202 protein-coding genes, 2 tRNA genes and 2 riboswitches (1 of these 206 cut by a window edge) are annotated in these 230,686 nt (G+C 40.8%); of the genes, 92 read left to right on the forward strand and 112 right to left on the reverse strand.

From position 1 onward, the window contains the following. Positions 1-379 precede the first annotated feature (379 nt). Positions 380-2,314: a tetratricopeptide repeat-containing sensor histidine kinase gene (locus G457_RS0105615; RefSeq protein ID WP_026945590.1), complete on the reverse strand. Its 1,935-nt coding sequence runs from the start codon at positions 2,312-2,314 to the stop codon at positions 380-382. A gap of 587 nt (positions 2,315-2,901) precedes the next feature. On the opposite strand from G457_RS0105615, the gene G457_RS0105620 reads away from it, so the two are divergent. Then, positions 2,902-3,276, forward strand: a complete 375-nt coding sequence (locus G457_RS0105620) for a hypothetical protein (RefSeq protein WP_026945591.1) — start codon at positions 2,902-2,904, stop codon at positions 3,274-3,276. A gap of 239 nt (positions 3,277-3,515) precedes the next feature. On the opposite strand, the gene G457_RS0105625 is transcribed toward G457_RS0105620, so the two are convergent. From G457_RS0105625 to G457_RS0105635, 3 genes are all read right to left on the reverse strand, one after another. Further along, complete coding sequence (locus G457_RS0105625; RefSeq protein WP_026945592.1) at positions 3,516-4,631, reverse strand: Gfo/Idh/MocA family protein; 1,116 nt, start codon at positions 4,629-4,631, stop codon at positions 3,516-3,518. Between the two features lie 137 nt (positions 4,632-4,768). Further along, positions 4,769-5,629 carry a sugar phosphate isomerase/epimerase family protein gene (locus G457_RS0105630; protein ID WP_026945593.1) on the reverse strand — a complete coding sequence of 287 codons (861 nt, stop codon included), beginning with the start codon at positions 5,627-5,629 and terminating at the stop codon, positions 4,769-4,771. A gap of 2 nt (positions 5,630-5,631) precedes the next feature. After that, on the reverse strand, positions 5,632-9,129 hold the full coding sequence (locus G457_RS0105635; RefSeq protein WP_035483295.1) for a PVC-type heme-binding CxxCH protein: 3,498 nt from the start codon (positions 9,127-9,129) through the stop codon (positions 5,632-5,634). Positions 9,130-9,263: 134 nt separating this feature from the next. Here G457_RS0105635 and G457_RS0105640 point away from each other — a divergent pair, with 134 nt between their 5' ends. Then, on the forward strand, positions 9,264-10,136 hold the full coding sequence (locus G457_RS0105640; RefSeq protein ID WP_026945595.1) for an AraC family transcriptional regulator: 873 nt from the start codon (positions 9,264-9,266) through the stop codon (positions 10,134-10,136). Here G457_RS0105640 and G457_RS0105645 read toward each other — a convergent pair. From G457_RS0105645 to G457_RS0105660, 4 genes are all read right to left on the reverse strand, one after another. Beyond that, the gene (locus G457_RS0105645) at positions 10,133-10,474 is read right to left on the reverse strand and encodes a hypothetical protein (RefSeq protein WP_051260757.1); all 342 of its coding nucleotides are present in this window, start codon (positions 10,472-10,474) and stop codon (positions 10,133-10,135) included. The two genes, G457_RS0105640 and G457_RS0105645, sit on opposite strands and share 4 nt — an antisense overlap. Positions 10,475-10,611: 137 nt before the next feature. After that, a complete protein-coding gene (locus G457_RS0105650; protein ID WP_026945597.1) occupies positions 10,612-11,286 on the reverse strand; it encodes a LytR/AlgR family response regulator transcription factor in 675 nt (224 codons plus the stop codon). Between the two features lie 3 nt (positions 11,287-11,289). Continuing rightward, on the reverse strand, positions 11,290-12,699 hold the full coding sequence (locus tag G457_RS0105655) for a histidine kinase (RefSeq protein ID WP_026945598.1): 1,410 nt from the start codon (positions 12,697-12,699) through the stop codon (positions 11,290-11,292). Positions 12,700-13,124: 425 nt separating this feature from the next. After that, positions 13,125-14,591, reverse strand: coding sequence for an SLC13 family permease (locus G457_RS0105660; protein ID WP_026945599.1), 1,467 nt, complete (start codon positions 14,589-14,591; stop codon positions 13,125-13,127). A 353-nt stretch (positions 14,592-14,944) separates the two neighbouring features. Between G457_RS0105660 and G457_RS0105665 the strand changes: the two genes are divergently transcribed. The 6 genes from G457_RS0105665 to G457_RS0105690 all read left to right on the forward strand — a co-directional run bounded on the left by G457_RS0105665 (position 14,945) and on the right by G457_RS0105690 (position 26,190). After that, the gene (locus G457_RS0105665) at positions 14,945-16,225 is read left to right on the forward strand and encodes a glycoside hydrolase family 2 TIM barrel-domain containing protein (protein ID WP_035483298.1); all 1,281 of its coding nucleotides are present in this window, start codon (positions 14,945-14,947) and stop codon (positions 16,223-16,225) included. Between the two features lie 154 nt (positions 16,226-16,379). Beyond that, positions 16,380-19,832, forward strand: coding sequence for a hypothetical protein (locus tag G457_RS0105670; protein WP_035483300.1), 3,453 nt, complete (start codon positions 16,380-16,382; stop codon positions 19,830-19,832). Positions 19,833-19,853: 21 nt separating this feature from the next. Then, positions 19,854-21,593 (forward strand): glycoside hydrolase family 3 protein, encoded by a 1,740-nt coding sequence (locus tag G457_RS0105675; protein WP_026945602.1) that lies wholly within the window; start codon positions 19,854-19,856, stop codon positions 21,591-21,593. 36 nt (positions 21,594-21,629) lie between these two features. Further along, positions 21,630-22,895: a glycosyl hydrolase family 17 protein gene (locus tag G457_RS0105680; RefSeq protein WP_026945603.1), complete on the forward strand. Its 1,266-nt coding sequence runs from the start codon at positions 21,630-21,632 to the stop codon at positions 22,893-22,895. 59 nt (positions 22,896-22,954) lie between these two features. Further along, on the forward strand, positions 22,955-25,300 hold the full coding sequence (locus G457_RS0105685) for an MFS transporter (RefSeq protein ID WP_026945604.1): 2,346 nt from the start codon (positions 22,955-22,957) through the stop codon (positions 25,298-25,300). Between the two features lie 5 nt (positions 25,301-25,305). Then, complete coding sequence (locus tag G457_RS0105690; protein ID WP_026945605.1) at positions 25,306-26,190, forward strand: glycoside hydrolase family 17 protein; 885 nt, start codon at positions 25,306-25,308, stop codon at positions 26,188-26,190. Between the two features lie 119 nt (positions 26,191-26,309). On the opposite strand, the gene G457_RS0105695 is transcribed toward G457_RS0105690, so the two are convergent. Genes G457_RS0105695 through G457_RS21100 form a run of 3 tightly spaced genes read right to left on the reverse strand, consistent with a single transcriptional unit; the run spans position 26,310 to position 29,450 of the window. Next, the gene (locus G457_RS0105695) at positions 26,310-26,783 is read right to left on the reverse strand and encodes a hypothetical protein (RefSeq protein ID WP_026945606.1); all 474 of its coding nucleotides are present in this window, start codon (positions 26,781-26,783) and stop codon (positions 26,310-26,312) included. 10 nt (positions 26,784-26,793) lie between these two features. Then, complete coding sequence (locus tag G457_RS0105700) at positions 26,794-27,939, reverse strand: DUF819 family protein (RefSeq protein WP_035483303.1); 1,146 nt, start codon at positions 27,937-27,939, stop codon at positions 26,794-26,796. Then, positions 27,939-29,450, reverse strand: coding sequence for a M20/M25/M40 family metallo-hydrolase (locus G457_RS21100; RefSeq protein WP_035483306.1), 1,512 nt, complete (start codon positions 29,448-29,450; stop codon positions 27,939-27,941). Before G457_RS21100 ends, G457_RS0105700 begins: the two co-directional genes overlap by 1 nt. 173 nt (positions 29,451-29,623) lie before the next feature. On the opposite strand from G457_RS21100, the gene G457_RS0105710 reads away from it, so the two are divergent. The 3 genes from G457_RS0105710 to G457_RS0105720 all read left to right on the forward strand — a co-directional run bounded on the left by G457_RS0105710 (position 29,624) and on the right by G457_RS0105720 (position 32,720). Beyond that, the gene (locus G457_RS0105710; RefSeq protein ID WP_248602823.1) at positions 29,624-30,850 is read left to right on the forward strand and encodes a sterol desaturase family protein; all 1,227 of its coding nucleotides are present in this window, start codon (positions 29,624-29,626) and stop codon (positions 30,848-30,850) included. Between the two features lie 164 nt (positions 30,851-31,014). Continuing rightward, positions 31,015-32,133 carry an XdhC family protein gene (locus tag G457_RS0105715; RefSeq protein ID WP_026945609.1) on the forward strand — a complete coding sequence of 373 codons (1,119 nt, stop codon included), beginning with the start codon at positions 31,015-31,017 and terminating at the stop codon, positions 32,131-32,133. Further along, entirely contained in the window at positions 32,130-32,720 is a 591-nt protein-coding gene (locus G457_RS0105720; protein ID WP_026945610.1) for a nucleotidyltransferase family protein, read from the forward strand. Before G457_RS0105715 ends, G457_RS0105720 begins: the two co-directional genes overlap by 4 nt. Positions 32,721-32,747: 27 nt before the next feature. Here G457_RS0105720 and G457_RS0105725 read toward each other — a convergent pair whose 3' ends face one another. Genes G457_RS0105725 through G457_RS0105735 form a run of 3 tightly spaced genes read right to left on the reverse strand, consistent with a single transcriptional unit; the run spans position 32,748 to position 35,788 of the window. Next, positions 32,748-33,356 carry a Uma2 family endonuclease gene (locus G457_RS0105725; RefSeq protein ID WP_026945611.1) on the reverse strand — a complete coding sequence of 203 codons (609 nt, stop codon included), beginning with the start codon at positions 33,354-33,356 and terminating at the stop codon, positions 32,748-32,750. A 31-nt stretch (positions 33,357-33,387) separates the two neighbouring features. After that, positions 33,388-34,542 carry a cysteine desulfurase family protein gene (locus G457_RS0105730; RefSeq protein WP_026945612.1) on the reverse strand — a complete coding sequence of 385 codons (1,155 nt, stop codon included), beginning with the start codon at positions 34,540-34,542 and terminating at the stop codon, positions 33,388-33,390. 55 nt (positions 34,543-34,597) lie between these two features. Further along, the gene (locus G457_RS0105735) at positions 34,598-35,788 is read right to left on the reverse strand and encodes a Gfo/Idh/MocA family protein (protein ID WP_026945613.1); all 1,191 of its coding nucleotides are present in this window, start codon (positions 35,786-35,788) and stop codon (positions 34,598-34,600) included. Between the two features lie 172 nt (positions 35,789-35,960). Here G457_RS0105735 and G457_RS0105740 point away from each other — a divergent pair, with 172 nt between their 5' ends. Beyond that, positions 35,961-37,997 carry a glutamine--tRNA ligase/YqeY domain fusion protein gene (locus tag G457_RS0105740; RefSeq protein ID WP_026945614.1) on the forward strand — a complete coding sequence of 679 codons (2,037 nt, stop codon included), beginning with the start codon at positions 35,961-35,963 and terminating at the stop codon, positions 37,995-37,997. 340 nt (positions 37,998-38,337) lie between these two features. Here the strand turns inward: G457_RS0105740 and G457_RS0105745 are convergent, their stop codons facing one another. Further along, on the reverse strand, positions 38,338-40,500 hold the full coding sequence (locus G457_RS0105745) for a xanthine dehydrogenase family protein molybdopterin-binding subunit (RefSeq protein WP_026945615.1): 2,163 nt from the start codon (positions 40,498-40,500) through the stop codon (positions 38,338-38,340). Positions 40,501-40,502: 2 nt separating this feature from the next. Then, complete coding sequence (locus G457_RS0105750; RefSeq protein WP_026945616.1) at positions 40,503-40,961, reverse strand: (2Fe-2S)-binding protein; 459 nt, start codon at positions 40,959-40,961, stop codon at positions 40,503-40,505. Positions 40,962-41,154: 193 nt separating this feature from the next. Here G457_RS0105750 and G457_RS0105755 point away from each other — a divergent pair, with 193 nt between their 5' ends. The 3 genes from G457_RS0105755 (at position 41,155) to G457_RS0105765 (ending at position 44,191) form a co-directional block, all read left to right on the forward strand. Continuing rightward, complete coding sequence (locus G457_RS0105755) at positions 41,155-42,276, forward strand: MBL fold metallo-hydrolase (protein ID WP_248602824.1); 1,122 nt, start codon at positions 41,155-41,157, stop codon at positions 42,274-42,276. Between the two features lie 141 nt (positions 42,277-42,417). Then, complete coding sequence (locus tag G457_RS0105760; protein WP_026945618.1) at positions 42,418-43,566, forward strand: Gfo/Idh/MocA family protein; 1,149 nt, start codon at positions 42,418-42,420, stop codon at positions 43,564-43,566. A gap of 115 nt (positions 43,567-43,681) precedes the next feature. Next, complete coding sequence (locus G457_RS0105765) at positions 43,682-44,191, forward strand: DUF2911 domain-containing protein (RefSeq protein ID WP_026945619.1); 510 nt, start codon at positions 43,682-43,684, stop codon at positions 44,189-44,191. A gap of 33 nt (positions 44,192-44,224) precedes the next feature. On the opposite strand, the gene G457_RS0105770 is transcribed toward G457_RS0105765, so the two are convergent. Both G457_RS0105770 and G457_RS0105775 read right to left on the reverse strand, forming a co-directional pair. Beyond that, positions 44,225-44,545, reverse strand: coding sequence for a nucleotidyltransferase domain-containing protein (locus G457_RS0105770; RefSeq protein ID WP_026945620.1), 321 nt, complete (start codon positions 44,543-44,545; stop codon positions 44,225-44,227). A 1-nt stretch (position 44,546) separates the two neighbouring features. Continuing rightward, the gene (locus G457_RS0105775; RefSeq protein WP_035483309.1) at positions 44,547-45,023 is read right to left on the reverse strand and encodes a nucleotidyltransferase substrate binding protein; all 477 of its coding nucleotides are present in this window, start codon (positions 45,021-45,023) and stop codon (positions 44,547-44,549) included. A 122-nt stretch (positions 45,024-45,145) separates the two neighbouring features. Here G457_RS0105775 and hrpB point away from each other — a divergent pair, with 122 nt between their 5' ends. Next, complete coding sequence (gene hrpB, locus G457_RS0105780; protein WP_026945622.1) at positions 45,146-47,635, forward strand: ATP-dependent helicase HrpB; 2,490 nt, start codon at positions 45,146-45,148, stop codon at positions 47,633-47,635. On the opposite strand, the gene G457_RS0105785 is transcribed toward hrpB, so the two are convergent. Beyond that, complete coding sequence (locus tag G457_RS0105785) at positions 47,632-48,255, reverse strand: hypothetical protein (protein ID WP_026945623.1); 624 nt, start codon at positions 48,253-48,255, stop codon at positions 47,632-47,634. The two genes, hrpB and G457_RS0105785, sit on opposite strands and share 4 nt — an antisense overlap. A 36-nt stretch (positions 48,256-48,291) precedes the next feature. Beyond that, complete coding sequence (locus tag G457_RS0105790; RefSeq protein ID WP_026945624.1) at positions 48,292-48,816, reverse strand: HEAT repeat domain-containing protein; 525 nt, start codon at positions 48,814-48,816, stop codon at positions 48,292-48,294. A gap of 44 nt (positions 48,817-48,860) precedes the next feature. Between G457_RS0105790 and G457_RS0105795 the strand changes: the two genes are divergently transcribed. Then, positions 48,861-49,568 carry a hypothetical protein gene (locus G457_RS0105795; RefSeq protein WP_051260724.1) on the forward strand — a complete coding sequence of 236 codons (708 nt, stop codon included), beginning with the start codon at positions 48,861-48,863 and terminating at the stop codon, positions 49,566-49,568. Positions 49,569-49,721: 153 nt separating this feature from the next. Here G457_RS0105795 and G457_RS0105800 read toward each other — a convergent pair whose 3' ends face one another. The 3 genes from G457_RS0105800 to G457_RS0105810 all read right to left on the reverse strand — a co-directional run bounded on the left by G457_RS0105800 (position 49,722) and on the right by G457_RS0105810 (position 51,597). Further along, the gene (locus tag G457_RS0105800) at positions 49,722-50,108 is read right to left on the reverse strand and encodes a TM2 domain-containing protein (protein ID WP_026945626.1); all 387 of its coding nucleotides are present in this window, start codon (positions 50,106-50,108) and stop codon (positions 49,722-49,724) included. Further along, positions 50,101-50,406 (reverse strand): DUF2752 domain-containing protein, encoded by a 306-nt coding sequence (locus G457_RS0105805; protein WP_035483440.1) that lies wholly within the window; start codon positions 50,404-50,406, stop codon positions 50,101-50,103. Before G457_RS0105805 ends, G457_RS0105800 begins: the two co-directional genes overlap by 8 nt. Positions 50,407-50,514: 108 nt before the next feature. Further along, entirely contained in the window at positions 50,515-51,597 is a 1,083-nt protein-coding gene (locus G457_RS0105810) for an oxygenase MpaB family protein (protein ID WP_026945628.1), read from the reverse strand. Between the two features lie 48 nt (positions 51,598-51,645). Between G457_RS0105810 and G457_RS0105815 the strand changes: the two genes are divergently transcribed. Together G457_RS0105815 and G457_RS0105820 are read left to right on the forward strand one after the other, a co-directional pair. Beyond that, positions 51,646-52,542, forward strand: coding sequence for a TolB-like translocation protein (locus tag G457_RS0105815; protein WP_026945629.1), 897 nt, complete (start codon positions 51,646-51,648; stop codon positions 52,540-52,542). Positions 52,543-52,546: 4 nt separating this feature from the next. Continuing rightward, the gene (locus G457_RS0105820) at positions 52,547-53,461 is read left to right on the forward strand and encodes an SMP-30/gluconolactonase/LRE family protein (RefSeq protein WP_026945630.1); all 915 of its coding nucleotides are present in this window, start codon (positions 52,547-52,549) and stop codon (positions 53,459-53,461) included. Between the two features lie 78 nt (positions 53,462-53,539). Here G457_RS0105820 and G457_RS0105825 read toward each other — a convergent pair whose 3' ends face one another. Next, entirely contained in the window at positions 53,540-54,247 is a 708-nt protein-coding gene (locus G457_RS0105825) for a DsbA family oxidoreductase (protein WP_026945631.1), read from the reverse strand. A gap of 218 nt (positions 54,248-54,465) precedes the next feature. Here G457_RS0105825 and G457_RS0105835 point away from each other — a divergent pair, with 218 nt between their 5' ends. The 12 genes from G457_RS0105835 to G457_RS0105900 all read left to right on the forward strand — a co-directional run bounded on the left by G457_RS0105835 (position 54,466) and on the right by G457_RS0105900 (position 68,665). Then, a complete protein-coding gene (locus G457_RS0105835) occupies positions 54,466-55,722 on the forward strand; it encodes an aminotransferase class V-fold PLP-dependent enzyme (protein WP_026945632.1) in 1,257 nt (418 codons plus the stop codon). A 373-nt stretch (positions 55,723-56,095) separates the two neighbouring features. Next, on the forward strand, positions 56,096-56,779 hold the full coding sequence (locus tag G457_RS0105850; protein ID WP_026945634.1) for an N-acetyltransferase: 684 nt from the start codon (positions 56,096-56,098) through the stop codon (positions 56,777-56,779). Between the two features lie 13 nt (positions 56,780-56,792). Then, positions 56,793-57,989: an argininosuccinate synthase gene (locus G457_RS0105855; protein WP_026945635.1), complete on the forward strand. Its 1,197-nt coding sequence runs from the start codon at positions 56,793-56,795 to the stop codon at positions 57,987-57,989. Next, on the forward strand, positions 57,982-58,944 hold the full coding sequence (gene argC, locus G457_RS0105860) for an N-acetyl-gamma-glutamyl-phosphate reductase (RefSeq protein ID WP_035483313.1): 963 nt from the start codon (positions 57,982-57,984) through the stop codon (positions 58,942-58,944). The genes G457_RS0105855 and argC overlap by 8 nt, the downstream gene beginning before the upstream one ends. A gap of 58 nt (positions 58,945-59,002) precedes the next feature. Further along, positions 59,003-60,136, forward strand: coding sequence for an aspartate aminotransferase family protein (locus G457_RS0105865; protein ID WP_026945637.1), 1,134 nt, complete (start codon positions 59,003-59,005; stop codon positions 60,134-60,136). An 11-nt stretch (positions 60,137-60,147) separates the two neighbouring features. Next, entirely contained in the window at positions 60,148-61,092 is a 945-nt protein-coding gene (locus G457_RS0105870) for a Rossmann-fold NAD(P)-binding domain-containing protein (protein ID WP_026945638.1), read from the forward strand. A 19-nt stretch (positions 61,093-61,111) separates the two neighbouring features. Continuing rightward, positions 61,112-61,912, forward strand: coding sequence for an acetylglutamate kinase (gene argB / locus G457_RS0105875; RefSeq protein WP_026945639.1), 801 nt, complete (start codon positions 61,112-61,114; stop codon positions 61,910-61,912). 6 nt (positions 61,913-61,918) lie between these two features. Beyond that, positions 61,919-62,992: a M20 family metallo-hydrolase gene (locus G457_RS0105880; RefSeq protein WP_026945640.1), complete on the forward strand. Its 1,074-nt coding sequence runs from the start codon at positions 61,919-61,921 to the stop codon at positions 62,990-62,992. A gap of 8 nt (positions 62,993-63,000) precedes the next feature. After that, positions 63,001-64,341, forward strand: a complete 1,341-nt coding sequence (argH, locus tag G457_RS0105885; RefSeq protein WP_026945641.1) for an argininosuccinate lyase — start codon at positions 63,001-63,003, stop codon at positions 64,339-64,341. A gap of 43 nt (positions 64,342-64,384) precedes the next feature. Next, positions 64,385-65,920 carry a SulP family inorganic anion transporter gene (locus tag G457_RS0105890; RefSeq protein WP_026945642.1) on the forward strand — a complete coding sequence of 512 codons (1,536 nt, stop codon included), beginning with the start codon at positions 64,385-64,387 and terminating at the stop codon, positions 65,918-65,920. A 142-nt stretch (positions 65,921-66,062) separates the two neighbouring features. Then, a riboswitch (SAM riboswitch) is annotated at positions 66,063-66,173 on the forward strand. A gap of 133 nt (positions 66,174-66,306) precedes the next feature. After that, the gene (locus G457_RS0105895) at positions 66,307-67,611 is read left to right on the forward strand and encodes an O-acetylhomoserine aminocarboxypropyltransferase/cysteine synthase family protein (RefSeq protein ID WP_026945643.1); all 1,305 of its coding nucleotides are present in this window, start codon (positions 66,307-66,309) and stop codon (positions 67,609-67,611) included. 1 nt (position 67,612) lies between these two features. Beyond that, positions 67,613-68,665: a homoserine O-acetyltransferase family protein gene (locus G457_RS0105900; protein WP_026945644.1), complete on the forward strand. Its 1,053-nt coding sequence runs from the start codon at positions 67,613-67,615 to the stop codon at positions 68,663-68,665. 1 nt (position 68,666) lies between these two features. Here the strand turns inward: G457_RS0105900 and G457_RS0105905 are convergent, their stop codons facing one another. Then, the gene (locus G457_RS0105905; protein WP_026945645.1) at positions 68,667-69,107 is read right to left on the reverse strand and encodes a DUF2147 domain-containing protein; all 441 of its coding nucleotides are present in this window, start codon (positions 69,105-69,107) and stop codon (positions 68,667-68,669) included. 107 nt (positions 69,108-69,214) lie between these two features. On the opposite strand from G457_RS0105905, the gene pdeM reads away from it, so the two are divergent. The 9 genes from pdeM (at position 69,215) to G457_RS0105950 (ending at position 77,950) form a co-directional block, all read left to right on the forward strand. Next, on the forward strand, positions 69,215-69,859 hold the full coding sequence (gene pdeM, locus G457_RS0105910; RefSeq protein WP_026945646.1) for a ligase-associated DNA damage response endonuclease PdeM: 645 nt from the start codon (positions 69,215-69,217) through the stop codon (positions 69,857-69,859). A 54-nt stretch (positions 69,860-69,913) separates the two neighbouring features. Beyond that, positions 69,914-70,804 carry a cell division protein FtsX gene (locus G457_RS0105915; protein ID WP_026945647.1) on the forward strand — a complete coding sequence of 297 codons (891 nt, stop codon included), beginning with the start codon at positions 69,914-69,916 and terminating at the stop codon, positions 70,802-70,804. Position 70,805: 1 nt separating this feature from the next. Then, the gene (locus tag G457_RS0105920) at positions 70,806-71,024 is read left to right on the forward strand and encodes a DUF3098 domain-containing protein (RefSeq protein ID WP_026945648.1); all 219 of its coding nucleotides are present in this window, start codon (positions 70,806-70,808) and stop codon (positions 71,022-71,024) included. A gap of 10 nt (positions 71,025-71,034) precedes the next feature. Further along, positions 71,035-71,721 carry a tRNA pseudouridine(55) synthase TruB gene (truB, locus tag G457_RS0105925; RefSeq protein ID WP_035483316.1) on the forward strand — a complete coding sequence of 229 codons (687 nt, stop codon included), beginning with the start codon at positions 71,035-71,037 and terminating at the stop codon, positions 71,719-71,721. Next, the gene (locus G457_RS0105930) at positions 71,708-72,631 is read left to right on the forward strand and encodes a bifunctional riboflavin kinase/FAD synthetase (protein ID WP_026945650.1); all 924 of its coding nucleotides are present in this window, start codon (positions 71,708-71,710) and stop codon (positions 72,629-72,631) included. Before truB ends, G457_RS0105930 begins: the two co-directional genes overlap by 14 nt. Before the next feature lie 10 nt (positions 72,632-72,641). Continuing rightward, on the forward strand, positions 72,642-73,337 hold the full coding sequence (locus G457_RS0105935) for a CoA transferase subunit A (protein ID WP_026945651.1): 696 nt from the start codon (positions 72,642-72,644) through the stop codon (positions 73,335-73,337). A 26-nt stretch (positions 73,338-73,363) separates the two neighbouring features. Continuing rightward, positions 73,364-74,020: a 3-oxoacid CoA-transferase subunit B gene (locus G457_RS0105940; protein WP_026945652.1), complete on the forward strand. Its 657-nt coding sequence runs from the start codon at positions 73,364-73,366 to the stop codon at positions 74,018-74,020. A 292-nt stretch (positions 74,021-74,312) separates the two neighbouring features. Next, positions 74,313-74,654, forward strand: coding sequence for a gliding motility protein GldC (gldC, locus tag G457_RS0105945; RefSeq protein WP_026945653.1), 342 nt, complete (start codon positions 74,313-74,315; stop codon positions 74,652-74,654). Positions 74,655-74,947: 293 nt separating this feature from the next. Beyond that, on the forward strand, positions 74,948-77,950 hold the full coding sequence (locus tag G457_RS0105950) for a TonB-dependent receptor (RefSeq protein WP_026945654.1): 3,003 nt from the start codon (positions 74,948-74,950) through the stop codon (positions 77,948-77,950). A gap of 51 nt (positions 77,951-78,001) precedes the next feature. Here G457_RS0105950 and G457_RS22195 read toward each other — a convergent pair whose 3' ends face one another. The 4 genes from G457_RS22195 to G457_RS0105970 all read right to left on the reverse strand — a co-directional run bounded on the left by G457_RS22195 (position 78,002) and on the right by G457_RS0105970 (position 82,598). Next, positions 78,002-78,850: a PIG-L deacetylase family protein gene (locus tag G457_RS22195; RefSeq protein ID WP_026945655.1), complete on the reverse strand. Its 849-nt coding sequence runs from the start codon at positions 78,848-78,850 to the stop codon at positions 78,002-78,004. Next, the gene (locus G457_RS0105960; protein ID WP_026945656.1) at positions 78,847-82,257 is read right to left on the reverse strand and encodes a HEAT repeat domain-containing protein; all 3,411 of its coding nucleotides are present in this window, start codon (positions 82,255-82,257) and stop codon (positions 78,847-78,849) included. Before G457_RS0105960 ends, G457_RS22195 begins: the two co-directional genes overlap by 4 nt. Positions 82,258-82,420: 163 nt before the next feature. Continuing rightward, positions 82,421-82,492: transfer RNA gene (locus G457_RS0105965), tRNA-Glu, on the reverse strand. Between the two features lie 34 nt (positions 82,493-82,526). Further along, positions 82,527-82,598, reverse strand: a tRNA-Glu gene (locus G457_RS0105970). Between the two features lie 193 nt (positions 82,599-82,791). Here G457_RS0105970 and gap point away from each other — a divergent pair. Next, positions 82,792-83,811 (forward strand): type I glyceraldehyde-3-phosphate dehydrogenase, encoded by a 1,020-nt coding sequence (gene gap / locus G457_RS0105975; RefSeq protein WP_026945657.1) that lies wholly within the window; start codon positions 82,792-82,794, stop codon positions 83,809-83,811. Positions 83,812-83,837: 26 nt separating this feature from the next. Here gap and G457_RS0105980 read toward each other — a convergent pair whose 3' ends face one another. The 11 genes from G457_RS0105980 to G457_RS0106030 all read right to left on the reverse strand — a co-directional run bounded on the left by G457_RS0105980 (position 83,838) and on the right by G457_RS0106030 (position 94,114). Further along, entirely contained in the window at positions 83,838-84,530 is a 693-nt protein-coding gene (locus G457_RS0105980; protein ID WP_026945658.1) for a TIGR04283 family arsenosugar biosynthesis glycosyltransferase, read from the reverse strand. 157 nt (positions 84,531-84,687) lie between these two features. Beyond that, complete coding sequence (locus tag G457_RS0105985) at positions 84,688-85,299, reverse strand: TIGR04282 family arsenosugar biosynthesis glycosyltransferase (RefSeq protein WP_026945659.1); 612 nt, start codon at positions 85,297-85,299, stop codon at positions 84,688-84,690. Between the two features lie 348 nt (positions 85,300-85,647). After that, positions 85,648-86,316: a beta/alpha barrel domain-containing protein gene (locus G457_RS0105990; protein WP_026945660.1), complete on the reverse strand. Its 669-nt coding sequence runs from the start codon at positions 86,314-86,316 to the stop codon at positions 85,648-85,650. After that, on the reverse strand, positions 86,317-87,309 hold the full coding sequence (locus tag G457_RS0105995; RefSeq protein WP_026945661.1) for a sugar kinase: 993 nt from the start codon (positions 87,307-87,309) through the stop codon (positions 86,317-86,319). Between the two features lie 134 nt (positions 87,310-87,443). Continuing rightward, positions 87,444-88,091: a hypothetical protein gene (locus G457_RS0106000; protein WP_155847090.1), complete on the reverse strand. Its 648-nt coding sequence runs from the start codon at positions 88,089-88,091 to the stop codon at positions 87,444-87,446. 125 nt (positions 88,092-88,216) lie between these two features. After that, on the reverse strand, positions 88,217-88,501 hold the full coding sequence (locus G457_RS0106005) for a DUF1330 domain-containing protein (protein WP_026945663.1): 285 nt from the start codon (positions 88,499-88,501) through the stop codon (positions 88,217-88,219). A 12-nt stretch (positions 88,502-88,513) separates the two neighbouring features. Further along, complete coding sequence (locus G457_RS0106010; protein ID WP_026945664.1) at positions 88,514-89,902, reverse strand: TolC family protein; 1,389 nt, start codon at positions 89,900-89,902, stop codon at positions 88,514-88,516. Continuing rightward, positions 89,902-91,254, reverse strand: a complete 1,353-nt coding sequence (locus G457_RS0106015; protein ID WP_026945665.1) for an HlyD family secretion protein — start codon at positions 91,252-91,254, stop codon at positions 89,902-89,904. Before G457_RS0106015 ends, G457_RS0106010 begins: the two co-directional genes overlap by 1 nt. A 2-nt stretch (positions 91,255-91,256) precedes the next feature. Then, the gene (locus tag G457_RS0106020; protein WP_026945666.1) at positions 91,257-92,960 is read right to left on the reverse strand and encodes a peptidase domain-containing ABC transporter; all 1,704 of its coding nucleotides are present in this window, start codon (positions 92,958-92,960) and stop codon (positions 91,257-91,259) included. Beyond that, the gene (locus tag G457_RS0106025; protein WP_026945667.1) at positions 92,950-93,630 is read right to left on the reverse strand and encodes a TetR/AcrR family transcriptional regulator; all 681 of its coding nucleotides are present in this window, start codon (positions 93,628-93,630) and stop codon (positions 92,950-92,952) included. The genes G457_RS0106020 and G457_RS0106025 overlap by 11 nt, the downstream gene beginning before the upstream one ends. 103 nt (positions 93,631-93,733) lie before the next feature. Further along, positions 93,734-94,114, reverse strand: coding sequence for a membrane protein (locus tag G457_RS0106030; RefSeq protein ID WP_035483320.1), 381 nt, complete (start codon positions 94,112-94,114; stop codon positions 93,734-93,736). An 86-nt stretch (positions 94,115-94,200) separates the two neighbouring features. Here G457_RS0106030 and G457_RS0106035 point away from each other — a divergent pair, with 86 nt between their 5' ends. After that, positions 94,201-95,727 (forward strand): BCCT family transporter, encoded by a 1,527-nt coding sequence (locus tag G457_RS0106035; protein WP_026945669.1) that lies wholly within the window; start codon positions 94,201-94,203, stop codon positions 95,725-95,727. Here the strand turns inward: G457_RS0106035 and G457_RS0106040 are convergent. From G457_RS0106040 to G457_RS0106050, 3 genes are all read right to left on the reverse strand, one after another. Continuing rightward, a complete protein-coding gene (locus G457_RS0106040) occupies positions 95,722-96,099 on the reverse strand; it encodes a DUF983 domain-containing protein (RefSeq protein WP_026945670.1) in 378 nt (125 codons plus the stop codon). The two genes, G457_RS0106035 and G457_RS0106040, sit on opposite strands and share 6 nt — an antisense overlap. An 88-nt stretch (positions 96,100-96,187) precedes the next feature. After that, positions 96,188-96,391 (reverse strand): hypothetical protein, encoded by a 204-nt coding sequence (locus G457_RS0106045; protein ID WP_026945671.1) that lies wholly within the window; start codon positions 96,389-96,391, stop codon positions 96,188-96,190. After that, positions 96,391-96,960 carry a DUF4920 domain-containing protein gene (locus G457_RS0106050; RefSeq protein WP_026945672.1) on the reverse strand — a complete coding sequence of 190 codons (570 nt, stop codon included), beginning with the start codon at positions 96,958-96,960 and terminating at the stop codon, positions 96,391-96,393. Before G457_RS0106050 ends, G457_RS0106045 begins: the two co-directional genes overlap by 1 nt. 217 nt (positions 96,961-97,177) lie before the next feature. Between G457_RS0106050 and serA the strand changes: the two genes are divergently transcribed. Beyond that, positions 97,178-99,070, forward strand: a complete 1,893-nt coding sequence (serA, locus tag G457_RS0106055; protein WP_026945673.1) for a phosphoglycerate dehydrogenase — start codon at positions 97,178-97,180, stop codon at positions 99,068-99,070. Positions 99,071-99,124: 54 nt separating this feature from the next. On the opposite strand, the gene G457_RS0106060 is transcribed toward serA, so the two are convergent. The 7 genes from G457_RS0106060 to G457_RS0106090 all read right to left on the reverse strand — a co-directional run bounded on the left by G457_RS0106060 (position 99,125) and on the right by G457_RS0106090 (position 111,484). Next, on the reverse strand, positions 99,125-99,862 hold the full coding sequence (locus tag G457_RS0106060; RefSeq protein WP_081701388.1) for an energy transducer TonB: 738 nt from the start codon (positions 99,860-99,862) through the stop codon (positions 99,125-99,127). A gap of 48 nt (positions 99,863-99,910) precedes the next feature. Further along, on the reverse strand, positions 99,911-100,864 hold the full coding sequence (gene metF, locus G457_RS0106065) for a methylenetetrahydrofolate reductase [NAD(P)H] (protein WP_026945675.1): 954 nt from the start codon (positions 100,862-100,864) through the stop codon (positions 99,911-99,913). Continuing rightward, entirely contained in the window at positions 100,861-103,563 is a 2,703-nt protein-coding gene (gene metH / locus G457_RS0106070; protein ID WP_026945676.1) for a methionine synthase, read from the reverse strand. The genes metF and metH overlap by 4 nt, the downstream gene beginning before the upstream one ends. After that, positions 103,556-104,611 carry a homocysteine S-methyltransferase family protein gene (locus G457_RS0106075; protein ID WP_026945677.1) on the reverse strand — a complete coding sequence of 352 codons (1,056 nt, stop codon included), beginning with the start codon at positions 104,609-104,611 and terminating at the stop codon, positions 103,556-103,558. Before G457_RS0106075 ends, metH begins: the two co-directional genes overlap by 8 nt. Before the next feature lie 65 nt (positions 104,612-104,676). After that, positions 104,677-104,776, reverse strand: a riboswitch (SAM riboswitch). Between the two features lie 75 nt (positions 104,777-104,851). Then, positions 104,852-106,168 (reverse strand): hypothetical protein, encoded by a 1,317-nt coding sequence (locus tag G457_RS0106080; RefSeq protein ID WP_026945678.1) that lies wholly within the window; start codon positions 106,166-106,168, stop codon positions 104,852-104,854. 54 nt (positions 106,169-106,222) lie between these two features. After that, positions 106,223-110,509 carry a PAS domain S-box protein gene (locus G457_RS0106085; RefSeq protein WP_026945679.1) on the reverse strand — a complete coding sequence of 1,429 codons (4,287 nt, stop codon included), beginning with the start codon at positions 110,507-110,509 and terminating at the stop codon, positions 106,223-106,225. Between the two features lie 420 nt (positions 110,510-110,929). Then, the gene (locus G457_RS0106090) at positions 110,930-111,484 is read right to left on the reverse strand and encodes an REP-associated tyrosine transposase (protein ID WP_026945680.1); all 555 of its coding nucleotides are present in this window, start codon (positions 111,482-111,484) and stop codon (positions 110,930-110,932) included. Positions 111,485-111,751: 267 nt separating this feature from the next. Between G457_RS0106090 and smc the strand changes: the two genes are divergently transcribed. From smc to G457_RS0106130, 7 genes are all read left to right on the forward strand, one after another. Next, positions 111,752-115,291, forward strand: coding sequence for a chromosome segregation protein SMC (gene smc / locus G457_RS0106100; RefSeq protein WP_026945681.1), 3,540 nt, complete (start codon positions 111,752-111,754; stop codon positions 115,289-115,291). Positions 115,292-115,387: 96 nt separating this feature from the next. Continuing rightward, a complete protein-coding gene (locus tag G457_RS0106105) occupies positions 115,388-116,704 on the forward strand; it encodes a DNA cytosine methyltransferase (RefSeq protein ID WP_026945682.1) in 1,317 nt (438 codons plus the stop codon). After that, positions 116,701-118,236 (forward strand): ATP-binding protein, encoded by a 1,536-nt coding sequence (locus G457_RS0106110; RefSeq protein WP_026945683.1) that lies wholly within the window; start codon positions 116,701-116,703, stop codon positions 118,234-118,236. Before G457_RS0106105 ends, G457_RS0106110 begins: the two co-directional genes overlap by 4 nt. Positions 118,237-118,243: 7 nt before the next feature. Beyond that, positions 118,244-120,475 (forward strand): Z1 domain-containing protein, encoded by a 2,232-nt coding sequence (locus tag G457_RS0106115; protein ID WP_026945684.1) that lies wholly within the window; start codon positions 118,244-118,246, stop codon positions 120,473-120,475. Then, positions 120,472-121,455: a PD-(D/E)XK motif protein gene (locus G457_RS0106120; protein WP_026945685.1), complete on the forward strand. Its 984-nt coding sequence runs from the start codon at positions 120,472-120,474 to the stop codon at positions 121,453-121,455. Before G457_RS0106115 ends, G457_RS0106120 begins: the two co-directional genes overlap by 4 nt. Positions 121,456-121,457: 2 nt before the next feature. Next, positions 121,458-121,682 carry a hypothetical protein gene (locus tag G457_RS0106125; RefSeq protein WP_026945686.1) on the forward strand — a complete coding sequence of 75 codons (225 nt, stop codon included), beginning with the start codon at positions 121,458-121,460 and terminating at the stop codon, positions 121,680-121,682. Between the two features lie 104 nt (positions 121,683-121,786). Continuing rightward, positions 121,787-122,497 carry a YiiX/YebB-like N1pC/P60 family cysteine hydrolase gene (locus G457_RS0106130; protein ID WP_155847091.1) on the forward strand — a complete coding sequence of 237 codons (711 nt, stop codon included), beginning with the start codon at positions 121,787-121,789 and terminating at the stop codon, positions 122,495-122,497. Positions 122,498-122,678: 181 nt separating this feature from the next. On the opposite strand, the gene G457_RS0106135 is transcribed toward G457_RS0106130, so the two are convergent. The 3 genes from G457_RS0106135 to G457_RS22960 form a co-directional block, all read right to left on the reverse strand. Then, positions 122,679-123,752 carry a fatty acid desaturase family protein gene (locus G457_RS0106135; RefSeq protein ID WP_026945688.1) on the reverse strand — a complete coding sequence of 358 codons (1,074 nt, stop codon included), beginning with the start codon at positions 123,750-123,752 and terminating at the stop codon, positions 122,679-122,681. A 69-nt stretch (positions 123,753-123,821) separates the two neighbouring features. Continuing rightward, on the reverse strand, positions 123,822-124,007 hold the full coding sequence (locus tag G457_RS0106140) for a hypothetical protein (protein ID WP_026945689.1): 186 nt from the start codon (positions 124,005-124,007) through the stop codon (positions 123,822-123,824). A gap of 55 nt (positions 124,008-124,062) precedes the next feature. Next, complete coding sequence (locus tag G457_RS22960) at positions 124,063-124,236, reverse strand: hypothetical protein (RefSeq protein WP_169719743.1); 174 nt, start codon at positions 124,234-124,236, stop codon at positions 124,063-124,065. Between the two features lie 595 nt (positions 124,237-124,831). Here G457_RS22960 and G457_RS0106155 point away from each other — a divergent pair. Continuing rightward, positions 124,832-125,212, forward strand: coding sequence for a hypothetical protein (locus tag G457_RS0106155; protein WP_026945690.1), 381 nt, complete (start codon positions 124,832-124,834; stop codon positions 125,210-125,212). 132 nt (positions 125,213-125,344) lie between these two features. On the opposite strand, the gene G457_RS21110 is transcribed toward G457_RS0106155, so the two are convergent. Then, the gene (locus G457_RS21110) at positions 125,345-126,397 is read right to left on the reverse strand and encodes an alpha/beta fold hydrolase (RefSeq protein WP_051260725.1); all 1,053 of its coding nucleotides are present in this window, start codon (positions 126,395-126,397) and stop codon (positions 125,345-125,347) included. Between the two features lie 337 nt (positions 126,398-126,734). Between G457_RS21110 and G457_RS0106165 the strand changes: the two genes are divergently transcribed. The 3 genes from G457_RS0106165 (at position 126,735) to G457_RS0106175 (ending at position 129,790) form a co-directional block, all read left to right on the forward strand. After that, positions 126,735-127,331, forward strand: coding sequence for a DUF4136 domain-containing protein (locus G457_RS0106165; RefSeq protein ID WP_026945691.1), 597 nt, complete (start codon positions 126,735-126,737; stop codon positions 127,329-127,331). Between the two features lie 263 nt (positions 127,332-127,594). Beyond that, on the forward strand, positions 127,595-128,770 hold the full coding sequence (locus G457_RS0106170; protein ID WP_026945692.1) for a hypothetical protein: 1,176 nt from the start codon (positions 127,595-127,597) through the stop codon (positions 128,768-128,770). 408 nt (positions 128,771-129,178) lie between these two features. Beyond that, positions 129,179-129,790 (forward strand): hypothetical protein, encoded by a 612-nt coding sequence (locus tag G457_RS0106175; protein ID WP_155847092.1) that lies wholly within the window; start codon positions 129,179-129,181, stop codon positions 129,788-129,790. Between the two features lie 243 nt (positions 129,791-130,033). On the opposite strand, the gene G457_RS0106180 is transcribed toward G457_RS0106175, so the two are convergent. From G457_RS0106180 to G457_RS0106190, 3 genes are all read right to left on the reverse strand, one after another. Further along, on the reverse strand, positions 130,034-131,245 hold the full coding sequence (locus G457_RS0106180) for a hypothetical protein (protein ID WP_026945694.1): 1,212 nt from the start codon (positions 131,243-131,245) through the stop codon (positions 130,034-130,036). A 467-nt stretch (positions 131,246-131,712) separates the two neighbouring features. After that, positions 131,713-132,297 (reverse strand): hypothetical protein, encoded by a 585-nt coding sequence (locus G457_RS0106185; protein WP_026945695.1) that lies wholly within the window; start codon positions 132,295-132,297, stop codon positions 131,713-131,715. 122 nt (positions 132,298-132,419) lie between these two features. Then, positions 132,420-132,875, reverse strand: a complete 456-nt coding sequence (locus G457_RS0106190) for a GNAT family N-acetyltransferase (protein ID WP_026945696.1) — start codon at positions 132,873-132,875, stop codon at positions 132,420-132,422. A 239-nt stretch (positions 132,876-133,114) separates the two neighbouring features. Here G457_RS0106190 and G457_RS0106195 point away from each other — a divergent pair, with 239 nt between their 5' ends. Further along, entirely contained in the window at positions 133,115-134,470 is a 1,356-nt protein-coding gene (locus tag G457_RS0106195; protein WP_035483325.1) for a metal-dependent hydrolase family protein, read from the forward strand. A gap of 79 nt (positions 134,471-134,549) precedes the next feature. Here the strand turns inward: G457_RS0106195 and G457_RS21115 are convergent, their stop codons facing one another. The 6 genes from G457_RS21115 to G457_RS0106225 all read right to left on the reverse strand — a co-directional run bounded on the left by G457_RS21115 (position 134,550) and on the right by G457_RS0106225 (position 141,914). Next, a complete protein-coding gene (locus G457_RS21115; RefSeq protein ID WP_248602825.1) occupies positions 134,550-135,053 on the reverse strand; it encodes a CIA30 family protein in 504 nt (167 codons plus the stop codon). 234 nt (positions 135,054-135,287) lie between these two features. Further along, complete coding sequence (locus G457_RS0106205; protein WP_026945698.1) at positions 135,288-135,548, reverse strand: hypothetical protein; 261 nt, start codon at positions 135,546-135,548, stop codon at positions 135,288-135,290. A 31-nt stretch (positions 135,549-135,579) separates the two neighbouring features. Continuing rightward, positions 135,580-137,022 carry a TolC family protein gene (locus G457_RS0106210; RefSeq protein ID WP_026945699.1) on the reverse strand — a complete coding sequence of 481 codons (1,443 nt, stop codon included), beginning with the start codon at positions 137,020-137,022 and terminating at the stop codon, positions 135,580-135,582. Further along, on the reverse strand, positions 137,015-140,266 hold the full coding sequence (locus G457_RS0106215) for an efflux RND transporter permease subunit (RefSeq protein ID WP_026945700.1): 3,252 nt from the start codon (positions 140,264-140,266) through the stop codon (positions 137,015-137,017). The genes G457_RS0106210 and G457_RS0106215 overlap by 8 nt, the downstream gene beginning before the upstream one ends. 28 nt (positions 140,267-140,294) lie before the next feature. Then, positions 140,295-141,383, reverse strand: a complete 1,089-nt coding sequence (locus G457_RS0106220; RefSeq protein ID WP_026945701.1) for an efflux RND transporter periplasmic adaptor subunit — start codon at positions 141,381-141,383, stop codon at positions 140,295-140,297. Positions 141,384-141,497: 114 nt separating this feature from the next. Further along, entirely contained in the window at positions 141,498-141,914 is a 417-nt protein-coding gene (locus G457_RS0106225; RefSeq protein ID WP_026945702.1) for a hypothetical protein, read from the reverse strand. Positions 141,915-142,446: 532 nt separating this feature from the next. Between G457_RS0106225 and G457_RS0106235 the strand changes: the two genes are divergently transcribed. From G457_RS0106235 to G457_RS0106260, 6 genes are all read left to right on the forward strand, one after another. Then, positions 142,447-143,433: a fatty acid desaturase family protein gene (locus G457_RS0106235; protein ID WP_051260728.1), complete on the forward strand. Its 987-nt coding sequence runs from the start codon at positions 142,447-142,449 to the stop codon at positions 143,431-143,433. A gap of 10 nt (positions 143,434-143,443) precedes the next feature. Continuing rightward, entirely contained in the window at positions 143,444-144,646 is a 1,203-nt protein-coding gene (locus G457_RS21120; RefSeq protein WP_051260729.1) for a DEAD/DEAH box helicase, read from the forward strand. 34 nt (positions 144,647-144,680) lie between these two features. After that, on the forward strand, positions 144,681-144,902 hold the full coding sequence (locus G457_RS0106245) for a cold-shock protein (RefSeq protein ID WP_248602826.1): 222 nt from the start codon (positions 144,681-144,683) through the stop codon (positions 144,900-144,902). Between the two features lie 4 nt (positions 144,903-144,906). Beyond that, positions 144,907-145,101 (forward strand): cold-shock protein, encoded by a 195-nt coding sequence (locus G457_RS0106250; RefSeq protein WP_026945704.1) that lies wholly within the window; start codon positions 144,907-144,909, stop codon positions 145,099-145,101. Positions 145,102-145,152: 51 nt separating this feature from the next. After that, positions 145,153-145,347 carry a cold-shock protein gene (locus tag G457_RS0106255; protein WP_024282374.1) on the forward strand — a complete coding sequence of 65 codons (195 nt, stop codon included), beginning with the start codon at positions 145,153-145,155 and terminating at the stop codon, positions 145,345-145,347. Between the two features lie 109 nt (positions 145,348-145,456). Continuing rightward, positions 145,457-146,173, forward strand: coding sequence for a GIN domain-containing protein (locus G457_RS0106260; RefSeq protein ID WP_026945705.1), 717 nt, complete (start codon positions 145,457-145,459; stop codon positions 146,171-146,173). A gap of 68 nt (positions 146,174-146,241) precedes the next feature. On the opposite strand, the gene G457_RS0106265 is transcribed toward G457_RS0106260, so the two are convergent. Beyond that, positions 146,242-146,994 carry an SDR family NAD(P)-dependent oxidoreductase gene (locus G457_RS0106265; protein ID WP_026945706.1) on the reverse strand — a complete coding sequence of 251 codons (753 nt, stop codon included), beginning with the start codon at positions 146,992-146,994 and terminating at the stop codon, positions 146,242-146,244. 331 nt (positions 146,995-147,325) lie between these two features. On the opposite strand from G457_RS0106265, the gene G457_RS0106270 reads away from it, so the two are divergent. Beyond that, positions 147,326-147,637: a hypothetical protein gene (locus G457_RS0106270; RefSeq protein ID WP_026945707.1), complete on the forward strand. Its 312-nt coding sequence runs from the start codon at positions 147,326-147,328 to the stop codon at positions 147,635-147,637. A 120-nt stretch (positions 147,638-147,757) separates the two neighbouring features. On the opposite strand, the gene G457_RS0106275 is transcribed toward G457_RS0106270, so the two are convergent. After that, positions 147,758-148,129, reverse strand: coding sequence for a hypothetical protein (locus tag G457_RS0106275; protein WP_026945708.1), 372 nt, complete (start codon positions 148,127-148,129; stop codon positions 147,758-147,760). A gap of 174 nt (positions 148,130-148,303) precedes the next feature. Here G457_RS0106275 and G457_RS0106280 point away from each other — a divergent pair, with 174 nt between their 5' ends. The 4 genes from G457_RS0106280 (at position 148,304) to G457_RS0106295 (ending at position 152,015) form a co-directional block, all read left to right on the forward strand. Next, positions 148,304-149,206, forward strand: a complete 903-nt coding sequence (locus G457_RS0106280; protein WP_026945709.1) for a bile acid:sodium symporter family protein — start codon at positions 148,304-148,306, stop codon at positions 149,204-149,206. After that, positions 149,203-150,204, forward strand: a complete 1,002-nt coding sequence (locus tag G457_RS0106285) for a 1-acyl-sn-glycerol-3-phosphate acyltransferase (protein WP_026945710.1) — start codon at positions 149,203-149,205, stop codon at positions 150,202-150,204. Before G457_RS0106280 ends, G457_RS0106285 begins: the two co-directional genes overlap by 4 nt. 77 nt (positions 150,205-150,281) lie before the next feature. Beyond that, positions 150,282-151,376, forward strand: coding sequence for a 4-hydroxyphenylpyruvate dioxygenase (hppD, locus tag G457_RS0106290; RefSeq protein WP_026945711.1), 1,095 nt, complete (start codon positions 150,282-150,284; stop codon positions 151,374-151,376). A 54-nt stretch (positions 151,377-151,430) separates the two neighbouring features. Continuing rightward, positions 151,431-152,015 carry a DUF502 domain-containing protein gene (locus tag G457_RS0106295; protein ID WP_026945712.1) on the forward strand — a complete coding sequence of 195 codons (585 nt, stop codon included), beginning with the start codon at positions 151,431-151,433 and terminating at the stop codon, positions 152,013-152,015. Between the two features lie 30 nt (positions 152,016-152,045). Here the strand turns inward: G457_RS0106295 and G457_RS0106300 are convergent, their stop codons facing one another. After that, complete coding sequence (locus G457_RS0106300; RefSeq protein ID WP_026945713.1) at positions 152,046-152,822, reverse strand: hypothetical protein; 777 nt, start codon at positions 152,820-152,822, stop codon at positions 152,046-152,048. Positions 152,823-153,015: 193 nt separating this feature from the next. Here G457_RS0106300 and G457_RS0106305 point away from each other — a divergent pair, with 193 nt between their 5' ends. Continuing rightward, positions 153,016-154,746, forward strand: coding sequence for a phospho-sugar mutase (locus G457_RS0106305; RefSeq protein WP_026945714.1), 1,731 nt, complete (start codon positions 153,016-153,018; stop codon positions 154,744-154,746). A gap of 36 nt (positions 154,747-154,782) precedes the next feature. On the opposite strand, the gene egtD is transcribed toward G457_RS0106305, so the two are convergent. Genes egtD through G457_RS0106320 form a run of 3 tightly spaced genes read right to left on the reverse strand, consistent with a single transcriptional unit; the run spans position 154,783 to position 157,882 of the window. Then, entirely contained in the window at positions 154,783-155,751 is a 969-nt protein-coding gene (gene egtD, locus G457_RS0106310; RefSeq protein ID WP_026945715.1) for an L-histidine N(alpha)-methyltransferase, read from the reverse strand. A gap of 3 nt (positions 155,752-155,754) precedes the next feature. Further along, positions 155,755-156,900 carry an ergothioneine biosynthesis protein EgtB gene (gene egtB, locus G457_RS0106315; protein WP_026945716.1) on the reverse strand — a complete coding sequence of 382 codons (1,146 nt, stop codon included), beginning with the start codon at positions 156,898-156,900 and terminating at the stop codon, positions 155,755-155,757. A gap of 34 nt (positions 156,901-156,934) precedes the next feature. After that, positions 156,935-157,882, reverse strand: coding sequence for a succinylglutamate desuccinylase/aspartoacylase family protein (locus G457_RS0106320; protein WP_026945717.1), 948 nt, complete (start codon positions 157,880-157,882; stop codon positions 156,935-156,937). A 64-nt stretch (positions 157,883-157,946) separates the two neighbouring features. Here G457_RS0106320 and murB point away from each other — a divergent pair, with 64 nt between their 5' ends. After that, entirely contained in the window at positions 157,947-158,960 is a 1,014-nt protein-coding gene (gene murB / locus G457_RS0106325) for a UDP-N-acetylmuramate dehydrogenase (RefSeq protein WP_026945718.1), read from the forward strand. Here murB and G457_RS0106330 read toward each other — a convergent pair. Then, a complete protein-coding gene (locus tag G457_RS0106330) occupies positions 158,957-159,439 on the reverse strand; it encodes a deoxycytidylate deaminase (protein ID WP_026945719.1) in 483 nt (160 codons plus the stop codon). The genes murB and G457_RS0106330 overlap by 4 nt on opposite strands. A gap of 126 nt (positions 159,440-159,565) precedes the next feature. Here G457_RS0106330 and G457_RS0106335 point away from each other — a divergent pair, with 126 nt between their 5' ends. The 5 genes from G457_RS0106335 to G457_RS0106355 all read left to right on the forward strand — a co-directional run bounded on the left by G457_RS0106335 (position 159,566) and on the right by G457_RS0106355 (position 162,206). Continuing rightward, positions 159,566-160,144 carry a DUF4136 domain-containing protein gene (locus tag G457_RS0106335; protein ID WP_051260730.1) on the forward strand — a complete coding sequence of 193 codons (579 nt, stop codon included), beginning with the start codon at positions 159,566-159,568 and terminating at the stop codon, positions 160,142-160,144. Between the two features lie 165 nt (positions 160,145-160,309). Next, positions 160,310-160,666: a response regulator gene (locus G457_RS0106340; RefSeq protein ID WP_026945721.1), complete on the forward strand. Its 357-nt coding sequence runs from the start codon at positions 160,310-160,312 to the stop codon at positions 160,664-160,666. 114 nt (positions 160,667-160,780) lie between these two features. Then, positions 160,781-161,263, forward strand: coding sequence for a hypothetical protein (locus tag G457_RS0106345; RefSeq protein ID WP_026945722.1), 483 nt, complete (start codon positions 160,781-160,783; stop codon positions 161,261-161,263). A 52-nt stretch (positions 161,264-161,315) separates the two neighbouring features. Continuing rightward, complete coding sequence (locus G457_RS0106350; protein ID WP_026945723.1) at positions 161,316-161,507, forward strand: hypothetical protein; 192 nt, start codon at positions 161,316-161,318, stop codon at positions 161,505-161,507. 258 nt (positions 161,508-161,765) lie between these two features. Further along, the gene (locus G457_RS0106355; RefSeq protein WP_026945724.1) at positions 161,766-162,206 is read left to right on the forward strand and encodes a DUF6526 family protein; all 441 of its coding nucleotides are present in this window, start codon (positions 161,766-161,768) and stop codon (positions 162,204-162,206) included. Here the strand turns inward: G457_RS0106355 and G457_RS0106360 are convergent. The 3 genes from G457_RS0106360 to G457_RS0106370 form a co-directional block, all read right to left on the reverse strand. Then, positions 162,203-163,300, reverse strand: coding sequence for a glycerate kinase family protein (locus tag G457_RS0106360; protein ID WP_026945725.1), 1,098 nt, complete (start codon positions 163,298-163,300; stop codon positions 162,203-162,205). The two genes, G457_RS0106355 and G457_RS0106360, sit on opposite strands and share 4 nt — an antisense overlap. Further along, complete coding sequence (locus G457_RS0106365) at positions 163,297-164,649, reverse strand: alanine/glycine:cation symporter family protein (protein WP_026945726.1); 1,353 nt, start codon at positions 164,647-164,649, stop codon at positions 163,297-163,299. Before G457_RS0106365 ends, G457_RS0106360 begins: the two co-directional genes overlap by 4 nt. A gap of 136 nt (positions 164,650-164,785) precedes the next feature. Further along, positions 164,786-166,396 carry a beta-N-acetylhexosaminidase gene (locus G457_RS0106370; protein WP_035483332.1) on the reverse strand — a complete coding sequence of 537 codons (1,611 nt, stop codon included), beginning with the start codon at positions 166,394-166,396 and terminating at the stop codon, positions 164,786-164,788. Positions 166,397-166,618: 222 nt separating this feature from the next. On the opposite strand from G457_RS0106370, the gene G457_RS0106380 reads away from it, so the two are divergent. Then, positions 166,619-168,079: a Gfo/Idh/MocA family protein gene (locus tag G457_RS0106380; protein ID WP_026945729.1), complete on the forward strand. Its 1,461-nt coding sequence runs from the start codon at positions 166,619-166,621 to the stop codon at positions 168,077-168,079. Between the two features lie 34 nt (positions 168,080-168,113). Here the strand turns inward: G457_RS0106380 and G457_RS0106385 are convergent, their stop codons facing one another. From G457_RS0106385 to G457_RS0106405, 5 genes are all read right to left on the reverse strand, one after another. Continuing rightward, positions 168,114-169,739, reverse strand: a complete 1,626-nt coding sequence (locus G457_RS0106385) for an OmpA family protein (protein WP_026945730.1) — start codon at positions 169,737-169,739, stop codon at positions 168,114-168,116. Between the two features lie 4 nt (positions 169,740-169,743). Then, positions 169,744-170,715 (reverse strand): deoxyhypusine synthase family protein, encoded by a 972-nt coding sequence (locus G457_RS0106390; RefSeq protein ID WP_026945731.1) that lies wholly within the window; start codon positions 170,713-170,715, stop codon positions 169,744-169,746. Between the two features lie 91 nt (positions 170,716-170,806). Then, positions 170,807-171,403 (reverse strand): OmpH family outer membrane protein, encoded by a 597-nt coding sequence (locus tag G457_RS0106395; RefSeq protein ID WP_026945732.1) that lies wholly within the window; start codon positions 171,401-171,403, stop codon positions 170,807-170,809. Positions 171,404-171,577: 174 nt separating this feature from the next. After that, positions 171,578-172,480, reverse strand: a complete 903-nt coding sequence (locus G457_RS0106400) for a histone deacetylase family protein (protein ID WP_026945733.1) — start codon at positions 172,478-172,480, stop codon at positions 171,578-171,580. Between the two features lie 55 nt (positions 172,481-172,535). Then, positions 172,536-173,096, reverse strand: coding sequence for a hypothetical protein (locus G457_RS0106405; RefSeq protein ID WP_026945734.1), 561 nt, complete (start codon positions 173,094-173,096; stop codon positions 172,536-172,538). 77 nt (positions 173,097-173,173) lie between these two features. On the opposite strand from G457_RS0106405, the gene G457_RS22200 reads away from it, so the two are divergent. Next, entirely contained in the window at positions 173,174-173,620 is a 447-nt protein-coding gene (locus tag G457_RS22200) for an AlbA family DNA-binding domain-containing protein (RefSeq protein ID WP_051260731.1), read from the forward strand. Here G457_RS22200 and G457_RS0106415 read toward each other — a convergent pair. Beyond that, the gene (locus G457_RS0106415) at positions 173,609-173,974 is read right to left on the reverse strand and encodes a phage holin family protein (RefSeq protein ID WP_026945735.1); all 366 of its coding nucleotides are present in this window, start codon (positions 173,972-173,974) and stop codon (positions 173,609-173,611) included. The two genes, G457_RS22200 and G457_RS0106415, sit on opposite strands and share 12 nt — an antisense overlap. 124 nt (positions 173,975-174,098) lie before the next feature. On the opposite strand from G457_RS0106415, the gene G457_RS0106425 reads away from it, so the two are divergent. Together G457_RS0106425 and G457_RS0106430 are read left to right on the forward strand one after the other, a co-directional pair. After that, on the forward strand, positions 174,099-174,848 hold the full coding sequence (locus G457_RS0106425; protein WP_026945736.1) for an acyl-CoA desaturase: 750 nt from the start codon (positions 174,099-174,101) through the stop codon (positions 174,846-174,848). A 162-nt stretch (positions 174,849-175,010) separates the two neighbouring features. After that, on the forward strand, positions 175,011-175,340 hold the full coding sequence (locus G457_RS0106430; protein WP_026945737.1) for a BlaI/MecI/CopY family transcriptional regulator: 330 nt from the start codon (positions 175,011-175,013) through the stop codon (positions 175,338-175,340). 69 nt (positions 175,341-175,409) lie between these two features. On the opposite strand, the gene G457_RS0106435 is transcribed toward G457_RS0106430, so the two are convergent. After that, positions 175,410-178,640, reverse strand: a complete 3,231-nt coding sequence (locus G457_RS0106435) for a S41 family peptidase (RefSeq protein ID WP_051260732.1) — start codon at positions 178,638-178,640, stop codon at positions 175,410-175,412. 154 nt (positions 178,641-178,794) lie between these two features. Here G457_RS0106435 and tyrS point away from each other — a divergent pair, with 154 nt between their 5' ends. Together tyrS and G457_RS0106445 are read left to right on the forward strand one after the other, a co-directional pair. Next, on the forward strand, positions 178,795-180,090 hold the full coding sequence (gene tyrS / locus G457_RS0106440; RefSeq protein ID WP_026945739.1) for a tyrosine--tRNA ligase: 1,296 nt from the start codon (positions 178,795-178,797) through the stop codon (positions 180,088-180,090). A gap of 128 nt (positions 180,091-180,218) precedes the next feature. Continuing rightward, the gene (locus G457_RS0106445; RefSeq protein WP_026945740.1) at positions 180,219-180,914 is read left to right on the forward strand and encodes a TetR/AcrR family transcriptional regulator; all 696 of its coding nucleotides are present in this window, start codon (positions 180,219-180,221) and stop codon (positions 180,912-180,914) included. Between the two features lie 91 nt (positions 180,915-181,005). Here G457_RS0106445 and G457_RS0106450 read toward each other — a convergent pair whose 3' ends face one another. Beyond that, a complete protein-coding gene (locus G457_RS0106450) occupies positions 181,006-182,499 on the reverse strand; it encodes a peptide MFS transporter (protein WP_100627790.1) in 1,494 nt (497 codons plus the stop codon). Between the two features lie 344 nt (positions 182,500-182,843). Here G457_RS0106450 and pckA point away from each other — a divergent pair, with 344 nt between their 5' ends. Then, positions 182,844-184,445, forward strand: coding sequence for a phosphoenolpyruvate carboxykinase (ATP) (pckA, locus tag G457_RS0106455; RefSeq protein WP_026945742.1), 1,602 nt, complete (start codon positions 182,844-182,846; stop codon positions 184,443-184,445). Between the two features lie 127 nt (positions 184,446-184,572). Beyond that, positions 184,573-185,010, forward strand: a complete 438-nt coding sequence (locus G457_RS0106460) for a peptidylprolyl isomerase (RefSeq protein ID WP_026945743.1) — start codon at positions 184,573-184,575, stop codon at positions 185,008-185,010. A 14-nt stretch (positions 185,011-185,024) separates the two neighbouring features. Here G457_RS0106460 and G457_RS0106465 read toward each other — a convergent pair whose 3' ends face one another. Next, positions 185,025-186,596, reverse strand: coding sequence for a hypothetical protein (locus tag G457_RS0106465; RefSeq protein WP_026945744.1), 1,572 nt, complete (start codon positions 186,594-186,596; stop codon positions 185,025-185,027). Positions 186,597-186,672: 76 nt separating this feature from the next. On the opposite strand from G457_RS0106465, the gene G457_RS0106470 reads away from it, so the two are divergent. Further along, entirely contained in the window at positions 186,673-187,296 is a 624-nt protein-coding gene (locus G457_RS0106470) for a hypothetical protein (RefSeq protein WP_026945745.1), read from the forward strand. Here G457_RS0106470 and G457_RS0106475 read toward each other — a convergent pair. The 4 genes from G457_RS0106475 to G457_RS0106490 all read right to left on the reverse strand — a co-directional run bounded on the left by G457_RS0106475 (position 187,293) and on the right by G457_RS0106490 (position 193,135). After that, positions 187,293-187,994, reverse strand: coding sequence for a TrmH family RNA methyltransferase (locus tag G457_RS0106475; protein WP_026945746.1), 702 nt, complete (start codon positions 187,992-187,994; stop codon positions 187,293-187,295). The two genes, G457_RS0106470 and G457_RS0106475, sit on opposite strands and share 4 nt — an antisense overlap. 13 nt (positions 187,995-188,007) lie before the next feature. Next, positions 188,008-190,623 (reverse strand): DNA gyrase/topoisomerase IV subunit A, encoded by a 2,616-nt coding sequence (locus tag G457_RS0106480; protein WP_026945747.1) that lies wholly within the window; start codon positions 190,621-190,623, stop codon positions 188,008-188,010. Between the two features lie 116 nt (positions 190,624-190,739). Beyond that, complete coding sequence (locus G457_RS0106485; protein WP_026945748.1) at positions 190,740-192,638, reverse strand: DNA topoisomerase IV subunit B; 1,899 nt, start codon at positions 192,636-192,638, stop codon at positions 190,740-190,742. 8 nt (positions 192,639-192,646) lie between these two features. Further along, positions 192,647-193,135: a hypothetical protein gene (locus tag G457_RS0106490; protein ID WP_026945749.1), complete on the reverse strand. Its 489-nt coding sequence runs from the start codon at positions 193,133-193,135 to the stop codon at positions 192,647-192,649. Positions 193,136-193,375: 240 nt separating this feature from the next. On the opposite strand from G457_RS0106490, the gene G457_RS0106500 reads away from it, so the two are divergent. Then, positions 193,376-193,774: a hypothetical protein gene (locus G457_RS0106500; protein ID WP_035483334.1), complete on the forward strand. Its 399-nt coding sequence runs from the start codon at positions 193,376-193,378 to the stop codon at positions 193,772-193,774. On the opposite strand, the gene G457_RS0106505 is transcribed toward G457_RS0106500, so the two are convergent. Genes G457_RS0106505 through G457_RS0106515 form a run of 3 tightly spaced genes read right to left on the reverse strand, consistent with a single transcriptional unit; the run spans position 193,755 to position 196,060 of the window. Beyond that, a complete protein-coding gene (locus G457_RS0106505; RefSeq protein WP_026945751.1) occupies positions 193,755-194,687 on the reverse strand; it encodes an ROK family protein in 933 nt (310 codons plus the stop codon). The genes G457_RS0106500 and G457_RS0106505 overlap by 20 nt on opposite strands. Positions 194,688-194,732: 45 nt before the next feature. After that, positions 194,733-195,224 carry a YkgJ family cysteine cluster protein gene (locus G457_RS0106510; protein ID WP_407637257.1) on the reverse strand — a complete coding sequence of 164 codons (492 nt, stop codon included), beginning with the start codon at positions 195,222-195,224 and terminating at the stop codon, positions 194,733-194,735. Continuing rightward, a complete protein-coding gene (locus tag G457_RS0106515) occupies positions 195,221-196,060 on the reverse strand; it encodes a CvfB family protein (protein ID WP_026945753.1) in 840 nt (279 codons plus the stop codon). Before G457_RS0106515 ends, G457_RS0106510 begins: the two co-directional genes overlap by 4 nt. Positions 196,061-196,396: 336 nt before the next feature. On the opposite strand from G457_RS0106515, the gene G457_RS0106520 reads away from it, so the two are divergent. Beyond that, positions 196,397-197,287, forward strand: a complete 891-nt coding sequence (locus G457_RS0106520) for a 3-hydroxybutyryl-CoA dehydrogenase (protein WP_026945754.1) — start codon at positions 196,397-196,399, stop codon at positions 197,285-197,287. Positions 197,288-197,301: 14 nt separating this feature from the next. Beyond that, on the forward strand, positions 197,302-197,919 hold the full coding sequence (locus G457_RS0106525; protein WP_026945755.1) for a deoxynucleoside kinase: 618 nt from the start codon (positions 197,302-197,304) through the stop codon (positions 197,917-197,919). Between the two features lie 268 nt (positions 197,920-198,187). On the opposite strand, the gene G457_RS0106530 is transcribed toward G457_RS0106525, so the two are convergent. Genes G457_RS0106530 through G457_RS22965 form a run of 3 tightly spaced genes read right to left on the reverse strand, consistent with a single transcriptional unit; the run spans position 198,188 to position 199,441 of the window. Continuing rightward, complete coding sequence (locus G457_RS0106530; RefSeq protein ID WP_026945756.1) at positions 198,188-198,832, reverse strand: DUF7255 family protein; 645 nt, start codon at positions 198,830-198,832, stop codon at positions 198,188-198,190. A 3-nt stretch (positions 198,833-198,835) separates the two neighbouring features. After that, positions 198,836-199,294 carry a DUF2452 domain-containing protein gene (locus G457_RS0106535; RefSeq protein ID WP_026945757.1) on the reverse strand — a complete coding sequence of 153 codons (459 nt, stop codon included), beginning with the start codon at positions 199,292-199,294 and terminating at the stop codon, positions 198,836-198,838. Beyond that, positions 199,295-199,441: a hypothetical protein gene (locus tag G457_RS22965; RefSeq protein ID WP_165967624.1), complete on the reverse strand. Its 147-nt coding sequence runs from the start codon at positions 199,439-199,441 to the stop codon at positions 199,295-199,297. A 158-nt stretch (positions 199,442-199,599) separates the two neighbouring features. Here G457_RS22965 and G457_RS0106545 point away from each other — a divergent pair, with 158 nt between their 5' ends. The 3 genes from G457_RS0106545 to ggt are packed head-to-tail and all read left to right on the forward strand — an operon-like array spanning position 199,600 to position 204,034. Next, entirely contained in the window at positions 199,600-199,935 is a 336-nt protein-coding gene (locus tag G457_RS0106545; RefSeq protein WP_026945758.1) for an Hpt domain-containing protein, read from the forward strand. A gap of 12 nt (positions 199,936-199,947) precedes the next feature. Further along, on the forward strand, positions 199,948-202,329 hold the full coding sequence (locus G457_RS0106550) for a S9 family peptidase (RefSeq protein ID WP_026945759.1): 2,382 nt from the start codon (positions 199,948-199,950) through the stop codon (positions 202,327-202,329). Continuing rightward, on the forward strand, positions 202,322-204,034 hold the full coding sequence (gene ggt, locus G457_RS0106555) for a gamma-glutamyltransferase (protein WP_035483338.1): 1,713 nt from the start codon (positions 202,322-202,324) through the stop codon (positions 204,032-204,034). The genes G457_RS0106550 and ggt overlap by 8 nt, the downstream gene beginning before the upstream one ends. Before the next feature lie 181 nt (positions 204,035-204,215). On the opposite strand, the gene G457_RS0106560 is transcribed toward ggt, so the two are convergent. Beyond that, complete coding sequence (locus G457_RS0106560; RefSeq protein ID WP_026945761.1) at positions 204,216-205,706, reverse strand: calcineurin-like phosphoesterase C-terminal domain-containing protein; 1,491 nt, start codon at positions 205,704-205,706, stop codon at positions 204,216-204,218. 12 nt (positions 205,707-205,718) lie between these two features. After that, the gene (locus tag G457_RS21130; RefSeq protein WP_051260733.1) at positions 205,719-206,744 is read right to left on the reverse strand and encodes an alkaline phosphatase D family protein; all 1,026 of its coding nucleotides are present in this window, start codon (positions 206,742-206,744) and stop codon (positions 205,719-205,721) included. A gap of 205 nt (positions 206,745-206,949) precedes the next feature. On the opposite strand from G457_RS21130, the gene G457_RS0106570 reads away from it, so the two are divergent. From G457_RS0106570 to G457_RS0106580, 3 genes are read left to right on the forward strand one after another with little or no spacing between them, the layout of a single operon-like run. After that, a complete protein-coding gene (locus tag G457_RS0106570) occupies positions 206,950-208,020 on the forward strand; it encodes an alpha/beta hydrolase (protein ID WP_155847093.1) in 1,071 nt (356 codons plus the stop codon). 3 nt (positions 208,021-208,023) lie between these two features. Further along, positions 208,024-209,631 carry an amidohydrolase family protein gene (locus tag G457_RS0106575; RefSeq protein WP_155847094.1) on the forward strand — a complete coding sequence of 536 codons (1,608 nt, stop codon included), beginning with the start codon at positions 208,024-208,026 and terminating at the stop codon, positions 209,629-209,631. Next, a complete protein-coding gene (locus G457_RS0106580; RefSeq protein WP_026945764.1) occupies positions 209,631-209,852 on the forward strand; it encodes a hypothetical protein in 222 nt (73 codons plus the stop codon). Before G457_RS0106575 ends, G457_RS0106580 begins: the two co-directional genes overlap by 1 nt. Positions 209,853-209,855: 3 nt before the next feature. On the opposite strand, the gene G457_RS0106585 is transcribed toward G457_RS0106580, so the two are convergent. Further along, positions 209,856-210,329 carry a GNAT family N-acetyltransferase gene (locus G457_RS0106585; protein WP_035483341.1) on the reverse strand — a complete coding sequence of 158 codons (474 nt, stop codon included), beginning with the start codon at positions 210,327-210,329 and terminating at the stop codon, positions 209,856-209,858. Between the two features lie 1,280 nt (positions 210,330-211,609). Beyond that, positions 211,610-212,578, reverse strand: a complete 969-nt coding sequence (locus G457_RS0106600) for a tryptophan 2,3-dioxygenase family protein (RefSeq protein ID WP_026945767.1) — start codon at positions 212,576-212,578, stop codon at positions 211,610-211,612. A 117-nt stretch (positions 212,579-212,695) separates the two neighbouring features. Between G457_RS0106600 and G457_RS0106605 the strand changes: the two genes are divergently transcribed. Next, positions 212,696-213,901: an acyl-CoA dehydrogenase family protein gene (locus tag G457_RS0106605; RefSeq protein WP_026945768.1), complete on the forward strand. Its 1,206-nt coding sequence runs from the start codon at positions 212,696-212,698 to the stop codon at positions 213,899-213,901. A gap of 288 nt (positions 213,902-214,189) precedes the next feature. Here the strand turns inward: G457_RS0106605 and G457_RS0106610 are convergent, their stop codons facing one another. The 16 genes from G457_RS0106610 to G457_RS0106695 form a co-directional block, all read right to left on the reverse strand. Continuing rightward, the gene (locus G457_RS0106610) at positions 214,190-215,914 is read right to left on the reverse strand and encodes a DUF262 domain-containing protein (RefSeq protein ID WP_026945769.1); all 1,725 of its coding nucleotides are present in this window, start codon (positions 215,912-215,914) and stop codon (positions 214,190-214,192) included. Positions 215,915-215,924: 10 nt separating this feature from the next. Further along, entirely contained in the window at positions 215,925-218,942 is a 3,018-nt protein-coding gene (locus G457_RS0106615; RefSeq protein WP_026945770.1) for a type I restriction endonuclease subunit R, read from the reverse strand. After that, the gene (locus G457_RS0106620; protein ID WP_026945771.1) at positions 218,942-219,307 is read right to left on the reverse strand and encodes a hypothetical protein; all 366 of its coding nucleotides are present in this window, start codon (positions 219,305-219,307) and stop codon (positions 218,942-218,944) included. Before G457_RS0106620 ends, G457_RS0106615 begins: the two co-directional genes overlap by 1 nt. A gap of 5 nt (positions 219,308-219,312) precedes the next feature. Beyond that, complete coding sequence (locus G457_RS21135; protein WP_051260734.1) at positions 219,313-220,707, reverse strand: restriction endonuclease subunit S; 1,395 nt, start codon at positions 220,705-220,707, stop codon at positions 219,313-219,315. After that, on the reverse strand, positions 220,707-222,515 hold the full coding sequence (locus tag G457_RS0106630; protein WP_026945772.1) for a type I restriction-modification system subunit M: 1,809 nt from the start codon (positions 222,513-222,515) through the stop codon (positions 220,707-220,709). Before G457_RS0106630 ends, G457_RS21135 begins: the two co-directional genes overlap by 1 nt. A gap of 234 nt (positions 222,516-222,749) precedes the next feature. After that, a complete protein-coding gene (locus tag G457_RS0106635) occupies positions 222,750-223,670 on the reverse strand; it encodes a hypothetical protein (protein WP_155847095.1) in 921 nt (306 codons plus the stop codon). Beyond that, on the reverse strand, positions 223,657-224,082 hold the full coding sequence (locus G457_RS0106640; RefSeq protein WP_026945774.1) for a hypothetical protein: 426 nt from the start codon (positions 224,080-224,082) through the stop codon (positions 223,657-223,659). The genes G457_RS0106635 and G457_RS0106640 overlap by 14 nt, the downstream gene beginning before the upstream one ends. Before the next feature lie 121 nt (positions 224,083-224,203). Next, positions 224,204-224,779, reverse strand: coding sequence for a Swt1 family HEPN domain-containing protein (locus G457_RS0106645; RefSeq protein WP_026945775.1), 576 nt, complete (start codon positions 224,777-224,779; stop codon positions 224,204-224,206). Next, positions 224,779-225,399, reverse strand: a complete 621-nt coding sequence (locus G457_RS0106650; RefSeq protein WP_026945776.1) for a DUF5343 domain-containing protein — start codon at positions 225,397-225,399, stop codon at positions 224,779-224,781. Before G457_RS0106650 ends, G457_RS0106645 begins: the two co-directional genes overlap by 1 nt. A gap of 181 nt (positions 225,400-225,580) precedes the next feature. Next, a complete protein-coding gene (locus G457_RS0106655) occupies positions 225,581-226,360 on the reverse strand; it encodes an SMODS domain-containing nucleotidyltransferase (protein ID WP_026945777.1) in 780 nt (259 codons plus the stop codon). Continuing rightward, on the reverse strand, positions 226,350-226,877 hold the full coding sequence (locus G457_RS0106660; RefSeq protein ID WP_155847096.1) for a hypothetical protein: 528 nt from the start codon (positions 226,875-226,877) through the stop codon (positions 226,350-226,352). The genes G457_RS0106655 and G457_RS0106660 overlap by 11 nt, the downstream gene beginning before the upstream one ends. A gap of 379 nt (positions 226,878-227,256) precedes the next feature. Further along, on the reverse strand, positions 227,257-227,694 hold the full coding sequence (locus G457_RS0106670) for a GNAT family N-acetyltransferase (RefSeq protein ID WP_051260735.1): 438 nt from the start codon (positions 227,692-227,694) through the stop codon (positions 227,257-227,259). A 143-nt stretch (positions 227,695-227,837) separates the two neighbouring features. Beyond that, positions 227,838-228,509, reverse strand: coding sequence for a hypothetical protein (locus tag G457_RS0106675; protein WP_155847097.1), 672 nt, complete (start codon positions 228,507-228,509; stop codon positions 227,838-227,840). A gap of 173 nt (positions 228,510-228,682) precedes the next feature. After that, entirely contained in the window at positions 228,683-229,348 is a 666-nt protein-coding gene (locus G457_RS0106680) for a hypothetical protein (RefSeq protein WP_026945781.1), read from the reverse strand. Positions 229,349-229,528: 180 nt separating this feature from the next. Continuing rightward, positions 229,529-230,026, reverse strand: a complete 498-nt coding sequence (locus G457_RS0106690; RefSeq protein ID WP_026945782.1) for a hypothetical protein — start codon at positions 230,024-230,026, stop codon at positions 229,529-229,531. 318 nt (positions 230,027-230,344) lie between these two features. Then, positions 230,345-230,686, reverse strand: partial view of a UvrD-helicase domain-containing protein gene (locus G457_RS0106695; RefSeq protein ID WP_026945783.1) — the end only. The gene runs 2,133 nt beyond the window's last position; 342 of the gene's 2,475 nt are visible here — the last part of the coding sequence; its start codon lies off the right edge, out of view — the gene reads right to left on this strand; its stop codon occupies positions 230,345-230,347.

Raw genomic sequence — 230,686 nt, forward strand, 5'->3', positions numbered from 1 at the left:
CCGATAGCTATCGGGGCGATCCCGGCAAGGGGCTCATTTAAAAGCATCTGAATTTCAGGTGCTTTTTTATTTTTATGGTATGAGTTTTTTTGTTTTAAGCTTTTGATACCTCACGAGATTAGAGTAGGCTTAGCAGGGGGTTAAGCAGGAAATCCTATCTTGAGTATTTAGCGACCGCACTTTTTGAAATTGCCTATTGACAAGCTATACCTTATAGCGTTGCAAAAATCAAGGTTTTCCAGCCTTTTGAGAATTGACTTAATATCCATTGCAAAAAATTGTGCTAACGAAGTTACCATTTAAAGATGTTTGATATCTTTTAATAGCTAAGAGCGGGGCAAAAGGGTAATCATTTAAAATTCAAACGAAAATCCAAAACCTACCCAAGAACAATCGTAAAGGTTGAGCCCTTATTCTCTTCGCTTTCTACTTCTAATCGAGCACCCATGCTTTCGGCAAATTCCTTGCAGAGTAATAATCCAATACCTGAACCCTTTTCGCCAGCTGTACCGATAGAGGGCCCCATTCCCTGTTGAAAAAGAGATGCGAGTTTCTCCTTACTCATTCCTATTCCGTTATCCGAAATATGGATATTCCCATTTCCAGTAGACTCAAAGGAAACTTTAATTTGACCATCGGGATTGGTGAATTTCAAAGAGTTCGAGACTAAATTTCGAATAATGAAATTAAGCCGATTGCTATCAGTTTGAATACTTAGGTTTTCGGGTATGGCGTTCAAAATATTTATCTTTTTCCCTTCTGCCGTTGGAATTGCAAATTGAATAGCCTCATCAACTAGTGACCTAAGATTTTTTTCTTCTAATTGGAGATTGCTGGACTTCATCTGTGTTTGAGCCCATTGTAGAAGGTTTTTCAAAAGCTCTTGTACAGTTTTTGTTTGTTTTGCAATTCTAGGTACTAGGCTGGCAAGTTCTTCATTGGTTAGGATTTTTTGATCCCAATATTCCAAAAGAACCTGAAGAGAGGAGAGGGGGGCTTTTACATCGTGGGACACTACAGACAACAACTTTTCCCGAATAGAATTTGCCTCTTTGAGTTCAGAATTTGCCTGACTGAGAAGCACGGACTGTTTTTCCACTTGATCATTCTTTTCTGTCAGTTGGGCCAGGGTCATATCTATCTTCTTCTTGGCAAGTTCTAATTCATTATTTTTCTTTCGTTGATAGATTCCAAGCCCTATCAATCCTACCAAAATTATCACTGCAGCAATTAGAAGTTCATTCTTCCGTTGGAGGTTTAAATCTAAAAACCGTTGTTCCTCCAGGAGTCTTTGATTTTCCAATTCCTTTTTCTCCGACTCATATTGGATCAGTAAATCATCCTGAATTTTTTGTTTGCTTTCATTGAAAAGTAGTCCATCAGCTTTTATTTTTTGTTTTGCAACTTCCAGTGCATTCTGATAATCTCCGGTTTCCTGATATGCATCAATAAGATAATTTGCAGTACTGGAGATCATGTAGTTTGAATCCATTCCTTCAGCAAGCTCAAAAGCACTTTTGGCATAATTTAATGCCTGATTTTTATCACCTACCTCTAGATTGAATTGAGAAAGTTGCGTTAGTACTGAAATTTGAAGCTCTGTATCATTGATTCCTTCAGAGACCTTCAAACTCCTTTTCAGATAATTCTCAGCAAGCATATATTGCTTTTCACCTTGAGCTAACTCTGAAAGCTGATTCAGTGTATGAATAAGTCCACTGACGTCATTCAAACTGGTTTTGATTTCTAGAGATTCGGAAAGGTACGCTTTGGCTGAGTCCAAATCCTCTTTTGCACCAGTTGAAATCCATTTGTCTCTATAGTAGCTTCCCAAATTATTGTATAGCAAACTCAATCCTCGCTGACTGTTGGCCATTTTAGCATATGTCAATGCCTTTTTATATCGTTCAGCCGCCTCAAAACTCTCACCGGTTCGATAGAGAATATTTCCTATGTTAAGGTGAGATTCAACTAATCCTAGCGTATCCTGTATACTTTCTCTGATTCTTAATGCATCTACATTCAGCTTCATGGAGGTTTCAAAATCAGATTTGATCAGATAAGCTACTGCTTTAATATTGATTGCATTTCCTTGCATTTTCGGTAATTCAGCCAATTCTCCAAAATAAATAGATGAATCTGCATACGAAATGGCTAAATCCTGATTCGAACCATAGTAGTGTCTAGCTAAGGAATAATATATCGAGGCTTTCGTGCCAGGATTATTTGTTTTTTGAAGTTCCAATTTCAAGCTATCGCTTGTAGGATCAGCAGAATTGAAAATTAACAGTAGAAATAATACTAAATTTGGCATTGAATAGTATATGAAACTGATATTCGATGTATGTCTGCTCAGGTAATTTATCATACCCTAAGCATAAAGCACTAATTTTTAGCTCTTAAAGATAAATAAACGATATTTTATTTATAATTCTTATTACTAATTTTTTTGAATTTAGTTTAATACAAAAAACTGTATGTATAAGGAATAAATCATTGTTTTAATTATGTTTAATACATTAGAAAAAATTATAACTATTTGAAAATCAATATTTAAAAATTTTTATTCGTGGTTTGCAAAGCCTATTAAGAAACACAATGATTTACATAAATGGTTTTAATTAGAATGAGAAAAAGTCTTGAGAACGTAACACAAAAATGGACTCACTGTCTTCAGTTGAAATATTATTATTTAGAGAATTAATTTATTATAACCATTGCAGATTCTTTCGAAGCAAGTAAATCCATAATCTAATTAAGAAATTCATTTTATATTTTTATTACTATTTAAAGAGTTAATTTACCTATTCAGGTTATAAATTTTATAAATTAATTTTAATCTAGGTGTTTTTTCAATCATTTAGATTGTTTAAATTCTGAAAAATTTAACCCTTTACATCAATGAAAAAATTATCCTCCTTATTGCTAGTCCTCCTTGTGGCTATGGGCTCACTGGTCACCTTTTCCAGTTTTACTGCCTCTCCTGAATATTTCGAAGGTAAGTGGGCCGTGACGGTTTACGATACCCCAGAAGGTACAGCAACTATTCCTATGCGATTTGAAACTATTGACGGCAAGACCATGGGCTATTTCGTAGAAGATGCTTCCGGTACAGAAAAGGAAATGTCCTCAGTCAGTATCACTGATGGTGTTCTAACAGCTTATTTCAATATTACGGGTTATGACGTTTACTTGAGTCTAAAAAAAGTGGATGATGAAAATGCTTCAGGATCGCTGATGGACATGTTTGTGACAGAAGCGAAGAAAGTGAAATAAGTGGGAAGTGGGAAATTTTAATTTTTTTCCGTATCCTCCAAGGTGAAAAAACACCAAAAGCACAACGAACACAAAGCTTTTTCTTACCTATCTTTCCTTGATGCTAGGGACAATCTGGCATTTTGTGTCCTTAGAGGTTCATCTCCTTCGTGTCCTTTGTTTTTCAAAAACTCCTCTGTGTCCTCTGTGGTGAAAAAATCAAAAAACAAGGCCTGGAAATTTTCCAGGCCTTTTTGGTTTTATTTGCTGAGGGTAAACTCAGGTAGATATTTGATTTTTCCTCCATCCATAGCAGATTCATGTGCCAAAATACCCACGCAGGTTATATTGGCTGATTGTCTAGCATCCGGATAGGGAGCTCTGCCTTCTGTAAGCGCATTTAAGAACTCATCGACCAAATGAGGATGAGAACCACCATGACCAGATCCTTGAGTAAAGGATAAATGCTGATTTTCATCTGAGTCATATACTCCTTGGGTTGTAAATTTTTGAATTCCCTCAGGTAGTAAATGAGCATAATCTGGGATTTTGACCTTTTCTGGAACTTCACCGGTATGAATTACCGAGTCTTCATGTTCGATGAGTGTCCATTCAAAGGACTTTTTGGAACCGTACACATCAAAGCTTTCCCGATACTGTCTTGCTGTATTGAAAAGGGAACGAGTTACTTCTGCTGCGAGATCAGAATCTTTTAGCTTAATGTGGCAAGTTTCAATAGCAAAAGGAGAACCGTACTTTGGAATCAAATTTTCATCTATCCGACCCGATCCGAGGCAAGAAACATACTCAGCCTGACCTTTTGGCAAAGCCAAAACAGGACCTACACAATGAGTCGCATAGTGCATGGGAGGGAGGCCTTCCCAATAGCCTGGCCATCCAGCCATTTCCTGCTGATGAGAAGCGCGGAGAAACTGGATTTTGCCCAATTCTCCTTTTTCATACATCTCCTTTACGAAAAGAAATTCACGGCTGTAAATCACAGTTTCCATCATCATGTAGGTCAAACCCGTCTCTTCACAGAGTTCGACGATCTGACGGCATTCATCTACGGTAGTTGCCATCGGAACAGTACATGCTACATGTTTTCCCGCTTTCAGTGCTTTGATGGATTGCTCCGCGTGATTTTGAATGGGGGTATTAATATGAACTGCGTCGATATTTGGATCCTTTAGCAGCTCGTCATAGTCTGTATAGACTTTTTCGATGCCAAAAGCTTTCCCGATTTCTTCGGCTTTTTCTTTATTTCTTTGGCAAACGGCATACATGTTTGCCAAGGGGTGCTTCTGATAGATAGGAATAAACTCAGCACCAAATCCAAGGCCGATGATGGCAATATTGATTGGTTTTTGGCTCATAGATATGTTGTTTTTGGGTTTAAAAGAATAAAATATTTTCGGATGTCAGATGACCCATGTTGATGTCACCCTGAGCGGAGTCGAAGGGTCCTCGACTCCGCTCTGACTGACATAACCTTAGTTATAAACAGCTTGATTTACTCAGCTGCCCATTTTTTCAAGAATTCAAGCCCCTCTTTGGCGAAGCCATCCTGAGATGGTACCAAAGGTTTCCAAATGCAAACCGCTCCGGCCAATTCCTTGACATTCGGTGTAAAGCTTTCGATGGAAATGGCACCCTGGTAATTGATTTTTTCCAAGCCTCGTTTCCATGCAGACCAATTTGTCTGTCCAGTACCTGGGGTTCCTCTGTAGTTTTCAGAGACTTGCACGTGGATCAATTTGTCCCCAACAGCTGCAATGGCATCTTCAATGCTTGGTTCTTCAATGCTCATATGAAAGCCATCCAAAAGGGCTTTGGCCTGAGGTTCGTTGATATCAGCGATTAATTGCTTGAGTTCAGCAGCGGTGTTAATTAGATCTGTTTCGAATCGATTCAAGGTTTCTAAGGCGATCTCCAACCCGAATTCTCCGGCTCGTTTGCTCACCTTCTGAAGATTAGTGACCGCACGATCCCATTCGAATTTTCGTTGCTCGGGAGATACCAAGCGGGCCTTACCCACAGCAGAGTACATAGGACCAGCCACAAATCCAGCACCCAATTCGGAAGCAATTTCAAAGCAAGCATCTAAGTAATCGAAGCAAGTCTGATGGAATTTAGGATCCTCATGAGTCAAATCCCGGGTAGGCCCGAAAGCCCCGCAGATGATAGGTTTGAGAGCATGTTCTGCGAGCGCTTTCTTGACCCGGTCAATGTCAATCAATTCAGGATCTTCGACCGGTATTTCCACCGCATCGTAGCCGAAGGATTTGATTTTCTCAAAAAGAGAAATCGTTTCTGAATTAAAGGGTGAAGTCCAAAGCCAGGTACTTACACCAAATTTTACTTCTAAAGCCATTCTTATTCCACAATCATAATTCCATTCATAATTCTCCAGTGACCCGGTACAGTACAGACAAATGGATATTCTCCGGGTTCGGTAGGAGCCACAAAAACCAGTGATTCCCGTCCTTCAGGATCGACTAATCGAGTGGCGGCTATGACTTGTGGTATTTTAGGTACATAATTTTGCTCGGATCCTTTCGGATCTCTGGCCAAGGCATCTGCAGCTTCTCCAATAGTTTCCATCGAGCCTTTTTGACCGATAACTAGATTGTGCTGCATGAAATCAGGGTTTTCAAAGTCAATAGTTACCTGTGAACCAGCCTTTACGGTAAAGGTGGTCTTGTCATATTTCATCTCATGTGGGATGACGGCTAGCTTGACAATCGAACTTCCATTGGCTGAAACGGTAGCAACCTTATCTGAATCTTCAGAGAGATCCGTTCCTGGCTTTTTCAAGGCCAAGGTAGATTTGTTGCTTATTCTTCCTGAGAACATCCAACCTCCTACATATTTTCCAACTTGATTTCTAGAATCATTTTGGCCTACACGAACTCTTCTAGGAGAAAGTTCTGTCGTAAATAGACCTTTGGTTTTGGCTTTGCCAATTTCTTCACCATTTATTTTCAAACTCATGCTTCCGTCTTCCACCAAATTGGCATCAATGATGAATTGCTCCTCAGGAAGTGGTTTTTTGGTACTGATGATTGTCAATTTTTCATCCTGTGCTACTGCAAAGTGAAGAGCATCCTCATAGATGTACAAACTGTAGCCATTCGTATTGTTGCCAGAAGCTACCAAAATTCCATCCATTGGATTATTGGCTTTGGAAACGATCATTCGAATTGAAATCTCTTTTCCAGCTATGTCCGGAGGAAAGAGTATGGAGTTTCTTGAATCCAAGGGATATTGCTCGGCCACCAAGCTTCTACTGATTCGATCTGCCAAAGACACCTCAGAGTCTCCTGAAGCCTGAAGTGCAGCGGTATTATCCCGCTTGGCAAATTCGGTCGGATGGGAAAGTACTGCTGCAAACATTGCTTGAGGCAAAAATGGATCCTGACCATTTTCATCTTTTTCAGCTGTCTGAAGCAAAGTTTTAGCAGCATCCTCAGAGAAAGGCATTTCAGAAAGTGCAAGGAACGCGAATTTTCTCGTGTGCATGTCTGAGTCATCCAAAATACCGGACCCTAAGATCGCTCTCAAGCTTTCTTGATTGGATGGTAAAACACGTAATGCATTTTTACGAACAGCAGCTGATGGATGACGAAGGGCTTTTTCTACAAGCATACTTGCTTCTTTATTGCTTCCATCCAATTGGCCAAGTCCATGAAGTGTCCAAAGGGCATTGACTGCCGGAGCATTTAGACCAATTTTATCTACTGATTGGTCAGCGATTATCTTGTAAAGGTCAGGGATTACTTCGGTATTTTGCTGCTCCACAATCAGACGCTGAGCAGTCAATCTCCAAAACATATTTTCACTTTTCAGTGCTTCCATCAGCTCGGCATTACTGGCATCCCGAAGATCAAAGGTTTTGGAGTCTTCCCCTCCTTTATAACTCACACGGTAGATTCTTCCATGCTGACTATCACGAAGTGGGTTGATGTAGGCATTCCCAGCTCCATTTTCGAAGCCTCTTGGTGTTGGATTATGCTGAATAATGAAATTATACCAATCGGCAACCCAAAGAGCTCCATCCGGTCCTACTTCCGCATGAACAGGGGAGAACCATTCGTCTGAACTAGCCAAAATATTGAATCCATTCTTCTCGGTATATCCAGAACCATCTGATTCGATGATGGCATTGTGTAGGACCCTACCGGTAGGTTCAGCTACAAAAGCAATTCGATTCCAGAATTTTTCCGGAAAGCTTCTTGCCGTGTAGAAATAATGTCCTGCAGCTGCCGTGTAGCCTCCATGCCAATCCACTTGACGAAGGAAAGGGGTCAGGTGAGGCATATCGTAGTGACTGTCGATTCCATGGACGGTATTGGCTGAGCCTTGGAAAACGGGACGCTTCACATATTTATTTTCCATTGAAAAATACACACTGTGCTGTCCGTTTGCAGTGGAAATGAAGGTTTCGAAGTCTTCTGTGAAAGCCAAACCCCAAGTATTGTTGGAAGTATTGCCTAGGTATTCAAGGTTTTCGCCATTCGGCTTAAAGCGGTAAACACCCTGCCCGAAAGAATGCTCCACTCCGCTGACAGTACCTCTGAATCCAGAGTATCCTAAAACACCCCAAATTTTATTATCAAATCCATATTTGAGATTGGATGGTCCAGCGTGCGTATCGCTTTTTCCCCATCCGGTCATAATGACTTCTCGCACATCCGCTACATCGTCTCCATCGGTATCTTTTAGAAATACAAAATCAGGAGCCATGGAGATTAAAATTCCTCCATTTACAGCCATTATTGAAGTAGGGATGTTCAAATTTTCTGCAAAAACGGTCACCTTATCAGCTTTTCCGTCTCCATCAGTATCTTCTAAAATTTTAATTTTGTCATTTCCTCCTTCAGTTCTTACCTCATTAGGATAATCGACTGTTTCAATTACATAAAGTCTACCACTTTCATCCCAAGTCATCGACATTGGATTGATGATCATCGGTTCAGAAGCAAAAAGTGTCATTTCGAACCCTACAGGAAGCTGTACGGTTTTCATGCTTTCCTCAGGAGATAGCGGTAGCTGATAGCGCGGAGCAGGATCCTTTCGCTCATAGTTTGGAATTTCTGCATCCTGGAATTCCGGCTGAGGAATTTCATAAGCTGCCAAAAGTGCATTTACCTCATCACCCACAGCCCACAAAATCCCATTTGCTACTAGCTCCTGAAATTCAGGCTGTTTCCAAGTCTCTTCATTGTGTCCATAAGCAGTATAGAAAACTCTTCCTTTTCCTTCTTCCAAGGTCCAGGTATAGGGTTCTCGATGATCTCCATCCACTCGCTCCATTAGAACATGCATATCCGGATTGAGTTGAGAATGAACATAAGTCTCATCCCAAGTTTCGAATTCCTCAATCCCGTTCATGATGGGGTGATCCGCATCGACAATCGTAGCTGTGAAATTGCCTTCACCATGGGATTCAAATTGGCCTCCTACAGCATTGACGTACCAATCTGAATTGCGAAAGCACCAAGAAGCACTATGGATTGGAATTAAGGCTTTTCCGCTTTGTACATAGTCTTTGAGAGCATTTTCCTGATCAGAAGTGATGTCATCGTGATTAGCATAAATCATCAGGCCATCATAATTGTAAAGCATCTCCTCATTCAGATCATTGGGATCGGCAGTGTAAGTCAGGTTGATGCCTTTTTGGAACAAAGGAATTCCAAGATGCTGCATGAATTTCTCGGAATTATGATGCTCGCTTTCGTGTCCAAGCACAAGAATTTCAACTCTTCTTGGCTCTGTCATAGAGAGGAATACTTCCTTTTTGCTTTGGCTACAGCTCGCTATCAATAGAAGCAAAAGCGCAAAAAGGCTAATTCCTATATTCTTTAGATTCATGATTATTTGGGTTTAAGCAATATCGAGAAGCTATATTCCACAATTTTGGTGAATACTTCTTCCTATTTGTTGGTATTTTCTGACTGTATTTTGCTTATTTAGGTCCCGTAATGATAAAATTAAGTCATTAAGCAGTGAGAAAGCCCTTAAAAAAGTCAAGAATTCCCGAAAACAAAGCCCTTTTGATTAAGGACTTGGTAGCCCCATATTTTGATGTCAATTGGCACTTTCATTCCGAATATCAGTTATTTACTGTTTTGAAGGGTAGGGGAACCCGTTTCGTCGGAGATAATATTCAGGCTTTTCGGGAAGGCGATATGGTCTTGACGGGGCCTAATCTTCCACATCTATGGAGAAATGATCCAGCTTATTTTCGTAGTGAAAATCAATTGGAAACTCGCGGCGTGGTGATTTATTTCCCTGAGAATTTCCTGAATGATTCACCCTTTGTTTTTGAAGAGTTTGAGCCCATTTCTGTTTTACTGGAGCAATCGAGGTTTGGAATTGAAATAGGGGGAGAGACCAATCTTCAGGTCAAAAAGCTGATGCTGGACATGCTCCAAAGTTCCGGTCCAAGCCAAGTCATTCATTTGTTGAGTATCTTGGAGACTATTGCTCATTCTAACGAAAAGCAATTGATCGCTAATCCTGGTTATATCAACTCACATAAAGAATCTGAAGAAGATAGAATGGGTAAAGTGCATGATTATGTCATGAATCATTTCCAAGGAAAAGTATCACTTGAAGATGCAGCTGGCCTTGCTAATTTGTCGGTTTCAGCTTTCAGTCGCTTTTTCAAATCCCGGATGAACCGCTCTTTTTCTGATTTTTTGACCGAAGTTCGAATTGCTCATGCTTGTAAGCTGCTGCACGATACCGATTTGAATGTCAGCGAAGTAGCCTTCAGTTCAGGCTTCCATACACTCTCTAATTTCAATCGGCTTTTTCGGCAGCGAACCCAAAAAACACCCTTAGAATATCGAAAGGAATACCAGCTTCATTTTTAGGCTTTAATTTCAATATCCAACTGCCTTCCTTCTTCCTGCGCTTTCTTATCCATTCCTGCACCTATTGCCAACCCGATGGACATACCGATCGGAATACCTATTCCAAAGAAGGCCATATTTCCCAAAGTAAGCCCAAAAACCACTCCGAATGGAATCCCAAAAGTTGCCATTCCCATAGCCATCCACATGGTTTGAAAATGCCCTTTTGGAACTAGACCAAGCTCTTTTTTGACGAGGGAAAGAATTAGTGATTGGGAATTTCGGACCTGCTTTAGCAGTTCTTTATTCGAACCTGAAAAGCCGTTTAACTTATCAATTTCCTGATTGATAGAATTCAAAATTTCAATCGGTATCTCTCTTTTTCTCAATTCTGACAAAAGATTCTTTAACAGAGAATAAGCAGTATTAAATTTGCTATTCTGTTCAATTTCTGGGCTTTCGATTAATTCTATGATCTCCATCGGTCTATTTTTTCCTACTCGATTTTAATTTTGGTCATGACTTCATCAGAATAAGTAGAACTCACCGGGACGATAAATTTCCCAAGTCGCAACTGATGCTTTTCTGCAACTTTGATTTGGTTTTTATTGGCAAGGAATGAACGATGGGTCCGGATAAAGTAGGAGGGCAGCAGTCGCTCGGCTTCCTGAAGTGTCATCCGACTTTGATACTTTTCCTCACTGTTTTGAAAAATCACATAATTCCCCTGCGATTCGCAGTACAATAAGTCCGGAAAGTCTATTCGCACCTGACCTTCCTGTGTTTTGATGAAAGTCCAGGAATCATCCGTATTTCCCAAAATACGGGTTCTGGCTTTTTCACAGGCCTTCACAAAGCGGGTAAGGTTGAAAGGCTTCAAGAGATAGTCCAAAGCCTCTAAGTCAAATCCTTTTACTGCAAACTCCGAATAGGCTGTAGTAAAAATCACCTCTGTGCCAGCAGGAAGGAGTTCTACCAGATCAATTCCTGAGATATCCGGCATATTGATATCTAGAAAAACCAAAGGGATATCATGATTTTTAAGGTATTCCAGTCCCTGCATTGCATTGATAAAGCTGGCCTGAATCTCTAAAAAAGGCACTTTCGAAGCATGGGATTTGATCACTTCTAATGCAAAACCCTCATCATCGATGGCAATAGCTTTGATCATAGATTAATGAATTTGCACTGAAAAATGTACAAAGAAATCCGAGTCATTGGATACAATATTTAATTGATGCCGGTTGGGATAAACCAAGTTGAGACGCTTTTTCACATTTTCCAAACCTATCCCTGAAGTTTCATTCGATCTTTCTGTAGACTTGACTGGATGCACACTATTGACCAAGTCGAGATGAACCGAGCCTGAGATGCATCGCAAGTTCATCCGAATCCACGATTTTTCTTTCGAAGAAATTCCATGTTTGAATGCATTCTCCACAAAAGGAATCAATAGCATGGGAGCAATCTGACCCTGACAGCCATCCGTATTGATTTGAAAATCCACATCCAGATTTTCCTGCGAACCAAAACGAAGCATCTGTAAGTCGAGGTAATTTCGGAGATAGTCTATTTCCCGAGAAAGGGAGATTTTGGGTTGCTGATTTTCATGAAGCATAAAACGCATCATATCTCCCAGCTTTTGGATACCGTCAGATGTATTTTCTGCATTTTCCATCAAGGCACTCGCATAAAGGGTGTTTAGGGCATTAAAAAGAAAGTGCGGATTGATCTGAGAGCGAAGAAAATCAAGGTTTGCCTGTCCTTGTCCTACCTCCGTGCTGAGGTTGAAAATTTTACCTGTCAGGTTTTCGTACTTCTTGAAAATCAGATTTGATAAAGGATTGATTATCAATAAAATAATTCCATTGATCAAAAATCCAATTAAAATAATTTCCTCTTGACCATTCCCGGCAGCTATTGCAAAAAACACAAAGAACACTATGACCAACAGTAGAGCCAAATACCAATTTGCTTGCTTGTTTTTACCTGCTTTCCGCTTGCCATAGACCAGGTAATAATTGTAGAGAACCAAGGATAGCAAAACCGGGAAAATCATAATAAATAGAATCAAAACACCCTCATCGATCACAGAGGATTGTCCCAGTAATAGGAAGAAAATGAGCACAATAAAGGTCAAAATCATCCTGGCCAAATTGTAAAAATAGTAGGAAGAAACCCGGGGCGGTGTGAGCATATTCTTCAATACCAATGCTCCTCCTTGATGGCTAATATACAAGAAGATAACCCCCAAGAAGAGTTGGAAAAGCTTCTCAAAAGATCGGTCTGAGGCTACCGTAAGGACTGTTGAAAATATGAAAGCGAGGCCAAAAGTCAGGATTCCCCAACCGATCAGAGGACCGATTTTCCGGTTTTTCAGATAGGTTGGAATCAACTGCATATGGAAAATATAAAATACCACATAGAGCGCGGTAGGAACAAAAATGCGGTCATAGGGCGAGGGGAGAGTTCCAGCCCATCTATTGGTATTCATGCTGATCAAATTGAATAGCACGATACTGACGAAAACCAAAGTGGTAATCCACCATTCGATCTGTCTAAAATCAAAACTTCTTTCCTTCATAATGTTGGGGTTAAATCAAGTTTACTAGTTGGTAGAGATAACAAACAAGGGCGAGCAGCAAGAGGAAATAGATTCCTCTATGCCTTTTTACTTTTTCTTGGATTGGATTGCTTGCCTTCATGGACACAAGAATCGCAAATCCTGAATTAGTCATCAAAAAGTTGGGATGAATAGTGGGTTTAGTGGGATGGAACGGTGGGAGAAGGGAAGTTTGGGGGTTGGGGAGTTAGGGAGTTAGGAAGTAGGAAGGTTGGTGAGTTAGGAAGTTTGGGAGTTAAGTAGTGGGAATAGGATGTTTATCGTCATGGCGAGGAGCTGATTTCAAAATCATTGTTTGTTAAAATATCAAGTTGTGACGAAGCCATCTCCTTAGGAATTAGAAAGTTTAAAGGATGCAAGGTTATTTTATCTGAGTTTGGGAAAAATCAAAAAGGATAAATCTCCAGATCGATATTCCAAAGAACGGGAAGAAGGAAATACACTAAGAGACTAACTATCAGTATGGAGAAAATATTTAGCCAAAACCCTGCTTTGACCATATCTTTCATTTGTAGAAAGCCTGATCCAAATACGACAGCGTTGGGTGGAGTAGCCACAGGAAGCATAAATGCACAACTCGCAGCTAAAGTAGCTCCCACCATTAAGCCAAATGGATGAAGATCCAGCTTGAGGGCGACAGAAGCCAAAATCGGGAGAAGCATTGAGGCTGTGGCCACATTGGATGTAACTTCCGTAAGGAAATTGACCGAAGCGATAATAATCAGCAGCAATAAGAAGAAAGAAATTCCTTCTATCAAGGTAAACCGTTGACCAATCCATTCCGCCAGTCCGGTTTCTTTGAATCCTTCCGCAAGAGCCAAACCACCTCCAAAAAGTATCAAAATACCCCAAGGGATGCGTTCAGCGGTTTTCCAATCCAAAATTCTTTTAGTTTTAGTTGAATCGGGGAGGAGAAACAAAACCAAAACTCCTGTCAAAACGATAATGGTATCATCAATACCCGGGATAAACTTAGCCAGAAAAAAGCTTCTTGAAATCCAGGAGAAGCAGACTAAGCCAAAGACTATCAATACATTTTTTTCTTCATAGGAGATTTTTCCAAGTTTTATAAGTTGCCCTTTTACAATATGTTTCGCGTCATTTAGCTTAAAGTTCTTGGGAAGGGGATTCGCATAAGTGACCAAATACCACCAGCAAATAAGAATTAAGAAAACAGCGAGGGGAAAGCCAAAAAGCATCCATTCATTAAATCCAATGGTGTAATCATAAAGATCACTGACTACGGCTGCTAGAATAGTATTGGTAGGGGTACCGATCAAAGTAGCCACGCCACCAATGGATGCGCTGTACGCGATACCCAACATGATATTTTTACCCAATCGATCGCTGAGTTGGGATTGATCAGCTCCAAATTGCTCTTGAAACTGCTTTACAACTGCTAAGCCGATCGGAAGCATCATCAGTGAAGTTGCCGAATTGGAAATCCACATAGAAAGAAAACCGGTAGCTACTATAAATCCCAAGACAATAGTTCTTAAGTCAGTTCCAATCAATTGAATAATCGATAGGGCGATCCTCCGGTGTAAATTCCATTTTTCAATTCCTGTAGCCATTAGAAATCCGCCCATGTATAGCATCACTGTAGGATGCATATAGTTTGATGAAACAGATTTTATAGGAAGAATTCCCAGAGTAGGCATTAGAATTAAAGGCAAGAATGCAGTAGCTGCTATAGGTAGTGCTTCAGTGATCCACCAGATCGCCATCCAGCTGGCCAAAGCCAACATGGCCAAAGCTTCTTGATTTAAATCGGGAGAATTTACGCCATACAGGATGATAAAAAATGAAAGTGGGCCTAGAATCAATCCTAGACTGGTAAAAGAAATCTTCATTAGGGTGGTGGACTTAAAGACGGGGACTAAGTTAAAAATATTTCAGAATGTGTAGGTGGAAAAAATATTTACTTAACATAATATAAATTATGTAACAAAAGAGTAATATCTCAATTCTCAAACGGATCACAGTACGACTCTAAGGAGCTTCTCAAACGCTGTGAAGTTCAAAATCTTGGCAAATTACCTTTCAAATAGGTCAATGAGTGAGATTTTGAAATTTTGTAGTAGTCAAATGAAAGAAATGACGTAGTACTCATCCTTGCTATATCAGTCATAAATAAAGTACTTACCAATGTTTTGAAATAAGATTATTTCATTAATAGTCGTAATCAATTTACAATTTAAGCCCAATGAAAATTTCCACCTTTTTAATCCTCGCCTGCCTTCTTTTCCCTAAAATTCTTTATTCTCAAAATTCTCAAGTAGAACTGATTAATGATGATCAAGGAATAAAGCTCTTGGTTGAAGGAGAAAGTTTTATGGTCAATGGTATGAACTGGGATTATTTTCCGAGAGGTACCAATTTCGACTATAGTCTTTGGGATCAACCGGATGAATTCATCATGAAAGCTCTTGATGATGAAATGTCACTTTTAAAAGACATGGGGGTCAATTCGGTGCGAATATACATAGGTATTCCTCCAAGATGGATTACATATATCTACAAGAATTACGGAATTTATACCATGCTCAATCATGCTTTTGGTCGATATGGAATGGACCTTAATGATGGTTGGATGGAAAACACGGAATATTCTGACCCCAGAGTAAGAAGAAAATTACTGAAGGAAGTCGTAGAGATGGTAAAGGAGTACCAAGGGACAGAAGGCATCCTACTCTACCTACTTGGTAATGAAAACAACTATGGATTATTCTGGGAAGGCGCTGAAACAGAGGATATTCCAGAGGAGAATGAGGAATCAATCATCCGAGCTACTGCCATGTACAAATTGTTTAATGAGGCAACTGTCGCTATGAAAAAAATTGACAGGACTGTGCCCATAGCTATTTGTAACGGTGATTTACTCTTTCTAGAGATCATAAAAGAAGAGTGTCAGGACATAGATATTTTCGGAACAAATATGTACCGCGGTTCATCCTTTGGAGATGCTTTTGAGCGCGTTAAAAATGAATTAAATAAGCCCATTCTTTTTACAGAATTTGGTGCAGATGCTTTTAATGCCATTACAAAAACTGAGGATCAAAAGTCTCAAGCATTCTATATGGTTGAAAATTGGAAAGAAATCTATGAAAATGCTGCAGGCTTGGGAAAATCCGGAAATTCCCTGGGAGGATTTACATTTCAATTCAGTGATGGTTGGTGGAAAACCGGTCAAACCGTCGAACTTGATATTCATAATAATGAGGCATCCTGGGCAAATGGCGGATATGAATTTGACTACAAAAAAGGAGAGAAAAACATGAATGAAGAATGGTTTGGGATCACTTCTAAAGGTGAAACAAACCCAGAAGGTTACTATAAACTCTATCCAAGAGCCGCGTATTTTGCCCTGAAAAAAGCACATGAAATAAATCCCTTTTCACCTGGAATGACCCTAGAAAAAATTGAAAAACACTTTTCAGCTATTGATTTAGCCGAATCTATTCAACTAGCCAATATATATAGGTGAACCTCAACCAAAGTCCATGGAGTCCCGAAAAGGCAAAATGTTAGAAAGATTCATGGTATCAGAGAGAAGCAACAAAGAAATTGGCCTTATCGCTCGTTTGGTTGAGCAGATAGCTCTATTTTAAAGTCTTTATTCTTAGTCTAAAAAATTTTATATGCAAAAAAGCATCAGTGAATACGAAGAAAATCAACCAATAAATCTTGAAACCAAGGTCATTGACTCCGAGGTATTTTTAAAAATTTCAAATTCTGATCAAATGCTCCCCTTCTTTATGAGCATTATCAGCCCCTATAATCATTGGTTGTTTATTGGAAGTAATGGAGGGCTTAGTGCCGGTAGAAAAGACCCCGAAAATGCACTTTTTCCTTATTACACTGATGATAAAATCCTCGAGTCATCAGAAGTAACCGGCTCGAAATCAATCATTCGTGTTCAGAAAAACAACCAAACCCATGTTTGGGAACCATTTTCTATCCATTTCGCCAATGAGTATCGGCTGAAAAGGAATCTATACAAGAGTGTTTTTGGTAATAAAATCTTGTTTGAAGAGGATAATCTGGATCTGGAGCTATGCTTTAGATATGAATGGACTACAAGTGATAATTACGGTTTTGTCAAGTCCAGTTATATTTCAAATAATGGAAAAAGCACACTTAACATATCGATCTTGGATGGGATCCAGAATATCATGCCTTATGGCGTAGGAAGTGCCCTTCAAACTATGCGAAGCAATCTGGTGGATGCCTATAAAAGGAATGAACTTGATCGAGAAAGTGGAATTGGGATTTTTGCGCTTAGCGCAATCATTGTGGACAAAGCCGAGCCAAGTGAAGCGCTTAAAGCAAATATTGCTTGGTCACTGGGCTTGGAAAATGCAAAGCGACTCCTCTCCTCTTCTCAATTAAATTCATTCAGAGAGGGTTTTTCCATACAGGAAGAATATGACATAAAAGCTCACAGGGGTGCTTACTTTGTTCATTTCGATTCAGAATTGCACCCGGGAGATAGTAAAGAGTGGATGATTCTGGCTGATATCAATCAGAATGTCTCCCAAATTCGCGCCCTTGCCAAAGAAATAAAAACCGAGCCGAACTTAATCAAGAAAGTTAAAGCAGATATTCAGCGTGGGACAGAAGAGCTAATTAAGCTGGATGCTGCCTCGGATGGATTACAACTTACAGCAGATTCCTTAAAAGACACCCGACATTTTGCCAATGTGATGTTTAACATTATGCGGGGTGGGATTTTTGATAAAAATTATCAAATCGAAAAGGAAGACCTAAAGAACTCTATTCAAAATGCTAACCGAGAGGTTTTCTTGAAGCAAAAAAGCAAAATTGATTCGCTTCCAGGTAAATTCTCCTTTACTCAGCTCAAAGAATTGGCAGAAAATTCTGGAGACAGCCATTTTGAGCGTCTTTGTTTGGAGTATTTACCTTTGAAATTTAGCCGACGTCACGGTGATCCAAGCCGTCCTTGGAATAATTTTTCTATCAACACCAGAAACGAAGACGGATCCAAAGTCTTGGACTATGCAGGAAATTGGCGGGATATTTTTCAGAATTGGGAAGCCTTGGCCCTCGCCTATCCTGACTTCATTGAAAGCATGATCCTGAAGTTCTTAAATGCCTCTACATTTGATGGTTATAATCCATACCGAATCACAAAAAACGGAATAGACTGGGAAAGAATTGAAGCAGATGATCCCTGGTCTTACATCGGGTATTGGGGTGATCATCAGATCATTTACTTGTTGAAGTTTCTGGAATTTGCTGAGAATTATGCACCGGGTCGGTTGGTGAAATTCTTCAAGGAGGATTTTTTTGTGTATGCCAATGTCCCCTACAAAATTAAGGCTTACAATGAGATCCTCAAAAACCCTAAAGACACGATTGATTTTGATCATCAATTAGATCAGCAAATCCAAAGGCGATGGACTTCAATCGGCTCAGATGCTGCCTTGCTTCAAGATCAATCTGGTGGGATTTATCAGGTAAATTTCATCGAGAAAATACTCGCGACAGTTCTTGCGAAAGTTTCCAATTTCATTCCAGAAGGAGGAATCTGGATGAATACACAAAGACCTGAATGGAACGACGCCAACAATGCGCTCGTCGGAAATGGTGTTTCCATGGTCACCTTGTATTATTTGAGAAGGTTTCTAAATTTTTTCACACAGCTATTGAAGCAGAGTACTGAGAATGAAATTCCTGTTTCGGAAGAGCTACTGACATTTTTCAAGGAAACTTTATCTACCCTCAATTCTCATCAGCGTTTGCTTTCGGGTAGTTTTAGCGGCAAAGACCGAAAAAATGTATTGGATGCTTTGGGGACAGCAGGGAGTGATTTTAGAATGAAAATCTATGCTGATTCTTTTAGCGGTGTCAAAAAGAACCTTTTGATCGATGAACTTCTAGAGTTCTCAAGCATTTGCCAAAGCTACCTTGAGCATACCATTAGAGCCAATAAACGTCAGGACAACTTGTATCATGCATACAACCTGATGAGTGTCGAAAATGAAGAGGAAGTCACTATTGAATACCTCAGCGAAATGCTGGAGGGTCAGGTTGCTGCTTTAAGTTCCGGCTACTTGAGTTCGGAGGAGGCTTTGCAGACCTTGGATGCACTTCGAAAAAGCAAGCTCTACCGCGCAGATCAACACAGCTATTTACTGTATCCAAATAAGGAGCTGCCTGGATTCTTGGAAAGAAACACCATACCCAAGGAGGAAATAAAGAGATCGAAACTTTTAAACAGTTTGTTGAAAAAAGCCAATAAAAAGATCGTTGAGCAGGATGTGGATGGAAACTACCATTTCAACGGTAACTTCAAAAATGCATCTGACTTGTCCAAAGCGCTGGAAAACTTAGACCCTGCTCAGTTTGAATTAACTGAATCTGCTAAAAAAGGAACCTTGCAAATTTTTGAAAAGGTCTTTAATCACAAGGCTTTCACTGGACGTTCCGGGACTTTTTATGGATATGAAGGTCTCGGATCCATCTATTGGCATATGGTTTCTAAACTTCAATTGGTTGTATGGGAATGCTGCATTAGAGCCAAAGAGGAGAAAGCTCCACAGGAACTCCTAGATCAATTGATAGATCACTATTACGAAATTAATGAAGGAATTGGGGTGCATAAATCACCAACCGTATATGGAGCTTTTCCAACCGATCCTTATTCCCATACTCCCGCCGGTAAAGGGGCTCAACAGCCCGGAATGACGGGACAGGTCAAGGAGGATATAATCTGCCGATTTGGAGAATTAGGAGTATTCATTCGAGAGGGTAAGTTGTCATTTAATCCATTTATGCTAAAGAAATCAGAGTTTTTGACCAAAAGTCAAACTTTGCCATTTATTGATGTGAATGGGGAGAAAACTGAATTATTTATTGGAGAAAAATCGCTCTGTTTTTCCTTTTGCCAGATGCCAATAGTCTATCAATTGGACTCCAAAGACGTCATTGAAATATCTTTTGGAAATGAATTCAAAACAGTTGCAGAGAATAGTTTGCAATTAGACGAAGAGTTGAGCCAGAAGATATTCAAACGAACAGGAGAGATCAAACAAATTCTTGTAAGGGTAAATGAAGCCTTATTTAACTAATTAAGATACTTTTTAAAATCGATGACATTCAAACTCAAACATGACCAGGAGCAAAAAATTGAGGATTTGATTTCTCAGATGACTTTGGAAGAAAAGATCGGACAGATGTCTCAGGTTCGACATTTTGACGATGTAACCCCCGAGGATATTAAATCCAAGTTTATTGGTTCGGTGATTCATACCCAAGGACCAGTTCCAGGATCTACAGCTGCAGAATGGCAGGACAAATTTTCAGAATTCCAAAAGCAGGCCTTGGATACACGATTAAAAATTCCGCTGTTATTTGGAGTGGATGCCATACATGGCCAAAACACCTTCGAGGGAGCTACCATTTTCCCTCATAATATTGGTTTAGGAGCTGCAGGAAATCCTGAAATAGTTGAGAAAGCAGCAGCGATTACGGCCATCGAGTCTAAGGCTACAGGCTTTAATTGGGTTTTTTCACCTTGCGTTGCCATTCCTTTTAATGAAAAATGGGGACGGGTCTATGAGGCTTTTTCCGAAAGCACAGAGCTCACTTCGAAATTGACTCAAGCCTCTGTTAAAGGACATCAAGGATCAAATGGTAATGAAGGGGTTTTGGCTACAGCTAAGCATTTTATAGGAGATGGAGCTACAGATTTTGGAGTAGAAGGAGGAAATACCTCGCTTACAAAGGAAGAGCTAATCGAGCGCTTACTCCCACCCTATCAGGCAGCAGTCGATTCGGGGGTTGCCTCGGTAATGGCTTCCTTCAATACTTTGAATGAAATTCCAATGCATGCCCACAAGGCTATGATTACGGATTTACTGAAGGATCAGCTAAAGTTTGACGGAATTGTGGTTTCCGATTGGAAGGCTTACTCCCGATTTGGGCAAAATGAAATCATCAATGCAGGCATTGATATGGTGATGGCAGTTGATGGGGACTTGGATGGATTTCAAGAAGGAGTCAAGGCTGGGGTTTTGAATGGTTCTATTTCAGAAGAACGAATCAATGATGCTGTAAGAAGGATTTTGCGTCAGAAATTCCGTTTTGGACTTTTTGAAAATCCTTTTCCTGACAAAAGCTTGATCCAAAAAATTGGAATTCCTGAGCATAGGGCTATTGCACGACAGGCAGTTCGGGAGTCCTTGGTTTTATTAAAGAATCAAAATCAGGCTTTACCTCTAAAGCGAACTTCCAGAATTGTGGTTGTGGGCAAATTTGCAGACAATTCTGGTTTACAGTCCGGGGGTTGGACAGTCAACTGGCAAGGAATGACAGAAAACTATTCAGGTGCTACCACCATTTTGGAAGGCATTAGAAAGTTTGCCTTGCATGAGGTAAAATATGATCCTGATGGCACAGCAGCAATTGAGGATGTAGATGTGGCAGTCATTGTGGTGGGAGAAAATCCATACGCAGAATTCTTTGGGGATGTAGGTGGCGAAATGAATCTATTCCAACTTACCCTTACCGAAGAACATCAGCAGTTAGTACAGTCTTATTCCCAAAAGGGCATCAAAACAGTGCTTGTTCTGATATCTGGAAGACCACTAGTTATTACACCCCAAATGGAACTTAGTGATGCTTTTGTGGCTGCTTGGTTACCGGGATCGGAAGGAGATGGAATAGCTGAAGTTCTATTTGGCTTTTTTGATTTTAAGGGGAAACTCCCCCACTCTTGGCCCAAATCAGTGGAAGATTTCAATGGAAAATATGGTCCTAACTATTGGGAAAGCTCCATTGAACCACTTTTTCCGATAGGTTTTGGACAGTGTTATCATCAAGAAAAATAATCGAATGCTATACAGGAAATTCAAAATCAAATGACTATGAAATCAAGCCTTAAATTACTTTTAATAGGTGCTGCCCTGACAGCAAGCTTTTCTTGTAGTGAAAAATCAACAGATGTGGAAACAACTAAAAATAAAGAAGTGACAGCAAAAGAAATATTAGGAAACCCAGCTTACCAAGCTATATCATTTGGAGGATACAGAGAGCGTTCAAGAGATATACAACCAACCGTCAATCAACTCAAAGAAGACGTAAAAATCCTCTCAGCAATGGGAATCAAAATTCTTCGAACCTACAATGTTCAGCTGCCACATGCAACTACTTTATTGAAGGCTATTAGAGAATTAAAAAAAGAAGATCCGAATTTTGAAATGTATGTGATGCTAGGAGCATGGATTGATTGCAAAAATGCTTGGACAGACCTGGAACCCGACCACAATGTAGAAAGCGAGCAAAATGAAGGTGAAATCGAGCGAGCGGTAGCCTTGGTTAATCAATATCCAGATATTGTTAAAATCCTTGCCGTAGGCAATGAAGCCATGGTCAGATGGGCGACCAGCTATTTTGTACAGCCTTGGGTAATTTTGAAATGGGTCAATCACCTGCAAGAACTCAAAGCAGAAGGTAAACTTCCCAAGGATCTATGGATTACCAGTTCGGATGATTTTTCTTCCTGGGGAGGTGGCGATGCCAGTTACCATACGGAAGATTTGGAAAAGTTGGCCAATGCAGTCGATTACATTTCCATCCATACCTACCCTTATCACAACTCGCATTATAATCCAGCTTTCTGGAGAGTACCTATTGAGGAATCCAAGCTATCTGAACTTGAAAAAGTAGAGGCAGCCATGCTTCGAGCCAGGGATTTTGCCAAATCTCAATATGATTCAGTGGCCTCCTACATGGAAAGTATAGGAGTCGATAAGCCCATTCACATTGGAGAAACAGGCTGGGCGAGTGTTTCTGACGGCTTTTACGGTCCTGAGGGTTCGCATGCTGCTGACGAATACAAACAAGGTCTTTACTACAAGCATATGCGTGAGTGGACTAATGAAGCAGGGATTTCTATGTTTTATTTCGAAGCTTTCAATGAGCAATGGAAAGACGCTGCAAACCCCATTGGATCGGAAAACCACTTTGGCCTTTTTAGTCTCAAAGGGGAAGCAAAGTATCCTGTTTGGGAATTAGTCGATCAGGGTATTTTTGAAGGACTTACCCGAGACGGAAATCCAATCATTAAGACTTACAATGGAGAAATTGACAGCCTTCTTACGAAGGTATCCGCTCCTCCTGCCAACTATTAAATTATAACCCACTTTTGAAATTATCACTTTAAACTACTGACCACCAAATCCAAATAACCATGTCAACCACAGCCAAAACAGTTCCGATGGGGCAAAAGATTGCCTTCGGTGTGGGTATGTTAGCAAATCAAATGTTTCCAGCTTCCCTAGGTATATTTATGGTTGTGCTGGTCCAAAACCTAGGCTTCCCCGGATGGATGTGGGGAATTGTCTACTTTCTGCCTCGTGTACTCGATGCGGTGACTGACCCAATCATGGGCTTTATCTCAGACAATACGAAATCTGTATGGGGAAGGCGTCGGCAATACGTTTTCCTTGGAGCCATAGTCATGGGAGTTGCCTTTTCGGTGATGTGGCAGCTTTACGGAGAAAACACGGTGAATTACAACTTCACCTATTTCCTCTTGGGCTCATTTGCCTTTTATATTGGTCTGACCATATTCAGTGTCCCCTATGTGGCCATGGGTTACGAAATGAGTGAGGACTTCCATGAACGTACACAAATCATGGCTATTGCACAGTGGATTGGACAGTGGGCTTGGGTAATTGCCCCTTGGTTTTGGGTAATTATGTACGATCCCTCTTGGTTTCCGAGCCCAGAAGCTGCTACCCGTCAATTGGCCGTTTGGGTGGGAGTGATATTTGCGATTTGTGCAATGGTTCCTGCTATTTTCATCAAAAGTAAATCAACGCTAAATGAGAAATTTTCACCACTGACTTTTGGTGCAATTGGAAACAGCCTTTCGATAATTATTCAAGGATTCAAAGAGGCTTTTGCATCCAGACCATTCCGCAAGCTTTGTATCTCGACATTCTTTATTTTCAATGCATTCAATACAGTAGCTGGCTTTGTGTTTTTTATCGTGGTATGGCATCTGTTTAGCGGAGACGCAGGAGCCGCGGGGTATTGGACACCGATTTTCGGAAGCGTGGGTGCATTGGTGACTACTTTCATCGTAATTCCTATCGTGGCAGCTATGTCAAAAAGAATAGGCAAAAAAAATGCATTCATGGTATCTCAAAGTATTGCATTAGTAGGCTATGCTTCCTTGTGGTTCCTATTCGTTCCGGGTAAGCCTTGGATGTTTATTTTTTCTCTCCCCTTCCATTCCTTTGGAATTGGTAGTCTTTTCGTCCTAATGATGTCCATGACAGCGGATGTAATTGATTTAGACGAATTGAATTATGGGGTTCGCCGGGAAGGTGTATTTGGAGCTATTTATTGGTACATGGTGAAGTTTGGTTTCGCAATAGCAGGTGGTCTGAGTGGAGTGATTTTGACCGTAGTAGGTTTTGATGGGAATGCGGCTGTACAACCTGAAGGAGCTGTGGATGGACTTCGACTTTTCTTCTCTGGACTACCAATGCTGGGTACGATGGTAGCTATGTATATCATGCACGATTATGACGTGGATGAAGCAAGAGCAAATGAAATCCGGGAACAATTAAAATTAAGAAAAATAGAAAAAAACAAGCCTGCCAGTATCTATACCCCCTATCAGCCAGGTACTGTCATAAGCCTTTCGGAGCAAGAAAAAGCTGTTGCACTCCAGTTACAAAATAAGTTTGAGGGGAAATCCTCAGGAGAAATCAAGTCGCTTTTCTCACAAGCCTTAGAAAAGGGTTTTCATGGGCTTTGCTTCAGTCCCTACTTGGAAGGCCAAAATATCGGTGACGTATTATCTGAAGATCAGATCACACGCAGAATGAATATTGTGGCTCCCCATACTCAGTGGATACGCTCATTTTCTTGTACTGATGGTAATGAATTGATACCAAAAATAGCGAAGCAAAAAGGGCTTAAAACCATGGTTGGGGCTTGGCTAGGAACAGACAAAACCAAAAACGAAGCTGAGATTTCACAGCTCATAAAATTAGGAAAACAAGGCTTGGTGGATATTGCTGTCGTAGGCAATGAGGCACTCCTTCGAAAAGAACTTTCAGAAGAGGAAGTACTTCAGCATTTGAAACTAGTCAAAAATGCACTTCCTGATATTCCGGTAAGCTACGTAGACACCTATTATGAGCTATTTCAGCGGCCAACGATCGTGGCAGCATGTGATGTAATTTTGGCAAATTGTTATCCATTCTGGGAGGGTTGCAGTATTGACCATGCTCCGGTATATCTTCAAAAAATGTATGAGACGGCCAAAAGTATTGCTAATGGAAAAGAGGTTATGATCACAGAAACAGGGTGGCCAGATTCCGGTGAGAGCCTAAATGATGCTATTCCATCCTCTGAAAATGCTATGAAGTACCTCATTGCGACTAATGAATGGGCACAAAGTGAGGGAATAGCCTTATTTAACTTCTCATCATTTGACGAGCCATGGAAGGTACATCATGAGGGAGAAGTCGGCCAAAGCTGGGGAATTTGGGATAAAAACGAAAAATTAAAATACTAATAATTATGTCATTTAATGCTGAGAAAGTATTGGCGCTTGCAGGAAGAGATCTGCAGGGATTATCAAAAGAAGAATTGGCTAAATCATTCAGAGAATTGCTTCAAGATGGGCTTTACGGTTTCTGTATAAGTCCCTATGAAGAAGGTCAACAGCCTGGGGACACTTTGACAGAAAAGCAAATCAGAAGAAGGCTGGAAATCCTACAACCTTACACAAAATGGATCCGAACTTTTTCTTGTACAGAAGGAAACGAGCTCATTCCCGTTATCGCAAAAGAAATGGGAATGAAGACTCTGGTTGGTGCATGGTTAGGAACAGATGACCAAATCAATCAAGCCGAAGTTGATGGCTTGATCAGATTGGCAAAAGAAGGCTATGTGGATATTGCTGCGGTAGGAAACGAGGTAATGTATCGCAAAGATCTGACAGAAGATGAATTATTAGATTTTATCAAGAAAGTGAAAGCCGAAATACCCAAGGTTCCCGTTGGCTATGTGGATGCATATTATGAGTTTGAGCAAAAACCACGGATTACTGATTTATGCGATGTCATTCTTGCTAATTGCTATCCATACTGGGAAGGATGTGCATTGGACTATTCCCTACTTTACATAAAGGATATGTACAATCGTGCCAAGAAAGCAGCAAATGGAAAGCCGGTACTCATCACGGAGACGGGTTGGCCAAGTCAAGGAAGTCCACTCTACGGAGCCATTCCCTCCGATGAAAACTTTTTGAAATACTTTATCAACATCCAAACCTGGTCAAAGTTGGATAATATTCCAGTCTTTTATTTTTCTTCTTTTGATGAGTCTTGGAAGGTAGGAACTGAAGGAGATGTCGGAGCCTATTGGGGTATCTGGGACAAGGATGAAAAGTTGAAATACTAAAACTCAAAGAGCTACTCGAAGATTGGGTAGCATTTTTCTTCTTCAAGGTAAACCACAGTTTGAATTCTCGTCAAAAACATAGAATGTTTATATTTAACCTCTTGAGCGTAAGGCTTACTTTACGCCAATTCTCTCATCTTTTCTTGAAAGTCATATTGCAAATCTTCATGAAGTCCTGATATCAAGTTCTCAGCTTTTCTGATTTGAATTTCATATAGATTTTGGATCACAGGATGGCGATGAGCAAGATAATTGTACTCCTTTAATCGCTCACAAAAAAATAAAATCAACTCTGCCTGATCTTCCTTCTTTTTATTCAATTTCAAAAGCTTGTTCATTTTTCTACGAATAGCCTGAGCCGATTTTTTGGCATAATAGCCATGTTGGGTATTTGCTTTTTGAAATTCCAATTCCAGCTCTTCTTTTGCCATTTCTAGGAATAGGCCGGGATTATCTTTTTCATGAAGTTTAAAAAATAGGTAAGCTTTATTGTCCCTACTGAATTTACTAAGCTCAGCGATCAACTCCACCAATTCCTGCTCATTTAGAAAGGAAAGGTCTTTTTTAAGCTGAGATAGACTTGGAAACTTCATGGATTCGATTTCAAATTATCTGGAACAAGTAAATAGTCAACATTCCCCAAGCAGTACCTGTCACCATACTCAAAATTGCCAAAAGCACAGCATGAGGCATCAGATCTTTTCTGTAAGCAGCTGTAACAGCCGGAGCCGTGGAAATTCCTCCTAGATTAGCCATTGATGCGATAGGCACCCAAATTAAATTCAATTTTAGGGCTTTAGAAACGATAATCATTCCCAAGAAGTGGAGAACCAACCATAGCAAAACGACAATCACGAAGGTAAGAGGTAAAGTTAAATTGCTAAAGTCAAGTTTCAATCCTAAAATGGCCATCACTAATACGATACCTACTCCACCCAGTTTTAGTGAAAATGCTGCGTTCCAGTTTGGAATCAGATTGCCAAGCAACATCCCTAAAATGGATAAACTGATGACAAGATTTAGAAAAGAGGGTTCGAGCAAATAGGCGATACCGGCAACGCTTAAAAATAGGACTGCGATAATCCCGGGATAAATTTTCTTTCCACTTCTGTTTTCCTCTGTAGCTAGATTCATTGGCAAAGGATCCTTAATACCCATTAATTCACTCAGCTTCTCCCCTTTTTTGATAAACTGAAACATAAGGATCGTCCAAATATTCACAAGGATGTTGTCTAATACCAATACAGAAAGAAAAACATTTTCGGGAGTTTGGGCCAGTTCTTTGAGAATTAACTGAGAGGTACTGCCACCTATCCAACCACCTACAATAGGTACTAAACCCTTCCAGTATTCTTGATTTATAAATATTTGCTGTGAGTTTGGGGAGAAAAGGGATGCTCCTACAACCAAAATCACAGGAAGTGTTGCTATAAATAGACTTCCAGCAAAAAATAAAATTAGAGGTCGGGCTCCAACAATTGCTAGCTGCTTTAACGGTAAAGCAGACATTACGGCCAAAAGTGTAATGGGAATGATCCAATTGCGGCTCCAATCATGAATAATCACTCCAGATAGATCCCAATTAAATGCATGTGTAAAGCAGGCAGGGATAACATAGGCGAATAGTATAGCTGGAAACCAATTCAAGATTCCTTGAATAATAGGCTTTTTTACCTTATTGATTTTCAATACAAAAAATACAGTAACTAAAACAATTACTACAGCAAGAATATCTGGATAGGAGCTCATCAAAATTCTTGAGTTAATATTCCTAGGCAAGTCTGAATTCCTTCCAAATAGTTACCGATTCGGATATTTTCATTCGGTCCATGAATGTTGTTATCAGGATTTGGAATGCGAACCGAAACAGCTGGCGCTCCCAAGATATTAATAAAAGGTGCCATCGGTTGAGAGCCGCCCGTTTGGCGGGTTTTAATATATTTTTCACCAAAGACATGACGCATTCCACGGTCCAGCCAATTTGCAAAATCAGAATCCATAGCTGACCTAAAAGGCTGAGAGCCATTTCTACTTTGGAAAGAAGCGATCTTGGAATAGGTCTTTCTTTCGAGCTCGGTTGGTTCATCACCTTCAATTAAATAGAAACCTTGATCTAAAATGAACTGCTTCAAAAGCGCCAACTGCCTTTCATTGGGAGTTTCTTTTACTGTTCGCATATCTATCTCCACTACCGCTTGAGCAGGAATCAGTGTCCGAACCTCCTTTCCCGTCCAGCCAGCACTTATCCCCCGGATATTCAGAGAAGGATACTGCAGGGCTTCCTGATAGTTTCTTCCAACTTTTTCGGCTTCAGCGAATCCCATTTCCAGGGCCATGACTTCATTATCCTCAGGTATCTCAGACATCGCTTTTAAATCTGTCTCAGAAATGGAAACTCCATCATAAAAACCAGGTATCAAAACTCTACCACCTTCATCCTTCATAGCGGTTAAGAGTCTTGAAAGTTGGAATACGGGATTGGGTGCAAAATTGCCATATTGGCCGCTATGGAGGTTATTTGATGCACCAAAGACCTTAATTGTAGCTGTCACTATTCCTCTTGCTCCAAAAGTTAGGTTGGGAAGATTGGAAAAATGCCGAGTTCCGTCCATGATCAAAATTCCATCAGATTGAAATAAGGCTTTGTTTTCTTCCACAATTGGAGCCAATTCCGGAGAACTTATTTCCTCCTGAAAATCCAAAATAAACTTCAGATTTATGGTGGGTTCTATACCCTTTTCTTTCAGTATTTTCAATGCTGTGAAAAAAGCCATGGTAGGACCTTTTGAATCAGATGAAGAACGAGCAAATATCTTCCATTCAGGATTAATTATTTCATCCAAAGAATCCCAGGAAATAGATTGCCATTTTCCATTCATCTCTTCCATGAGTTCAGGAATGTAGGGACTCTTTTGGTTCCAAGCGGTCGAATCCACTGGTTGACCATCCACTTGCATGTATACAAGAATAGTCTTCTTTTCTGGATCTAATTTCCCCTGCGCAAATAAGTGAGGGATTCCATTTCCAGTCAAAATTTGTGTTTGGAAGCCTAGATTCTCCAGTTCCGCCTGGGTCCAGTTAAGATTGAGAGAAATATCCTCATCTATTTTACCATTGTTTGGGAGACTTAAATATTCTCGAAATTCAAGTAAAGAAGCTCTTAAATTCGATTCAGAGGAAGTTATTATTTCGGTTCTTGATAGCTGTCCAAAGGCAAGCTGAGAAGCGAAAAAAAAGGCAGCAAAAAACGATTTCCGCATAAATGATGTTTTTGAATTGGAATTTAGGAATCTTTGGATAATTCAAAAGCCTTGATAAGAATCAAATAATGTGATTTTCAATCATGCTGCTTGAATCAAAGATTGGGATTAGCTAAGTTTATTTTAGAAATATTATCTAAATGGAATCCTACGGCAAAATATTATTAATCGCGATGCCAGCTTTTTTTGTGCTGGTATTGTTTGAAAAATTCTGGGGAGTTTGGAAAGGCAATGACACAGTCCCTGTAAATGACATGATTTCCAGCCTAAGCTCCGGCATCACTAATGTGACCAAAGATGTCCTGGGGCTCAGTATCGTTATCATTTCCTATGATTGGTTGTTTTCCAAGTTTGCCATATTTCAAATCGAAGCAACATGGCTAGTCTATGTAATTGCCTTTTTTGCTCTGGATTTTGCAGGTTATTGGACTCATAGAATTGCCCATGAGTATAATTTGTTTTGGAACAATCACATCATCCATCACAGCTCGGAGGAGTTCAACTTGGCATGTGCTCTCAGGCAAAGTATTTCTTCCATCGTAAAGATTTTCGCTGTTTTCTTGATTCCTGCTGCCTTTTTTGGAGTTCCTCCTCAAGTTATCGCCATTGTGGCACCTTTACATTTATTTGCCCAGTTTTGGTACCATACTCGCCATATCGGCAAAATGGGTTTCTTGGAAAAAATCATCGTAACCCCCTCCCACCACCGGGTTCATCATGCCATCAATCCCGAGTATTTGGATAAAAACTACGGACAGATATTTATTTTTTGGGACAGATGGTTTGGGACCTATCAGGAAGAGCAAGATGATATTCCTGCTGTTTACGGGGTTACCAGACCTGTAAGAACCTGGAATCCTATTAAAATCAACTTCATGCACCTTTGGCTTCTGATTAAAGACGCCTGGCGCACCAAAAACTGGGCTGATAAATTCAAAATTTGGTTTATGCCCTTGGGATGGCGTCCAGAAGACGTAGCTGAAAAGTACCCTGTCAACAAAATCAGTGATGTCTATAACTTTGAAAAGTACAATCCCTTTCTATCCAAAGGCATGCTGGTTTGGAGCTTTGCGCAACTGATTGTTCTTCTTTTGTTGCTGAGTTACTTATTTGGAAATATCTCCACCATTGGTGCACCAGATATATTCTATTATGGTGGTTTTGTGTTTTTGACAGTCTTCGCTTATACAGAACTGATGGATCGCAACCCCAATGCTTGGGCTTGGGAATTATTAAAGTCAGCCTACGCATTCTATTTCATCATTTCGACCGGTGATTGGTTTGATTTGAATAAGTTTTTGCCAGGATCGATTTATATTTTTGCAGGGTATTTAGTGCTCTCTACTTTATTTTCGATTTGGTTTTCCTTCAGAAAAGAAAGGCTCCAACTCGCCAATTAATCCGAAGAATAGATATAAAATCGAACAGAATTTAAGTAATGCACATAGAAGGATGCCCTGAGGAATCGGGGAAAATGTGCGACCTTCCTACCATAGTCAGAGATTACATCCCAACCTTGCAGTACGGGAGAAGTTCTGACCGCCAATAGACAGATTAAAAACTGATGAAAGAATTCAAACAAATCGTAGAAGCATACGAAAACTGTAAAGAATTAGGTAAAAAGGCAGCACTAGCTACTGTGGTACAGGTTATCGGCTCGGCTTATCGTCGTCCTGGTGCAAGGATGCTGGTCACTGAAGATGGAAATCTGACTGGAGCTATTAGTGGCGGCTGTCTTGAAGGAGATGCGCTTAGAAAAGCGCAGATGGTCATTTTCCAGCAAAAGTCCATGCTCGTGACCTATGACACCACGGATGAAGATGATCAAAAGTTTGGTGTAGGACTAGGCTGCAATGGGATTATTCACGTTCTCATTGAGCCGTTGGATTTTCTGGACCAATCGAATCCTGTGGAGCTGATCAAAGAAGCCGTCAAAGGGAGAGAAACCTCCCTCTTGTTGACACTGTTTTCAGTTCCAAACTCACGCTCAGAGCAAATTGGGACGGTTTTTCTACAAAAAGGGAATCATCAATACGGAAATACAGAGAGGATTCATTCGCAGCTTTGGCTCAAATTGAAACATGAGATTCAGGCTTTTGACCAAAATACAAGTCAAATCCATGTTTATCCAGAATTTGATGAATTATCCGTTTTTTTTGAATTGGTAAAACCTTCAGTTCGCTTATTACTTTTTGGTGCTGGAAATGATACGATTCCAGTTGCTAAGCTTGCAGAATTGCTAGGCTTTGAATTGATACTTATCGATGGCCGAAAGACTATGGCCACTCCTGCCCGTTTCCCTTCAGCCAAAGAGATTATCGTGTCTCCTGCGGATGAACTGGAAAGTAAAATCGAGTGTGATTTGAATACAGTCGCTTTATTGATGACCCATAATTTTGAATATGAGGTAGCTGTTTTGGCGGATTTACAGAAGTATATGATTCCCTACATTGGAATATTAGGGCCTAAGAAAAAGACCGAAAAGCTAATCGACAGGCTTCAAAGTCAGGGCATGAAAGTTTCTAAAGAAAACCTGTATGCTCCTATTGGTCTGGAAATAGGCGCAGAAACTTCAGAAGAAATCGCACTCTCAATTCTTGCAGAGATAAAGGCTGTCTTGAATAAAAAACAACCGATTTTTTTACGGGATAAGCAAGGCCCTATTCACGAAATAGGGGTATGAAAACAGGATTGATTATCTTGGCTGCAGGTTCATCCTCTCGTTTAGGAAGACCAAAGCAATTAATTGAAATTCAGCGAAAAACATTAATACAGAGAGCTGTAGATTACGCTTTAAAAAGTAAATCTAACTCATCGATTGTCGTATTGGGATGGAATCCTGAATTGATCCGAAGTGGCTTTGATTCAAGTCGAATACCTAGCGTCATCAATGAAAATTGGGAAGAAGGAATGGCTTCCAGTATGCAGGTTGGACTTCGGTATTTAATTCAAAAAGATCAAATAGATCAGGTTATTTTGATGCTTTGTGATCAGCCCTTTGTAGAGGCAAAGCTTTTGGATCAGTTGATTTTAGCCAAGAAAGAAAGCGATAAAGGAATTGTAGCCTGTGCTTATTCTGAAACCTTGGGAGTACCTGCACTTTTTGATCAAAAGTACTTCGAAGAAATGCTTGCCTTAAAAGGTTCAGAGGGAGCTAAAAAGGTCATTTTGAAGAATAGAGAAGATGTTTTTGCAATAGACTTTCCACTTGGAAAGATCGATTTGGATACGGAAGCCGATATTGAAAGATTGAAGGATTTGAGGTCTTGAAGATTTCACTTTCCATTATATTCGTATCTACTCGATATTATGAAAAAATTCCTTCAAATCCAGGATAAACCCCTCAATCACATTAGATTTTACCACATCACCTGAGGTCATCATCCGGGAAGTGACGTACCTTTTATCTATAAGGGTGTTAATTGTAAAGGTTTGATTTTCAGGTGAAACGATCCAATATTCTTTTACTTCCTGAGACTCGTAAAGATCGAATTTGTATCGTAACTCTGTTTCATTATTGCTAGGTGAAAGGATTTCTACAATTAAATCCGGAGCACCCAAACAACCTCTGTCGTCCAACTTATCAAAATCGCAAATCACGCAGATATCAGGTTGAACCACGTCGAATATTTGACTGTCTTCATTAGATGTCTTTGGAAACCGAACATCAAAAGGAGCTTCGTAAACTTGGCATCTTTTACCTTCCAAAAAAGTATAAAATTTGGTAGCGAGTTTCAAAGATATTCTTTGATGAATTCTTTTTGGTGCGGCAGCGGCTTTTTTGAAGATCTTTCCTCTAATCAGTTCAACTACTTCATCAAACTGCCAAGTCAAATAATCTGAATAGGAATAGCGACCGTATTCGACATCAGGTTCTTTCGCTATGATTTGTTTTTTCCTTTCCATAACCTAAATATACTGATTTCAAGCATTTTAATTAAGTTGAAATAACAGTTCTCAAGTCATGGATAACGGATTTTACCCAATCGATTGCCTGATCAATGTCTGTCTCACATGTACTTTTTCCCAGCGAAAATCGAATGGAGGCCCTACCCAAATCCGAATCTAATCCCATTGCAGCTAATACATGGCTCGGTTTGGGAGAAATAGAGGTACAGGCTGACCCAGAGCTCACCGCTATTTTTTGATTGAGTCTTTTCAGCAACTCCTCCCCTTCCACTCCACCAAAAGCAATATTGCTTACGTGCGGCAAACGATTTTCTTGACTCCCATTCAAATAAGTGTTAGAAATCTCCAAAAGACTCTTTTCCAATTGATCACGCAAGGCTTTAAGCCGATTTCCTTCAGCTTCCATTTCGTTCATTCGAATTTCTGCTGCTTTGCCAAAGCCAACAATTCCGGGCACATTGAGCGTTCCGCTTCGCATTCCTTTTTCATGACCTCCTCCATGGATTTGAGCCAGAGGCTTTGGCAATTCATGATTATGACGCACATACAAAGCCCCAACCCCTTTGGGTCCATAAAACTTGTGTGCCGAAATAGCCATCAAATGAATGCCTTTTGTGAAAACAGGAATTTTCCCTGCGGCCTGAACAGCATCACTCATCAAAATAATTTCTTTTGAAGCGGCTAGGTGGGCGATTTTATCCATGGGATGAATAATTCCAGTCTCATTATTGGCCCACATCAGACAGATCATCTTGGTATGAGGTAGAATGGATTTTCCCAATTCCTCCAAATCAATATTTCCCTGATAATCAACGGCTAAATAAGTCACCTCTCCTCCCCTTTTCTCAAGTTCAGCAAAGGTGTCCAAAACTGCTTTATGCTCTGTTTGAGCAGTTATATAATGCTGCTTTTCCCCAAAATAAGCTTCGAAAACCCCTTTAATTCCGAGGTTAATAGCTTCGGTAGCTCCTGAAGTAAAAATAATTTCTTTTGCCCGAGCACCTATCAAATTTGCCACTTTTTCCCGTGCTTCTTCTACCGCATTCTCAGCCATCCAGCCATGGGGATGACTTTTGCTGGCAGCATTTCCAAAATGATCCTGAAAGTACGGGAGCATTGCCTCGACTACTTCAGGTGCACAAGGAGTGGTAGCATTATAATCGAGGTAAATTGGGTAGTTCATTGCCTGAAATTAAAAAATTCCATTCGCTATTAAATACCTGCACCAAAACATGTCTTTAACCATTCCAGGTTTTTAATTCTCCTTGATAAAGAGATTGATTGGCTAAGGCTACCAATTTGGCTGTATTTCCGGCGTTTTCAACATTACAAAGCGGAGTAGCCTTTTCTTCCAAACATCGATAATAATCCTCCAAGGCATAAATAGTCCCATCCTTGGTCGGTTCATCCACTAATTTGATCGCATTTCGATTTTCAGTCCAAGTGATGGGGGTAGCACCGGAAACACCATCTACTTCCTGGAGTTTTGCTTTAGCTTCAGGCTCAGGATAAAAAACTCCATCATTGGTAAGTAAAGAGATTGTTCCTTCTGTTCCTTTGATTTTGAATGCATAGCCTTCGTATTGATTGCCACAGGTCGCTCCAAAATTTCCAACCATCCCCGCTTGCTCATAGCGCAGAGTCACCTGTACATTGTCAAAAGTCTCTCTTCCATCTTTGTAATAATCAATGCCTCCCGTGCCATAAATGCGATCAGGTACTGTATCAAAAGCCCAATTAATGAAATCCATTTGGTGAGATAAGAGCTCAGCTACCAATCCACCAGAGTATTCCTTATACATCCTCCAATTGACTTGACGCTCAAATTCTGGCGAAGGAACCGGTCTTCTCCAGCTAGCATTGCGATCCCATCGGGCAGAAACCTGAGTGATTTTACCCAACCAGCCTTTTTCGATATAATCTTTGACCTTGAAATAAAGCGGAGAGTAGCGATACTGATGACCAACTTGAATAGTTTGATTTGGATAATTTCTAACCAATTTCTGAAAGGCCTGAATCTCTTCCAAAGTAAAAAGCATGGTCTTTTCGAGATAAAGGTTTTTCCCTGCTTCTAAGACTGCTTTTGCATGTTCAAAATGAGCATTCAAAGGAGTAGAAACTACTACAGTATCAATTTCAGCACTATCCAAAAGCTTTCTGTAATCTTGATGCACTTTCAAGTCAGGGTATTGTTCTGCAGCTGGTTGGGCACGAAAAGGAAGCACTTCGGCGATGGCTTTGACCGAAAATTTGTCGGGCATTCTATTCATGACACGATGTAATCCTGAACCTCGGTCACCATAGCCAATTATTCCTACATGATAGATTTTCTTTCGCTTCTGGGTTAAAATGCTGGCACCGACACCCAATGGAAGACTGGAAACAGCCGCTGCTACTCCCGCTTTTTGTATAAAATCTCTTCGTTTCAATTCAATTATATTTTGGCTTTATATTAAGTTTTTATCTGGAAAAAAGTAAGGAAATATTGACTATTGGTCTAATAAATCACGAAATCGATTTTTCTAAACATTCAATAGAAGAGGCTTTCATTCAGTTGCAATTCACTTCTTTTAAAGTAATTTTGACTTTCAATTATCTATGATGAAAGAAACAGCAGAATCACTCAATTTTATAGAACATATTATAGAGGAAGACTTGAAAAACGGTTTTCCTAAGGATAAACTTCGATTTCGCTTTCCTCCAGAACCTAATGGCTACCTTCATATTGGGCATGCAGCTTCAATTTGCCTTAATTTTGGTTTAGGAGAAAAATACAATGCTCCGGTAAATCTTCGGTTTGACGACACCAACCCAGCAAAAGAAGAACAAGAATATGTCGATGCCATCAAACGGGATATTGCTTGGTTGGGATTTCAATGGGCCAATGAGTGCTATTCATCCGATTACTTTCAGCAATTGTATGATTGGGCGATCCAACTGATCAAGGAAGGAATGGCCTACGTAGACCAACAAACCTCTGAGGAAATTGCTGCACAAAAAGGAACTCCAACTACCGCTGGAACGGATTCTCCATTTCGAAACAGACCAATTGAAGAAAGTTTGGATTTGTTTGAGCGAATGAAGAATGGAGAGTTTGCTGCGGGATCCTATTTGCTACGTGCAAAAATTGACATGTCTTCGCCAAACATGCATATGCGTGATCCGATTCTTTATCGGATTGTAAATAAGCCACATCATCGTACAGGATCGGATTGGTGTATTTATCCCATGTATGATTGGGCACATGGCCAGTCCGACTATGTAGAGCAGGTTTCTCATTCACTTTGTACCTTGGAATTTAAGGCGCATAGAGAGCTCTATGATTGGTATTTGGATCAGATTTATGACTCAAGCTTATTGAGACCCAAGCAGCGCGAATTTGCACGTCGCAACTTAAGCTATACTGTGATGAGCAAGCGCAAGCTTCTGGAGCTGGTCCAAAAAAACATTGTATCCGGCTGGGATGACCCTAGAATGCCTACCATTTCCGGTCTAAGAAGACGAGGATACACCCCTGATTCTATTCGGAAATTCAGTGATCTAGCAGGTATTTCAAAGCGGGATAATGTCACAGATGTGTCATTGCTTGAGTTTTGTATTCGGGAAGATTTAAATAAAACTGCTACCCGGGTAATGGGTGTTTTGAATCCAGTAAAATTGGTGATTACCAATTATCCAGAAGGAAAGTCAGAGATTCTTCAGATGGAGAATAACCCAGAGCAGGCTGATTCTGGTACGCATGATGTGCCTTTCTCAAGAGAATTATACATTGAGCGGGAGGATTTTAAAGAAGATGGAGGAAAGAAGTTTTTTAGACTTTCCTTGGGAAATGAAGTTCGCTTGAAAAGTGCTTATATCATTAAGGCTGAATCAGTTGTAAAAGATGAATCAGGAGTTATTCAGGAAATTCATTGTACCTATGATCCAGAATCAAAATCAGGAAGCGGCACAGAAGCTAGCCAACGAAAAGTGAAAGGCACCTTGCATTGGGTTTCTATCGAGCATGCAATTCAGGCTGAAGTTCGGGAGTATGATCGTTTGTTTCTAGACGAAGCACCAGATAGCCATGAGGATAAGGGATTCTTGGATTTCATAAATCCTGAGTCTTTAAAGGTTATATCCAATGCGTTTCTGGAACCTCACTTGGCCAATGCTACGATGGATGATAAGTATCAATTCCAACGATTAGGCTACTTCACCTTAGACTCAGACTCCAAGGATGGTAAACTGGTTTTTAATAAAACGGTGGGGTTGAAGGATACCTGGGCTAAGCAAAATACACCTCCCGCTCCAGCTAATCAGCCTAAGCAAAATCAAAATTCCTCTCCGCAAGGTCAGAAAAAGCCATTGAACGAGATTCAACAAATCAGTAAGAAGTTGACCAACTTCTCCGGAGATAAGTTGGAAACCGCCTTATCCTCCATCGCTACCCTAGCAGAGGAAATTTCATATGATGAATTAGAACCATTATTCAATACTGCAGCTAAGAAAGTTGGAACCCGAATCGGTGTGATGGTTGCCTTACGGGTTTTACTTGAAAAAGGTCAAGAGAAAACTTCAGCAGCTGCTGAATTCATTGCAAATGGAAAGGCTGATGATAATGAGATTTTGAGAGCAGAAGCGGAGAAGATTAATTGAGAAATTGAAATATATGATTGTCCGTAAAGATGCCATTAGCCTAATTTTCTTTTCTAAAAAAGACGGATCCGCGTCTGCAGACAGGACCCAGATGTCCGATGACCGATGCCTGCATAAACCTATCATTTTAGCAGAATTTTAGCCATTCAGTTTTTCTACTGGTAAAAGCGGATATACATATTGAAATATCTGAATATTGAGTAATTAATCTGTTCCAAAAAAGTATTTACCAATCAAAAAACAAAAAGCCTCTAGAGTCAAATCTAGAGGCTTAATCATTTAATCTTTTTGCTTCGATTGGATTAATTTTAAAATTTTTCAATCTTTTAATTTTCCAATTTTAGGACCTTCGGATTTCAAGTTTCACATCGGAAAATTCCTTTTGCTCAATGAACGGTTGACTTCGAAGTCTTCTACCTGTCGCTGCAAATATGGCGTTGGCAATGGCACCACCTGTAGGTGGAAGAGCAGGCTCTCCCAGACCAGTTGGATCATATCCAGAATCTACGAAGTGAGTTTCAATTTCCGGAACTTCCTTCATTCGGATCAATCTGTATAAATCGTAGTTTCGCTGCTTAGGCACACCGTTTTCAAAGGTAAGATTCGTATACATTGCATGCCCCATTCCGTCTACGATTCCTCCTCGAACCTGATGGTTTGCGCCAGTAGGATTTACGACCATTCCACAATCGGTCACAGCCGTTATCTTCTTCAAAACAGGTGAACCACCCTCCATCTCGATATCTGCCACTTGCGCTACATAGGATCGATGTGAGAAATAAACACTAAAGCCCTGTTTCACATTTGAGTTTTTACCCCAATTGGATTTTTCCGCAGCAGTTTTAACCACTCCAATCATTCGGTCCACATCATAGCCTAATCTTCCCACAGGATTATTTTTGGCTCGATCTAGTAGTTCTAATCTAAATGCAACTGGGTCCTTTCCTGCTTCCAAAGCCACTTCATCTAAGAAGCTTTGCTCTGCATAGGCCAGGAAGTTGGTAATTGGAGCTCTCCAAGCATTGGTAGTGATGCTAGAGTCGTAATTGATATTTTCGATTAATAAATTATCAACAGCTCCGGAAGGGAAGTTATTCTCCCGAGTGGAATTACCCGCATTCATCCCTACTCCACGAAGCTTGTATCCAATCATGGTTCCACTTTCATCCAATGCCGCCTCAAATCGATATCTAACTGCTGGTCTGTAAGCTCCTCCAGTGAGTTCATCTTCTCTACTCCAAGTAAGTTTCACCGGAGCATTGATGGCTTTAGAAATATGTACCGCCTCTTCGACAAAGTCTGCACGAAGTCTTCGGCCAAATCCACCTCCCAAACGGGTAATTTCTACCGTTAGATTTTCGGCAGGAATTCCAAGGATTTGGGCAGCAGTTTGTCTAGCTCGATCAGGAGTTTGCGTAGGACCAATCAGCTCGCAACGATCTCCTTGCACATGTGCAAAGAAGTTTTCCGGCTCCATAGGTGAATGCGCTAAAAATGGACATTGATATTCTGCACTCACCACTTTTGCCGCATTGGCAAATGCCGATTTAACATTTCCGTCTTCTCTCCTTACTTCCGCTTTGCCATTGGCAATTAGATCCTGGAATATTCGATCATGGTCAGCAGTGCTTTCTACAGTTCCGTCAGGCTCATATTCTACTCGAAGCAATTTTTTAGCTTTCAGCAAAGGCCAAGTAGAGTCCCCTACCACTGCTACAGAATTACCGAACGTGACTACATCGGTCACTCCTGCCACTGCTCTGGCAGCGCCATCTTCCACAGATTTGATTTTCATTCCAAAAGGAGCGCGCTGTACCATAGCATGCTTCATTCCCTCTCGGTAGAAATCCAATCCAAAGAGTGGTTTTCCGGTATAAATTTCACGGGCATCCACATTTTTCACTGGAGTGCCTATGATTTTAAAATCTTTTTTATCCTTTAAAGTAACCTCTTCAGGTGTCTCCATCTGAGCTGCCTCTCCTACAAATTCTCCGAAATGACCAGATTTTCCGGAGCCTTTGTGGGAAATGATTCCATTCTCGACACTAATCTCCTCAGCGGGTACATTCCAGGCTTTTGCAGCAGCCGCTACCAAGACATACTTTGCTGTAGCCCCTGCTTTTCTAAGCCTTTCCCAGCTATGAGGCATGGCTCCTGATCCACCCGTAAGTTGGCGATCGTATTTTTCCGTATCCAGGTTGGCCTGCAAAACTCGGACTTTTGACCAGTCTGCATCGAGCTCTTCAGCCACGACCATAGGAAAAGAGGTTTTTATATTTTGTCCCAATTCAGGATTAGGGGAATAAATCACCACATCTCCGGATGGAGCTATCGAAAGATATGCATTGAAGTTTTTTGCATTGGCAAGTACCTGCTCGGTACTCAAAACCTCGACCTTCGGGCTATCACAGCTAGACCAGTTGAATCCTATAAATAATCCACCAGCAGTTAAGCCAGCAGCTTTTAAGAAGTCTCTTCTACTTTCTCTTTTTACAGTTTTCATAATTACATGTTTTTGGCTGCCTCTGCTACTGCTTCGCGAATCTTGTGATAGGTACCACAGCGACAAATGTTTCTGTTCATCGCATTGTCAATTTCCTCCATACTGGGATTAGGATTTTGCTTCAAAAAAGCCACCGCTTGCATAATCTGTCCTCCTTGACAGTAGCCACATTGTGCCACATCTACTTCCTCCCATGCTTTTTGTACGGGGTGATCACCGTTTTCTGATAGCCCCTCAATGGTCGTTACCTCGGAGTTACCCACACTTGAGATGGGGGTCACACATGAAAAAGTAGGATTGCCATTCAGATGAACAGTACATGCACCACATTGGGCGATACCACATGAAAATTTTGTACCTACTAGTCCCAGGTGATCACGAAGTACCCACAACAAAGGAGTGTCATCTTCTACGTCCACCTGATGACTCTTTCCATTTACTTTAAGATTGAAACTGGCCATGGTTCTTTTTTTTAGGTAAGTTACAAAAAATCAAGTAGCTGAAAATGCCATTGATGGAATTATACCCTGAAAAAGATCAGAAAACTTCTTTACCCACTTTCGGTTTATGAGACTAATCTATCTGGGATTTATTTGGAGGTAAAATCGGTTTAATATTTGCCCGTCAATCAAATCTCTTCAATCCAAAAGAAAAGTGATTCGAAATATTATTCTAATTCCCGTAGGCTTTATTTTTAGCCTAATTCTTTTTGTGGCGCTTTTTCTAAATCTTAATCCACAGTTTGGAGCTAATCCAAGCAAAGAACAAGTTCAAGAATTCGAAAAGCTTCCGCATTATAGTGATGGGAAATTTCAAAATCTGATTCCTACTGAAATGAGTATGGGCTTTGCCAAAGCCATCAAACTCCTACCTGAATTCTTCAAGTCAGATCCTTCTCGTCAACCGGATTTTGAATTACCTGTTCAAAAGGTAGATTCACTGGATTTAATAAACTCCCAAAATTCTCGACTTATTTGGTTTGGACATTCGGCCTTTTTGCTTCAGCTAGCCGGAAAAAATATTTTGTTGGACCCGATGTTCGGGGATGTCCCTGCTCCGCATCCATGGCTTGGGAATAAGCGGTTTTACGATGAATTACCCATTGAGGTGGAGCAATTGCCGATTATTGATATGGTGTTCTTTTCTCATGATCATTACGATCATTTGGATTATGAATCGGTACAACGTCTGATCCCTAAAACCAGAATGTTTTATGTCCCCTTGGGAGTTGGCGCGCATTTGGAGCGATGGGGTGTGTCTCGTGAAAACATCCAAGAACTAGATTGGTGGGAGGAAGATTCCTATGAAGGAGTTTCAGTAGCATTTACTCCAAGTAGACACTTTTCAGGCCGTGGCTTGTCCAATCGATTTAGTACGCTCTGGGGATCTTGGGTGATTTCTACCGGATCAGAAAATATATTTTTCAGTGGTGATGGTGGCTATGGACCTCATTTTCAGGAAATCGGTGATAAATACGGGCCTTTTGATTTGGCCCTTTTGGAATGTGGTCAATACAATGAAAATTGGAAAGAAATCCACTTGATGCCTGAGGAGACCGCACAGGCTGGTCTGGATTTGCGTGCCAAACAAATTATGCCAATACATTGGGGAGCATTTCGACTAGCTATGCACAGTTGGACAGATCCCATTGACCGGCTATTGCCAAAAGCTGAAGAGCTTAATGTAAAAGTCCGAACACCAATGATCGGCTCATTCCTTTATTTCAATGAGGAACAATCTCAAAACAGCAAATGGTGGCTAAAGCCTTCTGAGTAAAAGACATTCGGTCTATTTCATTACCAGCTAAAAAAAATCAAGGTCAAGCTAGAAGATAAATGAATACACTTCTTTGTTCGATTATTAAGCATTTTTCCTAATTTGAAACTTTGTTTAACATCAAATAAAACCTAAAAACCTATGTCTCAAAAAATCAATGCAGCCATCGTCGGAACAGGATTTATCGGTCCGGCCCACTTGGAGGCGCTTAGAAGAATTCCAAATATTGAAGTAATTGGCCTGGTTGAGGTCACTCAAGAGTTAGCCGATGAAAAAGCAGCTTTATTGGGAATTCCTAAAGCTTACACTTTTGAAGAGATGCTGAAAGATTCGGATATCCATGTAGTCCATATCTGTACTCCTAATTTTCTTCATTATCCACAAACCAAGGCTGTATTAGAAGCAGGCAAGCATGTGATTTGCGAAAAGCCTTTGGCTGTAAAAATTGATGAAGCAGAAGAGTTGGTAGAACTTGCTGCTGAGAAAGGACTGGTTAATGCCGTGCATTTCAACCTTCGCTACTACCCCATGGTCAGACAAATGAAGACTATGCGAGAAAAAGGAGAACTGGGTGAAGTCTACAGTATTATGGGATCCTATTTGCAGGATTGGCTATTTTTAAAGACAGACTATAACTGGAGATTGGAACCTGACAAATCCGGTGATTCTCGCGCTATTGCCGACATTGGTTCCCACTTATTGGATATCACTGAATACGTGACCGGACTGAAAATCACAGAAGTATTAGCTGACTTCTCTACGGTTCATAAAACCCGATTGAAGCCTCTGAAAGCCATTGAGACCTATTCTGGCAAAATGCTTACCATGGATGATTATGAAGAAGTTCCAATCAATACTGAGGACCATGCTACCGTGCTATTGCGTTTTGATAATGGATCGAAAGGCTCAATCACTGTATCCCAGGTCAATGCAGGACGAAAGAACCGATTAAACATCGAAATTGCAGGTTCTAAGTCTAATTTTGAATTTAATTCAGAGCGACCTAATGAGCTTTGGATAGGCAAAAGAGAGACAGCAAATGGTCATCTGATGAAAGATCCGGCATTGTTTCATCCAGAAGCTTCAGCCCTGATTTCTTTCCCTGGAGGCCATAATGAAGGTTTCCCTGATACATCTAAGCAAATGTTTAAGGAAGTGTATGCGGCAGTCCGAGAAGGAAAACAACCTGATTCGCCATCATTCCCGACCTTCGCTGATGGATTAAGGGAGCTAATTATCGGTGAGCGAATTATCGATAGTAATAAATCCCAATCATGGGTTAAAGTTTAATTTACTTAGGTTTAGGGAATACGCGAATTCCCTAAACCTTTTTAATAATTGTCAGTACAAACCTTTATATAATTATTTTAACCCTTTAATTTCACTATCACTAAATCACATAACCATGAACTTTAAAAAAATCCTTTTCTCTGCACTGATGCTTGGAGCATTCGTTTTTGCTGCCCAAGCACAAGAAAAACCTAGTCCTGCCCGTACCGCTGAAGGAACTGTGGGAGATGCAAAAATCATCATCAACTATTCCTCTCCTGCTGTAAAAGGTCGTATGATCTGGGGAGATTTGGTTCCTCTAGGCCAAGTTTGGAGAGCTGGTGCCAATGAGGCGACCACTTTCACCACGGATAAAGACATTATGGTAGAAGGTCAGAAGCTTCCTGCTGGAACCTATGCTTTCTTTATCATCCCAGGTGAGTACGAGTCTACCTTCATTTTCAATACCGAAGCTAAGCAATGGGGAGCCTTCAATTATGATTCCTCAAAAGACGCCCTTCGAGTAAATGTACCTTCTCAGCAAACTTCCTCAATGGAAGAGAGATTGGTCTATGAAGTAAAGGATGGCGGATTTGAAGTTCGCTGGGAATACGGAAAAGCAGGAGCAAAACTTTCCGCTCAATAAATTGAAAAACTAACCCAAAAAAGCCACTTCAGATTAATATGAAGTGGTTTTTTCTTTTTCATAAAAGACTTTCCCTACCCTATTGATATGATCTATCAAGTCTGCATTAGAGATTTGCTTAAATAAGGAGACATCAAATTTGTAGGGAAGGAAGAGATCATCAATAGCCAGTTCAATTTTTTGGAGTTTTCTCAGGTCTAAACTTTCGCTAAAAAAAGTCAAATCAATATCAGACCCTTCTCTATAATTTCCCTTGGCGCGGAATCCATAAATAACCACTTTTTCTATTTCAGGAAATGATTCAAATTCTGCTTGGAGCTTTTTTATAATTGATGAAGACAATCCAAAATCCATTTTAAAACAGTTTTCCTTTTGATACACTCCTGATTTCTTCCATGTTGTCTCGGAAGTTTTCGAAAAGCGGGTGATAATCATGTATGATACTCAAAAAAATACTGTCAGCCGTTTCTTTATTGTAGGTATGTGAGGTTTTATTCCTACTCTTGATCATGTCCATCCATGTTTCTCCTTTCGAAATTAAACCTGCCGAAAATGCTTCCTTTATTGCATCTTTAGAACCCATAGTTGTAATGCCACCAACTTCTTTCATGTAATCCTTCATCACATTCCAGGCAAGCTCATGGGTATATTCAAAACGTTGAATAATCCCTTCTTTGATGATATCATCTAAAAACTCATCTGAGCTAATTTTCCCATCTTCCTCCAGCCTATATTCGGATTTTATTTTTTCGATCGCTTGGTCTAGTTTCTCAAAAGCTTTCACATAATTTGAAAAACGCTGGATCCAACGAATATCTTTATTAGCATTCATAGTCTGAGATTCTATTAGTTAAAGTTCTGATTTTAATCTAAAGAATTTTAAAAACCTGAAATTATTTTCCTCTTTTTTGATGCTTATCTACATAAAAAGTAGTCATTCAATATCTTTGATGCATGATTATTCTTAATCCCGATTCCTTCGACCTTCCTGTATCTGAAATCATCCCTAAGGTCAAAAAACACCTTTCCAGCCAAAATTCCCTAATCATTCAAGCGCCTCCCGGTGCGGGAAAGAGTACGCTTTTACCTTTAGCCCTCCTTGAAGAAGAGTGGCTCAAAGGAAAGAAAATCTTGATGCTCGAACCTAGACGTCTAGCTACCAAGTCCATTGCAACTAGAATGGCTGAAATGATTGGTGAAAAAGTGGGTGAAACAGTGGGCTATCGAATTAGATTTGAATCGGCAGTTTCGAAAAAAACACGTTTGGAAGTCATCACAGAGGGAATCCTGACCAGAATGATGCATCAAGACAATGCATTGGAGGAAATCGGTTTGTTGATATTTGATGAATTCCATGAGCGGAATCTCTTTTCTGAAGTAGGACTTGCGCTAGCGAGAGAGATTCAAGAGATACTTAGACTTGATCTGAGGATTCTACTGATGTCTGCGACCATCGATACGAAGGAACTTTCCTCTTTACTCCACGCGAATGTGCTTGAAAGCAAGGGAAGACAATATCCCGTGGAAGTTAATTACTTGAACACGATCGATGAATATGCCATCGGAGAGGATACAGCTAGGCAAATCATTCCTTTGACTGAAAAGCATGAAGGAGATTTTTTGGTTTTCTTACCTGGTCAGGGAGAAATAAGAAAAGCTCAATCCATTCTTAGATCGGCTTTGCCAGATGACCTTATTTTACCACTTTATGGACAGCTAACTCCTGCCGATCAGCAAAGAGCTATTTTACCCAATCCACAAGGAAAAAGGAAGATAGTCTTGTCCACGGATATAGCCGAAACCTCACTAACCATAGAAGGTATTCGGGTGGTAGTAGATTCAGGATTTGCCAAATCAAATAAATTTGACCCGCGTTCAGGTCTTTCTCGTTTGGTTCTGCATAGAATCAGTAAGGATTCAGCAGATCAAAGAAGTGGAAGAGCCGGAAGGCTTTCTTCAGGCCACTCCTACCGGCTTTGGAATAAAGGTATTCAGAGTCAATTGGCAGATTTTAGAACTCCTGAGCTGTTGGAGGCTGACCTGACCGGAATGGTATTGGACATGATAGCCTGGGGCAAGGATAATATTCAAGAAATGGCTTGGCTTACTCCCCCACCAAAAGCTAGCATTGCACAATCCGAAAAGGTGTTGGAGGCGATCGAAGCGATTGAAAATGGTCAGATTACAGCCCATGGAAAAGGCATTCAGGCCTTACCCCTACAGCCAAGAATAGCCCATATGCTGCTTTATGCGAAAGAAAATGGACTGTTGGAGTTGGCTACGGATGTGGCTGCTATCCTGGAGGAGCGAGATCCTTTAGGGGCTGATGCGGGAGTAGATATCAATTTGCGCGTGGAAGCTCTGAGGAGGTATAGAGATCGTGGAGTAAGCATATCCCGAATCAAAAAAATAGAAAAGGTAGCTGCACAATACAGGAAAATCTTTCAGGTTACGCCAGAAAATTCGCCGGTAGATCCTTGGGCAACAGGACTTTTGCTAGCGTATGCCTACCCAGAACGAATCGCCGCAGCACGTCCTGGAAACAATGCTCAGTTTCAATTGGCGAATGGTAAAATTGCTCAAATTGGTCACCGAGATGACTTGGCTCATGAATCTTGGCTGGCCGTGGCCCAGGTAGATGCGAGAGAAGGAATGGGCAAAATATGGTTAGCAGCTCCTTTGAACCCAAAAGATCTTGCACCCATGCTTAAGACTCGGGAGGTTTTAGAATGGGACCGAAAAAAGGGTGGACTTATTGCGGAGACCGAAGTCCGAATTGGGGCGATTATTTTGGGAAAAAGACCACTCAAAGCATTCAATCCCGGATTAGCCAAGGAAGCCATTGTTAGGGCTATTCAGGAAGATGGCCAGTATTTATTGGATTGGAATGAGGAAACCCTACAGCTAATTTACCGGGTACAATCGATTAGAAATTGGAATAATGATTCATCCTGGCCGGATTGGTCGGTTCAAAACCTCTGTAAAAATGCACCTGATTGGCTATCTCACTATTTGATAGATATTTCGAAAAATGATGATCTCAAAAAGCTTAATTTAAAAGATATACTACTCCATTCTCTTTCTTTTGAGCAGCAGCAAATGCTAGGACAACTTGCTCCAGAAAAAATAGAAGTGCCCTCAGGAAGCAAGATTAAAATTGAATACCAAGAAGAAGGTATGCAACCTCGACTATCCGTAAGATTGCAGGAGCTTTTTGGTTTGATAGATACTCCAAGGATAAATCAGGGGAAAAATGCCTTACTTATTGAAATGCTTTCACCGGGCTTTAAGCCAGTGCAATTGACTCAAGATTTAAAAAGCTTTTGGTCAAATGGCTATTTTGAAGTGAGAAAAGAACTGAAAAGAAGGTATCTCAAACACGAGTGGCCTGAAAATCCCCTAGAAGCGGAGGCAGTTAGGGGTGTGAAAAAGAAAAGAGATTAATCTTCTAAATGGTCGAGGAAATCTAAAAGCTGCAGGAATGAGGCGATAGTAAATGGAGTCATGCCCGTCTTCTTAATTTCCTCTAAGTAAATATCCCGTAAAACCGGATAATCATTTGGATTGTAGATTCTAGCCAAGGTTACCCCACGAAAAACGTAATACACAAAGTTTTGTGTCCTAAACACTTTTTCTTTTCTATCTGCGAAAGCTTTCTCAAGATTTTCCGGAATGATCATTTCGTCCATCCAATGAAATCCATACCCCACAAAAAACTTCTCTGCTGCCATGATTGATTGAGCCAGCTGTGAATTTGAGTTTAAGACAAAACGCTTTGGTAGCTCCTTCCCTATTTTGTCAGGACTTTGGATAAGAGTGATGGAGCGACGGGAATAATCACTTAAGCTTGGGAGAAATTTATGGATGATTTCCTCAACCTGATGAATTCTTATCCCCAAATTATATTCTAAATAGCTCACATCTGGATATTCAGAATAATGAATAAAAACCACTTGCTGACCATGATCAAAATCTTTGAAAAACAGCAAGTGGTTAGGATGAAATTTAAAGCCAAAATCGCTCAGAAATTGATTATGAAATCCAATGACGTCTAGCTTTCTCATATAAATATTAACTTCAAAAAGTCTCAAAAGTTGTAGTTAATCTGAAAATAATTCTCTCATTTCCAATAACATAGGCTCAACCTCAGATTTTTTAATGGAAAGACTATCAGGATCTTCCGGGTTGTGGAGGTAGTGATTCCAATGCTTCTCTGCTTTTCGAATGGTTCTTGGCGAAATATCGAATTCCACTCTATCTAAATATTCCTTTGCCAAACTGGAAGACTTGAAATTTCCAAATAAGTACACTCGGAAAACATCAACAAAACGCTGGCTCAGGTCGAATTCTTCTAAAATCTGCACAAAAGCTCCCTGCTGCTGCTTATTTTTTCGATCATGGATAGCCTTAAAAATCGCATCCAATGATTCTTCGTTCCAAGGTGTTTTAGACAAAGCTCTACAAGCCAGATAGGCAGCTTCCCAATCATCAGATAGCACTAATTCGATCAACTTATCTTTGACTTCTTCGGTAGCTTTAAGCCCAAGTTTATCAGCAAAATTATAAGCCTCTGCTTCCTTGGGATCTAGCATTCGCTGAAAGAGTTTTTCTATTTCTTCGTCCATAGTTATTTGTTTATTTGCAGAAATCCTTTTTTGGATCTAATTGTATGCATATTCCCAATACCCAAAATATTGATTTTACGACTTTTGAGGAGCTATTGAAAAAGTCCAAAAAGGAAAATCTGGATCTTCAATACAATCAAAAAAAGCACCAACTCGAGTTGGGAATGCAAAATAAATGGTTTGCCAAGATATTTCTGCCTTGGGACCACAATTGGCAAAATGACCAACTCGTTCTTCAATCCAAATCAGCCATAGCATTGGTTGGAATTAGAGCCGGGCAAGCATTTACAGGGCTAATTGAAAATCGTCAATTGATTGATCACAAAATATTTCGAGCCTATATGGTTCGGAAAAAACAAGGTAAATCACAGGTTAAACATTTGAAAACCAAAGGAAAGTCTAGAGCAGGATCAAGAATCAGATTAGCTGAAACTGAGCGATTTTTCAATGAAATTAATGAAAGGCTAGAAGTCTATGCAGGTCAGCTAGCCGTAGATCGATGGGGAATAGCCTGTGGAAAAACCCTTTGGCCCTATCTCTTTGATGCAGAGGTTCCTCCCCCATTTTCAAAAAAAGATTCAAACCTTGTTCAGCTTCCCTTCCATGTGCAGCAAGCCTCGTTTGAGGAATTACAAGCAATTTCAGAACTATTGATGGGATTTCACCTTTTAATTTCTGATGAAGGGGAAGACTTTTTTGAAGAAACACTTCAAAAACCGAAGAAGGATTTGGGAACAGAAGATGATTGGTAACAAAAAAATGGCTGTCTCATAAACCGTTTGTTTGTCAGCCTGAGCGGAGTCGAAGGCCATTTCCGGTATGTTGGAAGACATTTCGACTTCGCTCAATGTGACAAGCTTTACTTTTGGGACAGCCTCTCTTGCTAGTGGTTATTGGTATACAATTTATGAGTTTCCGATATTTCCATCCATAGGAGAAGGATATTGATTGGAAAGCATTGCCAAGGTTTCATGCGCCATCTTGACGTTGTATTCATAAGCTAGGCTCTTGTAGTTGACCAAATCCACGATCGTACCGATAAAGCACAATCCGACAGTCAAAATATATAGAATACCTAAGCCGATTTGTCCCAAGATGAATCGATGCAAACCTGCAAATCCAAAGAAACCGATCAAGGTCAAGATTAGGATCATTTGAGCGTCTTTTCTTCTCGCACGGTAAACCTGTGCAAAGAGAGATGCTTGATCGTCATCCATATTTTTCATCAATCCTTGAATGTAGCCCAATTCCATTCCTTCGAGTTCGGGCAGGTGTCTTAATACATTAGCCATAGTTGTGTGTTGTTTTTAAGTTGCTTATCAAATTCCAAATTCTAGAAAAAATCACCAGATACGCCAGAGCCGCCAATGGATGCATTTCCCAAGATGCCTGGAATTCTCCTCGTGCCAATAAGTTCATGGCCCGGCCTAAACCGCAACCAGGACACCAACTGAACCCGAGATTTTCCAATGGACAGAGCGAAAAGTGATTCGCTGCCCAAGGGTCAATCGTGAGAATTGCAAGCAAACTTCCGATCCAAAAGATCAGCTCCAATGGAAGCTTCTGAAGTTTCATGATGATTGCTTTCATGCCAGTAAGAATACGAAAAGGGTGCCAATGCCCAAAATGCATGTTTTTCGGCAAAAAGAGGGGGTTGAACGATTAAAATGATTGATAAACGTACAAAAATGTGTCCGATTATGAACGGACAACTTGAGGTAAGTTCAGTTTTATGACTTCACCAAATTTTTCTTTTTGTTGAATTTCCATCATTCTGCGAAAGCTTTCATAGCTTTTCTTCGAGCCGTAATTTTTCAATCCTGAAAAGCGAAAAACAAGATCAACCAAATTTCCAGGAAGTGCATTTGTGCTTTTTACCCCAAGTGCATTAGAGGCTTCTTTTCCCAGGAAAAAATAAAATAATCCATCAACTTGCTGCCGGATGAGGGCATCAGGAATGTTTCCTTTATAGTAGCCACCGAGAGCACCTATCAAGGTTTTTCCTGCTTCTGTGCTTTTTAGATGTCTTTTCCGGATCAGTCGATCCAACTCAAACGCTTCCTTGGAATTTTCAGGCCAATAACTAGTATCCACTCCGATCAACTCCCCTATCCATTTCCAATACTGCAAAACAGCCTCAAAATCCGATTCTGAGATATTCCTGCCCATTTTGATCATTCCGCGAAGTACGATCATGCTGAAGGCCAGATTAGTTCCAAGCATATCCTCCTGATTGATAGCTTTTCCAAACTTTGGGTCCCAGTCCCGTGCATATTTTTGGATAAAATATCTGCTAAAGGCATGAATCAACCGGACTTTCGCGCAAGTTAAGTAGGCCCGAGAATCAGAAATAAAGGCATTGGGCCGGAAAATGTCCATTACAAAAACGCCAGTCTCTGCCAGCCGCTTTCCGATATCCTGTACGATCCGCTTTGATCTGACCAATACCTCTGCCCCATCTCCAAAAGCATAGCAGTAGGGCAACGAATAAAAACCTAAAAGACCTAGATAGATATCTCCATTTTTAGCGAAAAAAGCCTGCCCATTTTGAAGAACTGAAGTTTCTCCAAGTGATAGTTTATCAAAATAAAACTGAAGGAAATTTCTCACCCTCGGACTGAAATCAAGGCTCAATTGATCAGGAATCATATCCCAGGAATTGAATACATCAATCAACTTTGGATTTGCTATCAAGTCCTCAACTGCCTGATCTGCAAGGGGATCTTGTCTTTGTCGGAGTTGATCAAAATTCTGATTGGTGTAAAGCTTCAATTTGTCCACAGCAATCTAACCTTGATTTTGTATTTTGGTTGCACAAACCAATCATTTATGCTGAAGAAGATTACTGCCAATCTCTGCTTTCTGATTTTATTTTCCTTGCCGCTATTTGCGCAGGGAAGTTTTGACCTGATTCAAGTGGATACCAAAGGAAAGGGTAAAAGCCTTGAAATTCTCGCAGAAACAGCCAAACCATTGACAGATAGAGTTGGGTATGACAATCAACCAAATTTCATCAATGATCAGGAATTAGTTTTTTCGGCAGCGGATGATCAAGGAAATCACGATATTATTCTCTATAATTTTTCAACAAAGAACTTCACCAATCTAACTAAAACTGCTGACCGAAGCGAATATTCCCCATCCATTACGGACTGCAAGCAATACATAGCAGCGGTAGTAGTTGAGCCCGAAGGTGCTCAGCGGCTTTGGCTTTACCCTATCAACCTTAGCGAGCCGGAGTTACTCTATGATGATATCGAGCCAGTGGGCTATTATGACTGGTATGACAACAAGGCCGCGATGTTTGTTTTAGGAGAGCCTAATTCATTGATTTATGCTAGAGGTCGAGGAGATCTCGTATCAATGGATCAGAATATCGGCAGATCAGTAAAGCGAAGGCCAAAAACCTCAGAAATCACCTATCTTTCCAAGGAAGATGTCCAGACAAAACCAGATGGTGTTGCCTTGGAATTACGGGCTTTTGATTTAAAAACCAATCGAAAATCCGAACTAGGGCTTGGCTTAGGTGGCTCAGAAGATTTTATCTGGGTTGATAAAAAAAACATTTTGATGGCGAGAGGAAATGAGATTTTTATGAGGAGAATAAATGAAAATACTTGGTCCAAGCTAGCTGAAATCAACCTTTCATCTCATCAAAATATTTCACGGATGGCTTACAGTGAAGACTTAGAAGTGCTAATTTTAGTAATGGAGAGAAACCAATAAACCTATGATCAATAAAAAATTACTACTCGCTCTGGTAGCGGGTATTTTATCCCAAACAGCTATGTCGCAAATTGAAGATAAAAAAGGAATCATCGTCAAGGGTGCCGAACTGGTAAAAGTCCAAGATGGATTTTCCTTTACCGAAGGACCTGCAGTCAGTCGCGTGGGCGATGTGTATTTTACAGACCAACCAAATGATCGTATCCACGTCTGGAATGCCATTTCCGGAGAAGTTTCGGTGTTCAAGGAAAATGCCGGACGATCCAATGGCATGTATTTCAAACTTGACGGTACACTCATCTCCTGTGCAGATGAGCAAAACCAGCTCTGGGCTTTAGATTCAAAGGGAAATGAAACGGTTTTGGTCGAAAACTTCAGGGGCAAAAAATTAAATGGTCCAAATGATGTCTGGGTACGGCCAAAGGGAGGAATGTATTTTACGGATCCTCTTTATGTAAGGCCTTACTGGGAAGGAATCCGAGGAAATGAAAGAGAACAAGATGGAGAGCATGTCTATTTCTTGTCTGAGGATGGAGCTGAGTTTTTCAGAGTAACTGAAGACCTTGTCAAGCCAAATGGTATCATTGGTACACCTGATGGTAAATACCTCTATGTGGCAGATATCGGAGATAGTAAAACCTACCGCTACGAAATCCGGGAAGATGGTTATTTGATCAATAAGGAGCTTTTCTGCGAAATGGGATCAGATGGAATGACGATCGATAATCGAGGAAATATTTACCTCACAGGAGACGGAGTGACTGTTTTTAGCTCGAAAGGCGAAAAAATCGCTCATATCCCGGTTCCTGCAAAATGGACTGCAAATGTCACTTTTGCCGCCTTAGATAGAAAAACTTTGTTTATCACCGCAATGGATGCAGTATATACGCTTCAGATGAAAACTCGTGGAGTTTGGTAATTTAAAGCCGGAAGCTAGAAGTGGGAAGCATGAAGTAAGAAGGTCTTCCTACTTCAAGCTTCCTACTTCCATCTCTATTTAGCAATTCCCGTCTACATCACAGCTTTCTCCATTCTCAGCGGACTTTACCTCGAAAATAGAGTTATTTTTTGCGAATTCGGACCATGCTTTTTCTATGGTTTCCTCAAATACTTCGTCAGGCTGTGCTCCGGAAATCCCGAATTTTCGATCTAAAACGAAAAAAGGAACTCCTCTAACACCTATTAATCGGGATTCATAAATATCCTGATCCACAGCATCATCAAATTGATTGGACGCTAGCATTGATTTGATTTCGGATTCCTTCAACCCGATTTCTGCTCCAAGCTTTATCAGCGTATTCAGATCATCCACATTTTCTCCATCACTGAAATAGGCTTTTAGTAAGCGTTCCTTCATTTCTCCGCCTTTCCCTTGCTGTTTTGCAAAATGAATCAGCCGGTGAGCGTTTTTGGTATTGGCCACCTTTGCCTTCTCAAAGTCAAATTCCAAGCCCTGCTCTTTAGCCATTTCCACCACATTTGAGGTGATTTCTCTGGTTTGATCCATGGACCATCCCTTTGACTGTGCCAAATGCTCTAAAGTATTTATCGATGGATTGGTTTTCTCTTCTGGATTTAGCTGAAAGCTCTTCCATTCGATTTCGACCTGATCTTTCAAGGGAAATTTATCCAGTGCTTTTTCGAGTTTTCGCTTGCCGATGTAGCAAAAAGGACAAACTACATCCGACCAAATTTCAATTTTCATAGACTTTTGATTTACTTATGGGAGAAATGATCAAATCCTTAAAAGAGTTCACTGAATTTTGAAAACTAAAGAATGTCCATCCTGTGCAATGGAAATTGATGCCAAGGCAGCTATTTGCCCTATTTGCAAATTTGAGTTCCCGAAACGTTCCCCTTGGATCACTTGGGTGGCCATTTTGCTTTTGATCGTGTGGATTTTAACCTATATCCTTTGATGCTATGAAGAAAAGAACATTTATCAAAGCTCTTGCAAGCCTAGGTTTGGGAACTTTCGCAGGACCTCTGAAAAGTCAGGCAGAAGCTCATTATTTATCAGGTATTGACTTTGACTCGGATGATATTTGGGATCAAATCCGAAAAGGCTACAAACTCAAGCCAGATTATATCAATTTGGAAAATGGATACTATTGTTTTTTACCCCAAGAAACACTCGAGAAATACATCGAACATATCCGTGAAGTGAATTATCAAGGTTCTTATTACATGCGGACGGTACAATGGGATAATAAGGCCAATTCAGCAGCCAAACTAGCCGAATTGGTTGGAGCAGATCCAGAGGAAATAGCCATCACTCGGAATACCACCGAATCATTAGATCTTATTATTGCAGGGTATCCGTGGAACAGAGGAGATGAGGCTATCATGTCAAATCAGGATTATGGGAGTATGCTGACTATGTTTGAACTAGCCCATCGAAGACATGGAGTCCATCTCAAAAAGATAGATATTCCGATGCATCCAGAATCAGATGAGGAGATCGTAGCGGTCTATGAGAATGCCATTACCAGCAAGACAAGGCTGATTATGGTTCCCCACATTGTCAATATCACGGGTCATATTCTGCCTGTACGGAAAATATGTGATATGGCCCATCGTCATGGAGTGGAAGTGATGGTAGATGGAGCACATGCGGTGGGGCATTTCACTTTCAAAATGAAAGATTTGGATTGTGACTATTATGGATCAAGTCTTCACAAGTGGCTGAGTGTACCGCTTGGTGCTGGATTATTGTTTGTCAAAAAGGGGAAAGCAGATCAAATTCGTCCACTACTCGCACCTTATCAATTAGACCGACCTGGTATTTATAATCTCAACCATACAGGGACACATCCAGTGGCTACCGACCTTGCAGTAATAAATGCCATTGAATTTCATGAAAAAATCGGTGCAAAGCGGAAAGAAGACCGCCTACGGTTTATTCAGCGCTATTGGTCAGATCAGGTCAGAGAAATTGAAGGAATCAACGTCAATACACCCATCGAGCCTTTTCGATCCTGTGCCATAGCCAATGTTGGTTTGGAAAAAGTAAAACCCGGAGATTTGGCCAAACGCTTGATGGATGAATTTAAAATCTTCACCGTTGCAATCGATGGAAATGGTGTTCATGGCTGCAGAATCACTCCAAACATCTACACCACTACAGATGAATTGGATCAATTTGTCAAAGCTTTGAAAAAAATGAGTAAAAAGACTTGATATAGCTCAAAATAAAATTCGGTTTATTTTACGAATCCTAATTTTTTGAACTGTTTGGTTAAATTCTTTTCAGCGAAAAGCCTGAAATGATTAATTTTTGTGAATTTATTTTGGAATATCTTTTTCATCGTTACAATTTTACACGCTCAAATGAATTCCTTCAATAACATATTGATATCCGAGGCCAACGCGACTGCTTTTGTTGTGGTAGGATGTCCTGCTGTTAATTTTTCTCCAGTTAGGAGGCGAAGGTACTTTTTTAGGGTTTGACCCTGCCATATTTTCAATTTCCCTACGCGGGAGATTTCCTTTTGTCCTTTCCTTTCCTGATTTATTTATTTCTGCAACGCAGTAATTCATTTCTCCACCTATTATGGAAGAAATCACCTTTAAAATATTAGTGGCTGATGCCAGTCACAAATCATTTGCTCAGCAAATCACCGATGAGATGGCCAACTCGGCTAAAGCTCGGGGCACGGGTATTGCCAAACGTAGTATCGAATACGTCCAAACCAAAATAGAAGAGGGAAAGGCCATCATCGCATTGACAGGAGATGGTCGCTGGGCAGGCTTTTGCTATATTGAGGCTTGGGGACATGGGAAATATGTGGCCAATTCCGGTTTGATCGTTTCCCCAGAATTCCGAAAGTACGGCTTGGCTAGAAAAATCAAGCAGGAAATATTCAAGCTTAGCCGGCTTAAATATCCGGATTCGAAAATATTTGGCTTAACCACCGGGCCTGCTGTGATGAAAATCAACTCTGAACTGGGATACATTCCTGTTTCTTACGCAGATCTTACGGACGATAATGAATTCTGGAAAGGCTGTCAGAGCTGTGTCAATTATGAAATTTTGATGTCCAAATCAAGGCAAAACTGCCTCTGTACGGCGATGCTTTACGATCCCAATGCTCCCAAAAACAAATTGGCAGAAATGGCCCTTCGTAAAGATTTCAATAAACGTATCAATTTGTTTGATCGCTGGGTTCGATTGAAAAAGTTCGTGTTTCTTAAACTTGGCAAATCAGCCAAATCCTTTCTCAGTTTATTTATTTAAAATTCAAGAATAGATGCAAAAAATTGTTTTAGCCTATAGTGGCGGCCTCGATACCACCTTTTGTGCACTCCATTTATCCAAAGATTTGGGTTATGAGGTACATGCTGTTTTGGTCAATACAGGCGGCTTTTCCGAAGAAGAATTAAAGTCCATCGAATCCCGAGCAAAAAGTCTCGGAATCGCATCTTTTACCATCTTGGATGTGGTAGATACTTACTATTTGCAGGTTTTGAAATACCTGACTTTTGGTAACGTCTTGAAAAATGGGACTTATCCCCTATCCGTATCTGCCGAACGAATCCTGCAGGCAAAATCACTGGCTGACTATGCCAAATCCATCGGAGCAAAAGCGGTAGCTCATGGCTCAACCGGTGCGGGAAATGATCAGGTCCGATTTGATATGATCTTTCAGACCATTATCCCGGATATTGAAATCATCACCCCAATTCGCGACTTAAAGCTTTCCAGACAGGAAGAAATCGAATATCTTAAAAAGCATGGGGTGGAAATGAATTTCGAAAAGGCCGCATATTCCATAAATAAAGGTATCTGGGGTACTTCCGTGGGTGGAAAAGAAACACTTTCTTCCTTGGGATATTTACCCGAAGAAGCTTGGCCAACTCAGATCACTGAGAAAGAGGCTAAAGAAGTGAAATTGACCTTTGTTCAAGGAGAATTGAAAGGTATTGATAATGAGGTTTTTGATAATCCGGTAGAAGCCATTCAGAAGCTTCAGGAGATCGCCGGCCCGTTTGGAATCGGTCGGGATATTCACGTCGGAGATACGATCATCGGAATCAAAGGACGAGTGGGTTTTGAGGCCGCAGCACCGATCATCATCATCAAAGCACATCAATTGCTAGAAAAGCATACCCTTACCAAGTGGCAGCTATTCTGGAAAAACCAACAAGCTGAATTCTACGGAAATCACCTGCATGAAGGACATTACCTAGATCCAGTGATGCGAAATCTAGAAGCTTTCCTACAATCCACTCAGGAGTATGTATCAGGTGATGTCTTCGTGAGACTTGATGTTAAGCACTTTACCCTTTTGGGAATTGCTTCAGCGCATGATTTGATGGCATCGAAATTTGGAAGCTATGGCGAAATGAACAAGGGATACACGGCCGAAGATGTCAAGGGCTTTACTCGAATTTTAGGAAATCAAACAGCCATTTTCCATCAGGTCAACCAACAAGAAAATGATTAAAACAGCTATCATTGGTGCGGCAGGCTACACAGGAGGTGAATTAATCCGTCTTTTGGTACATCACCCAAACTGTGAACTGGTCTATATCCATTCCAACAGTCAAGTAGGAAAGCATATAAGCGAGGTGCATCCGGACTTGATCGGAGATTGTGACTTGTATTTTACTGATCAGGTAGAAACTTCCGGTCTAGATGCAGTTTTCTTAGGCTTGCCTCACGGACAAACACGTTCTTTTTTAGATCAGCATTCTTTTGATCTCAAAACAGTCATCATTGACCTTTCCACGGATTTCAGGGATGAATCAGATGGATTTATTTATGGGCTTCCTGAAGTCAATAGGGAGAAGATCAAAAACGCTAAAAGAATTGCCAATCCCGGTTGCTTTGCGACAGGGATTCAATTGGCGCTTTTGCCGGCTGTATTAAATGGCTTAGTGAAGGGTTCCATTCATATCAATGGAATTACCGGGAGTACTGGTGCAGGAAAGAAACTGGCCGATACCTCCCATTTCAGCTACAGATTAAGCAATATTTCGGTTTACAAACTCTTCACACATCAACACCTGAAAGAGATCAAGCAAACCTTCATTCAAACAAATGCTGATTTCGATTCAGATTTGCTGTTTGTTCCCTATCGCGGCAATTTTGCCCGGGGAATATGGATTACTGCTTATTTTCCTTTTGAGGGTAGTTTGGAAGAAGCAAAAGCCTTGTATAAGGAATTTTACAAAAATGCTGCTTTCACCCATGTCGCAGACCATGACATTGACCTAAAGCAAGTGGTCAATACCAATAAATGTCTGGTTTATTTACAAAAAGAGGCCGGACAATTGGTGATATATTCAGCAATCGACAACCTCCTGAAAGGTGCCTCAGGACAAGCCGTTCAAAACTATAATCTAGCTTTTGGTCTGGATGAAAAAACTGGGTTGAATCTTAAGTCAATTGCATTTTAACTTCTTGAATCGAATTTCAAAAACCGATCTAATCACCCTTTAAAATTTTGAAATAAAAATGAAGCTATTTGATGTATATCCCTTGATTCCCATCACTATTCAGAAGGCGGAAGGGTGTAAACTTTGGGATGATCAAAGTCGGGAATACTTGGATCTGTACGGTGGTCATGCGGTGATTTCAATTGGGCATACGCATCCGCATTTTGTCAAGCGAATCAAAGATCAGCTTGATTCTATTGCATTTTACTCCAACTCGGTTCAGATCCCCATACAGAAAGAATACGCAAATAAACTGGGAGAGCTTTCCTGTTTGCATAATTATCAGCTTTTCCTTTGTAACTCCGGAGCTGAGGCAAATGAAAACGCCATCAAAATGGCATCATTTGCAACTGGAAAACCTGGTTTCATTGCCTTTTCGGGAGCATTTCATGGAAGGACATCAGGTGCAGTTGCCTTGACAGATAATCCAAAAATTATTGCCCCATCTAATGCCCGTTCAGATTTCCATATCCTGCCCTTCGGAGATTTGGAAGAAGCAGAGAAAACACTAGCGCATGAACAAATAGCCGGAGTCATTATCGAAGGAATTCAAGGTGTAGGAGGCATTCAGGTGCCGGATGCAGACTTTCTTTTGGGTCTAGAAAGACTTTGTAAAAAATACGGTGCTAAGCTTATTTTGGATGAAGTACAATCAGGCTTTAGTCGGACGGGAAGATTTTTTGCACATCAATGGGTAGATGGCTTGATGCCCGATTTGATTACCATGGCCAAAGGGATGGGCAATGGTTTTCCAATTGGAGGACTTTTGATTTCTCCTGATTTTGAAGCTAGTTATGGCCTTTTGGGTACCACTTTTGGAGGTAATCACTTGGCTTGCGCAGCTGGATTAGCCGTTTTGGAAGTGCTTGAAAAAGAGAAGCTTCAAGAGCGTGCAAATGAACTTGGGGAACGCCTTATTTCAGAGCTTCGAACTATTCCACAAATCCAGGAAGTACGGGGAAAAGGGCTTATGATCGGGATAGATCTTGACCGAGAAGCGGGACCAGTTCGTTCGGAATTAGTAAACAAATACCAAATATTCACAGGTTCTGCCGCAAAAAAACAGACGATTCGACTGCTTCCTCCCTTGTCTGTTGAGTGGAATCAATTAAATTCGTTTATCACAGCAATTCGAGAAATTTTGGCCAAATAGGCCTTCAGACTATGAAGAATTTTACTCAATTTGAGTCTTTAGCGCTTGGACAAGAACTCATAGACCTTGCAAAATCCTATAAAAATGATCCCAGAAAGGATATCAGCAAAGGGATAGGCAAGCGTGTAGGCTGCATTTTTCTAAACCCATCTCTCCGTACTCGGGTCAGTACCCAAATAGCTGCTCAAAATCTCGGTATGGAGGCAATTGTCTTGAATATGGACAAGGAAGGTTGGGCATTGGAAATGAAAGATGGCGAAGTGATGAATAAAGGCACCGTCGAGCACATTAAGGATGCTGCCGGTGTGTTGGGTACCTATTTTGATGTTTTGGCCATCAGGGCTTTCCCTACTCTAACCCAAAAAAATGAGGACACTGAGGACTTTGTATTGAATCAATTTATCCGTCATTCCGGTATTCCAATCGTTAGCTTGGAATCAGCAATCCGCCATCCTCTTCAGAGTCTGGCAGATATGATTACCATGAAGGAAAATACCCCATCCAGTAAAAGACCAAAAGTTGTTTTGACCTGGGCTCCCCATATCAAAGCTATACCCCATGCGGTTGCCAATAGCTTTTCCGAATGGGCTTTGGGAATGGAGTACGACTTGACGATTACCCATCCAGAGGGCTATGAGTTGGATGAGAAATTTACAAAAGGAGCCACTTTAGAATATGATCAAAGCAAGGCACTTCAAGACGCTGATTTTGTGTATGTTAAAAACTGGTCATCTTTTAATGATTACGGAAAAATCCACTCTACAGATCTCAGTTGGATGCTGACTGAAGCGCACCTCAGCAAAGCACCTGATGCGAAAGTAATGCATTGCTTGCCAGTGCGAAGGAACTTAGAATTATCAGACGAAATATTGGATAGTGATCGATCGCTAGTTCAGCGGCAGGCCGAAAACAGAATCTATGCAGCACAGGCTGTTTTAAGCAAAATCATTGGATGATTTTTAAATTATAGAAACCATGAAAATCTCAGTGATCAAAATCGGGGGAAATGTCATTGACCACCCTGAAAAACTGGAAGAATTTTTGGACCAATTTGCCAAATTCCCTGGTAAAAAAATCCTCGTTCACGGAGGTGGTGTGATGGCTTCTAAATTTGGTGAGTCGCTTGGAGTCATGCCGGAAATGGTCGATGGACGTAGAATCACCGACCAAGATACATTGGACATTGTGACCATGGTCTACGCCGGGCTAATCAATAAAAATATTGTCGCAAAGCTTCAAGCTCGAGGTGTTAACTCGATGGGGATGACAGGGGCTGACGGGAATGCAATCCAGTCTGAAAAACGACCTGTCAAAAAAATAGACTATGGCTTCGTAGGAGACATCAAGGAAGTGAATTCACGCTTGCTTTCATACTTGCTTCAGGAAGATATCGTACCCGTTTTCTGTGCTATTACATATGATAAAACGGGACAATTATTAAATACCAACGCAGACAGCATTGCTTCTGCCATCGCTACAAATTTGGCTAAAAAGCATGAAGTCAACCTGTATTATTGCTTCAACAAAAGCGGGGTCTTGGTCGATGAGCAAAATGAAAATTCAATCATACCGCTCATCAATGAGGATATTTACGCTGAACTTAGGAAAGAGAATGTCATCCATTCAGGTATGATTCCCAAACTTGACAATGCTTTTGAAGCGCTACAGAAAGGTGTTAACCATGTCTGGATAGGAAAGGCTGAAAATCTTATCCTTTCTACCAAAGGAAAGCTCTCTGGGACTATAATTGAAAAACATCGCTACGATTTATACTAAGAGTTTATGAAGTACAATGAAGAGATTGTTTCCGACTGCATTGATCTGTTGAAGGAGCTAATTGCTACCCCTTCCATTTCCAAACAGGAAGAAGAAACGGCAACTATTTTGAGCCGATTTTTAATTCAAAATGGAGCAGATATCAACCGTTTTGGAAATAATATCGTGGTGTATCAGAAAAATTATGATCCCCAAAAACCCGATATTTGGCTGAATTCTCATCATGATACCGTTTATCCAAACAATGGATATACCAGAAAACCATTTTCTCCAGATATAGAAGACGGAAAACTTTTTGGTCTTGGTTCAAATGATGCAGGCGGCTGTTTGGTAAGCTTATTAGCAACCTTTCTTCACCTTTGGAAAGAAGAACTACCGTTCAATTTGGTCTTTATAGCCTCTGCAGAAGAGGAGATTTCTGGCAAAAAGGGAATGGAAATGCTGGTCAAAAAACTAAAACCAGCCGATCTTGCTATAGTCGGCGAACCTACCCAGATGAAAATGGCTTTGGCTGAAAAGGGATTGGTCGTGATAGATGCAGAAGTAACCGGTAAACCAGGCCATGCTGCCCGAGACGAAGGGGTTAATGCCATTTATCTCGCGATGGAAGATATTCTGAAAATCAGGGATTTTAAATTTAAAAGGCAATCTCACTACCTAGGAGAAACTAAAGTTTCTGCCACAATTATTTCCGCAGGAAAACAACATAATGTCGTCCCCGATAAGTGTACCTATACTCTCGATGTGAGGGTGACTGACGCTTACACTTTGGAGGAAGCCATAGAGGAGCTTCAAATGGGATTGCATGCCAAACTCACACCCAGATCACTTCGATTGAATAGCACACGTCCTTTGGACGGTCATCCGATTATGAAAGCTGCAATTAAATGTGGTATAGAAACTTTTGGAAGTCCTACCCTTTCGGATCAAGCACTTATCCCCTTCCCATCTATCAAAATCGGACCCGGTGATTCTGCAAGATCTCACTCTGCAGATGAGTTCATTTATATCGAGGAGATAGAAAAAGGAGTGTTAGGCTACTTACTTCTTTTAGAAAAATACGTACAGCTTATAAAATAAACAGCAAAATGAAGATTTGGCAGAAAGCCAGTGGCAATAAAAAGGAAGTAGAAGAATTCACGATAGGAAGAGATCCGGAATTTGATTTGATTTTGGCTCCTTTTGATGTGCTGGGATCCATGGCTCACGCCAAAATGCTTTTCAAAATCGGCTTGCTTACAGAAGAAGAAAACAAGCAGTTGCAAGAAGGTCTGAAAACGATCTATTTGGAGATTGAGCAAGGCAAATTTTCCATAGATCCGGGAATCGAAGATGTTCATTCTCAGGTGGAGTTTCTATTGACTCAGCGACTTGGTGATGTTGGAAAAAAGCTTCATTCTGGCCGAAGCCGAAATGACCAGGTTCTCGTTGATTTGAAGCTGTATTACCGAGCTGCAATCCGTGAATTGGTTGAATCAATTGAGGAGTTGGGCGAACTTCTAGCCCATCTTTCGGAGAAACATCAGGAAGACCTAATGCCGGGTTACACTCATACCCAATTGGCCATGCCTTCAAGCTTTGGGCTTTGGTTTTCCTCTGTTTTGGAGGGGCTGAGTGAAGACCTAGCACTTTTAAAAGCAGCTTTTGATTTATCTGATAAAAATCCATTGGGATCAGCGGCTGGATATGGTTCAAGCTTTCCTTTAGACAGAACTTACACTACACGATTATTGGGCTTCTCAGACTTACATCACAATGTGATTAACGCACAAAATAGCCGTGGAAAGACGGAAAGAACTCTTTCTTTTGCCCTGGCGGGAATTGCAGCCACACTGAATCGTCTTGCAGATGATGTTTGTCTGTTTATGAATCAACATTTCGGGTTTATAAGTTTTCCGGATGAACTCACCACTGGTTCGAGTATCATGCCTCACAAGAAAAATCCAGATGTATTTGAACTGATTCGTGCCAAAACCAATCAAATTCAATCCATTCCTCAGACTATTTCGATGATTTTGACTAATTCCACGACAGGCTATCATCGTGATTTACAACTTTTGAAAGAGGAAATTTTCCCCGGACTTGAGAGTCTTAAAATCTGCGTAGAAATGTCCACTTTCATGCTTAAAGATATTCAAATCAAAAAGGATGTCCTGAATGACAAGTTTTATCAGCATGTATTCTCCGTGGAGGTTGTCAATGATTTAGTATTAAGTGGAATGCCATTTAGAGATGCCTATAAAAAGGTCGGTTTGGATATAGAATCCGGTAATTTCGCTCCTGACCAAAGCACTGTTTCCCATACCCACGAGGGAAGCATTGGCAATCTATGCTTACCCGCGATTGAAACCAAATTCAATACTGCCTTAGATTCCTTTGATTTTACCGCAATTGACACTGCCTTTAGAGAACTTTTGAGCCCAAGTTGATCGTCTATTTGATATAATTAACTTTTCAACCCACACGGCTCATATGGCTCAGACCATCACCAAAAACATCATAAAGTATGACTTGAAGGCCTCGCTTGTGGTCTTTTTGGTGGCATTGCCTTTATGTTTGGGAATTGCAGTGGCAAGTGGTGCTCCGCCCTTGGCAGGTTTGATTGCCGGAATAATCGGGGGAGTAATAATCGGTGTTCTTTCAGGTTCCCATGTCAGTGTCAGTGGACCTGCTGCAGGTCTTACCGTTATTGTTCTGGATTCCATTGCCAGCTTAGGTAGTTTCGATCTTTTTCTTGGTACTGTCGTGATTGCAGGACTTATTCAGATTATTCTCGGTTTTGCAAAGGCTGGGGTTTTGGGCTATTATTTCCCGCATTCTGTGATAAAAGGGATGCTCACTGCCATCGGCCTCATCCTGATCATTAAGCAAATACCGCATGGACTCGGCTGGGATAAGGAAACAATGGGGCTAGCACAATTGGAAAGTAGCAGTTCCTTTTCGGAAATATGGTTTGCCTTTCAAAATTTTAGCATTGGAGCAATCCCAATCACTCTTATTTCACTACTTATCCTATACTTTTTCGATAGACCCAAAATAAAAGCTCATAAGTTGATAGGTGTAATTCCTGGCGCACTTTGGGTGGTAGTTTTGGGAGTTTTAATTAATAAATTTTACCAGATCTTTCTTCCCGATTGGACTCAAAGCGGTAAACTTTTGGTGAATATTCCGATTGCCAGAAACTTAGCCGAAATGGCGAGCTTATTAACTTTTCCTGATTTTTCAGCCATCAACACCTCCAATTTCTGGATTATCGCCGTGACAATAGCTGTGATTGCCAGCATTGAAACGCTCTTGAGTATCGAAGCCGGAGATAAGATGGATCCGGAAAAACGAATTACTCCTACCTCACGAGAGCTTGTAGCACAGGGAATTGGAAATTCTATTTCGGGATTAATTGGAGGGCTCCCCGTTACTGCTGTGATTGTTCGGACATCTGCCAATATTGGAGCCGGTGCTAAAACCAAACTATCAGCAATTTTTCATGGAGTCCTGATATTCATTTTGGTATTAACTATACCAGAAATATTGAATCAAATTCCTCTAAGCTGTCTTGCTGCCATCCTTATTATGGTCGGCTACAAATTGGCAAAGCCTTCTGTATTTATCGATGAGTACCTTAAAGGAAGAAGTCAGTTTATACCATTTATTGTCACAGTCATCTCTATTTTGTTGACAAATCTGTTAGTGGGAATCGGTATAGGTTTGGTGGTTGGGTTTTTCTTCATCATTCAGGCTAACTATCATAAAAGGGTCACCCTGTTGGAAGATAAAGGAGTTTATGTACTCAAGCTTCAGAAACAAGTGTCCTATTTAAACAAAGCTCCACTGATGAAAGCCTTAGAGTCTATTCCGGATGGAAGTGAGGTCTTAATTAATGCTACCAAAGCCAATTTTATTGATAAGGATATCGAAGAAATCCTGAATGATTTCATCAGCTCTGCTGCTCAAAAATCAATTGATATAAAAACCAAAGGTTTCAAATACAACCTGAAGGAATTTCATTAAATAGTTAAGCCACTTTATTTCCTGAAGAAATCAAGTAATGAACTATCACTTTTAAAAATTCAGCATTAAATTATCCGAAACGCTTTGAAATCTTAAAACTCAGCGTTTACTTTGTTGTATCCTTGTACTTTTTTAGTGTGAGGATTTATAAAGAAGAGGCGAGAGACAGGCTCATTGACCCTCTGGCAACCTTCCAAAGTGGAAAGGTGCCAATTCCTGCCGACTGAGGTATTCTCATTCGGAAATATAAATTCTTCGCAAATGATTACGCACAACACCTTACCTCCCATTTCATCACTTTATTTTGAAATCGCTTCCCGCGAACAGGATTGCTATTAGCAATGCTGAATAATTTGTAAACCTTAACCCTTTAAACCCTATAAATTATGTCTGCTAATTATCATTTTGAAACCCTTCAGTTACATGCTGGTCAAGAACCTGACCCAACTACCAATTCAAGGGCTGTACCAATTTATCAAACCACCTCCTACACCTTCAATTCCGCTGAACACGGTGCCAATCTTTTTGGGTTGAAAGAATTTGGGAATATCTATACCCGAATCATGAATCCGACGAACGATGTCTTCGAAAAGCGGGTAGCAGCACTTGAAGGCGGAGTAGCTGCTTTGGCTACATCCTCTGGTCAAGCAGCTCAGTTTTTGGCTTTAAATAACATTCTTCAAGCAGGGGACAATTTTGTGTCCACATCTTACCTCTACGGTGGCACTTACAATCAATTTAAAGTTGCTTTTAAGCGTATTGGTATCGAAGCTCGATTTGCCAAAGGAAATGCTCCTGAAAATTTCGAGGCATTGATCGATGAAAAAACAAAAGCGATTTATCTGGAGACTATTGGTAATCCGGAATTTAACATTCCAGATTTTGAAGCCATTGCCCAGGTGGCAAAGAAGCATGATATTCCTTTGATTGTTGACAACACCTTCGGAGCTGGTGGCTTTCTATGCAGGCCACTCGACCATGGAGCAAATATCGTCACCGCTTCAGCTACCAAGTGGATTGGCGGACATGGCACGTCAGTCGGTGGTGTCATAGTGGATGGTGGTAATTTCAATTGGGGTAACGGTAAGTTTCCGCAATTTTCTGAGCCTTCGGAGGGGTATCACGGACTCAATTTCTGGGAAGTGTTTGGTGAAGGAAATCCACTTGGCTTACCCAATATAGCTTTTGCTATTCGCGCTAGAGTTGAAGGTCTTCGGGATTTTGGTCCTTCGCAGAGCCCATTCAATTCTTTCTTGCTCTTGCAAGGACTGGAAACTTTGTCTTTGCGTGTCGAGCGAACTACTCAAAATGCCCTTGCAATGGCAGAATGGCTTGAAAATCATCCCAAGGTGAAGAAAGTGAATTACCCTGGCCTGAAGTCTTCCCCTTATCATGACCTGGCGAAAAAATACTTGAGAAATGGATTTGGTGGAGTACTGAGTTTCGAAGTAGCAGGTGATAAAGAAAAGGCCACTAAAGTCATCGATTCCTTGCAATTGATCTCTCACCTAGCCAACGTGGGCGATGCTAAAACGCTCATTATTCAACCATCAGCTACTACGCATCAGCAGCTCAGCGATGAAGAGCAACTAGCTGCAGGAGTAACGCCAAGCTTGTTGAGATTATCTGTTGGTTTTGAACACATTGAAGATTTGAAAGCAGATTTGCAGCAGGCTTTTGACCAAGTATAAAATGACTGAAAAGTTGACAATACCTTCTATTGAGATGCGTACGGAATCCTTTATATCCCAGACTCCATTTGAATTGGAGTCTGGGAAAGTTCTCCCTGAGCTCGAATTGACATTCACCACCTATGGGAGTCTGAATGCCGAGCAAAACAATGTAGTTTGGGTTGTTCATGCCTTGACTGGAGATTCCAAAGTAGGCGAATGGTGGAATGGTTTGGTGGGAGAAGATCAATTTTACGATCCGGCAAACCACTTCATTATCTGTGTCAACTTACCGGGTTCCTGCTATGGCTCAACCAATCCTCTTTCCGTCAACTCAATGACAGGAGATGTCTACTTTTATGATTTTCCCACGCTGACTACACGAGATATGGCTCGAGCCTTAGATTTGGTCAGAGAAGGTTTAGGAATTTGTACGATCCATACGCTCTTAGGTGGCTCACTTGGTGGTCAGGTTGCATTGGAATGGGCCTATTTGCTAGGAGAGACCTTGAAAAACCTAGTCATTCTCGCTTCCACTGCAAAATCCTCTCCATGGGTGGTAGGATTCAATGAAACGCAGCGAATGGCTATTGAATCAGATTGTACCTGGGGAGAGAAATCTCCTGAGGCAGGAAAAAAAGGCTTGGAAACTGCCAGAGCGATTGCGATGCTTAGCTATCGACATCCGGCAGATTTTGAGCGGAAACAGCAGAGTCCTGAGGGAACTGTTGATGGCTTTCGAGCTGCCACTTATTTAAGGTATCAAGGTCAAAAACTAGGAAATAGATTTACCGCGCTCTCCTATTGGGTGCTGAGCAAAGCAATGGATAGTCATGATTTGGGTAGAGGAAGGGAAAGCCTGGAAAAAGCATTAGAAAAAATAAAAGCCCGCACGCTGGCAGTTGGCGTTGATTCAGATTTGCTTTTTTTACCTGAAGAATCACAATTTATCGCCAATCACATTCCTAAAGGTAGCTATCGCGAAATCAAATCCACGGCAGGACATGATGCTTTTCTAATCGAATTTGAGCAGCTGCAATATATTTTACGCTCCTTTTACCTGAATGCTGATTGACTTAGGGCTTCTCAGCTCGGGTCCATTCTACCGTACGCCCGATCCATGAAAAGCCCATAAAGCCGGTCACTTCCAATACATCCTTTGAGAGTAATTTGAGTTCACAAGAATAGGTGTTGCCGGACTTGGGATCGTAAATTTTACCTCCTTTCCAAATACCATTCTTGTAAGTCAAGCCATCCAGTATCGTAAGCCCCATGAGTGGACGCTGCTTTAGCTTATCATTATCATTTTGCACATCCATGGCCGGAACACCATTTTTTCCAGGTTCGAGTAGCCAAGAGATTTTCCCCATAAACTTATCTCCGCTTTTCGAAATGATCACTTTGGCAGTGTTTTCAGTATTGTACCAAGTTCCAAGAATATCATTTTCACTTTGAGACCAAACTTGTGAAGAAAAGAAGACTAAAATAAGAATTGAAGCAAATTGACGGACTTTCATAAAATTGAACAGATCGTTATTAAAAATCATTTTAGCTTTGACAGCTAAGTAAAAATAACCATTTCCACGAATTTTAGGTGGTTGGAGGTAAAAGGAATTCGTAATCGATGCAAATAATACATAACCATTGTGTTTTAGAGCTTTTGAAGGAACGTGCTATTTGGTGGGAGCAAAAGCGAATTTTATTTATTTCGGATCTCCACTATGGCAAAGCAGCGCATTTCAGAAAGTCCGGGATTCCAATACCTGAACCCATTCACGAGAAAGATCTTCTGAGATTGAATCAGCTTTTTTCAAAGTATTTTCCTCAAGAGGTTTATTTCTTAGGCGATCTCTTTCATAGCGATTGGAATTTGAGTTGGGATGAATTGATGAATTTCTTGAGAGGATATCCTTACATCAATTTTCACCTTGTGAAAGGAAATCATGATGTGTTGCCAAGTTTTCGCTATGAAAACTCACCTATTCAATTGGATCATCAACCCGTTTTCATCGATTCCCTAGTTCTATCGCATGAGCCTTTAGAATCTATAGAAGATGGATTTTTGAATCTCTGCGGGCACATTCATCCAGGTGTAAGACTTAGAGGAATGGGGCGTCAATCCCTTCGTGTACCTTGTTTTTACAAAATTGAAAATCAATTAATCCTCCCGGCATTTGGAGAATTTACCGGTCTTGCCCTCATGCAAAGTCAAAGTGGCACCGAAATCTATGGAGTAACTCCCAGCAAGGTAATTCCTATCCTTTCTTAAAATGATTGGCAAAATCCTTGGGGATGTTTAGCTTTGATCAGAAATTCATCGTAGATGGCAACTTACCCTAGGAAAAAGAAGAGACTCGGACAGTTTAAATTTGGAAGTGTGCTGTTCAGTACCACGCTTTCTTTATTTATAGTCGGTCTTTTTGGAGTGATCTTGATTCAGTCCAAAGGTCTGACCAGCATGATTCGCGAGAACATCGAAATGCAGGTTTTCTTAGATAAAAATTTGAGTGAAACCGAACTGGAAGCGCTGGAAACCAACCTAAAAAATCGCCCTTTTGTGCTTAGAAAGGCTGATTCTGTGGTCTTTCGCTTCATTTCAGATGAAGAGGCTGCCCAGACTTTCATAGAAAGCACTGGAGAGGATTTCACTCAATTCCTGGAAGACAATCCCTTGAGAGACAGTTTCGTTTTCACCTTGGCAGAAGAGTTTCAGACTTCCGAACAGATCGAACAAATCAGTCAAGAAATCCAGTCTGCACCGGGAGTTTTCGAAGTTTCCTACATGACTGATTTGGTCGATTCGATCAACAAGAATCTATTGAAAATCAGTCTGGTAATGGGAGGTTTCATTCTCATATTGGTGATCACGGTAGTCATGTTGATTAATAATACCATCCGACTAGCACTCTTCTCGCAGCGATTCTTGATTCGATCCATGCAATTGGTTGGTGCGACTCGGGGCTTTATCCGAAAGCCTTTCCTCATCCGAGCATGGGTATTCGGTATGATTGCCGGATTGGTAGCATCTTTGATACTATTTGGATTGATCTCCTACACACGAACAGCGATAGAGGGTTTTGCCCTTCTCCAAAATGAAGAGCTTCTCTTGATCCTTTTTGGAGTCTTGATCGTTTCAGGAGGTATTCTTTCCTTTTTCAGCACCCTTCGTGCTGTCAATAAATACTTAAACATGTCTTTGGACGAATTGTACTAATATGAGCAAAGCAGCTTTTCCCTTTTCCAGAAAAAACTACAAATTGATGTTTATCGGCATCGGTCTAATTATTTTGGGTTTTGTACTGATTGGGCTTGATCCCGAACCGCATGGAAATGGGGTTTTAGGATTGACCATCGGACCTATTGTAACCCTCGCCGGATTCATTTTTGAGATCTACGCAATTCTGGCCAAGACTGAATCCAACAAAGCCAGCTAATCAAAAAATCATGCAAGAAGCACCTTATGGTGAAGTTTTTTTGGTGGACAAACCTCTGGAATGGACCTCTTTTGACGCTGTCAAAAAAATCAGGAATGCCCTCAAAATCAAAAAAGTAGGCCATGCGGGGACATTAGATCCATTGGCTACTGGGCTTTTGATTATTTGTGCTGGGAAAATGACCAAGCAAATCGAAAGCTTCATGGGGCAGGAAAAGGAGTACACCGGAACTTTTGTTTTGGGAAAAACCACAGAATCATTCGATCTCGAAAAGCCCATCGAAGAGGTAAAAGATCCCTCAAACATTAGCCAAGAAGAACTTCTTGAAGCGGTGAAAAAACTCACAGGAAGTATAGAGCAAATTCCTCCTATGCATTCGGCTATAAAAGTAGATGGAAAACGAGTCTATGAAGCTGCAAGAGCCGGAAAAACAGTTGAAATCAAAGCTAGAACGGTGGAAGTTCGGGAGTTTGAGATTACCCGATTTGACAATCCTGAGGTAGATTTTCGAATCTCCTGCTCCAAGGGCACCTATATCCGAAGTCTAGCTAGAGACCTTGGCCAGCTCCTAGGTGTCGGGGCTTATCTAAAAAATCTCAGGAGAACCCGAATCGGAGACCACCGGATAGAAAATGCCGAAAATCTTTTGGAACTTGTAGCAAAAATCAAAGCCCGAAGAGAAAATGAAAATCTATGAGGGACTGAGCCAATTTGAAAATGTGCCTAATCCCGTAGTCACAAGCGGGACCTTCGATGGGGTGCATCTCGGTCATCAAAAAATTTTACAGCGAATCAGAGAAATCGCCAAATCCATCAAAGGGGAAACTATTTTACTTACTTTTTGGCCACATCCCAGGCTGGTACTTTATCCCAAAGAACACAATCTTCGATTGCTTTCCACTTTCGAAGAAAAGGCTAAGCTTCTGCGTCAGTTTGGAATAGATCACTTGATCAGCATTCCCTTCACCAAGGAATTTTCGCAGCTGACATCTCAGGAGTTTATTCAGAGCATTTTGGTAGATAAGATCAAGACCAAAAAACTGGTGATAGGCTATGACCACAGATTTGGCAAAAATCGAGAAGGTTCATTTGAATATCTTCAGCAACATTCAGGTGAATTCGGGTTTGATTTGGAAGAAATAAGCCGACAAGATGTGGATGAAATTGGCGTATCCAGCACCAAAATTCGGAATGCGCTCGAGTCTGGCGATATTATCACTGCCAATAATTTCCTCGGAAGACCTTATGAATTGAATGGCCTGGTAATCAAAGGACAGCAGATTGGCAGGTCTATTGGATTTCCCACAGCCAATGTTCATATTCCAAACAGTTACAAACTGATTCCAAAAGATGGCGTTTATGCAGTAGAAGCCTCTGTAAACGGAAGTTTGTATAAAGCCATGCTCAACATTGGCAATCGGCCCACCGTAGATGGAAGTAGTAAAAGTGTAGAAACACACCTCTTTGATTTTCAAGGTGATCTGTACGACAAGCAGATTACGATCTATCTGAGAGATTATTTACGGGAAGAGCAAAAATTCGAAAGTCTGGAAGCCTTAAAGTCACAGTTGATGATCGATCAGCAAAGAGCCAAAATGATACTATAAACCCAAAATCATGATAAATAAAACTGTAAAAGATGCGAATGAAGCTGTCAGGGATATTCCTAGCGGAGCTTTTTTGATGATGGGAGGATTTGGATTGAGCGGAATACCTGAAAACTGTATCGCTGCCCTACTCCAACGTGATATCAGAGACCTCACCATTGTATCCAATAATGCCGGAGTGGATGACTTCGGGATCGGTTTGCTTTTGCAAAAGCGCATGGTAAAAAAAATGATCTCCAGCTATGTAGGCGAAAATGCCGAGTTTGAGCGTCAGTTGCTCAGTGGAGAACTAGAGGTTGATCTGATCCCACAAGGAACGCTGGCAGAACGCGTCCGAGCCGGCGGCGCAGGAATCCCGGCATTCTTTACTCCTGCTGGAGTCGGAACCGAAGTAGCAGAAGGAAAAGAAATACGGGAGTTTGATGGAAAGCTTTATTTGATGGAGCGTTGGTTGCGTTCAGAATTTTCCTTGATAAAGGCTTGGAAAGGAGACACAGCTGGGAATTTGATTTTCAAAGGAACGGCCAGAAATTTTAACCCCATGATGGCTGCAGCTGGCAAAATTACGATTGCTGAAGTGGAAGAATTAGTACCTGCCGGTGAATTGGATCCGAATCAAATTCATACTCCTGGGATTTATGTTCAGCGGATTTTCGAAGGAAAAAACTACGAAAAACGTATCGAACAGCGAACTGTGAGGTCCTGATTTTCATAAACCCAAAGAACTGAAAAATGCTTACGAAACAACAAATAGCCCTAAGAATAGCCAAAGAGGTCAAAAATGGCCAATACATTAACCTAGGAATAGGTATTCCTACCTTGGTTGCCAATTATATTCCTGATGATTTGGAGATAGTGCTTCAGTCTGAAAATGGACTTTTGGGGATAGGCCCTTTCCCTACTGAAGAACAAATTGACCCAGATTTAATTAATGCGGGAAAACAAACCATCACTATGGTGAAGGGATCGGTACTTTTCAATTCGGCTGAGTCTTTTGCGATGATCCGAGGAGGACATGTGCATTTAACCATCCTAGGAGCTATGGAAGTCTCCGAGAATGGGGATATTGCCAACTGGAAGATCCCCGGGAAAATGGTAAAAGGAATGGGTGGAGCAATGGATTTAGTGGCTTCTGCCGAAAATATCATTGTCGCGATGCAACACTGTTCAAAAAGTGGTGAATCCAAACTTTTAAAGTCTTGCTCCCTACCAATTACAGGAATTCGCTGTGTGAAAAAGATCGTGACGGATTTGGCTGTTTTAGAAGTTGATCCTGAAGGAGGATTTATTTTGAAAGAGCGAGCTCCAGGAGTAAGCGTAGAAGAAATTAAGTCCAAAACCGAGGGAAAATTAATCCTAAATGGAGAAATTCCAGAAATGGAGTTTTAAAATGGAACCTGCAAAGGTCAAAGTCGGTTGTTGCCCAAAATTAGAGATATGAAATCGAGCATAGCAGGTTCTTCATACTCTGTTATGCTTCGAGATATCGGGGAGAACATGCGACCTGCCAACCGCAGGTAGGAATTCCATGTGGCAACTGATAATTAAATTAAAATCACATGAAATCGACACGATTAAAATCATCATTAAACACACAGGAAAATGCCCCGATATATCGGGGTTAATCGTCATCCCGAAGGCTTTCGGGACCTTCTGACCATTGAATAGCAAAAATAAACAGATGAAAAAATCAGAAATCAATTTTCAAGTCAATCTAGACGATCAAAACCTTCCTAAAGAAATTCTCTGGAGTGCTACAGATAAGGAGGATGAAGGTATGGAATCCACCAAAAGCATCAGTGTCAATGTTTGGGATAATCTAAATCAAAGTACCCTAAGAATTGACTTATGGACTGATGAAATGTCGGTAGTTGAAATGAAGAGATTTTATATCGATGTCATTGGAGGAATGGCACAGACTATACTTAACAGTACAGGTGATGAGTATATGTCAGAGGAGATGAAAGATCTCTGCGATAGACTTGTCAGGCATGTCAATGAAGAAAATGCCAAAAACAAGTGATGAAATTTAGAAAGTCTGAAATAAATCAGACTTTTTTTTGTGCCTATTGGAATTTAAGATTTTCTAATAAAAAACGACTCTTTTTTTCAAATCACTAATTTTCAATTCGATTAATTAACTGATTATTGAATTAGCTTACAAGTTTCCTGATCATCTAATATATTTTCCACTTTAGAGGCAAATGTTTTTCTTTTCAATTTGATTGAATATTCACTTTTTACTATAAATTTCGAGAAGAAAAGCAGCTATCACCCAAAGGCTGTAAGCTTTATTCACTAAATCCAAAATCGCCTATGAGCAATTTTACCAAAAATCTCGGTAGAAGCATGCTGACATGTTTCTTATTGGTTTCCCTAGGGGTAGGGTCAGTTTTTGCCCAGACGACCATCTCAGGAACGGTCATCGACGCAGATACAAAAGAAACCCTTGTAGGGGTAAACATTATCGTCAAAGGAAAAGTGATCGGTACGATCTCTGACCTGGATGGTAATTTTACACTAAACGTGAACCAAGAACCTCCTTTTACCCTCATATTTTCTATGGTTGGCTACAGTAGCCAAGAGGTAGAAATTACTGGAGGTATCAGTAATTTAGAAATTGAACTTGCTGAATCAACAGTGCTTGGTCAGGAAGTTGTAATCTCTGCCTCCAGGGTTGAGGAAAGCGTGATGAAGTCTCCTGTTTCGGTAGAAAAAATGGATATCATCGCAATTAGAGAAGCACCACAAGCTAGTTTCTACGATGCTTTGAATAATCTTAAAGGCGTGGAGATGAGTACCCAGTCTCTTACCTTTAAATCATTTAATACACGTGGTTTTAATGCAAACGGAAATACCCGTACCGTGCAAATGATCGATGGAATGGATAACCAAGCTCCAGGTCTAAACTTCTCTGTGGGGAATATAGTCGGTATTTCCGAATTGGATCTTGAAAGTGTCGAACTTCTACCAGGTGCATCATCAGCCCTTTACGGACCGAATGCTATAAATGGGATTCTGTTGATGAATTCAAAAAACCCATTCCAATACCAAGGCCTTTCTGCAAGTGTTCGTACTGGAATCATGGATGAAGGAAATCGTTCGAACCCCAGTACTGGCTTTTATGATTTCTCTGCTAGATACGCAAAAGCATTTAACGACAAGGTAGCTTTCAAAGTAAATGTGCAATATCTTAAAGCTGACGACTGGCAGGCAAATGACTTCAGAGATCAGTCTTTATTGAATGGTTTTGGAATCGCAAATGGTACTCGTGCTAATAACCCAGGTTATAATGGCGTAAACTCTTACGGAGACGAAACCAATGTCAATATGTTCTCAGTAGCCCAAGGAATGGTCGCTGCGGGGGTTCTGCCACAAGCTGCATTGGGAATAATTCCTACAGATGTCAATGTTTCACGTACTGGTTATTTAGAGCGTGAAGTAGCCGATTATGGGACTACTTCACTTAAGTTGAATGCAGCTTTGCACTGGAGATTAAATGACCGAGTAGAAGCTATTCTTCAAGGTAATTTTGGTGCTGGTACAACTGTCTATACAGGAGCTGATAGATATTCCATTGCCAACTTTACTTTGGGACAATATAAGGCAGAGCTTCGTGGATCTAACTGGTACTTGCGTGCTTACACCACTCAAGAACGTTCTGGAGATTCTTATGCAGTAGGTATTGCAGCTCAAGGTATCAATGAGGCTTGGAAGCCATCTACACTTTGGTTTCCGCAATACGTAGGAGCCTATGCACAGGCGATTCAAGGAGGACTTTCTCCAGAACAGGCTCATGGAGCAGCTAGAGCTTTTGCTGATCAGGGTAGATTTACGCCAGGATCTCCTGAGTTTAGACAAGCATTGGCTGATGTGACTTCTCGTCCTATACCTGGAAATGCATCTGGAGTTGGAGCACGATTCGTAGACAAGACCAACCTTTACCATGTGGAAGGGTCTTATAACCTTTCTGAGGACATCAAATTTGCTGAGTTTGTAATTGGTGGAAATTACCGAGTGTATCAGCTTAACTCTGAAGGAACCCTCTTCGCTTTGGATGAAAGTGGTAATGAATTTAACATCCGGGAATTTGGTGGATATGCGCAGGGATCAAAGAGCCTTTTTAATGATCGCTTTAAATTGACAGCTTCTGTGCGATATGATAAGAATGAAAACTTTGCAGGTCAGTGGTCCCCACGTGTCTCTGGAGTATATTCAGTAGGCAATCATAACTTTAGAGCATCTTACCAGACAGGATTCCGAATTCCTACTACTCAGGATCAATACATTGATCTCTTGACACCGCAAGCAAGACTATTAGGTGGTCTTCCACTATTTAGAGATAGATATAATTTTAATAACAACCCAGTCTATGCATTGAGTACTGTTCAACAATTTGGTGCTGGAGTGGCTGCGGATGTGAGTAATCCAGCTATTATCAATGCTGCAATTCAGCAAGCAACACAGATAGTCTTGCAGCAGGTTGCAGCTGGTCAGATTCCAAATGATCCTGCAGCTATAGCCGCTGCAGTTCAGGCTTTAACTCCTCAATTGGTACCTGTATTGGCAGCACAAAATAATCTTGGTGACCTTCAGCCATTCCAGTTGACTGAATTCCAGCCAGAGAGAGTAAAATCTTTCGAAGTAGGCTATAAAGGTCTTTTTGGAAATCGACTTTTGGTTGATACCTATGCATACTTCAATAGATTCGAAAACTTCATCGGAGGCCAAGTATTGGTACAGGATGGTGATGCAACTTCTGGATCTCAAGGTCCAAACCCACTTACCGGTTTGAATCTAATCGGAGTAGGTCCAGGTGGTAGAAATGTATTCTCTATTCCTACAAACAGATCCGAGATCATCAATTCTTGGGGATGGGCATTGGGACTTGACTACAAACTTCCTAAAGGCTATAGCCTAGGCGGTAACGTGTCTTACAATACCCTTTCAAATCTTGAAGAACTTGCGGAGACTGGTTTCCAGCCTTCATTCAATACTCCTGAGTATCGATATGTATTAAACTTTGCAAATAGAGAAGTGATCGATAATCTAGGCTTTGCTTTGGCTTACAGATGGCAAGGAGAATTCGTATGGCAGTCTTCTTTCGTAGGACCTGCAGTTTCTTCTCAGCAGCTTTCAGTGATGCCGGCGTTTGGTACTTTCGATGCACAGATCAGCTATAAGTTGAAAAGCTTGAAGTCAATCTTGAAAGTGGGTGGATCCAACCTATTCAGCAATGGCTATCGCCAAGCTTGGGGTAACCCAACAGTTGGAACCATGTACTTCGTAAGCTTGACTTTCGATGAGTTCTTGAATTAATAACCAAACAACCACCAACCAAAGAAAGGCTATCAAAATTGATAGCCTTTCTTATTTTACCTGGCGGAAATATTCTCTCCCGAAAACTCTCGAGTAAATCCAAACAGGAACTTGATCATGATAAGGCATGAGGTCCTTTAAAACCTCTTTTTGACTTTCATGTGCATGCATTGCCTTCAATACTGTTGAGAATTCCTTTTGAGTATTAATTGAAAAATCAGGCTCAGGAAGACCTTTACCCTCATCTTTTAGGTAATTCTTTTGAAAACCATCTGAAAGCTTCAACGCGATATCAATTTGCTTGGAGCAAAGGGTCACTTGATAAAGTGCTGAAGGAGAAAAATCGCTTTCATTCTTTCTTGACAAATATAAATTCTCCATTGCCTGGCCAGTCAATCGATGGTCATCATGGCCATAAAGACCGACTTTTGAGTCATAAGAAATCAGAATATCAGGATTCAATTCATTGATCCAATGATTGGCAATACTAATCAAACTATCCAGACCTAGATTCTTCAATCCACTATCAGGATAATTAAAAAGATGCAATTTAACTCCAATTAAATCAGCTGAATTTTGAAGTTCTTTGCTCCGAATTTCTGCAAGCTCACTTTTATCAAGTTTGCCAAAAGTATTTCCTGCTTCTCCTTTCGTCAAGCAAACCAAGTGTACAACATGACCCTCACTTGCTAATTGATGTAGTGTGCCTGCCACAGTAATTTCATCATCTGGATGAGGAAAAAAAGCCAGAATCACTTGATTATTTTTCGCAGGAATCAATTGTGGGTTTTCTGGAATACCTGAATCATGAAGCAAATGATTTCCAATGACAATCAATAAAAAAGGGGCTAGCAATAGAAAAACCCCTATCGCTAGCCCCAACTTTAAAACAGTCTTCATTCAACTCGATTTAGTGTTGATAGAAAGCTCACCAAATCTCTTATTTCGCGTTTATTGAGCATTTCTGCCATAGAAGGCATACTTGATGGAGCTAACTTTTTCTCCTTTATCTCAGCATTGGAATAGCTTTTTGTTTCACCCTGTCCATTTTTGATTGAGACTCCCTCTGCCGAGTCTTTTTCAAGGGTTCCGCTTACCGTTTCCCCGTTCTCAAGTTCCAATGTCACAAAGCCATAACCCGGAGCAAGTCGGGCACTCGGTTCCACAAGAGCTATTAGTAGTTCCTCTCGGGAAAGTTGACGAGCAATTCCATTTAATCTGGGGCCTGCGTTTCCTCCCATATCATCATATGCATGGCATCTAATACATTGAGCTGCTTGATTTTGGAAGAAAATGGTTCGGCCTTCCCGGACATTTCCTTCTGCCAAAGCGCCTTGGAATAACCTCCAATTCTCATCTCCGGCTTTTTCTTTAAGTAATTGCTGGAATTGTGAGATTAGAGTTTCTGAACCCGTTTTATCTATGGCTTCTTCCAATTCTACCCAAATTGGAGAGGATATTTTATCGTCTTTAAAATCTACCAGGATAGCATTCCAACCTTCAAAAGAAGCGCTATTTTCCAAGGTAGAAAGCGTTAATAATGCTTGGCGTTTTTCCTCATTGGATTGATTTCTGATGATGGTCAAGAGTAGTTCCTGCTTCTGATTCAAAGGAAGTGCTGATTGCGAAAGCAAGGAAAGCCCGGCTACTCTCACCGCTTGATTAGAGTCCTCCATCGCAATCGGAATGGCCTCAGCAAGATCGTCAGTTTGCAGCCGATCTAGTGCCTGAAGGGCAGCAACCTTCATATCTGAATCAGAAGAGCTTTTGACCAAACTTAAAAGCGATGAAGAAGCATCACTTACTCCAGCTTTCCCTATTGCCTTTACAGCCTCCAAACGAGCATCTGCCTGATTGCTTGTAAGTAATGATAAGAAGACCGGTCTGGCCTTTTCTCGTAGCAAAGTAGGATCTCTTTCCACTTCTCCTCGATACCTTCCATCCACTCGGTCTACTAAGGAAGGTTTGGACCAAGTACCTAAAGCAGCTATAGCCTCACTTTTCATCGCTTGAGGGATATCATTTCGACTGACATAGGCTAATAAATCATTTAATTGCTGCTCCCCTCCCAATCGTTGATTAGCGCTGATGATCCTTCGAACTAAAGGTTCAAAATCAGATTTTGTGCTGATAATTAAAGCTGCCAGATCAGGTAAGGATTCTTCCACAGAAAAGTCATCATGAATAGCCCTTGCTGCCTCTGCTACAATCAATTCCTCCGAATCAGCTAGGAATTTGGAAAGTCCTGGGCTTTCAAGTCTTCTTAATGCAATCACTGCTCCCATTCTGACAGCCTTTGATGGATGAGTATAAAGTTGGGTGATTTTCTCCTCGTCATTGATCCTAGCAAGTGCCAGACTCGCAGCGTGACGAATGTAAGCATCTTCATCATTATTGGTTTCCAAAAGATTGACCAAGTCGTCAAAAGCCTCCTTGTGACCCGCTCTTCCTAAAGCTTCGGCAGCAAAAAATCTAACCCGGGCATTTTCATCCTGAAGGTTTTGAATTAGTTGACTGCTGACTTGGTCATACCGAATATCTCCAAGCCATTTGGCAGCTTGAGCACGGATTTCTGAATCCTCATCTTGAAGAAATGGGACTATTTCGTCTGCATATTTTCGATCATCCAATCTTGCCAGTTGACTTAATCCAACAATGGCATGAATTCTAGCTAATTGATTGCTCTTATCAGCTAATACCTGCTCAAAAATAGCAGCCCCATCAGCACCACGTTTGGCCAATTCAAATTGTGCTTTGCGCCTTACGCGCAGATCTTCATGATAAAGCTTCGATTTGAGCTCATCCTCGGCAATAGTTTTGTAATCTGCCTGAAGTTCCTTTTTGGTATGCTGTTGAAGTTCCCAGTTTTCTGCACTTTCATCTTCAAGCTTCCAAATTCGACCATAATTCTTGGTTCCCCATCCATCGATCCAATCTGCAAAATACAAGGCTCCATCCGGTCCAAAATCCATTCCCGTAGGTAATACTCCAGAAGCAATTCGCTCAGTTGACTTCAGTTCAAAAGTTGCTCCTTTAGGTTCTAATGTAAAGGCATGTATCCCGGAGTTAGCGGCATTGCCTACAAACTCCACAACGAAAAAGTGATCCTTCCACCTTGGCCCGAGACCAGCACCTGGGTTATAAACCATTCCCGTAGGACCAGAAACATAATTAGCAATTGGAGGAGTAATGAAAGCTGCTTGTTTCTCCCATCGAGGGGTAAAAAAGCGTTCGTCCATCCAAACCTTGTATCGATTATTGTCAGGATCTCGGTATTTCCCGAATTGCCAATTGATTCGCCAGCCGGTATCACTCCCATTGGTGATGTACACCAATCGTTCCTTTTCACCGGCATGATCGCCGTCATTATCTACAGAAATCAAATTGGTATGTTCATCGAAGACAAATTCATGCGTATTTCTAACCCCCATGGCATAGATTTCAAAATCAGAGCCGTCTGGATTTGCTCTTGCAATTACTCCTCTATTTGGATATTTCCACTCTTTCCCATCAGGACCTTTTCCATTGAAGCCAATATCACCTATCCCCCAATAAACCCTGCCATCAGGTCCCATTTCCAAGCCTGACATGCCATGAGCACCAAATCCAATATGAATTCCATAGCCGTGAGAGATAGACTCTTTTTCATCCATGATCCCATCTCCATTGGTGTCCACCATACGCCACATATCAGGGCCCACTCCAACAAAGAGGGCTTCCTCCCCTTTCATCACAGCTCCGGCAACGTCCGTAACCTCATCGTTGAAATCCTCAACGATCATCTGATAATGATCAGCATACCCATCTTGATCCGTATCGTCAACACGAAAAATCTGCTCCTTTTCTACTGTCATATCCCTCCAATCGTGAGAGCCATCTCCATTTAAGTCTTCCAACCAGGAATTGATTTCGCTTCGCTCAGGAGAAAGTTCTTCGTGTAGAAACTTCCGCTTATCCTCAATATTTTGAAGACTGATGGAGCGAATTTCCCAGTCCTGATGACCACGGATATCAAATTCTGAGTTTTTCTGTCTATTCGTGCGGGTGTAATAAAGCGAGCCATCATCCGTGATATGAATGGAAATTGGATCAAAAATCAATGAATCCACTGCCCAAACATCTAACTTCAAGCCTTCTTTTAGGTTGGGACTCACCTGAGTTTTGGCAGCAGCTACTTGAATTTGAATCTCTTCCTTGCTTAAGGATTTGATCCTCAAATCAACAGGCTCATTTTTTTGACAAGCAAATAGGATAAAACTTCCAATCAGTGGAATTGAAAGCTTCTTTAGGAATTTTGTTGAGTACATATTTCAGGTTTATGGTTTGCAAACCCAAAATAGCAAAAAGATAAAGTAATTCTTTTCCAGCCATAAAAAACAAAACCCCGATCATGGACCGGGATTTGTCATCTTTAACCACTAACAACCATAAAATAAAAAATGTAAATGTCTCGGGTGATTGAGAACTAAGTAGTCCGTACGGGAATCGAACCCGTGTTTCATCCGTGAAAGGGATGCGTCCTAACCCCTAGACGAACGGACCATATAAATGGTAAAAAAAATAGAGGGCTTGCTAGTAGTCCGTACGGGAATCGAACCCGTGTTTCATCCGTGAAAGGGATGCGTCCTAACCCCTAGACGAACGGACCATTTTGGGATTATCAAGCCCTCTTTTTAAAAGGTTGTGCAAATATAGAAGTCTGTTTTTAGAATAACAAAGTGCCCTAAAAAAAATCTGATAATTTCTTATAAAGCCCTGATCATTAGGCTGAAAAATTTTACCCTAAAAAAGTGCTGAGAATGCCTAATTTTGAAGAACAAAGAAAAGCCAGAATATACCCAATGAACAAGAAAATTAGAGTTGCTATCAATGGATTTGGAAGAATAGGGAGATACACCACCAAGCTCTTGATGGATAAAGATAATATAGAACTGGTGGCTATCAACGATTTAGCCAATAACGAATCCATCTTGCACCTACTGAAATATGATTCTATTCATAGAAAGTTTGACAGGAAAATCAGTCTTGATGGGAATTTTTTAGTCTCTGAAGGCAATAAAATCCGGCTTTTAGAGCAATCAAAACCGGAATTGTTGCCATGGAGAGAGATGGAGATCGACTTGGTCATCGAGTGTACCGGAAGGTTTACATCTAGAGAATCTGCTTCGCTCCATTTGGATGCTGGTGCTAAAAAGGTTTTGATATCAGCTCCTTCACCAGATGAAAGCATCAAAATGATTGTATTGGGAGTGAATGAGAATATTTTGACAGGAAAAGAAAAAATCATCAGTAATGCCTCCTGTACTACCAATTGCCTTGCTCCGATGGTCCAAATTCTCGATCAAAACTTCGGACTGGTAAAAGGCTATGCATCTACGGTTCACTCCTACACCAATGATCAAAACCTTCATGATGCGCCGCATCGGGACCTGAGAAGAGCAAGAGCAGCGGCATATTCCATTATTCCGACTACGACCAATGCCGGAAAAGCTTTGGACAGAGTCCTTCCAAGGTTAAATGGAAGAATAGAAGCTTCTGCTATGCGAGTACCTGTGCCCAACGGTTCTCTGACAGATTTGATCGTCGAAATTGAAAAGGAAGCGAGTGTAGAAGAAATTAATCAAGCTTTTGAAAATGCTTCAAAAAACCAATTTAAGGGGATTCTTCAGGTAGAAAGTGATCCGATCGTTTCCATGGATATCATCGGGAACCCTCACTCCTGCATCATTGACAAAGAACTGACCTCAAGCAAGGGAAATATGGTCAAGCTAGTAGGATGGTATGACAATGAAGCTGGATACTCCAATCGACTCGTAGACTTAATTGAAGTTATTTTCGAAAAAAAGCAAGAAAGGATTTAGGAGCGCATTTTTAACCGGATCAACCCCTAACTTCGCTTTAGCATCCCATAGTATTGCTCACGAATTTCTCTTGGATCTCTTTTTTGCAAGAAATTCTTGAACGCGATTAAATTGGCCCATTGCACCCTTAGCCAACTATTATTCTCGTATTTTCGGGCAGAAACTTTAATAGATTTTGGAATAATATAGAATTGATACTGGATTTTTATTCTTTTAACTAATTCAAAATCTTCCATGATACAAAACTGCTCATTGAAGCCGCCCAAGCTGTCAAAAAGGTCCTTTTTAATGAAAAGAGTCTGATCACCTCCTCCTGATAAAATCCCATTGAAACGGGTAAACCAAGAATTAATTTTCAAGAGTGGATGCTTAGAATCAAAACGGTATCGATAACATCCCGCAAACTTTCCATTTGCCACAGCTCTTTCAATATCCTCAAAAAACCCAGGGACAGGTCGGGTATCAGCATGAACAAAATACAGTGTATCACCGATTGCCAACTCGGCCCCTCTATTCATCTGAACAGCTCTGCTTGACCTATTTACTTGAGTAAATTTAACTCCATTTTCCTGACAAATATCCTTACTGTAATCCTTACTATTAGCATCCACGACGATGATTTCATGCTTCTTCTCTGCTAGCTCCTTTTTCAAAAATGGAATCAAAGCTTTCAGGTTTTCTTCTTCATTTAGGGTCGGAACGATTACAGAAAGTTTCATGAAAGCAAGAGGATTATTTTTTCATTTACAGGATTTAAAGTTGGAGCTTGAATTCCAACCTTGATTGGTTTATTCTATAAAAAGCTCTGCTATACTTTTCTGAACGAAATTTCACTTGCTTTTCAGAATCCCCCATTCTTTCGGATCATTATCAAATTTATTTTCCCTCCAATTCATCGATCAAGCTTTTCATTTTTTGCCAATCTTCAAGAGTATCAATATCCGACCGAACGGCTAACTCACTGTAAGATATTCCAATCGATTTGATATTGGATTTAGTCTGGTAAATTACTTCTGAAGTACTCCAATTTACATCATGAAAAAGTTGGGGAAAATACTGACTCATACCTAGCAGATAATACCCACCATCTTCTGCTGGACCTATCACCACATCCCGATGATTTAGTGTCTCGAAAGCCTCCAAAAACAATTCGGGATTTATCTCTGCACAATCTGTCCCAATTATCAAAACCTTCTGATAACCAGCGGAAAATAAATCTGAAAAGGCATTTGACATTCGCTCGCCTAGTCCAATTCCAGTCTGAACTTTGAAATGATAGGATCCATACCGTGGCTTATCCTCAGGAACAAAATTGGAATAATAGAGAAACTTATCGACTGCAACCTGACTACAAATCCTATGAGTGAATTTACAAAGTCTGTCGTAAATTTCTAGTGCCTTATGATCTCCAAGATCCTTGGCTAGCCGGGTTTTCACCTTGCCTAATTGAGCATTTTTCTGGAAGATGATGATTGCAGACCTTTCCATTATGCAACCCCTCCTCCGCAGTTAAATCGCATATTTTTATAGTATACCAAGCGAAAGCTTTTGAATAATCCATTTGAAAATGACTTCTGATATTTTCGAGTTTTATTTGGATTACTAGGATTATAAAGCGTTTTCATAATTTTAACTACGATCTCATTAAGTTTTTTGGTTTTAGAAAGGTTAAAAAGGATTGAAGATTAACCAAATTGATATTTTACGATTTGGAAAAAACAGCATTGAACTTAAGTCAAAATTCGTTTTGATTTGATTTTCAATTCCTTAAAGCTAAGTTATCCCACCTGGTTAATTTATTTCAATTGAGGTATTGAGATTGGATTCAAAAACCACTTATTGATTAGCCTTTATATCTTGAATCCAATTAACCACCGAGCTGATAGAAGATGAGATTTTTGAATATTCTCCATTTGCGATCCAGTCTTTTCTCAATAATTGGGATCCCATACCTACACAAAGGACTCCTGCATCAAACCAGGGTTTGATGCTTCCCAAATTAGGTTCTACCCCTCCTGTCGGAATGATTTCAACCTTAGGCAGTACAGCATGAATAGCGGGCACAAAATCAGGTCCTAGAATATTTGCTGGATAGATCTTAACCAATTCCGCTCCAAGTTCTGTAGCTTGAAAAACTTCCGTAACGGTCCCGCAACCAGGTACCCACGGCACATCTACTTTGCGGCAATAGTCACCTAACTTCGCGTTCATAACTGGAGCGACAATGAACTCTGCTCCCATTTCAATAAACTCTTCGGCTTGCCAAGGATGATAAATAGTCCCTACTCCCAAGGACAGTCCAGGAAGGGATTCGGCAAGCCTTTTCAAAGCCGGAAACACAAGGGTCGCTCTATCCCCTCTATTTACTAATTCGATCACTCGGATACCACCCTCATAGGCAGTTTCCAGAAGCTTCAGGCATACATTTTCATCTGGGTGATAAAATATGGGCATTACTCCAGCTTTATCCATTTTCCTGATAAACTCACTTTCTTGATTTCTCATTTATCGTTTGATTGCTCCGGATTTGCCTTCCAGAATTTCCTTTATTTCCTCCTCAGATCCGATCAATACATCTCCTGGAATGCTATGTTTTAAAACGGCTGCACCCAATCCAAAGTCCAAGGATTCTTGGATGGACTTATCATTTACTAATCCAAAAATCAGTCCACTGGCAAATGCATCTCCAGTTCCAACCCGATCTATAATATTTTGAATTTCAATTGATTCAGTACTTATTGATGAATCTTTAGTGTAGGCATTTGCTGATAGTGTATTGTGAGAGGCAGAATGTACGATTCGTTGGGTATTCACTATCATTTGGAGGTTTTGAAAATGCTGAAATGCAAAAGTCCTTGCCTCCTGTAAAGACTGAAAATCTTTATTTAAGCACTGATTGAAATCACGGGTTCCACCAATTATATGCGTCGTAAGTTCCATCAATCGAGACATGATTTCATCCGGACTCTTTCCATATTTCCAAAGATTAGATCGATAATTAAGATCGCCTGACACAGGGATTGAACATTTTCTAGCGGCTTCCAAAAGCCTCAAAGTAAGATTAGCAGATTCTTGAGAAAGGGCCGGAGTAATACCTGACCAATGCACCCACCCAAATTCTTTGAGTATCTCCTCCCAATTTTCATCACTCCCATCATAGGATGAAAAACTACTATTTGCACGGTCATAGACGATTTTGGAGCTTCTAAGCCCAGAACCTTGCTCTAAAAAATATACTCCCAATCTTCCAGGAAGAAATTTGACAAAAGTGGTATCAATTCCATTTTTTCTGAGATGGGACACTGCAGCCTTTCCTAAATCATGGTTGGGAAAAGCGGTCACATGTGATACCTGCATTCCAAAATTGGCCAAACCTGCAGCAACATTAGCCTCAGAACCACCAAAAACCAGATTAAATGAGTTCGCTTGTGCTAATCGCTGATTATCAGGCGGACTCAAGCGAAGCATTATTTCACCTAAAGTCAGTACTTTTTTCATAGAAATTGGAAAGAAGAAAAATAGATTATTAAAGTGCTAAATCCAATCTTGACTCCATAATCTTGCGAAACCGATTCCAATAAAAAAGCCTTCCCAAAATGAGAAGGCTTTCAAAAATGAATTCGTTTGGAAGTTTAGAATCTTAAAGAGGCTTTAACTACTGAACTCCCCTTTCCATTTGTTGGGTTAAACCTTCCTTCTACAATGCCTTCTCCTGATGCCCCTCGAAATCTACCTGTCCCCCCGACGATTTCTACTTCAGCAACAAAAACGGTCAATGTTTCATTTATCGGTGTAGCTATATTCTCCAGACTCTTGAAAAATATCGCATTTCCTCTTCTGTCAACAGTTACTGAACTCACTTCATCAGGGATTTTTTTCAATCCTAATTTTGCCAATTCTTCGCCGTAAAACTGAGTTACGGGAGCACCAATAGATGTTGTTTCACTGGTTGCCAATTGATTAATATAAGAGGTAGCTCTTCCCATGAAGCGCGCAACACCTTTGCCTGTTCCTGGCAAAAAGGTAATTTCGTTCACTGGAATTTCTGGATTTTCGTTGGGAAAAGAAATCGGCGTGATTTGGTTTGAAAATACCTCTATGTATTTAAATGTACGTCCCTTTCGAAGGTTTTCAGACTCTGGGATTTCAGAGATTTCCTCCTCCGGCAATTCGGTAACCTGCATTTCTTCCACTTCCTCAAGTCCTGACATACAGGAAGAAGCGATGAAAATTAGGCCTAAAAACGCCATTAATTTTCCTGTCAAATGGATCTTTTTCATTTTAATTTTTTTTAGGGTGATTGAATAATTTGGTGATTTTTTAAATAAAACAGATAAACTGAATATGAAATTTTCTATTTCAAAATCAGATTATTGCACCTTACACCAATAAAAATGCCAAATATTCAACTTTCTACAAGAAAAAAATTTGCTTGTGCAGCAGATTCCCTAATTTCTTTAGCAGCTTGATACTCCTTGGAATAATACCATTGCCTTGCAGTTTCTTTATCTGCAAACTCTAACATTACCAAGCGGTCATGATCCCAACTCCCTTCCAATGCTTCTACGGGATTACCTCGAAGTACAAATTTCCCCCCGAAAGCTTTGACAGTATCAGGGGTAAGTTTTTTGTAAGATTCATATTGCTGTGGATCAGAAATATCCACTTGTACTATAATGTATGCAGGCATAGTTAAATAAGTTTATTCGAATCCAAATCCAGCAGCATAGCGAACTTTCGCATAGGATATTTTTCGTTTGGCCGCCAAACCATTCAAGGTAATTTTAGCATCAAAAACAGACACTTCGCGTGCGTTTACCAAGAATAAGGAACTCTCTCCCATTTCAAATCTACGGAGTTCGGCATTCAGTAATCGCTCTAAGTTGAATACATTTTCTCTCAAGGTACTTACCTGCTGATTGATCACATTCCAAGAATTGATTTCTCCTTCCAGTTTGGTTCGTAGCTGTAGTTCTTTTAAATCTCTGGAGTTTTGTTTGAAGTCAATCTTAGCTTTCGCAAGCCCTAGGGACCCTCTGGCTTTTCTCCATAGAATGGGTGTGTAGACCGATACACCGAACTTATAGTTATTCTCAAAGAATGGAGATTGCTCAAAACCACCGAGTTCTTCTACCAGAAAGTTATACTTTAATTTTACTACAGGCAGAAGAGACTGTCCTTTTAGCTGCCGATCTACATCCAAACTTGCCAATTCGAAATCAGCAATTCGAAGATCCGGATGGATGCTGATGTTTTCCCGAAGTTCTGCAGGATCAATCGCGTATTGATCATTCTCAACGAGTGGCTGAGGAACAACTGATGGATTTAGTAACATAGGTTGCTCTTCTTCATTCCAAAGGAAAGCACTGAGCATCTGCGTATCAACAAAGAATTGATTCTGCAATCCCTGTAATCTATACTGCCGACTCAAGAGCTGCGTATAAGCTTCTACTGTATCAATAGCGGCTACGTCTCCTTGCTCAAAGCTTAACTTTACTGCACCATATCGGATTTCAGTTAATCGAACTGCCTCTTCAAAAGCCTTCATATTGGCATAGCTCTCTGACCATTTCCAATACATCTCCACACCTCCAAAATACAGCTCATTCAGAATAGCTATCCGCTCAGCCTCTGTCGATTGCTGATAAAGCTTCGCTTGTCTGAGCATGGCTCTTCTTTCATCTAGGATTAAACCCTGACCCAGATTGACTGCGGCACCAGCAGCAAAAAGGCCACCGGAAGGCACCGTAGCTTCAGGATCCAAGAATTGACCGGTATTTTGCTCAAAAGTTCCCATGAGCTCTACTCCAGCTAATGTCGGAACAGTAATCCCAGCTTCTCGTCGATCATAGTATTCGGAATCCTTGAAAGTCTTTTGATCCAAGTTACCGAATAGCAAAGGATCAAAAGCACCTCTTGCAGTTCGAACCTCCATGGCCCCCATCTCAAGGGTAATATCCGCCTGACGAGCTACAGGATGGTATGACCTTACCCAATCAAGAAAACTCTCCAGTCGGAGGGTATCCATTTCTTGGCTCCAAGCAGTCTGAAAGAAAATAAACAGGAAGGATGAAAGAATCAGTTTTTTCATTATTTCTCTTTCGCGATTGCATCTTTTTGTTCTTGGGTATAGTAGTCAGCCGGGAAGCCATTAAGCTGTCGCCAGATTTCATACCAAACAGGAACATCGTTCAACAAGGCAATACCATCTGCTCCCGAACCAATTCGTAGCATTTCTGGCCAAGGTTCCTCCTCCGGATCCTGTACTACCACCACCCTGTACTGATTATTATTACCAGCAAACTGATCAATCGCCGTAACTACACCTCCAAATGTACCATTTGATATCTGTGGCCAACCAGAAAAGACGATCGCAGGCCAACCGTCAAAAATAAAGCGAACCTTATTTCCAACTTTAATAAGAGGTAGATCTACAGGCTGCACATACATTTCTACTGCCAATTCAGCATTAGCGGGTACGATATTCAAAATCGCATCCCCTTCTTTGATCGTCTCGCCAAGTCCCACTTGTATGGCTCTTGCCAAAAAGCCATCCTGAGGGGCAAGAATATGTCGGAAGTTAGTCCGAGCCTCATAATTGGAATACTGATTTTGAAGCTTGGTAACCGTCTCTTCAGCATCAAATTGGGCTGACATAGCAGTAAACTTCTCTGATTCTGCTTTGGCCAATTTATCCTGAAATTCAGTCCGAATCGCATCCAGTTCAATCTGAGCAGTAATCAATTCATTTTGACTGCTTAGGAAGTCATTTTCTGCAGCTACTACTTTGGCCTGAACATCCTGAAAGCTAAGTCTCCGGGATTCCAGATCAGTAAGGGATCGAAGCCCTTCCTTGTACAATTCTTCCCATCGGTCAAGTCGCTCTTTTCCGATCTCAAAATTGATCTTGGCTTGTTGGAATTTGATACTATCCGACTCTACCTTCAGCTCCGACATCCGAAGCTTATTTTCAGCCTGCTGCAATTTCAGCACATTATTCTTTTTCATTGCCTCAATCTGCATCTCTAAAGCATTTACCTTTTCCCGATAGGATAGCGCAGATTGATTTTTAGCGTCCACACGCAACTGGGTTCGTGGCAAGAGTAAGGTATCAAAATACTCATCTTTGATCTCAGAAATCGTCAAAATGGTATCTCCTTTGGCTACAAAAGCTCCTTCAGACACATACCATTTTTCAATTTGACCCGCTATGACAGAGTGAATCGTTTGCGGTCTTTGATCCGGTCTCAGTGCTGTTACATAGCCTTTACTCCGAATATTCTGAGTCCAAGGGATAAAGAGAATCAGAAAAAACACCATCATCACACTTGTCAGGATTCTGATTCGCTTTTGACTTTCTTTCAGTGGCAAGGTCATGACCAAACTCTTTGCTCCACTGAATGGAATCGATTCTTTGATTCTTACTTTAGATATATTAAGCATGGTTAATTTCCTTTTTTCAATTGAACGTATCCAGAATAATCTCCTTGGTAGACCACACTACCTCTGTCCATAAGGATTACTTCATCCATTCTTTGAAGGATCGCATCATCTTGGGTCACCGCTATCAATGTCCAATCACCCTTTAATAAGTACTCAGTAACTCTTTCTTTGACCTCATCAGTCAAATAACCAAGAGCATTTTCCATGACCATGGCTTTTGGTTTCCCAAGCAAAGCTCGGCAAAGCAAGATGCTTTGCATCATTCGCTTGGAAAGCCCTTTGCCTTCCGGTTGCAGTTCGGTATTCAGATCATCTGGCAATTGATAGATAGATGATTTCAATCCAGTTAGTTCTAAAACTTCAGTCAATTGATTTTGATCGTACTCTCTTCCAACGGTAATGTTTTCTAAAATCGTCCCATGAAAGATTTGTTCCATTTCCAGAAAATCCCCTACCATAGACCGGTACTTCTCTTTATTGATCATTTCCAGCGAAAGATCATTGACAGTCACAGTGCCTTGGTAATTTTCATAAAGCCCAGACAAAATCATCAGCAAGGCGCTTTTGCCACTACCGCTTTCTCCAGTCACAGCTACCTTTTTACCGGATTTGATTTGAAGGGAGACACCTTTTAGAACTGGTTCGATTGAGTTTTTAGTCTGAAAGACTACCTTCTCCATCCCAAACATCAATCCAGATTCGTAAGCCTGGATTACCTTTTCATTTCCTTTTGAATCTTCGAGTTCCAGGTCCATTACGTGACCAAGTTTCTCGGTAGCCACCAAAGTATCATAAACCGTTTCTAGCGAAAGAATCAGCTTTTCCACCGAGTTAACCACTAGGATAATGATCACTTCGGCTGCAACGAATTGACCGATACTGATTTGCTCCTCGATCAAAAGTAAACTTCCCGCAACCAACAAACTCGTCACAATCAATACCTTGAAGGCAATCATGATTTTGTATTGGAATATCAAAACCCCAAAGTGCTTGGACCGGAAATCCACATAATGTTGAAGCAATTTATCGGCACGAAGGATGGGTAAACGGGTATTTCCTACTAATTTGAAGGAGTTCATTGTGCGCCCTATTTCTTCCAACCAATAAGCAGTTTTGTACTTATAGGTGGACTCCTTAAGCGCCGTCTCCATTCCCTGAGGACCAGTAAAGTAAAAGATCAGGATAAGCAGTGCGATCAATACCAATCCGAAAATAATAAAGGTCGGGTGGTAAAAGGACAAAAGCAGCAATCCAAAAATCACCTGTAGCAATGCTGTGGAGAAATCGATCAGAATTTTGGAAAGTCCTTTTTGCAAATTAACTGTATCAAAAAACCGATTGACTATCTCTGGTGCATAATCCCCTTGAACAGCCTCTGGTCTAACTCTCGGGAGCCTGTAAGCAAGCGAAAGTCCTGATTTACTAAATACCCGCTGCTGAAGTTTCTCCGTGATTTGCAATTGGGAAATCTGAAGAAAACCTCCAAAAGCAACGCCTGCAGCCACGATAATGACCAATATCACCCAGGATGTCGATATTCTCCCTCCCAAAATGAAGTTCAAAATCGCCTGAATTCCCAGTGGAAGTGTCAGCGTTATCAATCCGTTGAGGACTGCATAGAAGTAAATTGAGTAAACTTGGCTTTTCTCCTCTTTCAGAAGGCTGAAGAACCGGCCAATAGGTGTGATGCCTGAATTAGTTGTCATTTTGAATGGTTTTTACGACCAATTGATGGAAAAACTTATAACGCTCTAGTTTATTGAAGGAATTTTCAGTCATCCCAGGAAGATGCTTTGAATTAAAATTTTGAAGTAAACTCGACTCCAGCACAGTGTACACGAGCGTTTTTGGAAATTTATAATCAGGATTGAGTTCTGAAATAATATCCGCTATGCGCTCGCCAAACTTATAAACTTGGGCAAATACTCCTGCTTCGTGTTCATTATCCACTTCCTTTGTCAAAAAACCTTTTAGCGATTCGTTGATGACAATTTCCCGAAGACTGACGGGATTAAGGTAGTCATTCTTTTGAAATATGGGGCCATCGGAAAGAAGTCTTATGGCCACAGAAAGCCGCTCTGCCGGATCATTTAGATTTGCAGTACCAAATACCAGATTATGCTCCATCCAGCCCCAATACCAAGCAGTGAGATACAAAAGAAGCTTGTGCTTATTTTCAAAATAGCGATAAATGGCCGCCTCTGTACTCCCGATTTCCTGGGATAATTTCTTGAATGTAAAATTCTCCAAACCCAACTCCTGAATCAATCTGGCACTTTCCTGCACGATTGATACACCTAAACTGGAGCTGAAGGGCTCTTTTTGATAAAGGTTGGGGTTGACCTCAACCTTCATTTTACTGAGTATCGCCTCCATTTGCTGATTGTTGTTTCAGCCGTTGTAACGAGGCTTACTTCGATTTGGTTTAGTAAAAATTCGATTTTTGTTAGTAATATTTACAAAAGGCGAATTAACACTATCAAAAGTCACGGTAAATCCATGCCCAAAGCATCAAAAGAGGATGTATAATCACAAATCTTACCCAGCCCACCCATGCCGGAGCACAGAGACCATCCGGAACACAACCTCCAATCTGAATGAAATAGACATGACTTGGGACAAAAGCTATCAACATTAAAAGGATACCGTAAATGGCAAGTTTGCGAGTTTTGCGAATCAGTAATCCTCCAACTAAAATAAGCTCTGCCAACCCTGCCAGCGTATTGATAAGATTTTTATCTCCCAAATAATCAGGAATTAATGGAATGTAAAATTCAGGGTTGATGAAATGATTGAACCCTCCTACTCCGTAAAATATCACTAAGAGATAAAAACCTGCCTTATATATTTTTGATTGCATGATTAGCTATTGAGGTTGAAAAGAATTTGCCTTAGCCAAAATTAACCCTTTCTTGCAAGCTACTGCAAAAATTGGATTGATCCTTCATGCCCGATTGGTTAAAAAAATATCTTCCTGTCAGAAAATCAGTATTCTGGCCACCAGTTTTATTATTGGTTTTTGCATTGGGCTTAAGCACTTTTTATCCAGATGTTTTTCTGGGTCAAATCAAGGAAATTCAGTCTTGGATACTACATAATTTCTCACTTCCCATCAGCTATTTATCGCTTATCATGGTTGCCCTGATTATTTGGGTGCTCTTTTCTCCTTTGGGGAATTATAAAATCGGTGGACCGAAAGCAAAACCCAGACTTCATTTCTTTTCCTGGTTTGCCATTGTCCTTTGTACGACTATCGCCGTCGGAATCTTATTCTGGGGAAGTGCCGAGCCACTTTCTCACTTTCTTTCGCCTCCCAAATATCTAAATAGCGAATCAGGAAGTGAAAAAAGCAAAATCTTCGCTTTAGGTGCTTTATACTTTCATTGGGGGATTACTCCTTATTCAATCTATGCTGTTCCGGCACTTTTGTTTGGATTGATCTTTTATGCGAAAAAGAATCGCTTTCGATTAAGCTTAATGCTTGTTCCCCTTTATCCAGTCCGATCCAATGGCAAAGGTTCCAAGCTTGTAGATATGGTAAGCCTTTTTGCTCTTGTCACGGGCATGGCTGCTTCTTTGGGAGCGGGAATTTTAAGTTTGGCAAGTGCTATAAGAGGCAGCTTCCCTGAAGCTAATTTTCAGTGGTTGACGCTATTTGTCATGTGTCTAATTGTAGCCACATTCGTGGTGTCTGCCAGTACAGGGATAGATAGAGGTATTCGCAGATTATCACTTTTCAACCTATGGTTTTTCGCGCTGTTTGCGCTGCTCTTTATCTACATCTCAAGGGACATAAACCCTCTCTCCAACATTCTACCTGGCTTGAAGACCTATGCTTCTTGGTTCCCGGATTTGAGCCTGCAACTATCTGGAAAAGGGGCTCAATGGACCTTTGATTGGACCACCTTCAATTTGGCCGTTTGGATGGCTTGGGCGCCTATTACAGCATTGTTTCTTGGAAAGATCGCCATTGGTCGAACTGTCAGGGAATTTATCTTAGTCAACTTATTCCTTCCGGCTTCCTTTTGTGTGGCTTGGATGGGGATCTTTGGTGGAACAACGCTGGAACTAGCCGCGAACGATCCTGAATCTTACCGGACCGCTTTGCAAAGCTTAGGTCCCGAATCCATTATTTATCAGGTTTTTGGAGATTTAGCTCATCTAAAGGCCTTTTCCATTTTTTTTGGGATAGGAATGTTTATCTCCTATGTGACAGCTGCCGACTCCAGTACAGAAGCCATGGCTAGCCTTAGCATGAAAGGAAAGGTCGAGGATGAATTCCAAGTAAACTCGGGCCTGAAGATTTTCTGGGGAGTTTTGCTTGGCTTGATTTCTTGGGTAATGATCAATTACTCGGGGATAGAAGGAGTCCGGATTCTTTCCGTAATAGGTGGTTTACCGGCCTTTTTCTTCCTTTCACTGGCAAGTATCAGCCTTTTTATTCTGAGCCTAAAGCCCGATAAATTCCTATGATTGATCTCCTCGGTATTTCAGCTTTCCTAATCCATAGAGATATAGCACTTTGGAATAGCGAAGCATCAGAGGCATCAAAATAGAGTTCAAGACCACAATAGTGCCTAAATAAGTCCAAATAGTCGGTTTTTCGACCAAAACAGTTACAGCAACAAATACCGTAATAAACAAGGCTACTGAAAAAGCATAACTGATATACATGGCCCCATCATAGAAGCTCGGCTCTGGCTGGAAGTTCGCATCACATACGGCGCACTTTTTATTAATGGTGGTCAATTTTCGGTAACTGAACATCGGTACCGGAAAAAGATTTCCCTCTCTACATCGCGGGCATTTCCCCCCTAAAATGGCTCCACCAATTCCTTTTGACATGTATTATTCTAAATTTTGCGCAAAAATAAATACTCCACTTTCCTAAAATGTGACAGATCACACAAAAGAAAAGTGGAGCTGAGTTGAATTATCTTATTTCTTCAATATCATAATCTTTTCCCTTACCCCAACGAAGCAATTCTTCCATGGTGTAAAGTTCAAGAGTATCTAAATCCTTCACTTTAAAATTATCCCCATTTAATCGGGCCATAATCTCGAGTTGACGGACTTCACCTTGATTGATCAGCAGATATCGTCTTCCAACACGAAGATTATCTAAAGCTATGGGCATCAGGCTTTGTCCATGATTACGACTCCAGTAGCTTCGAAAGTGATCTCTTTCTTAGGAGCTACGATTGCGTCGATCTCTTCCTGACTCTTTCCCTGATCTTCTGCAAAATGCTTAAGCGTCTCCACATCGGTCTCTGTAAAGGTGGCTACACCTTCCAGTACAATTGGGAAACCTTGGGAATTGGTCGGGACAAAGAAGCCATAATCTTTGAAAGTAACGCGCATACTTTCACCACTTGGCAAGTCCATGGTCAACCAGCAACCTTTTTTGGTACAAACCTCCTTGATCTCACCTATTATTTTTCCTTCATAGGTTCCTTTTTCCTCTACTACCGGCACCAAGTCAGCAAGAGCAATAGCGTCTGATTCAGTAATAGCCGCACCATACATGCCAGGAACTACCTCTGCCACACCAATGACAGCTTTAGCAGATTCCTCAGCTTCATGATGCATTTCCTCAGCGTGGTGGCCGTCAGAATCATGATGGGATTCTGAGTTTTCACTTTTCTGACAAGAATAAAAAGAAACTGAAACGGCTAGAATGCCTACAAGCAATGATTTCTTCATCATGTTTTAATTGATTTTTTTCAAAAATACAGCCTATTCCTGAGCTAGTGAAATAATTTTTGTATCAATAGTCACTATCAACAGAAAGAATGACCTTTAGATTGCTAATTGATTGCAAAATTGATGATAGCAAAAATGTTTTGGAACATTTTCGGTAATAAATATTCTCATTTTTTGACAATCTCTTAATTTTACCCAAGATTTAAGAAAAAACCAGCACATGCCTCAGACCAAAAAATTCATCATCGATTTTGACAGTACATTTACTCAAGTGGAAGCCCTGGATATTTTAGGGGAAATCTCGCTTGCAGGTGACCCAAATTCCAATGATAAGCTTCAAGCTATCAAGGATATAACTGATCGAGGTATGGAAGGATCGGTTAATTTTAGAGAAAGTTTGGAGCAGCGTCTAGACATTTTGAAAGCCAACCGTCAACAAATCGGTGATTTGATCTCGGCTCTAAAGAAGAAGGTATCCAAATCGTTTGAGAGAAACCGCGAGTTTCTTCAGGAAAATGCTGAAGACATTTTTATCATTTCTAATGGCTTTAAAGATTTTATTATCCCTATTGTAGCTGACTACGGAATCAACAAGGGAAATGTCTTTGCCAATGAGTTTGTCTATGATGAAAATGGGCAGATTGTGGATTTCAATCGAGACAATCCCCTATCTAAAAACAACGGAAAGGCTGAAACCATCAAAAATCTGAATCTCTCGGGAGATATTTATGTGATTGGGGACGGATATACCGATTATGAAATCAAAGCATCCGGTCTAGCCAATAAATTCTATGCATTCACTGAGAATGTCCACCGTCCTAAGGTCACCTCCAAAGCTGACCATGTGGCACCCAGTTTCGACGAAATCCTTTACATCAACAAATTGAATACGAAATTCTCCTATCCCAAAAGCCGAATCAAGGTTCTTCTACTCGAAAATGTCCATCCTATCGGTGTTGAACTCCTTCGGGAAGAAGGCTACCAAGTGGAAGTGGTGAGTTCGGCTTTGAGTGAAGATGAACTCTGCGAAAAGATCAAAAATGTATCTATCCTAGGTATCCGCTCAAAGACCAATGTTACCAAGCGCGTTCTGGAAAATGCCAATCGGCTGATTTCCATCGGAGCTTTTTGTATCGGTACCAATCAGATCGATTTAGAAACCTGTCAGGAAAAAGGAATCGCCGTTTTCAATGCTCCTTTTAGCAATACCCGTTCTGTCGTAGAAATGGCGATCGCAGAGATTATTTTCTTGATGCGAAATTTCTTCGATAAGTCGGTGTCCATGCATCAAGGAAAATGGGATAAATCTGCCACGGGATCCTTTGAAATCCGAGGAAAAAAATTGGGAATCGTCGGCTATGGAAATATCGGTGCTCAATTGTCGGTTTTGGCAGAAAATATGGGGCTAAATGTCTTTTACTATGACATTGTAGAAAAGCTGGCTTTGGGCAATGCCACCAAAATCGATTCACTTGAAGAATTGCTTCAGACGTGTGATATAATTTCACTTCATGTAGATGGACGCAAGGAAAATAAATGTTTGATCGATGCCGAAAAGATCAAAATGATGAAAAAAGGAGCGGTTTTGGTGAATCTGAGCCGAGGACATGTTGTGGAGATTCCTGCTCTAAAAGAGGCGCTGGAAAGCGGTCACCTAGCTGGCTGTGCAGTGGATGTATTCCCGGAAGAACCCAAAAATAACAGTGAACCTTTTGTATCCGAATTGATTGGATTACCCAATACCATTTTGACACCGCACATCGGTGGTAGCACTTTAGAGGCGCAAGAAAACATCGCCCGCTTTGTGCCCGGTAAAATCATGGAGTATATCAATACGGGAAACACCTTCAATTCGGTCAATTTCCCCAATATCCAACTTCCCTTCCTTCAAAATGCGCATAGACTCATTCATGTTCACCAAAACGAACCCGGTGTACTAGCGAAGATCAATCGTATCTTGGCGGATTATGAGATCAATATCGTGGGGCAATATCTCAAGACGAATGAAAAAATCGGATATGTAATCACCGATATCGATAAGGCTTACACCGAGGAAGCTATTCAGGCACTCAAAGCCATACCGGGGACGATTCGGTTTAGGATTTTGTATTAACAGGAAAAGGTTAAAAGTCTCTCAATTCATTTGAGGGACTTTTAACTAAACTACTTAGTTTAATTTGAAACGAACGGGAAGGATTACTCTACTTTTTTCAGTTTTCCCAAATACAATTCCTGGCGTCCAAGTTCCTTTATATGCCATTGCCACTCTGAGAGCCTCTTTCTCCAAGGAACTGTGAACCTCTGAACTATTCACCACTTGAATATTTTCCATTCCACCATTTAGGTTAACATCAAACCCCAATAAAACAGTACCCGAATGCCCCATCCTACGCGCAACTAATGGATATTGAAGTTTTTCCATTAAAAAATTCCCCCAATTCTCCATATCCCTTTCGTGACCAAATTCGAAAATATTTGGATTTGGGTCAATTGTTCCATCTTCTGAAAAATATTCTTCTGAAATCACTTCTTCGCTTTTCCTGATTTTTTTGCTTTTTACCACTCCTGATTCGAAATAACTTACATCAACAGCTTGATCAGTCAAGGCATCGATTTGCCTGATTTTTTTTCGTTTTCCTGATTCATAGTAAAAAATTTCAGTTTGTGAAAACCTTTCAGTAATGTCAAATCTTGTAGCACGATATTCATAATAAGGAGTCCTGTCTATAAAAAAGATTCGAACAAGCACGTTTAAACTGTCTTCTGAAGTGATTCGATAAAAATAAGGTTGATCCTTACTGATATCGGAAATGACAGAAAAATTTTTATTTAAATATTCCAGAGATTGGCCTTTAAGAGAATAAACCAAAAACATAAATAATGTGAACTGAAAAATGAACTTCATAGATTTAAAGTTTTAAAATCCATTAATTGTTATGTATTTCTAAAGTTATCAAAACACTTCCTTCGCAATTTTATATGTCGCTTCTGCCTTACTCATCGTGTAAAAATGAAGACTTGGAACTCCAGCTTTGACCAGTTCCTTACTCTGCTGAATAGCCCATTCAATTCCTATTTCCTTCACCTCCGCATTCGTTTTGCACTTCAACAATTCATCTGTCAAGGCATCAGGGAGATCCAAAAAGAAGGTTCGTGGAAGCATGGTAATTTGCGATAGCGTAGTGATCGGCTTCAAGCCAGGAATAATCGGCACATCAATCCCTGCAGCACGGACATTTCGCTCGAATTCAAAGAATTTTTCATTGTCAAAAAACATCTGAGTGACGATATATTCAGCTCCCCGATCTACTTTTTCCTTCAGGTACTTGAGATCAAATTTCATACTAGGAGCCTCAAAATGCTTTTCAGGATAACCTGCAACACCCACGCAGAAATTCGTGTGAAAGCTGGTCTCAGTCTCCTCATGCAGGTATTTACCCTGATTCATGCGAATGATTTGATCTACCAATTCACTGGCAAAATGATGCCCATTTTTCTCAGGAATAAACTTACCCTCAGTCTTCGGAGCATCCCCACGCAAAGCAAGGACATTTTCCACACCAATGAAATTCAGATCTATTAGGGCATTTTCGGTTTCTTCCTTTGAAAATCCCCCACAAAGCAAGTGAGGAACCGCATCCACTTGAAATCGATTCATGATAGCCGCGCAAATTCCTACTGTCCCCGGCCTTTTCTTGGTACTGACTTTCTCCAAAAGACCATTGGGATGCTTTTTATAGATATACTCTTCCCGATGGTAAGTCACGTCTACAAAAGGAGGCTTAAACTCCATCAAGGGCTCAATACCCTCCAATAATTCTTTCAAGCTTTGTCCCTTCAAAGGAGGAAGGATTTCAAAAGAAAACAACGTGGATTTCGCGTTTTTCAGGTGATCGGTAATCTTCATACAGTTTGATTCACTAATAATGTGGATGGCGTGTAGGCCAAATTGGGTGAAAGTAAGCGCTCAGCTTGCTCTTGGGTGATTCCTTTTCGTTCCGCATAGGATTTCACCTGATCCTCAGCAATTTTTCCTAAGCCGAAATACTTGGAATCCGGATGTGCAAAATAAAATCCTGAAACCGAACTGGTCGGATACATGGCATAGCTGGAAGTCAAGGTGATCCCAATGCTTCGTTCTAAATCCAAAAGACGGGAAATTGTTTCCTTCTCGGAATGTTCCGGACAAGCAGGATAGCCTGGAGCAGGTCTGATTCCCAAATATTCCTCACGGATCAAAGAATCATTATCTAAATGTTCTTCATCGGCGTAGCCCCAATAATCCTTTCGAACTAGCTCGTGAACATATTCCGCAGCTGCCTCCGCCAATCTATCAGCCAAAGCCTTAAATAAAATATCATTGTAATCATCTCCAGCTTCCTGAAATTCAGCTAATTTTGATTCCATTCCCAAACCTGCCGTCACTGCAAAACATCCCAAGTAATCCTGCTTTTCCGGGTATAAGTAATCTGCCAACGAACGGTTTGGAACGCCTCTTCCTTTTTTACCCTGCTGACGCAAAAAATGAAACTGACCCAAAGTCAAATTTTCATTCTCGGGATCAAAAGCAGTCGCATCATCCCCTACTCTTTTGACGGGCAATAAGCTAAAGACCGCCTTTGCAGAAAGCCATTTCTCAGCAATAATCTGATCCAGCATGGCTTGAGCATCAGCATAGAGTTTCTTGGCTTCTGACCCGACAACAGGGTCTTCCAAAATTTTGGGAAATCGACCACTGAGCATCCAAGTACTGAAGAATGGGGTCCAGTCAATGTATTTTCTCAGAATAGAAAGATCCAAATCTTCCAAAACGGTTTTGCCTAGTACCTTTGGCTTGACAGGCTCATAGTCGGTCCAATCAATAGCCACTGGATTAGCCTTCGCCTCTTCGTAGGAAATCAATTGCTTCACGGATTGCTTGGCTTCATGCTCTTCCCGCAATTGTCGATAAGTTTCCTTGATCTGTCGATGATAGGCTTCTTTGGTCTCCTCGGAAATAGCTTCTCCAGCAATCGGCACAGATTTACTCGCATCGGTGACATGCACGACCGTGCCGGAATAGACTGGGTCAATTTTTACAGCCGTATGAATTCTTGAGGTCGTAGCACCACCGATGAGAAGTGGGATTTTCAATCCCTGTCGCTCCATTTCAGAAGCTACATTGACCATCTCATCCAAGGAAGGTGTAATCAGGCCACTCAAACCGATGATATCCACCTTATTTTTCACGGCTTCATCAATGATCTTTTGTGCATCTACCATGACGCCTAGATCGATGATTTGATAGCTATTACAGGCCAAAACAACTCCCACGATATTCTTTCCGATATCATGCACATCGCCTTTTACGGTCGCCAAAAGGATCTTTTTCAAAGAGGATTCCTCTTGACCTTCTTCCGGCAAAGGCATAAAGGGTTCAAGATAAGCGACAGCCTTTTTCATCACACGGGCTGATTTGACCACCTGAGGAAGGAACATTTTACCTTCTCCGAATAGATCTCCAACCACATTCATTCCATCCATCAGAGGACCTTCAATCACTTTCAGCGGATTGACAAGTTCCTGACGCGCTGCTTCGGTATCTTCTACGATGTAATCCAAAATACCCTTCACAAGGGCATGTTCTATCCTTTTCCCAACAGGGTCAGAGCGCCAAGCCTCATTCACAGCCTCTTTCTTACCGGAAGACTTGACTGTCTCGGCAAAATCCAAAAGCCGCTCTGTGGCATCTGACCTTCGGTCAAAAAGCACATCCTCAACTCGCTGAAGCAGATCTTTAGGTATATCGTCATACACTTCCAGCATGGTAGGATTGACAATACCCAAGTCCATTCCATGGTGAATGGCCTGGTAAAGAAATGCTGCATGCATTGCTTCCCGCACGGGATTATTTCCTCGGAAAGAGAAAGACACATTGCTGACTCCACCACTGACTTTGGCTCCGGGAAGATTTTCTTTGATCCATTTGGTTGCCAAAAAGAAGTCTAAGGCATTCTTCCTATGCTCCTCCATTCCTGTAGCAACAGGAAATATATTCGGGTCAAAAATGATATCCTGTGGATTGAATTTGACGCGATCGACTAGAATTCTGTAGCTACGCTCGCAGATTTCAATTCTTCGCTCGAAGGTATCGGCTTGACCATCCTCATCAAATGCCATCACTACAACCGCAGCTCCAAACTTCTTGATGGTTTTTGCTTGCTGGATAAACTCTTCTTCCCCGTTTTTCAGAGAGATGGAATTGACGATGCCCTTACCCTGCACGCACTTCAATCCAGCCAAAATGATGCTCCACTTAGAGCTATCGATCATAATGGGAATTCGGCTTATTTCAGGCTCAGAAGCGATTAGATTGAGGAATTTCACCATGGCGGCTTCCCCATCAAGCATCCCTTCATCCATACAGACATCAAGGATCTGTGCTCCACCCCGAACTTGGTCTAGAGCTACTTCCAGTGCTTCATCATATTCTCCATTCAAGATCAGACGGGCAAATTTCTTTGAACCTGTCACATTAGTCCGTTCACCCACATTGACAAAGTTGATATTGGGTGAAAAGACTAGAGGCTCTAGTCCGGATAATTTCAAATAGTCTTGCTTAGGCATTATTTTCCTCCTCTTCTAATTCCTCTTCGACTTTTCTAGGTTGATATTTTGCAGCTAAGGTGGCCATGGCCCGGATGTGATCGGGAGTTGTTCCGCAGCAACCTCCAAGGATATTGAGCATTCCTTCCTGAAGGAATTCTCCTACCTGACTGGCCATTTCCTCTGCGCCTTGATCATAGGCCCCAAATTCATTGGGTAGTCCAGCATTCGGATAGGCGGATACATAAAAGGGAGCTTTCTGAGAAAGCACTTTCAGATAAGGTCTGAGTTCCTTTGCTCCAAGCGCACAATTCAAACCGACAGAAAGCAAAGGCACGTGAGAAATAGAAATCAGGAAAGCCTCGGTAGTCTGTCCCGAAAGTGTTCTCCCGGAAGCATCGGTAATCGTACCTGAAATCATAATTGGAATTCCTCCTTCTTTCGGATCCAAAGGAATTCCTCTTTCTTCCAATACATCCTGTATGGCATAAAGCGCAGCTTTGGCATTCAGGGTATCAAATATGGTCTCAACCAATAAAATATCAGCTCCTCCATCCAAAAGGCCCCTCACCTGCTCTGCATAAGCTTCTGCCAACTGATCAAAAGTAATAGCCCGATAACCCGGATCATTTACATCAGGAGAAATCGACGCGGTTCGGTTGGTCGGCCCCATGGCACCTGCAACGAAACGAGGTTTATCAGGATTCTTCTTGGTAAATTCTTCAGCAACCTCTCTCGCTAGTTTAGCTGACTGGAGATTAATCTCATAAGCCAAATGTGAAAGTTGATAATCTTCCTGTGCGATCGATGTTCCCGAAAAGGTGTTGGTTTCTATAATATCAGCACCAGCTTCCAGATATTCAGCATGAATAGCTTTGATGATATCCGGACGGCTAAGAGACAATAAGTCATTATTTCCTTTCAAGGCTTTGGGGTGATTCGCCAACTCAGGCGTGCGAAAATCTGACTCCTCCAGTTTGTAGCGCTGAATCATGGTTCCCATGGCGCCATCTAGGATTAAGATTCTGTTTTTAATTGCTTGAAGGAGTAATTCCGTTCTGTTTTGCATAGATTTTTTTGTTCAAAAAGCTTATCGAGCAAAACACGGAGAAAAATACGGGTTGTAAATTTTTCCGCTCATCTTCTTCCGGCGATTCCGGAATGGGAATTAGCACCTTGTTTTCAGGTTGCTAAGACGTCGTAGGGCCCTTCCCTCAGTCTTTCTCGATAAGCATCCCAAATGTAAGTCCTATTTGGAAAAAATACTAGTTAGCATAGCTTTAATTAAAAACTAAGTATCAAAGCCGCATCAAGGACGAATACCGAAGCCAAATGACACATAAGGCGCAGTCATAAAGCCCGCCATATCCAATTCCGCGAGTCGATAATTTGCCAAGGCCAGTTCATAGCCTACCGAGGTGGTAAATACCAAATCAATCAACTTCCGTTTGGTGATTGGGTAGGCATATTCAAAAGAAAGCTCGGGTTTGGCCATCAAGCCACTGTTTTTCAAATACCCATCATAATCGCGCTGCTGAAAAAGCTCTGGAAAGTCGGGCTTTTCATCCGTGGACAAAGTGTAGCGAATATTCCCATAGCCAATACCACCCATACCATGAATGGCCATATTCCGGTACTCAATTAGTTTCCAACCACCATTAGCATAAATCCGAAGGCTGTTGAGGGAATGGGATTTCAAAGAATTAGCGTCTCCATCCATGGCCAAATTGAAGACTTCCACCCCATAGAGCAGCTTTTCATTTTCGCCAGTGATCTTCAAACCCAGATTTCTTGGCATGCCTTCCAATGGTTCTAAGCCTGCTTCAACAAGCTGTGAATTAAATGTGTTGGGTTTGGTGAAATGAATCCCTGATACCAACTGAAAACTCATGCTGGCATCTTTGTAAAAAAAGTTACGGTCTGGAATGGTCAAGCCCGCTCCCACTCTCAGGAAAGCACCACTTTGCGCGTTTTGGAATGACATCCCACTCATCGTCCATTTTCCCTCTATTGGACTGAAGGCATATCCTAATTTCGCAATCACAGCCAAGGCTTCTTTTCTCCCGGGAAGATCAAAATCATAACTAAGCTGAAAACCGATTTCGGTCAAAAAGTCTCCATAGCGCATCGTTCCTCGCTGTATGTCATTTTCTCTCAGGATAAATCCCCGCTCAGGATTGGCGAGGAAATCAGGGAGGTTTTGCGCTTCAGTTTCTTTAAGCATCTGAAAATTCAAAAAACCGACTCCCAAAGACATGTAGTGAATGAGCTGAAATCGTGATTCTTCGGTAAAGGCATAGCCAACATTCAGCAAAAAACGGGAAGATCGATGCCCTAATCTATAGCCATCCAAGTCCGATTGATTGCCTCGGTTGTGGTAAAGCTCGGCTCCAAAGACAAAATCATTCAGTCTGTTTTGATAGCCTAGCCCAAGCGTATGGTAGCGATTTCGAAGCGGAGAAAGTCCTCGATCGCTAAGCATCCGGTTAAATTGATTGAGCTCAGCACCACTGGTACCGATCACGGCATACAGAGTGGTTCGCTTGGACACCAAGCCTTGGGCAAGAATCAAAAACGGCTGAAAAACCAATAGAATCAGAATGGAGCTTCTGAAAAAATTGCGCATAGATTGGGACTTTTTCTAAAGACGAAGGTAAATCCTTTGAAGGCAAAATGCATGCTAATCAGAAGCAGGTTTCTTTTTTCTCTCAAATTTTGAGATTTTTTCGTACAAAAGATCCGGTGTAAATGGTTTTGGAACGTAATCATCAAAGCCAATTTTGTTCAACTCTTCCTTGATTTCCTCCAGTGAAGTTGCCGTCAGTGCTAAAATGGGTATCTGTGATTTTTTGGCATCTGAGTGACTTCTGATGGCTCTTGCTACAGAAAATCCATCCAAAACAGGCATTTGTAAATCCAAAAGTATCAAGTCAAAATCTCCCTTTTCGAATAATTCTAGGGCTTCCTGCCCATCATTAGCCAATTCCAAGTGACCCGTATTCCACTTATTCAAAAACTTCTTGATCAGCAACTGATTGACCATATTGTCCTCTGCCACCAAGATCGAATAGTTTTCTAAACTTCTTAGCGAAGTAAAGCCCAGGTTCGGTGAACTATCTTCTTTTTTTTCTTTTACCTGAAGGACAATCTCGAATTCGAATACACTGCCTCCCGATGGGTTAGAAGAATAATGAATCTCCCCACCGTACATTTCTACCAAGCGCTTGACTATCGCCAAACCCAATCCGGTTCCTCCATATTTCCGGGTTGTCTCGGAAGATGCTTGGGTGAAAGCCTCAAATATATTTCCGATTTTCTCCTGAGGAATTCCAATCCCGGTATCCTCAAAGCGGAATAAAATGCGACTTCCCAATTTAGGGTCCCGCTCTTTTTCTTGAAGACTGATTTTGACTGAACCCTTTTCTGTAAACTTAATGGCATTACTCACCAAGTTATTGATGATTTGACCCAGTCGGATTTGGTCACCAATCACTAATTGTGGTATGGATTCATCAATCTCACAGGAGATCTTCAAGCCTTTCTCATGTGCCTGGAAGCTATGAGAGTGGATAATTCTATGCAACAGATTGCGAAGGTCAAGCGGAAGCAATTCCAGTTCTACCTTACCCGAGTCAATCTTATTGTAATCCAAAATATCATTGATCAGCGCCATCAAGCTTTCTGCAGAAAACTGTAAGGTCTTGAGATTTTCGAGCTGATCAGGTCTAGGGTCATCTTCCATCAAAAAGTGGGAAAGTCCAATCACCGCATTCATCGGCGTTCGGATTTCATGGCTCATCACAGATAAAAATTGGGATTTTATCCGCGATGCTTCTTCTGCATTTTCCTTAGCCTTAAGAAGCTCGGCTTGAGCCTGCTTTAGCTTGGAAATATCCCGAACTACGCCTGTGTAAAAGCGGGATTTCCCATCTTTATCGAGGATTGTCCTACCATTTGAGTTGAAGATTCGAACCTCACCATTTTTATGGGGAAGGCGGAATTCCAAGAACTGATGTTCGGCCAGGAAGTCTTTGGACTCGGATAGCATTCCCTGAAATGTCTGATAGTCCTCTGGGTGTAGAAATTCAAAAATACTTTTACCCAAAACCTCCTCAACATCATAGCCCAAATACTGCTTGATATTCGGAGAGATATAATTGATGATAAATGAATCTGTTAAGGAGAAAATAATCTCCGTGGACTCTTCCACCAAGGTCCTGTACTTTTCCTCTGACTCTTCAAGTTTCCTTTTAGCCAACAACTCTTCATTGACATCTCGTATGATGCTCAGCGCATATTCTACTTTTCCCCCTTCGAGGATAGGCCGGATGGTTCGATGGTATTTTCTACCCTTATATTCAAATTCGGTTTCGACGACCTCCTGATTATTATAGACTTGATCAAGAACAAGGTTTACTGTGGTCTGATCTGTGAGGGAGATTTCTGAAAGCAACTTACCCTCGAAATCCGAGCGGGATAATCCCCAAAAATCGAAGTTGGTGCCCTCTGCCAAAATATATCTCCTATCACTATCCAGAAGGAAAATATTGGTTCCGGGAATATTCGAAGCAAGCATTCGATACTGCTTGTCTTTTTCCTCCTTAAACTGTTCGAAATTCTTTCGCTCCGTGATGTCTTGGAAGATCCCCTGATGCAAGGTGATATTGCCCTCTGCATCCATGACATCGGAGGTTTTATCTTCTACCCAGATAGTTTTTCCGGATGCTGAAATGATTCTATATTCCTCTGAAAATGAACGGATTCCAGACTCTGATTTTCCTTTCTCTTTTAGAGATGTGATATAGTCTTGGTCATCTGGATGAACCAAGTCCAAAAAAGAGGCCTTTCGAGCCATCAACTCAGAACTGTCGTATCCAAATTGCTTAATGTTTTCTGAGATGTATTTGATTTGATAATCGGCATTTGGATCTACCTGGAAAAGGACAGCGGGACTATTTTCTGCAATCATTCTCGCCTGAGAGGCAAGACGCTCGCTTTCTCGCTTTTCACTCAAATTCCTCAGAACTATGCTAAATCCGATTTCATCCTGATTAGGAGAATAGATCACTTGGATCGACACATCAAAAGGAGAAAGTTTGGTATGCTTCGTTTGGAAATCCAATTCCCCTCTCCAAGAAGTTTTTTCTCCCAAGCTATGGATGATTCCTGAAAGCTGAGGAACACCTTTCAATAATCCATCGACGGATCCTTTGTAAGTAGCCGCAGTATTCGGACAGCAGAGTTGAATGGCTGCTTCGTTGAGGTAGATGACCTCACTTTCCAGATTGATCACCACAATGGGATCACTGACTTGAGCTAGAATTTGTGACTGAAGCTTAAGGTTTTCTACAGTCGCACGTTTGTGGGTAACATCAGTGCAGAATCCGGTAACTTCTACCCCCTTATTGAGGAAGTTTTCCTGACTTTCGATTTCAAACTCAATAAAAACAGTCTCGCCAGACTCACTTCTTACCGTAAATTCTCCCGATTCCTGACTTTTTTCGTTTATGCTCCTTTTGAGCTTTTTGACAAATTCAGCTCGGGTGGACTTATCGATTTTATAAATCAAAGTAGTGAATTCCGCCGTCAGAGGCTGATCTCCCAAATCAAACAAGTGGGCCAAACCTCCAGATATATAAAACAATTCCCGCTGAGTACTGTACCTCCAGGAACCGGATTTGGCCAGTCGCTCCGTAGTGGCGAGAAGGCTGGCGTTTCTTTCAATTTGCTTTGCAAGAATACTTCCAGAATAGGCGGCAGCAAGTATATCTCCCAATTGCCTGAAAATCTGAAGTTGCTTTTCTTCAAATTCCAGCTTCTTGATAGTAATCTCAAAGGCTATCACTCCACGAAGCTTATTCACCAAAATCATGGGAATAAGCAACAGCGCAGCGTTATCCCCGACTTCCTGAGATTCAAGGTGTAGCTTCACCATCCCTTTTTCCAGTCGGTTTTTCCTACCTCTAATCTCCTCCACAACCTTCATGGATAGGCTTTTGGCCTCCTGATTCTTTTTCCAGCTGTTTAGTAAAATATACTCATCACTATCCGAATTGATAATCCAAATTCTCCCGTTTTCAGCTTTCAAAAACTGTCCAAACTTTTCCAAAACCAGCTGAAATTCCTTCTCGGGGTTATTCAGCTTAGAATTGATCAGTTGGGAACTTACTTGATTGATCAGGTTTTCGATTTCATATCGCTGCTGAAGCGAACGGTCCATGGAAATGAAATCCGTGATATCCCTACTGGAAAATAGAATTCCCTTGATCTCTGGATGTTGAAGGAGGTTTTTGGCAAAGCTTTCCAGATAAATACGTTCACCCGAAACTCGATTGATCCAAAAATCCACAGCCACTTCATCCTGAGAGTGAAGAGCCTCCTGAAAACTTCCCTTAACCAGCTCAATGACTCCGGCTTCAACAAAATCCTTGAAGTTTTTACCCACAATAGCATCCACCGGAAAACCCAACTTCTCGCTCACCGAAGGAGAAATAAATTTATAATTCCCATGCTCATCCAGGATTGCAATCAAATCATGGCTGTTGCTTAGAATACTCTGCATATAGCTGAGTTCTTCCATCGCTTTTGAGTTGCTATCCAACAAAAAGTTCTCCTCCGTATTTGCACCAAAATAGCGAATAGGGTTTGCCTTGGCGATTAAGAATCTGGAAGTGTAAGTAGAAGGCAAATTGGTAAAAGACCACTCAAATCGCTGCATTTGGCCTTCATGGGTTTGCAAAGACTTAAACCATCGGCTTTCAGGGACTTCCCCTGTTTCGAAGAATTTTGCCAATTGAGTCAAGAGTTCTTCCTGCTGAATCCAGGATTTATAATCCTCCGGAAGATTAGAGAAAGTCTCGGTAGAATAACGATTCCAGAAAATAATTTCCTCAGAATCAAATAAAAATAAAGGTTCCTGAATCTCGTTCAGGAAATCTGAAATATCAAATTGTTTGAAATCACCCATTCAAAAAGTTGCCTCTTGTCTGATCACTTGCCAATATCTGAAAAAGTACGTTTATAACACAAGTTTTGGATTCAAAATACCTTGACATCCGTCAAAAAGAGGTCAGGAAAATTATTTTGATTTGAATTAACTACGAAGGACACTAAGCATACACCGTAATTGGTTAAATTCTGCTGACCTACCTTCCGTCAGGCAGGCTTGGACCACATGAAGAAATCTGGTTCAAGTCTCATGACTTGGACCAAACAAACCGCAGTCTCCTGACTGCTGAATATAAAAATCAAAACAGTCGGGAGACTGTAATATTATCAGCACAAGTCTGGAGACTTGCGCTATTTGTTCACGATGGTTTCTGGTTCAAGTCTCCCGACTTGGACCTATAATTAGGCAGTCTCCTGACTGCCATTCAATTTAATTAACCTAATCAATCAAAATAACATCGATTAATTTATCAGGCAATCCTGCATAATTTTTTGCACTACTATACAAATATTCCTCAGCCAAACACACAATCCCTGCTTTTACAGGGTTCTGGTGTATGTAATTTAAACATCGATTTATCTTATCATTGGTATTCAATTCTATAGGATGGCTATGTTGCTGCCAAAATTGAAAATTGGTGTTGTTAAGATTTTTTCTTCCGGCCTTTCCAAACCTTTCTAAAAGAAGGGCTTTCCTACTTTCTGAAGACGATTGATTAATTGCTTCAATTATATTTTTTGATGTATACTTTTTAATGTCCCTAATTAAATCTTCAATTGTTATTTCGCCATTCCTTCCAATAATTAAATGAACATGATTGGACATAATGCAATAGGCACACAAATCCAATCCCTTGTTTTGCTGGGAGAAACGAAGTGAATCCAAGAAAATATCCCTGTAAACTTGGTTTGTAAATACATCAATCCATTCCACTACTGTAAACGTCACGAAATACAATTTATCCTGATCCCATATTTTGTACTTTCTGCTCATCAGATTGATTTCTGTAAACTAAAACAATGTTTATTTACTAAAAAACAGTCGGGAGACTGTATTATTATCAGCACAAGTCCGGAGACTTGCGCTTTTGTAGCACGAATGATAAATCTTTGTGTTCTCCGTGTTCTTTGTGGTAAATATTTTACCCAGACCTTTGTGATAAAATCCAATTGCTTTCCTTCACACAACAGAATTTGATTTTTTTTGCCAAATCCATCCTTTCCACCTATTTTGAAAGCTTAATCGTAAGGAGTTTTTTGGATGCTACTTAGTAAACTGGAAATCAAAGGGTTCAAAAGTTTTGGCGATCGAATGGTCATCAACTTTGATAAGGGTATCACCGGCGTAGTCGGACCCAATGGCTGTGGAAAGTCCAATGTGGTCGATGCCATTCGTTGGGTATTGGGTGAGCAAAAAACCCGTATGCTCCGCTCCGATAAGATGGAAAATGTCATCTTCAACGGCACCAAAAACCGAAAACCATCCAACCTGGCTGAGGTTTCCCTGACTTTTGAAAATACCAAAAACCTCCTTCCTACCGAGTACACACACGTGACCATCACCCGTCGATACTACCGCTCCGGGGAAAGTGAATATCAAATCAACGGGGTTACTTGTCGACTCAAGGATATAACCAATCTCTTTATGGATACAGGAATCAACTCGAATTCCTATGCCATCATTGAGCTAAAAATGATCGACGAGTTGCTGAATGACAAAAACAACTCCCGACGGGAACTCTTCGAGGAAGCTGCTGGAATTTCCAAGTTCAAAACCCGTAAAAAGGAAACCCTCCGCAAACTCGAGGATACCGATGCGGACCTAGACCGGGTGGAAGACTTGCTTTACGAGATCGAGAAAAATCTCAAATCTCTGGAAAAACAGGCCAAGCAGGCAGCCAAGTACTTTGAGATAAAAAAAGATTACAAAGCAGCCTCCATCAACTTGGCTAAGAAAAGCATCGAAAAGCAAACACAGTCTTTACTCGATGCCAACAGAAAAATTCAGGATGAATCCGATCGCAAACTGGAGATCCAAACCCAAATCGCGGATCAGGAAGCCCTTTTGGCGGAGCTAAAAGCCGAACTTGTCAGCAAGGAAAAACTACTCGCCTCCCGGCAAAAAACGCTTAACGAGCATGTCAATAAAATCCGCTCCTTCGAGTCGGAAAAGAAAATCAAAAACGAACGTCTACGATTTTTAGAGGACCGTTCCCAAAAACTCCGGGAGCAAATCGATGCCGACCGTAAATCCAATGACCGGGCCGGCTTTTCCATTCGTTCCCTGCAGCAGGAGAAGGAATCTGCCGATAAAATCCTCGCCGAGAAAGAACTCATCGTCTCCGAACTTCGGGAGGCTTACGATTCCCAAAAGCTCATTCAAACTGAAAAGCAGCAAAAGCAAAAAAGCCTGCAGACTCAGTACGAACAGCTGAAGGAGCGGGTCTATCAACTCAATAAGGATCTGGAAATCAAACAGATTCAACTCTCTACCCTCAAGCAGGAATTGGAGCGAACATCCTCGGATGATTTCAGTCAGGAAGCTTCCCTCGTGGACTTCGAAGCCAGAATGATGGACCTCGCAGGGGAACTCAGCCGGGAAAATAAGCAATTCGATCTCCTCAAAAACAAGCAGGAGGACCATGATCAGAAGATCGAGGAATCCAACCGCCTGATCGAGATGATCCGGGAGGAGTTGACTACGACTTCGCGGAAGCTGGACTCCAAGCAAAACGAATACAACCTGACCAAATCACTGGTCGAAAACCTGGAAGGCTTTCCAGAAGCCATCAAATTTCTCAAGAAAAACTCCTCCTGGGCCAAGGATGTGCCCCTACTCTCGGACTTGCTGACTACGGATGAAAAGTATCGGGTGACTATCGAAAACTACCTCGAGGGCTACATGAACTATTATGTGGTGGATACCGAGGCGCAGGCTATTGCCGCCATCCAGTTGCTGTCAGATGCCTCCCGAGGAAAGGCCAATTTCTTTGTCCTAGAGCACTTTGAGCGGTTTAAGTCCAGCACAACCAAGCTTTTCTCAAATGCTATCGCAGCCACTGAGATCATCGAATTTGATGTTAAATACAGTCGCTTGATCAATTTCATTCTGGACAATGTCTACATCGTACAGGGTGATTACAAGGATTTTCCGGAGGATACGGACGCAGTATTTATCTCAGAAAGCGGCAAATACACCAAGCGTAAATTCTCCATTTCCGGAGGTTCGGTGGGACTTTTCGAAGGAAAGCGAATCGGTCGGGCCAAAAATCTCGAAAAGCTCGACAAGGAGATCAAGGAACTGAATAAGAAAGTTTCCGCTACCCGCGCCAATCTGGACAAAAACCTATCCGAGCTTTCCAAACTCAAAGAAATCTCCTTTAAAAAAGAACTGGAAGAAAAGCAGGGGCAAATCAATGAACTGAATCAGTCCTATGTATCCGTTCGCACGAAAAAGGAGCAACTCGCCGAACTCCTATCCTCCAATGCCAACAAGCGGGAGGATATTCTGGACCGCATCGCCGAACTGGAAGAGAGCCTGACCGAGATTCAACCCAATCTTATTGAAGAGCGGGGTGAATTTGAATCTTTGGGACAAGATTTGGAGATCCTGACCGAAGAAGTGGAACAGGAATCCCAAGTGCTTTCCGAAAAGTCTCAGGCATACAATCAGGAAAATATCCTGTACCATCAACAGCTCAATCGGGTCAATAGCCTTGATCAGGAAATTGAGTTTAAGCAAAATGCCTACGATTCCTCCAAAGAGCGAATCGAGAAATCCCAAGCCGAGCTTTCCCAACTCGATACCGAAATCAAGGGCCTTCTCGAAAACAATGAGATCAAGGACGAGGAACTGATCGAATTGTATGCTGAGAAGGAAGGCATCGAAGCTGGGGTGACCGAGGCGGAAAAGGACTACTACAGCAGTCGCGGACTGATCGATGAAACCGATCAAAAGATCCGTAGCCTTCAAAAATCCAAGGAAAGCCATGACCTGCTCCTACAGGAACTACAGCAAAGCATCAACGAGATCAAGCTGAAAATGACCTCTATGAAGGAGCGCTTGAGCGTGGAGTTTGAGCTGGACTTGGACCAACTCATGGAAGAAAATCCGGCCTTGGATGAGGAGTTTGTGGACTTTGCCGAGGAGGACTTGCGGGCCTTGGTACAAAAGCAAAAAGAAAAGCTGGAAAAAATAGGTCCGATCAATCCAATGGCCATGGAGGCTTATGATGAGATCAAGGAGCGGCATACCTTTATCCAAAGTCAAAAGGAAGACTTGGTCAAGGCCAAAGAATCCCTGCTGACGACTATTTCCGAGATCGATCAGGTCGCCAAGGAGACCTTTTTGGATGCATTCGAGAAGATCAAAGAAAACTTTGTCAAGGTCTTCCGTTCGCTCTTTACCGAGCAGGATGACTGCGATATCAAGCTAACCGATCCGGATAATCCTCTGGAGTCCAGTATCGAGATTATGGCCAAGCCCAAGGGCAAGCGTCCCCTGACCATCAACCAACTCAGCGGTGGGGAAAAGACCCTGACGGCCACTTCCCTACTCTTCTCCATCTACCTGCTGAAGCCAGCACCCTTCTGTATCTTCGACGAGGTGGATGCTCCGCTGGATGATGCCAATATTGACAAGTTCAATCAGATCATTCAGAAGTTTAGCCAAGAGAGCCAGTTTATCATCGTGACGCACAACAAGCGCACCATGGCCAGCACGGATATTATTTATGGGATTACGATGATTGAGGCGGGGGTAAGTAGAGTGGTTCCGGTGGATTTAAGGGAGTTGGCGTGATGGACAGACAATACCTGTCAAAGATTTTTTATTATTTAATTAATTATTTAAGATTGTTTTATTTAAGGGAAAGTTAAACCATAGTTATAATATTAGATGAGATTTGTAGATCTTTTTGCAGGCCTTGGAGGCTTTCATCAGGCAATGGAAAAGTTAGGGCATCATTGTGTTTTCGCCAGTGAGAAAAATGAAACTCTAGCAAACTTGTATTTGAAAAATTTTGGAATAAACCCACACAGGGACATTACTAAAGCAATAAAGTCTGATATTCCTGATCATGATATTCTTTGTGCTGGGTTTCCTTGTCAACCATTTTCCAAAGCAGGGAATCAAGAAGGTTTCAATGATTTGAAAAATGGAACTTTATTCGATCATATTGTTGAAATTCTGGAATTGAAAAAACCAAGATATTTTATTCTTGAAAACGTACGAAATCTTCAAAATCATAATAATGGAGAAACTTGGGAACATATAAAATTTGAACTTCAAGAGGAGCTTGGTTATGAAATAAGAGAAAAAATCATATCACCTCACCATATCGGAATTCCACAACATAGGGAGAGGTTTTTTATTGTTGGATCAAAAGTGGGACTTGATCACTTTAGTTGGCCAGAAGTAAATAATGACCAAATTTCAATCTTTGAATATCTGGATGAATCCCCATCAAAAGTTATGAAATTAGAACCTGAAAAGGTTTTTGTATTAGACTTATGGCAAGAGTTTTTAGATAGGTTACCAAAAGATGTAAAACTTCCAAGTTGGCCAATTTGGAGTATGGAGTTTGGTGCAACATATCCCTTTGAGAAAGAAACTCCTTTTGCATCATCAACAAGAAAAATAGGTAACACTAAAGGAAATTTTGGAATTTCCTTAAAAGGAATGTCTAGAGAAGAAAAGTTTGCAAACCTTCCAAGCTATGCTAGAACTGAAGAATTGGAGTTTCCAAAATGGAAAAAACATTATATAAGAAGCAATAGAGCTTTCTATGAGACGTACAAGCCATTTATTGATCCGGTTGTAGAAAAAATTAAGGAGTTGAAAGTATCAAGTTGGCAAAAATTGGAATGGAATGTACAAGGAGGGGAAAGAATTGTTAGAAACTATATTATACAATTTAGAGGATCAGGGGTAAGGCTCAAAAGAACCGACTTTTTCCCTTCTCTTGTAACAGTAAGTACACAAATACCTATACTTGGATGGGAGGAAAGGTATATAACAGCAAGAGAAGGTGCAAGAATCCAATCAATGAATGGAATAGAATTACCAGAAAGGATTGGCACCTGCTTTTCTGCTTTAGGGAATGCAGTAAATGTTGAAATAGTAAAGAAAATAGGTGAAAAACTTTTAAATGGTCCTTCAAATGGATCCCAAGAATCAAATGAATTTTTAAGAAAAGAATCAGTTGGCACATGAATCAAAATTCTAGAGTAAATATACGTCCACAGGTTACCATGCTATCTGTTCTTAAGCACATAGAATATGAGACTTGGTTTGCATTGGCAGAGTTCATAGACAATGCAATTGATAGCTATCTAAAAAACATTAAGGTGTTAAAGAGTATTGAAGGAGAGAATTTTGTACTTGATGTAAAAGTTGAAATTAACGAACCAGAAAACAGAATTACAATAAGAGATAATGCAGGTGGAATAGGCGCAGCTGATTATCCAAGAGCATTCCGAGCCGCGGAAGTTCCTCCTGATAATTCAGGATTATCAGAATTTGGAATGGGGATGAAATCCGCAGCTTGTTGGTTTGCTGATAATTGGTGTGTTACATCAACTGCATTAGGAGAAACCCAATTGAAGAAAGTTTCCTTCGATATGAAGAAAATCTTCGAGGATAAATTGGAGGAGTTAGATGTAGAGGTCAACACTTGTGAGAAGAATCATCATTTTACTATCGTAGAATTATTTAATGTAAATCGGATGCCTAGAAGAAAAGGCGTGGGAAAAGTTAAAAACCACCTAAGAAGTATTTATAGAGAATTTCTACGCAAAAAAATTTTAAAGTTAACCGTGAATGGTGAAGAGTTATATTTTAATGATCCAAAAATTCTTAGAGTTCCTCAATACAATAATCTAGATGGTGAACCAATACTTTGGCGAAAAGAAATTGATTTTGAAGTTGAAAAAGGATTAAGTGTTCGCGGTTTTGTAGCAATTAGAGAAAAAGCCTCAACTTCTGAAGCAGGATTTGCATTATTCAGACGAGGAAGAGTTATCGAAGGCAGTTTTGACAATGGCTTTAGACCAGATTTTATTTTTGGTGCTCCGAACAGCTATCGTTTTCAACGAGTTTTTGGTGAACTTCATTTAGAAGGGTTTAATGTGAATTTCACGAAGAAAGGTATTCAATGGGACGAGAACCTTGATATTTTCCTAAGACTCTTAAAAGACGATATCAGTTCCACAGATTTTCCTCTGCTTCAGCAAGCCGAGCAATATCGAGTTAGGGCAACAGAAAAAGAATACAAATCAGCTTCTAAAGCATTAAATGGAACTGTTGACGATTTTCAAAAAAAAGCTCCTCAAGCAGTTGCAGATATCATTAATTCTTCTTCAGTTGCTGAGCCTGAACCACGAAGTGAGCTAATCAAAACAGAAAAAACTCTTCATAGAGATTTCGACCTTAGATTTAATAAAATAGATTGGAAAGTATCCATTGAACTTTCGTATGACCCGTCTCTAACAGAATTAATGGAGGTAGGTGATAGATTCATAAAAGATGGCTTGTTCGAAGATGATGTCAGAAAAATAGGTATCAGGCTTTCATTGACTCACCCATTTATGATTGAATTTGCAGGTACTGATAACAACAAAATTGAACCCATTTTGAGAATAATTGCTGCTTTAGGTCTATCTGAAATCATTGCAAAAGACAGCTATAAAAATCAAGGAGAAGTCAGAAGAAATTTTAATGAACTAATATCCAATCTCTCAAAATAAATTGGAAATGAGTGAAATAATAGAAGTACAAAACCAAAATGAAGATTGGCAACCATTTGTTGGTGATGAAACAACAGAACTACTCCGAAGTAAGGGCTTTACCAATCCTGATGGAAGCCTAAATAAAAGTGGTGATAGAATTCTCGATGAAACATATAGGATTATGCAAGTTTGCGGAAGTCCTAATGTAGAAACCCACAATGAAACAGGTATTGTAATCGGTTATGTACAAAGTGGCAAAACTCTGTCATTTACAACACTTACTGCTCTTGCAAGAGATAATAACTACCAAATTGTAATTGTAATTGCAGGGGTTTCTACGAACCTTGTTAATCAGTCTACTCAAAGATTAGAAGTCGACTTACGACTAAATACTCGGTTTGATAGAAAATGGACATTACTCCAAAACCCTAACAGCAATCAAGAAGTTGAAACAATTGAAACAACACTTGCCCAATGGGCTGACCCAACTTTCCCAATAGAAAGGTGTAGAACATTGCTGATAACGGTGATGAAGAACACATCTCATTTGAATAACTTGGTTAATATTCTTGCGGGGCAAAACCTTACAGGAGTGGCAACTTTGATAATTGATGATGAAGGAGACCAAGCAAGTCTAAACACTAGAGCAAGATGGGCAGCACGACAAAATATTGATATAGAAAGTTTAACTGAAAATCAAGTTTCTACTATTTACCGAAGAATAAACGCACTTCGCAATGTTTTCCCACATCACACATTTTTACAATACACCGCTACTCCACAAGCAAATCTATTCATAAATATAATGGATAGACTTTCTCCTAATTTCATAAAACTATTGACTCCAGGACCTGATTACACAGGAGGAATTGATTTTTTCAGAAATAATCCAAACCTTATTTTAGAGATACCACCAAATGAAATTCCTACTCCAACAAATCCGCTTTTTGAAATTCCAGAGAGTTTGAAAAGTGCTTTACGCATTTTCTTTTTGGGAGTGGTTGCAGGAGAAATGCAAAATAATCAAAGGAACAGGACAATGCTTGTCCATCCTTCAAGATTGCAAGGAGACCATAACGAATTTACAAATTGGATAAGAAATACTTGTAATAGTTGGCAGAGGTTACTTTCAGGTAATGATGATGAAGACAGAAGAGAACTAATTGACGAGTTTAGAACTTCATATAATCAATTACAAATGACTGTTTCTGATTTGCCTAGTTTTGAAACGCTGACAGGAAACGATTTGATTCACGCTCTGCGATACACCCAAATTGTTGAAGTCAATTCTAGAAATGGAGTAACACCGCAAATTCCTTGGAATGATTTCTACTCTTGGATTTTAGTGGGCGGACAATCAATGGATAGAGGCTTTACGGTTGAAGGTTTGACCGTAACTTATATGCCGAGAAATATTGGTACAGGAAACGTTGATACAATTCAACAGAGAGCAAGGTTTTTTGGATATAAAAGAGGTTACTTAGGCTATTGTAGAGTATTCTTAGACCAAGTAACTATTGATGCCTACAATTTTATCGTAGAGCACGAAGAAGATGTAAGAAATAGACTTTTAGAATTCCATTTGAATGATAGACATCTAAATGATTTAGACAGAGTGGCAGTGCTTAATCAAATGTTAAACCTAACTAGACGAAACATCATCTACGACGATTTAGATAGAGATACATTTGGCAATGATTGGTTTAGAATTAACGCACCACACGACACAGATGAACTGATTGAAGCCAATAGAAATGCCCTTTTAACTTTCCTAGAATCAAGAGCTGAATTGTTTAACCAAGATGAGGGACATCCAAATAGAACTGAAGAACAAAAACATTTAGTTGCAAGAATTACGATTCAAGAATGTTTGGAGCATTTGCTTAACTATCTTCGTTATACAAGAGAAAGCGATTCTGCAACATACTCAAGCCTCAGAGGAATTTTAAAAGGATATATTGAGGAACATTCAGACGAAGAATGTTTGGTTTACTTGATGAGTACAAATTCCTATGATAATTGGACACCAAGAACTCGTAGATTAAATCGAAATGATGAAATACAACAGCTATTTCAAGGTCGTAACCCGAGAACAGGAGAAGTAATTTACCCTGGTGATTCAGAAATTAAGGATGAAAATCTTTTGACAATTCAAATTCACCTATTGAATTTAAGAGATACCGATTTTGAAAACGTGCCAACCCTAGCAATTTGGATTCCTGATCATATGGGAGCTGATTTAATAAGGCAAGTATGAATTTAATTGACCTATACGATTCTCTGAACTTGCCTGAAAATGACAGCAAGGTTTTCAATGCAATTCCAATCCCGGAATACCCAAATTTTCGAGTGGCAATTGACTTTGAAGGGAATACCGTTTTATTGCTTTCTGTATCTAAGAGAATTAAGGATTTAAGCCTAAAGAATTTTCGCCTCAAATATTTGCAACTTGAACAAAACCTTGAATGTAAAATTTATGAGAATGATTCCTTCAAATTTCAGACATTTACTGTTATTACATTCCGTTGCAGCGACAGAAACTTGCAAGAATATTTTCTTAAAATATCTGAATCTCTCATAAAAACAGTTGGTCAAAATCCAACTCAACAACAAGTAATTGATTCGCTCAAAAGGTTTGTTGAAGTATTTAAAACCTTGACAGATTCTCCAACAAATACAGTAAACGGTCTTTGGGCTGAGTTATTTTTAATTGAAAACTCAACCAATCCAAAAAAACTCATAAATTATTGGCATAACATACCAGAGGAGAAATTTGATTTTAATGCAGGAACAGAAAGAATTGAAGTTAAGAGCAGTTCGAACTTTGAGAGAAAACATATTTTCTCAGCAGAACAGTTAAACCCTCCGTCTGACACACAAGTTTTAATTGCTTCGGTTTTTTTAAAGCAACACAATTCAGGGAATAGCATTCAGTATTTAATTGACAGAATTTCTGAGAAGACTGATTATGACTTTGATACAGTTGAAAAGCTAAACAAAATTGTTTTTAGAACTCTTGGAAGTTCTTTGGAACATTCCATTGGCGTAAAATTCGATTATGACATTGCTCAACAGTCTTTACGTTTTTACAGACATCAGGACATTGATAAAATAGAGGAAATTCATATTCCAAACAATGTTTCAGAAGTGAAATATAAATCTGATTTAACTTATTCTACTGAAATAGAAATTCAAAAAGTGAAAAATAAAGATTCGATATTATTTAATTATTTATAAACATGGCATTATTAGGAGAAATATTGATTGAGAAAACTGATAAGATTAGTCTACGACCAGGTTCTGTTATCGGAGATGTAATTATTGAGAAAGAGTATTTACAATTAAGAACCTATGCAATGGGAGATAATAATCGTGAAAGAGGATCCAAACAAAATATCCAGTTCTCCAAGGAAAAAGCTAAAGAATTCAAAGAAATTCTGGAAAAATTTCTCGATTTACAATAGGCTTTGGGTTAAATATTATCTGGGAGGTTTTTATCAATCAGGAAAAAGCAATTCGGTTTTCATTTCAGAGAAATTTGCAATTCCTAATAGTCCATCCGTAAAGAATGCATTCCCCACCAATCCCCTACCTTCACCCCAATAACCCCAAGATTATGCCCGCTTTTCGATTGCTAGTTTCCTTTTGCCTGTGTCTTTTATTGCTCTTTCCCAGGACAGGGAATTCGCAGGAATGCTTGGATTATCGGAATCTCTGCATTCAGACTGGGGATCTGATCTTTGTGGGGGCTAAGACAGAGCAACTATCCGGGGCGATCAATCGGGTGACCCAACGGGATTCTAATGTATCCTTTGACCATGTGGGAATGTTGGAGATTGTCGGCTCGCAGGTCTATATCCTGCACGCCAGTACGGAGAAGGGCTCTGTATCGGAGCCTCTCGACAGCTTGGTCGCCCGTACTGAAGTGAATGATAAGAAACTGGTCATTTATCGACTCCAAACAGAGCTTCAAGCGGCTATTCCCCAAGCCATCACCACAGCCAAATCTCTCCTGGGCAAGCCCTATAATTGGTCCTATGTCCTCAATGACTCCAGCTTGTATTGTTCAGACTTGGTGGAGCGCGCCTTTCGACATGCGGAGGTATTTTCCTTGGAGCCTATGACTTTTATCAATCCGGAAAGCGGAGAAACCGATGCCTATTGGCTGGAATTCTATGAAAAGCTAGGTATAGCCGTACCAGAAGGCAAACTCGGTTGTAATCCCAACGGACTAGCAGCCAATGAAAATCTACGGCTAGTTGGGGAATTGAGCCGGTAGACCCAAATATACGCGTGGGAAAAATTTCCTTTTCCCAATTTTAGATTCTTCTCCAAGTCCAGCAGTGATGCTTACACCTACTGCCCTAGGATCTTTAGTCTCAGCTTAGGTGGAATAAACTAGCTCGAAGAGACTCCTATAATTAAGATTCCCTTCGAGCCAATTCATAGACGACTTGTGCCTATGCCCTTCCCAATTGCCGAAGCATCTTGACATGATTACCCAGTGCTGAAAAGAAGGTCGGGTTTACCAAATATGGAATCTGGAATTCCTGTGCTGTTTTTGCTACGATCTTGGAAATCTTTCGGTAGTGCACATGACTGATATGGGGAAACAAATGATGCTCAACCTGAAAATTGAGTCCGCCAATCAACCAGGAGAAAATCCGGCTTTTAGGTGCATAATTACTCGTAGTGGCCAATTGGTGATTGACCCATGCATCAGTGATAATGCCCTTTTCATCCGGCTTGGGAAAAGTGGTATCCTCCAGAATATGTGCTGTTTGAAATATCAAACTGATTAAAAGACCGGTGACAAAATGCATTGATAGAAAGGCCAGTACAATAATCCAGGCTGGTAAAGACACCATAATCAGAGGCAAAACCAGCGCATAGGAATAATAAAATACCTTCCACGCGGATATTTTCAGCAGTACCTTTTTAAAATCACCTTTCAAAAGCCCCATTTTCCTGTATCGGATCGCCCGTACAAAATCCTTGGTGGTAATCCAGGAAATCGTAGACAAGCCGTAGAAAAACCAAATATAGAAGTGCTGGAAGCGATGGATCCAATAGCGCTTGGCATTGGGAGAAAAGCGCAGAAAAAACGGTGCATTGATATCATCATCGCCTTGATCGATATTTGTATAGGTATGGTGTAGCACATTGTGTTGAACTTTCCATACACGCGCATTGGCACCGATCAGGTTCATCGTGTAGCCTAGGTATTTATTGACCTTAGGGTTTTTGGAATAAGAACCATGAATCGCATCATGCATCACGCCCATTCCAATCCCTGCCATTCCCAGACCACTTAAAATATACAAGACAAAAAGAAGCCAGACACTTTGGACCAAGCCAGACCCTAAAAAGCCAATCGGAATGAAGAATAACGATAGCATAAATATGGTTTTGATGACCATCGGCCGTCCCCCATATTTTTTAGTATTATTGGATTTAAAGTATTCATTTACTCTCCTGTGGAGTGTTTTTGAGAAATCAGTATTCTCTGATTTTTGGAATTTGATATGTTTCATTAGGATTTTGGTTTAAACTCATCCAACCCTATCCTAGTGAAGCATAGCTGTTTTCAAAGTTTTATATTGTTAATAAGTTTGCAATTCGGCAAACAAGGAATCGAGTTCACCTCGGGATTTTTTTAGTTTCAAAGAGAGCCTTTCCATCATACGTTCGCGATCACCTTCCTGATATTCAAAGTCGATGTCCAATAGATTTGAAAACCTTCTTTTCAGCATCACTTTTTGCTCACGCCAACTTCTTGTAATATTCATAAGAGATTTGTTTAGTGTTACTTCGGGTAAATTTTATAAAAACCCCAAGGGGATTTCAATAAATTATTTCACGTTCAAATAGCGCCAATTCCTTTTTTTGAGGGTCATCCACGAAGGCACAGTAATAGATATTGGCATAGAACTTTCGCACCTTCAACTTCACATTTGGAGCGACTTTGGTGAAAACGGTTTGACCGATTTTGAAATGCTGATCTTCGGAAATACTCATATTTAAATTTGGTTTATCATAGAACAACGAGTCCTAATACCTATACAACAACCAAAGTCTTATTTTAATTCATATTACATTGAATTTCAATATTTTAAATTTTTGTAATGTAAGTATCACATTAAAAATTGTATTGTGAGATCTTAAATCCAAAATAAGGAATAGTTCTCCTACACCATGTTGCAAGGGTATAAGGAGCATATCCGCAATAGCAGACAAAATCAAACGATTTACTGGATTTAAGGCAATCATCTTCCCATACTTACGGAATAGTGCAGCTAGTGATTGGGAGATTTTCTTCCGTTTTGAACACTTACAGACAAGTCCTGAACAAGCTATTTCAGATATTTAAACTATGAATTTTCTTTCTATTTGTTTGGAATACTATTTTGAAATTTCCAGGAATAAGAAAAATTATTTTGAAAAAGAAATTTTTTCAAAATTTTAGTGCTAGATTTCTATGAAATCAACCCAAATCACTATGAAAAGAATCAATTTTGGATTAATCGTATTATTCGCAGGCCTATCAATTTGAGCTTGTAAGCCAAAGTACAACGCAGAACTTCATCAGCAAATCGCTGAAGAGCACAGTGCCATGGAAGCCGAACATCAAAGTTTGGAAGAAGCCCATGCCAGTTTCGAAGACGATCACGAAAAATGGGTAGAAATGCACAATTCCCTATCAGAGTCAGATGGCTCCAATCATGAAATGCTCGAGGCAAGGCATCTACAACTAATTGAGAAACATCAACAATTGGTTGCTCAGCATGAAGAAATGATCAAAAAACATGCAGCGCTTGAAACGAAGCACGAATCAGGAGAAATGTCAGATGAGGAAGTCCTAGCCGAACATGAATCAATGAAGAAAGAGCATGAAAAGATGAAAGCTGAACATGATTCGATGAGGACCGAGCATGAATCCATGCAAAAGGAACATGAGCAAATGATGACTGAACATTCTGCCTCTGATTCCTAAAGGGCAAATTCTCCTTTATTTTGTTTTTAGGCGAGGTATAGTGCTTCGCCTTTCGTTATGTACATTGGGTTTTCGTCATGCCTCAACACTTTTTTTTGCTTTGTCAACAATTGAATTTATCCCAGGAGATAGCTATTGATTACCGATTAGATTGACCAAGGTCACTAAAAATCTCCCCTGTTCTTCCAAAAAAGGCACATGTCCGCTGTTTTCAAAGGTGAACATTTCCTTTTGTGGGGCGCTGAGTTGCTGGAAATAATCGGCTGCACCCTGATAGGGCGTATGCAGATCATGCCTTCCCATCATGAAAAAGATTGGAATCTCGAAATCTAAAGGGAACTCCCCTCCTCCGCCCTGAGCCAGCATTTTGCGGGAAATCCAGGGACTGCTTATGTCCAAGCTTGAGATTTCTTCCGCTGTGTAGAGGGGCGATAGTTCGGGCAGTTGGAAGAGCAAATCAAAATTTTCTTTCCCATACCAACCCCCATTGAAGTAGCGAGCCCATTTTCTAACTGTCAAAATTTTCCGAATGGGATTACCTCCTTCCGGATTGGGATAAGGGGCTATAGCTTCTAATTCTTGTAGCGCCTCTTCATTTCCTGCTTCGGAAGCCAGTTGCAGCAATCGTTGATAAATAACCAATTCAGGGTTGCCGGGAGCCATCTGCCCCACACCAATATAGGCATGAAGCTTCTGAGGGATGCGTGCAGCCATTCGGATCCCCATTCCTGCACCATAGGAATACCCCATCAGGAATATTTTATCCTGATTTAATCTGGCACGCAGAGAATCCACTAGCAGGTAGGCATCCTGAATCAGCCCTCGGAAGTTGATGCGGTCCACCCGACTACTATCCCCTTCCAGCCAGTTTTTACCCGCTAGTTGCTGATCCCAATTGACGACGGTGAAATAATCCTCCCAGGGGGTCTGATAGGCCCAACTAATAGGCATCAGTGGACTCGCTGGACCTCCATGCAAGACGAGTAATACCGGGTTGGAGCGATCTTTCCCCCGGATACTTACCCATTGTTTGGTTCCGTTGAGCTCGATCTGCTCTAGCAGTTCTATGCCTTCAGGGGTATGGATGGTCTGCAAATCCCGCAAAATTTCAATTGACTTGTCTGATTGCTGAGCAAATAACGAATGACCCAAGAGCCAAAGGAATAGTAAGAGTATCCTGCGCATGCGAAGCTGATTTATTTATTCAGTTTTTTTGAAAGAAATAAAAGAAGAAAAAAGCAGCTAATTTTCCAATTCATTTTTTTCATCTTGGTAGATAAATCTCAGAATATATAATCAGAACATATTCTATATCTATATTGAAATAAGTTTTTTTAAAAAAAATTAAATTTTGAATAAACACTTTTTACCACACAATCGATGGATGATGTGTGTATATTAAAATACTATTTTTATATATTGTAGTAATTAAAATTATATTTAATCACAGATATACAAGAATGTAACATATAATAATAAGACCCGTTATAATAAGTAGATAACCACAAAAACCTTATTTATTATGAGCTATTTAAAAAACAACTATTTATACAAAACATTATTCAGTTTGGCAATGCTAATATTCTTTGCTACCCCTTACACAGTTGCGCAAAAAACGTACACAGATGTAAGGGAAAGCAAGGGTTTGTCCGACTATCAATCTTACGATTGGGTATTTAACAAGGATATTATTCCTGAAGACTACATTTTAGTAGATGGAGATATGACCTTGATTTACAACAACAAAACTTCAAATTCGCACGTCAAAGAGGCGATTGACACCCAAATGGACGCGAGAGGCTTCGTACACAATGAAGAGAATCCAGATATGTTGGTGAATTTTCAGATTTTGGAAAAACCCACTGAATTGAGAACCTATACCATGACAAATGGTCAAGACTATTTAGGATTTGGACCAAGATCTGTAAGTACTAGAATGGTACCTGTAAAAGCAGGAACAGTAATAGTAAATTTCATTGATGCCCAAACGGGTAACCAAGTATGGCAAGGATTTGCTTCAGGAGCGTTTGAAGCAGCTGATATGAAAAATATTAGTAATCTGGAAGCAAAAGTAATTTCCATCTTTAATGACTGGAATTTTGACCCATTCGGTGAATAGTATTGATAAGCAATTTACCGATTGAAGGCGATGTGCAAAACATCGCCTTTTTTTATATCCCATGAAATAGTCCGAATTGACATCTTTATTACTTTGGAATATAGAAGTCTCCCAAGTATTTCTGTAGTCCTATTTACCTGAAAATAATCATATATTTTAATCAATAAATCAGCTAATCGGATAATTTTTCTATATTGAATCGCATTCAAAATGCATCAATGAAATAAAGCCACTTTTTACCCACCCACTTCTCAAAAAAGACCATGACCAGATTTACGATTGTTTTAGTTTTGATCTGCATTATTTCCGCCTGCAGGTCGCATGAGAATTTATTGACGGATGCGAAGACCTATTCCAACTTTCGGGGATTTATTCCGATCGATCCCATTGAATACCATGATGAGATCTTGCTTTCCAAAGACGGTGACCTCTACACCAAGGACATCAAACTGATGAATAGCGATGAGATTTTCCAGTTTTTGAATAATGAAACTGTATTGGTCAGTATTGGCCAGGTGAATGCAGAAGGTGGAATATCCTATTTACCTGTGACAGTTTCTACCAAAAACTCCAGCTACAAGGTGACCATGGACTACATGAAATTTGCCACCTTGGCTGAGGTTCGTTCGGATGGATCCTTTATAGGTTTCCGACGGGTTGGCGTTGGGCTCCGACTCATCACCCTTCTGACCGCCAATGAATCAGGGATAAATATCGGAGACCTATCTTCCATTGGATTGGCTGCAAAGCAAGGCACGATCAAAGGAACCATGATGATCGAAGTAGTCGGCATCAAATCCCAGGAGGTGACCACCCTTCTTCCTTTACCTTCTGAGATCAATCAAACCACCATTCAAAATGCCATGCAGGCTTTGGCGACTATCAAATCAAAAATCTATGACGAAGATACCGAGCTTTTCCCTCAGGTGATGGCCATCAAGCCGGATAGTACTTCCAGAAAAAGAAAGCCAATAGCTCAGATCCCTGACTCCAGACCAACAAATCCAGAGACAGGGCCTGAGCGGTTCCCGAATTCTGGAACCGATAGTCTATTGACGACTACACCTCCCATTACCTCCGATCCAGCACCTGAGGATATCCGCAATGACTATGAAAATGATATCCTTTTACAAATTGGCGGAAGCAAAACCACCGTCTCCAAGTACCAAAAAGCCAAAAATCTTGAGAGAACCGCTTTTGAATATCTTTTTGATCGAAGAATAGATCAGGTGATCGAAACCCTGAATGAAGCTGAAAGAGCCTATCCGGGCTTTCATAGTGTCTACGATATCAATAGGCTCCTCAAAGCGGAACGGGAGGTATTGAAGGATCCAAACTCCCCAAAATGGAAAGAGGTCTATGCAAGAATTTTGAAGGATTATCCCTGGAAGCTATCTGATGAGATTATTGAGCGCTTGGAAAATGAAGTAGATTCATAATCTCCGATTAGCCCGCCGGAGTAAGTGTCTTCACTCATGTTTAAACAAACCATAATCCACCTCCAGCGTGAGTGTCTCCACTCACGTTTTAACTTTTACACTCTTTAGCCTGCCCACCTACCGGAGGGCAGGCCCGCCTCCCGGAGGGAAGGCTTCGCTTCACTCGCAGTAACGGCTATTATCTGATTCAAGTCTCCTAACCTGTCTGACGAAGGCAGGACTTGGACCTAAAATAATGCAGTCTCCAGACTGCAAAATAATTTAAATTATACCCTATGCCTTCCTAGCTTGAGACTGCTTCTCCCGATTCTCGGGATCGCAGTGACGGCCAATGCCAACATGATTACCTTAATTTACGTTTTTGAGATTACTTCAACGGTGTTAAGTTTGAAAAAGAGGACAAATACGATGAAAACACAACTTTTTATACTCAGTTTTTTGATGATGGCTGCTACTACCTTTGCCCAGCAAAAGGAAGACAAAGGTTTTTCGCTTACGGCCGGGGTAGTTTACAATAAGTCCAATATGGAATTCAACACCATGACCGGAGTTGGATTGTTTTTTGAACCTCGATTGATATTAAATGAACGATTTGTGCTTGGGTATCGATTTGAACCAATGGCTTTAGCTTATGGGGTGGCAGTTTATCCGGGTGGTTGCACAGAGGAGCATCCACTCTTTCCGGGTACGCCCTCCTGCCGAGAAGGAGCTAATTATGTCTTAAACAATTACCTTTTTGGTGACTACCGAATTGGAAAGGCAAAATATGGCCCAAAAGGAGGATTAAGGCAATTTTACACTGGGCTCAGCTTGAATTTGTATACCCATAATCGATATATCATTACTTCTCGTGAACCTGGAAACTGGACGGATACCCAAAGATGGGTTAGCAATCTAGGTCCCGGTCTACGGTTTGGAGCTTATTTGGGTAGGATACAAATCAATTTATCCTACAACCTTACAGAAGAAGATTTTCAACCTTTTTTGGGAACTAGCATTGGCTATCAAATACTTCGGTAGAGCAGGTAAAGATTATTGATTTCTTAACTTTTTCACTTTTAAGACTGCCTGCCCTCCGGGAGGAGGGCCTCTCCCGATTCTCGGGATCGCATTCACGGTAAAACCAGTATTTCTCCGAACGAAGTGAGGTGTATATCAGGAGGCGAAGCCTACTATATTTCGCCGAAGGTATATTTCTTTTCATACCGCCGACCTGAGTGTCCTCACTCAAGCTCTATCCAATAGAAGGCTAATTACTTCCAATCAAAAAGTATCCACTACTACTCGAGCCAAGGCGATTTTCATTTCAGGGCCCTCCATCTCCGTCCAGGCAAAATAGATCCAATCCCCAAATCGTTCCATCTGAGGAAAACCACTTCTCCGACTGGGATCCATGACTGCTATTTCATAAGCCGGAAAAAGATTGCCAGACTGATTCACTTTTTGCACCATCAGGTAAGTCGCATCTTCTTTCATTTCCATCCAAGAGATCAGACCCTCCTCCTCATTGAGCAAAGTCACATCTACTCTTCCCAAGGCATCACCGGTACTGATGCTTTGAGCTTGGGAAAAGTCAGCACCGCTATTGCTAGAAAAGGCCACCTTCACAGCCGAGGATTGATCTGCATCGGTAAACCAAGCAGCGAGTACATTTTCACCCTCTGCGTCTACTCTAGGACCATTTACAGGGCAACCCGTGATAGTCCAGCCATCAGGATGGATGATACTGGGCTCCGTCCATTTGCCATGGACCAAGCGGGTAATGGCGATATCCCGAATCTCCCGGTCAGATCTGTTTCGGTATAAAATAATTGGCCCCTGAGCGGTCATAGTAGCGGTAGTCTGACAGCAATCGCAGGTACGTGCATCTAATAATTCATCCCAGATCACTTTTCCCTCAATATTCACTTCAGCTACTCGTAGACTCATCGCTCCGGAATGGGCAGAATGATCATGTCCTCCGGCAGAAGTTTGCCGGCCATCTAGCCAAGTCACCAAATAGCTGCTATCCGAATAGGCTATGGAACTTACAAACCCATGCTCTGTCAAGGTACTATCCTTGTGCAAGGCTAGATTATTTTTCCAAGTGCCTCCTGATTTTGGTCGTACCTGCATTTGAATATCATAGGAAAAAGTAGCTGGAGATGACTTTTTTAAAATATGCGCGAGGAAATTTCCCTGATTTTCAACTATTGCAGGATAATCTGCCCAGTTGACAAACCAATCCTCGCCTCTCGTGATGAGCTCCGGAGAGGAAAAAGCTTCGTCTTTGAATTCGGAAACATAGAGTGCATAGGTAGAATCAGAATCTGGAGACACAAATGAAAGCAAGAGACGGTCTTCAGAAGCCGAAAGGACAGGTAAGGAAGCCATAGCTGGTCCCGGAAACTCAATTTTCTCTGGTTGCCAAAGCTTTTCTTCTCCTAGTTGGCAACTGCCAAACAAAAGCAGCAATAGGTAGGCATAATTCTTCATATCGCTAATTAAGTAGAAAGCAGCTTTACAGACTAGGCCAATTGCAAAAGAAGTGAGGTATATCTTTCTGCAGGCCTATTTCATCGAGCGAAGCAAGATATATTTCCATTGTATTTCGTGAAGCCTATTTCAACGACCAAAGCTCAAATCATCTTTTGAGGCGAAGCCGAACCTATCTTGCTAAACTAAGTGAAGCATTTCTTGTCATAGGCATATTTCATTGAGCACCCTATTTCCCCGAAAGGCGTATTTATTTTTTGGCTTTTACACTTTTAAGACTGCCTGCCATCCGGGAGGCGGGCCTCTCCCAATTCTCGGGATCGCATTCACGGTAAAACCAGTATCTCACCGAACGAAGTGAGGTATATCTCAGGAGGCGAAGCTGACTATATTTCGCCAAAGGCGTGTTTCTTTTCACTAATGCCGACATGAGTACCTTCACCTACAATTAAATAAAAAATTGCAAATCACTTCATCTGCTCGATTTCCTTGATATTGTTGGAAATGGGTGAAATGCTGATTGACTTTTGATCCTTTTGAATATGAAAAATAAAAGTGCTCGTATTTCCCAATTTCCTGACCTCTTTCTTTTCCCCATTCAAGAAGTGTAGCGTGACATCGTGCTTGATTTTATTCTCTCCAATATTGGATCTTTCTTTCATTCCTTTTCCCAAACCGTAGCCCACAAAGGCGAATAAAACCATCACGGACATGACTATTCCATAGGCTGCATAAACAGTCACACCTTTAGATTCAGAATCAGACCTATTGGAGCTTTTCTTGCCTTTTACAATCATTAGGTAGTAAAAAACCGAACCAACCACGATTAATAAGATTAGAAGAATGGGTTTATCCGTCAGAATAGCAATCGGTCCAAGCAATACATCCAATATACTGGCATAGCTTAAAAAATTGATTCCAATCAATCCGTAATAAAGCGACTCAGCCAAAATCCCCAAAATCAAAATATAGAGGTAGCCTAGCGGTAAAATCTCGGATAGACTAAGTGAAGATTCGGGAGACTCTTTTCTTGAGGAAAAAGGAATTAACATGGTTTTTTTAATTTAAGTCACATCGGAAAATACATCCTGAAGATCAAAAATGAAAATCTTGAATTTGCCATCCTGTATAGAAAGTCTCTAGAAGAGATCAAAAGGCTTGTCACATTTGGATTTCACCTCGCAAACTGGTAAACCATCTCGATATGCTCAATCCCATCCTCATCGTAGACATCTCCCTCCTCCCAGAAGCCTAAGGATTGATAAAATTTCAAGGCGTAAGTCTGCGCACCAAGCCGGATGGGAACTGAACCAAAAAGATTAAAACAGGCTTCAATTGCTTCATCCATCACTTTTCGACCTAGGCCTTTCCCTCTATGAGCCGGAGCAGAAACCACCCGACCGATTGCAACCTCTTTGTAGAAGAGACCAGCAGGCACGATCCGACAATAGGCCAGCAATTCGTTTTCATAATAAATACTGAGGTGATGGCATTTTTGGTCCTTATCATCCAAATCCAAAAAAACACAGTTTTGCTCCACTACGAATACTTCACTTCTGAGTCGAAGGATTTGATAGAGTTCTTCATTGCTGAGTTGGGAAAAGGTTCGTAGCCGGGTTTCAAGATTCATTATTCTAGCTTTAGTTTGGGTTTTGATCTGCAAACCAACGAATATAAATCAAATCTCCCTCGGATAAATCCAATTCTCTCCAAACGGAGAATTTTGAAGTCTATAAAAGTCAATTAAAAACCAGGAAAACAAGAAAAGAACCTATGCTTTCTGCTAATTTTAACTGAAAACTCATAAAAAAATATAATGCCTCAAGTACTCTGTACTTTTTTCCATTCTATAATTTGTCCTTTTTACCTATGTACCCTTCACAATCATTGATCATAAAACTCAGTTCTTTTATCCTTTTCAGCACCCTTTGGGCTGTTTCCTTTGCTACTTGGTCACAGGATCATTCCAGCATTGTATTTCAAAATGTTCGTGTTTTTGATTCAAAGAATATGATTCTTTCCGAGCCACAAAATGTACTGGTAGTGAAGAATACCATCGCGCAGATAGATAAAGCTTGGACAAAAGAGATGCGAAGTGCCCCGATCAAAATCAAAGGAAAAGGGAAAACCTTGATTCCTGGATTGATTGACGTGCATGTGCATTTGGTTTTTGGATCCTTGAGTATGGTAGAAATGATGTCGCCTGGATTGAATCAAGAGCTTATCCTAGAAAAATCCGGAAAGGGTGCGGAAGAAATGCTGCTTCGGGGTTTTACCAGTGTTCGGGATGTAGGAGGCCCTATTTTCCCTCTCAAAAGAGCCATTGATCAAGGAAAAATACAAGGTCCGCGAGTTTGGCCGTCAGGAGCCGTCATCAGTCAAACGGCTGGACATGGGGATTTTCGAACTCCTGACGAGCGATCCCGAAAGTTTTTCGGTCAGCCCTCCCGAGCCGAGTTATTTGGTGCAACCTTTATCGCGGATGGAAAGCCGGAGGTTTTGACCGCTGTTCGAGAAAACCTGCGATTTGGGGCCAGTCAGATCAAACTAATGGCTGGAGGAGGTACTTCCTCCGCTTATGACCCCATCGATGTCACTCAATACACCCTGGAAGAAATGGAAGCAGCTGTAGAGGCGGCTGAAGATTGGGGAACTTACGTGACCGTTCATGCCTACACGGACCGCGCGGTACAAAAAGCCATCAAAGCCGGTGTCAAATGTGTAGAACATGGTCAGATGGTTTCGGAAGAAACGCTGAAATTGATGGCAGAGAAGGGAATTTGGCTGAGTTTACAGAACTTAATGGATGATAGCCCAAACATGGACCCTGCTCGAAGGGAAAAAAGAAAACCGGTTTTAGAGGGGCAGAAAAAAGTATGGCCTTTGGCAAAAGAGTTAGGAGTTCAAATCGCTTGGGGAACAGACTTCCTATTCGAGCCTGAGCTTAACAAGGAGCAGAATGCTTACATTCTCAAGCTTCTGGAGTGGTTTTCACCTTCGGAAATCCTGAAAATGATTACTTATGATAACGCACGTCTTTTATCATTATCAGGTAATCGCAGTCCTTACAAAGGTCAACTGGGTGTAGTAAGTCAAGGTGCTTTGGCAGATTTGATTCTAGTGGATGGGAATCCACTGGAAGACATCAGTCTTTTGGCACAACCTGAGGAGAAATTTTTGGTGATTATGAAAGATGGAAAACTTGTTAAGAATAAAATGGACTAGCAAACCCTAAACCCTGCATTTTGTCATCATTCAAGATATTTGAGAGAAAAATATGGAAACTTGAAGCTCGGGAAAGCAATCAATAAAACTTCAAATAATCGATCCAAAGCTCAAAACTTCCCTCCTGCTTATCTGCAAGGATAAAGCCAATACGCTTAATCCCAGCCAGTTCCTTAGGATCAATTCCCTCAGCCATTGTATTTCCCATTCGGCTGATTTCCAAATCTCTCAGGGGAATTTTCAAGGTTTGCCAATCCTCACTTTTTTCCCCAAATTTCTTCCGGTACTTAGGCAGATAAAAAGGTGTTTCTTTTTCGATGAGCAGTTCAAATTTGCGGTCTGTATCAGATTTGTATCGAATTTCGCAAAAGGAATATTCAGATAAATCATAATTACCCATAGGTCCTCGAAGCGAGACAAAGCCACCGTTGTTTTTGAGTGAAACTGTTCCGGAAAACAAGACCGCATCATCGTTCAATTGAGCTTTGGATTCGGAGAGGCCACCCATGACTCCATCGTTTATGATTGACCAGCGTCCAAAATCCTTTCCTTCACCAAAATCGAATACTAGGGGGTCGTTCATTTTTTGAGGGTAAAGAAATAAATAGATAAATCCAAGGATAGCCGCTTTCCACATACCATAGAAATAGGATTATAGCTGGAAATGTTTACCTGCCCTTACGGTTTTGGGGCTTTGAATTCAAAAAAGAAACCATTTAATCAAAGACTAAATGGTTTCGAAATTAGATCTATCTTTTTACCGTATTTTCAAATTGGATAAGCCTGAATCCAATTACCCTTTCGAGATATTCATGGATCATGGAATTGCCGGTCCCTTGGGAAGGGCATGACATCCGATCTCGAATACTTTCTCTTCAATAAGCGAAATAGGAACAAGGGTATTTACAAAGACGGAAATCTCCACTGGATAGGTCTCTGCGTGAATTTCAACGCGATCAATTTGCTCCAAATTTGTCAATGCATCCTTGATTTTTGTGAGATCTTCTTGGCTATTAGTATTGACCAAGAAAGTTTTCCCTAGATCCCCTGGTAAGATGTTTTCTGAGAGTAAATTCATGATTTTGTTCTTTTTAGCCTTGAATAATATACTAATTAATTTGCCATCCTCCACCTAAAGCTCTGTATAACTCCACCTTTGCTTGAAGCTGACTTAGCTTGATTTCCACAAGCTCCATCTCGGCATCCAAAGCCTCTTCCTGTGTAAGGAGAACCTCTACATAATCTGCTTTCGCAAATTGAAACAAGCTGTTTGCAACCTCGACAGACTGCCTTAGCACCTCTACCTCACGGGATTTGGTGTCAAAGCTATTGGTGTAATTCTCCAACTTGGCCATTTGATTGATTACATCGGTATAAGCGTTCAAGATAGTCTGTTCATAGGCAAAGACCGATTGAATTTGCTGAGCCGAGGCCATGTTGAATTGAGCTTGAATTGCCTTTCGATTGATCAAGGGAGCCATTAGGTCTCCTGCGGCATTGAAGATCAAGGATTCAGGATTGAAGAGGTAGGCAGGGTTAAATGCTTGATAGCCAATTCCAGCCCGAAGATCCAACTGAGGATAGAAGTTTGCTTTAGCCGATTTCACATCCAACTTGGCCGCTGCGATCTCCAGTTCAGCCTGTCGAATATCTGGTCGGTTTTCCAACAATTGACTAGGAATTCCAGCCTGTAGGCTATCCAGCTTTATTTGCATCATGTTTTTAGAATGCCGCGGAATTGCCGTAGGATAAGCGCCAGTTAAGAAATAAAGACGGTTTTCAGTCTCCACCATTCGCTGACGAATCGCATATTGCTGGTTTCTGGTATTGAGTAATTGCGCTTCAAACCGATTGACAGCCAACTGATTTGCTTTTGCATACTCTTTCAATTGCCTGGCCTTTTCCAGAGCATCCTCTTGAATAGCCAAGTTTTGATTGATGATATCAAGCAGATTATCCAGAGCCATCAATTCATAATATGAGGTGGCTATTTCTCCTATCAGTTGGGTCTGCAGGAAGTTTTTACCCTCTGTTTTAGCTAGATATCGCAGTTGTGCGGCATCCTTTGCATTGCGGAGCTTTCTCCAGATATCCACTTCCCAGGAGGCCGAAGCTCCCAAAAAGAAATCTCCAAGAGGTTCAGGAAATTCCTTCCCTTCTTTGATCTCCAAGTTGTGTTCAACAGCACCATCACGAGTAAACCTTCCCGGTTTTTCAGCACCTGTTCCTACACCTAAGTTTACAAAAGGTTGATACTCCCCTTTCTTTTCCAACACCTCATTCTTGCCGATTTCAATTTCCTGCAAGACGATATTGAGCTCTTGATTGTGAAGCAAGGCTGTATCAATCAATGCGATCAAATAGGGATCTTCGAAGTAAGATTTCCAATCTACAGCTGCCACATTGCTTGTATCCCCCTGGGCTGAAATAAACTCCTCAGGGAGCTTTGTATTTGCTTCCCTGAAATTGACTTGGGCAGATTTACATCCCCAAGCCCCAAGTAAGATCAAGAAGATGACCTTTTTCCAAAGACTATATTTATTCCTATTCATTGTTTTTGTTTTTTCGGTTTGCGGCTTTTAGCAAGACATTGAGTTTTGCTATTTTTTTCAATAGAGACGCACTGGCTTGACCTTCTTCCACGTAGGCTTCGGATAGCGAAGAATGGGCCTCATCCTGAATGAGGTTTTTACCCTCAATCATTTTACCGAAGGTGAAATAGAGGCCAGGAATGATCAAAACACCGATCATGGTACCTAAAAACATCCCTCCCATGGCGGAAGAACCTATCGTTTTGTTCCCGACAGCTCCTGCTCCATGTGCAATTACCAAAGGAATCAATCCGGCGATGAAGGCAAAGGAAGTCATCAAAATCGGACGGAAACGCATTTTGGCTCCTTCGATAGCAGCATCCAATACGCTGGCTCCTTCCCTGTGCCGCTGAACCCCAAACTCAACAATCAACACGGCATTTTTCCCCAGCAAACCAATCAGCATAATCATACCAATCTGTGCATAGACATCATTGGCTAAGCCCATGAGTTTGAGCATCAGAAATGATCCAAATATCCCGATAGGCAAGGAAAGTAAGACTGCAAAAGGCAAGACAAAACTTTCGTATTGTGCGGCTAATACCAGGTAGACAAAGAGTAGTACCACGGCAAAGATGTACACCGCTTCATTTCCTCTTCGGGACTCATCAAAGGACAAATCTTCCCAGGCAATGTCATATCCTTTTGGTAAGGTTTGGGCGGCTACTTCACGAATTGCCTGAATGGCATCCCCCGTCGTAAACCCTTCGGCAGGTAATCCTCGAATTGCTGCAGAATTAAACAGGTTATAGCGCGTAATCTCGTTCGGACCTTGAGTCTTGTTTACCTTCATAAAAGAAGAGTACGGCACCATTTCACCTTCCTCATTCTTGACAAACAAATCCTCTAAATCCGATGGATAGCGGCGAAATTCCGGAGCTGCTTGGGTGTAAACTTTAAAAAACCGACCAAATCGGATAAACCCTTGCTCATAGGTACTACCGATCAGAATATTTAGGTTTTCCATAGCTTTACCAATGGTCACCCCTTTCTGCATAGCAGCCTGATTATCAATTTCCAAGTGATATTGCGGGTAATTGGCCGCAAAGAAGGTAAACAAGCCTTTCAACTCAGGTCGCTTTCGCAAAGCAGCCAAAAACTCTTGGTTGATCTTATCAAACTCCTCGTAGTCTGTTTCTCCACCTGTTTTATCGAGCATTCGAAGTGAAAACCCACCCGAAGAACCGAATCCCGGAACAGCCGGTGGCTCAAAGTATTCGACTACAGCTCCCAGGTCCTTGGTTTCCTCTTCCAATTCTTCCATGATTTCATGAACGGAATGTTCCCGCTCTGACCAGGGCTTAAGGTTGATCAAGCAAGTACCTGCATTTGATCCCCTACCCTCTGTCATGATTTCATATCCGGCAAGAGAAGTAACAGACTCGATTCCTTCTACCTCTTCAGCAATTTTCTGAAGCTCCTGAGCTACTTTATTGGTAAGTTCCAAAGTGGAGCCAGGAGGTGTCTGAATGATGGCATAAATAGTACCCTGATCTTCATTTGGCACAAAGCCTGAAGGAAGGATATCATTGGTATAAATGATTCCCGCAACAAAAAGCCCAAGAATCCCAAAGGTGACTAGCCTTCTGGCAACCATCACATTAAGTACCCTGATATAGTGACCAGTCAGCCTTTCAAAAAGCCGGTTGAATCCATCAATAAAGCGATCAAACAAGGATTTTTTACGCTTTCCATGATGATTTCTCAGAATCATAGCACAGAGAACCGGAGTCAAAGTCAAGGCTACAATTCCAGAGATAATAATGGAACTCGCCATGGTAATGGAGAACTGTCGGTAGAAAACCCCAACCGGTCCACCCATAAAGGCAATCGGAACAAAAACCGATGTCATCACTAGGGTGATCGCGATGATCGCACCACTTAATTCTCCCAAAGCTTTTTGTGTTGCTTTGTATGGAGTGAGTTTTGGATCTTCTTCCATTTTGGCATGCACCGCCTCGACGACCACGATGGCATCATCGACTACCACCCCGATGGCCAAAACCAAGGCAAAAAGGGTGATGAGGTTGATGGATAAGCCAAAGAGTTGAAGCACAAAAAAGGCCCCAATCAAGGATACCGGTACGGCTATGATCGGGATCAGCGTAGATCGCCAATCTCCTAAAAACAAGAATACTACCAATGCCACCAAAATAAAGGCATCCCGAATGGTATGAACCACCTGCTCGATAGATGCATCCAAGAATTTGGAGACATCGTAGCTATACTCGTAGTGAACACCTTGAGGGAAGTCCACTTCCAGTTCCTTCAATTTCTCTTTTACCTGGGCAATCACATCACTACCGTTACTATCGGGAGTTTGCTTCAAGACAATGGAAGAGGAAGGACGGCCATCCAAGTTGGAGTAAATATCAAAAAACTCACTTCCCAGTTCGACCTCGGCGATATCTTTTAATTTAATTAGTTCTCCTTCCTCATTGCTTCGTATGATGATGTTTTCGTATTGCTCAGGCTCGTTGAATCTACCCGAATAGGTCAGCACATACTCCACTGACTGAGCTAATTTCCCGGAGCTTTGACCTAGACGACCCGGACGGGCGATGACACTTTGCTCATCCATTGCTTCCAGGACCTCTTCAGCGGAGATTTTATAGGCTCGCATACGGTCCAATTTTAACCATACACGCATCGCGTATTTACGAGAACCTAGAATCTGTGCCTGCGCGATACCGTCTATCCGCTGTAATTCTGGAATAATTCGGGTATAGGCATAATTATAAAGGAACTTCTCATCGATATCAGCTCCCTCTTCCCCATAGATATCTACATACAAGAGCATACTGGGTTGGACTGGGGTGATGATTACACCTTCCCGCTGCACCAAAGGAGGCAGGTTTGGCATGACTTGATCCACCCGTGTTTTTACCCGGACTACTGCTTGATTGGGATCTGTACCAGGTTCGAAAACAACCCGAATAGTACCCTCCCCTGCACTCGTTGCATCAGAAGCGATGTATCGCATTCCCTGAACACCATTAATGGATGTTTCTAGCGGAATCAAGGTTGATTTGGTCAATACATCCGCACTGGAGCCCGGATAGGCCACAAAGATGTTGACAGTCGTTGGTGCGATCTCAGGGAACTGAGATATAGGCAGCTGGGTAATGGCAAGTAATCCCACAAAAACAATCATAAAGGAGATTACAATAGCCAATACAGGCCTTCTTAAAATATCTTTAAACATTTCTTTCGGAATTTAAGGTGATTGGTAATTACTCGGCATGTAGATGCAAGCCTTCCAAAACTTCGGTTGGATTGATCAATTCAAAGTGAATTTTCTTACCGTTTTCGACCTTTCGAAGGCCTTCCAAAAGAAATGTATCAGTAGACTTTAGACCACTACTGATCAAATAGATATGATTGAGTTCGCCCTCAACCTTCACCTCTCTAGACTGAATAGTCCCTTCTTTGTCCACTAAATAGACAAACTTCTTGTCCAAAACTTCAAAAGTGGCTTTTTGAGGAATCATAGTCACCCCTTCCAATGACTTAGGCCAAAGAATATTGCCTGTTTGACCATGACGTAGCAGGCCATTCGGGTTTGAGAAGGTAGCACGGAAGGCAATATTACCTGTAGTGTTGTTGAAATCTGATTCGATGGTCTCTATTACTCCTGATTCAGAGAATAGACGATTATTTGCCAAACGGAGCTTGACAACCTCTAGGCTATCATTAGAACTCATGGCGTAATCCAGATATTCTGACTCTGGGACATTGAAATACACCCACATCTTGCTGTTATCAGAAAGCGTTGTCAGCAATTCCCCTTCATCAAGCAAACTACCTAAGCGGACTTCCTCAAACTTCCCGACAATCCCATCAAATGGAGCCCGAACTTCGGTGAAGGTAAGATGTGCTTGTGCCAAAGCTAGTTCAGCCTTTGCTTTTTCAAGTTGTGCTTTAGCTAATGCCGCTTCGTTTTGAGATACGATATCTTTGTCCGCCAGTGCCTTGATGTTTTCATATTCCACTCTGGCAAACTCGACTTCAGATTGAGCTTTTTGAAACTCAGCCTGGTAAATAGTCGGCTGAATTTGGAACAGCAGCTGCCCTTTTTTGACATGCTGTCCTTCGTCTACGAAGATTTTTTGAAGGTAGCCTTTTTCAAGAGCTCGTAGTTCGATGTGTTGAATAGCTCTAATTTGGCTTACATATTCTTTAATAAGTATTGTATCTTGTTGTATAGGTTGGGACACCTTGAAGGTTCCAGCCTCTTCGTGTGTAGTATGAGAAGCGCCGCAAGAGCTCATCAAGAAGGCGCAGCCCACTGCAAGGAATAGTAAATTCCTGTAGGTTTTCATAATTGAATGAATTTTTAATTGTAGGTAAAAAGAAGTAAATCAAGCCCCTAAACATCCATTTAGATAAGCAATAGGGACAGTTAGCTCGGGCCAAATAAGGCCAATCAAAAAATCCTACAATCTATAGACGCAGTGGAAAATATGAAGACGGTCTGTAAGGTCTTCAAAGAAATTTTTGGAATAACGAATAAAACGTGTTTGATCACGTCCAAGACTTATAGAAAGAAGACAAGCAAGAATGGCTGCTAGAGCAAACTTCAGCTGATCTTCAAAGTCTGTACCTGATTCTTCAACCTGCTCGAAGACTTCATTTTCCCAAGAAAACAAAAAGCCTGCGCTTGACTTCAATTCATCAACATCGACAGAACTACCAACATTTGCATCTTCTGAGGTAGAACTTAATTGGGAATTAAAGGAAGATGGATGATTTAATAATTCAAAACCAGAAAAAACGCCTGGGGCAAAAAGAGTAAACAACAATGAATAAATCACTGTCAAGAGAAATGCTGCCCGAAATGGTTTACGAATCATTATAGCAAATTTATTTGAATAATTTTCAATAATCCAAATGATTCATTTAAGATTTTTGATTAAAAATGGAGATTTAAAATAAAAAGCGAAAATGGACTCTGAATTCTTCCTAAATAGGAGTGTTTACCTAAATATTTGAAAATAAATCGACAGGAGTAGTAGAATTCATTTTTCTTTAGCTACCTTTGATGCATCTGAGTAGGAAATTGCTACACGCAGCAAATATATCTCAGGTAAATGTATCGGTAATTATCCTGCCACAAGTAGCAAATCAAGAGTTTTTCCATCGGTCTTTCTTCTTTTCTTCTACTTTTTGATTCCCCCCTCTAGCAGAAAAGCTAATTGAAGAATTAAACGCCGCAGATTGATTTGAAAGTAAAATTTAGAAGTATCCTTAGTATCCTTAACACCCTTATTTATCAAAACCATTCGATTCTCGGAATCAGCTCTTTCTGATTTCTCCCTCACATTACGCAGTCGCGTAAACACCTATTTCAAAGAAAAGCAAACTCAAAAACATGGCAATACCGAAATGGTCATTAAGACTGTTTTTATGTTGTCGCTCTATTTTGTTCCGATCATTATGGTCAGTACAGGATTATTGACTCAGACCTGGCAGCTTTTTGCGGCCTTTATCCTGAGTGGATTTGGAATGGCTGGAATAGGAATGGGTATTATGCATGATGCTATTCATGGCACTTACTCCTCAAATCCCAAAATCAATAAAATTCTTAGCTACACACTCAACATGGTTGGGGCAAATGCTAGCGTTTGGCGTATTCAACACAATGTACTCCATCATAGCTTTACCAATATCCATGAAGGCGACGATGATATCAATGCTCCGTTTTTCTTGCGCTTCTCACCTAACGTAAAGAAAAATAAACTTCACCCCTACCAATCTTGGTACACCTGGTTTTTCTATGGGCTTTCCACATTATCCTGGGTTACCACAAAGGATTTTATACGACTTGATCGTTACCACAAAATGGGATTGGTCAAAGGTGAAAATGCATACCGTAATACCTTCCTGAAAATACTAGCATGGAAAGTAGTCTACTTCGCATTTACGCTGGGAATCCCAATGATCTTCTCACCCTTCGGAGTGGGGCAGATTCTTCTAGCTTTCCTTGTCTTGCATTTCATTACGGGCTTATCGATTTCATTGGTATTTCAGACAGCTCATATTATGCCTGATGTAGTCTTTCCAGTAATGGATGAAAACGGGATGGTAGAAGGCGAGCGCATGATTCATCAATTGGTAACGACCTGTAATTATTCACCGAAAAGTAGAATTTTCTCTTGGATGATTGGCGGGCTGAATTATCAAGTAGAGCATCACTTGTTTCCGGATATCTGCCATGTACATTATCGGAAAATTGCACCGATCGTGAAGCAGACGGCAGAGGAGTTTCAACTCCCTTACTATTCCAAGAAAACCTTTTTTCATGCTTTGAAGGCACATTTCCAGATGCTCCATCACTTGGGCACTGTGGAAACTATTCCTGTGAAAAGCTAAACCACTATCCATGCAAACTTCAAAAAGAAATAATCGGCCAAATCCTTCCAGCCGAGGCTCGCAAGCGCCCAAAGGAAGGAGACCAGCCAAAGCAAAACCAGTTTCTAATCTTGATCCAAATTTGCTTCGAAAATCAGCTAAGCCGGTGCTTACTGAACAGAAGCAGGAGAATAGACAACGATTCGATGAACTGAAGCTTGACAATAAAATTCAGCAAAACATCACATCCAAGGGATATGAGTTTTTGACTCCTATTCAAGAGCAGGCTATTCCTGTTTTGCTACAAGGCAAAGACATGCTCGCCATTTCCCGTACGGGATCCGGCAAGACAGCAGCCTTTCTGATTCCATTGATCATCCGATTGATGCAGAAGCCTCTAGCTACCTCTCTTCTGATCGTCACTCCTACCCGGGAGCTTGCACTTCAAATTGGAGAAGAATTCAAAGGACTCAGCCGGGGTATGAATCTTCGCTTTGCCACATTTATCGGTGGAACGAACATCAATACCGACCTTAAGAATCTTGGACAAAAGCCTCAGGTAATCATCGGTACACCCGGAAGACTATTGGATCTATCCAATCAGCGGGCACTTCGATTGAACCATATAAACACCTTGGTTTTGGATGAATTTGACCGAATGCTAGATATGGGTTTTGTCCATGATGTGAAGCGACTGGTGGAATTGATCGGGAAGCGCGAACAAACGCTTTTGTTTTCCGCGACTTTGGATAAAAATCAGCGAAAGCTAATCGATGGACTTCTTCATCAACCAAAAGAAATCCATGTAGATCCGGGAACTGCTGCCAACGAGCATATCGAGCAGGAAACTATTCGAGTGCCTGAAGGCAAAGACAAATTTGAGATGCTACAGGATTTGTTTAATGACAAAGATTTGAAAAAAGTCATTCTCTTCACGGAGACCAAAAGACTGGCAGATCGACTTTGCAAGAAACTCAATCAAAACGGCATCAAATCCGGACAGATTCACGGGAATAAATCACAGAACTTTAGAAATAAGGTTTTGGATGATTTCAAAAATGAATCAATCCGGGTCCTGGTTGCCACGGATGTGGCTGCTAGGGGAATTGACGTGCAGGATGTCACGCATGTCATCAACTACCAACTGCCCATGACGATGGATTCTTATATCCACCGAATTGGACGGACGGGGCGGGCCGGAAAGACCGGTCGCGCGATCACCTTTATTAACTAAACCACGCAATATGGCCAAAAACCAAAATGCTTTTATGAAAAAGCAACGCGCTGAACTCAAACGCCGCAAGAAAAAGGAAAAATTTGAGGAAAAGCTGCAGCGTAAATCACAACCCAAAGACGGAAGTCTTGAAAATATGACAGTTTATGTGGATGAATTCGGAAATCTATCGGAAACTCCACCTGAGCCTCAAGAACCGAAAAAAAAATTAAATCAAACCAATACCCGCAGCAATTCTGCTGCACAAAACAAGTAAAACTATGAACGAAGGAACAGTAAAATTCTTTAACGAGTCCAAAGGCTTTGGATTCATCACGCCATCAGACAACTCTGAAGACGTATTTGTACACATCAGCGGTCTCGTACACGAGATTCGTGAGCACGACAAAGTTAGCTTTGACACGACTCAAGGTAAAAAAGGTATCAATGCAGTCAATGTAAAAGTAATCGGTTAATCCCGATCACTTGACTTGACGGGGCTTTCGAGCCCATCAATTCAAAAAATCATGAACGAAGGAACAGTAAAATTCTTTAATGAATCCAAAGGATTTGGATTTATTACTCCAGCAGACAATTCTGAGGACGTATTTGTACACATCAGTGGACTAGTACACGAAATCCGTGAAAACGATAAGGTAACCTATGATACCGTTCAAGGTAAAAAAGGAATCAACGCAGTCAATGTGAAAGTGGTCGGATAATCCACCCTTATTCATTCAAAAGAAAAGCGGAGTGTTTACTTCGCTTTTTTTTATGTCCATAGATTAGAAGTAGAAATTATTTCTATATTTAATACAAAACCCACTCACTATGAATAGTTTACGATATTTCTCCCCATTCTGTGTCTTTATTCTTTTATCCTGCTCAATCAGTACAAAAAATGATCTCGGGGACTTGCTCACCGAAACTCAAGATATCAGTGGAATAGATCAAATTAACCTCAAAGGAGCATTTAACATTCAAATCCAACAAGGGGATGAAGAAGTCATGGAAATAGAGGTTCGTGAAAAAACGCGCAAAGATTTAAAGATTTCAAAAGAAGGAAACCTACTTCAGATTGCATATAATAATGACGAAGGAGTTGATTACAAAAAAGGAATTACGCCAGAAATCACCTTGACTATTTCCGATCTTAAAAAACTCAGTTTCGACGGAGCTGGAAATATTCAGTCACGGGAAAAGTTGGAGCTAAATGAATTAACAATTGAAGGAAATGGAGCTGTGAACCTTGAATTGGAATTTGACGCAGTGAAAATGACCATTGCTATGGATATGGTGGGTAATACCCGCCTGGCAGGAAATGTGGAAGATGGCAAAATCAATTTTGAGGGACTTGGAAACCTCGACGCTTCAGACTTAATCGTGACAAATTTGGACTTACAGTCTAACGGACTTGGTCGTATAGCCGTGCATTGTATAGGAGAGCTATCGCTCCAAGTTGATGGATTAGGTGTGGTAAGCTATCAAGGAAACCCAACCATAATAAAAGAACAAATCAATGGGTTAGGTATAGTGAATAGGAATTAAAAAGAAAATTCATCCGAACAAAAAAATGCGAGCCATTCTGGGGCTCGCATTTTTTCTTTTTCAACTGTCTACTGTGCTAAGTATCCCCCATCAACAGGATAATAAGAACCTGTAACAAAGGAAGACTTCGACGACCCTAACCAAAGAATCAATTCTGCCACTTCCTCCGACGTACCCAATCGACCTATAGGATGTAGGCCTTCTACCATTTTAAGCGTCTCCTCATCCAAATTATTAGTCAATAATGGGGTCAAAATATAACCTGGTCCAATCGCATTTACACGGATATTTGAGGTAGCATATTCTAAAGCGGTAGCTTTCGTAAGGCCAACCAATCCATGCTTAGCAGCGACATAGGCCGGAGACATTCTCGTACCTACTGCCCCGAGGATGGAGGCAATATTGACAATCACTCCTCCCTTATTCTTAGCCATAGCTTGAACTTGATAGTGCATACCATAAAAAACACCAGATAGGTTGGTATCGATGACCTTTTGCCAACCCTCTAGAGGGTATTCTGCTGTAGGAGCCAATGGACCACCGATACCGGCATTATTAACTGCAATGTCGAGCTTCCCGAATTCTTTGATAGCAGCATCAACCAGTTTTTGATTTTCTTCTGCTAAGGAAATATCTGCTTTGAAAAACATAGCCTCACCTCCGGCTTTCTTGATCTTCTCTACTACTTCATTTCCTTGCTTCTCATCGACGTCAGAAACCACCACCTTGGCTCCTTCTTGAGCATAGAGTAAAGCAGCCGCCCGTCCGATTCCCGAAGCAGCACCTGTGATAATTGCAACCTGATCTTTAAGTATTTTCATAGTAAAATGGGTTTAGAGATTTAAAATATTATCCGTTTGAGATTACGTCCTCCTTTAAAAACGTAAAGCATTGATTGGAAGCCAAAAAAGATCACCTTTTTAAAGCTAAACTGATAAAAATCATATCATTACTCATGCAGATAAATTTTGTTCAATAGTTTTTCTAAATCAGAATCATCACTTGTATTTATGAAAATTTTTAAAATTTTATTATTTCAATGAGAAAAATTATAGGTGATAGAAAAATTATATTCTGAATTTTCTACAATTCTAACAACCCTACCGAGTGGTCGACGTATATGAACTAACTAAACCAATAAATTAAATAAAAATGAAAACTTTAAATCCGTTAACGAAGAAAATTTGGGCTGTTGCAGCACTTCTGTTTTTGGGCCTTGGAACGCTTCAGGCGGAGACCAATTCCCATGAGACAAATCTAGAGAGACCCTTGAAGGTTGAAGAAATTTCAATTGAGATTTCCGAACGAATTCCTACTATCATTCTGGTAGATAAAAATCTAGAGATTGTCGCTCAATTTTATGGAAATACCGAGGAAGTAAAGCTGAAGTTCAAAGACACCTTCCAAAAGAGTGAGAAATTAATCGAACATAATGGACAGAAAATATATCTATTGACAAACTAATCAAGTCAATAAAAAGTAATCGAAATCAGCGGCATTCCCATGTCGCTGATTTTTTTTACCTAAAATGCACTTGCTGATCAAAGCTTACCTCTTTTCAGGTTTTTAATAAATTGTTTAACCTTATTCAAAATTGCAGGCAGAATTTTCAGCTTTCCAGATAAGCGTTTGGTTCATCAACTCACTAGAGGGAATTCCACCATCTCCTGAGCCTAAATAACCCAATTCATTTCCATTGCAGTCATAGACTAAAAAAACTGAAAGGCAAAAAGGACAGCAGTTTCCGAAAATAAAAGCTTTGCCTCCTTGGTAGTCCGCTGCTAAGACGTACTGATATTGAGCAAACTCTCCTTCTCCACCGAATTCCTTTATTTTCTCTTTAAACCAAGGAAGATCTGAAATCTCATCATTTCCACAGACTGGAAATCTATCCTCGTCTTGACAAGCGCCGAGCATCAATAATATCAATAAAGACAAGAATAGTAGTTTTTTCATGGATAGAATATAGCTAGTAATCAAAGGTGATATGACACTGTGACGAATCAATAATACAAATAGCTACAAGTAAGAAAAAGATTTGACAAAGAATTCAGGGAAGTAGCCATTCATCAACTCCTAATTTGAATATGAAAATTTGTTTTCTCTTTTTTTAAATGGATTTTTGGAGCGATGAACCCAAGCCACGACCTAGACGCAGTCGCGTTAAATTTCTCTCCAAACGACCTATTATTACTGAATCTAGCTCTTGCTTTGATTATGTATGGGGTTGCTTTGGACTTGAGGGTTGAGGATTTCAAATATTTAATCAAAAACCCAAAAGCCTTTTTTCTGGGTGTCTTCGCCCAATTCCTTTTACTTCCTGCTCTTACGTTATTGCTCATTTATGTAATGAGACCTCCTGCTTCTGTATCTCTGGGGATGTTTCTAGTAGCTGCATGTCCTGGAGGAAATGTTTCCAATTTCCTAAGTAATCTAGCGAAAGGAAATACGGCCTTATCGGTCAGCCTAACAGGTTTCTCAACGATTGGCTCTATTTTTCTTACGCCTATAAACTTTGCACTTTGGGCTGGTTTTTATGGTCCTACACGAGAGTTGCTTCGAGAAATCAGTCTTGATATTTCAGAAGTATTCCTGACCGTATCCTTGATATTGGGGATACCTCTTGTACTGGGAATTTTGACAAGAAACTTCTATCCCCAACTGGCAGCTCGCGCAAAAATGATCCTTCAACCCTTGAGCATTTTGATATTTGCAGCCTTTGTGGTTGTGGCATTTATGGGAAATCTGGACATATTTCTTGAATACATTTCGGTCATCTTCCTTTGGGTTCTGGCTCACAATGCAGTGGCACTTTCAGCTGGTTTTTTTACTGGTTTTTTTGGAAAACTGCCATTTCCAGACATAAAAACACTCAGCATCGAAACAGGTATACAAAATTCCGGCTTGGGCTTAGTTTTAATTTTCACTTACTTTGACGGACTCGGAGGGATGGCCATTATTACCGCACTTTGGGGTATTTGGCATTTGATTTCGGGAATGGCCTTGGCCTTAAGTTTGAAAAATATCAAATGAAGAACCTGTTTAACTGGATCCTTCGGCTTTTAGTCAAAATTGCTCTCCACCTTTTTTACAGGAGAATTTATGTGAAGGGAAAGGAAAATATTCCTAAAAACCGTCCAATCATCCTAGTAGCCAATCATCAAAATGCACTGATTGACCCCCTTCTCCTTGCCACACATACCAGATTGAACCCTTGGTTTTTGACACGGGCATCAGTTTTCAAAAAACCATTCATCGCCAAGATTCTTCACTTTATCCGCATGCTTCCCGTGTATCGGGTTCGGGATGGTTTTTCTACCATTCAGCAAAATCAAAAAACATTCGAGGCAACTTTTGAAGTGCTCCGAAGAAATGGAACCGTCATCATTTTCGCAGAAGGTACGCATAGCCATGTGCGCAACTTAAGACCACTAAGCAAGGGCTTCACCCGGATGGCATTTGGACTGAAGGAGAAGTATCCTGAATCAGAGCCGGTCATTTTGCCAGTGGCCATGGAATTCAGCGCTCATAAGCGAAGTGGCTCAACGGTGAGAATAACCTTTGGAAATCCCATTTCGGTAGATCTTCCTCCATCCAAGTCCGGCCTGCTTACCAAGAAAGTAGAGCAATCACTTCGAGAGATGGTTGTATTGATTCCTGAAGATAATTATGAGAAAAACCTTCAAAATCTTATTGATGCAGAGGTAGATCTTACTATAAAACAAGGAGTTAATGATTTTTTGGAAAAAGGTATAATCGACTATCAATACGAAAGCCCTTCCGGCCTTCGCAATAAATTGATGAAACTCTTCCACTTGCCTTTGTATTGGATTTGGCTATGGATAAAACCTAAAATAGATGACCATGTCTTTTATGCCACTTTCAAGTTTTTAATAGGCTTCTTTTTGGGGCCTTTATGGTACTTTTTGATGATTTGGGCGATTTTCGAAAGTGGTCAAGCAGCTTGGGCTTTGACTTTTTTCATCATGGCTATTATCAGTTTGTTCTGGAATAAAACCCTACAAGAATAAGCCTTTCCTTACCAAATAAAATTTGGCAGGAATGTGTAACTTTGAGGGAAGAATAGGAAACCCAAAATATAAAAACCATGACAGAAGATTTCTTGCCAATCAATGGCACCGACTATGTCGAACTTTATGTGGGAAATGCTAAGCAGTCTGCTCTTTTCTACCAATATGCCTTCGGATTCGAACTCATCGCCTATGCTGGACCGGAAACAGGAATCCGAGATCGTGCTTCGTATGTATTGAAGCAGGATAAGATCAGACTTGTACTCACTTCTCCTATGGTAGCAGACCATCCAATCTCACAGCACATCCAAAAGCATGGGGACGGAGTAAAAGTCCTGGCTCTTTGGGTGGATGATGCTGCTAAGTCTTGGTATGAGACTACTTCAAGAGGTGCAGAATCAGTAGCTGAGCCCAAAACCATCACCGATGAGTTTGGTGAGGTAAAAGTAGCTTCCATCAAAACTTATGGAGATACCATCCATACTTTCGTAGAGCGAAAAAATTATAAAGGTATATTTCTTCCAGGCTACAAATCCAGAAAAAGTACTTATCAATCAACTTCAATTGGCCTAAAATACATCGACCACTGCGTAGGTAATGTGGAGTTGGGTGAAATGAACAAGTGGGTTGATTTTTATGAAAATGTGATGGGCTTCAAATTGCTGATCACTTTTGATGATAAGGATATCTCCACGGAATATTCTGCTTTGATGTCCAAGGTAGTCTCCAATGGAAATGGCTACATCAAGTTTCCTATCAACGAACCTGCTGAAGGAAAGAAAAAGTCACAAATCGAAGAATACCTTGATTTCTACAATGGAGCTGGCGTACAGCACATGGCCATTGCCACGGACGATATCATACACACAGTGGGTGAGCTGAGAAAACGGGGAGTTGAATTCCTTGAGGTTCCTTCCACCTACTACGACGATTTACTGGATCGCGTAGGCACCATAGATGAAGACCTTCAACCCTTAAAGGACCTCAATATTCTTGTAGACCGAGATGATGAAGGTTACCTCCTTCAGATATTTACTAAGCCACTCCAAGATAGGCCTACCCTATTCATTGAAATAATTCAGCGAAAAGGTGCCACATCTTTTGGAAAAGGAAATTTCAAAGCACTCTTCGAAGCCATCGAACGAGAGCAAGAACTCCGTGGAAATTTATAAGATTTGAGCCGACCATTGGTCGGCTTTTTTTATATTTAAAAAAGCTGATCAATTATGAAAAAATTACTCTCTCTAGGTGGCACCTTAGTGAAAGGTGGCATTTTTTTCTTACTCCCACTTGTTCTTTTCGTAGTAATTCTGGAAAAGGCAGTACAAATCATTCGACCACTCAGTGATTTAATGAGAAAGAGTTTAGGACTGGCAAATAATCAAGTCATTACTCCCTTTATATTTTCGGTTCTTGTCGTGCTTTTTTGCTGCCTAATTGCAGGGATAATTGCCAAAAGAGGCCTAGGAAAAAAAATGATGTCATGGATCGAAAACAACGTTTTGGTCTTATTTCCAGGATATAAATTAATCAAAACTACCTTCGAGCAACGGGCAGGAATTCGGGAAAACCATGATTTCCCGGTAGTATTGGTTCCAATTGACGGATGGATGCTGGCTTATATCGTAGAGGAATTAGAAGATAATCAGGTTGTTGTATTCGTTCCTTCTGCTCCAGACTCATGGAGTGGAAATTTGGTGATTTTTGATCGGGAGAAGGTCAAGCACACCAAGCTAACCAAAGCCGATGTATCAAAAATGTCCAGAACTCTAGGAGTAGGAAGTAGGGAGATTTTAAAGGAAAAATTCTAAATCCTCACAGAATTCAACTTGCTAATCGTTTTAATGAAAGTCAAACCAGAGCGAAACTGGATTCAAGTTTGACTGACTTTCATTTGCAATCTCCTTAGATGAGTTGGGTTGCAATGACTGCTGGCTTGGCTGGAACATAAACTGGAAGCTCAAGTCCGAATTCTCAACCCTTTCGTCACTTTGGCTGCTTGGAGTGAACTTCAAGACCGATTCCCCAACCATTGTAGAAACTCGCACAGAAACAGCTGTAAAATCAAGCTTCAGACTCTCAAAAGATTCGACTACTAGGTTTGAACTAGTCAGCTGATTGGTTTTCAAGTCAATTTCTCCAAACTCCTTGATCTTATTTTGCCAAGAAGCATTTTCCAAACGGTCCTCCTCAATATCAAATTTTAAACCGAGTGATTTACTAGTAAGTGCATTTGAACCCTCTGCCTCTAGCTTCAATCTACCATCTCCAAAAATCGTCCAGGTAAGCACGATGGATTCCGGTAAATAGAATGATTTGACCTGTATCGAACCGTCCTTATTTCTCTTCCAACTGTAGGAGTCAAAAGCACTTTCGATGCCTTCTAATTCAGGAATCTGAGCGAAAGGAAGAACATGCATCCCAACCTTCACTTTTTCGAGCCCTCCGGATGCTTTAGCAAATACAAAGATCTTATCCTCAACTCGTATTTGTAGATCGATGGTTGATTCACGAACGACAATCGTTGACTTTTTAATGTCTTCCGAACCGCTCGAAAATGGGATTACAAAAAGACTGTTCCAAATGATCAGAAATGTAAAAACAGAGTTTGTAAACATATTGGGGTGATGAGAATGCTAAAGTACTTTTTTCTTGATGAATTAGAAACCAAAATGGCTTGTAACAATAACCGGGCCTCTAGAAAATCGATTTGCAAGAAGAAGGTTTATTTTAGGAATGGATTTAAGGAGATTAAATGGCATTTTTTGACATTTTACATATCTTAGAATCGCACAAACAATTTTTAAAGAAATGACTACGATAGACCCTGCAATCTTAGTAAAAGCCCAAAGCTGGCTTCAAGGAAATGTTGATGAAGAAACCAAATCGGCCATACGAAAACTTCAGGACGAAGATCCTAAAGAATTTATAGACTCTTTTTATCAAGATCTGGAATTTGGGACTGGTGGACTCCGAGGATTGATGGGCGTCGGCACCAACCGAATGAATATCTACACCGTGGCTATGGCCACACAAGGACTTGCTAATTACCTTTTAGCATCTTTTCCACATGACTCCATCAGCGTGGTCATCACTCACGACAGCCGAATCAATAACACTCTTTTTGCAAAAACCACAGCGGATGTGTTCACTGCCAATAGCATCAAGGTATATTACTTCCGCGAAATGCGACCTACTCCCATGCTTTCATTTGCAGTAAGGCATTTTGGATGCAAAAGTGGTGTCATGATCACTGCCTCTCACAACCCCAAGGAGTACAATGGATACAAAGCCTATTGGGAAGATGGAGCTCAAGTAGTCGCTCCACATGACAAAAACATCATCACTGAGGTACAAAAAATCACCTCTTTTGATCTCGTTAATTGGGATAAAAATGATGACTTGATCGAGTATATCGAAGAGGATTTTGACCAAATCTATTTGGATAAAGTAAAAGGCCTTAGTCTGGAACCATCAGCTATTCAAAAGCAGAAGGATATGCCGATAGTTTTCTCTCCTATCCATGGAGCTTCCGGCAAAATGGTACCTGAAGCTTTGGAGGCATTTGGTTTTGAAAATATCCATGTTGTCAAGGAGCAAGCAGAGCCGGATGGCACCTTTCCAACTGTGATCTACCCAAATCCAGAAGAAGCTGAGGCACTGGCAATGTCAATCGAATTAGGAAAAAAAGTAAGTGCAGAACTGATTTTGGCATGTGATCCGGATGGTGATCGCTACGCAGCCGTTGTCCCAAATGAAGAAGGCGAGTTTGAATTGCTAAATGGAAATCAAACAGGCACCCTTCTCACCTATTATCTCCTCAGCAAGTGGAAAGAAGCAGGAAAGTTGAACGGAAAGCAGTTTATGGTTAATACCATCGTAACTACTGAGTTGATCAATCGCATTGCTGAGGGATTTGGAGTGAAATGCTTCAATGTATTGACCGGATTTAAAAATATCGCAGCAATCATTCGTGATCTCGAGGGAAAAGAAACCTTCATTGGAGGCGGAGAGGAATCCTATGGTTATTTGGTGGGAGATTTTGTCCGTGACAAAGACGGCGTAAGTGCTTGTGCCATGGTCGCAGAGGCAATTGCCTATTACAAAACGCAGGGAAAAACCGTTTTTGAAGTCTTGGCAGAAGTATATCAGCAATTCGGTTTTTACAAAGAATCATTGATTTCTATCACCAAAAAGGGTAAAGACGGAGCAGAACAGATTCAGGCTTTGATGATGGACTTCAGAACCAATCCTCCCAAAACCATGGATGGAATAGCTGTAGAAACCATCTATGATGTCAAGGAAAGCACGATTCAGCATGTCAAGAGCGGTAAAAAAGAAAAACTTGATTTGGACTCTTCCAATGTCATGCAATTCTATTTGGAAGATGGTAGTAAGATTTCTGCAAGACCTTCCGGTACAGAACCAAAAATCAAATACTATTTCTCAGTCAGTGCACCTTTAGAAAATGTATCTGACTATCGGAAAGTGGAGCAGGAATTAACGAAAAGGCTAGAAGGACTGAAACAGTATTTCTCATAAAACTAGCAAAAGCAGGATATCAAAATCCTGCTTTTTTTATACCCTTTGCCAAAGGACATCAGTAAAGTAATCTTCCGTATCATTAAAAAAGTCAATAACCTTAAAGCCAGCATTTGCGGCAAGAGACTGAATTTCACTGATTCCATACTTCCTACTTGTCTCTGTCCAAATAGGTTCAAAAGCCTCAAAAGAAACGATTTTTCCAGCTTCGGAGAAGGTGACCTGCTGATTTTTTAAGGAGACTAAATAGCTGCGACATTCACCGGTAATCGGGTTATAAGTCGGCCAATGCTTAAAGTTATTCCGGTCAAAGTTTGCAGACAACTCCCGATTGATTCGATCCAAAAGATTGAAATTAAATTCCTTCGTCACTCCGTGGGAGTCATTATAAGCCTTCAAGATTATTTCCGGGTCTTTCTTTAAGTCGATACCCAGCAATAGCCAATCGTGCGTTTGACATCCAGCAGCAATTTGGTTCAGAATATCCTTCGCTTCATCAAGGTCAAAATTCCCAATATTCGATCCCAAAAAAAGTGTTAGCGTGGGCTTGCCATTCTCCCAAGGCCTCAATTTCATTGCCTCCCTGTAAGAAGATTGAAGTGGCTTTATATCGATCCCAGGAAGCTCACGAAGTGTCTTTTCTTCTAATTCCTTGAGTACCGAACCGGAAAAATCAACCGGAAAGTAAGTGAAATTGACATCAGGTTTAGATTTGAGGTATCGGAGCAAAATCCGAGTTTTCAATCCATCACCGGCACCAAGTTCCACCAAATTAAAATCATGTGTCACTTTGAGAATTGCTGAAAAAATGGCTTCATGCTGTCTTTCCAAAATTTCAAACTCCTTTCTGGTTAGATAATATTCCGGAAGGGACATGATTTTTTGAAAGAGCTTATCCCCTTTTTCATCATAGAAGTATTTGGAGGAGAGTCGCTTTGGATATTGATTAAGCCCTGAAAGCACTTCGCTCAGGAATGCATTTTTCTTAGAATCGGAATCAGTCATTTTTTAAAGGGATTTGGCAAGGCGAATGCCCATAAACTGCCATCTAAATTGTGGGTGGAAAAAATTTCTGTAAGTAGGTCGAGAGTGATTCTCGGAGGTAGCGACAGAAGCACCGCGTAAAACCATCTGGTTTACCATAAATTTACCATTGTACTCTCCCAAAGCACCTGGAGCAATACTAAACCCGGGATAAGGCAAATAGGCCGAATTGGTCCATTCCCAGCGTTTTCCCCAAGAAAATTCAGGTTGGGCTACTTCCCATTCAAACTCCGTGGGTAGTCTCGCTCCTTTCCATGCCGCAAAAGCGGATGCTTCATAAAAGTTGACATGTGCTAAGCTTGCTTCAAAGTCAAGGTCTTTGCGACCTGCAAGCGTGTAATAAGTCCATTTTCCGTCAACTTTCTCCCAATAAAGAGGAGCTTTTTGGGATTGATTTTGAACCCATGACCATCCTTCATCATGCCAATACCTAGATTCTTCATAAGCTCCAGATTCCATAAATTCCAAATATTCTCCATTTGTGACTAAGGAAGAGGCGATAGAAAATGGTTCTAAGAATACCCTATGCACCCTTAGCTCATTGTCAAAGCAAAAATCATTACCACTATAACCGATTTCGTAGATTCCCTCCTTCACATCGATCCAGTGACTTTTAGCTTCAGTACTATATTCCTGAATATCCATGACTGCAGGTTCAAGAGGATTGTGCCAAAGGGAATATTTCAAATCCGTGATCAGAAGCTCCTGATGCTGCTGCTCATGATTGAGTCCCAAGGTGATGAGTTTCACCACCTCTTCCTTAGCATCCTGGATTAATTGAGACATCGCTTCATCCACATACGCTCGGTATTCAAAGACTTCACTGACAGCAGGTCTTGTCATGAGACCGCGCTGGTTTCTCGCCGTCCTTCTGCCCATTGCATTATAGTAGGAATTGAAAAGGAAGTTAAACTGTGGGTGTTTTACCTGATATCCTTTTAGATAATTAACCAAAATAAACTGCTCAAAAAACCAAGTGGTATGAGCGAGGTGCCACTTTGGAGGGCTCACTTCCTCTGATGCCTGTAGGCTAAAATCTTCAATTAGGAGGTTTTTACATAGATTTACAGAATGGGAGCGTATCGATTGATACTGCTTCAAAAGACTCATGAATCAAAAATTAGTAAGTCTTAAATTTATAAAATCATCCCTCCTTTCCCAAATGAATCAGAGCCTCTCCCACGTTAATTACTGGTAAATTATTTAAGCCAATTATATGGCCATCAGAAGGAGCTTTGACTGGGATTTTAATTTGGCCGTAAGGATCGGTAATCCTTGCTAATATCTGTCCCTTTTTTACTTGATCCCCTGCTTTCACAGAGGCATTAAAAATTCCTGATGATTTTGCTCTGATCCAGGAAGATTCCTTCAGAACAATGGTTTCTCTCCTTTCGGGGTTTTCCTCAATCATACCAAGATGATGAAGAATTCGTTTAGTACCAGCAACACCTTCATCCGTTGATAATTCGTCGATTCGCATGGATTCCCCTCCTTCAAATACAATCAGTTGCTTTCCGGCCGAATAAGCGGTTTTTCGAAAAGACTTATCAATCAATTTCGAATTGACTACATAATAGGTCCCGAAGACCTCAGCTAATTTCCAGGCCTTTTTATCCTTAAAATCTACCCGAACCTGTGGTTGATTGGCTAGCATTCGTCCCCCTGTGTGAAAATCTATCCCCAAATCAATCTGAGGAATAATCTCTTCGCTCAATATGTAAGCAATTTGCCCTGCAAGGGAGCCTTTTTTACTTCCAGGGAAGCTTCTGTTTAGATCTCGTCCATCAGGAAAAGTTCTGCTATTTGATAGAAAACCATAAATATTGACCAAGGGAATGATGATGACAGTACCCAAAAGCAAGTCCAGGCCGGCATCAATTTCATCCAAAATCCTTCTAGCAGTCACTATCCCATTGATCTCGTCACCATGTACTCCACCTGTGATTAAAACCACAGGACCAGGCTCTTTCGCAGACCTTATAAAGATCGGAAGATCAATCAGCGTATGAGTAGGAAGCTTTGCGATTGGGATTTCTATGTTGACAGATTGGCCAGGTCGGATCTTGACTCCGTTAATACTTAATTCTTTCATAAATCCTCTTGGGAATTCGGTTCTATTTTCATTAAAAAACTTTTTCTTTGCAGAGATACAGCCCATGAATATACAAGAAAACACGTCGCTAAAACCATACAATACTTTTGGCATAGACGCAAAAGCAAGATTTTTTACAAAAGTCTCAGGACTCGCGGAATTAAAAGAGGCCCTTCTATTTGCGGAGGCTCAAACTATCCCCATTCTTATCCTAGGCGGAGGAAGTAATATCCTTCTGACACAGGATTTTATGGGCTTGGTGATCAAGTTGGAGCTTAAAGGGATTAAGGTAGTAGAAGAGGATTCCGAAAAAGTACTTGTATCAGTTGGTGCCGGTGAAAACTGGCATGAATTTGTTCTTTATGCAATTGCTCAAAATTGGGCAGGAATAGAAAATCTTTCACTCATTCCGGGAACAGTAGGCGCCTCCCCGATGCAAAATATCGGTGCATACGGCGTTGAAATCCAACAAGTGTTTCATCACCTGAGAGCCTTAAATCGAAAAACCTTAGAACTGGAAACCTTTTCTGCAGAAGAATGTCAATTTGGCTATCGGGAAAGTGTCTTCAAGCATAGACTTAAAGACAAGTATATTATTTGTGAGGTCGTCTTTCAACTTTCGAAAATTCCTTTGATCAATATCAGCTATGGAGCTATAAAAGATACTTTGGTAGAAATGAAAGCTGAGAACCCTGGAATTAAGGAGGTATCTGATGCAGTGATTGCCATTCGTCAGTCCAAACTTCCCAATCCATCTGAAATAGGCAATGCGGGATCGTTTTTTAAAAACCCAACTATTTCAGAATCTACTTTTGAAAAGCTAAAAGATCAATTCCCCGAAATCCCGGGCTATAAGGTGGATGAGGGCATTAAAGTCCCTGCTGCTTGGCTCATCGATCAGGCTGGTTGGAAAGGCTTTAGGCGAAATGACATTGGTGTCCACAACAAACAAGCTTTGGTTTTGGTCAATTTTGGAAAAGGAAAAGGAAAAGAAATTCAAGAACTCTCCCAAGAGATTCAACAAAGTGTGGAAGAAAAGTTCGGAATTAAATTAAGCCCTGAAGTCAATTTTATTTAAATCAGAGGATCATGCACCGCTAATTCCTTATGATAACGGTCCACCTGAACCCCAAACTTTCGTAAGAAATCAACGCCTTCATCACTTCCAATCCCCTTGTATTCTGCGTAGGAAAATAGGTAAACCACTTTAGCTATTCCCATAGAAAAAATAATCCTGGCACAAGGAAGGCACGGAGCTAGGGTTACATAGAGGGTCGATCCTTCTACTGATGTATTATTTTTAACTGCATATAAAATCGCATTTTGCTCGGCATGCAGGGCAAGCGAGCAACTCCCCTTACTGTCTCGTGCACATCCGGTATCAGGAAATTCCAAATCACAGTTGTGCGTACCAGCCGGCGGCCCATTGTATCCAATAGAAATAATTCTCGTATCTTTTGTTAAGACGGCACCTACATGCTTTTTGATGCAATGAGAACGCTTTGCCAAGTTGACGGCCAACTCCATAAAAATATCATCAAAATCAGGTCTGCTCATGTCGCGAAATTTCTCCAAAATTAGTTATACATTTTAGGTAGGAAAATAAGATTTCAAATTCCTTGCATAAAATGCCAAAATTGGTTTAGGATTTGTGATTTGATTGAAAGGTAAAAATACTCTGAAATGCTTAAAGGAAAATTTTCAATTGGTTGGACTATCTTTTTGATGGTGGTCATACAATCGTGTAGTAGCATAGAAATTTTTAAAGAGAACACGGAGCTTCCCTTATCAGCAAAATACAATTCCTTCGTGATCGTCAATGCTGAGATGAATATGAATGGCTTTTCAGCCCAGTTTTTAGATGCAAAAGTCCAGGACAAAATTCGCGAGTCTTTCGAAAGTCAGGGTCTTACCTACGATCGAGTCAAACCTGATCTTATCATTCGCTACACTTCTAATGAAGACTTGAGGCAACGAGAAATAAACAGTTTTAACAATCCCTACCCATTTTGGGGAATGCGGGTTTGGGATCCTTGGATGTTCAATCCTTATTCCCCCTACAATGATCCTCCGCGGACAGACAATTATGAACTCCTACAGGTAATCATAGATTTTATTGATCCGGAAAAAGACAAATTTTTAATGACTCTGACTGGTGTGACAGAGGTAAACAGTCCAAAGTATAAAGAGAAAAAAGTTTTAAAAACCACTGAAAAAGTTGTTGAACGCTTTATTTCAGAGATTGATTTCTTAGAGAATTAGAAAATAGTTACATCAATTATTGAGATACTCCTACTCTTTCATTGGAAGGGTGTGAAGATTCACTAAAAATTACAAAGTTATTTGGCCGGTTATTTGCTATTTGAGCAGAAGATTGTAATTTTGTATTATATTAATTGTAATTCAGCACCCCGATTTTGCATTTTAATGCTAACTATTGTTCTCATAGACGACGATCCTATCAGCACATTTGTGACTGAAAAGCTTATTTCCAAGAATGTAAGCCAGGCTTGTCAGTTTTTCAAATATCAAAGTGCAAAAGAAGCTCTTCAGGAAATATCGAGCATTAAGCCCCATTACCTTTTTTTAGATCTGAATATGCCTGAGATGAACGGCTGGGATTTTCTTGATCGGTTCAACCCTAGCGATACAGAAGCGGAAATTTACATTTTAAGCAGTTCAGTAGATGAGCGCGATATTAATAAAGCCAGTCAATATCAATGTGTAAAAGACTACCTATCTAAGCCGCTGGTGAAAAAGTACATTCAAAATATCTTCAATTAAAATTGACAAATTCCCAGACGGGAATTTTTTTTTGGCTTTTTAGAAAATCTTTTTGAGAGATCGGAACATTCGTTTTCAGGATTGGTTTTATTTTTATCAAAATAAGTAAAAACTATGAGACCAATTCAACCCGAATTAATTGGAGCAATCGAGCGGACGGCCAAGAAACTTAAAGATGGAGGGTCAAGCTATCAATGGGGACACATGGGCGCATGCAACTGCGGAAATCTTGCTCAAGAACTTACACCTTTTTCAAAAGCAGAAATTCACAGATATGCAATGGAGCGCTCCGGTGATTGGAATGATCAAATATTAGAGTTTTGCCCTACAAGCGGTTATCCCATCGATCTTGTTATTCAGCGAATGTTGGATTTTGGATTGACCTTAGATGATCTCGGACATCTAGAGAGACTTTCTGCGCCAGAAGTACTGGAGCGTATTCCATTCGAAAGAAAGCAGTCGCTTAGTCAAAACAAGCGCGAAGATGTGGTATTCTATCTTGAAACTTGGGCTAGGGTACTCCGTGAAAAATGGGAAAAACAACAGTCCTCTGAAATTTTGGAAAGAGTTGAAAAAAATTCAATTCCGGTGTATTGAGCAATTTGTTTTTTTAATTTATTTGCATCGTTTTCACTTAAACCACAATCTTATGGAAGATTTCGAAGATGATTTTGATGAATTAGATGACTTCGATTCTGATGATGATTTTGACTCCGAATTTGAAGACGAGTACGATCTAGATGAAGAATCCGAGTTTGTCGATGACAACATCATGGACTTTGATGAAGAAGAAGATGATTTTGACGAAGAAGAGGACGAAGACTTCGACGACGAATTTTAAGTGACAAGGCCCAAGAACTTGTTGGTATTTTGGGCCTGGTCCTTTATCTTCGAACCTTGAATTAAACAACAAATATCAAGCTCATGATTCTATTGGATATCTTCAGTTCACCTATTGCCTCCGGCGCTCAGCTATTCTTACTGATTGTTGTGATTTTGATCGGATTAGGCGCGGGTCTTTCAGCAATGGATGCACGTAAAACCTTCTCAAAGGGTAAAAAATAATCTTAACAAAAGGGCTTCTGCCCTTTTTTTATTTATGGACAAAAAACAAGATTACTCGAATCACGCACGGTATTTTCCGTTTCATCATTTTTTCTTAGCACCCCTATCCTTAGCTTTTTTTATTTGGACACTAATCGATTTAGATTTTTCAAGTTCTGAAGCGATTGCAGAAAGCATCAAATCCTTTATTTTAGCAATTATGGTTCTGTCACTTCCCATGTTGTCCAGGATCTATGCGCTCAAAAACCAAAATCGGATCATTTTTGCGGAAATGAGGGCTCGCTATGCCGAACTTAGTGGCAAGGCATTTCGGGAAAAAGAGGAAAAACTTAAAGGAGGTCAAATAATTGCCCTACGATTTGCCAGCGATGAAGAATTGCTTCCTCTGATTGAAGAGACAATCGAAAAAAACTACAGCCCGAAAGAAATCAAAATGAAAATCAAGAATTGGAAAGGTGACTACCAGAGAGTCTAAATAGTCAATTTCTTTTCTAAGGTAAGCTTCAGATTTTCAGCTGCTTTTTTCTTATAGTCTATTTGAGAAAAATCTAATTCAGGTAATTTCATAACAGATTCAAATCCAAAACCTTGACCATCATTACCTGAAGTAATAAGGTGGCATGGCTTTTGGTATTTCTTGCATATTTGTAGCAGTTCAAAACACCCTTTTCCTTCTTTAGATTGTTGATCAAACCTACCTTCTCCCGTCAAAACGATATCGCTTGACTGAACCTCTTTTTCCATGGCTACCTGATCAAAAAAATAGGCAGCTCCAAATTTGATTTCGGTTGAGAAAAATGCATTTAATCCCAATGCAATTCCTCCAGCCGCACCAAATCCTGTACAATCTTCAAATGGCTTTTTTGCCTTTTGATAGAGAAGCTGTATGATACGATTTGCATCTTCTGAAAAGGAGTCCATTTGATCCGAGCTAAGGCCTTTTTGAGGTCCAAATACAGGAATCGCTCCAGTGGCTCCAAAAAAAGTATTTCTGACATCACAGAGACAGGTAAAGGTAAGTTTTGAAAGCTTTGGGTTAGACTGCACGTAAGCCAACTTTTTCAACAAATGATCTGAGAAGGGAACGATCTCCTTTCCCAAGGAATCTAAAAATACAAATCCCAAACCCTGTAGGATGCCCAGTCCTAAATCTATACTAGCGCTTCCTCCAAGGCCAAGAATCACGTGCTCTGCACCCATTTCTATCCCTTTTTGGATCAATTTACCCGTTCCGAAGGTAGAAGCTACACGGGGATTTAATTCAGAACTATCAAGCAAACCGATTCCACTGACAGTAGAAACGTCCAAGTAGATAGTTTTGGATTGAAAGTCATAACCAAAGGAACCAAAAGCAGGACTTCCAAATGGATCGAGCGACCAAGCGCTTATTTTTTCTAGCTCCAAATACTCGGTCAAGAGCTCACAAGTACCATCTCCCCCATCTGCGATCGGTATCTTCTTGACCTGTGAATTTGGATACTTACTAGCTACAGTTTGCCCGATAATCTCAGCAGCATCACTTGCAGAGATTGTTCCTTTAAAAGCGTTCGGAGCAATTAAGACTTTCATTTTAAAGCATCCATCCGCTCAAAATAATCCTTGTATGCGGCCTTGACTTTTGGGGCTAAATAAATGGTCGAAATCATCGTAGGAATTGCCATGATCGCATACATTCCATCTACTAGGCTAATCACCACTTCTAGAGAAGCCACTGCCCCAGCCACAATGGTGATCAAATAGAAATAATTGTAGAAATCTGCTCTTTTTGCTCCAAAAAGGTAATTGAAGCACTTGTGTCCATAATAGGAGTAGGTAAACATGGTAGATAGCGCAAAGATCAACACGGCTGCCATCAGAAGATATTTACCGATACCTGGTAAAGCTGACTCAAAAGCATTCAATGTCAATCTCACTCCATCCGCTTCCGTAGTCTGCCAAACTCCAGTCAGCATGATCACGAGTGCCGTCAAGGTACAAACCACAATGGTATCAATAAATGGTCCCAGCATCGCAATCAAACCTTCCCGAATCGGCTCTCTATTTTTAGAGGCACCATGGACCATCGGAGCCGTACCAATTCCGGCCTCGTTAGAGAAAGCTGCTCTTCTTGCTCCCGTAATGATCACCGCTCCTACCACGCCTCCGGCTGCAGCCTTTCCAGTAAATGCATCAGAAATAATCAACCAGAGCATTTCAGGTACATCCACAAAATTCTTTCCCACAATTATCAAAACGGTAACAAAATAAAGTACCACCATAAAAGGAACTAGTCGGGATGCTACAGCTGCTATGCGTTTGATGCCTCCCAAAACAACAAAAGCCACCAAAACCATCATCGTGATACCGATAATCCACCGAACAGTCTCTGTGGATTCGATACCTGCAGGTTCCAGCATTACTGCTCTGAAAACCGCCGAAAGTTGATTGGCTTGAAATATGGCTAACAACCCAATCACTCCTGCCACTGAGAAAATGATGGATAGAAATTTGAATTTTTTACCCATCCCCTCTTCAATGACATACATCGGGCCTCCTTGAACTGTCCCAGCGGAATCTTTCCCTCGAAACATGATAGCCAAAGAGCAACTGTAATACTTGGTAGCCATTCCAACGAAGGCGGAAATCCACATCCAGAAAATAGCTCCTGGACCTCCCATATTGATGGCAATAGCCACTCCACTGATATTTCCGAGTCCTACAGTTGCCGCAATAGCAGCAGACAATGCCTGAAAAGAAGTAATCTGTCCCGGAGCAAGATCATCATCGTATTTCCCTCTAAGTAGACTGATTGCATGCCCTATTTTTCGAAAGGGAACAAATCCGGAATGGAATAAAAGAATGAGTCCGCCCCCCATCAATAAAACGAGCATCGGCGTACCCCAAATCCAATTCGCAAATGAAACAATAATGTCTCCCATAGTTCAACTTCTTTTTGATGTGTATTCTAAATAAGCTACCATATTACCTCCAAATTCGTCAAAAATCAAAGATTTGAGAGAGGCATATAAAGAAAATCCCAGCTGAGATAGCTGGGATTTTTAGAATTTCGCCTGATTACCAAGCTACTTTGGGGGATTTATAAAATTGAATTCCTTGAGCCTCCCAACTTTCCCCAAGTTGAGCAACGCGACTTTTAAAACTTTCCCAATCTCTCGATGATCCGGGAGACCAAGCCACCTCGGCTAATGCCGCGAGTCTTGGAAAAGTTAAATATTCAATATCGGCTCTGTCCTCGACCGTCTCCGTCCAGAGTGGTGCTTCGACGCCCAAAATATCAGACTTCGCAATATTCTGAGAATAAGTGGCCGGATCCCAGAGGTATGCAGAATCCAATTCAATATATGCTGCCCAATGCAAACCAATGCGGCTTGTTGAATCATATTGCATATCGAGATAGGCTTTCTTAGCCGGCGACATTAAAATCTGATTTCCCTGTCCTACAGCTAGGGCAGCATTATCCTCCATCGCCCAAAACTGTGCAATGTTTCCAGGCAAAAGATTGGCAGTAGCCACCTCATCCCATCCAATACTTATCTTCCCGTGCTTCTGAACGATATCCTGGACTCTTTCAACAAATTTGATGTAGTCTTCCTTTCGAGTTACGTGAGACTCGTCTCCACCGATATGAAAATAAGGCCCCGGGGTGATTTCAGAGAGTTCCCTGACGACATCGTCTACAAGCTGATACGTCAATTCCAAATCAGTATCAAAAGTACTGAAACCAACTTCCATCCCTGTGTATAGTTCAGCAGGCTGACGGATAATCAATTTAGAATTAAAATCAATTTCTGATCCTTTCATAGGATTATTCACCGTACTCAAATCGCCATCTGGCAAATTAATACCTGGGTTTAGCTCTCCATAAGATGCTAAAGCGGCATTTGTATGTCCTGGCATATCAATTTCCGGGACGATGGTAATAAATCGCTCTTGCGCGTAGCGAACGATTTCTTTGTAATCTTCCTGTGTGAAAAAACCTCCTTCTCCACCTCCTACTTCAGTCTTTCCTCCTATCTCTGTCAGCTTTGGCCAAGATTTGATCTCAATTCTCCACCCTTGATCATCAGTTAAGTGAAGATGCAAGTAGTTCAATTTTAATCTCGCCATTTGATCGATGTAATGCTTTACATCCTCCATCCCAATGAAATGTCTGGCTACGTCTAGCATGGAGCCTCTATAGGGGTACTCAGGATCATCTTGGATTTTTCCTGCTGGAGCTATCCAGGCTACATTTTGTGCGCTGTTCGCTAAAATTTGACTTGGGAAGGCTTGGAGCAAGGTTTGAATGCCATAAAATATCCCAGCGGGTGAATCTGCAGAAATCTTCGCCTGACTTGAACTTATTTCTAATTCATAAGACTCATCATCCAAAGCTCCGCCAAATAATTCCAATACGATTTGACCTTCTCCATCACCCACTTCCAGTTCAAAACCAGTTGCCGATTTGATGCTTTGATTAAAATGTCGGGCTAATGGTTCTAAACTTGCCTGATCTCCAATAAGCTGAATGGATGTTCCTGATGTGAGTTCAAAGGAACCATTGGAACTACTGACCGATTTGGGGAGAGGAATCAAACCTCTCTCATCCAGTGAGGGGCCTTTCGGTCCGCAAGAGAACACCAAAGCGGTCAAAAAGAGTACGATAATTGACTTTTGATAGGTCATAGTGTCTGATTTGTTTGGTTAAACTTAATTTAAATTTTTTCAAATGTCCGATCCTTTATAAAATTTCTTTCCAAAACCCTCAAATGGGATTTCAACGGTTACGGCCGAAAAAAAAACTCAACCACTCAGCCTTCCGAAATCGAATAATCTCAAAATATTCGAAGGAAAAAGCGATTATTTTGAATATTTTGAAACCTGAAATTCAATAGAAAATAAAATAATATGAAGGAAAACAAAAACGGCTCGGATACTTCAAGGAGGAATTTTATAAAAAGCTCAGCTTTGGCGCTTTCAGGATTTTATATTGTTCCACGGCATGTTTTGGGGGGTCAGGGTTTTGTTGCCCCAAGTGATAAACTTCGGGTGGCAGGTATTGGTGTTGGAGGAATGGGCTTCAATGACGTAAGTGGAGTCTTCAGAAGTGGCAAGGCCGATATCGTGGCACTATGTGATGTCGATGATACTCGTGCTAAAAGAAGCCGGGATGCCCATCCTAAGGCAGCTTATTACAAAGACTACCGAAAAATGCTCGAAACTGAGCAAGACAACATTGATGCAGTGACCGTATCTACTCCCGATCACATGCATGCTGTGCAGGCTATGATGGCTATGAAAATGGGAAAGCATGTTTACGTTCAAAAACCCCTAAGCCATGATATCTATGAAGCAAGAATGCTTACAGAGGCTGCAGAGAAATATAAAGTGGTCACCCAAATGGGAAATCAAGGTTCCTCAGGTGATGGTGTACGCAAAATGGTGGAATGGTACAATGCAGGACTGATCGGAGAAGCGACGAAGGTCTACTCTTGGACCAATAGACCAGTTTGGCCACAAGGAATTCCCTGGCCGAGTGAAGGAGTGACTCCACCGGCTGATTTAGACTGGGATTTATGGCTAGGTACTGCCCCTTACCGGGATTATGTGGGAAATCTAGTGCCCTTCAATTGGCGAGGATGGTGGGATTATGGAACAGGAGCCTTAGGAGATATGGCTTGCCACATCATGGAACCTCCTTTCAGGGTCTTAGGTCTTGGGTATCCAAAATCTGCTGAATGCTCTGTGGGTTCTGTTTATGTAGGAGAATTCCAACGTGGATATTTCCCTGATAGTTGCCCTCCTTCTTCACACATCACCCTTCGCTTTGATATGGCAGGTGGAAAAGAACTGGAATTTCACTGGATGGATGGTGGCATTCAGCCTACAAGACCTGCAGAACTCGAGCCTAACGAAATCATGGGCGATGGAGGAAATGGAGTAATCATCGAAGGTACTGCCGGAAAAATGATGTGTGCAACCTACGGTCGAGATCCCAAACTCCTACCAACCTCTAAGAATCAGTATATCAATGTCCCAGAAACCGAGTATCGTGTACCTGGCGGGGACAGTGGTCACTACAACAACTGGGTAGAGGCTTGTATTGCTGGCTTTGGATCAGAGGAGTATAAAAAGTTGAGTTCGCCTTTCAGTGTGGCAGGACCACTTACTGAATCAGTACTGATGGGAAATCTTGCCATTAGAAGCTACGACTATCGCGTCCCTAGACCAAATGGAAATGCCAATCAGTTCGACTATCCAGGTAGAGGAATCAAATTGGTATGGGATGGACCAAATATGAAAATCACCAATTTCGATCCAGCCAACCAGTTTGTCAGAAGAAATTATCGAGAAGGTTATAGCTTATAATCACAAAAAAAGCGGTCCAATTAGGACCGCTTTTTTAATCTTCAATTGTCAACTCTACACGACGATTTTTACTTCTTCCAGCCTCTGTTGCATTAGAGGCTATTGGTCTGGTGCCGCCCCATCCAGAGATACGTAGTCTCTCAAAGTCTACACCTTGATCAACCAAATAATCCCTTACAGCTCCAGCTCGATCTAGAGAAAGGGCCTTGTTTAATCCAGGATCACCCGCACTATCTGTATGACCACTTATCCGAATCTTCAAATCTGGGTTTTCACTCAAAAAGCCTACAATCTGATCTAAGAAGTCAAAAGTATCTCCCTCTTCCAGATCTGCAGTCCCTCGTTTGAAATTGACTTTGTCCAAAAGTAAACTGTTGCCAGTTTCTGCTTTCGTCATCAAAATCACATTGGGTTCTTTTGTCTTTAATTCAGCCAAAGAAATCGAGGTAGGGAAAAATTGAGCAGCTTCAAACCGAAGAAGTTGAACGCCTGAGGCTTTGAGATCGCTTATTTTTTGATTTTGTGCAGGAATTTCCTTCCAGTCCTCGCCGCTTTTGGCCATTAGACGGAAGTTTTCCACCCGAATCTTATTCTTCTGATCAATCACCAACCATCTCACTGGCTCTTCCTCCATTTCAATCGACTTTTCCATTAGCTTCACTTCAGGCATTCCAACAGCACTAGATGGGTAAAGTGGTGCTAATTCCGTCACCGTAGTCACATTTTCAGATTGGTTTTGCTGTGAAACGGCAACTGTCTCAGGTGCCTTAAATTCATTTGGGATTTCTAGTGGAGTAATTTCCTCATAGGTAACCAAATCTGCGAATCCATCACTGTTTTGGGTGGTAGTCCAAACCACCTCCGTAGGCGAAATAAACGTAACGGCACTTTCTGAGCCAGGGCTGCTCAATTGAACCCATTTCTGTGCAGCACTCCATTCAGTAAGATCTTCCAAAAGTACTTTTGCAATGAAAATATCCTTCCCTTGAGCCCCTAATTGAAGATTTGAAGAAAAATAAAGCAGTCCTGAACTAGGGTCAAAATAGGGTGAAGTTTCTTGACCAGGTGTATTTATGGCAGATCCAAGGCTTTTTGGTGCTGCCCATTGAACAGGACCAAGCTTTTCGCTCACATATATGTCTTCATTTCCACGGCTATCAGAGCGATTTCCTGATAGAAAAATATACTTTCCGCCCTTCGAAACTGATCCAGTGACAGAACCTTGGAATTTTTCGATTTCAGGCATAGATACCCGACGCAGAAAATTCCATTCTTGACCGAATTTGGAATACTGAAATACCCCAAAACGATCTGAGCCTGAATGAAAGACCAACAGTGTCAAAATATCCTCCAAGCCTAAGGCCAAATCATATCCTGCGGTGCTTAGGTCTTTCCGATGAATAGCCTCTGACCATTCACCTTCAGGAGTTTTTTTGGTCATCCAAATATCTCCCGGATCATTGATGCCCCCTACATTCTGAAAATGATTAGCGCGGGTAAAGAGCAAAACGCCATCCCCTATCCAAACCGGATTCATGTCATCTTGGGGCGTATTTGCCCCTGACAGATTCTTGATTTGTTGAGAAAATACCGAGAGAGAAACAAAAAAGGCAAGCAGAAATAAGCTGCCTGCCCGAAAATTAAACTGAGGTTTATACATTTTATTATTGGTCGAGTACGATCGCAAAGACTAGCGGAGCTACTATAGTAGCATCTGACTCAATGATAAATTTTGGTGTATCAAGTCCTAGCTTACCCCAAGTGATTTTCTCATTTGGAACTGCACCGGAATATGATCCATAAGATGTAGTCGAATCAGATATCTGACAGAAGTATCCCCAAAGTGGTACATTATCACGCTGCAAGTCTTGATGAAGCATAGGCACCACGCAGATAGGAAAGTCTCCTGCAATTCCCCCGCCAATTTGGAAAAATCCAACTTTACTGTCTTCGGTAGCATTTTCTGTATACCATTCTGCCAAAAACATCATATACTCAATCCCACTTCTGACAGTGTGAACGTTTTTGACATCTCCAGCGATCACATGCCCTGCAAACATATTGCCGAGTGTGGAATCCTCCCATCCCGGGACGATAATAGGAAGGTTCTTTTTAGCAGCTTCCAATAGCCAGGAGTTTTTGGGATCAATCTGAAAAGAATCATCCAGTTTACCAGAAAGTAAGATTTTATAAAAGAACTCATGAGGGAAATAGGCCTCTCCTGCTTGATCAGCTTTCATCCATTCCTCCAAAATAACATCTTCAATCCTACGCATGGCTTCCATCTCCGGAATACAAGTATCTGTCACACGGTTCATGTGTCGATCCAAAAGATCTTGCTCTTGCTCAGGAGACAAGTCCCGGTAGTTTGGAATACGCTCATAATAGTCATGAGCAACTAAGTTGAAAACATCTTCCTCTAGGTTGGCTCCGGTACAGGTAATGATTTGTACTTTGTCCTGTCGAATCATCTCAGCCAGAGAAATCCCCAGCTCAGCTGTAGACATGGCTCCGGCCAGGGTGACCATCATTTTCCCGCCTTCATCCAAATGTGTTTTATAACCTTCGGCTGCATCGATGAGTGCCGCAGCATTGAAATGTCGATAATGATGCTTCAAAAATTCGGTGATCTTCATAATTTCGATTTTTTAACTTGAGCTGTAAAATTACCCAAATTCAAACATAAAAAAACCCGGACAAGCCGGGTTTCCATAGATTCGATATTATTTATTGTGCAGCAGGCTTTTCGCTAGCAAACTCTTGGTTGAGTCCTTCTACCACCTTATCTGTCAAATCTAGGGCATCTTTACCATACCAAACAGCACCACCACGCGTGTAGCTAAGGATAAGGTCTAGATCATTTTCTTCTGCATATTTTTTCAAATAAGCCTGAACCTTATCATAAACCTCACTGTAGAGGGTACTTTCGTCACCAGCTAATTCTTGCATCAGGTTGTCACGATAAGTCATCAGATTCTGCTCTTTCTTCACAAGCTCCTCTTGCTTTGCTCGCTGCTGATTAGGAGTCATATTTCCACCAGTTTGCTGGAAATTAGCAACTTCTTGCTCGAAACCTCTTGCTCGACCTTGTAAATCAGATTCAAACTTCTTTCCTTTTTCCTGAAGCTCTGCAGACTTTGTCTTGAAGTACTCATACTTATTAATCACACTATCAGTCAAAACGAAAGCCACTTTCAGGTCAGAAAATTCTACAGAAGATTCACTTTGAGTAGTAGTTTCTGCTGCTTGTTCAGTTTTTGGCTGACAGGATAGCATTACTGCAAATGCAGAAACCAGGGAAAATAGGGGTAATACTTTTTTCATTTTATTGAGAATTAATTTAGGCTCTTTGAAAATGGAGAAATAAGCGCATTTCAAAGGTCGCTCACTGCTTACCAAATTCAAGGTGGATTTTACATGCTTGACAAGGGCGCAAATATAAAGAAAGAATTGACTTGACAAGCCCTGTAATTGAACTGTGTCCTTAAAATATCCTAATCAAAAATACATTTCCTGCGCCAATCGGTAGACTTGGGCATGCGCATCAATTATTTGACTGATTTTAGGACTGTAGCCTCCCCCCATGCAGCACATGATTGGTAGGTTATTCATTTTTGCTACAGAAAGTACCTTCCGATCTCTTTCATAGACTCCTTGAATGCTCATTCCCAATCGCCCCAATTTGTCAGAAGAAAGCACATCAACTCCGCATTGATAAATCAAAAAATCAGGTTGAAAGTCATCAATCAACTTTTTTAAGTTTTTGTCCAAGATAGAAAGGTATTCCTCATCAGCAGTGCCATCTGCTAATTCAATATCCAAGTCAGACTTTTCTTTTCGATGTGGGTAGTTCTTGGCGCCATGCATACTGAATGTGTACACTCGAGGCTCATTTCTAAAAATAGCAGCAGTCCCATTGCCCTGATGTACGTCCAGATCAATGACCAAAATTTTCTTAGCTTTTTGAGAATTTAAGAGGTGAAAGCTTGTCAGAGCAATATCATTCAATAGGCAGAAGCCTTCTCCTCGATCCCGAAATGCATGATGTGTCCCTCCTGCAATATTTAAAGCAATTCCATGCTCCATTGCAAATTCAGCAGCTTGCACCGAGCCTCCAGCAATTAGAATTTCACGCTTTACTAAGGCCTCACTCAATGGAAATCCCGTGGCTCGCTCCTCAGATCGGCTTAGGCTGAGGTTTTTTAGCTTTTCCCAATAAGAAATATCATGGGCTTGGCCTATAAGCAATTCATCGACTACTTCTGGCTTAAAAAAATTACTTTCGGTGACAGTCCCTTCATAGAGCAATTGCGCAGGCAGCAATTCGTATTTCTCCATCGGAAAACGGTGTCCGGGAGGTAAAGGATGGCAATATTCGGGTGACCAGGCTATTTTGAGCATAAAAAAAACGCTTGCATTTTAACAAGCGTCCATTGAAAGTGTTTTAATCAGTAAATCAGACGTCTTCTTCTTCTGACTGAAAGGAGTAAAGAGTCTCATCCAGTGAAATTGTGTCTTCGTTGTATTCTAGAATAAACTTCCGGATACTTGAATCGTCGATATGTTCCACATTAAGAGCTGCATCCAATCCAATTCCAAAATCATGATTGGTATCAATATCGATGAATTCCTGAACCTTGACAGTTTCTTCTTCTTCGATCTCCATGATCATTTCAGTAATAAACCAACCAATCTCCTCTTCCTCACTGGATAGAGGCAATAAATTTCCATTTTCATCTTCTTCGTAGCGAATTCCGTTGAAATTAGGAAACTTCTTCGCAGCCTCATGTTCGGCAAGCTCATAGACCTCACTGGCATGATGAAGTCTCAAAGTGTAAAGTGCCGCATCATAGATGACCTCTTTGCCTTCATACATTCCGATAAAGTAAAAATTCACATACTCATCGGAATTTTCGGCATCTTCAACTAGTTGATAGGGTTTACCAATACTTTTGAGTTTAGCTTTTAGTTTGGCGATTTCTTCTGGTGAAAATCCTGGGTTATTCTGAGGATTCATGTTAAAACAAAATTAGAGTCAAAGTGGAAAGTTAACTTTCTAGATTGAAATAAAAAGAAAATAGAAAAATTTTATCAATGGATAAAGCCAAAATTGAAAAGTTTGACGAGGATTCGATGAACTATATTCTAAAATCTAAGGAAAACCAGTCATTTGATCGGAAACAAAAGATCACCTCAAAAAAGAAAATAGCGAAGACTATTGCTGCCTTTGCCAATACAAACGGAGGAGAGATCGTGGTCGGTATCTCTGATCAAAATCAAGTTATCGGGATAGATCCAGAGGAGGAAATCTATATGATCGAATCGGCCAATGAATTGCATTGTCATCCAAAAGCCGAGTTGTCATTCAAAAAGTTAAGCTATGTTGATAATGATCCAAGTCCTTATGAATCAGCTGATAAACTGTTGCTTTTGGTCCAAGTAGAAAAAGCTCCTTCGCCGGGAGTCCTTTGGAGGGAAAGTCAAAACTCTGAAGAGAAATTCTATATCAGGCAGGGAGACCGAAGCATCTCAATCTCTTGAGTCCATGTTGTTTCCAAATAGCGAATTGATGATACTGAGGACGATCGCAAAAAGCAATGCCCACCAAAATCCATCTACTGAAAATCCTGGAATGATGTAGTCAGCAATCAGGATTGCAAAGGCGTTGATTACCAATAAAAATAATCCTAAAGTGATAATGGTAAGAGGCAAAGTCAAAAGGATCATCAAAGGCTTGATGGTTATATTGATTAGAATCAATAACCCTGCAAGCAAGAAACCTGTTGTCCAAGTATCGATATATACGCCAGGAATAAAAAATTCCGCAATTAGAACCGAGATTCCTCCGATCAGTATTTTCACTAAGAAATTTGGAGCTTTACTTTCTCTGGGCATGGTTTCAAAAGGTTGGTTGGGTATAAAAACTAATATCGAAAAATATTTGAGTAATCTGGAAATTCGAATTCAGATATTCAAAATTCATGGGTTATATTTGTTCAGTATTAATTAATAGTTTATTGTGATTATCATTATTTTCTTCCTCCTTCACTGGTATTTCTCTCTATTCTGCCAAAGTTTCTTCCTTCACAGATACGCAGCTCACCAAATGTTCGAAATGAACAAATTCTGGGAGCGTTTCTTCTACATCTTTACTTGGATGTGGCAAGGTAGCTCTTACCTCTCTCCTAGAGCTTATGCGGTGCTTCACAGAATGCACCATGCTTACAGTGATACGCCAAAAGATCCTCACTCCCCACATCATACCGAAAACCTTTTCACCATGATGTGGAAAACCAAAAATATCTACAATGAGTATTTTTCTTTCCGACTCAAGCCTGAAGAAAGATTTTCAAAAGATATTCCCGATTGGTTGACCTTTGACAAGTTTGCAGATAATATGGGCGTTCGAGTAGCTTGGGGTCTATTGTACGTATTGATCTACGTACTTTGTATTACAGTCTTTGAACTTCCCGGAACTCATTGGTGGATGTACTTCTTATTGCCAATTCACTTCTTGATGGGACCTGTGCATGGTGCTATTGTAAACTGGAGCGGTCACAAGTATGGTTATTCTAACTTTGATAACAATGATAAGTCTAAAAATAGTCTATTACTTGATGTTTTGATGCTCGGAGAGCTTTTCCAAAACAACCATCACAAATTACCAAATCGTCCAAACTTTGCAGTGAAGTGGTATGAGTTTGATCCGACCTATCCAATTGTAAAACTATTGCACGCATCGAAGATTATTAAACTTCGAACAGTATAAAAAACGAAAGGGACAAAAAATTGTCCCTTTTTTATTTTACTGACCTTCAGTAATTTAAAAATTTTTCAACTAAATAGTAATACTAATTTTTGTATTTTTCTTGGATTTAAGAAACTAAACGAATAATTTACCTTCGATTTAAAACTTAACACCAAAAAACTTATGAAACCATTAACCAGAGCGGAAGAGGAGATTATGCAAATCCTCTGGGATATCGAGCGAGGATTCGTGAAAGATATTCTTCTTCCAATGCCAGAGCCAAAGCCGGCTTACAACACTGTATCGACTATCGTCAGAATCCTTGAAAGAAAAGGATTTGTAAGTCACAAATCTTATGGCAAAAGCCATGAGTATTTTCCAATCGTCTCTAAAGACGAGTACCGTACATTTATCATCAAGCGTATGCTTGAGGGATACTTCGATAGTTCATTCGCAAAGCTCAACAAATTCTTCAAAGGAGAAGAGTCTTTGAACAACAAGAACTATCAATAAGATACGGCGAAATTTTGGGTAAGCATTTAAAAAAGGCTGTCAGAATTATCTGACAGCCTTTTTCCTTTTTTATTGAACGTCTTTCAAAAGCTCCTCGACCGCTTTCTCCAGTTGCTGATCGATGCCTTTGTCAATCTTTCCAGGTATATTTTTCACTTCAAATTGAGGCTTGGTTTCGTTATTCTCTAGCCATTCCCCAGCTTGGTTTTTAGCTGAAATCGGTACTACTCCCCATCTAACGCCATTTGGTAAACCTTCCCATCCGGCAAAAGAACAAGTCCCCGGAGTAGGCATACCCACGGTTTTACCGATTTCTAAATCAGTATATCCACAGGCAAAACAATGACCATCTGAATAGTTAGCTTCGTTGAACATAGCCAAGGTCGGCTTAGTCCAGCGAGCAGTAGGCTCATACCCTACTTCCTTAGCTTCGGTTGCATAAGTTAAAAAGCGCTCTCCAGTGAAGAACATAGCCAAATCAGCTACTAAATCACCCCCACCATTAAAGCGAGTATCGACAATGACACCTTCCGTATCATGATACTTACCCATCATTTCCTCATACACATTTCTGTACGGACCGTCACTCATTCCAGGAATATGAACATATCCCAACTTACCACCGCTTAGTTCAGCTACTTCTTCTTGATTCTTCTTGACCCATCGTCTATAAAGCAAGCCATTTTCCTCACGAAGTGATATCGGCTTGATAGTCAGCTGCTGTGCATTTTGTCCATTGGCATCGGTCAATTCAATCAATGTGAACTTATCAGCTTTGCGGTTTAGTAGCTTCGCAAAATCCATATCAGCTGAAATAGCGATCCCATCAATAGATCGAATGATCATTCCGGCATCCACATTTAGATCGGCTTTGTCCAAAGGACCTCCAGAAATGACCTCTGTGATTTTAATACCATCTCCTTCAAAGCCATAATCCCAAAACACTCCCAATGAAGCTGTTTGATCAGGCATGGAAATACTTCTTGAATACCTTGCTCCTGCATGAGAGACATTGAGCTCACCAAGCATTTCGGAAAGCATTTCAGCGAATTCATAGTTATTGCCGATATGAGGCAAATACTTTTGATAATCAATTCTTGCCTTCTCCCAATCCACTCCATGCATATCAGGAGTGTAGAAAATGCCCTGAGTTCGCTGCCATACGTGATCAAAAAGATGATCAAGCTCCGCAGTTCGGTCATAAGTCATCTCACCGCTTATTTTGATCGACTCTCGCTTCATAGAGCTAGGATTGATTTTGGAAATTGAGCCATTGCTAAGCAGGAAAAGGCTTTCTTGGTCCTTGTCCCACATGAGGTTACCATAGCTGGCATCCAGCTTCAATTCCTGTTTGGTTTCCTTGGTTCGGATATTGGTCGACCAGAGATTGTATCCTTTCTCAAATCTAGCTAGGTAATACAGTTTTTCTCCATCCTTACTCAAAACCGCGTCTCCTAAGCTACTACTATGGATAGTTAGCCTAGCCTTTCGCTCTTCAATTCCTTCCCAGTCAAAATTGAGCGGACTTATTTCTTTTTTATCCTTGCTCTTATCCTCTTTCTCAGAATCTTTCTTTTCGCCGTCTTTCTTAGCTTTTTCCAGCTCTTTCATGAGTTTAAACTCATCTTCACTCAGATTGAACTTATCCCAGGCACCTTTGTCAAAGAAAAGGGTGTAAACATCTCGCTCGCTTCTGCCAGAGGTAGCATAACTTCTTAGACCATCTCTATTGGAGAACCAAAGCATTTGCTTTCCACCATTCACCCATAAAGCACTTCCATCATCATAGCCGTTCTTGGTAAGGTTACGGAAAGGTTCTTTGCCGCTAGCATCCAAGAGCACGACCTCACCATTGACCATGGTTGGGTTGTAAGAAGCCAAAAGCCATTTACTATCTGGACTCCAGGTGAAGTACTGATCCCCATCACGCATGTGGTAGAGATCATCCGGAGAAAGCAGCATGACTTTTTCCTTTGATGCCAAATCCATGACCATAATAGATCGGCGATCCTCAACATAAGCTAATTTCTTTCCGTCGGGTGAAAGCTTGGGTAAGTAGGCGTCTACTTCCAAGTCCAACATCGGTGATTCCTTAATAAGCGTTGAGGCAAAGAAAAATGGCTCTTCGCTCCGAACTTTTTCAGCTTTAAAAATTTGCCAGCGGCCATCACGTTCACTTGAGTAAAAAATGGACTTTCCATCCGGAGCAAATTCCACAAAACGCTCTTGTTCAGCTGTTTCGGTAATTCGTTTGGTCAAGCTTCCATCCACTGCCGTCACAAACACCTCACCACGTGCAATAAAAGCTATCTCCTTTCCATCCGGTGAAAGACTCATTTCGCTTACTCCTCCGTTGATAGAAATAAAATTATCAGGATTAGCAATAGCCTGAGTTGCTAAGCTTATTTCAACTTTTTGAGGTGCTTCTCCTGCCTTCAGCGTATAAAGTTCCCCATCAAAGCTAAAGCTCATCAGCCCATCCTTAGAAATCGTTAGAAAACGAACCGGAAAATCCTTCAAATCAGTTAAAGCCTTTGGATTCGAAGGATCAGAAACCGGCATAGAAAAGACATTGAAATCTCCATTCTGCTCACTCAAGTAATAAATTTCCTCCTCATTCGGAGAGAACACAGGGTTTCTATCTTCGCCATAAAAAGTAGTCAACATCTGATGCGTGTCTGTATTCGCATCATACATCCAAATATCCCGGGCAATTCCAGACTCGTGGTGCTTTCTCCATTCATTTTCGCCGCCTTTTTTATCATGATAGATCATTTTTGTTCCATCTGCATTGCTCTGAACATACTCAGCAGGGATAGTCCAAATTTGATCCACTCTCCCACCCTTTACAGGTACTTTGTAGAGCTCAGGCTGGGAACCAGTTGGATATTGTCTGTGAGATGCGAGATCCATTCGCTGTGCCCCAAAGATCACTCCTGAGCCGTCAGCAGTAAAATCAAAAGGCATCTCATCATTTGAATGGAAAGTGAGCCTTGATGCCGGTCCACCAGATGCGTTCATGATGAATATGTCAAAATTACCGTAGCGATCTGATGCAAAAGCAAGCTGCTTTCCATCCTTACTCCATACGGCTTTGTAATCATGGGCTTCGTGGAAAGTGAGTTGTTTGGCTTCACCACCGGCACTTGGAACCAAGTATAAATCTCCTTTGTAGGTAAATACAATTTGACTACCATCGGGAGAAATAGCTGGATACCTCACCCATCTCGGATCATCTTGAGCCCAAGAGAGCTGACCAATCAATAATGCGAAAAGAACTAAAGTGAATTTCTTTATCATGAATTTGAATTTTTGAGGCTTGAAAGTAAGAAAAATTGCAATAGCATTGCAGAAAAGATATTTAATCAGAGCTTTTTGAAATTCCTGTGGTAGTTTTCTTTCCTTCCCTTAATTGATCGGCCTATATTTGCGGCTTAATTAGGAAAAGCTGCACATGAATTCATTTATAGAAGAACTACGCTGGAGAGGAATGCTTCAAGACATGACTCCGGAAATCGAAGAACACCTGAATAAAGGAATGGCTTCTGCCTACCTGGGATTTGACCCCACTGCAGATTCACTTCATATCGGGCATTTGGTAGGTGTTATGACGCTATTACACTTTCAGCGCGCAGGACATAAGCCATTTGCATTGGTCGGAGGTGCTACAGGAATGATCGGCGATCCTTCTTTCAAGTCTGCCGAGCGAAATCTTCTAGACAAAGAGACTTTGGATCACAATGTCAAGTCTATCCAAAATCAGCTGGCTAAATTCCTTGACTTCAGCAGTGGTACCGGAAACAAAGCCGAACTAGTCAATAATTACGACTGGATGTCAAAATTCTCCTTTCTTGAGTTTATCCGAGATATAGGAAAACACATCACTGTCAACTATATGATGGCAAAAGATAGTGTCAAAAGAAGACTAGAGGACGGAAATGGCCTTTCCTTCACGGAGTTTTCTTACCAGCTCATTCAAGGCTATGATTTTTACCATCTCTGGAAAAACAACAATTGCACCGTGCAGCTTGGCGGTTCGGATCAATGGGGAAATATCGTCACTGGTACAGAGCTTATCCGAAGAATGGGTGGAGGACCTGCATATGCATTGACGGTTCCTCTTATCACCAAAGCGGACGGAAGTAAGTTTGGAAAGACTGAAAGCGGTTCGGTATGGTTGGATCCAGAAAAAACCTCTCCATATGCATTCTATCAGTTTTGGATGAATGTATCAGATGAAGATGCTTCCAAATACATTCGAATCTTCACCGTCTTGGACCAGAAAACAATTGAAGACCTGGAAAAAGCGCATCAAGAAGCTCCTCACCTTCGATTGCTTCAGCAAGAAATCGCTAAGCAGGTCACTACCATGGTGCATAGCGAGGAAGAATATGAGCTTGCAGTCAAAGCTTCGCAAATACTTTTTGGGAAATCCTCAACGGAAGATTTATCCAAATTAGACGAGAGAACTTTCCTGCAGGTATTCGAAGGGGTCCCACAAGTAGAGATTTCTAAGGCTGAATTTGAACAGCTGGAGTCAAACTTGGATCTTTTTGGCGAAATGACGCAAGGGGTGATCTTTGGCTCTAAAGGTGAGGCTCGCAAACTCATCCAAGGCGGTGGCTTGAGTATCAACAAGGAAAAAATTACCGATCCCAATGGAAAGTTTGAATCGAAGCTTCTGCAGGGAAAATATCTTTTGGTCCAAAAAGGCAAAAAGAATTACTTCATCGTCAAAGTAGAAGCCTGATAGTTTGACAAAAAATGGTCAAAATTAAATTTTGGCCATTTTTTGTCTTTTTCTTTTTAAAGCCCTTCTGTTTTTTGACCCAGGTTTAATAAATTCACTTTTGAATTACATTTTAGCTCAAGCAATCCATGCCTAAAGAAAAGAATAAAGAAAAACTCATTTTGGATGCCGCCATCCGACTCTTCACTTCCAAGGGTTATCAGGCTACCAGAATGAGTGATATTTCCCAAGAGGTAGGAATGAGCAAAGGCCTCACCTACTTTTATTATAAGAATAAGGAAGACCTTTTCATGGCTTTGACCAAGAAGGCCTTTGATCAATTTAAGGATGAATTTCGGGAAGTTTATTTGAGCAAAGGAAAAACCGGAATGGAGAAAATCAGCGATTTGGTCATCCGAGTGGTAGACTTTGCCAGCAAAAATCAAATCCTCTACGATGCCATTATCAATTTTATGGATTTGGTCAAAAAGTACAATCAGGAAGAGAGCAGAAAAGAAATTGATCCGCTTATCCTAGAGAGTCAGCACTTCCAAAAGCTCCTGGAAATCCACCATGATCCAGCCAAATTTGGCGTGATGATGGTCAGTCAGGGAATCAAGGATGGGAGTATCCGGCCTGAACTTCAGCCTGAGATCACTTTTTATACGATTTGGAGTATGATCATCGGTTTTGAAAAAATGCTCGGCCCTGTAGGTTATGATGGAAAAGAAGTAAAAATCAATCCGGAGAGTTTGCAACCTGGATTCCTCAAACTCCTGCAGGATATGCTGAAAGGTACCATACAGGCAAGTAAACCTGCCACAGTTCAAACCAGTCTATTTTAATTAAAAGCCTACAGCAAATTTGCTACAGACGCAAAAAATAAAAAAGGCTATCAGATCGATAGCCTTTTTTCATTTATTCCTGTGAGTAACATTAATGAACGTTACCCATCATTTTTCGAATCATTGGTCTCAGAATGAATAGCAAGGCCGCAGAACCAATCACTGTGTAAACGATCAACATGTACTGATCCGGCATTTGAGCCAAAGCCTCTTCGGTACCACCACTCGCCTCACCTGCAATCAATCCTGCAAAGAGGTTTCCTAGTGAAACTGACAGGAACCAAATTCCCATCATTTGACCTCCATAGCCTTTTGGAGCTAGTTTGGTTACCAAACTCAAACCAACCGGTGAAAGTGCCAGCTCACCGAATGTGTGAAGCATGTAAGTGAATATTAGCCAAGTTGGTGCTGCTAGCTCACCAGAAGCTGCGATTTTGGCGGCGAAATACATCACTAAAAAGCCCATACCCAACATAAATAAGCCAAGGGTGAATTTCATTGGAGAACTAGGCTCAAGATTTCTTCTTCCCAACCATACCCATAGACCGCCAAAGATCGGCGCGAAAATGATAATGAACATGGAATTGATCGATTGGAAATAACCTGTTGGAATCTCAAAACCAAGTACCGAACGATCTGTAAATCGCTCTGCGAAAAGATTCAAGGTAGACCCAGCCTGTTCGAAGCCTGACCAAAACATCGCAGAGAATAAAAATAGAATAGCAATTACCCCGACTTTATTTCTATCAGACTTGTCTAATCCTCCAAAGAGGATCACATAGCCCAGATATGCAAAAGCAACCAAGGCAATGATAGTACCTGATGCCCCGGCAATAGCTACCACATCGATAGGAACGATGCCAGTAAACATAATTCCTATCAGTCCAACCAAGACTATACCTATCCAGGTAACTGCTGATTTCAATTTATTTTGCTTGGCCTGCTCAAAGTCATCTGACACAATAGGCGCATCCCCATATCCTTCTAGAGAGCTACCTGTCAATTTGTATTGAATCAATCCTAGCACCATCCCAAATCCAGCTAAACCAAAACCAAGGTGCCAATCGTATTCTGCTAAAGTGCTACAAGCAATTGGAGCAATCAGAGCACCAAGGTTGATTCCCATGTAAAAGATTGAAAATCCTGCATCTCGCTTAGAGCTTCCTTCTGGATAAAGCTGGCCTACGATCGAACTGATATTAGGCTTTAAAAGTCCAGTACCAAAGACGATAAGAATGAGTCCAAGAAAGAATGAAGTGGTATCGAGTGTACTTAATGCTGTTTTAGAAGCATAATCACCCGATGAAAAGATGCCTGGTAGAGCCATCGTAAAGTGCCCCATGGCAATGATGATACCACCATACCACACTGATTTTTTCAGACCGAAAAGCCTATCAGCCAGCCAACCCCCGGGAAGTGCCAAAAGATAGACTCCCATAGTATAAAGTCCGTAGATAGCTCCTGATGTTTTGTCATCGAAACCAAGGCCCCCTTCGGTAATAGCTGCCGTCATGAATAAAATCAAGAGGGCCCGCATTCCGTAGTAGCTAAATCGCTCCCACATTTCAGTAAAGAAGAGCGTCATCAGCCCTTTTGGATGGCCAAAAATAGTTGGCCCTTCGAATTCCGGAGTATTAGGTGTTTCCAAGGATAATTTCTTTTGGTTGGATAGATTTTTACAATGATAAGAGAATTCTGGACTTCGTTCCAAAAAAAGCTTTCCTCAGAATAATAAATTTCACTTCAAACTATGATAAAAGTCAGCGAATAAATTGCTTTAATACTACATTTTTGAAAGGTCACCAAATAATTTATTGAAAATCTTTCGTAATCGATTGAATGGTCAAAAAAAGCAGATTTTTTGATTTTCAATCGGCTATTTTTCTTTAATTTTGACCAAGATATTTTCAGAATATAAACCCAAATTTTATGCAGGATTTAGCGCTGGATGCCCAGACTTCTCCTTTGGATTTTCTAGATCTCCACACGACTGGAAAAATCCACTACAACCTTCCACCTGCCGAACTTGTAGAGCATGCATTGGCAAGGAATGAAGGATCGCTCACCTCAACCGGTGCCTTGATGGCGGACACCGGAAAATTTACCGGAAGATCTCCCAAGGATCGATACATCGTTCGCGATGCTAAGACTGCCGACTCGGTCTGGTGGGGAGATATCAATATTCCTTTTGAGGAAGAAAAGTTTGATCAGTTGCTTGAAAAAATGAAGCAATTTCTAGCAGACAAAGATCTCTTTGTAAGAGATGCCTATGCTGGAGCTGATCAAGAGTACCGATTAAATATCCGAGTTGTAAATACTTGGGCATGGCACAATCTCTTCTGCAACAATATGTTTTTGAGACCGAGTGCTGAAGAGTTAGAAAACTTTGAAAACGACTTTACCATCATCTGCGCACCTGGCTTTCAGGCAGATCCAGAGGTCGATGGTACCAAGAGCCCCAATTTTGCTATTTTAAATCTGAGCAAGCGAATGATTTTGATTGGAGGGACAGGATATGCCGGAGAAATGAAAAAAGGTATTTTCTCCGTCTTAAATTATCTCCTTCCTCATGAGCATCAGACGCTCTCTATGCACTGTTCTGCCAATGTGGGAAAAGACGATGACACAGCTATTTTCTTTGGCCTTTCTGGAACAGGGAAAACCACCCTATCTGCTGATCCAAATCGATCTCTGATTGGTGATGATGAGCACGGATGGACTGAGAATGGCGTTTTCAATTTTGAAGGTGGCTGTTACGCTAAAGTCATTGACTTGACTAGGGAAAAAGAGCCTGAGATTTGGGATGCGATCAAATTCGGCTCCATTGTAGAAAACACCCGTTTTAAGGACGGCTCGAGAGAAGTGGATTTTGCAAATAAGTCTGTCACTGAAAATACCCGTACGGCTTATCCCATCAATTTTATTCCAAATGCAAAGGAACCTTCTATAGCCCCTGTGCCTAAGAATATCTTTTTCTTGACTGCAGATGCCTTTGGAGTGATTCCTCCCATTTCCAGATTAAACAAAAGTCAGGCGATGTATCATTTTATTTCAGGATACACGGCAAAGGTGGCTGGTACAGAAATGGGCATTACCGAGCCAAAATTGACCTTTTCTGCTTGTTTTGGAGCGGCATTTTTACCGCTACACCCCACAGCTTATGCTACGCTATTTGGCGAAAAAATGGAAAAGTACCAGACTAATGTTTGGCTAATCAACACTGGCTGGACTGGAGGCCCTTATGGAATTGGCTCTAGGATGAAGCTAAGTTACACACGTGCGATGATCACTGCCGCTTTGGAAGGAAAGCTAGATTCAGTGGAGTTTAAGTCCCACCGATATTTCGGATTTGATGTTCCACAAACTTGTCCTGAAGTACCTAGCGAAGTCCTTAATCCGCGAAAAACTTGGAAAAATCCTGAGGATTATGATCTACAAGCTTCAAAGCTAGCCAAGTCCTTTATCGAAAATTTCAAACAATTTGAAGACTATGCCTCCGAGGATATTCTCAAAGGGGCTCCAAATTTCTAAAACATTCAATAACCCAAATGTGACCGAAGCCCGCATCATTTTGAGCGGGCTTTTTTTATAGATTATTAATTTTTATGCTACGAATTAATATTCTCCGTTTATTTTTATGCCATTAATTATTAGAAAAATGAAAACAGCAGAGATTATTACGGAGAAAGGAACCATGAAAGTGGAATTTTTCGAGAAGGATGCCCCTAACACTGTCAAAAATTTTGTGGATTTATCTGAAAAAGGATTCTACGATGGACTTACTTTCCATCGGGTAATTCCCAATTTTGTGATTCAGGGAGGTTGTCCTGAAGGTACAGGAAGAGGAGGACCAGGCTATCAAATCGATTGCGAATTGACTGGTGACAATCAATATCATGACAGAGGAGTGCTCTCAATGGCCCATGCCGGCCGAAATACAGGTGGATCGCAGTTTTTCATTTGTCACAATCGTGACAACACGCGACACCTAGATCGAAATCACACCGTATTCGGTAAGGTTGTAGAAGGCTTGGATATCATCGACGATATTCGGGCGGGTGATAAAATAGAAAAAATCATTATCCACCAAGATTAAATTTTAAATCCCCATCACTGGGGATTTTTTTTATAAAAATCCTGCAACAAGGACTTCAACTCCTGATGAAGGATAGGGGCAGTTTCAGGTCCCACTGAATTAATCTCCCCATAAGGCCGATCTTCATAATCATAGGTATATGGAGGTTCTACATCCCACTGACTTTTAGGTATGATATAACCAATCATATCATTGGAAATTCCACCGAAAAACCTGAATTGACCAGAAGTCAAAGCATTGATTGCTGGCACCTCTACCGGTTCTATTCCAAAGTCAGCTCCTTCGGGAGACTCTATTCCTCCATGAAGAATTTCAGGATAAAGTTCTCCCGGGACATGTAAAAAGCTTGCCGGTCCTAATTCCCAAATGGCGATTTCAGATCGGATTTTTTTCCAACTGACAAAACCTCTGTCAAAAATTCCGATGACCGCCGCTAATTGAAAAAGCTTATTATCCAGTGGAAGTGCAAAACTTTTAGCTTTCAGTCTCAAATTCAACTTGGAGAAAGTATTCAAGCTTGTATCAGCAAGGGTTTCCAGAGTGATTTGTGCCAGAATATCTCCCTGTGCTTTCATTTTTTCGGGACTTGGCTCCAAAAGCTCTTCTCCAGAAATCGGATCTTGTATCGGCATACTGGGATGAGTAGTCATCAGGCCACCTACGGCACCATTTAGGAAGATCGCTACGCCGCCAAACCCATCAATACTCATGGAATCAGAAAGAGAAATCCCATTTTCCACTCCATCTCTCCAAGTACTTGGAAAGTCTGAACTGATTTGAATATTCTGAGACCAGAGCGTTTCGGGGTGATTTCCCCAATTCATTATGGTACCAAGCGTTTCTCCTGTCTCTCTATCCAAAACTTGCATCAGGCGAAGACTCGCATCCAAAATCACAGGTGGCCGCGTATCCCCTACCAAAGGCTTAAGCCGGTCAGTTTCCTCTGCAAACTTAAATTCTGCCGGACGTAAGGATTTGTAAGCCTCTTCCACACTTTTTACTATTCCTCTTTGCACCTGATCCAGGTATTCCGGATTGACTCCCCGCTTGAAGCTGGAGGGTCCCCACATTCCCATCAGGTCAGGAGAAGAGTGAACATGTGTACTGGCAATAATCACATAATCAATCCAAGGAATTTGCGCTTCGATTAGCTTTCTCGTGCTGATAATCTCATCATTTCCAAAGCCAATCATATCTATCACACACAAGGCCATTTTGATATTTCCGGCATCCAGCACCATCGTTCTAGCCCACAAAGAGTCGAGTACTCCCTGTGCTGGTCGATTATTTTGAAAACCTGCTAACCAAATAGCATCAAACTCACCATTTTGATTTTTATCCTCAAAAGTATCTCCATCCTCAGGATTGTATTGAGCATCTCCGTTGGCATCGGTCCAGGTTTCAAAGTAGGTCGGAGTAATAGACACCTTAGAAAAGCCTGCAAGAATTTCGTTTTGTTCTCCTTCCAAATCCAAATCTACCCAATAATCAGGATGCCTGTCTTTCGTCTTAATAAAAACCCAAATAATACAGGAAATGAAAGCCAAGGCCAAGATGAGTCCGATGATTTTTAAAGTCTTCTTCATAAACCAGGATTTTGTCAATAAAAGGAATAAAGTAGCTCGGTTCTAAGTTGGAATAAAATTTGGAACAGAGGATGATATGCAGACAAATTACATTAAAAAAGCAGCACTATTTCTATTTTTGGCCGCGATAATCAACCTTCCTTCATCCGTGATAGCTCAACGATATGGTACCGCATTAGGTCTTCGTGTAGGAAGTTCAGATCTGAACCGTACAGTAGGACTTACGCTTGAGCAACGAATCCAAAAGCGTATTTCAGCAGAATTGATTCTTCAGTCTGACTTCTCGAGAAACACCACCTTTTCTGCTTTGGCAAAATTCCATAGACCCATTATTTCAAAGAGATTCAAAAACTATTTAGGTGCAGGACCAGCCTTCGGAAATGAGGAAAGCTTTCAAAAAATACCTGAAACACGGCAAATCGTGCACACATACGGAAACTCAACTTTTGGACTTGATATGATTGCAGGATTGGAATTGACCGTAGCGAATGCAGTGATTTCACTTGATTACAAACCAAACATCAATATTGCCGGGCGGGAAGAGTTTTTTAGAGGTCAAGTCGGGATTTCAGCCAGAACCGTATTGGTAAAGAGCAAAGAACAAAAAAAGAGGGCAAAGCAACGTCAAAAAGCCAGAAAGGCAAATAGCTCCGAAAAAAGCAGCTTTTGGGAAAAATTGAAGATTGGACCGGCTTACTAATTTCCTTTCAAACTCTCAAAATACATCTTCTCATGAAGATCTGATCGCTTCACAATACTGCGATACCACTTTAGCCTAAGCAAGTTTTTTTCATCCTCCTTTAGGTGAAAATCCGGAATATCAAGTTTCTGAGTTTTCTGAACCAGATCGAAAAGAAAGATGGAGGCTGAAACAGATATATTGAAGCTTTCTGTAAAGCCTAACATGGGAATATGAACCAATCCATCGACTTTTCCCTGGACTTCTGAAGAGATTCCTTCATGCTCATTTCCGAAAACCAAAGCAATTTTCTCATCGGCCTTTAATTCCGAAATCGGGATTGAATTTGCATTAGGGCTTGTGCCAAGGATCTTATATCCCTGACCCCGAAGTTGATCAAAACACATGTCCACCGAAGAGCCTTCAGGATTATAGTATTTATGCAAATCCACCCATTGAGAAGCTCCTCGGGTTACATACGGGTTGATTTTGTAAGCATTGGTCTTCTCAATGACATGCATATCTTGAATGCCAAAGCAGTCACAGGTTCTAATCACAGCACTGGCATTGTGCGGTTTGTAGATATCTTCCAGGACGACGGTAAAATGTCGGGTGCGCTTGGCAAGAACTTCCTCGATTACCTTTTTCTTATGATCAGTAACATACTGTCCCAAGTAATCGAGAAGCCCCTTATCAAAATCCGATTCAATATCACCCATGGCCTTTATTGCATCAAAACAAGCCTAATTGCTCTTCGTCACTATCCTTTTTGGGTGAAAGGTCCACCGTGCTTCCAATCTCTATTTCGTCGGAATCTTCATCCTTTCCTTCCTCCTTTAAGGATTGCTTTTCCTCTTTTTTATGAGCAATTAGCTCCAGGCTCTTTATCGGGTAAGAACTCAATTTATTACCCATAGCCTTCCAGCCCTTTACATCAATGATCATATCCAAGTCGTAGACTTGCTCCTCTTCATCCTTTCCTTTTGTGATGATGGCTTTCACCTGAGGCTGTTTTTCGGAAGAGATCAACTTAAGAGCTGAAGAACGATGATCCGTGATGAAATTAAATTTCTTATTCAGGGTAGTTGTTTCAATTTGGAATCGCTTGACGAAATAATTCTTGCTTCCCCCATCGTAATAGACAGCAGACAAGACCTTCTCGGGATCGAATTTTTCGATCAGCAATACATCGTTTGGTTCATAGCGATTAGTCAGTTCAAAGTTGGTCAGCTCATAATCCCCTGATTTATAGCAAACCAAAATCCGATCTTCTCCTAAGAAATTACCAATCAAATTACCTCTTTCATCGGTATTCAGACGACCAACTACCGGATCGTAATAGATGTCCAAGCCACCAAGCGTGGAGACACCCTCCATCTTCAGCTGAACTTTTCGGACCGGATACCTTGTCAAGATATTACCCCCTGCTCCTCTTCCTTTGATATCCAAATCAGCAAAATCAAAGTCAAAAACCTTAACCCTAGCCTTGGCACCCTGAGTCAGATAAACGGTGACGATTTCGGCTTCTCCATTTGGATTGGCTGTGAGATATAGGGTTTTGGATCCTTTTGTACCCTTGGTCAAATCGTATTCTCGATCTCGAGTGACACCACCAGGTTGGAAGCGCTTAACCATCGCTCTCCCTGAGGCTCCGTCCAAGTAAATCAGGTTAAAGGTGAGTCGATCATCTGTTTTTCGATAGATCCCAACATGAAGGATGTCTTTTCCCATGAAGACCTTATCCTGAATTTTGGAAACCATCATCTTCCCGTCCTTGCGGATCACAATGATGTCATCTAAGTCCGAACAATCACAAACAAACTCTTCTTTTTTTAGACCTGAGCCTACAAATCCATCCTTTCTATTGACATAGAGCTTGGCATTGTTTGCAGCTACTACAGTGGCTTGAATGGTATCAAAGGCACGTATTTCAGTTTTCCGCTCCCTTCCTTTTCCATACTTCTCGAGCAATCGTTCATAGTATTTGATTGAATAGTCTGTAAGGTGTCTTAGGTTGTGATTGACTTCTTTCAATTCATCCTGCAGGCGCTTCATCAACTCATCTGCCTTGAAGGAATCGTATTTGGAGATACGCTTGATCTTTATTTCGGTCAGTCGAACCAAGTCTTCTTGGGTAATTTCCCGATAGAAATCAGGCTTATAAGGATCCAATCCTTTATCAATTGCCTGCAAAACCTCATCCCAAGTAGTACATTCCTCTATGTCTCGATAGATTCTGTTTTCAATGAAGATCTTTTCAAGGGATGAGAAGAGCAATTTCTCCATCAACTCCCCTTTTCGGATTTCTAATTCCTGCTTGAGAAGCTTCTTGGTCTGCTTGGTATTGTATTCCAGAATTTCATTAACTGAAATGAAAACCGGCTTTTCATTGACAATGACACAGGCATTTGGAGAGATGGAAACTTCACAATCCGTGAAAGCATATAATGCATCGATTGTCACATCAGGAGAAACTCCCGAGGCAAGATGAATCTGGATTTCAACATCCTTAGCCGTATTATCTACGACTTTCTTGATTTTTATCTTTCCTTTATCGTTCGCTTTGAGGATAGAATCAATCAAAGAATCAGTAGTAGTTCCAAATGGTATCTCCTTAATTGCCAAGGTTTTGGAATCTTCCTCTTCAATTCTTGCTCGAACTTTTACTTTTCCTCCTCGAAGGCCCCCATTGTATTCTGAAAAATCTGCCAAACCTCCCGTCAGGAAGTCCGGGAGTACGTTCGTCGTATTGCCTTTCAAAATTTCAATCGAACCTTCAATCAGTTCGCAGAAGTTGTGAGGCAAAATCTTGGTAGATAGACCCACGGCAATTCCTTCCACCCCTTGAGCTAAGAGTAAAGGGAATTTAACAGGCAAAGTAACAGGCTCTCGCTTTCTTCCATCATAGGACAATTGCCAATCGGTAGTCTGTGGATTAAAGACTACTTCAAGAGCAAACTTGGAAAGTCTGGCCTCTATATATCTGGCGGCTGCAGCTGAATCACCGGTGCGAATGTCACCCCAGTTACCCTGGGTCTCAATGAGCAGATCCTTTTGTCCCAAATTGACGATGGCATCTCCAATCGAAGCATCACCATGTGGGTGATACTGCATGGATTGACCAATGATATTGGCCACTTTGTTGAAGCGCCCATCATCCATTTCCTTCATTGCATGAAGGATTCTACGCTGAACAGGCTTCAAACCATCTTCAATGGCTGGAACTGCTCGCTCCAGAATTACATAGGAAGCATAGTCCAAAAACCAATCCTTATACATGCCTGTCACAGGCACTGAGTTGTGTAGGCTATCGTCCGTCTCTTCTGGTTTATTTGTTTCTTCGCTCATGTATTAATCCAAATTTGTTTTAAGAAGTCTTTTAAAAGCACTTCTTATACTCAAGACAATAAGAATGTTTATTGCATTTTTTATGCAACCTGCCCAATCGCTCATTATTTCCGCAATCAAGCAGCTTCCTCCTCTTCTACTACTTCATTGTTTTTGGGGTCATCCAATGCAAGATCTTTCTCGATCTTGAGGTTCTTGATGATGAATTTTTGGCGATCCGGGGTGTTTTTACCCATGTAAAAGCTCAGGAGATCAGCAATCTTGGTATCCTTCCTTAGAATAATGGGTTCGAGTCGAATATCCTCACCAATAAATGTCCCGAATTCTTCCGGAGAGATTTCTCCCAAACCCTTAAATCGAGTGATTTCGGGTTTATTTCCAAGTTTATGAATGGCTCGCTGCCGCTCTTCATCCGAATAGCAATAAATGGTCTCCTTCTTATTCCTTACCCGAAATAGTGGAGTATCCAAGATGAAAAGGTGACCATTTTTCACCAAATCCGGGAAAAACTGTAAGAAATAGGTCATGATCAACAGACGGATATGCATTCCATCTACGTCCGCATCGGTAGCAATTACAATTTTTCGGTACCGAAGCCCTTCAATTCCATCTTCAATATTCAAAGCATGCTGCAGAAGGTTGAACTCCTCATTTTCATACACCACCTTTTTGGTCATACCATAGCAGTTGAGCGGCTTTCCTCTCAAAGAGAACACCGCCTGAGTCTGAACATCCCTGGATTTAGTAATGGAACCCGAGGCAGAATCCCCCTCTGTAATGAACAGCATGGTGTTGTTCTTCTGATCCTCATTAGCCTTAGGATCATCATAATGAACCCGACAATCCCGAAGTTTTTTATTGTGAAGATTGGCCTTCTTGGCTCGTTCATTCGCCAATTTTTTAATGCCTGAAATCTCCTTTCGCTCCCGCTCTGATTGTAGGATTCGCTTTAGCAAGGCATCAGCTACCGCTGGGTTTTTGTGGAGATAATTATCCAGTTCGGTTTTTACGAAGTCATTGACAAATGTCCGAAGAGTCGGTCCATCCGGCCCCACAGACTGTGAACCCAGCTTTGTCTTGGTTTGAGACTCAAATACAGGTTCCTGCACCCGTACGGCTATCGATGCCACGACGCTTTGTCTGATATCGGAAGCATCGTAGTCTTTCTTGTAAAATTCCCTAACGGTCTTCACGATGGCTTCTCTAAAAGCTGCAAGGTGAGTTCCACCTTGGGTAGTAAATTGACCATTGACGAAGGAATAATACTCCTCTCCATATTGATTGGAGTGAGTCATGGCCATTTCTATATCATTTCCTTTCAGATGGATAATCGGATAGCGAATCGCTTCCTCATCCACCTTATTGGCCAAAAGATCATACAACCCCTTGTCAGAAAAGTACTTCTTTCCATTGAAATTAATGGTCAGACCTGCATTCAGGTAGGCATAATTCCAAATTTGATTTTCAAGGTATTCGGGGATGAAATGATAATTTTTGAAGACTGTAGGATCTGGAGAGAAAATAATTTTTGTACCATTTCGGTCTGAGGATTTCTCCACTTTTCGGTCTTCCTTCAAAACTCCTTTTTCAAATTCGGCAACTTTCGTCTCTCCATCTCTGTAAGATTGAACTTTAAAGTATTCAGAAAGTGCATTGACCGCCTTGGTACCGACTCCATTCAAACCCACAGACTTTTGAAAGGCACCAGAATCATACTTTCCACCGGTATTGATTTTTGAAACACAGTCAATCACTTTTCCCAATGGAATTCCACGACCGTAGTCTCTGACCTCTACTTTATGCTCAGAAATTTTGACATCAATCGTTCGCCCATATCCCATCATGTGCTCATCGATAGAGTTGTCCAAAACCTCCTTGACCAACACGTAAATCCCATCATCTTGGGCACTTCCATCTCCCAATTTACCGATATACATACCCGGTCGCAATCGGATATGCTCTCTCCAATCAAGGGATTTGATACTATCTTCGTTGTATTTTACTTGGTCTGCCATAGTATATTTTAGTACTCTGAAGGGTTTTGAAGTTTTTTGGTTTTACCTACAAAAAGCAAAAAGAGTGCAATTATCCAGACAAGGAGTAATGCTGGTATAAGGTAAAAGAAAACGCTGAATTGATCTGCCGTGATCTCTTGCTGATTATTGATAGAATGGGTATAAAACACCATCATTCCCAAGCTGAGATTCAAAATCCCGCCAAAGGAATAAAACCAAGTGAGCAAGTAATCCCGAAAAGGGTCACCGATTGGGAAGAGACGATGAAGTTTTTTCCATGATTTGGTTTCCAGAAGTTTTGGTGGCAAAAGCGAAATCAGGTTGAAAATCACAAAAAGGCTAATCATTCCATAGAAATAATTGCCTTTGGCCCATCGATCCTCAGCGTCAAGCTGAAGATAAACTTGCTCAGGTAGAGCGGAATAAAAATAAAGCAGGAAAAAGAGAAATATAACGATACTGAAGTAATAGAATGCCTTTCCGAATCTATAGTACATGTGATGTCAATTTAAGCTGCTAATATAAAGTATTTGCCCAAACCGACGTCTTATTACATCAGGCAAAAGGGTGACAAAAAATGTCATTACTTTCCAAAAGTTTGAATTTCAGTTTAATGGATAAATCATGGTAGAAAACAATTTCGCCTGACATCGATTCTCTATCCAAAAATAGCTTCAATCCAAATAAATCTAATTTTAAGACCTTCCACAGGGAATAAGCCCTTACCTTTGCCTTCCATGAACACACGCCTTTTATCTCCCATCGTTTTTGCCCTGATATTTTCTTTGAGCTTAGCATCCTGCAGCCAAAAATTAGATACCGAGGGACTCAATATCGAGAATTGGAAAGCAGATCGGTACGGCTGTAAAGGCCTTCGAATGCAAGACATGCAGGAAATGGAGCGAATTAAAAACAACTTTCTAGGAGCAAGTAATCAAGCCTTGATCAAGACCTTTGGAAGACCTGATCGTGTGGAGTTGGTCGATAAAAGTCAAAGCTTCTTTTTTTACTTCTTAGAGCCTAGCCCTGAAAACTGTGAAGGCGTAGAAAGCGAAAAAGAACCCCTAAAGGTTCTTTTCCGAATGAATGCAATTTCTAAAGTCTCTGAAGTAACGATCACAGACCTGAACCCATAAAGCAAAGGGCTGCAGCACCCAAGGTACCGGCATTGTTTTCTAGTGTAGCTTTTTTGAGCTTCAAATCTTTATTATAGTACTGTGTCAAATATTGACGAATGGTACGCTCCAAAGCTGGCATCATAAACTCCAAACCAGCAGAAATTCCCCCTCCAAAGTAAACTTCGGCGACATCTAAAATCCGTATGGTAGATACGATGGATTGACCTAGAATCTCTCCTACTTCTTCGAAAACCATCAAAGAAACTTCATTTCCCTCACGTGCAGTATCTACCAATAAATGTGAACCTAAGGTAGCTCCCTTAAGCCTTCCTGCCTTTTCGGGGAATGCATCTATCATTCGAGCCAAAATATCAAGAATACCTTGCCTTCCGATCAATGTTTCTAGACGAGCATTTCCTCTGGAAAGCATATGACCCATTTCGAGAGCATTTCCTCTTGACCCTTTAAAAACCTCACCATCAATTACATAAGCACTTCCAATTCCAGTACCCATTGTAATGAACAGGAAGTTGTCAGATGGATCATCTTTACCAAAATAGAACTCTCCGATAGCGGCGGCGGCGGCATCATTTTCCAGAAAAAATTCTTTGTCCGGATACTTCGCTTCAAGGCTTTCTTTGAGTTTGAATTGATTCAGGGCCGGGATAGCCGGAATCTCCAAAGGGGTAGTCCGATCCTTTGAAATTAATCCTGGAAGACCAATACCCACTTTTTCTACCTGAGGATATTTTCGAAAATATTTCCCTAATCCTTCTGTAAATGCTTCTCCAAATCCATTAGGATGTTCTCTGAATGGATGTGTTTCTTCTTTATCAAAATCAAGGATTTCACCACTCTTATTCACCAATCCGATTTTAAGATGGGTTCCTCCCACGTCCACTCCCAAAAAGTGTGTTTCTGTTGTAGCCATTGAGTTATTTATAGGTTTGATTGTCAAAAAAGCCAAAATTTCGGCTCACTTCCTATACTCTTTCTCTATCTGGCGGAAAATTTTATGTACCGCCGGACAGATGAGTGTGTTTTTCAGACTCAAGTTAAGAATCCCTGCCATATTTTTTCGATTGGTATGCGGATATTCCCTGCACGCCTTCGGTCTGTCCTCGTAAACTAGACACTTATTGTCCACGCCCAAAAATGGACAAGGTGAGGAACGAAGCACAAAATCGCCTTCTTCGTCGCGCTGAAGGTATTCGTCGATAAATTGACTTGGCTTCATCCGGAAAACTTTGGCGATGCGATCAATATCCGTCTGAAGAAAAATCGGACTGGTAGTCTTACAGCAATTAGCGCAGTCCAAACAGTCGATTTCTTGAAAAACCTCCTCATGATTTTCCGCAAAGCGCACATCCAAATCCTTGGGCTTTAACCTTCTGAGCCGATCTTTCAGCTTTTTGTTTGTGGGAAAATCAGATTGACTTTCCTGTCGAAAAGTCTTGAGGTCTATCACTGCTTCGAATCGTTTAGCTTGATGCCATCCTCAAGGATCACAATTTCCTTGGCCTTGTAAAGCTGTCCGATACATTGCTTGAAATGCTTTTTGCTCATGCCAAGCACTTCCTTGATCTCTTCTGGATCGGATTTGTCATGAAGTGGCAAAAATTCCTTTTCTCTCAACACATAAAGGATCTTCTCAGCCCCTTCCTCATATTTAGCCCTACCTAGAGGCTGAAGCTGTAGGTCAATTTTACCATCATCACGCTGTTTTTTTACAAAAAGTCGACGGCGCTCGCCAAGCCTTAAAGGTTGAAATACCTCATTTCCAAAAATCAATCCTTCGTAGCGGTTTTCAAGGAGCACCTTGTAACCCAAATCTGTTTTTTCAAAAATCAATCCGGATACCTCTTGACCAGGTTCGTAATCCTTGGGTGCAGGATAAATAAAATCCCGATACTTGCTACTGCCAATCAAGCGGTTGGTACGATAGTCGGCGCAGACTCTAATAAGGTATTTTTCTCCGACCTGCATATTTTTTCCGATTTCAGCCTTGGGTACAAAAAGATCCTTTGGCAAGCCCCAATCCACGAAGGCCCCAAATGAGGTCAACTCCTTCACCTCCATCACTGCCCACTCATCCAAACAAGCCTTGGGAACGTCGGTCACAGCGACTGGCCTGTCTTCACTATCCGTGTAGATAAAAACTGACAAGACATCCCCTTCTCGCTCATTACCAGTCAGATAACGATTAGGAACCAAGACCTCCTCGCCGGATTCGGTAGCCACATAGGCACCTGAATCGGTGAATCTATTGATGGGTAATAAACTGATTTTTCCAAGTTCATTCATGCCTCAAAGGTACGAGATAAATTAGAGACAAGAACTGAAACCTGAAATACGAAATAGAAAATCTACTACGAAACCTAATTGCTTTAAAATCAGTCATTTCACTTCACTTTTCGATCTCACCGTAGCATCGCTACGCCTCAATCTCCAAAGTGCCTGATTTTCTTGCATTTGGTTTTTTCGCTAAGAATTCTAATTCATAATCCAGGTTAAAACATGACAAACAAAGTCAGATAAGCGAAGGTTAAAAATTGGAAAAGCTCCAATTCAGCGGTAGCTTTGAACCCTCGATTCGAAAAGAATTAAACCCAAATTAACGTAAACTAACATCTAATATTTATGCAAAACATAACTGTGATCGGTTCTGGTACCATGGGAAATGGCATCGCCCATGTTTTTGCCCAGCAGGGCTTTCAGGTTTCTTTAGTAGATCTGAAAGAGGATTTTTTACAAAAAGCGGTATCCACGATCAGTAAAAATATGGATCGTCAGGTAGCAAAAGGAAAATTAAGCGAAGAAGACAAAACTGCTGCGCTTTCCAGAATTAGCACCTTCACAGACTTGAAATCAGGAGTGTCGTCGGCAGATTTGGTTATTGAAGCAGCTACCGAAAACTTAATCATCAAGCTTGACCTGTTTCGACAGCTGGACGAGTTGACTCCCAAGTCAGCAATTTTGGCTACCAATACCTCCTCTATCTCTATTACCAAAATCGCGGCCGTCACCCAGCGGGCCGGTCAAGTGATCGGGATGCACTTTATGAATCCAGTGCCTGTAATGAAACTGGTTGAGGTTATCAGAGGCTATGCCACTTCAGATGAGGTGACAAACGGCATCATGGAGCTTTCCAAAAAACTGGGAAAAGTACCCGTAGAGGTAAATGATTATCCAGGCTTTGTAGCCAACCGTATTTTGATGCCTATGATCAATGAGGCCATTTATTCCCTATACGAGGGTGTAGCTGGAGTGGAAGAGATCGATACGGTCATGAAATTGGGAATGGCGCATCCTATGGGACCATTGCAATTAGCGGATTTTATTGGCTTGGATGTCTGTCTTTCTATCCTGAGAGTACTTCATGATGGTTTTGGCAATCCTAAATATGCACCTTGCCCGCTATTGATCAATATGGTAGAGGCTGGGTACAAGGGCGTCAAGTCAGGAGAAGGGTTCTATCAATACACAGCCGGTAGCAAAGATTTGGTTGTAGCATCAAGATTTAGCAAGTAATTTCTATTAAAAATATGCATTTAGCAGTATCCGGAAATATCGGTAGCGGGAAGACTACGCTTACAGAAAAGCTGGCCAAGCACTACGGTTGGAAGGCTGAGTTCGAAGCGGTCGACAATAACCCATACCTTCCTGACTTCTATGAAGACATGAAGCGTTGGGCATTTCATCTTCAGGTTTATTTTTTGAATTCCCGTTACAATCAGATCAGAAAGATCCAGGACAATAACGAGAACACGATCCAAGATCGGACGATCTACGAGGATGCCTACATATTTGCAGCGAATCTGTATAAAAGCAATTTACTGACGGAACGGGATTACTGGAACTACAGAAGTTTGTTTGACTCCATGATTCAGCATGTTAAGGCTCCTGACTTGCTTATTTACCTCAAGGCTGACATACCAAAACTGGTAGGCCAAATCGAAAAGCGGGGAAGGACTTATGAGACAGCCATGCGAATCGATTACCTCAAAAACCTCAATCAGCATTACGAGGATTGGATAGAAAACTATCAGGAAGGAAAACTGCTGATTATAGATGTGAATAATTTAGACTTTGTCGAGCGATCAGAGGACTTTTCCTTTATCGTCGAAAAAATAGAAAGGGAGATGTTTGGGCTATTTGCCTAAGTAGGGTCCGCTGAAAAGCGCATGAAAAGTATTTAGCTATCATTCCAAATGGTAAGCCTATGCTTGCAGCAAACAGTTTTTCTACAAGTCCAAAGTTATTGCCAATAAAAAGCTGCTTTCCTTTCCAAAAAATCTCAATCTTGAGATTTTATGCTAGCCTCAGACATAGCATCTTCTGCGTGAGTCTTCGCTTGAAGTATAGGCATACATCTACGCTCGACCGCCTTGAACCTGCCATGTCTGAGACTTTTTCAGCAAACCCTACACATCACCCCATTTTTCTCATTAACCAATTGAAAATCACCTCTCTTTGTTCATCCTTTGGATTGATCAATAGCTGATCCAATCGCTTCAAAGAACCGCCAGTCATCAAGGTCTCAAAGGGGCAAAGACGAATCAACTTATACCCATGAAGTCTTGTGAGTAAATCAATTTGGGCATCATTGTAGGCTTGAAGCTTCCACCCTGTAGATCCATTTCCTGAAAAATCACCTGGCTCACTGGAAACCCCAAATAATCGCTGGGCAATGGGAGCCCCCCCCCAAACCCTAGCCTGCAATCCAGACTTCACAGCCTCTTTCTCCTGACTTCTACAGAGTCTTTTGTAGGCTTGATCAAAGGGAAAACTCATTTCTGAGTACAACTCAGACCTCAATGAAGTCAGCCGATAGCGGTTGAAATGAACTTCTGTATCCCAAAGAATCAAAAAGCGATTAAGCTTGAAGTCAAACTTCATCTTTTCAAGCAAAGGAAGATTTCCCTTTCCTGCTAAATCTTCAAATATTTCCTCTAGCCAAGCTTTCCCCTTTTTGTCTAAATAGTTTGATTCGACAGGAATAGAAACTTCCCATTCGTAGTCAGCCCCGCCCTCTTTCAAGATCAAATCGAGCTGCCGGGTCATCAAATGGCTCATAGTTTAGGTGTTTTCCCGCAGAATTTCCCAGGTATGGTCTGCCAGCAGTTTTACTTCAGCCACAAATTTGGCCCAATCTTTTTTCCGACCCCATTCATCAGGACCTATCAAACTCAAAAAGTCCGTACCATCCTCTTTTTGGTACAAAAAATATCGATGGTTAATCAGGGGTTCAAATCCCATTGCTGCTTGATAGATTCTTTCGGAAACTTCCACGCGGGCTTTGATTTTTTTTGCCTGATCCGCCAAAAGCTGCATCTGCTGGTAGATCTGAGACATTTGCATATCAGTCTGCGACTGCATGGCTGCCACTGCTCTTCCAGTGATTTTACCTTTATCTTCCGGCTTGACGATAGCGCTGCCAGAATGATGGGCATAGGGCAATAGACCCGGATTCTCGGTGGTTTTTTCTTTCATCTGGTCCAAGTCCAGATTTTCAATATTGATTTTTTTACCGCTCATTTATTCTTCTCCTGTACTGATTCTTTCTTTTAAATTTCCCTTCGACCCCGGAAAGGTGGTCTTTTGGGAGATGTCGTATCCTATCCATAACATGATTGCCATGAAAATGATAAAAAGAATCAAGAATATTTTTTTTCCTTTGTTCATGTCTTCCCTACTTTTCGATAGACAAAATAAGTGAGTTCATATCAATTTCCCCTTCTTTTGAGTAAACTTTCATACTATAAATAATGCATTTCAAAAATTGTTTCTAATTTTAGGGGAAGTACCAAACAAACTTTTGTTCCATCCAGATTTTTCTCCCCATGTATCAGTATATAAGTGAAGCCTCCATCTATCAGTATTTCGGAGATGATGATCCTGAGATGATCAGGGATATGATCCAAATCATTTTGGATACGAATGTCCAAGATCTCCAAGAGCTACCAAAATTTTTAGAAAATAGAGATTTTGAAACCATTAAAAAAAGATGTCATAAAGCAAAACCTTCCATGAGTTATATTGGGGCCATGAAAACCCGAAAGCTTCTGGAGAAAATCGAGGAAAATCTCGAAAATTCGAAAGAAGAAATCGATGAACTCCACGGACACATGGATGAAATCAAACGAGAGCTTTTGGATTTTCTGAAAGAAAAAACTTAAATCTCTCATTAAATGATCAAAAAAATAATTTGGATTAGCCTAATCACCCTAATCCAAGGTAGTCTATTTGCTCAATCCTCCCTCTCTGTTGAATACATCATGCGCGATCCCAGTTGGATGGGATATTTTCCTTCTGGGGTCGAATGGAGTGATGACAGTAAAACCATTTACTTCCAATACAATCCCGAAAATAACCCCGCAGATTCTCTATATCAAATTCAGCTTAGCGAACTTTCTTCTATCGAGAAAGTTGACTGGAAAATAGATCGGGAGCGATCAAGGTCTCAAGAATCCTTCAACTCCGATAAAAGCCTCCGACTATTCGTAGGTCCAAATGATCGGATCATTTTAGAAGACCTCGAAAAAAATTCACAAAAAGAGCTGCTTAACTGGCACTCCCGGGTTTCTAACCCCACCTTTTTGGCGGATGAAGACTTTCTCTTCTTTGTAAGCGAGCAGAATATCTACACGCTTGAGATCCCCACCGGAGTAGTCAAAAGAGTAACCAATATTTCCAACGGTTCCCAACCTTCTTCATCCGGGTCCGGCAAAAGTGATTCAAAAGCATCCAAGCCATTTTTAGAGTCAGAAAATTTAAAGCTTTTGGAGGTGGTACGTCAGCGGGAAGAAAAGCGGGAAATGAGACAAGCTTACCGCGAAGCAACTCAGATTACACCCGAAAAAGAATTCACCTTTTTCACCGGAGGAAAAAATCCATCCAACTTACAGCTTTCACCAGACGGAAGATTTGCGAGCTTTTCATTTTTCAATCCTTCCAGCAATAAAAACACTGCTGTTCCTAACTACGTCGATGCATCAGGTTACACCGAGGACCTCAATGCCCGTCCAAAAGTAGGAACCAAGCCAACTACTTCTGAAATTGGAATTTATGATCTGAATAGAGATACGGTTTATTTTATAGAAACCTCCAATCTTCCCGGAATCAAAGATTTGCCTGATTATGTGAGTGATTATCCTGATCGTGAATGGGAAGAAAAAGAGCGGGATTTGGCCCTTTTTGGACCGGTGTTTTCCCCCGATGGATCGCAAGCCATCGTCGTGGTAAGATCCATTGATAACAAAGATCGCTGGATTACCTTGGTTGATTTGAAGACAGGGGAATTAACGGCTTTAGACAGACAGCGTGATGAAGCTTGGATTGCCGGGCCTGGAATCGGATGGACTTACTCAGGCGGCACTTTGGGTTGGCTTCCTGATGGAAAACACATTTATTTCCAATCGGAAGAAAGCGGCTATTCACATCTTTACATCCAAAATATAGACACGCAAGTCAAAACAGCCTTGACGAGTGGAAACTATGAAGTTTTTGACCCTTTCCTCTCCAAGGACAAAAAGTCTTGGTATCTGACCACCTCAGAAGTTGATCCGGGAGAGCGTCATTTTTACCGTATGCCCCTGATGGGTGGGAAAATGGAAAAACTGACCTCCAGGACGGGAAACAATGAAGTCAAACTTTCCCCGGATGAAAAGCATATTGCCATACTTCACTCCTACTCCAATTCTCCCGCAGAGCTTTATCTACAGAAAAATAAAGTTGGCGCAGCCCCCATCAAATTGACTGATGGTCAAAGTGAGGAGTTTCAGGCCTATGATTGGAGAGATCCAGAAATTATCCGTTTCCAAGCAGCAGATGGTGCCATGGTGCCTGCACGGATCTACGAACCCAATCCAGAGAAGAAGAATGGTGCCGCTGTGATCTTTGTGCACGGCGCGGGCTATCTCCAAAACGTCCATAAGTGGTGGAGTAGCTATTTCCGAGAGTACATGTTCCATAACTTACTCACTGATTTGGGATACACAGTTTTGGATATTGACTACCGTGCCTCAGCGGGATACGGTCGGGATTGGCGGACAGGCATCTATCGTCACATGGGTGGAAAGGACCTTTCAGATCAAGTAGACGGTGCCAAGCATTTGGTAAGCAATTACGGAATTGATGCGGATCGAATTGGAATTTATGGAGGAAGCTATGGTGGCTTTATCACCCTGATGGCCCTTTTCAATCACCCGGATGTATTTGCATCGGGAGCAGCACTACGCTCTGTCACAGACTGGGCTCACTACAACCACGGCTACACCTCCAATATCCTCAATACACCTGAGGAAGACCCAATCGCCTATCGTCGCTCCTCTCCTATTTATTTTGCGGAAGGGTTGGAAGGTCACCTCCTCATTGCCCATGGAATGGTCGATGTGAATGTTCATTTCCAGGATGTGGTAAGACTCTCCCAGCGATTGATCGAATTGGGGAAAGATAATTGGGAAATGGCCGTCTATCCAGTGGAAGATCATGGTTTTGTGGAGCCAAGCTCCTGGACCGACGAGTATAAACGTATCCTTAAACTCTTCAACAGCACTTTATTGAATGAATAAGCAAGTTTACACGAGGGTTGCTGCTCTGGTATTGAGCATCCCCTTCCTAGTCTTTTCTTGTCAAAGCCCATCCGAAGAAAAGGAACCCAAAAGAGGTCTGATAGCAGAAAAAGCTATGGTGGTCTCTGCTCGAGGAGAAGCTTCCCGCATTGGGATTGAGATTATGAAAAAAGGCGGAAATGCCTTTGACGCCATGATGGCTACAGAAATGGCTCTTGCCGTGACCTTTCCCTTTGCAGGCAATTTAGGAGGTGGCGGTTTTGCAGTTTATCGCTTAGCCAATGGAGAAATTGGTTCCATAGACTACCGCGAAAAAGCCCCTGGAGCAGCCCATCGAGATATGTATTTGGATGAAAATGGAAATGTGATCCCCGGCCTGAGTACGAAGGGAGCCTTAGCATCAGGTGTACCCGGTACTATTGCAGGTATTTTTGAAGCTCAGTCCAAATTTGGAAAGTTGGAACCCAAGGACATCCTCCAACCGGTAATCGATTTGGCAAGAAATGGATTTGTAGTCAGTACTCAACAAGCAGGACGACTGCAAAATATCCGTGAAGTAGTTCGCGAAGTCAATGGTGAAAATACCTTTTACGGAAAAGATTGGAATGCGGGCGATACCATTAAGAATATTGCCTTAGCCGAAACCTTGGAACGCATCGCTAGCAATGGCAGAGATGAATTTTACAAGGGAGAAACAGCCAAAATTCTCGTAGATCACATGCAAAAAATGGGGGGGATCATTACTGAGGAAGATCTTGCTGCTTACGAGGCAGCTTGGCGGGAGCCGATCGTATTTGACTACAAAGAGCTACGAGTAATCTCCATGGCACCGCCTAGCTCCGGCGGAGTGACCATCGGTCAAATCTTAAAAATGGTTGAGCCTTTTGATCTGAAAGGAATGGGACATAATTCTGCAGATTATGTGCAAGTATTGACCGAAGCCATGCGAAGAGCTTATGCGGATCGGAATTACTATCTCGGAGACCCTGATTTTGTAGAGATTCCGATTTCAGAACTTTTGGATGATGCCTACCTAAGCAATCGCATGGAAAGCTTTGATCCTGAAAAAGCAACGCTTTCGTCGGACATTGCGGAAGGATCGGTTCTTTTTGCTGAAAGCATGGAAACCACCCACTACTCTATTATGGATGAGGAGGGGAATGCACTGGCAGTGACTACGACCCTAAATGGAGCCTACGGTTCCAAAGTCTATTTAGATGAGTTGGGCTTTTTCATGAATAATGAAATGGATGATTTCAGTAGCAAAGCGGGCGTTCCAAACATGTTTGGTTTGATAGGTGCAGAAGCAAACAGCATTGCTCCTGGAAAAAGAATGCTCAGCTCCATGACTCCTACTTTGGTGGAGCGGGACGGTAAACTTTGGATGATCGTCGGTACACCTGGAGGCTCCACCATTATCACAGCAGTAGCCCAAACCATCCTCAACGCTTATGAATTTGACATGACCATGCAGGAAGCGGTTGAAGCGCCGAGGTTCCATCATCAATGGCTACCGGATCAGATTCTGTTTGAAGAAAACACCTTGGACAGCACCTTGGTACAAATCCTTTCTGCCAAAAACTACCTGATCAATGAAGGCCGAACACCCATCATCGGTTCGGTCGATGCCATCATGGTTTTGCCAGATGGGAAACTAGAAGGTGGAGCTGACCCGAGAAGGGAAAATGAAGCGGCGGGGTATTAGGAATAACTGTCTCAAATTCATGATGTTCCCGTCACTGCGAGTGAAGCGAAGCCTTCCCTCCGGGAGGCGGGCCTGCCCTCCGGGAGGAGGGCTTCGGGCATAAGAAGATACGGGACAGTTTCAGGGTTTTTAGGTTTTTGCCCTACCAATGACAAAAAACCTTTGAAGCCAGTCTTCTCTTCTACCCTTCTACTTTCTTCGAATACACCCGACCAAAATGATCCTTGGCCTCAAATACCAGATTCTCAGAGTTTGTAGGTTGGAAGAAGAACATGTGATCATTCAGTTGAGGCTCTACCCATTTGCGACGTGCAGGTAATTCAGGCCCAGTATGCAATTCCATACTCCAGGGATCCTTGGCCATGATTTTTTCCGGAGAACCTACTTTGATCCCATTCTCATACCAACTGAGTTCCCAAGCTGAATCATAATTCCAGCAATTCACAGAAACGAAATCCTGAAAATCGGGATGATAGCCTTTTGGATAAACCCGGAATTGCTCTTCAATGCTCAATCCCGTTCCCTTGTATTGCCATTTTAGCTCCGAACCCTTTGCCTCATAAACCGCATAGCCACTCGGGGTTCCATCATGACAAATAGGCCCAGACCACCAAGCTCCGCAAACGGTCCCATGACAATGCTCATAGACATGTCCCATGATCATATTATCATTAAAATGGGTGTGTCCTGATAAAATGTGGGCATTATAACCCTCCAATAATCGATAAAGATGCTCTCGATTACTTACGGTACCTCCCAGCGTATCCCGGTCTGGATAGCGCTGCACTGCTCCTGTGTAGGTGGGAATATGCAGGGAAACTACCACTGTTTTCCCTTTTTCGACCAAGGCCAAATCCTGCTCCAACCAAGCCAATTGCTCCTCCGGAATATAGCCGATGTATTTGGTGCCCACTCCCAGATAGAACACATCATCCAAAACCACATAATGAACCTCTCCCCGATTCCAAGAGTAATAAGTTGGTCCAAAATGCCCTTTAAAAGTCTTGGCTGTTCCTTCGTCTGATCGCACCCCAAAGTCCATATCATGATTCCCTATCACCTGAAAGAAAGGAATCCCGGTAGCGGCTATTCCTTGATTATATTCTTTGAAAAGTTCTAATCGGTCAAAGACCAAATCCCCACAGCCAATCCCAAATATATTGGGATCGTTGATCTCACGGATGGTCTGCTGTACATCCGGAATGGCCACATTCAGCAATTGTTGCGCTTCGTAATCATCCTGAATCTGAGTATCTGAAAGCAAAAGAAAATGATGATTCGCATCCGATTCCAGGTTTGAAATCAGGTCGAAAGCTATCTGCTGATCGGCTTGAGCGGGATTAATGAGTTGGAAGAAGGCAGCCGAACCATTTGCCTGCTTTTTGATCTGATAGCCCGAAGGGATTGAAATGAAAACAAACTCCCGATCATTGGAAGAAATCAACTCATATTCTCCATTGGCATCTGTGAGCACAACCGATCGGCCATCGGAAACAGCTACCCTAGAAATACCTTTCCCTCCGGCAGCCACTTTTCCCCGGATTCTGATGGAAGAAAAAGGAGCCAATAAACGGTCTTTCACCCTATTTTCGGCAAAAACTGCCGAACCGAAGGAAAGCCAAGCCGCCGAACTTAAGCTCAGGGATTTCAGAAAATCTCGTCTTTTAAACATGGTGTTTTCGGATTAATTATTGGAAAATGGGATGGAAAGATTTGCATAAGAAGCCCCAGCCTCTCCTTTGATTTGAAAGGCTATTTCTTCATTCTCCCAGTCAATTTCGGCCAAACCATAATTCAGCTTGGCAATCAGGTCTCCGATTCGGTAGCGATTGGGTTCTTCGGATATGCTGCCCCAGGTATGCGTCAAACCACTTGCGGTGATTTCGTAGATCCCATCAGGGAATCGCTCATCGGTCAATTTCATCAGTTCGGCAATATGCCGGTCACCACTCAGTAAAATCGGCGTATTCGCTCCAGAAGCTGCAATTAAACTCAGCAGACGCTCCCGTTCTTGTGGGAAATTGGCCCATTTTTCATAGGCATGCTGAGTGGGTAAAAACTGAATTCCAGACACGATCAAATTTACCTTGGCCGGACTGGTGTTGAGTTCGTTCTCCAACCACTTCCATTGCTCCTCTCCCAATATTTGGCCGTCCACATTAGGTTGGTACACCCGGTCGATTCGCATCAGGGTATCCCGATGATAACGAGCATCCAGGAGGATGACTTTGACCAGATTTTCTCCCTTTCCAAATAGATGAGCTGCATAAGCTCCTTCCCGTTTGCGCTCAGGAGCATCTTGGGGCACATCCAAGAAGTCTAGCATCAACTGCTGGGAAGCGGCTTTCTGGGCAAAAAACTTTCCGCCATCATTGATCCCGTAGTCATGGTCATCCCAAATCCCGATGATTTTGGAATTACGCTTGAGCTTTTGATAGTCAGATACCTGATTTTGCATGGCATATTTTGCGCGAAGCGTGTCCAAATTGGGTGAATCCCCATAAATATTATCCCCCATCCAAATCCAGAGATCCGGATTATCGGAAACAATAGGTTGCCAGAGTGGCTGAGGTCGGTTTTGTCTATTGCAGGAGCCAAAAGCAATTCGGGTGATTTCTTCCTCTTCTGAAGTCAGGACGCTTGGCTTGCAAGCAAAAAACAGTGGTAGTCCTAAAAAGAAGTAAAGGGTCAGCGTTTGTAAGTTTTTCACGTCTTTCGATTTTTATTTCAAGATGAAAAACTTTGAGTTTTTCTCCATGCCGCTGCAAAAAATTATCAATTTCTTAACCTGACCTCAAGGCCACCGCTTTTGCTTGTCTTTGCCATTTTTTTTTCCAAAATTGGAATTACATGCTGACAAAGAGCAGCTTAATGATTTTAATTCTAGTTTTTTAAACCCTTTCAAATTCTTAGCCATGGTCAAACATTACATCATCACCAATCGGGAAGTCACTACACGGAGGAGCAGAAATTACATTTCTGTGAATGAAAAAGAGTACATGCGAAAAGACGGAGACGAGGAAGCTCGGCACAATCTCCGCTATGGTACAATCAGCTTTGACCCCAAAAAAGCCAAAAAGCTGAAAGACTTCGATATTCAGATCATCCCTGAGGTAGATGAAAACCTTTTGGCAAACTATGCCGACGATAAGGACGTGAGCAAAGCCAAGTTTCCTTCTACCACTATTTTCACCGAACTGTATGAGTCGGGAATCAAAGCAAGCAAAAAGAGTCCTGAAGGCGATCATATCCGTATCTCGGAAGACATCCTTGTCTTTGTACATGGATTCAAGTCCGATTTGGAAACAGCCATGCAAACCCTCTGTGAGCTCCACAAACGATATGTAGAGCCGGAAGACTCTACCATCAAGCACTTGGTCTTATTCACCTGGCCTGCTAAGAAAAAACTGCTTAAGTATCGCTCGGACGCCTATGATGCGATGCAGTCGGGCTTTGCTTTAGCGCGATCCATGGCCTCGCTTCGGGAGTTTTTCAAAAAGAAATTTGTGGAAGAGCGAAAGCCGCTTTGTGATCAAAAAATCCATCTCATGTGCCATAGCATGGGAAATCGAGTCCTGGAAAACATGGTCAAAGGTGTACAGGACATCGGATTGGATATCAATTCTATTTTTGGAGAAATCCTACTCGTGGGTGCTGATATCGATTACTATGCGCTGGAGCGTCCAAATCCACTTTATCGCCTCATTGATTTTGGGGAGCGGGTGCATGTGTACTATCACAACAAAGATCAGGCACTAGGAATCTCCGAGCTTACCAAAAACGCTTTCAACCGCTTGGGCCGCTGGGGTGCGAAAAACTCCGTTAATCTAGCAGATGACATCTATCAATGTGATGTGACCGAGATCGATGATGACAAGGGCTTGCTTCATGACACCGTTCATCATTGGTACTACACCAATTCCCCCTCCGTGGTAGAGGACATCATCGAAGTAATGAAGGGTGGAAATAGCATTTTCAACAGATAGGCCATGGGTAAGCGTAGATTTTCTGACCTGCACTGTCATAACCACATGCGTGCGCATTTTCAGATGCAGGAAAAAGCCAAAAAATTCAGAAGGAAAGGAGAATTCAGCCCTTGGACCGTCATTGCATCCAATCACCGTAACCACCAAAAAGGCGTCATGGGAGCGAGTTACAGCCAAATTGACTTGGTCAAATGCTGGAATTCCAACCTTCGCCTGACCTTCAACTCTCTGTATCCGCTAGAACGCCAATTTGTGAAGGGCATTGACCCAAAAATCGGCAAAGACAAATGGTTTCGCTTTTTGACTTCTGCAATCTTGGGTTCCAAAGGGATCCGCCGGGACCTGCTACAAACCGCTTACATGCGCATACCGGATAAGGTCGTGAATTACTTTCAGTCTGATGATTATGATTACTGGGAGTCACTACAGCGCGAGCGGGATTTTGTCATGATGGATTCGGGAAAGCGAATCCGTAGAAATGAAATTCACGTTCCCCAAGCTTTGCTCCGTGAGGAGCGACTAGCCAGAAAACTAGCCAATCAACATCCACGGCTTTATTATGCTGAGAATGCTTGCTATCGCATTCCTACCAGTCGGGAAGAACTCCAAAAATCCATCGAAGATGATCAGGAAATCACCATGATTTTGACCATCGAAGGAGCCCATGCCTTGGGCACCGATCGCGTACAATCTATCGATGAAATCTCCCAACGCGTGAAGGAAATCAAAGAAAATTGGGAGGCTCCGATTTTTTTCATCACCTATGCCCATCACTTTGATAATCATCTCTGCGGACATGCCCACTCCATTCCCGGAATGGGAAAAATCCTTATGGACCAATCCGAACGAATGAATGCCGGATTCAATAATGATGGAAGAAGAATCCTCAAGGAGCTCTTGGGCATTAATGGAGATTTTGAGCGGGATGAGTCCTTGGGCTATCGCATTCTGATCGATGTCAAACACATGAGTGCGCGATCCAGAAAGGAATTTTACAGTCTAGTAGGCAAATGCTTGGATAAGGGAGATCGCATCCCGGTCATTGCTTCGCATTGCGGCTATTCGGGTATTTCGACACTGGATAGGCATATCGAATTGGAAGACTGCGAGGTGGACGATTACACAGATGAAAGCGGGAAATTCAATGCCTGGAACATCAACATGTGTGATGAGGATATCGAATGGATTGTCCGAACTAGAGGGATGTTTGGGATTTCCTTCGATCAGCGGATTCTGGGAATCACCAAGGAAGATCTGAAAAACAATCCCCAACGAAACGGAATTCAGCTCATTTGGGAAAATATCGAAGCCATCATCAAAAGTGCCTATGCCAATCCCAACCTGAGCGATGAAGAAAAACCAATGGTCTGGAAATGCCTGACCATCGGAACCGACTTTGAAGGCTTGATCGATCCGGTAGACTACTACCCTACCGCTTTGGAGTTTGGTTTATTCAGCAACAATTTGATTTTCGAAATCGAGCAGGCCCGCAAGAAAAGCGGACAAAAACACCTAGCCCATCTCAAATCCCGTGAGGATGTAGAGAAAGCCGTGGAGGATTTTTGTTTTAATAATTCGAAGGGGTTTGTGATTGAGAATTATTTGGGTTGATGGTTGAAGGGGGAAGTGGGAAGAAGGAAGTGGGAAGCACGAAGATGGAAGAGGGAAGATGGAAGCAGGAAGTGGGAAGCAGGAAGCACGAAGTGGGAAGAGGGAAGTGGGAAGAAGGAAGTGGGAAGGCCCGGAATTCTAGACTTTCAGGCCGATTTGTGGCAGATCACCTTTCCAGCAGGCAGAAAAGCAGGTTTATTTCAAAAGTATTCTTGAATTAAACCTTAGTCAAACACAATCTGAAGCTTCATTAAATGCTTGCAGACAATCCCATTCTCTACGATAGGCTCAGGATAATTTCGCTCAAAAAAGCCCCAATCCACCTCAAACAATTCAAATCCCAGGCTTTGATACAATGTTAATTGGGCCATGCTGGAGTTTCCGGTAGCGATGAGTAATCGCTCCAATCCTTTCTGCTTTGCATATTGAATTGCAAATCGAAGCAGCTGTTTTCCGAAGCCTTTTCCCTGAAAAGTCTCATCCACAGCCAAATTCTTGATCTCCACTATTCCATCACTCAAGGGAAGTAAAACCAAGACCCCAATAAGCTTTCCCTGCAATTCACCCACAAAGACCTCACTTTCGGATAAATACCGATCAATCATTTCTCTAGATGGATCTGCAAGCAAAAGCAAATCCCAAGGAGGATCAGAGTTTTTTGCCAAGTCACTGATCTGAAATTTTGATTCACCTTTCATGATCTTTTTGAAAATAAAGCTTCGACAAATAAGCTACTAAAATCTTTTGTTTTGAGAAAAATAGAATTATATTTATGCAACAATATTGCATTTTTTAAATAGTTGAAGAATGAAAAGGGGTTTGTTAGAGCCCCTTTTTTTTAGATCTAGCTGTTCGGGTCCCGATTGCTATCGGGATGTAATCCCGAACTCCTATCCTAGGATTTGTAATCTGATAAAACAAAATCCCTACCCATACTAATCTTCCGTTTATCTTGCTGGCATCAAATCTTTATTTCCTGTCAAAAATCATGGGCCAGCGCTTGAAATTGGTCTTGATCTATTTTTCTTGGGTTTATATATGTTCTTTTGGCTTGACCCAAAAGAACCAAAAGGTCAAGTCGCAGCTAAGCTTCAACGCGCATTGCCTACACATGGCTCGCAGCTGCGACGGCCCAACGCGCCCTTAATCCTAAAACTTATACTATTAGATTTTAATCTAGTTATATACCAAAATATGTTTACCTCACTGTTCCCGATTTGTAATTTTTACTTGTAGAAAATTGATTTTTAACCAGATAAGTATTGAACTGGAATCTTATGTCTATAGGATGCCCTGCGGGATTTTCGGTTTTGGAATGCTTTGTAAACCCGTTAGGAAAATGACTTAGTCCCGAACTTGTTTCGGGAATCCAGTCATTTTTAGGGTGGCAAAGCAGGACAAAATTCCGCTGCGCACTATTTATTCAAGAAACGAAAACATGGACAGCGGAAAGAAAAGAACGGGGCAAAGACTTTTGGATACTTTTGGTCTTCAAAAGTATCAAAGAAAAATGGCTTTTGATTAATCAAGAAACCTTCCCAATCCAATCTTACGGTTCTCTTGCTCGCAGCAACACTTAATTTCCAATCAAAAACAAAGGGCCAGCGCTGGTATGATATTGTATTTTCTAAGCCCTGGGTTGCGTCGTTCCTCTTTACCCAGGCCTGCCTGCCGGCAAAGGCAGGGCTATTAATAAATCGTGTCCACCACGGCGGACTGGCACTATGGCACTCTTTTTCGCTATGTTGATTCTAGAAAGTCAGGAAAGAAGAAAAGCCCCTTTACTTTATCAAGAGCCTTGTAAACCCGCTGACTTTTCAGTTACGAAATAAAAGGCTGAATTTCTGCAAAAATGATCAGTTTATGCCTACATCCGTCCCCTGTCCGTGGCGGAACGGACATCGGACATCGGACATCAGGCCTTAATAGCAAGGAACAAGATTAAAAAAGCATCCTCCTAGCTAATCATAGACCATCCTCACCCCTCCTTTTCCTCTCCAAAAATCTCCTTCACTACCCAGCCTTTCCCCCACTCTTCTTTTTCCTTTTCAGTCCAGAGTTCGGGAAAGAAAATCACCTTCTGAAATCGCGGCGGAAGGTACTTTTGCCAGTTGGTTCCACCCGTAGCGGCAATATCCACCGGATCCCGCTGCAGGTAGCGAACGGCCGATTTGTAATGCGCCAAAGGCCAAAAGACATTGGCTTTCAGGTCAAACTGCTTCATCAAATCCTCCAGTTCCTGACTGGGCGATTCGATTTCCATAAAGCGCTGCCAAAGGTTTTTCCTACGATAGGACTCAATCAGTTCTTTCAGCTTCTTCCCATATTTCAGGTTGAAGTTTTTGAGCGTCAGGGTCTTTTGCCCGGTGGCCAACTCGATCGCGCCCTGCTGCCAATACAAATGCTCAAAAATATCATCCGCCGGAGAATGATAGTCAAAATCGGGTCTTGCGCCCAAGGCTACCAGTTGAAAAGCATCCGCTGCCATCAATTCGATCTCCCGATACTGCGCACTTTGAAAACCCGAGGAAGGAAGCAGGGACATTCTAAATTTCAAAAATTGCTCCCGCTCCATGCCTTTCCACATCATCGCAAAGGAGGAAATCAAATGATCAAAATACATTAGAATCCGCTCCAGGCGAGTTTTGAAAAAGTCCTCATCCAGGTCTTCCCTATCCGATATCTGCTCCATTTCTGATATAATCAGCTTGAAATAGAGTTCGGTGATCTGATGATAAATGATAAAGATCTTCTCGTCCTTGAAGCTGGTTTTGGGTTGCTGCAGGGAAAGTAAGACATCCAGATTGATGTATTCCCAATAGGTCAGGTAATCGGCGTAAAGCAATCCTTCCAGGTAGGAAAGCATATCCTGTCCGGAGGATTTAAACTTTTCTTCGAGTTGTTTGATTTTATCTAAAATGCGTGGGTCAAATTGGGAATCGCTCATGGCTAAATTTTATCAAAAATGGTAGTTTTTTCCCCTTCGATCTATTTACTTCGAAAGGTCTTGGGGCTTTTCTTCCCGACAAAAATCAAGCATTCAATTCAATAAACCAAAAATAGTATGGAGGCTGTAGGAATTCAGAAATCACAAAAGCAGGACACCTTCGAAGGGGTTGACTTTCTAGACCTAGACGATTTGCTGACGGAGGAGCACAAACTCATCCGAAGTTCGATCCGTGATTTTGTCAAGCGGGAGATCAGCCCATACATTGAGGACTGGGCGCAGAAAGCGCATTTCCCGGAGGAAATCGTCAAAAAATTCGGAGATGTAGGTGCTTTTGGTCCGCAGATTCCGGAAGAGTATGGCGGCGGCGGCCTCGATTACATCGCCTATGGTCTCATCATGCAGGAGATCGAGCGGGGAGATTCCGGTATGCGATCCACGGCATCCGTTCAGGGTTCCCTGGTTATGTACCCTATCTATAAATTCGGTTCGGAGGAGCAAAGACAAAAATACCTCCCCAAATTAGCCTCAGGCGAAATGCTGGGATGCTTCGGGCTGACCGAACCTGACCACGGTTCCAACCCAAGTGGCATGGTCACCAACTTCAAGGATATGGGAGACCACTACCTACTGAACGGTGCCAAAATGTGGATTTCCAATTCCCCCAAAGCTGATATCGCGGTGGTCTGGGCTAAAAATGAGGAAGGTCGGATTCACGGCCTGATCGTCGAGCGTGGTATGGAAGGCTTCTCCACACCGGAGACGCACAATAAGTGGTCCTTGCGGGCTTCCTGCACCGGTGAACTTGTCTTTGACAATGTGAAAGTACCAAAGGAAAACCTCCTACCTGGCAAATCAGGACTGGGTGCGCCCTTGATGTGTTTGGATTCGGCCCGCTTTGGCATCGCCTGGGGCGCGATTGGAGCGGCGATGGACTGCTATGAGTCGGCTAGAAAGTACGCGATGGAGCGCATTCAGTTTGACAAGCCGATAGCAAGCTTCCAACTGATTCAAAAGAAACTGGCAGAGATGCTGACCGAAATCACCAAAGCCCAATTACTGGCTTGGAAGGTGGGAAAAATGATGAATGAGGGCAAGGCCAAGACCGTGCATATTTCCATGGCCAAGCGCAACAATGTCGAAATGGCCCTAACTATCGCCCGGGAAGCCCGACAGATCCACGGCGGTATGGGAATCACCGGTGAATACCCCATTATGCGCCATATGATGAATCTGGAATCTGTCATCACCTATGAGGGAACCCATGATATTCACTTGCTGATTCTAGGCAATGAGATTACCGGGATTCCGGCTTTTAAATAAGGTTTTTGAAGCAGTTCTGAAACCCCTTTTCTGAATTTTTTGGGATGGGGGTTTTGGGGTCTTATTAGCAAGGAAAATGGTTTGTCTTCTGAGTAGGGTATGAGACAAAATTAACTAAGCCCACAACAACGATTTGAGTATGCCAAGATGGGGTTTTTGATTATGCAATTTAGCGGGTTGGTGCTTGCTAAATTGTTGGATTCGAAGCACAAAAGATCAATGTATTGATCTAATAAACAGCCTTTTAACTAGAATAAATTTGAAATTTGGATTCTCTTGTGATTATGGCTATCCCTTGTCATTTTGATGTCGCCAAATATCTTTAGCTAGGTTATATAAATATGTCGCTCTCTCTTGAATGACTTGCTCATTCCATTCAGGTTTTTCCAAGTATTGGGAAAATGTTTCAATACTAGATGCAAAATGCCTTAAACCGTGCCTTTCACCTTTGCCGTTTTTCTTAGTACTCCAGTCAGAATCTCTAATTGATGTATTTAAAGAAGTGGTAATGATTGTTAAATTACCAAGCGTTAACAAAGCTTTGTTTCTGTTTAGTTTAGCTTCTTCTGATTCTAAAGGGAGCCAGTTATTTTCCCATTTTTTTGGCATTACATGTTCTAAACTATATCTGCCTATCCCGAGAAGAGAGGTAGAATGTTTTGTTCTGTCACGTACCATTGATTCAATGAGGTATAAGATACCTGCTGCTTGTTTATTTACCAACCTGGAATTGTAAAAGCCATTCTGCAAATCAATGTCTGATGGCATGTAGTTTACCTTATCCGATTGAGTTTCAATTTGAGCTTTTAAGGCATTTTTAGTAATTACATTATTTGCTATCAATTTTTCAGAAAACAATTGATTGTAGTTTTTGGTGGTTTCGTGACAAACCATTCTTCTCATTATGTATGATTCTAAATATTCCCATATTAAGTTCCTCTCATTACTATTTGCCACTTTTTTCAGTACAAATAACACATAAGGAATTAAAGTTGTGTTTTCCAGTCCAAATATGATAGCATTAATTCGCTCAATGCCATAATCTGCTGAAAGTTCTCTGTCAACCACATCAAAATCAATATTGGCTCTGTATAATTCAGCATATTCTTTTATTTCCTGAATTAAAGCAGGCTTATCAATCTTATAATCTTGGATAAATTTTTTGTACGAATCAAAAAGACCATCAACTTTTGTAAATAGTTTTTTGTCATCGGTTTTTACATTTAAAGAGCTGTCTTGTACCTTAATTTGTAGGAAAGAATAAAAGAATAAATCAACATTTTCTCTAATAGAACGACCAGCTGTTATATCTCTATCCCAAAACTTTTTTGTGTCTGCATCTTTTTCAAATACATTTTTCCAGTTGTCATTGTATGACTGCACATCATCCCTATGGAAAAAATAATTCTTTAAGAGTTCGGCCGTTGTAAGCCTAACACCTAATGAATTTATAGTGTCGAAAATTTGCTGTTCATCTTCATCTACCCCCAAGTCAATACCAACAAACATTATATTGGTAAGAATATTATTCAAGCTAAGTTTATCAACCTCTATGATATTTCTGAAAAAATTATAGGCTTCAATAATTGAGCTTTCACCATTTAAATCTTCCTCAACAGTTAGATTTAAAACTCTGTTGAAGTCAGCTATGTCGTTATGGTTATGCCAGAGTGCTATTTCATTATTCATTAATCGAAATACACGGTCAAAAGAAGCATTCGTACCCGTTTTTAGGCAGAGTACTTTGAGCATTAAATTCAATGTTGTTAAGCGTTGTTGTCCATCAATTAAAGTACGTTTATCTCCAACATTACCACCAGTAGTTGTTTGTTGTTGTTTCAAAATAACCGAACCTAAAAAATAAGGTTTATTAGTAGCACTTACAGTTTCCATATCTTCAATCAATCTTTCCCATTGGGTTTTGCCCCATACATACGAACGTTGAAAAAAAGGAATTTCTAAAACCCTGTTACCGTTAAAAATGTCGTTGATTGTTCTTTTTCCTGCTTCCATTATTTAAATTTTACTTCTGTGCGTTAATACCTCTATTGATTAATTCTTTCACTACACCAAACATCATTGCCGAGAAGTCTTCTTTGAATTCATTGTTGTCCGAATACAGCTTGTATAGGTCAAAGTTGGTAGTGATGTGCTTGAGCAGTTCTTCTCCCACAATTTTGTCGCTGGTGATTCTTGCGTTCTGTTCGTCTGAATGTTGAATAGAACTTATCAGCTCTTTGTTCTTGGCTACATCAGTTGCAATATTTTCTGCCATTTGACGGACTTTGTCTGCATCTTCAAATTCAGTTCCGTAGCGTTCATTGAAAGTTTGGAGAATATTTGAAAGGCGGTCAATTTCTGGTTCACTTACTCCGCCTCTCATATCAGTTGGAATTGGCTTCAAATCTTCACCTTGCTCTAAAGCCACATTGGTTGTGGATTCCAATTGCAGGCGATAACTGTCCATGTCAATATTTTCCAAAACGCCTTTTGCTAAATCCACCGAAGTGTCACCACCAAGCTTGTTTTGCAGGTGATTCAGGAAGATGTAAAGACGCTCTAAATAGGGATTCTCGAATGGAACAATTTGAGAAAGGAAAATGTAAAGGCGAACATATGTTTTAACCTTTGCTCTGAAATCGGCTTGTTGTTCTTCTTCTAAGTCGTCTCTGAAAATTGCAGCCGATTCATCCAGTGAAGCGTGTAGCTGGTCGACTGGCACATTATTCAAAATCTTGTTTGAGAAATCTTCGACTTGCTCACGAGAGTACACTTGATAATTGTCTAAAGCATCTTGTAAATCAAAAAGCTTGTTTGGATCTGTTGCTTCTCCAAGAATTGTGCTTTCAAAATATGGCTTGAAAGCATTCTCTATGTCTTCTGCTGTATTAGCAAAGTCAAGAACAAAAGTGTCTTTCTTTAATGGATGACTTCTGTTTAGCCTTGATAGAGTTTGAACTGCATTTACTCCGCCTAGCTTTTTATCTACATACATGGTGTGAAGTAAAGGTTGGTCAAAACCAGTTTGGTATTTATTGGCAACCAACAGAAAACGGTATTCATTCTTCTCAAATTCAGATGGAATTGAGCTGCTCGAAAAGCCGTTCAAACTTGCTTCTGTTTCTCCGTCAATTTCACCAGAAAAAGCTACTACTGCTTTGTACGGGCTGTTTATAGATTTCAAGTAAGCATCAAAAGCTTTTTTGTATTGCACGGCATTTTTTCTGCTACTCGTTACCATCATGGCTTTTGCTTTGCCACCCATTCGTTTTTTCTGAATCACATTTTCCATGAAATGGTCAACCATCAATTTTGACTTTTTCTTGATGGCGTGTTCATGGCTTTCTACATAAGCCTTGAGTTTCTTCTGTGCTTTCTTTTTGTCGTATTCAGGGTCATCCTCTATCTTCTTAAGTAAGGCGTAGAAGCTTTGGTAAGTCGTGTAGTTCTGCAAAACATCTTTGATGAAGCCTTCTTCAATCGCTTGCTTCATGGAGTAAAGATGGAAAGCACTGAATTTGGTTTTATCACCTTCTTGATAAGGAACGCCAAAGAGTTCCAAAGTCTTATTTTTGGGAGTAGCCGTAAAAGCAAAATAGCTGGCATTTGGCAAGAGTTTTCTTGATTTTACCAAAGCACGGATTAGGTCTTCTCCTGTTACTTCACTGTTTTCATTTTCGTCATAATCTTCCAATTCTGATTTCAATTCGTCTTCATCATTCAGTTTGGATAAAGATTCGTTGAGCTTCCTTGCCATTTGGCCGCTCAAACTGCTGTGAGCTTCATCTATGACGATACCAAAGTTGTTTCCAGGCAATTCTCCAATTTCTTCTACTATGTGCGGAAACTTCTGAATGGTGGTTATGATGATTTTCTTTCCGTCTTCCAAGGCAGTTTTGAGTTGCTTACTTCCTTCGGTAATCGCTTCTACCACACCACCTACTTGTTGAAATTGCTTGATGTTTTCTCGGATTTGAGCATCCAAAACCCTACGGTCTGTAACGACAATAACCGTATCAAAAATGTTGTTGCTTCCTGACTTGTCGTGCAAGCCAATTAGTTGGTGTGAAAGCCAAGCGATTGAATTGGACTTGCCTGAACCAGCGGAATGTTGAATCAAATATTTCTGACCTGTTCCTTTTTCTTGTGCATCTGCCAAAAGTTGTCTTACGGCTGAAAGTTGGTGATAGCGGGGAAAGATGAGTTTCTTTTCCTTTTTAGTTCGCTTTTTCCCTCTGTCGTCCGTGTATTCTTTTTCTTCGGTAACGAGCTGAGAGAAGTTTTGAATGATGTCTGTTAGGCTGTCTTTGGTTAAAATTTCTTTCCAGAGATAATCTGTTTTTATCCCTCCGTTTGGTGGGTTTCCTGCTCCATTGTTATTGCCCTTGTTAAATGGCAAAAAATACGATTGCTCACCTTTTAGTCGAGTACACATCCAAACTTCTTCTGTGTCCACAGCGAAGTTTACAACCAAACGACCCAAGCGAAATAATTCCTCATTAGGGTCTCTGTCCTTTTTGTATTGGTTGATGGCGTGTTTTACATTCTGTTTGGTTAATTCATTTTTTAACTCAAAAGTGATAACTGGCAAGCCGTTAATGAAAACAACCATATCCAAGGAATTCTTGTTTTTGGTAGAGTAGTAAACCTGACGAATGACCGAAAAAATATTGGCTTGGTATAAGACACTTGCACTGGCATTGTAAGCCGAAACAGGCTTGTCATAAAACAGCTTGAGTTTGGTGTCCGTAAAGCCGTCAACAATGCCTTTTCTTAAAACTTCAATTACACCTTTGGCTTGAATTCGGTCATTTAGGCGTTTGATGATTTTTTGGCGATACAAGTCTTTGTGATACCGCTTGAGCTTCTCGACCGCTTTGGGTTGGGTAGTTTCTAAAAATTGAAACAATAAGTCTTCGTCTAAGCAGGAAACATTATTGTAATCCGTACTTTCTCTTTGGATGTATCTATTCGCCTCTACCAAATAATTGGTGATATGACTTTCTAAGCCTTTTTCTGTGGTATCTGTGCTTTTACTCATTACCTAATTCTCCTTTGAAGACGCTCCATTTCATCAGTTATTTGTTCTAGAGTATGAATGTCAACAGTCCTGTTCAATTCAAAATAAATATCTGGATGAGCCCAAAACCTTGATTTATTACCCAAGAGTTCTCCTAATTGCCTATCTACGCGCATTACTTTTGTTGAAGCAACATTCCATAGCTCAGCTAACTCCATGTTTGGTGTATAATCACCCTGGTTATTTCTCAAATAATTGTAAGTATGATTGAATGCAGTTCGAACAGCACCAAGTGCTTCAATAGTGTTGTCATTTCTATCTGAAAGAGCATTTCGTACATCATTTAAGACTGTCCACAGAATTTTTAAACTAAATACCTCCCCCATAACATTTAATTTTCTGTTTGATATGCAGCCTCATCCTCAGCTGCTAAACTCAACTCCTCTTCTAAATCTTGATAACTCTCCTCTTCGGTTACTTCAGGAATTTCAAAATCCCTGACATCAATTTTTCCTGTGACTGCTTCTGCGATAAGGGCTGTTTTGTATTCTTGTGTGAGAGTAATTTCTTTCTTTATCGTGCTTATGGTTTGATTGATAATCGACAATTCCTCATTTAGAAATTTCACAATCTGTGATTGCTCTCCTCTGTCTTTTGGAAAAGCCACAATTTGAGCTTTAATATTTTGAGCATGAACATTTTGATTAACTCCGCCATGCACACTTAACTTTATCCCACCTAGAAATAGATTAGAGAAGAAGTAATACTTCAAGAATGTATGTTCAATCTGATCGTCAAACCTGAATCTGATTAAGTATGATGCGAAAACGGCTTCCTCTTCCTTTTCAACTAATGCCATTCGACCAGCTCCACCAGTTCTGGCGAACAGAAAATCATTTTTTTTAATCAAAAATGCATTGCAGTCATTTGATCTTTGAACTTTTGGCATTTGAGAATAATCCAGACTTCCATCATCTTGAATATCGGTGATTCTAACCAGTTTTACTCCCTCATCAAAATATCCAGATGGGTCGTAGTACCCTTGTTTATGTTCTTTTGTTATAGTTTTTAATCTCGTAATACCCCAATGCTCAGGAATATCACCCAGCCATTCAATTCCTGAATCTTTCATTTTGGCATTGGGATCTATTCCTTTGGTAACCGCTTGGTTAATGATGGCAGCTTTTTGCTCGTTGAGTAGTTTTATCAGTTGCTTTTTCTTTTGGATAAAGCGGTTGATTTTTTTGAGTTTAAATTGTAGGTATTCAACAATTTTGTTTTGTTCATCAATAGGTGGATATGGAAGTTTGATATCACCGAAGCGAGTAAAATACAGTCTCAATCGCATATCCATAATACCTCTTGAATGTCTTTTGAATTCTCTGCTTGCTATCGGGTTTCTAAAGAGATAATTGTAGAAGTATGGGTTTACATTTTCTTTGTGGCGCAGGATATCATAAGCTGGACTTGTAACACCCTTGTATTCAGAAATACCAATAGCTCCCATCCAAGCCAGTAATTTATTGACTATGATGTCGCCTTGTTCTACCCTCCAGTAATTGTCCGTACTTGAAGCTTTATTACCTCTTGCTTCTAAATCTTTTCTTGGTTTAACCCCCAAAGCAGTGTATACAGAAAGTAGTTCCTCTGAATTTCCAACAGGTGCAGGCTCGCAAACCAGATTAAAAAGCATTCTAGTACGTATCACATCCCAATGAACTGGTAAATCACCAAGCCATTCTTGTCCGCAATCTTCGTATTTTGAATATGGTTTTACTCCACTCATTATTCAATAATTTCTTTAAGCAAACCATCTGTTTCTTGTTCCAACTTCAAAATGTCGCTACTGATTTCATCTAAACTCCTTAATGGCGTGAAATCGTAGAAATATTTATTGAATGGTATCTCATATCCAATTTTTATTCCTTTTAATTCAAACCATGCATCAGGAAGAAAAGGTTTTACCTCCGTATCAAAATAGTCTTGAATGTTCTCTTTCATCGGTACATTTTCAACGTCCTTCAAACTCGTATCAGATTTTGGATTGCCTTTTTTATCCCTTATAATTTTATCTTCTTCATCTCTTTGAGGTTGAAAAATTGGAATCTGATATGAACCGAAATCTTCAATATCAAAAATTTTGCTGTATTCGTTTTCCTCAAAATTGAAGTAAAGGTTCTGGATATCGATAATATGACTAGGCTTCAGCTCAACTTTCTTTTCTCCCAAATTCTTATTTCTCCTTTCAAAGAAATCCTTTGAAGAAGCATTGATTAACTGAACCTTCCCTTTTCGTTGTTCCTCTTTTACATTACTCACAATCCATAAATAGGTTGAAATACCAGTGTTGTAAAAAATATCATTGGGAAGTTGAATGATGCATTCCAAAAGGTCATTTTCTAAAATATATTGACGAATTCCGCTTTCTCCACTACCTGCATCACCTGTAAATAGGGCAGAGCCATTATGAACTGACGCAATACGACTTCCACCATCTTTAGGGTCTTTCATTTTGGAAAGCATATGAAGCATGAACATGAGTTGTCCGTCATTGCTTCTAGAAGTCAAACAGGTTTCTATTAACTCACCATCAAAATTTCGAATTGGAAGATTAAAACGTTTATCAACAATGGCTTTCTTTTTCCCTTCACCTACGCTTAGGTTGTCTATGTCCTGTTTCCAACTTGTTCCGTAAGGTGGGTTGGTCAACATAAAGTTGAACTTCAAATCAGGGTCAAAACCGTATTCGCTCAGTGTTGAACCAAACTTAATTTTGTCCGGGTCTTCATTTTTTAGCAACATATCGGATTTACATACGGCATACATTTCGCCTGTATTCTCCTGTCCATATAAATGAAAGGTCGCTTTCGATTTTATTTCTCCATCAGGGTTGGTTGCATAAAGTTTAGATTGTGTCAGCATTGCACCTGAACCTGCACAGGGGTCATACACTAGGTAAGTTCCTTCCTGTATTTTGTCTTTTACAGGCAGGTAGACCAAATGTGTCATCAATTCAATAATTTCTCTTGGTGTGAAGTGTCGCCCTGCTGCTGCATTGGTCTTTTCATTGAATCGTCTGATTAAGTCCTCAAACATGTAGCCCATTGCCATTGGCGAAATTTTTTCAGGTCGCAATTCAACTTTTGGGCTACAGAACTTCTCGATAAGTGAAAAAGTGATTCCCGTATTTTCAAAGGTTTCTAATTGGTTTCTGAATTTGAACTTGGAAATGATGTCTTGAACGTTTTCAGAAAAGCCATTGAGATAGTCCAAAAAGTTGGCGTCTATATTTTTCGGGTCAGCCAACAATTTTTTCATGGTGTAAGGCGAAGTATTGTAAAACGCCAATCCAGAGCCATGTTCTTTGCTCGTCAGTAGTCCAGATAGGTTGTCAATTTTTCCTTTGAACTCATTATGGGTTTTTAGCACTTTGTCTTTTGTTGGCTCAAGTGCCAAGTCCAACCTTCTTAATACCGTCATTGGCAATATCACGTCCTGATACTGGTTCTCAAGGTATTTGTTAATCAATACGTCATCCGCAACTGTCCAGATGAAGTTGATGATAGGTTGTAAACTTTGAGTATCTAAATTCATTTTATGTCTTTTTTTCTTTATTCGGTTCTGTCGAGCGTTGGCAAAAATTCAAGCTCTTTTGGTTTTTCATTGTAGGCTTTTTAGGCTTGTTTACAAAGGTCATCAAGAAAGAGTATATAGTCAACTAATAGCATTTTTCAATTTTCCTGACCGCTTTTTATGTAAAATAAATTAGTTCACATATTTATTTTTGTGTTTGACAGCGATAGACTAAAATTTCAATTCTATTGACTATTAAATAACGATTTTTGCCTTGATTGTTAAAGTGCGAAAACTTTGGTTATCTAGTCCTTTAAGTGGGTCAGCACCTTTAATCCAATCATGAGCAATACCTAGGCTATTCTGATCATCAGAACCAAATGGTAGGTTAATTCCAACTTGAAAATTAAATTGAGAGTTTAAATCTCTATTTGCTTCACCTATAAATTCTGTTCTTCCATTGTAGGTAAACTGAGCTTTAAAGAGGTCATATCTATCTACCCAGATATCTGAAAGTATTGGAAGAAAAAATAAGTTAAATTCAAAGTCAAATTGTCCCAAAACTGCATTTTCTCCACCTAAATAGGCTAAACCAAAATTGTGATCATGGGAAAACATAAATATTTTAGGAAACCCATTCCCATAGGCAGGAAAAAGTGATTTTGTTCTTAGCATTGGTGCTCCGACATACCTATCAAAGGAAAGGCCAAGAATAGCCTGCAATTCTTCTGTGTCCTTTACCTTATCGTCAGATTTTTTGAAGTTGATAGTTACTGGCATTTCGAATGAAGATGAACCTATTGGAAGTCTTTGTAGAACGAAGACTTTGCCTAAGGCAACCCCAAATTGTCTTACATCTTGTTTTTTTTCAATTAATGTATTTCGATGTAGTTCTGCCATCAGTCCAAAACTCCATCTACTTAAGGCAGATTTAATACTTGTTTCAATAAAAACATTTGCAAGCCAACTGTTCTCTACTGAGTCAGAAGAAGGAAATGTTCCAATAAATTCAGCTGGCTTACCTTTCGTAAAATCGTTATCTGAAGCTTTAGCTATAGTTATTTTGAAAACGGTACTGTCGCGAGGTTGATTTTGATTAGATTGAGCAGATGTATTTCTGGAGACTAAAGCTAAGGCAAATACCATTGATATGACTAAAATACTAAGATTTCTCATAATGGTCTTGAATTAGATTTATGCAATCTTCAACAGTTGTTAATTTGCCTATTTCATTCATAGTAATTTTACTGGAGCTCTTACCTGGTTTGTGAGTAGCAACCAATGATCCCAAAATGTAGGTTAATAAATAGTGCATACCTTGCGAACTCTTCATGAAATTTTGAGAAATTCCTAGACCAAGTATCAGTTTTGTGGTTTTTAAAATAGGGTTTCCATTTGTATATGGTCGAAGATAATACACTAGCTGCTGATATATAGAGACTCCATTTTGAATGTCTTCATGAATTTCTTGAATGACTTTTTGAAGAACCTCAAATGTTTTTAATTCGAGTGCCTGTGATGCAGCATGTTGTAGTGCAAGTACTAATATACTAGCTTCTGAATCGTTAATCTCAAACTCAATTTTCATGGATCAGTTCTGCTTGAAAGTTTAACATATCATTTTTTAAATTCTGGCAATTATCACCAACGGTTTGGCTATGCGCAGTGTCCCTCAGGGCATTGCGTCTAGGTTTTGTTGTGCCCTGTTTTTATAAATTAGTTTGACTGTACCAATCACGGATTAATGCACCAACCCTTTCCACATCGGTTTTTGAAAGATAACCACTATGCATTATTACATTTCTCGATCTTTCCATGCTTTTGAATAATTGATTCACCCATTCAAAAGAATTCAAATGAGCGTCAAATAAGTCCCACCTTTTATTAATAATAGATGCTAAGTCACCAAAATCGACATATTGGATTAAGGATTCCCCCCTTTGTGTATGCCACTTTATTTTATCTTCTTCATCTTTTCGAGCATTAGCCTTTTTTCGAATGCTTTCAGGAACTGAATCGTCCCACCAATTGTCACCTACTTCTTCCAGTAGCTTTTTTTCAACAAATTCTCTTACCGTATTTTCAAAGGAATAGATAGTAACAAAAACCAAGGACATATTTCTCGCTTTAGATAGGATTGTTGCATCAACTTGGTCCATGCATAATCTTTTCTCCAATTCCGAGTTTTCCAACTGTGATATTAATGCGGGATTTTTTCTTCCTGCTTTATCTAATGCTTCTTCGGTTAAAAGCCCTTTGAAAACAAATGAATAGTAGTGATCCATTACATTAAGTGTTGTTTTAAACTTTTAAAAATGGCATCATATACTGCTGCATCTCTTGTTTCTGGCAAATGAATTTGAATGTTATAATGCAAAGTCGGGCTAATCCTATCCTCTGTGTCATTACTTTTTTCACTTTTAATTGCTTTCGGAGTTTCTTTCTCAACAGTAGAATTTACCTCAACTTTTTGCTTTGGTTTTGACCATTCTGCCAATTCTGCAAGTGCCTTAAATGTCTTAGACATCAATTTCAGTTTAGGTTCTTCAATTGAACCTTGTGTTAATGTTTTGAGCTTATTTTTCACCTCGTCCTCAGACATCTTATAGGCTTCTTTATTGATGGCAAATAAATCCGAATAACCCTCTTCAATGCATTCTGCAAGAACTTTTCCTGTTTGAGATTGATCAATGAAATGGTAGTACCTATCAGTAGGTGTGCCATTAGCATCGATCAAACCTATTTCCTTGAAGAGTTTCACATAAAGAGTGTCATTACTACTAGTATATCCCAATGTCTTTAGAAAACTTCCAGTTAATTTATCAGGTGCTTTAGCAGAGATCAGGGAATTAATAATAGGTTCCAAATTCTTTGTTGTTACCAAGTAAGCTGTCGGTAGTGCCATATTTTAATTTTTTGATTTTTATTCTATGTGTGCCAACGTTTTGCCGCTTTGCGAAGGCGGGGATTTTTAGCACTAAACTTCATTAGATGCACAAAGCTTGAATTTAGCACTTCACTGTCATAGAAGCACGAAACCCCCGCTTTTGCAAAACGGCTGTTACCAGCCGTAGTTCTTGTTATTGTTACCATACAATGTCCTCCCAATATTGTTGTCCGCTTGAAATTTTGGCTTTTGAAATGATAGCTTTCTTTTCGGTCGCTGTCAGCAAATCAGATAAAATATTATTTGAGTTTGCAGGGTCAACAATGCGGCTGTTTAAAGGGTTGCTTGTGTCTTTGGCTAGTTCTCTTAAAAGAAAAATAAAATTGTCACTAAGTTTAGTGGCGTCTTTGGATTTTCCTGACAAAGAATTAATTGCTAAATATTCCAGATAAATAGATGGAAAGTCAAGTCTGTTTAATTCTCTCCAAATTTTCAGAAGCTTAATTTCATTTAGCCTACCGCTTCCTGATACGTCATTAATATGTTTTTGAATGTTCGTCTGCTTCCAAGTGTCTTGTTTTGAAACATAAAGCCAATGGTCATTTGTGTTTCCAGTTTGCTTTCTTGCTGGAGTAATGTCAACTTCCAAGTTGCCAATCTTAATTCTAAATGAAACGTTTTGTTTTCTGACTGGATTATATTTTGTTCTTAAATGATCATACAAACCGTCATAAATACTTTTAAGTCCACCATTGTTAGAGTTGCAGTCACTCGTTAACGAAACAAGGTAATCAACGTCAGAGGCTAAGGATATAGCCGTCCCTTTTGCTCTTGACCCAGAGTTCAATATTGAAATATAACAAGTAGAAGCCCACTTTTGCAGGTCTGATTTTAGAAGTAAGATGTTCAGTGTGTAGCTATCTATACTTCTTGGAGCGTATTTATTTAGAATAGTTTGTAAATACATATTACTGTCCATCAAAGCTAGTTGTTATTAAAGAGTTTAAAATGTCGTTAAGCAATCGCCCTTTGAAGTTCACTACAACTGTATTACTTCTATTTGCAATTTCAGCCATCTTGTCTTGAGGTATAGAACCTGCCTTTGCAAAAATGATAACTGCTGTATTATGATTTTTTCTTGCTAAAAATATTTGGTCAATTAAAGTTCCGCTTGTCTCCCAGTCAACGAGTAAAACTGTGTGTTCTTTTACCTTATCAATATTATCAATAGGAATGTGTATGACGTTTTTCTTGTTAAATATTTCAGTGTCAGTAATGCAGTCTTTAAGGGATGAAAATGCTTCTGAACTTCCAATAATTGCAACTTTTCTACGCCAAATTGCTTTACCAATTCTGAACACTAAAGGTGTAACTCCTAGTGCTATGCAGACAACTCTGTAAATTATTCCCACTGCTGCGAAAACCACTGTCAGTCCGCCTACTATGATGAATACTGGATGATTAAAAAAGTCAATTATTGGTTGAATAATATTCATATGTCGTCTTTATGTTTTTGTCGTCTTACTATGGCTGGTAACTAGTAAATATCCTCAATAACATGTAATTTTTTTCCAAAATGAGGTCCTTAAAACTGCTGAATTGCTGAAGTAGTAGCATAAATCAGCCTCCTATGTCTTTTATATTCACTGTGCAGTCTAAATGGAAATGAGCTTGATGACCATCTTTCCTATTCCCCGGAATTTTGACACTTCCCTAAAGACTACATTTGCAAGAAAGTGAATAATTCCAAGAAAAAAATACCATAAAGTGGGTAATTTTAAGTTAAAAATAGGTGAAAGAAGGGTATAATTTACTTTTCAGGATAATTAATTTTTTGGTTGTTCATATACCAAGTTGTTTGCAACTTGCTTTTACTTATTCCATTAATTGTTTCGAAAAATATATTCTCCTGTGTCCTTTTGGAAACCCTTTTATTTCTCCAATTGGTTTGTACCCATTTTTCAAGTAAAATTCCTCAGCTTGAAAATCAAATGTGTCAACCATAGAAAATTCCGCCCCTTTTTCAACAGCTATATTTTCGGCATGTTTTAAAATCCTAGTCCCAATGCCTTTGTTTCTGTATTCTTCTTTCACCCATAGAATCTTAATTTCAAGGCCATTCCAATATCCAAGACCAGCTAATATTCCTCCAATTTCGATTCCGTTTTTATCTTTGGCCACGAACTCCAAAGGAGTCCAAATGTCTGCAATTGCAGGAACTTTACTCAAGTTGTATTCATTAAGTCCATCAATGATTTTTTTTATATTCTTCTTTTCGCAAAGTTCAATAGTGAATTCAGTTTGTATATCCATTCGTTTGATTCGGCTTGTTGCTAACGGTCAAGTATAAGCGTAGTGCGGGATTTCAGGGCACAAAATTGTCAACCTGCACTGCACTTGAATAGAAGCACAAAGCTCCAAGTTTGCACATCACCCAACCTGACGCAAAACCAGTGTTACGCCTTGTTTTTTTCATTATTTAATTTGTTTGTCGTAATAGCGAGTCTAAGTCCAAAAGCGAAATAGACCAATAGTAAACCAAATGACAATTTAAAATCAGTCCAAAAGTTGTTAGCAAGAATGTTCTCGGCTTCTCTTTTCAACTTCAAATTCTTGTTGATTTTTTCCTGCCACTTTTTAATTTGGTCATAAGGATAAATTTCCTCTTTATTTATTAATGTCAGAGTTGGTAACTCCTTGATAATTTTGTTTTCAGTTTTATAGCAAGAGTCAACATATATGTATATTCTTTTAGTCCATTCACAAAAAGTATTTTGTCTATTTTGCAATGAGTCAAATTCTTTTTTTGTGTGGTAATTTATGTTGTGTTGGTATTGAATACAATTGTAGTCAGAATTTAAGGATTTCAATAAATCTGAATAGTCACTTTCAATCCAATGGTTTAAATAACTTAATTCTGATTTTATAAATCTCTTTTTATTTTCGTCTACTAATGTCATTATCCCAAATAATCCTATGAAAATCCATACATACTCAAAACTTATCCAACGCTTTTGACTTATTTTTATAACTTTAGACAGGATGAAATAAAGTACTCCCCAAATTGACAAAACAGTCATAAAAGCATAAATTGGAGTACTTAAAATTGTCCTTAAAAACTCAAACATTCTCTGTGATATTATAGGTTTCTTTATTCAGACAAGGCATAACGGTTCTCAGCTATACGCAGATGGGGATTTTTAGCACCAAACTTAATTAGACGCACAAAGCTTTATTTTAGCACTTCACTTTCATAGAAGCACGCCCCCCACTTTTGCAAAGCGGCTGTTATGGACAGATTTCATCTCACAAACATTTTTATGAGGCTTCTGATAGCACTGTTTTTGTCCGTATCCTTCATTTTATTCAGTTTTACTTTCAATTCATCTATTAATCTTTGGCTTGTAAAAACAAGTTGTAAGGTTTCATATCGAAGAAAGGAACTACTATCGTCTAAGGATTTGATTATAAACTCTTTCACTTCATTATCGTCAAAAGGGTCAATATTATTTCTGTAAAGTATTTGTTCTAATGCAATTGCTGATGCTATTCTGTGTCCTGAATCTGTCGACATTAAGAGTGGCTGAATATCATTAGTGGTTAGACCAACACTATATTCCTTTATTCTACTTTCAATTATTCGTCTTTGATCAAATGACGAGTGTGTATAATCTTCACCTAACTGTTTAATCCCCTCTAGTTGGATTAGAACCGTCGCAGAAATAAGTTGTTTTGTCAGTTCTACTGTAGGCTGTTCTCCCTTACCTGCCGTTTCCTTAATCTTTTCAATTTGTTTTAACTGCGCTTTTAATAATCCACCGATTTCTATTTGTTCACTGTCGTAAGTAATCCTGTCAATCAGCTTAGTAATTTGCTTTTTAAAAAGTAAAAAGAGTCCTAGTAGGAACACCGGCCATATAAGGCTGTCAGTGAATTTTTGAATAATATCCCAATCTATTTCACACATAGTTGTCTTTGTTTAATTTTCCCATAACGGTTTGCATATGGCTTGTTGTAGTTTCGAAGCATTTTTATATCAAACGAAACTAAAGCTGGTTAAGGAGAAAAACCTTGCCGGTAAACATTCACCCGCCATAAGCTATATGCTGTGTTGGGTACAGTGTATATTTTTTTGTCAAAATGCCTTTTAGTTCTCTTCTGATTGTAAAGCTACTAAACAACGAGTTATGGCCTGTCGAATATCATCTGCCTCAGTTTCTCCTTGTCCTTCTGCTGAACATGAACTTATAAGCTCATTTGATTTAGCCGACACGAATTGAATTGTAACTTCAATCGTATATCCCAGTCCTCTATTTCGTCTACCACTTTCACCGTAATTGACTATGAGAGTTTGGTCTGTCAAATCGCTCTTAAGTTCAGGTAATCTAATAAATCCCTCTTTCACAAGAATTCCAGAAATTACGTCAGAAGGATTAACACTTTTACTTGTTGTAGCTCCATAAACCCCGTAGTCTCCACCATACACACCTCCAGAACTTGAAGTCAAACTATTTGTTGGTGAAATGTATATGTATTTATAGTTCTCAATAGAACTGTTTTTTATAACGACAGCTGGTTTTAGTGGTGCACAACCATAAATGAACAAGCTAGTAAGTATTACTCCAAGAAGTTTAATCGCTTTCATATTTCCATATTCTTTGACTTTAGCTTTTTATGTAGCTTAATTGTGTACACATTGTACCCAACGGTTCTCAGCTATACGCAGGCAGGGATTTTAACCACTGAACGTCCTACGAAGAACTGAGCTTTAAATTTACTACTTACCTGTCCTACGAAGCACGAAACCCCTGCTTGTGTATAGGTGATGTTATCGCTTCGGTGTTCTTTTTCTTCGTTTGTTTGTCGGTCAGTCGTGCGGTTGGACAGACACACTTTTTGCGAAGTTTTGGCTTGCGTGTCTGCTTGTGCGACTTGGCAATGTGTGTGGCTGTGAAGGGTTGGCTTAGTCTTCATCCTCTATTGTTTCTGGTTCATATTCCTCGCAGAATGTAGCGAATTTTTGTTCTGTTTCTCTGTCCCACATAATCAATCGTTCACTGTTCAAGAGTCCAAGTATTTTTTTGTAAACATTTTGAGTCTTGTCGGTTATTGCAACTATTAAAATACAGGATGTCCGTGTAACTATAGTATATGCAAACTCAAATACCTCTTTTTCAAATTCTAAAGGAATTCTTGTCGACCACAATACGCATTCTTTTTCAAGTCCTTTTAAACTTAAAATTGTATCTGTTTCGGCAATCAACCCTTTCTTTACAATTTCTCTTTGCAATTCAACATCCTTTTC

Origin of the sequence: Algoriphagus marincola DSM 16067, from assembly GCF_000429405.1 — a bacterium.
Lineage (GTDB): Bacteria > Bacteroidota > Bacteroidia > Cytophagales > Cyclobacteriaceae > Algoriphagus > Algoriphagus marincola.

Coding starts and splice junctions, on each gene's coding strand:
- G457_RS0106615 (WP_026945770.1), bottom strand. CDS start 218,942: ATGAGTAAAAGCACAGATACCACAGAAAAAGGCTTAGAAAGTCATATC.
- G457_RS0105710 (WP_248602823.1), top strand. CDS start 29,624: ATGCCAGCTTTTTTTGTGCTGGTATTGTTTGAAAAATTCTGGGGAGTT.
- G457_RS0105825 (WP_026945631.1), bottom strand. CDS start 54,247: ATGAAAATTGAAATTTGGTCGGATGTAGTTTGTCCTTTTTGCTACATC.
- G457_RS0105855 (WP_026945635.1), top strand. CDS start 56,793: ATGCAAAAAATTGTTTTAGCCTATAGTGGCGGCCTCGATACCACCTTT.
- G457_RS0106340 (WP_026945721.1), top strand. CDS start 160,310: ATGCTAACTATTGTTCTCATAGACGACGATCCTATCAGCACATTTGTG.
- G457_RS0106220 (WP_026945701.1), bottom strand. CDS start 141,383: ATGAAAACCTACAGGAATTTACTATTCCTTGCAGTGGGCTGCGCCTTC.
- metF (WP_026945675.1), bottom strand. CDS start 100,864: ATGAAGATTACCGATCACCTGAAAAACGCGAAATCCACGTTGTTTTCT.
- G457_RS21110 (WP_051260725.1), bottom strand. CDS start 126,397: ATGCGCAGGATACTCTTACTATTCCTTTGGCTCTTGGGTCATTCGTTA.
- G457_RS0106260 (WP_026945705.1), top strand. CDS start 145,457: ATGAATAGTTTACGATATTTCTCCCCATTCTGTGTCTTTATTCTTTTA.
- hppD (WP_026945711.1), top strand. CDS start 150,282: ATGACAGAAGATTTCTTGCCAATCAATGGCACCGACTATGTCGAACTT.
- egtB (WP_026945716.1), bottom strand. CDS start 156,900: ATGAGTCTTTTGAAGCAGTATCAATCGATACGCTCCCATTCTGTAAAT.
- G457_RS0106600 (WP_026945767.1), bottom strand. CDS start 212,578: ATGAGCGATTCCCAATTTGACCCACGCATTTTAGATAAAATCAAACAA.
- G457_RS0106645 (WP_026945775.1), bottom strand. CDS start 224,779: ATGGATCACTACTATTCATTTGTTTTCAAAGGGCTTTTAACCGAAGAA.
- G457_RS22965 (WP_165967624.1), bottom strand. CDS start 199,441: ATGAACAAAGGAAAAAAAATATTCTTGATTCTTTTTATCATTTTCATG.
- G457_RS0105870 (WP_026945638.1), top strand. CDS start 60,148: ATGAAGAATTTTACTCAATTTGAGTCTTTAGCGCTTGGACAAGAACTC.
- argB (WP_026945639.1), top strand. CDS start 61,112: ATGAAAATCTCAGTGATCAAAATCGGGGGAAATGTCATTGACCACCCT.
- G457_RS22195 (WP_026945655.1), bottom strand. CDS start 78,850: ATGAAGACTGTTTTAAAGTTGGGGCTAGCGATAGGGGTTTTTCTATTG.
- G457_RS0105790 (WP_026945624.1), bottom strand. CDS start 48,816: ATGGACGAAGAAATAGAAAAACTCTTTCAGCGAATGCTAGATCCCAAG.
- G457_RS0106115 (WP_026945684.1), top strand. CDS start 118,244: ATGAGTGAAATAATAGAAGTACAAAACCAAAATGAAGATTGGCAACCA.
- G457_RS0106005 (WP_026945663.1), bottom strand. CDS start 88,501: ATGCCTGCATACATTATAGTACAAGTGGATATTTCTGATCCACAGCAA.
- G457_RS0106355 (WP_026945724.1), top strand. CDS start 161,766: ATGGACAAAAAACAAGATTACTCGAATCACGCACGGTATTTTCCGTTT.
- G457_RS0106320 (WP_026945717.1), bottom strand. CDS start 157,882: ATGAAAGAATTAAGTATTAACGGAGTCAAGATCCGACCTGGCCAATCT.
- G457_RS0105760 (WP_026945618.1), top strand. CDS start 42,418: ATGTCTCAAAAAATCAATGCAGCCATCGTCGGAACAGGATTTATCGGT.
- G457_RS0106175 (WP_155847092.1), top strand. CDS start 129,179: ATGAAAACACAACTTTTTATACTCAGTTTTTTGATGATGGCTGCTACT.
- G457_RS0105635 (WP_035483295.1), bottom strand. CDS start 9,129: ATGAATCTAAAGAATATAGGAATTAGCCTTTTTGCGCTTTTGCTTCTA.
- G457_RS0106635 (WP_155847095.1), bottom strand. CDS start 223,670: ATGAGAAATCTTAGTATTTTAGTCATATCAATGGTATTTGCCTTAGCT.
- G457_RS0106285 (WP_026945710.1), top strand. CDS start 149,203: ATGAAGAACCTGTTTAACTGGATCCTTCGGCTTTTAGTCAAAATTGCT.
- G457_RS0106335 (WP_051260730.1), top strand. CDS start 159,566: ATGCTTAAAGGAAAATTTTCAATTGGTTGGACTATCTTTTTGATGGTG.
- G457_RS0106105 (WP_026945682.1), top strand. CDS start 115,388: ATGAGATTTGTAGATCTTTTTGCAGGCCTTGGAGGCTTTCATCAGGCA.
- G457_RS0106110 (WP_026945683.1), top strand. CDS start 116,701: ATGAATCAAAATTCTAGAGTAAATATACGTCCACAGGTTACCATGCTA.
- G457_RS0106295 (WP_026945712.1), top strand. CDS start 151,431: ATGAAAAAATTACTCTCTCTAGGTGGCACCTTAGTGAAAGGTGGCATT.
- truB (WP_035483316.1), top strand. CDS start 71,035: ATGCAAGAAGCACCTTATGGTGAAGTTTTTTTGGTGGACAAACCTCTG.
- G457_RS0106675 (WP_155847097.1), bottom strand. CDS start 228,509: ATGTTTGAGTTTTTAAGGACAATTTTAAGTACTCCAATTTATGCTTTT.
- G457_RS0105950 (WP_026945654.1), top strand. CDS start 74,948: ATGAGCAATTTTACCAAAAATCTCGGTAGAAGCATGCTGACATGTTTC.
- G457_RS0105745 (WP_026945615.1), bottom strand. CDS start 40,500: ATGAAAACTGTAAAAAGAGAAAGTAGAAGAGACTTCTTAAAAGCTGCT.
- G457_RS0106520 (WP_026945754.1), top strand. CDS start 196,397: ATGCAAAACATAACTGTGATCGGTTCTGGTACCATGGGAAATGGCATC.
- metH (WP_026945676.1), bottom strand. CDS start 103,563: ATGCCTAAGCAAGACTATTTGAAATTATCCGGACTAGAGCCTCTAGTC.
- pckA (WP_026945742.1), top strand. CDS start 182,844: ATGCAGGATTTAGCGCTGGATGCCCAGACTTCTCCTTTGGATTTTCTA.
- G457_RS0106485 (WP_026945748.1), bottom strand. CDS start 192,638: ATGGCAGACCAAGTAAAATACAACGAAGATAGTATCAAATCCCTTGAT.
- G457_RS0106060 (WP_081701388.1), bottom strand. CDS start 99,862: ATGAAGTTCATTTTTCAGTTCACATTATTTATGTTTTTGGTTTATTCT.
- murB (WP_026945718.1), top strand. CDS start 157,947: ATGAATATACAAGAAAACACGTCGCTAAAACCATACAATACTTTTGGC.
- G457_RS0106620 (WP_026945771.1), bottom strand. CDS start 219,307: ATGGGGGAGGTATTTAGTTTAAAAATTCTGTGGACAGTCTTAAATGAT.
- G457_RS0105690 (WP_026945605.1), top strand. CDS start 25,306: ATGTCATTTAATGCTGAGAAAGTATTGGCGCTTGCAGGAAGAGATCTG.
- G457_RS0106035 (WP_026945669.1), top strand. CDS start 94,201: ATGCCCGATTGGTTAAAAAAATATCTTCCTGTCAGAAAATCAGTATTC.
- G457_RS0105785 (WP_026945623.1), bottom strand. CDS start 48,255: ATGAGAAAGCTAGACGTCATTGGATTTCATAATCAATTTCTGAGCGAT.
- G457_RS0105630 (WP_026945593.1), bottom strand. CDS start 5,629: ATGGCTTTAGAAGTAAAATTTGGTGTAAGTACCTGGCTTTGGACTTCA.
- G457_RS0106480 (WP_026945747.1), bottom strand. CDS start 190,623: ATGAGCGAAGAAACAAATAAACCAGAAGAGACGGACGATAGCCTACAC.
- G457_RS0105730 (WP_026945612.1), bottom strand. CDS start 34,542: ATGAACTACCCAATTTACCTCGATTATAATGCTACCACTCCTTGTGCA.
- G457_RS0105905 (WP_026945645.1), bottom strand. CDS start 69,107: ATGAAAGTCCGTCAATTTGCTTCAATTCTTATTTTAGTCTTCTTTTCT.
- G457_RS0106670 (WP_051260735.1), bottom strand. CDS start 227,694: ATGGATATACAAACTGAATTCACTATTGAACTTTGCGAAAAGAAGAAT.
- G457_RS0106405 (WP_026945734.1), bottom strand. CDS start 173,096: ATGAATCCTCAGAATAACCCAGGATTTTCACCAGAAGAAATCGCCAAA.
- G457_RS0106360 (WP_026945725.1), bottom strand. CDS start 163,300: ATGAAAGTCTTAATTGCTCCGAACGCTTTTAAAGGAACAATCTCTGCA.
- G457_RS0105680 (WP_026945603.1), top strand. CDS start 21,630: ATGAAATCAAGCCTTAAATTACTTTTAATAGGTGCTGCCCTGACAGCA.
- G457_RS0106190 (WP_026945696.1), bottom strand. CDS start 132,875: ATGAATCTTGAAACCCGGCTACGAACCTTTTCCCAACTCAGCAATGAA.
- G457_RS0106350 (WP_026945723.1), top strand. CDS start 161,316: ATGGAAGATTTCGAAGATGATTTTGATGAATTAGATGACTTCGATTCT.
- G457_RS0105835 (WP_026945632.1), top strand. CDS start 54,466: ATGAAGAAAAGAACATTTATCAAAGCTCTTGCAAGCCTAGGTTTGGGA.
- G457_RS0106330 (WP_026945719.1), bottom strand. CDS start 159,439: ATGAGCAGACCTGATTTTGATGATATTTTTATGGAGTTGGCCGTCAAC.
- G457_RS0106530 (WP_026945756.1), bottom strand. CDS start 198,832: ATGAGCCATTTGATGACCCGGCAGCTCGATTTGATCTTGAAAGAGGGC.
- G457_RS0106140 (WP_026945689.1), bottom strand. CDS start 124,007: ATGAATATTACAAGAAGTTGGCGTGAGCAAAAAGTGATGCTGAAAAGA.
- G457_RS0105675 (WP_026945602.1), top strand. CDS start 19,854: ATGACATTCAAACTCAAACATGACCAGGAGCAAAAAATTGAGGATTTG.
- G457_RS0106515 (WP_026945753.1), bottom strand. CDS start 196,060: ATGAATGAACTTGGAAAAATCAGTTTATTACCCATCAATAGATTCACC.
- G457_RS0106690 (WP_026945782.1), bottom strand. CDS start 230,026: ATGAAAGCGATTAAACTTCTTGGAGTAATACTTACTAGCTTGTTCATT.
- G457_RS0106660 (WP_155847096.1), bottom strand. CDS start 226,877: ATGAATATTATTCAACCAATAATTGACTTTTTTAATCATCCAGTATTC.
- gldC (WP_026945653.1), top strand. CDS start 74,313: ATGAAAAAATCAGAAATCAATTTTCAAGTCAATCTAGACGATCAAAAC.
- G457_RS0105980 (WP_026945658.1), bottom strand. CDS start 84,530: ATGAAACTTTCTGTAATCGTTCCGACCCTAAATGAAGAAGAAAACCTG.
- G457_RS21120 (WP_051260729.1), top strand. CDS start 143,444: ATGCAAACTTCAAAAAGAAATAATCGGCCAAATCCTTCCAGCCGAGGC.
- G457_RS0105720 (WP_026945610.1), top strand. CDS start 32,130: ATGAAAACAGGATTGATTATCTTGGCTGCAGGTTCATCCTCTCGTTTA.
- G457_RS0106535 (WP_026945757.1), bottom strand. CDS start 199,294: ATGAGCGGTAAAAAAATCAATATTGAAAATCTGGACTTGGACCAGATG.
- G457_RS0106210 (WP_026945699.1), bottom strand. CDS start 137,022: ATGAATAGGAATAAATATAGTCTTTGGAAAAAGGTCATCTTCTTGATC.
- G457_RS0106215 (WP_026945700.1), bottom strand. CDS start 140,266: ATGTTTAAAGATATTTTAAGAAGGCCTGTATTGGCTATTGTAATCTCC.
- G457_RS0105770 (WP_026945620.1), bottom strand. CDS start 44,545: ATGGATTTTGGATTGTCTTCATCAATTATAAAAAAGCTCCAAGCAGAA.
- G457_RS0105805 (WP_035483440.1), bottom strand. CDS start 50,406: ATGAAAGCAATCATCATGAAACTTCAGAAGCTTCCATTGGAGCTGATC.
- G457_RS0106525 (WP_026945755.1), top strand. CDS start 197,302: ATGCATTTAGCAGTATCCGGAAATATCGGTAGCGGGAAGACTACGCTT.
- G457_RS0105665 (WP_035483298.1), top strand. CDS start 14,945: ATGAAAATTTCCACCTTTTTAATCCTCGCCTGCCTTCTTTTCCCTAAA.
- G457_RS0105700 (WP_035483303.1), bottom strand. CDS start 27,939: ATGAGCTCCTATCCAGATATTCTTGCTGTAGTAATTGTTTTAGTTACT.
- gap (WP_026945657.1), top strand. CDS start 82,792: ATGAACAAGAAAATTAGAGTTGCTATCAATGGATTTGGAAGAATAGGG.
- ggt (WP_035483338.1), top strand. CDS start 202,322: ATGAATAAGCAAGTTTACACGAGGGTTGCTGCTCTGGTATTGAGCATC.
- G457_RS0105660 (WP_026945599.1), bottom strand. CDS start 14,591: ATGAAGATTTCTTTTACCAGTCTAGGATTGATTCTAGGCCCACTTTCA.
- G457_RS0105685 (WP_026945604.1), top strand. CDS start 22,955: ATGTCAACCACAGCCAAAACAGTTCCGATGGGGCAAAAGATTGCCTTC.
- G457_RS0106185 (WP_026945695.1), bottom strand. CDS start 132,297: ATGTTAATTCCTTTTTCCTCAAGAAAAGAGTCTCCCGAATCTTCACTT.
- G457_RS0106235 (WP_051260728.1), top strand. CDS start 142,447: ATGGTCATTAAGACTGTTTTTATGTTGTCGCTCTATTTTGTTCCGATC.
- G457_RS0106135 (WP_026945688.1), bottom strand. CDS start 123,752: ATGAAACATATCAAATTCCAAAAATCAGAGAATACTGATTTCTCAAAA.
- G457_RS0105895 (WP_026945643.1), top strand. CDS start 66,307: ATGTCTGCTAATTATCATTTTGAAACCCTTCAGTTACATGCTGGTCAA.
- G457_RS0105820 (WP_026945630.1), top strand. CDS start 52,547: ATGATCAATAAAAAATTACTACTCGCTCTGGTAGCGGGTATTTTATCC.
- G457_RS0106630 (WP_026945772.1), bottom strand. CDS start 222,515: ATGAATTTAGATACTCAAAGTTTACAACCTATCATCAACTTCATCTGG.
- G457_RS0106380 (WP_026945729.1), top strand. CDS start 166,619: ATGAAGGAAAACAAAAACGGCTCGGATACTTCAAGGAGGAATTTTATA.
- G457_RS0106155 (WP_026945690.1), top strand. CDS start 124,832: ATGGAAGCCGAACATCAAAGTTTGGAAGAAGCCCATGCCAGTTTCGAA.
- G457_RS0105800 (WP_026945626.1), bottom strand. CDS start 50,108: ATGGCTAATGTATTAAGACACCTGCCCGAACTCGAAGGAATGGAATTG.
- G457_RS0105935 (WP_026945651.1), top strand. CDS start 72,642: ATGATAAATAAAACTGTAAAAGATGCGAATGAAGCTGTCAGGGATATT.
- G457_RS0106550 (WP_026945759.1), top strand. CDS start 199,948: ATGATCAAAAAAATAATTTGGATTAGCCTAATCACCCTAATCCAAGGT.
- G457_RS0105900 (WP_026945644.1), top strand. CDS start 67,613: ATGACTGAAAAGTTGACAATACCTTCTATTGAGATGCGTACGGAATCC.
- G457_RS21135 (WP_051260734.1), bottom strand. CDS start 220,707: ATGAGTGGAGTAAAACCATATTCAAAATACGAAGATTGCGGACAAGAA.
- G457_RS0106000 (WP_155847090.1), bottom strand. CDS start 88,091: ATGAAAAAGATCCATTTGACAGGAAAATTAATGGCGTTTTTAGGCCTA.
- G457_RS0106470 (WP_026945745.1), top strand. CDS start 186,673: ATGCAGACAAATTACATTAAAAAAGCAGCACTATTTCTATTTTTGGCC.
- G457_RS0106080 (WP_026945678.1), bottom strand. CDS start 106,168: ATGCGCAATTTTTTCAGAAGCTCCATTCTGATTCTATTGGTTTTTCAG.
- G457_RS0106655 (WP_026945777.1), bottom strand. CDS start 226,360: ATGGACAGTAATATGTATTTACAAACTATTCTAAATAAATACGCTCCA.
- G457_RS0105940 (WP_026945652.1), top strand. CDS start 73,364: ATGCTTACGAAACAACAAATAGCCCTAAGAATAGCCAAAGAGGTCAAA.
- G457_RS0105715 (WP_026945609.1), top strand. CDS start 31,015: ATGAAAGAATTCAAACAAATCGTAGAAGCATACGAAAACTGTAAAGAA.
- G457_RS0106475 (WP_026945746.1), bottom strand. CDS start 187,994: ATGGGTGATATTGAATCGGATTTTGATAAGGGGCTTCTCGATTACTTG.
- G457_RS0106050 (WP_026945672.1), bottom strand. CDS start 96,960: ATGATGAAGAAATCATTGCTTGTAGGCATTCTAGCCGTTTCAGTTTCT.
- G457_RS21115 (WP_248602825.1), bottom strand. CDS start 135,053: ATGAACGACCCCCTAGTATTCGATTTTGGTGAAGGAAAGGATTTTGGA.
- G457_RS0106030 (WP_035483320.1), bottom strand. CDS start 94,114: ATGCAATCAAAAATATATAAGGCAGGTTTTTATCTCTTAGTGATATTT.
- G457_RS0106415 (WP_026945735.1), bottom strand. CDS start 173,974: ATGCCCAGAGAAAGTAAAGCTCCAAATTTCTTAGTGAAAATACTGATC.
- G457_RS0106575 (WP_155847094.1), top strand. CDS start 208,024: ATGGGTAAGCGTAGATTTTCTGACCTGCACTGTCATAACCACATGCGT.
- G457_RS0106605 (WP_026945768.1), top strand. CDS start 212,696: ATGGAGGCTGTAGGAATTCAGAAATCACAAAAGCAGGACACCTTCGAA.
- G457_RS0106560 (WP_026945761.1), bottom strand. CDS start 205,706: ATGTTTAAAAGACGAGATTTTCTGAAATCCCTGAGCTTAAGTTCGGCG.
- G457_RS0106010 (WP_026945664.1), bottom strand. CDS start 89,902: ATGAAAAAACTGATTCTTTCATCCTTCCTGTTTATTTTCTTTCAGACT.
- G457_RS0106265 (WP_026945706.1), bottom strand. CDS start 146,994: ATGAAAATACTTAAAGATCAGGTTGCAATTATCACAGGTGCTGCTTCG.
- G457_RS0105890 (WP_026945642.1), top strand. CDS start 64,385: ATGGCTCAGACCATCACCAAAAACATCATAAAGTATGACTTGAAGGCC.
- G457_RS0106640 (WP_026945774.1), bottom strand. CDS start 224,082: ATGAAAATTGAGTTTGAGATTAACGATTCAGAAGCTAGTATATTAGTA.
- G457_RS0106180 (WP_026945694.1), bottom strand. CDS start 131,245: ATGAAGAATTATGCCTACCTATTGCTGCTTTTGTTTGGCAGTTGCCAA.
- G457_RS0105880 (WP_026945640.1), top strand. CDS start 61,919: ATGAAGTACAATGAAGAGATTGTTTCCGACTGCATTGATCTGTTGAAG.
- G457_RS0106465 (WP_026945744.1), bottom strand. CDS start 186,596: ATGAAGAAGACTTTAAAAATCATCGGACTCATCTTGGCCTTGGCTTTC.
- G457_RS0106395 (WP_026945732.1), bottom strand. CDS start 171,403: ATGAAAAAAGTATTACCCCTATTTTCCCTGGTTTCTGCATTTGCAGTA.
- pdeM (WP_026945646.1), top strand. CDS start 69,215: ATGCAAATAATACATAACCATTGTGTTTTAGAGCTTTTGAAGGAACGT.
- smc (WP_026945681.1), top strand. CDS start 111,752: ATGCTACTTAGTAAACTGGAAATCAAAGGGTTCAAAAGTTTTGGCGAT.
- G457_RS0106345 (WP_026945722.1), top strand. CDS start 160,781: ATGAGACCAATTCAACCCGAATTAATTGGAGCAATCGAGCGGACGGCC.
- G457_RS0106255 (WP_024282374.1), top strand. CDS start 145,153: ATGAACGAAGGAACAGTAAAATTCTTTAATGAATCCAAAGGATTTGGA.
- G457_RS0105985 (WP_026945659.1), bottom strand. CDS start 85,299: ATGGAAAGGTCTGCAATCATCATCTTCCAGAAAAATGCTCAATTAGGC.
- G457_RS22960 (WP_169719743.1), bottom strand. CDS start 124,236: ATGAGTATTTCCGAAGATCAGCATTTCAAAATCGGTCAAACCGTTTTC.
- G457_RS0106300 (WP_026945713.1), bottom strand. CDS start 152,822: ATGTTTACAAACTCTGTTTTTACATTTCTGATCATTTGGAACAGTCTT.
- G457_RS0106250 (WP_026945704.1), top strand. CDS start 144,907: ATGAACGAAGGAACAGTAAAATTCTTTAACGAGTCCAAAGGCTTTGGA.
- G457_RS0106280 (WP_026945709.1), top strand. CDS start 148,304: ATGAACCCAAGCCACGACCTAGACGCAGTCGCGTTAAATTTCTCTCCA.
- G457_RS0105990 (WP_026945660.1), bottom strand. CDS start 86,316: ATGAGAAATCAAGAAAGTGAGTTTATCAGGAAAATGGATAAAGCTGGA.
- G457_RS0106040 (WP_026945670.1), bottom strand. CDS start 96,099: ATGTCAAAAGGAATTGGTGGAGCCATTTTAGGGGGGAAATGCCCGCGA.
- G457_RS0106505 (WP_026945751.1), bottom strand. CDS start 194,687: ATGGCTACAACAGAAACACACTTTTTGGGAGTGGACGTGGGAGGAACC.
- G457_RS0106020 (WP_026945666.1), bottom strand. CDS start 92,960: ATGACAACTAATTCAGGCATCACACCTATTGGCCGGTTCTTCAGCCTT.
- argC (WP_035483313.1), top strand. CDS start 57,982: ATGATTAAAACAGCTATCATTGGTGCGGCAGGCTACACAGGAGGTGAA.
- G457_RS0106305 (WP_026945714.1), top strand. CDS start 153,016: ATGACTACGATAGACCCTGCAATCTTAGTAAAAGCCCAAAGCTGGCTT.
- G457_RS0106365 (WP_026945726.1), bottom strand. CDS start 164,649: ATGGGAGACATTATTGTTTCATTTGCGAATTGGATTTGGGGTACGCCG.
- G457_RS0106370 (WP_035483332.1), bottom strand. CDS start 166,396: ATGACCTATCAAAAGTCAATTATCGTACTCTTTTTGACCGCTTTGGTG.
- G457_RS0105655 (WP_026945598.1), bottom strand. CDS start 12,699: ATGAAGGAAAGAAGTTTTGATTTTAGACAGATCGAATGGTGGATTACC.
- hrpB (WP_026945622.1), top strand. CDS start 45,146: ATGATTATTCTTAATCCCGATTCCTTCGACCTTCCTGTATCTGAAATC.
- G457_RS0106015 (WP_026945665.1), bottom strand. CDS start 91,254: ATGCTTAATATATCTAAAGTAAGAATCAAAGAATCGATTCCATTCAGT.
- G457_RS0106585 (WP_035483341.1), bottom strand. CDS start 210,329: ATGAAAGGTGAATCAAAATTTCAGATCAGTGACTTGGCAAAAAACTCT.
- G457_RS0105695 (WP_026945606.1), bottom strand. CDS start 26,783: ATGAAGTTTCCAAGTCTATCTCAGCTTAAAAAAGACCTTTCCTTTCTA.
- G457_RS0105615 (WP_026945590.1), bottom strand. CDS start 2,314: ATGCCAAATTTAGTATTATTTCTACTGTTAATTTTCAATTCTGCTGAT.
- G457_RS0106090 (WP_026945680.1), bottom strand. CDS start 111,484: ATGAGCAGAAAGTACAAAATATGGGATCAGGATAAATTGTATTTCGTG.
- G457_RS0106460 (WP_026945743.1), top strand. CDS start 184,573: ATGAAAACAGCAGAGATTATTACGGAGAAAGGAACCATGAAAGTGGAA.
- G457_RS0106445 (WP_026945740.1), top strand. CDS start 180,219: ATGCCTAAAGAAAAGAATAAAGAAAAACTCATTTTGGATGCCGCCATC.
- G457_RS0106435 (WP_051260732.1), bottom strand. CDS start 178,640: ATGATAAAGAAATTCACTTTAGTTCTTTTCGCATTATTGATTGGTCAG.
- G457_RS0106450 (WP_100627790.1), bottom strand. CDS start 182,499: ATGACGCTCTTCTTTACTGAAATGTGGGAGCGATTTAGCTACTACGGA.
- G457_RS0106400 (WP_026945733.1), bottom strand. CDS start 172,480: ATGCTCAAAATAGCCTGGTCACCCGAATATTGCCATCCTTTACCTCCC.
- G457_RS0106270 (WP_026945707.1), top strand. CDS start 147,326: ATGAAAACTTTAAATCCGTTAACGAAGAAAATTTGGGCTGTTGCAGCA.
- G457_RS0106130 (WP_155847091.1), top strand. CDS start 121,787: ATGCATTCCCCACCAATCCCCTACCTTCACCCCAATAACCCCAAGATT.
- G457_RS0105620 (WP_026945591.1), top strand. CDS start 2,902: ATGAAAAAATTATCCTCCTTATTGCTAGTCCTCCTTGTGGCTATGGGC.
- G457_RS0105765 (WP_026945619.1), top strand. CDS start 43,682: ATGAACTTTAAAAAAATCCTTTTCTCTGCACTGATGCTTGGAGCATTC.
- G457_RS0106045 (WP_026945671.1), bottom strand. CDS start 96,391: ATGCCCATAGCTTTAGATAATCTTCGTGTTGGAAGACGATATCTGCTG.
- G457_RS0105930 (WP_026945650.1), top strand. CDS start 71,708: ATGAAAATCTATGAGGGACTGAGCCAATTTGAAAATGTGCCTAATCCC.
- G457_RS0106170 (WP_026945692.1), top strand. CDS start 127,595: ATGACCAGATTTACGATTGTTTTAGTTTTGATCTGCATTATTTCCGCC.
- argH (WP_026945641.1), top strand. CDS start 63,001: ATGAAGATTTGGCAGAAAGCCAGTGGCAATAAAAAGGAAGTAGAAGAA.
- G457_RS0105920 (WP_026945648.1), top strand. CDS start 70,806: ATGAGCAAAGCAGCTTTTCCCTTTTCCAGAAAAAACTACAAATTGATG.
- G457_RS0106085 (WP_026945679.1), bottom strand. CDS start 110,509: ATGGGTGATTTCAAACAATTTGATATTTCAGATTTCCTGAACGAGATT.
- G457_RS0105915 (WP_026945647.1), top strand. CDS start 69,914: ATGGCAACTTACCCTAGGAAAAAGAAGAGACTCGGACAGTTTAAATTT.
- G457_RS0106195 (WP_035483325.1), top strand. CDS start 133,115: ATGTACCCTTCACAATCATTGATCATAAAACTCAGTTCTTTTATCCTT.
- G457_RS0106610 (WP_026945769.1), bottom strand. CDS start 215,914: ATGGAAGCAGGAAAAAGAACAATCAACGACATTTTTAACGGTAACAGG.
- G457_RS0105865 (WP_026945637.1), top strand. CDS start 59,003: ATGAAGCTATTTGATGTATATCCCTTGATTCCCATCACTATTCAGAAG.
- G457_RS21100 (WP_035483306.1), bottom strand. CDS start 29,450: ATGCGGAAATCGTTTTTTGCTGCCTTTTTTTTCGCTTCTCAGCTTGCC.
- G457_RS0105725 (WP_026945611.1), bottom strand. CDS start 33,356: ATGGAAAGGAAAAAACAAATCATAGCGAAAGAACCTGATGTCGAATAC.
- G457_RS0106580 (WP_026945764.1), top strand. CDS start 209,631: ATGGTTGAAGGGGGAAGTGGGAAGAAGGAAGTGGGAAGCACGAAGATG.
- G457_RS0106500 (WP_035483334.1), top strand. CDS start 193,376: ATGAACACACGCCTTTTATCTCCCATCGTTTTTGCCCTGATATTTTCT.
- G457_RS0106680 (WP_026945781.1), bottom strand. CDS start 229,348: ATGTGTGAAATAGATTGGGATATTATTCAAAAATTCACTGACAGCCTT.
- G457_RS0105625 (WP_026945592.1), bottom strand. CDS start 4,631: ATGAGCCAAAAACCAATCAATATTGCCATCATCGGCCTTGGATTTGGT.
- G457_RS0106245 (WP_248602826.1), top strand. CDS start 144,681: ATGAAAAAGCAACGCGCTGAACTCAAACGCCGCAAGAAAAAGGAAAAA.
- G457_RS0106570 (WP_155847093.1), top strand. CDS start 206,950: ATGGTCAAACATTACATCATCACCAATCGGGAAGTCACTACACGGAGG.
- G457_RS0106165 (WP_026945691.1), top strand. CDS start 126,735: ATGAGCTATTTAAAAAACAACTATTTATACAAAACATTATTCAGTTTG.
- G457_RS0105850 (WP_026945634.1), top strand. CDS start 56,096: ATGGAAGAAATCACCTTTAAAATATTAGTGGCTGATGCCAGTCACAAA.
- G457_RS0106650 (WP_026945776.1), bottom strand. CDS start 225,399: ATGGCACTACCGACAGCTTACTTGGTAACAACAAAGAATTTGGAACCT.
- G457_RS0105795 (WP_051260724.1), top strand. CDS start 48,861: ATGCATATTCCCAATACCCAAAATATTGATTTTACGACTTTTGAGGAG.
- G457_RS0105650 (WP_026945597.1), bottom strand. CDS start 11,286: ATGATCAAAGCTATTGCCATCGATGATGAGGGTTTTGCATTAGAAGTG.
- G457_RS0105670 (WP_035483300.1), top strand. CDS start 16,380: ATGCAAAAAAGCATCAGTGAATACGAAGAAAATCAACCAATAAATCTT.
- G457_RS0105775 (WP_035483309.1), bottom strand. CDS start 45,023: ATGAATGCTAATAAAGATATTCGTTGGATCCAGCGTTTTTCAAATTAT.
- G457_RS0106125 (WP_026945686.1), top strand. CDS start 121,458: ATGGCATTATTAGGAGAAATATTGATTGAGAAAACTGATAAGATTAGT.
- G457_RS22200 (WP_051260731.1), top strand. CDS start 173,174: ATGGATAAAGCCAAAATTGAAAAGTTTGACGAGGATTCGATGAACTAT.
- G457_RS0106430 (WP_026945737.1), top strand. CDS start 175,011: ATGAAACCATTAACCAGAGCGGAAGAGGAGATTATGCAAATCCTCTGG.
- G457_RS0105995 (WP_026945661.1), bottom strand. CDS start 87,309: ATGAAAAAAGTACTGACTTTAGGTGAAATAATGCTTCGCTTGAGTCCG.
- tyrS (WP_026945739.1), top strand. CDS start 178,795: ATGAATTCATTTATAGAAGAACTACGCTGGAGAGGAATGCTTCAAGAC.
- egtD (WP_026945715.1), bottom strand. CDS start 155,751: ATGACTGATTCCGATTCTAAGAAAAATGCATTCCTGAGCGAAGTGCTT.
- G457_RS0106545 (WP_026945758.1), top strand. CDS start 199,600: ATGTATCAGTATATAAGTGAAGCCTCCATCTATCAGTATTTCGGAGAT.
- G457_RS0105960 (WP_026945656.1), bottom strand. CDS start 82,257: ATGTACTCAACAAAATTCCTAAAGAAGCTTTCAATTCCACTGATTGGA.
- G457_RS0106225 (WP_026945702.1), bottom strand. CDS start 141,914: ATGATTCGTAAACCATTTCGGGCAGCATTTCTCTTGACAGTGATTTAT.
- G457_RS0105815 (WP_026945629.1), top strand. CDS start 51,646: ATGCTGAAGAAGATTACTGCCAATCTCTGCTTTCTGATTTTATTTTCC.
- G457_RS0106490 (WP_026945749.1), bottom strand. CDS start 193,135: ATGTACTATAGATTCGGAAAGGCATTCTATTACTTCAGTATCGTTATA.
- G457_RS0106385 (WP_026945730.1), bottom strand. CDS start 169,739: ATGTATAAACCTCAGTTTAATTTTCGGGCAGGCAGCTTATTTCTGCTT.
- G457_RS0105750 (WP_026945616.1), bottom strand. CDS start 40,961: ATGGCCAGTTTCAATCTTAAAGTAAATGGAAAGAGTCATCAGGTGGAC.
- G457_RS0105740 (WP_026945614.1), top strand. CDS start 35,961: ATGAAAGAAACAGCAGAATCACTCAATTTTATAGAACATATTATAGAG.
- serA (WP_026945673.1), top strand. CDS start 97,178: ATGCCTCAGACCAAAAAATTCATCATCGATTTTGACAGTACATTTACT.
- G457_RS0106275 (WP_026945708.1), bottom strand. CDS start 148,129: ATGAAAAAACTACTATTCTTGTCTTTATTGATATTATTGATGCTCGGC.
- G457_RS0106075 (WP_026945677.1), bottom strand. CDS start 104,611: ATGCAAAACAGAACGGAATTACTCCTTCAAGCAATTAAAAACAGAATC.
- G457_RS0106120 (WP_026945685.1), top strand. CDS start 120,472: ATGAATTTAATTGACCTATACGATTCTCTGAACTTGCCTGAAAATGAC.
- G457_RS0106390 (WP_026945731.1), bottom strand. CDS start 170,715: ATGAAGATCACCGAATTTTTGAAGCATCATTATCGACATTTCAATGCT.
- G457_RS0106205 (WP_026945698.1), bottom strand. CDS start 135,548: ATGAATTTACTCTCAGAAAACATCTTACCAGGGGATCTAGGGAAAACT.
- G457_RS0106025 (WP_026945667.1), bottom strand. CDS start 93,630: ATGGAGGCGATACTCAGTAAAATGAAGGTTGAGGTCAACCCCAACCTT.